Raw genomic sequence first — 224,215 nt, forward strand, 5'->3', positions numbered from 1 at the left:
CGGGGTGCTGGGCGTCGATGTCGTCGACCAGCGCGCCGAGCGTGCTGCCGCTGCCCTCGACGGTCTTGTTGCCGCCGGTGTGGGTGCGCAGGATGGTCGGGATGCGGACCTCGATGGCCATTGCGGGGGGACTCCTCGTGACGGGGTGACGTGCGGGACCGCGCGCGGGCACGCGGGAGGTGCGACTGCTGATCGGAACGCCACGTGCCGACGGGCTGTTCCGTCGACCGCTGTGACGTCCGGCCCTCCTGCAGGGGCCCGCCGCGAGCTCGCGAGCGGTGGAGGGCAGGAGGGTGCTTCGTCAGTCGTAGACGACGGTGGTCGGCGAGTGGCCGAACAGGTAGGACTCGACGACGTCGACGTCCTCCTCGGTCACCTGGCCGTCGACGATCCGGAAGCTCCGGAACTCGACCTCGTCACCGGCCAGGCCGGTCTGCGCGCCGTGCTCGCGGGTCGACACCAGCACGTAGTGGGCGTCGGGCTCGGAGGCGTAGCTGATGTCGGTGCGCGAGGGACGGGCCTCGGTCGCGGTGTGCGAGTGGTAGACGACCACCGGCACCTCGTCGCGGGCGTCCATGTCCCGGTACAGCTTCAGCAGGTCGGCGCTGTCGAACTCGTAGAACGTGGGCGACCGTGCCGCGTTGAGCATCGGGATGAAGCGCTCGGGGCGGTCGCTGCCCTCGGGACCGGCGACGACGCCACAGGCCTCGTCCGGGTGGTCTTCCCGGGCGTGGGCCACGATGGCGTCGTAGGTCGCGCGGTCGATGCGCAGCACGGGCCCAGTCTAGGCGCCGCCGCGGACACTGCTCCACGCTGGGGCCGTAGCACGCTCCCGAGGGGTGACCCGACGGGGAACGGGCTGTGTCGATCGGGTGTCGGACCGATAACGTCGTCGCCCGTGGTGATCGAGGTGCTCATGATCGTCGGGGTGGCCGTGCTGCCGCTGCCGGCGCTGGCCCTCGGGTGCCGGCGGCTGCTGCGCCGCACCGGCCGGTCCAGCACCGACGACCGCACCGACCGGTTCGAGTTCGCGCTCGTCGTCACCGGCCGGGTCATCGGCCTGCTGCTGCTGTTCGCGCTGTCCGGGATCACCCTGCTGGCCTGCATCGGCGGCCTGGTCAAGGACCTGCGGGTGCCCAGCCTGGTCTACGTGTTCTTCGTCGCCGACCTGCTGGTGGCCAGCCTGGTGGTGCTCACCGTCGGCCGGCGCGACCCGCGGCCAGCGCGTCGACGAGCGACCCCTGCACGGCGGTGAGCCAGTAGTAGACGGCCAGCTGCGACCCCTCCTCGTCGGCGGGGTCGTCCGGCGGCTCGGTGTCGGCGGTGACCCCCAGCCGGGTGCCCAGCGCCAGCCGCAGGTCGTTGGTGGTGCGCAGCCAGGCGCGGGCCTGGTCGTCGTCCAGCCGCACCTCACCGCCCTCGGGCGGCAGCGTCGCCCGCACCATCGCCAGGTCGTCGGCCTTGCCGCTGCGCAGCCCCGCCTCGGTCAGGTCGCGGTAGTCCGCCGCGATCTCCGGGTCGGCGGTGTTGCCCGGTGGCAGCAGCCGCTCGAGCACCGGGTCGCCGCCGGAGTCGTCCGGGTCGGCGGACAGCAGCTGCTCCAGCTGGTCTAGCAGCAGCCCGACGATGCCGGCCTCGGCGTCGACCAGCCGCGCGACCAGCTCGTCACCCCTGCGTCGGAAGGGCCTCATCGAACCTCCCCGCCGGCTGTCGCCCGCTCGCTCACGTGTCCTTCTGGTAGGTCGCCCAGAGCCCGTAGGCGTGCAACCGGTTCGTGTCGTGCTCCATCCGCTCCCGCGGGCCCGAGCTGACGATCGCCTTGCCCTCGTGGTGCACCTGCAGCATCAGCTCCGTGGCGGTGGGCTCGTCGTAGCCGAAGAGCTCCTGGAGCACGAAGGTCACGTAGGTCATCAGGTTGACCGGGTCGTCCCAGACGATGGTCACCCAGGGGCGGTCGAGGTCGGACTCCTCCCCCGTCGTCGTCTCGGGCGTCCACGCGGGCGCCTGCGGTCCGGCCACGGGAGCACTGTAGGACGACCATCGCGGGCGCCCCAGGGGGTGGGCACCTATCGTGCTGGTCCATGCCGCCGAGCCCGCTCAGCCCCGCGCTGCTCACCGACCGCTACGAGCTCACGATGCTGGCCGCCGCCCTGGCCGACGGCACGGCCGACCGCGACTGCGTGTTCGAGGTCTTCGCCCGCCGGCTGCCGCACGGCCGGCGCTACGGCGTGCTCGCCGGCACCGGCCGGTTCCTCGACGCGCTGGCCGACTTCCGGTTCGGCGACGCCGAGCTCGAGGCGGTGCGCGCCCAGGGCGTCGACGACCCGCGGCTGCTGGACCACCTGGCCGGGTTCCGCTTCACCGGCGACGTCGACGGCTACGCCGAGGGCGACTTCTACTTCCCGGGCTCCCCCGTGCTGACCGTGCGGGCGCCGTTCGGCCAGGCCGTGCTGCTGGAGACCCTCGCCCTGTCGATCCTCAACCACGACAGCGCGATCGCCGCCGCCGGCGCCCGGATGATCGGTGCCGCCTGCGGGCGGCCCTGCATCGAGATGGGGTCGCGGCGCACCCACGAGGAGGCCGCCGTCGCCAGCGCCCGGGCCGCGGCGCTGGTCGGCTTCGCCGCGACGTCGAACCTCGCCGCCGGCGCGCGCTACGGCATCCCCACCACCGGCACCAGCGCGCACGCCTTCACGCTGCTGCACGACGACGAGGCCGCCGCCTTCCGCGCCCAGCTGGACACCCTCGGCGTCGGCACCACGCTGCTGGTCGACACCTACGACACCGAGCAGGGCATCCGGACGGCGGTCGAGGTCGCCGGGCCCGAGCTCGGCGCGGTCCGGCTGGACTCCGGGGACCTGGCCATCCAGGCCACCCGGGCCCGGGAGCTGCTGGACTCGCTGGGCGCCACGAAGACCCGGGTCATCGTCACCAGCGACCTCGACGAGTACGCCATCGCCGCGCTCGCCGCCGCCCCGGTCGACGGCTACGGCGTGGGCACCTCGCTGGTCACCGGCTCGGGTTCCCCCACCGTGGGCATGGTCTACAAGCTGGTCGAGCGCGACGGCGTCCCGGTGGCGAAGAACTCCGAGGGCAAGCGGTCGGTCGGCGGCCGCAAGCACGCCGTCCGCCGGCACGACGCCGACGGGACGGCGACGGCGGAGGTGGTCAGCGCCTCGCCGGTGACCGCCGAGCCGCACGACCGCGAGCTGGTCGTGCCGCTGGTCCGCGGCGGCGAGCTGGTGGAGCGCCGGACCCCCGCCGAGGCGCTGACCGCGGCGCGGGAGCTGCACGAGCGGGTGCGCGGCACGCTGCCGCAGGAGGCGTGGTCGCTGTCCCGCGGCGAGCCGGTGCTGGAGACGCTCGACCGCTGAGCGGGCAGGATGGGGACATGACGCGCGCACTGGTGATCGTCGACGTCCAGAACGACTTCTGCGAGGGCGGCAGCCTCGCCGTGGCCGGCGGCACGGCCGTCGCGCGGGCGATCAGCGCGCACGTCCCGACCGCCGGGTACGCGCACGTCGTCGCCACCCGCGACCACCACGTCGACCCCGGCGGGCACTTCGCCGCCGAGCCGGACTTCCTGGAGACCTGGCCCGCGCACTGCGTCGTCGGCACCTCCGGCGTGGAGCTGCACGCCGACCTGGACCGCCGGCCGATCGAGGCGGTCTTCGACAAGGGCGAGTACGAGGCGGCCTACTCCGGCTTCGAGGGCAGCTTCGACGGCCAGGGCCTCGCCGACTGGCTGCGGGCGCACGACGTCGACGAGCTGGACGTCGTGGGGATCGCCACCGACCACTGCGTCCGGGCCACCGCGCTGGACGCCGTCGGCGCGGGCTTCGCCACCCGGGTGCTGCTGCACCTCACCGCCGGGGTCTCGCAGGCCTCCACGGACGCCGCGCTGGACCAGCTGCGCACCGCCGGCGTCGAGCTGGAGGGCGCGGTGCACCAGGCCGGCTGACCGGCCCGACCTCAGGTGGCGTCGAGGACCTCGTCGCGGGTGAAGCCCAGCACCTGCAGGACGGCGTCCAGGTAGGGCTGGTTGAGCGCGGCGTGCGCCTGCTCGCGGACGAACGGCTTGGCGTTGAAGGCGATGCCCAGGCCGGCCGCGTTCAGCATGTCCAGGTCGTTGGCGCCGTCGCCCACCGCGACGGTCTGCTCCAGCGGGATGCCGTGCTCGCCGGCGAAGCGGGCGAGCGCCCGCGCCTTGCCCGCCCGGTCGACGACCTCGCCCACCAGCCCGCCGGTGAGCTTGCCGTCGGCCACCTCGAGGGTGTTCGCGGCGGCGAAGTCCAGGCCCAGCTCCGCGGCCAGCGGGTCGGTGATCTGGCTGAACCCGCCGCTGACGATCCCGCAGCGGAAGCCGAGCCGCTGCAGCGTCCGGATCAGGGTGCGCGCCCCCGGGGTGAGCACCAGGTGCTCGCGGACCTCGTCGAGCACGCCGACCGGCAGTCCGGCGAGCACCGCCACCCGGGCGCGCAGCGACTGCTCGAAGTCCAGTTCGCCGTTCATCGCCGCGGCGGTGATCCGGGCGACCTCGGCGGCCCGGCCGGCCCGGGCGGCGAGCTCGTCGATGACCTCACCGCGGACCAGCGTCGAGTCGACGTCGAGCACGATGAGCCGCTTGCTGCGCCGGGCCAGCCCGGTCTGCTCGACGGCGACGTCGGTGCCGGTCTCCGCCGCGACGGTGGCCAGCGCCGTGCGCAGCTCGGTCGACCCGGCACCGGAGACGGTGAGCTCGAAGCTGGTGACCGGGTAGTCCGACAGCCGGCGGATCGCCTCGATGTTGCCGCCGACACCGGCGATCGCCCGGGCGGCGCCGGCCACGGCGGCCGGGGGCACGGGGCGACCGAGCACGGTCACGTGGTGCCGGGCGGTCCGCTCCCGCTCGGTCACCGCCCCGCTGGTCGGCTCGACGGTGACCTGCATGCCGAGGCGCGCCCCCACGTCGGCGGCGACCGGGGCCAGCCGGTCGGCCAGCGTCCCGGTGGGCGTCGCCTCGTGCACCACCACGCCGAGCACGAGCTGGCCGTGCACCACGACCTGCTCGACGTCGACGACCTCGACCGGTCCGGTGGCCGCGGACTCCAGCGCGGCGAACAGCGTCGCGCTGACCCCGGTCCGGTCGGGCCCGCTGACGGTGATCAGGGCGCCGCCGGACGACGGCGGCAGCCCGCCGGGGCTCGGGTCGATCGGCGCGGGGGCGGCGGCGTCGGTCACCCGGCCATGGTGCCGGACCCGCTCCGCCGGGCGGTCACAGGCCCTGCCGACCCCCGGACGCGCGGACGCCCCGCCAGCCGGTGGCTGACGGGGCGCCGTGCGAGGTGCTGCTGCTAGGTCGGGTCGGGGTCGTTCGCCCCGGCCCGGCTGCCGCCGGTGAGGCCGGCCTCGGGGGCGTACGGCTCGTGCCGCTTGCCCGCGTGCGCCTCGACCTGGAGCCGGTCCTTCAGGTGCGGGTAGTGCAGCTCGAACGCCGGGCGCTCGGACCGGATCCGCGGGATCTCGACGAAGTTGTGCCGCGGCGGCGGGGACGACGTCGCCCACTCCAGCGAGTTGCCGTGACCCCAGGGGTCGTCGCGCAGCGCCAGCCGGCCGTGCTTCCACGACTTGACCACGTTGTAGACGAAGGGGATCACCGAGGCGCCGAGGATGAACGACCCGATCGTGGAGATCGTGTGCATCGTCGTGAACTCGTCGGTGGGCAGGTAGTCGGCGTACCGGCGCGGCATGCCCTCGTTGCCCAGCCAGTGCTGGATGAGGAACGTGGCGTGGAAGCCGATGAAGGTCAGCCAGAAGTGCAGCTTGCCGATCTTCTCGTCCATCATCCGGCCGCACATCTTCGGGAACCAGAAGTAGAGGCCGGCGTAGGCGGCGAACACGACGGTGCCGAAGACCACGTAGTGGAAGTGCGCCACGACGAAGTAGCTGTCGTTGACGTGCCAGTCCAGCGGCGGGCTGGCCAGCAGGACGCCGGTCAGGCCACCGAGGAGGAAGGTGATCAGGAAGCCGATCGAGAACAGCATCGGGGTCTCGAACGTCAGCTGGCCGCGCCACATCGTGCCGATCCAGTTGAAGAACTTGATCCCGGTGGGCACCGCGATCAGGTACGTCAGGAAGGCGAAGAACGGCAGCAGCACCGCGCCGGTGGCGAACATGTGGTGCGCCCACACCGCCAGCGACAGGGCGGTGATCGCGATCAGCGCGAAGACCATGCCCTTGTAGCCGAACAGCGGCTTGCGGCTGAAGACCGGGATGACCTCGCTGATGATGCCGAAGAACGGCAGCGCGATGATGTAGACCTCGGGGTGCCCGAAGAACCAGAAGAGGTGCTGCCACAGCATCGGCCCGCCGTTCTCGGCGGTGTAGACCTGCGCCCCGAGGTGCCGGTCGGCCAGCAGCGCCATCAGCGCCGCGGTCAGGATCGGGAAGGCGAGCAGGATCAGGACGCTGGTGACGAGCGACGCCCAGGTGAAGATCGACATCCGGAACATCGTCAGCCCCGGTGCGCGCAGGCAGACGATCGTGGCGATGAAGTTGACGCCACCGAGGATGGTGCCCAGACCGCTGACGGCCAGGCCGGCGATCCAGAGGTCGCCGCCGGCGCCGGGGCTGTGCGCCCCGGTGGACAGCGGGGTGTAGGCGTACCAGCCGAAGTCGGCGGCACCGCCCGGGGTGAGGAAGCCGGAGACCGCGAGCGAGGCGCCGAAGAAGAACAGCCAGAAGGAGAAGGCGTTCAGCCGCGGGAACGCGACGTCGGGTGCGCCCAGCTGCAGCGGCATGATCAGGTTCGCGAACGCGAAGAACATGGGCGTCGCGAAGAACAGCAGCATGATCGTGCCGTGCATCGTGACCAGCTGGTTGTACTGCTCGGGCGAGAGGAACTGCAGCTCCGGGCGGGCCAGCTCACCACGCATCAGCAGCGCCATGAAGCCACCGACGAAGAACCAGATGAAGGCCACCGTGGTGTACATCAGGCCGATGGTCTTGTGGTCGGTGGTGCGCAGCAGACCGAGGAGCCGCGACCCCTTCTCGGCTTCGTGCGCCGGGCTCGGCCGGCTCACGATCGGGGCGGGTGCGATCGTCACGGTCGGAGCTTAGACCGTGACGTGGACCGCCACGCGGCGGGAGCGGGACACGGAGCGCCGCGCGTGGCGCGCCTCTCCCCGACCGGGGCCGGGCCGCCCGAGCGCACGGTCCGGCGGCTGCGGCAGGCCGCCGCAGAACCCCTGCTCACAGGCCCGTAGGGCGTCACCCGATCGGGTGCAACCGACGGAACCGATTGGTCTCGGAAGTTTGAGAACGATCAAGCTCGGGCATGTAGGGCCTTGCGCTGGACAGCCCAGCGCACGACGGCACACCGCCGTCATGCGTAGGAGGCTCACGTGGACGTTCTCTGGAACATCATCGTCCTGATCATCATCGGGGCCATCGCCGGCTTCATCGCCCGCGCGGTGATCCCCGGCAAGCAGGACATCGGGATCGGTCTCACCATCGCGCTCGGCATCGTCGGGTCCGTGGTGGGCAACCTCCTGGGCAGCCTGATCTTCGAGCCGCACAAGTTCGAGCTCGGCACCTCGGGGATCATCGGTTCGATCATCGGCGCGATCATCGTGCTCGGCATCTACGTGATGGCGACGAACAAGCGACGCATCACCCGCTGACGACGCGCTCCGTCCGCGACGGAGCCGCAGCACCGCACGAACGAGGGCCCGGCCACCACGGCCGGGCCCTCGTTCGCGTTCTCGACCCGCTACGCCCGGGCCCAGGTACCGACGTCGACCGCCACCGTCACCGGCACCGCGGCGGGCAGCGCGGCGGTCCGGGCGGCGAGCTCGCCGGGTGCCAGGTGCCGGGCGTGCGGCCCCATGCCGACCAGCGTCCGCACCGCGGCGTGGTCGAGGACGAGGCGCTCGCGGTGCGCCGTCGTCCCGGCCGGGCGCAGGTGCGGGCCGAGGCCGGCGGCCAGCCGGTCGGCCTTGGCCGGGTCGACGGTGAGCAGCCCCAGCGGGACGACGAGCTCGGCGAGGTGGTCGACGGCGGGGGTGACGACGACCAGCCGCCCGTCGGGCCGCAGCACCCGGGCGGTCTCGGCACCGTTCCGGGGCGCGAAGACGACGAGCACCCGGTCCAGGACGGCGTCGCGCACCGGCCACCGCGCCCACGAGTCGGCGACGACGGCCATCGCCCGCGGGTGCGCCCGCGCAGCACGGCGGGCGGCGTAGCGCGAGGCGTCCAGCACCAGGCCCACGGCGTCCGGCGCCCGGTCCAGCACGCCGGCCAGGTGCCCACCGGTGCCGCCGCCGGCGTCCAGCAGGGTCCGCGGCTCTCCGTCGGCGAGCACGGCGTCACCCAGCGCCGCGGTGATCCCGGCGTAGTGGCCGGCGGCCAGGAACGCCGCCCGGTCGGCCACCATCCCCGCGGAGTCGCCGTCGTGCGGGCTCCCGCCGGGCGGCAGCAGCGTCACGTGGCCCTGGCGGGCCCGGTCGAAGGCGTGCCCGGTGGCGCAGCGCAGCCCGGACTCGTCGGTGACCAGCCCCGCCCCGCAGACCGGGCAGGCGAGGACGGCGACCGCTGCCGGCGGCAGGGCGGGCAGGCTCACCGGCGCCGCGGCAGCACCGGCAGGCGGTGCAGGGTCAGGTCGTCGAGCCGCCCCTCCCCCACGGTGCCGGTGAGGTAGGTGGCGAAGGGCTGGCGGCGGCGGTCGGTGGGCGAACCGGGGTTCAGCAGCCGCAGCCCGGTGGCAGCCGTGGTGTCCCAGGGGATGTGGCTGTGGCCGAACACCAGGACGTCGACGTCCGGGAACCGCTCGGCGCAGCGCTGCTCCCGCCCCGCGGCGGCCCCGGTCTCGTGCACGACGGCGAAGCGCACCCCGCCGAGCTCGACCCGGGCAACCTCGGGCAGCCGCTCGCGCAGCACCCCGTGGTCGTTGTTGCCGTGCACCCCGACCACCCGCCGGGCCCGGCGCTCCAGCTCGTCGAGCAGCGCGACGTCGACCCAGTCGCCGGCGTGCACCACGACGTCGCAGGTCTCGATCTGGTCCCAGAGGGAATCCGGGAGGTCACGGGCCCGCTTGGGCACGTGGGTGTCAGAGATGAACACCACGGAAACGCGCACGACGACATGGTCGCAGCCCGCTACCTTGCCCTCTTGGCCGGCGACCCGGCCGACCGGAACCACAGATCGAGGACCCACGTGAGCGACACCGCCCCCACCCCCGCGGCCGGGCAGGCCACCCTGGGCGCCGAGCCCTACCCGAAGCGCTGGCTGGCCCTCGCGGTCATCGCCGTGACGGTGCTGATGGTCATCCTGGACGCGACCATCGTGAACATCGCGCTGCCCGCGGTCTCCGCGGACCTGGACATCTCCGCGGCCAGCCAGCAGTGGATCGTCACCGCCTACACGCTGACCTTCGGCGGCTTCCTGCTGCTCGGCGGGCGGATCGCCGACTTCTGGGGCCGCAAGCGCACCTACCTCGTCGGCGCCGTCGGCTTCGCGGTCGCCTCGGCCCTGGGCGGCCTCGCGCCCAACGAGGAGATCCTGTTCGCCGCCCGAGCGCTGCAGGGTGCCTTCGGTGCGCTGCTCGCGCCGGCCTCGCTGGCGCTGCTGACCGTGCTGTTCACCGACGCCAAGGAGCGGGCGAAGGCCTTCGCCGTCTACGGCGCGATCGCCGGTGGCGGGTCGGCCGTCGGCCTGCTGCTCGGCGGCGTGCTCACCGAGTACGCCGACTGGCGCTGGTGCTTCTGGGTCAACGTCCCGGTGGCGGTCGTCGCCGTCGTCGCCGCGATCCCGATCGTCCCGGAGAGCAAGGCCCCCGGCGAGACCAGCTACGACATCCCCGGCGCGGTGCTGATCACCGTGGGGCTGGCGTCGTTCGTCTACGGCTTCACCCAGGTCGCCCAGACCGCGCAGGAGAACGCCGACGCGGGCAGCACCGACAACGCGTGGACCGACCCGACCGCGCTGACCTTCATCGCCGTCGGCGTGGCGCTCGTGGCGGCCTTCGTCGTCCTCGAGCTGAAGGTGCGCAACCCGCTGCTGCCGATGCGGCTGGTGCTCGACCGCAACCGCGGCGGCGCGTACCTGACCTCCACCCTTGTCGGCGCCGGGCTCATCGGGGCCTTCTTCTTCCTGAGCCTGTACTTCCAGCAGGTGCTCGGCTACGAGCCGGTCGTGGCGGGCTTCGCCTCGCTGCCCACCACGCTGGGCGTGCTGCTGTCGGCCGGCGCCGCGAGCGTCCTGGTGCCGAAGGTCGGGCCCAAGCCGCTGATGGTGGTCGGTGCGCTGCTGGCCGCCGGCGGCCTGTTCCTGATGTCGTTCCTGGACGTCGACAGCTCGTTCTGGGCGCTGGCCTTCCCCGGCCAGCTCGTGCTCGGCCTCGGCCTGGGCTTCACCTTCGTGCCGCTGTCCAACCTGGCGCTGATCGGCGCCGGCGAGCACGACGCCGGGGCGGCCAGCGCGATGCTGAACGCCACCCAGCAGGTGGGCGCCTCGATCGGCACCGCCCTGCTGGCGACGATCTCGGTCGGCGCGATCACCTCGGCGATCACCGACAGCGTCGCGGGCGGCGCGGACCCGACCGACCCGGCCGTGGGCATCGCGGCGCAGGTGGAGGGCTACACCACCGCCTTCACCTGGGCGGCGGCGCTGCTGCTGCTGGGCGCGGTCGTCTCCGCGGTGCTGATCAAGGCCACCAAGGACGACCTCCCGACCGACGCCGCGGTCGTGCACGCCGGCTGACGAAGGACCCCGTCCTCCTCACCTCTCGCAAGCTCGGGGCGAGCCTCTGGACGGGGCCGGACTGAGGCGCTCACCGGCCTGACGGCCGGTGAGCGCCTCAGTCGTGGACCGGGGCCTCGTGGCCGCGGTGGCCGGGCGACTCGAGCTGGAAGGTGCAGTGCTCGAGGTCGAAGTGGTGGCCCAGGCAGCTGCAGAGCGCGTCGAGCACCCGGCCGCCGTGCCCGTCGGCGAGGGCCTCGTCGGTGACGACCACGTGGGCCGAGAGCACCGGCTGGCCGGAGGTGATGGTCCAGGCGTGCAGGTCGTGCACGTCCAGCACGCCCTCGACGCCGAGCACGTGAGCGCGCACCTGGGCCAGGTCGACCCCGCGGGGGGCCGCCTCGAGCAGCACGTCGAGGGCCTCGCGGAGCAGTGACCACGCCCGCGGGAGCACCAGCGCACCCACCGCGAGGGAGGCGACGACGTCGGCGCCGGTCCAGCCCGTGGTGGCGATGACGAGGGCGGCGGCGATGACCGCGACCGAGCCGAGCGCGTCGCCGACGACCTCGAGGTAGGCGCCGCGGGTGTTCAGCGACTGCCCCTGCCCGGCGTGCAGCAGGCGCAGGGAGAAGAGGTTGACCAGCAGGCCGAGGGTCGCGACGCCGAGCATCCAGCCGGCGTCGATGTCCGGCGGGTCGCCGATCCGGCGGAACGCCTCGACGACGACGTAGGCCCCGACGCCGAGCAGCAGCAGCCCGTTGGCGACGGCCGCGAGCACCTCGATGCGCTGCCAGCCGAACGTGCGCCGGCCGCGGGCGGGCCGCTGGGCCAGCGTCACCGCTCCCAGCGCCATGCCGATGCCCAGGGCGTCGGTGGCCATGTGCGCGGCGTCGGCCAGCAGGGCGAGCGACCCGGAGACCAGCGCGCCGACGACCTCGACGACGAAGACGGCGCCGGTCAGCGCCAGTACGACCGCGAGCCGGCCGCGATGGGCAGCCGACGCGGTGCCGTGCGCCGCACCGTGGTCGTGCCCCATCGACGTCCTCCTGCTGACCGGCGTGCTCCTGGTATGCAGGATGCCGCATGTCAGACGGTAACGCCAGGAGGCGACGTGCTGGAACGGCCCTGCTGCAGGGGCCTGCCGCGAGCGTGCGAGTGGCGGGGGGCAGCAGGGTCCTTCTAGACCTGGACGCCGCGGTCGCGCAGCCACGCCAGCGGGTCGACCCGCTCGCCGTCGATCCCGCCGACGTGCACCTCGAAGTGCAGGTGCGGGCCGGTGGACTGGCCACGGTTGCCCAGCAGCGCGATCGTGTCGCCGGCCTTCACCGTCTGCCCCTCGGCGACCAGGATCTCCTGCATGTGGCCGTAGACGGTGACGTCGCCGTTCTCGTGCTGGACGTACACGGCGAGACCGAAGCCGCTGGCCGCACCGGCCCGGACGACGACGCCGTCCATGGCCGCGTACTCGGGGGTGCCCATCGGGGCGGCGAAGTCGACGCCGCCGTGCAGCGTGCCCCACCGGTAGCCGAACCCGCTGGAGAGCCGGGCGCCCTGGACGGGGAGGACAGCCTTGGGCCGAGCGGCCTCCGCGGCGGCCTGGGCCTGGGCGGCGGCGGCCGCAGCGGCGGCGTCCACGGCCGCCTGGTCGGCCTGCGCCTGCAGCTGGGCGGCGGCGGCCTGGGCGTCCTCGCGCTCGGCGCGGGTGGCAGCGAACTCCTGGAGGCGGGCGGTGGCCTCGTCGTCGCTGAGCGTCGGTTGCTCGGCCTGCACGAGACCGAGCTCCTCGGCCACGCTGATCGGCTCGTCGGCCTGGGCCTCCGTCGCGGGGCCGCTGGCGGCGGTGGTGGCGGCGACGCCGGCCGCACCGATCAACGCGGCGGCCAGGTAGAGGGCCGGGCGGCGGGTGCGGGCGACCGACGGGCGGCGGTGCCGGGGCCCGGAGCCGGCGGCGAGCGCGGCGACGACGGCCTCGGCGTCCAGCGGCTGCCGGGCGGGGCGCTCGGCGTCACCCTCGCGGGCGGCGACACCGGCCAGCTGCAGGGCGTCGACGTCGAAGAGCGGCCAGGCGTCGGTGAGCACGAGGCCCTCGGGCTCGACCGGCAGCGGCCAGGCGTCGGACAGCGCGTCGTGCCGGGTGTCCGGCAGGCCGTCGGTGTGCACGACGATCGTGGCGCCGTCGGCGCGGCCGCCGCGGAGCAGGGTCAGCCCCCGCCGGGCGGACCGGGCGCCGGGCGCGGAGAACAGGGAGACGGGCGCCGACACCGGCACCTCGGGGCCCTCGGGCGACCCGGTGGCGGTGGAGCCACCAGCGGAGCGGGTGCGGTAGCGACGCACCGTTCCGTCGTCGTCGAGCCGGGCGAGATGTTGCGGGTCCATGCACCTGTCTTCCGTCGGGGGCGAGCTCTGCTGCCGGGGCCGGAGCCGGGGGCCGGAGCTCGATGACGGGGCCCATGTAAACACGCCGTGATGAGTTCGTGATGTGTTCAACCATCGATGCACACGAGGTCAAGTGAGCAGCGTCACAACACTTCCTGCCAAACGGACACCCTCCGTTACGTCATCACTGCTGGCAGGTCATGAATCGAACGCGCCGTGACGGGTAGGGGATGAGGAAGGTCACGCACGACGGATCAGCCTCCCGACCTGTCCGTGACCCCCACACGCACCCCAGACCGAGGAGCACACCCATGCGCGCAGTGACCTGGCACGGCCGGGACGACGTCCGGGTGGACACCGTCCCGGACCCCTCGATCCAGGACCCGACGGACGTGGTCGTCGAGATCACCTCCTCCGGCATCTGCGGCTCGGACCTGCACCTGATCGAGGTCATGGCGCCGTTCATGACGGTCGGCGACGTGATGGGCCACGAGCCGATGGGCGTCGTCCGCGAGGTCGGCCCCGGGGTCACCGAGCTGAAGGCCGGCGACCGGGTCGTCGTCCCGTTCAACATCTCCTGCGGCACCTGCTGGATGTGCAACCAGGGCCTGCAGAGCCAGTGCGAGACCACCCAGAACCGCGAGCAGGGCTTCGGCGCCTCGCTGTTCGGCTACACGAAGCTCTACGGCCAGGTGCCCGGCGGGCAGGCCGAGTACCTGCGGGTGCCGTTCGGCAACACGCTGCCGATCAAGGTCCCCGAGGGCCCGGCCGACGACCGCTTCGTCTACCTCTCCGACGTGCTGCCCACCGCCTGGCAGGCCGTCCAGTACGCCGGCGTCGTGCCCGGCGGCTCGGTGCTCGTGCTGGGCCTCGGCCCGATCGGCGACATGGCCACCCGGATCGCCAAGCACCTGGGTGCCTCGGCCGTCTACGCCGTGGACACCGTGCCCGAGCGGCTGGCCCGGGCCCGCGCCCACGGCATCGACGTCCTGGACTCCACCGCCCAGGCCGACGTCGTCGCCTGGGTGCGGGACAAGACCGACGGTCGCGGCCCGGACGCCGTCATCGACGCCGTCGGCATGGAGGCGCACGGCTCCCCCGGCGCCAAGCTGGCGCAGAAGGCGACCGCGCTCGTCCCGGACGCGGTGATGGAGAAGGTCATGCAGGTCGTCGGCGTTGACCGGATGGCCGCGCTGAACACCGCCATCGAGGCCGTGCGCCGCGGCGGCACCATCTCGCTGTCCGGCGTCTACGGCGGGGCGACCGACCCGATGCCGCTGATGCGGATGTTCGACAAGCAGATCGAGCTGCGGATGGGCCAGGCCAACGTGTGGCGCTGGGTGCCCGACATCCTGCCGCTGCTCACCGACGGCGACCCGCTGGGCGTCGACACCTTCGCCACCCACCACGTGCCGCTCGAGCAGGCGCCGCAGGCCTACGAGACCTTCCGGCAGAAGCAGGACGGCGCGGTGAAGGTGCTGCTCCAGCCCTGACCCACCCCGCTCCGGCCACGGGCCGCGCACCGGACCCCCCGGTGCGCGGCCCGTGCCGCGTGGTGCGACGTGACGAGCTTCACCGGCCCGGGGTGCAACAGATCGGCGCGGACTCCTCTTGGCTGGGAGAGGACGCCGACGTCCGCGTCCGCCCCCCTCTCCTCCACCTGGAGTACTGCTGTGCCCCGCGCCCTGCTCGCGCTCGCCATCGGTGCCTTCGGCATCGGCACCACCGAGTTCGTGGTGATGGGCATGCTGCCCCAGATCGCCGAGGGGCTGGACGTCTCCGTCTCCGCGGTGGGCCTGCTGATCTCCGCCTACGCGATCGGCGTGGTCATCGGCGCACCCACCCTGACCGCGCTGGGCGTGCGGTTCACCCCGCGGCAGACGCTGGTCGCGCTGATGGTGCTGTTCACCGTCGGCAACCTGCTCTCCGCGCTGGCCCCCAGCTACGGCTGGCTGGTCGCCGCCCGGGTGTTCGCCGCGCTGGCCCACGGGTCGTTCTTCGGCGTCGGCGCGGTCGCCGCGCGGCGGCTGGTGCCCAAGGAGAAGGCCACCCAGGCCATCTCGCTGATGATCACCGGCCTGACGCTGGCCAACGTCATCGGCGTCCCGCTCGGCACCTTCGTGGCCCAGCAGCTGAGCTGGCGGGTGGTCTTCGCCGCCGTCGCCGTCATCGGCCTGGTCACCATCGCCGGGCTGCTGGCCTGGATGCCGCGGGTCGCCGGCGAGCCCACCGACCTGCGCAGCGAGCTGGGTGCCTTCCGCCGCCGCGGGGTCTGGCTGGTGCTGAGCACCACGATGATCGGCTTCGCGGCCCTGTTCTCCGTCTACAGCTACGTCAGCCCGATCCTCACCGAGCTCGGCGGCATCCCGGAGGGCTGGGTCACCCCGGTGCTGGGCCTGTTCGGCGCCGGCACCACGGTCGGCACGCTGGCCGGCGGCCGGCTCGGCGACCGCTGGGGGATGTCGTTCGTCGCCGTCGGGCTGCTGGGCACCGCCGGCGCCCTGGCGGTGCTGGCCCTGGTGGCACGCACCCCCGCCGCGGCCATCGCCGTGCTGGTCTTCTTCGGCACGCTCGCCTTCGCCCTGGGCCCGGTCGTGCAGAACCGGGTCATCGAGGCGGCCCGGGTGCCCGGCGGGAGCCTGGTCTCGGCGGCCAACCAGGCGGCGTTCAACCTGGCCAACGCCCTCGGGGCGGCGCTGGGGGCGGCGGCGCTGTCCGCCGGCCTGGGCTACACCGCGCCGATCTGGGTCGGTGCCGGGCTCGCCCTGGTGGGCACCGGGATCGCGGCGGTCACCATCGCCTCCGAGCGCCGGGAGGGCGCCGTCCTCGCGGCCTCCGTCGCGGACGACGTCGACACCTGGCAGCGGGTGCTCGGACCGGTCGCCGTCCAGGAGCCGGTCGCCGTCCGCTGAGCCGTTTGACGGCACCCACCCGGCGGGGTAGTCCGGGGGCATGACGACGACGGCGGAGAAGTCCGGCCAGTACACCCTCGGCGACCGCACGGTGCACCGCATCGGCTACGGCGCCATGCAGCTGTCCGGGCCCCACATCATGGGCCCCCCGGCCGACCGGGACGGCGCGATCGCGGTGCTGCGGCGCGCGGTGGAGCTCGGTGTCGACCACATCGACACCAGCGACTACTACGGCCCGCACGTGACCAACGAGATCATCCGCGAGGCCCTGCACCCGTACCCCGAGCAGCTGACGATCGTCACCAAGATCGGCGCCCGCCGGACGCCGGAGGGCGAGTGGCCCGAGGCGCTGGCCGCCGACGAGCTGCGCCAGGCGGTGCACGACAACCTGGACCACCTCGGCGTCGAGGCCCTGGACGTGGTGAACCTCCGGATGCCCGGGTTCGCCCAGCCGGTCGAGCGCTCGCTGGCCGAGCCGATGGAGACCCTCGCGGCGCTGCAGCAGGAGGGGCTGGTCCGGCACATCGGGGTCAGCAACGTGACCCCGCAGATGCTCGCCGAGGCGCGGGGCATCGCCCCGGTGGTGTGCGTGCAGAACCACTACAACCTGGTCAACCGGGCCGACGACCCGCTGGTCGACGCCACCGCCCGCGAGGGCATCGCCTACGTGCCGTTCTTCCCGCTCGGCGGGTTCAGCCCGCTGCAGTCCGCGGCGCTGGAGTCGGTGGCCCGGGCGCTGGAGACCACGCCGATGGAGGTCGCGCTGGCCTGGCTCCTCGCGCGCTCGCCGAACCTCCTGCTCATCCCGGGCACGAAGTCGATCGAGCACCTGGAGCAGAACCTCGAGTCGGCGGCCCGGGTGCTCGGCCCGGTGGAGCTGGCCGAGCTGGACCGCATCGGCGGCGACGGCACCCTCGACCCGGACCTGTGAACGCCCAGCCGCGGTTTCGCGCGATCAAGTACGCGTGCTTGATCGCGCGAAACCGCGAGCTGGCTAGCGGACGGAGCGGATGCGGGCGACGCTGAGGGCGCCGAGCACGGTGACCGCGCCGGCAAGCCCGAACAGGACGTCGTAGCCGCCGAGCTGGGAGATGACCAGGCTCGCCATCAGCGGGGCGAGCGCCTGCGGGGCGACCGCGGCCACGTTCATCACCCCGAGGTCGCCGGCGACGGTGCGGGCGTCGGGCAGCACCTGGGTCACCAGCGCCTGGTCGACCGAGGTGTAGGCGCCGTACCCGGCACCCAGCAGCAGGCCGGCGACCAGGGCGCTCGGCCAGCTGGGCGCCACCACCAGGACGGCACAGGCCAGCGCCTGCAGCACCGCGGCCCCGGCGACGAACACCCGCCGCCGCCCGGTGCGGTCCGACAGCACACCGCCGCCCCACGTCGCGCTGACCGTGGCCACCAGGTAGACCAGCGTGAGCACCAGCAGCGAGCCCTCGGGGTCGTCCAGCCGCAGCCCGTCGGTGAGGAAGTACAGAAGGTACGTCGTCCCCAGGGCGTTGCCCAGGTTCACCAGCAACCGCCCACCGAAGGCCCAGGCGTAGTCCGGGTGCCGGGTCGGTGCCTCCCAGGTGGCCCGCAACGCCGCGGCGAACGACTGCGGCCGGCCGACCGGGGCGCTGTCCCGCGAGCGCAGCAGCCACGGCAGCGCGACCACGACCAGCAGCACGGCGAGCCCGGCGTACCCGGTGCTCGCCCCTCCGCCCAGCACGGTGACCAGCACCAGCCCGAGCAGGATGCCGAGCGCCTGCGGGCCGTAGACGGCGGCGGAGACGGTGCCGCGCTGCCCGGCCGGCACCTGGTCGGCGATGGTCGCGGTCAGCCCGGCCATCGCGGCGTACATGCCCAGCTGCGCCACCAGCCAGCCGGCCGCCACCGAGCGCCAGTCGGTGGCGGCACCGGTGAGCAGCAGCCCGACGGCGTAGACGGCGACACCGCCCGCGACCCACACCCGGCGCCGGCCGATCGCCGAGCGGGTGCGGTCGCACAGCGCGCCGAAGACCGGCAGCGCGACCAGCGCGGCCAGCCCGGCCAGCCCGTTGACCAGGCCGAAGTCGCGCACCTTGTGCGCCGGGTCGAGGTCCTCCAGCTGCAGCGGCAGCAGCAGCTGCACCGGGGCGAGCTGGGCGGCCCACAGCCCCAGCCAGATGCACGCGAAACGCCACGTCCATGCCCGACCGACCCGGCCGTCGGGCTCGTCCAGGGGCCCGCCGCGAGCGGGATCGGCCCCCTCCCGGGTACCGCCCCGAGCCTGCGATGGGTGGGGAGGACGGGGTCCTTCCCCAGGGAGGACGGGGTCCTCCATCACGCCGCACCCACCGGGGTCGGCGCTTCGACCGCCGTCACCGGGTCAGTTCGGCGTGCTGGGCGACGAACAGCTCCACGGCGGCGTCGAGCACCGCGCGGGTGGCCTCGGTGTCCCGGTCGACCAGCCAGGTGGTGGTCGCGCCGTCGATCAGGGTCACCAGCAGCCGGGCGAGCTCGGGCACCGGACGGCGCCAGGACGTGCCGGTCGCGGTGGCGACCTCCTCGAGCAGCCGGGTCGCCGCGGCGGTGTAGGCGCGGTACTGCTGGCGGGCCAGCGGCTGCAGCGCCGGGTCGCGCAGCGAGTGCATCGCCAGCTCGACCATCAGCTGCTCGGCGCCGGGCTCGCGTTCCAGGTGCTCGAGGTAGCCGGCCGCCGCCGCCCGCAGGCAGTCGGCCGGGCCGGCGCCCGGGGGGAGGTCGGCGGTGGCGGCGGACAGCTCGTGGCCGACCACCCGGTGCACCAGCTCCCGCAGCAGCTCGTCGCGGGAGGCGAAGGCGTAGTGGAAGCTGGCCAGCGACATCCCCGCCTCGGCGACGATCGCCCGGGTGGTGCCGGCGGCGAGCCCGTCCCGGGCCATCACCCGCAGCGCCGCCTCGATCAGCGCCGCGCGCCGCGCCTCGGCCGGCAGCCGGGGCACCTCAGCTCCTCCCGGTGCGGGCGGGCACGGGCCCGAGCACGCGGTCGAGGTGGGCGTTGCCGAACACCCCGGCCGGGTCCAGCCGGTCGCGCAGCGCGGTGAACTCGGCGAACCGCGGGTAGCGGCCGGCCAGCGCGGCGGCGTCCAGGCCGTGCAGCTTCCCCCAGTGCGGGCGCCCGCCGGCTGCCCCGGCGATCGCCTCGAACGCCGCGAAGTACTCCCCCGGATCGCTGCGGGCCGGCACGTGCACCGCGACGTAGGCGGTGTCCCGGCCCGACGCGGTCGACAGCGGGGCGTCGTCGGCCGCGGCCACCCGCACTTCGACCGGGAACGGCACCCGCCAGTCCGAGGCGTCGACGGCGCGCTGCAGCTCGCCCAGCACCTGCGGGGCGGCCTCCCGCGGGACGGCGTACTCCATCTCCCGGAAGCGGACCCGGCGGCGGGAGACGAACACCCGGTGCGCATCGTCGGTGAGCGTGCGGGCGGACAGCGCGCGGGCGGAGACGCGGGCGAGCGGGCGCACCAGCGGCGGCGCGACCCGGCCCGCGGCGACCACCGCTCCGAAGGCGGCGTTGGCCACGACCTCGTCGTCCCACATCGCGCGCCAGCGCGGCAGCGGGGCGACCTCGCCCATCGGCACCCGGGTGTTGCGCTTGGTGGCGCAGCGGTCGGTGTGCGGGAACCAGTAGAACTCGACGTGGTCGGTCGACGTCATGAAGGCGTCGAAGTCCGCGCGCAGCTCGGTCAGCGAGGCCGGCCCCTCCTCGGCGCGCAGCGCGAAGGCGGGGACCGCCTGCAGCGTCACGGCGCTGAGCACCCCGAGGGCGCCGAGGCCCACCCGGGCGGCGCTGAAGACGTCGGCGGCCTCGGTGGCCGAGCAGCGCAGCACCGAGCCGTCGGCGAGGACCAGCTCCAGCGCGCGCAGCTGGGTGGCCAGCCCGCCGAACTCCGCGCCGGTGCCGTGGGTGCCGGTGGACAGCGCGCCGGCGACGGTCTGCCGGTCGATGTCGCCGAGGTTGGTCAGCGCCCAGCCGCGGGCGGCGAGCTCGGCGTTGAGCCGGTGCAGCGGCATGCCGGCCTGCACGGTGACCAGCCCGTCGGCGGTGACGTCGACCAGGCCGGCGTGCCGGTCGAGCACCAGCTGCACGTGCTCGGGCCGGCCGATGGCGGAGAAGGAGTGCCCGCTGCCGATCGGGCGGACCCGCCGACCGGCGGCGACCGCCGCGCGCACGGCGGCGGCGATCGCGTCGGTGCCCTCGGGGTGGACGGCGTCGAAGCCGGTCGCCGTCTGGTTGCCCGCCCAGTTGCGCCACCTCTGCGTACCCGGCACGCGACCTCCCGACTGCGGTGTAGGGCGGCAGCCTGACGGGCGGGGCAGGTCGGGTCAAGGGAGTGGGACGCTTGACCCACTCGTGTCGCGACCGGGATGCTGCGCTCCCATGACGCTCGCGCCGCTCAGGGAGTCCGACCCGGCCGCTGCCCGGGCCCGGCTGGACGCAGCCACCGGCGAGCTGGACCCGCCGCTGGCCGTGGTGGACCTGGACGCGCTCGACGCCAACGCCGACGACCTGGTGCGCCGGGCCGCCGGCCGGCCGATCCGGGTGGCGAGCAAGTCGGTGCGCAGCCGGGCGGTGCTGCGCCGGGTGCTCGCCCGGCCGGGCTTCGCCGGGGTGCTCGGGTACACCCTGGCCGAGGCGCTGTGGCTGGCCGGCGGGGACGACCCGGTCAGCGACGACGTCGTCGTCGGCTACCCGACCGTCGACCGCGGGGCGCTGCGCCGGCTGGCCGCCGACGAGCAGGCCGCGGCCCGGGTGACGCTGGTGGTCGACTCGGTCGAGCAGCTCGACGTGCTGGACGCCGTCGCGCCGCCCGGGTCCCGCCCGACCGTGCGGGTCTGCCTGGACCTGGACGCCTCGTGGCGGCTCGGGCCCGCGCACGTCGGCGTCCGCCGGTCACCGGTGCACACCCCGGACCAGGCGCACGCCCTCGCCCGCGCGCTGGTCGCCCGGCCGGGGATCGCGCTGGTGGGCGTGATGGCCTACGAGGCGCAGATCGCCGGGGTGGGCGACTCCCCCGCCGGCCGGCCGCTGCGCGGGCTCGCCGTCCGCGGGATGCAGCAGGCCTCCGCCCGCGAGCTGGCCGCGCGGCGGGCCGCCGCGGTGGCCGCGGTGCGCGAGGTGACCGAGCTGGAGTTCGTCAACGGCGGCGGCACCGGCAGCCTGGAGCGGACCGCGGCCGAACCGGCCGTCACCGAGCTCGCGGCCGGCTCGGGGCTCTACTCCCCCACCCTCTTCGACGCCTACCGGGCCTTCCGCGGCAGGCCGGCGGCGCTGTTCGCGCTGCCGGTGACCCGCCGTCCCGGCGCCGGGATGGTGACCGTGGCCGGCGGCGGATGGATCGCCTCGGGTCCGGCCGGTGCCGACCGGGTGCCCACGCCGACCTACCCGGCCGGGCTGCAGCTGGTGCCGACCGAGGGCGCGGGCGAGGTGCAGACACCGCTGCGCGGCCCGGGGACGGCGGGGCTGCGGGTGGGCGACCGGGTGTGGTTCCGGCACGCCAAGGCCGGTGAGCTGTGCGAGCGGGTCGACGTCCTGCACGCCGTGGCCGGCGACGCCGTCGTCGACGCGCTGCCCACCTACCGCGGCGAGGGCATGACCTTCGGCTGAGCGCCTCCCTGGCGTGTTGATCATGGGCTCGTGGACGGCGACACGGCCGGACACGCCGCCGACCCGCACCAGACGCCTATGATCAACACCCGCGACAGATGTCAGCCCTCAGCGGGTGCGCTGCACGCGGCCCTCGTCGAACACCGGCTCCGGCGTCTCCCGCACCCGGCCGTCGGAGCCGAACACCAGGAACCGGTCGAAGGTGCGGGCGAACCAGCGGTCGTGGGTCACCGCGACGACGGTGCCGTCGAACGCGCCGAGCGCCTCCTCCAAAGACTCGGCCGACAGCACGTCGAGGTTGTCGGTCGGCTCGTCGAGCAGCAGCAGGGTGGCGCCGGAGAGCTCGAGCAGCAGCACCTGGAACCGGGCCTGCTGCCCGCCGGACAGCGACCGGAACAGCTGGTCGCCGGAGTCGGCCAGCCCGTACCGGCGCAGCGCCGCCATCGCCCGGCCGCGGTCGACGCCCGGGCGCCCCGGCTCGCCGTGCCACAGCAGGTCGACCAGCGTGCGCTCCAGCCACTCGGGGTGGGCGTGGGTCTGGGCGAAGAAGCCGGGGACGACGCGCGCGCCCAGCCGCCAGCCGCCGGTGTGCGCGACGTCCTGGCCGGCCAGCAGCCGCAGGAAGTGCGACTTCCCCGCGCCGTTGGAGCCCAGCACCGCCACCCGGTCGCCGTACTCGATCTCGACGTCGAAGGGCCGCATGAGCCCGGACAGCTCCAGCTGCTCGGCGACCACGACCCGCACGCCGGTGCGACCACCGCGCAGCCGCATCGTCACGTGCTGCTCCGGAGGCGGGGGCGGTGGGGCACCGGCGGCCTCGTACTTGGCCAGCCGGGTCTGCATGGCGTGGTACGTCGACGTCATCGCCGGGGAGTTCTTCGCCTGCTGCTGCAGGGTGCGCACCAGCTCGACCAGCCGCTCGTGCTCCTCGTCCCAGCGCTTGCGGAGCTCGGCCATCCGCTCGTGCCGGGCGGTGCGGGCGGCCGGGTAGCTGGTCCAGCTGCCGCCGTGCGTCCACGCCGTCCCGCCCTCGACGGTCACCACCCGGTCGGCGACGCGGGCGAGCAGCTCGCGGTCGTGGCTGACGAACAGCACGGTCTTGCGGGTCTCCAGCAGCCGCTCCTCGAGCCAGCGCTTGCCCGGGACGTCGAGGTAGTTGTCCGGCTCGTCGAGCAGCAGCACCTGGTCCGGCCCGCGCAGCAGCGTCTCCAGGGCCAGCCGCTTCTGCTCGCCGCCGGAGAGGGTGCTGAGCTCGCGGTACTTGCACCCGTCGTAGGGCACGCCCAGCGCGGCGACGGTCACGGTGTCCCAGGTGACCTCGACGTCGTAGCCGCCGACGTCGCCCCAGTGCCCGAGCGCGTTCGCGTACGCCATCTGGGTGGGCTCGTCGTCGTCCTCCATCATCGCCAGCTCGGCGGCCTCGACGGCGTCCCAGGCCTGCCGGACGGCGGGCGGGGCGAGGTCGACGAGGAACCGCTGGACGGTGGTGTCGTCGCGCACCGAGCCGATGAACTGGCGCATGACGCCGAGCCCCCCGACGAGCGCGACCGAGCCGGCGTCCGGCGTCAGGTCACCGGTGATGATCCGCAGCAGCGTGGTCTTGCCTGCACCGTTCTCCCCGACCAGCGCGGCGACCGCACCCTCACCGACCCGGAAGGAGACGTCGTCGAGCAGCACCCGCCCGTCCGGCAAGGTGAGCCGGATGCCGGAGACGTCGACGTAGCCCATGCGCCCATCATCCGGCCCGCGGCAAACGCGTTCGCACGGCCACGGCTAGCGTCCCGCGGATGGGCCTGTTCCGAGGGAAGCGACCGCCGGCGGACCGGCGGTACCGGTGGCCGGCGGGCGCGCGCCCGCCGACGGAGTTCGTCGGCGTCGCACCCGGGTCGGCCGGCTTCCCCCACGAGTTCGACACGGCCGACGGCGTCCCGGTCCGACTGCACGACATGGCGTTCCTCGGCATGGAGCACCAGGTGCGGCCGCCGACCCTGCGGCTGCGCTTCCGCTACGACGACCCGACGTGGACCCCGTCCGAGGCGGAGGGGACGCCGGTCGCAGTCCTGGAGTTCACCGGGGTGCTCATCCGGCAGTGGGAGGACGAGCACGACCTGTACGAGCTGCCGGAGGACGTGCGGGCCCAGGTGCGCAGCTTCGACTGGTACGAGCCGACCAGCACCTTCTCGCTGCTGACGACCGGCACCAGGCTGCTCTTCTCCGCCTCCCGGCTCGCCGTCCGCCTCGAGGCGCCACCTGCCGGGTGAGCGGTTGCGGTCGCCGCGGACGGCGGGTCGGCCCGTGTCGGTGACCGCCACTGCTCAGTCGGCGGAGCGTTCAGCCGCTGTAGTGGTTGCGGCCCTCGGCGGTGCTGGCCACCGCGTCGCGCACCAGCTGGTCCAGTGCCACGGTGTCGACCCGGTCCAGCGAGGTGAACCGGATGCAGCTCTTCCCGCACGAGACCTTGCCGAGCTGGGCCGCCCGGGACTCGGCGAGGTACTCCCCGTCGACCACGGCACAGACGTAGACAGAGAGGTGGCGCTTCTGGGCCGCCAGCGCGATCAGCGGCCAGGTGGTGGTCTCCTTGGCCGACCTCGGCCGGTAGGGCATCAGCCCGTACCCGAGCACGGCGCCGCTGCCCATCGGCACCAGCTGGCGGTCGATGCCCGGCGCCGCTGCCTGCACCAGGGCATCGACCCGGCGCAGCTCCTCCGCCCGGTCACCCGCGGCGGCGAACCAGTCGTCGACGTCCATGACCGGCCGGCCTCAGAGCAGGGTGCCGAGCAGGACGGCGGCTGCAGCGAGCACCATCGCCGCCACGATGATCCCGGCGACCATGCGCTGCCGCCGCCGTCCGTCCGGGCCCAGGTTGCCCATCCCCATCATGGGCGCACGGTACGTCCTCAGCCGACGGTGATCGAGTCCATCCGTCCTCGCAGGAACTGGCCCGCGGTGACCGGCACGTACCGGGTCGGGCCCGCCGCTGCGGTGGGCAGCGTCCCGACCACGGCGAGCGGGTCGGCCACCTGGGCGAACACCAGCGACAGCAGCTCCTCGGTCGGCACCTCCACCGGCGGCGGCAGCACCCGGTGCGGGGTGGAGCGCCAGCGGTCGCCGGTCCACCGCGCCAGCAGGTCGCCGGCGTTCACGGTCAGCGCGCCGGGCACGTACGGGGCGTCGACCCACTCGCCGTCCAGCGTGCGCACCTGCAGCCCACCGGAGCCGGGCTCGCGGTCCAGCACGGTGAGCGTGCCGACGTCGGTGTGCGGCCCCCTCCGCAGCTGACCGGGCAGCACCGGCCCCACCGCCGACCGGGCCGGGTACCAGGTGAGGTCGACGCTCCAGGTGCCGCCGGCGCAGCGGCCGGCGAAGTAGTCGTCGTCCAGGTCGAGCGCGAGGGCGCAGACCCGGAGCAGGTCGTCGGCGAGCCGGGCGCAGCAGTCGGAGAAGGCGGTCGCCGCGGCCGGCAGGCCGGGGGTCGACGCCGGCCAGCTGTTGGGCCCGAACCACTCCTCCTCCGAGGTGCCCAGCACGGCGGGCGGCACCTGCTCCGGACCGAAGGTGAACGACTCCCGGAGGTCCGGCGGCACGGTCGACCCGTCGGACGCCGTCGCCGCGGCGCCCGGCGGGACCCAGCCGCGCCCGCCCGGGAAGCAGGCCAGCTCGGCCTTCTCCGTCGGCGGCAGCGCGAAGAACGGCCGGACCTCCGCGCGCAACCGGTCGCGCAGCGCGGCGCCCACCGGGTGGCCGGTGACCAGCAGGAAGCCCACCTCGCAGAGGGCGCGGTCGACGTCGGTGGCCACCTGGCGGCGCCCGGCCGGGCTGCCCTCGTACCAGGGCGTCAGGTCGACCAGCGGGACGGCGGTCATCGGTTTCCTCCGGATCGGCTGCGCCCGAACCTAGGGACCGGTCGTTGCCTCCGGATGACGTCGCGGTGACAGTGCTGCAGGGTGGGGACCGTGGCCGTCTCCGAGACGATCCGGTTGGTGCCGTTCGAGCCCGAGCTGCTCCCGTCCGTGCTGCCGTGGTTCGACCACCCCGAGGTGCAGCGCCGGCTGGGCGGCCGGTCGTGGCCGCAACGCGAGCTGGTGCTCCGCAGCACCGTCTGGGCCGAGGAGTTCCGCGGCCGCCGGGTCCTGCGCTCGCACAGCTTCGTCGTCCTGGACGACGCGGGCACCCCGGTCGCGCAGATCGGCGGCGACGTCTACGACCGGTGGACGCGGTGGGACCCGGTCGGCGAGCAGGTGACCGCGGTCGACCACCGCCGCACCGCGGGGGCCGCCTACGTCGTCGACCCGCGGCGCTGGGGCCGCGGCCTCGGCACGGCGGCGCTGCGGGCGTTCGTCGCCGCGCCGGAGCTCGCGGACGTCGAGCAGTTCGTGCTGGGCATCGAGCCGGACAACGCGGCCAGCCTGGGCGCTGCACGCGCGGCCGGATTCCGGTCCCTCACCACCGAGCCGGACGCCGAGGACATGGTCTACCTGCACCGGGTGCGCTGAGACCGTCGGTCCCGGGTGCCAGGCTGGGCGCGTGGACGAGCTCTCACAGCTGCGGATGGCCGCCCAGCGGCTGGTCGGGCCGCGCGCCCCCAGCCCGGTCGAGGCGGTGCGCTGGCTGACCGCCGTGCAGGGCCAGGACCTCCCCGGCGCGCTCACCTCGGTGGCGCTGCGGACGCAGCAGGGCACCCGCGCGGCGGTGGCGGCCGCGCTGGACGCCGGGGAGGTGGTGCGCTCCTGGCCGATGCGCGGCACCCTGCACCTCGTCGCCGCCGAGGACCTGCCGTGGCTGCTCGAGCTGCTGGCCCCCAAGGTGCTCGCCGGGGCGGCCGGGCGGCGGGCGGTCGTGGGGCTCACCGACGCCGACGTCGCGCGGGCCCGCGACGTCGCCCTGGCCGCGCTGAGCGGTGGACGACGGCTGGGCCGCGCCGAGCTGCTCGCGGCGCTGGCCGAGGGCGGGGTGCGCACCGAGGGCCAGCGCGGCTACCACCTGCTCTGGTGGCTGGCCCAGACCGGGCTGACCTGCCTCGGCCCCACGGCGGACGGCGACCAGCAGTTCGTGCTGCTCGACGAGTGGGTGCCCGCACCCCGCCGGCTGGAGCGGGAGGAGGCGCTGGGCGAGCTGGCGCTGCGCTTCTTCGCCTCGCACGGCCCGGCGACGGTGAAGGACCTCGCCCGCTGGGCGGGCATCGGGGTCCGCGACGTCCGGGCCGGCCTCGCGGTGGCGGCGCCTGGACTGGAGCGGCTGGACGTCGACGGCACCGAGCACTGGCTGGACCCGGCCACCCCCGGGCGGCTGGCCGCGGCCCGCGCCGAGGCGGCGGCGGTGCACCTGCTGCCCGGCTTCGACGAGCTGGTGCTGGGCTACGCCGACCGCAGCTGCACGGTGCCGCCCGAGCACGCCCAGCGGATCGTGCCGGGCAACAACGGCATGTTCCGGTCGACCGCCGTGCACGCCGGCACCGTCGTCGGCGTCTGGCGCACCGGCCGGGGCAAGGCCCGCCCGATCGAGCTGGAGCCGTTCGGCGAGGTGCCCGCCGACGTCCTCGCCGCCGTGCACGAGCGGTACGCCGCGCTGCCGTAGCGGTTGCAGCGCGCACCGGCGGGGCACGGCAGGGCCATGGAGCACACCCGCCTCGGCACCACCGGCCTGCAGGTCTCCCGGATCTGCCTCGGGATGATGAGCTTCGGCGACCCGGCCCGCGGCGGCCATCCCTGGAGCCTGCCCGAGGAGGAGAGCCGGGCGGTCATCAAGCGGGCGCTGGACGCCGGGATCACCTTCTTCGACACCGCGAACGTCTACTCCGCCGGCTCCAGCGAGGAGATCACCGGGCGGGCGCTGGCCGACTTCGCCGACCGGGAGGACGTCGTCCTGGCCACCAAGGTGCACGGCCGGATGCGGCCGGGCCCGAACGGCGCCGGGCTCTCGCGCAAGGCCGTCCTCGCCGAGCTCGACGCCAGCCTCACCCGGCTGGGCACCGACTACATCGACCTCTACCAGATCCACCGCTGGGACCCGGCCACCCCGATCGAGGAGACCCTCGAGGCGCTGGACTCCGCCGTCCGGTCGGGCAAGGTGCGCTACCTCGGCGCCTCCAGCATGTGGGCCTGGCAGTTCAGCAAGGCGCTGCACCTGGCCGGCGAGCACGGCTGGCACCGCTTCGTCTCGATGCAGGACCACTACAACCTGCTGCACCGCGAGGAGGAGCGGGAGATGCTGCCGCTCTGCGCCGACGAGGGCATCGGCGTGATCCCGTGGAGCCCGCTGGCCCGCGGCCGGCTCACCCGCGACTGGGACGAGACGACGAACCGGTCGGAGACCGACGAGTTCGGCAGGAAGCTCTACAACGACGCCGACCGGGTGATCGTCGAGCGGGTCGCCGAGGTGGCCGAGGCCCGCGGCGTGCCGCGGGCCCAGGTGGCGCTCGCCTGGGTGCTCAGCAAGCCGGTGGTGACCGCCCCGATCGTGGGCGTCACCAAGGACCGGCACCTGGACGACGCCGTGGCCGCCGTCGACCTGCGGCTGAGCGCCGAGGAGATCGCCCGGCTGGAGGAGCCCTACACGCCGCACGAGGTGGTCGGCTTCTCCTGAGCGGGAGCCGGGGGTGACCCAGCTCGCCCGCCCACGGTGACCCGCGTCGACGACAGCGCCGCGGCCGGCGGGAGACGATGAGGGCCGTGTCCGGCTCCCCGTCCCCGCTGCGCCGGGCGGCGCCGCACGTCCTCGGCCCGCCGCTGCCGGCGCCACGCGCGCTGTGGGCGGCGCACGGCCGCCGGGCGCTGTCCGCGGGGTTCTGCGTCACCGCCCCGCTGGCGCTGTTCGTGCTGCTGGACCGCGCGGACCTCGGCGCGGCCGCGGCGCTGGGCGGCTTCACCGCGGTGTACGGCCACGCCCTGCCCTACCGGCGCCGGGCCGCCGTCTCCGCCGGCGTGGCCCTCGTGCTCGTCGCGGCGGTCGCCCTCGGCGGGCTGACCGGGCCGCACCCGTTCCTGCTCGCCGCGGTGCTCGGCCTGCTGGCCGCGGGCGCGACGGCGGCGACCGCGGTGTGGCACGTCGGCCCGCCCGGACCGCTGATGGCGGTGCTGGTCGGCGGCAGCGCGAGCGCGCTGGGGGCCTCCCCCGCCCAGCTGGGCCAGCACGTCGCCGCCGCCGCGGGGGCGGCGACGCTGGCCTGGCTCGTGGTCATGGCCCCCTGGCTCGTCGACCCGGCCGGTCCCGAGCGGCGCGCGGTGGCGGCAGCCGAGGCAGCGGTCGCCGCCGGCACCCCGCGGGACGGTCGGCCGGACCCGGTGGCCCGCGCCGTGCGGGTGGCGCACGCCGCCGTGGCCGGGGGCAGCCGGCGGCGGCCGTCGCTGCGGCCGCGGCTGGAGGAGGTCGAGACCCGGTTCATGCAGGCGCTGCCGGCCACCGACCCCGCCGTCCCGGACCCCGGGCACGGCGTCCTCCCCCGGCGGCACCCCCCGCTGTGGCTGCCGACCGCCGCGCGCCTCGGCGTGGGCGCCTGGTCCGCCGGCACGCTGGCCGCCGCGCTCGACCTGCACAGCCCTTACTGGGCCGCGACCGCCGCCGTCGCCGTGCTGCTGGGCACGGACGCTCGGCACACCCGGGCCCGGGCGCTGCACCGGGTCACCGGGACCCTGCTCGGCACCATCCTGACCGCGGCGCTCTTCTGGCTGGACCTGCCGGCCGGTCCGACCGTCGCGCTCATCGGGCTGATGCTCGTCTGCGTCGAGCTGCTGGTGGTCAACCAGTACGTGCTGGCCGTCTCGCTGATCACCCCGGTCTCGCTCTCGCTGGTGCACCTGGGCGCCGGCAGCCCGCCCGGCGCCGACCTGATCGCCATCCGGCTCGGCGAGACGCTGGTCGGCATCGCCGTCGGGCTGGCGGCCGGGCTGCTGCTGTTCCCGCGCACCGGCAGCCGCCGGCTCCCCGCCGCGATCGGGACGACGGAGCGGCTGGCCCTCGCCGCGGCCGCGGCCGCACCCGGCACGCCCGCCGACCGCGCGCTGCGCGACTCGCTCGTGGCGCAGCACGAGGTGGCGACGGCGGCCCGCGCCGAGCTGTTCGCCGCCCCGGGGGCCGACGCCGCGCTCCGGCGCTCCCGGCAGGTGGCCGACCTCGGCTGGGCGCTGCTGGGCGCCCGGGCCCGCGGCGAGGACGCGCTGGCCGCCTGGGTCGCCGCCCGGGTGCGACGCGACCTCGGCCGCGGCTGAGCTCAGGCGGGCAGGCCGACCAACGCGGCCGAGCGCTCCCACAGCTCCCGGGCACGCACGTCGTCCCGGGCCGAGGGCAGGGTGGCCGCGCGGGACCGGTCGGCGTGGTGGCCGCCGTCGCGCCAGCCGTCGTCCGCCGTGGCCAGCCAGACCAGGGTGTCCGCTCCCTGCGCGGGCGTGCGCAGGAACGCGGTCAGCGGCGTGCGGAAGGCCAGCCCGGTGACCCCGCCCGCCCGGCCGAACGACGTCGCGACCGCCCCGGGGTCGAAGCAGGTGGCCGAGACCTCCGGCGACCACCGGCGGGCCAGCTCGCGGGTGAACAGCACGTTGCACCACTTGGCGTGCGCGTAGCGGCGGGTGGCGACCTGCGGGCCGCGCGGCTCGAGCACGTGCCCGCGCCTGGCCCCGCCGGCCCAGTGCGCGAACGAGGAGGTGACGACCACCCGGCCGCGCGCGGCGCGCAGCGGCTCCTCGAGCAGCCGGGTGAGCAGGTAGGGCCCCAGGTGGTCGACCTGCAGGGTCTGCTCCGCGCCGTCGACGGTGAGCGCGCGCCGGCCGAACGAGGCGCCGGCGTTGTCGGCGAGCACGTCGATCCGCGGGAACCGGCCCCGCAGCTCCGCCGCCAGCCGCCGGACGTCGTCCAGCCAGGCGAAGTCCGCGGTCAGGCCCAGCGCGCCGTCCAGCTCGCCGGCGACGGCGGCGGTCTTCTCCGCCGACCGGCCGACGACGACCACCCGCGCGCCGCCCCGGTGCAGCCGGCGGGCCGCCGCCGCCCCGATGCCGTCACTGGCCCCGGTGACGACGACGACCGGCCCGCCGTCGGTCAGTTCTTCGGCTCGACGAGGACGATGGGGATCTTCCGGTCGGTCTTCTCCTGGTAGTTCGCGTAGTCGCGGTAGGCGGCCACGGCCCGCTCCCACCACTGCGCGTACTCGTCGCCCTCGACCTCGCGGGCGACGCCGTCCCACACCCGGTCGCCGTCCTGCACGGTCACCTCGTCGGGGTGCGCCTTGAGGTTGAAGTACCAGGTGGGGTGCTTCGGGGCGCCACCCTGCGAGGCGACCATCGCGTAGACGCCGTCGTGCTCGACCCGCATGAGCGGGTTCTTGCGGATCTTGCCGCTCTTGGCGCCGCGGGTGGTGTAGACGACGACCGGCTCGGTGCGGTTGGGCAGCGTGCCGCCCTCCCGGCCACCGGTGCGCTCGTACAGCTCCACCTGGTCGCGGACCCACTTCTCCGGACTCGGCTCGTACTCACCTTCCAGGGGCATGACCCGACCCTAGGGCCGGAGCGCGGGAGCCCGCACGGCGCCGGGGTGCGCGCACGGCCGGACGACGGCAGAGTGCTCCGAGCGGTCGGGAACGCCCCGGCGCGGAGGGGAGCGATGACCGGGAGCCCGCGGGTGGTCGTGCGCGGCGAGGCCGTCGCCGAGGTGTCGCCGGACGCCGCCGAGCTCGTCGTCACCGTCGAGGTCCGCGACCGCCGGCGGGAGAAGGCGCTGGACCAGCTCGCGGTGCGCCAGCAGGAGCTGACCGCGCTGCTCGTCCCGCACCGCGGCGTCCTGGGCACGGTCTCCACCGACGCGGTCTCGGTGCACCCGGAGTCCGACGGCACCCGGGTCACCGGCCAGGTGGCCAGCGCCGTCACCCGGGTGCAGCTGGACGACGTGGCCGCCGCCGGCGAGCTCGCCGTCGCCGTCGCCGCCCTCCCCGACACCTCGCTGTACGGGCCGCTGTGGCGGCTCTCCCGCGACCACCCGGTGCACCAGCGGGTGCGCACCGAGGCCGTCGCCGACGCGATCGCCCGGGCGAACGCCTACGCCGCCGCCCTGGGCTGCCGGCTCACCGGGCTCGTCGAGGTCCGCGACCCGGGCACGGGCAGCGGTGGCGGCGGCGGCGCGATGCGGGCGATGGCGTTCTCCGCCGCACCCGCCCTGGAGCTCGCCCCGGCGCCGCAGGAGGTGCGCGGCTCGGTCGAGGTCACCTTCACCATGTCCGAACCCGACCAGGAGGTCTTCCAGCGATGAGGTTCCGGGAGAGCGGCCGGCTGGACACCTCCGGCGTCCAGGACCGGCGCGGCGGCGGCGGAGCCCGCGGCGGGCGCGGTCTCGCCGTCGGCGGCGGCGGCCTGGGGCTGGTCGGCATCATCGTCGTCGTCCTGGTGCAGGTGCTCGGCGGCGGTGGCGGGGGTGGCGGCACGGCCGGCCTGGCCGGCACCCTCGGCGGGCTGACCGGCGGCGAGACCGCGGACAACAGCCAGCTCGAGCAGTCCTGCCAGACCGGCGCCGACGCGAACGACTCCGTCGAGTGCGCGATCGTCGCCGACATCGAGTCGATCCAGGACTACTGGGGGCTCACCCTCGGTGGCACCTACCAGCCGGCCGACACCGTCTTCTTCCCCGGCTCGGTGCAGACCGCCTGCGGCGGGGCGACCAGCGGGTCCGGGCCGTTCTACTGCCCGGGCGACCAGCTGGTCTACATCGACCTGTCGTTCTTCGACGACCTGCAGACCCGGTTCGGCGCGGAGGGCGGGGCGTTCGTCAACGCCTACGTGCTGGCGCACGAGTACGGCCACCACGTGCAGAACCTGCTGGGCACGAACCGGCAGGTCGACCCGCGCGAGAGCGGGCCGACCAGCGGCAGCGTGCGGCTGGAGCTGCAGGCCGACTGCTACGCCGGCACCTGGGCCAACCACGCCGAGACGGTGCCCGACGACTCCGGGCAGCCGCTGATCGCCGACATCACCGACGACGACATCGCCCGGGCGCTGGACACCGCCGGGCGGATCGGTGACGACTTCATCCAGGAGAACCTGGGCAGCGGCACGGTCGACCAGGACGCGTTCACCCACGGCTCGTCCGAGCAGCGGCAGCGCTGGTTCACCACCGGCTACCAGACCGGCGACCCGAACCGGTGCGACACCTTCGCCACCGACGACCTGGGCTGACCGGCCCGGGAAGAACGGCCCGCGCACCCGGGTTCCGGCGATCATGACGACCCTGGGACTCATCGGCGCCGGCCACATCGGCAGCGCCCTCGCGCAGACCGCCCTGGACGCCGGGTGGGACGTGGTGATCAGCAACTCGCGCGGCCCGGAGACGCTGGCCGACCTCGTCTCCGAGCTCGCGTCGCGCCCGAGCGCCGGTGGCGCGGTGCGCGCCGGCACGGCCGCGGAGGCGGCGGCCGCCGCGGACCTCGCCGTCGTGACCATCCCGCTGCGGGCGATCGGTCAGGTGCCGGCCGAGCCCCTGGCCGGCAAGGTGGTGATCGACACGAACAACTACTACCCGCAGCGCGACGGGCAGGTCGCCGAGCTCGACGAGGGGCGCATGACGTCGTCCGAGCTGCTGCAGCAGCACCTCTCCAGGTCGAGCGTGGTCAAGGCCTTCAACCACATCGCGGCCACGCAGATCGTCAGCGCCCGCTCCGCGCCCGGAACGGAGCACCGCCGGGCCATCGTCGTCGCCGGCGACGACGAGGCGGCCAAGCAGCGGGTCGCCGCCTTCATCGACGCGATCGGCTTCGACGTCGTCGACCTCGGCTCCCTGGCCGACAGCTGGCGGATCGAGCCGGGCACGCCCGGCTACGGCGCCGAGGACGACGCCGAGCAGCTCCGGGCGCACCTGGCCGCGGCCAGCAGGGGCTGAGTCAGCCCGCGGCCAGCGCCTGCTCCGCGGCCTCGACCTCGGCGTTCCACTCCGGCTTCTCCGCCTGCCAGCGGTCCTCGGTGCGGCCCACGCGCCAGTAGCCGGAGATGGAGGTGAACGCCGGGTCGAGCCCGCGCTCGGTGCGCAGGTGCAGCCGCAGCTCCTTCACCAGCCCGGCCTCACCGTGCACGAACACGTGCCCGGTGCCGGCCGGCAGCTCCACCGCCTTGACCGCGGTCACCAGCGCCTCGCCGGGCGCCCCACCCCGGCGGTGCACCCACACGACGGGGACGCCCTCCCGGAGCACCAGGTCCGACTGCTGCTCCTCGGGGCCCTCGACCTCGACGAAGACCAGCGCCGGCACCCCGTCCGGGAGCCGCGGCAGGGCCGCCCCGATGGCCGGGAGGGCGCTCTCGTCACCGACCAGCAGGTGCCAGTCGGCGTCGGGGCTGGGCGCGTACGCCCCGCCCGGGCCGAAGAACTGGATGCGGTCGCCCGGCGCGGCCTGCGCGGCCCACGGCCCGGCGAGCCCCGTGTCGCCGTGGTGCACGAAGTCGATCGTCAGCTCACCGGCGGCGGCGTCCCAGGCGCGCACGGTGTAGGTGCGGGTGACCGGCCAGAGCTCCGGCGGCAGCTCCGCGCGCAGCTGCTCGACGTCGAAGGGCGCCGTGTAGGTGGCGCCGCGCGGCGGGAAGAGCAGCTTGACGTAGTGGTCGGTGAACTCGCCGGCCGGGAAGCCGGCGAGCCCCTCGCCGCCGAGCACGACCCGGATCATGTGCGGGGTCAGCCGCGAGGTGCGCACGACCTCCCCGACCCGTGCCACCCGGGGACGGCGGGCGCCCCCGTTCCTCGCCGGTCCGCTCACGGGTCCTCCTCGATGTGGTGAGGCAAGGCTTGCCTTCCCGGCGGAGCCTACGCGGCCCGGCTGTGCGGTCTGCGCAACGTGAACGAGATCCACTTTTGCCCGATCATCCGGTTTACGGCGTATCGACCCCCGGGTACAAGACCATCAACGGAACGGCGTCCCACTGAGGCCACGGTGGGATCCCCCCGAGCGATGAGGTCCTGGGCATCTGCAGGTGCCCGCACCGCCGTCCCGCGACCCGGCACCACCACCCCGGCCCTCCCCGGCCGGCGATGGCGTGTGCCCTCGTGCGGACGGGGTCGAACGGGCACGGATGCCCCGCGTCAGCAGCACCAGCCATGCACCCCAACGCACGACGAGGAGGAACGATGACTCACTCCATCGACACCCCGACCCAGTCCCCGCCGAGCGGCGCATCGAACGTGTCCGGTACGCCGTCCACGAAGGACGTCGCCAAGGACGAGGCCAGCAACGTCGCCTCGACCGCGGCCCAGGCCGGCAGCCAGGTCGCCTCGACCGCCGCCGACCAGGCCAAGCAGGTCACGCAGGAGACCAAGCGCCAGGCGCAGGACCTGATCCAGCAGGGGCGCTCGCAGCTCCAGGACCAGGCCCGCAACGGCCAGCAGAAGGCCGGCGAGGGCATCTCGGGCATCGCCCAGCAGCTCCGCACCATGGTCGAGGGTGGCGGCGAGACGCCGTCCGGCCCCGCCGCCGACCTGGTCCGCCAGGCCGGGGACAAGCTCGAGGAGCTCGCCACCTGGGTCCAGGCCCGCGAGCCCGGTGACCTGGTCGACGAGGTCCGCGCCTTCGCCCGCCGCAAGCCCGGTGTCTTCCTGCTCGGTGCCGCCCTCGCGGGTGTCGTCGCCGGCCGGCTGACCACCGGTGTCGTGGCCGCGCACAAGGACAGCAGCCCCTCCACCGGCAACCAGCAGCTGACCGGTCAGGGCTCGCCCTACGCCGCGGACAGCTACTCCACCGGCACGAACTACGTCGCCGACACCCCGGCCACCGGGTACGCGACCACCGGCACCGCCGGCTACGAGACCGGTTACGTCGCCGGCACCACCGGCACCACCGGCTCGGTCCCGCCGCCGCCGTACGGCACGGTCCCGCCGGAGGGCACCTCGGTGCCGCCGGCCACGTCGGCCGGCTGGGACGACCCGGCGCGCACCCCCGGGTCGGGTCAGCTGTGAGCCACCCCAGCGGCGCCGGCGGGGCGCAGCCGTACGGCCAGCCCGGCACGGGTTACGTGCAGGGCGGCTCGACCGGCTACGCGCCTCCGCCCACGCAGGAGGAGTACGCCTACGGCAACACCGCGCAGCCGCTGGGCAACACCGCCCAGCCGATGACCGACGACGGGCACCCGGACGTCGAGGGCACCTCGGTCGGCCAGCTGATCGGTGACGTCACCCGTGACCTGTCCACGCTGATGCGCCAGGAGCTCGACCTCGCGAAGGCCGAGCTCAAGGCGGACGCGAACAAGGCCACCGAGGAGGTCAAGGCGCAGGCCGGCAAGGCCGGCAAGGGCGCCGGGATGCTCGCCGGCGCCGGGTACGGCGGCAACATGGTCGCCCTGTTCCTCAGCCTGGCGCTGATGGGGGCGCTCTGGAGCGCGATGCCGATCGGCTGGGCCGCGCTCATCGTGGCCGTCGTCTGGGGCATCGTCGCGGCGGTGCTGTTCGTCATGGGCCGCAAGACGCTCAAGACGATCGACTTCACGCGCCTCAAGCAGATCAACCCCAAGCCGGAGCAGACCGTGGAGACCCTCCAGCAGGTCCCCGGCGCTCTCAAGCCCAACTGACCCAGGACGGAGACCGACATGACCAGCAGTGACCCGGACGTGATCCGCCGCCAGATCGAGGACACCCGCGCCAACCTCAGCTACGAGGTCGACGCGCTGAACGAGAAGGTCAACCCGACCCGCGTCGTCGACCGCCGCGTCGGCAAGGCCAAGAGCACCGTCAGTGGTCTGAAGGAGCGGGTCTTCGGAGCCGCCCACGACACGGGAGCGCAGATGAGCAACACGACGTCGAACGTGGCCGGTTCCGCCCAGCACGCCGCCTCCTCCGCGGCCGGCAGCGTGCAGAGCGCCGCCTCCTCCGCGATGGGCGCCGTGCAGTCGGCCCCGGACACGATCCAGCGCCAGGCCCAGGGCAACCCGATGGCCGCCGGCCTCATCGCCTTCGGCGTGGGCTGGCTCGTCTCCTCCCTCCTGCCGACCAGCGAGAAGGAGAAGCAGCTCGCCTCGCAGGCCGAGTCGGCCGTCAAGGAGCACTCGCAGCCCCTCGTCGACCAGGCCAAGAACGTGGCCCAGGAGATCGGTGACAACCTCAAGCCGATGGCGCAGGACGCCGTCGAGTCGGTCAAGTCGACCGCGCAGGAGGGCGTCCAGACCGTGAAGTCCGAGGGCCAGTCGGCTGCTCAGGACGTCCAGGGCCAGGCCCAGCAGTCCCGCGAGACGGTCCAGGGGCACGTCAGCTCCTGACCCGCACCACCTCTCGACGGCCCCGGTGCACCCGCACCGGGGCCGTCGTGCGTCCCGGGCCGGTCACCTCAACGGGTGACCGGCCCCCGCGCGTCCCTCCAGGACCGGTGCTCAGGCGCCGTTGCCCGACCTGACGGACTCCGTCCCCACCCCGGGGGCGCACCGACGACGGGAGGGACGGCCGTGGACGCAGCCGTGCGCGTGCTGGTCGCCGACGACGAGGAGGACATCCGCCTGCTCGTCTGCCTCGCCGTGGGCAAGGCGGGGGGCACCGTGGTGGCCGCGGTCGCCGACGGGGCGCAGGCGCTGGCCGCCGCCCGCGCGGAGCGTCCGCACCTCGTCGTCCTCGACGTCTCCATGCCCGAGGCCACCGGGCTCGAGGTCTGCGCGGCACTGCGCGCCGACCCGGCCACCGCCGGCTGCCGGGTCCTGCTGCTGTCGGCCGGGGCCTCCCCCGACGACGTCGCGCGGGGGCTCGCCGCCGGCGCCGACGCGTACCTGCCCAAGCCGTTCACCATCGCCGGGCTGGTCGCCGAGGTCCGCGAGCTCACCGCGACGCTGCCGGCATGACCGCGCTCGCCGAGCCGGCGACGACCGCCACCCCCAGCCGGGAGCCCGCCGTCCCCGACATGCCCGGGCGGGCGGTCCCGGCGGTGCTCGCCGGCGTCGCGGCGGTCGGCCTCGCCGTGCTGCTCAGCGGGCCCGGCACCGTGCTGCTGGTCGTCGCCGCGACCGCCGTCGCCGTGCCGGTGGCCGAGCTCGCCCGCCGGCTGCGGGCCCAGCTGGGCGCCGCCGCCGCGCTGGAGGCCCAGCGGCAGGACCTGGTCACCCGGGGCCGGTCGACCGCCGAGGAGCTCGAGGTCGCGACCCGGATGATGCGGGCGCGCGCCCAGACGATGACCAGCGTCATCGACGCGGTCACCGAGCAGTCGATCATCGGCACCGACCAGGACGGCCTGGTCCGGGTCTGGAACCCCGGCGCCGAGCGGATGCTCGGGCTGCCGCGCGCCGACGTCGTCCGGCTGCGCACCATCACCGACTTCCACGCCCCCGAGGAGCTCTCCCCGGAGGACGGCCCGGAGCTGGACGCCACCGGCCGGTTCGCCGCCCTCGTGCGCGTCGCGCAGGAGCACGGCAGCGACGTCCGGGACTGGACCTACCTGACCGCCGACGGCCGGCGGCTCACCGTCTCGGTGGCGATCACCCCGCGCACCGACGACGACGGCGAGCGGGCCGGCTGGAACTTCGTCGGCACCGACATGACCGAGGCGCGCGCGGCCGAGCGGCTCAAGGACCAGTTCGTCAGCCTGATCTCCCACGAGCTGCGCACCCCGCTGTCGTCGATCCTCGGCTACCTCGAGCTCGTCATGGACGACGAGGAGCAGCCGCTCACCGCCGAGCAGCGCCAGTACCTGAGCACCGTCGAGCGCAACGCGCAGCGGCTGCTGCGGCTGGTCGGCGACCTGCTGTTCACCGCGCAGGTGGACGCCGGCCGGTTCACCCTGCAGCCCGAGGACGTCGACCTGGCCGCGATCGTCCGCGGGGCCGAGGAGACCGCCCGGGTGACGGCGGCGACCCGCGGCGTCGCGGTGGCCGTCGACGTGCCCGCCGAGGGTCTGGTGGTCCGCGGTGACGCGCTGCGGCTGGGCCAGGCGTGCGACAACCTGGTCTCCAACGCGGTCAAGTTCACCCCCGCCGGCGGGCAGGTGACCCTGCGGCTCCGCACGGCCTGGCGGGACGCCGACGGTGCCCTGGCCGACGCGGCCGGGCCCGGTGCCGAGCCGGTCGCGCTGCTGTCGGTGAGCGACACCGGCGTCGGCATCCCCAGCGGCGAGCAGGGCCGGCTGTTCACCAGCTTCTTCCGCGCCTCGACCGCCCGGCGCAACGCCGTCCCCGGGGTCGGGCTGGGCCTGACCATCACCAAGGCGATCACCACCGCGCACGGCGGGACGCTCGACGTGGCCAGCGTCGAGGGCCGCGGGACCACCTTCACCCTGGCCCTGCCGCTGTAGCCCGCGCACCGCACGACGGCACCCCCACCCGGCTCCCGGGTGGGGGTGCCGTCGTGTCCGGCCTGGTGACGTGCTGAACGGCCCCGTCCAGGGGCCCGCCCCGAGCGGAGCGAGCGGTGGGGGGAACGGGGCCGTTTCCTTGCGGTTTTCTTGCGGATCGCTGGCGGGTGCCCTGCGGATGGGCCTCCAGAGTCATGTCTGTCGCCGGGAGAACCCGACGGCACCGACACCCGAAGGAGAACCGGCCATGACCGCCACCACCACCCGCAGCCGCACCGCCCGCAAGGTCCTCGGCTCCCTGGGCGTCATCGGCGCCGCCGCTGCCGTCGCCGGCATGGGCACCTTCGGCACCTTCACCGACAGCACCACCCCGCTGAACGCCTCGGTCACCTCCGGCACGCTGAACGTCGACCTGAAGAACATCGGCCAGGCCGCGACCCTCCCGATGACCGCCGCCGGCTTCGTGCCCGGCGACTCCATCAGCCGCGCGGTCGACCTGGTCAACAGCGGCAACCTCGCGCTGGGCAGCATGACGCTGACCTCCACCGCCACCACCTCGAGCGTGCTGGACACCGACAAGACCAACGGCCTGCAGCTGACCGTCAAGTCCTGCCCCGTGGTCTGGACCGAGTCCGTCGTCAACGGCGTCGCGACCTACACCTGCTCCGGCACCGCCACCACGCTCGTGTCCAGCGCCGCCGTGATGAACGCCGTCCTGCCCAACGTGGCGAGCCTGGCCCCCAAGGGCACCGACCACCTCGTCGTGACCCTGTCGCTGCCGACCTCCGCCGACAACGGCTTCCAGGGCAAGACCAGCGCCCTCAGCGTCACCTTCACCGGGACCCAGCAGACCGGCACCAACCGCTGACCTGCGGCTGACCCCGCCCACCCGCTGACCACCCACCCGGAGGACACACCATGACCACCGCCCTGCTGGCCCCCACCGCACTCCCGACGGACACCACGATCGCCGTCCGTCCGGCGCAGCAGCTGCCCCGGACCCGCACCGCGGGCCTCGGCAAGCGCGCGGCAGGCCTGGTGTACCGCTGGACCGTCCGGCTCGTGGTCACCCTGGCCGTCCTGGCCTTCGGCGTCCTCGCCGTCGGACCGCACGTCCTGGACTACCGCACGATGACGATGCTCACCGGCAGCATGTCGCCGGTCATCGACCCGGGTGACGTCACCATCGTGACGCCGCTGCCGGTCGACGAGGTCGAGGTCGGCATGATCATCAGCTACCACATCCCGATCGACGACCACCACGTCGTCAGCCACCGCGTGATCAGCGTCGAGCACGGCGCCGACGGCACGGTCACGGTGGAGACCAAGGGCGACGCGAACGAGGCCATCGACCCCTGGAAGGCGGTCCTGCAGGGTGACACCGCCTACGAGGTGCGCGCCGTCGTCCCCGGGCTCGGCCACGTCATCGAGGTCCTGCGCACCCCGGTGGTGAGCCAGGCCCTGGTCTACGGCGCCCCGACCCTGCTGGCCGGCTGGCTGCTCCTGTCCATCTGGCGCCCGGCCCCGGCCGAGCGGCGCGAGGACGAGGACGCCGCCTGATGGGCGCGCTGCGCCGCGGCCTGCTGCTGGTCGCCGTCACGGCCGCCACCGTCGTGGGCCTGACCGCCGCGCCCGCCCAGGCCGGGTTCGACGACCGGGCCACCATGACGGCCTCGGTGGGCACCGCGAAGGTCGCCCCGCCGACGAGCCTCAGCACGGCCGGCACGAAGTGCGTCACCCGCACCGACGCCTGGGGCCGCACCTACACCACGCTGGAGGCCCGGCTCTCCTGGACCGGCAGCACCACCCCCAAGGTGACCAGCTACCAGGTCATCGCCTACGCCAGCGGCTGGTCCTACGAGGTCACCACGGTGAACGCCCCGACCACCGTCGTCACCGGCAGCTACGACAGCTACTACGCCACCCAGAACGTCCAGGTCGTCGTGACCGCCCGCACCAGCTACGGCTGGACCGCGGAGTCCGCCAAGTCAGGAGTCATCAAGTGCTGACCGCCCTCGTGATCGACGCCTCCCCCGCCGCCCGCCGGCAGGTCACCGGTCTCCTGGAGCTGTCCGGCTGGGGGGTCCACGAGGCCGCCGACGCCGAGGACGCCCGCTGGCTGAGCACCGCGACCCACCCCGACCTGGTGGTCACCGCCGCCACCGTGCCCGGTGCGGAGAGCGGCGCGGCCCTGCTGCGCGAGCTCCGCCGGGCCGGCAGCACCGCCCGCTTCCTCGTCGTCACCGTCGAGCCCACCGCCACCGAGCGCGCCGCGGCCCTCGCCGCCGGCGCCCTCGCCTGCCTGGCCGCTCCGGTCGACGCCCACCTGCTGCTCGACCTGGTCCGCAGACGCACCACCCCGGTCACCGAGCCGGCCGCCGCCCGCGACATGGTGGACGTCGAGGACCTGCACGACGCCGACCTGGACGCCGACCTGGTGGAGCGGCTGCAGGGGATGTACGACGCCGCGCTCCCCACCCGGTTCTCCGCGATCGACCGGGGCGTCCGGGCGGGTGACCCGCGGGCCGTGGCCTCCGCGGCGCACACCCTCGCCGGCACCTCCGGGCAGCTCGGTCACCCCGAGGTCGCCTCCGTCTGCCAGGCCATCGCCTCCGACGCCCGGCGCGGGATCATGGCGCACGCGCTGGTCTCCCGGCTGGCCGGGCTGGCCGGGGTCGACCGCCGGGCCGCCGACCGCCGCGACGCCGTCCGCACCACCCCGGACCGCCGGGTCGCCCGCGCCGACCGCCGCGCGTCGATGGCCTCGGCCGCCGACGTGCTGAGCGGCCGGATGGACCTCGGCGGCCTGCTGCACGCCGCCGACGCGGCCGCCGGCCGGCTGGCCGCGCGCCGCCGGGACATCGCCGCCTGACCACGACAACGCGGCCCGGTCCCACGGGGGGACCGGGCCGCGTCGTCGGATGCAGCTGTACTACCTGAAGGAACGCCTGCTGCCCGACTGCTCAGGCGACCAGGCGGTACCCCACCCCCCGGACCGTCTTGATCTCGGGGTGGCTCAGCCCCGCGGCCGTGAGCTTGCGCCGCAGGTTGGACATGTGGGCCTCGACCAGCCGGAGGTTGCCCTCCCAGTCGGTCTGCCAGACCTCGCGCAGCAGGGTCTCCCGCTGCAGCACCCGGCCGGGCCGGGAGACCAGCGCCGCGAGCAGGTCGAACTCGGTGCGGGTCAGGTCGACGGCGGCGCCGTCCACCCGCACCTCGCGGCTGTCCGGGTCGACCTCCAGCTCGGCGAGCCGGCGGACGGTGTCCTCGACCGGCTGCCGCGGCTCGGGCGCGGCCGCGGTGCGCGGCCGGCGGAGCATCGTCTGCACCCGCGCCACCAGCTCGCGCGGCGAGAACGGCTTGGCCATGTAGCCGTCCGCTCCCACGGCGAGGCCGATCAGCAGGTCGACCTCCTCCGCGCGGGCGGTCAGCATGAGCACGTAGCAGTCGGTCTCCGCGCGGAGCTGGCGGCACACCTCGGTGCCGTCGGCGTCCGGCAGTCCGAGGTCCAGGACGACGACGTCCGGCGGCTCGCGCCGGACCTCCGTCAGGCACTCGGCTCCGGTGGTCGCCTCGCGGACGTCCATCCCGGCACGGCGCAGCACGGTGACGACGAGTTCACGGATCTCGTCGGTGTCCTCGACCACGAGCACGGACTGACCCGGCACGACCCCTCCCCCACGTCTGGCACCAGCAGGACGCCGATCTGGCGTCCTGCTGGTGATCGTCACGTGGGGCGCGGACCTCCACCCCGCCGGTGCCCGGCCCACCCCATCGGGTGACCGCGCCGATCACACGAAGGCGGACATCCCGGTGATCGAGCGGCCGACGATCAGGGTGTTCATCTCGCGGGTGCCCTCGTAGGAGTACAGCGCCTCGGCGTCGTTGAAGAACCGGACGACGTCGTAGTCCAGGACGATGCCGTTGCCGCCGAACAGCTCGCGGGCCCAGGCGACGGTCTCCCGGCCGCGGCTGGTCACGTAGCTCTTGGCCAGCGCGGCCTGGTCGTCGCGCAGCTCGTCGGTCTCCTGCAGCTGGGCGACCCGCACGGTCATCCCGAGGCTGGCGGTGACGTTGCCGAGCATCCGGGCGAGCAGGTCCTGGATCAGCTGGAAGCCGCCGATCGGCTTGCCGAACTGCTGGCGCTCCTTGGCGTAGGCGACCGCCACCTCGTAGGCGCCGACCTGGCAGCCGACGCCGCTCCACGCCACCCCGCCGCGGGTCACCTTGAGGACCTTGTTGACGTCCTTGAAGGTGTTGCCGCCCTCGAGCTTGTTCGCCGCGGGGATGCGGCAGTCGGTGAAGGCCAGGTCGGCGTTCTGCACGGTGCGCAGCGCGAACTTGTCCTCGATCTTGGTCGCCTGGAAGCCGGGGGTGCCCTTCTCCACGACGAACGTCTTGACCTGGTCGTCGTCCACGTCGCGGGCGAAGACCACCACGACGTCGGCGAAGGTGCCGTTGCCGATCCAGCGCTTGGCGCCGTTGAGCACCCAGGAGTCGCCGTCCCGCCGGGCGGTGGTGCGCATACCGCGGGCGACGTCGGAGCCGCCCTCGGGCTCGGTCAGCCCGAACGCGCCGATCGTCTCCAGCCGCATCATCGAGGGGATCCAGCGCTGCCGCTGCTCCTCCGAGCCGAGGATCATGATCGAGCCCATCGCCAGGCCGTTGTGCACGCCCAGGAAGGTCGCCATCGACGGGTCGACGCGGGAGAGCTCCATCGCCTGGAAGCCGGTGAAGAGCCGGGACGCGCGCGGGCGGCCCTCCCAGTCGTAGGAGCGCCCGACGATGTCGGCCTCGGCGAACTTCGGCACCAGGTCGTGCGGGAACTCGGCGGCGGCCCAGGCGGCGTTGACCCGCGGCTTGATCTCGCTGGCCAGGAACTCGCGCAGGGCCAGGAGCTCCTTCTGCTCGTCCTCGGGCAGCAGCGACTGGAACCCGAAGAAGTCGGCGGGCAGGAGCAGGTCGGTCATGGCAGCGGTGCCTTCTCTCTCGTCGTCCTCGACGTCCTGACCCGATGCTGCGCCCGATCCGCCGCCCCAGCCACCGAGGGTGTCCCAGCTCACCCCAGCGGCTTCGTCCAGGTCAGCTCGTAGCGCCAGAACGCCAGCCGCCGCACCCGGACGCCGGGCAGCACGGTGGCCGCGGTCGCCCGCACCTGGCGGGTGGTGAGCTCCGGGTCGCGCACCGGCATGGCCCGCACGTCGGCCGGGTGGGCGAGCAGCGGCCGGCCGGTGAGCGCCCGCCCGGCGGCGAACGCCCCGCCCAGCACCCGGTGCCCCAGCACGGCGGCCAGCTCGACCGGGAGCTCGGCCGGCAGGTCGGTGCGCGGCAGGGCGACGGCGACGAGCACCCCACCGGGTCGCAGCCAGCCCGCCATCCGCTCCAGCGCCGGGGCCAGCGGCAGGTGGTGCAGCGCGCTCATGCTGAGCACGGCGTCGTACCCGCCGTCCGGGAGGTCGACGGTGAGCGCGTCGGCCTGCCGGACGGCGACGTTCGCCGGGACCCGCGCCCGGGCGAGCGCCACCATCGCCGGGTCGCGGTCCACGGCGTCCACCCGCTCCGCGCGCCGGGCGAGCTCCCCCGCGAGCGCGCCGGCACCGCACCCGACGTCGAGCACCCGCTGCGCGCCCGGCGGCACCCGGCGGAGCAGCAGCCGGTGGTACCAGGCGTTGTGGTCCCAGTCCGTCGCGCTCATGCCCGGAGCTCGACGGCGATCGACGGCCGGGGCGGGGTGTCGCCGGTGTGGACGGCGGTCACCGCCAGCCCGTGCGGCGCCGCCAGCCCGGCCACCCGGTCGGCCTTCGCCCGCGCCTGCCCCGGCTGCAGCGGCTGGTCGACCAGCAGGACCCGGCCGCCGGGGGCCAGCACCCGCCGCACCACCGCGAACTCCGCGGCCGGCGGGCGCCAGAACGCCCCGACGTGCACGGCGACCACCAGGTCGAACGCGCCGTCGGGGAGGTCGGCGGCGAGCAGCTCGGTCGTCCGCACACCGACCGTGCCCGCGGCCACGGCGGCCGCGTTGCGGTCGGCCGCCGCCCGGGTCATCGTCGCCGAGCGGTCCAGCCCGAGCACGGAGCCGCCGGCCAGCCGCCCGGCCAGCAGCGACAGCATTACGCCGTGGCCGCAGCCCACCTCGAGCACGCGGTCGCCGGGCCGCGGCGCCGCCACCTCGGCCGCCCAGGCCAGCCGGGCCGAGGCGGTTGCCACGGCTAGTTCAGCGGCCGGGTACCGGCGGGGAGCGTGCCACCGGAGACCATCCCGGTGACCGCGTCCTGCAGCGCGGTCAGCGCCACCCGCTGGGTGAACGGGCCGGTGGACACCCGGGCGACCCCGAGCTGCTCGAGCTCGCGGGCCGGCAGCGAGACACCGGGCACGCTGATCACGCTGAGCCGGCGCGGGCCGAGGGCGTCGACCAGCGCGGCGACCTCCTCGCGGGCCACGACGCCCGGGACGAAGACGACCGGCGCCCCGACCTCCAGGTACGCCCTGCCCCGGGTGACCGCCTCGGTGAGCACCGCTGCGCGGTCGGCGTCCTCGCCCGCCCGCACGAAGGCGTCGGTGCGGGCGTTGAGCACGAAGTCGATCCCGGCGTCCCGGCCGGCCCGGAGCACCGCCTCCACCGCGGCCACCGCGTCGTCCAGCGGCGCCAGCTGGTCCTCGAGGTTGCCGCCGACGACGCCGACCGCGATCGCCCGGCGGGCGGTCTCCCCGGCGTCGCCGTAGCCGGCCTCGAAGTCCATCGAGACCGGCAGGTCGACCGCGGAGACGATCCGCTCGACCATCCCCAGGTGCAGGTCGAGCGGGATGTTCTCGCCGTCCTCGTAGCCGAACGTCGCCGCGATCGAGTGGCTGGCGGTGGCCAGGGCCCGCACGCCCGGCGTCCCGGCGACCACGGTGGCGGAGACGACGTCCCACACGTTGGTCAGGGTCAGGATCTCGTCGGCGGTGTGCAGCTCGAGCAGGGTGCGGGCGCGGTCAGCGAGGTCAGCCATGGCGGTCAACCTATCGACGTGTCGACACGTCGACTCAGCCCTCGCGGTCCGGCTCCCGGCGCCCGGTCACCGGCACGAGCACCGCGGCTGCGCCGATGCCCGCGGCCACCAGCCAGAAGGGGTTGTCGACGACGTCCAGGGCGAGCAGCAGCAGCCCGACCAGCAGGCCCACGGCGGCCCCGGCGAAGGCCCAGGCGGTGAGCCGGGAGAGGAAGGTCCAGCCGTCCATGGCACCCCACCCTGCCGGGAGGGCACGCGACGGGCAAGCGGAGGGCGTCTCTAGCCTGGTCCACGGCCTCCCCACCGGCGGGGCGGGCAGGGTAGCGGCCCGCGCCCAACCCGACCGGCCGCCGTCCCCAGCGGACGCCGCTGTCCCCACCCGCCCGCCAGGGCCGCCCGCACCCGCCCGTGCACGGCAGCCTGACCCGGTGACCCCGAGGAGCTCGACGACCGTGGACGACGTCCTCCGCCTGCTGCTGGCCGGTGCCCGGCTGGCCGCCCAGCCCGGCGTGACCGGCCAGGAGCTCGACCGGGTCGTCGACCGGCTGCTGGTGCGCGACCCTGCCGTCGACTCCGGCGGCCACGCCCAGGAGGTGCTCCGCGAGCTGCTGCCGACGCTGTGGGAGGGCGGCTGGCAGCCGGCCGACCTGGCCCACGCCGTGCGCCGGAAGGTCAGCACCCGGGCGGCGCGGCTGGTGGCGGCGGTCATCGCCGGTGAGGCGGCGGCCGAGGGCGTCGCCGAGCGCGCACCGCGGGCGTGGACCGCGCAGCTGGCCGAGCTCGACAGCCGGGCGGACACCGTCGCCGGCTGGTGGCAGGCCGAGCGGGTCCCGCCGGCCGCAGGGTGGCGCGACGTGCTGCGGGTCGTCGGGCTGCTGCGCACCCTCCCCCGGCTCGAGCAGCTCGTACCGCCACCGTCGGGCTGGTCAGCCGCGCTGCTCGCCGACAGCAGCTGGGACGACGTCGTCGACGCGCGGGCGCTCAGCCGGATCCGCGGGCTGCTCGCCAAGGCGGAGTCGACCGACTTCGAGGCCGAGGCGGAGGCGCTCACCGCCAAGGCGCAGGAGCTGATGGCCCGGCACGCCATCGACACGGCGATGCTCGGTCACCGCGGTGCGGCACCGGCCACCACCGGGCAGGTCCAGGCGCGGCGGCTGCACCTCGACGACCCGCACGCCGAGGCGAAGGCCGCCGTCGTCCAGGCGGTCGGGACGGCGAACGGGGTGCGGGTGGTGCTGCTGCCGGCGTTCGGCATCGCGACGCTGGTCGGCATGCCCGGCGACCTGGACGCGGTCGAGCTGCTGGTCACCTCGCTGCTGCTGCAGTCCGGGCGGGCGCTCGCCGACGCGGTGCAGCAGGCCGGGTCCCGCGGCCGGACGGCGGCCTACCGGCGCGGCTTCTTCTACTCCTACGCGCAGCGGATCGAGGAGCGGCTGACCGAGGCGCGCGACCAGGCCCGGGTGGAGGCGACGGCCACCTACGGCAGCGCGCTGGCACCGGTGCTCGCCGACCAGCAGGCGGCCGTCGACCGGGCGGTGGAGGAGCTGTTCCCCTCGGTGCGCCGCCGCAGCGGCCGCACCGTCGACGCGGCCGGCTGGCACGCGGGCCGGCAGGCGGCGGACGCCGCCGACCTCGGCGGCACCCGCCTCACCGGCGGCTGACGACGGAAGCCCGTCCGTGATGGCCCCGTCCGGAGGCTCGCCCCGAGCTCGCGAGGGGTGAGAGGGACGGGGTCCTTTCAGATCAGGACGTCGAAGGAGGAACCGAGGTCGCGGATCAGCATCGCCTGGTGGGTCAGGTCGGCGGCCGTGGTGAGCCACCCGGCCACGTACACCAACGCCTCGGCCGAGGTGTCGTCCAGCGACGCCGTCGCCGCCGAGGTCCCTGCCTGAGCCACCGCACTGCACGCCAAGGTCAACATGACCGGCTCCTCTCGTCTGCAGGAGAGGTCGGCAGGACGAGCACGGAACTGGACGCCCTGCAGGCCGGCCGGGCCGTTCCTCCCCCCTTCGAGGGGGGTCAGCGCAGCCCGTCGAGCAGCATCCGCAGCAGCTGCTCGTAGTTCGCGCCGGGGTCGGCGACCTGGACCATCCCGGCCAGCTCCAGGGACACCGCCCCGTGCACCGAGCTCCAGATGACCTGCGCGGTCTCCAGCCGGTCGCCGGGGCGCAGCACCGCCCGGTCCATCGCGTAGCCCACCTGGTCGACCAGCACCTGGAAGGCGGCGGCGGCCCGGTCCACGAGCTCCTCGGTCGGGGCGGCGGAGGCGAAGCCGGCGCCGAACATCGCGCCGTAGTGCTGCGGGTGGTCCAGGGCGAACTGCCGGTACCCGTGCCCGCAGGCCAGCAGCCGGTCGACGGGGTCGGGGACCTCGGACGCCATCGCGGCCGCACGCAGCCCCTCGAAGCCCCGGGTCAGCACCGCGGCGACCAGCCCGTCCTTGCTGCCGAACCGGTTGTAGACGCCCATCGGCGCCACCCCCGCCTCGGTGGCGACCGCCCGGACGGTGAGCCCGCCCAGCCCGTCGCGCACCAGCACCCGCTCGGCGGCGTCGACCAGCGCCTGCTCGAGCTCGCGGCTCGGCGTCCGGCCGGTCGGCGTACTGACATCTGTCACGACCGCATCCTCCCCCGTTGACGTCTGTAGAACGTCGTTCTACGTTTCTAGAACAACGTTCTACACCCGGAGGTCGTCATGACAGCTCCCCCCGCTCCCACCGCCACCCGTCGGTGGTGGGTGCTGCTCGTGCTCTGCCTGTCCGTCCTGCTCGTCAGCGTCGACAACACCATCGTCAACGTGGCGCTGCCGACCATCGGCCGCGAGCTGTCGGCCAGCACCAGCGACCTGCAGTGGGTCGTCGACGGCTACACGCTCGCCTTCGCCGCGCTGCTGCTCCTCGGCGGTGCGCTCGGTGACCGGTTCGGCCGCCGCCGGGTGCTCGAGCTCGGCCTGGTCGCCTTCGCCGCCACCTCGCTGCTCGCCGCGCTGGCCGACACCACCGGCGAACTGGTCGCCGGGCGGGCGGCGATGGGCGTGAGCGCCGCCGCGATCTACCCGGCCACCCTGGCCCTGCTGGTCACCACGTTCACCGACCGGCGTGAGCGCGCCACCGCCATCGGCATCTGGTCGGCGGTCACCGGCCTGTCCGTCGCGATCGGCCCGGTCACCGGCGGCCTGCTGCTCGAGCACTTCTCGTGGGGCTCGGTCTTCCTGGTCAACCTGCCGCTGGCCGCCGTCGCGGTCGTCGCCGGCCGGCTGCTGCTCACCGAGTCCGCCGACCCCCGCCGGCGCCGCTTCGACCTGGTCGGTGCCGCCGCGTCGATCGCCGGCATCGGGCTGCTGGTCTGGACGACGATCGAGGCGCCCGGCCGCGGCTGGGGCTCCACCGCGACCGTGGGCGGCTACCTCGCCGCTGCGGTGGCGCTCGCCTTCTTCGTGGTCTGGGAGCTCCGCCGCGCCGACCCGATGCTCGACGTCCGGCTGTTCGGCGACCGGCGGGTGTCGGTCGGCAGCGGCGCCATCGCGCTGGCGTTCTTCAGCCTCTTCGGGTTCATCTTCCTGATCACCCAGTACTTCCAGACCGTCCGCGGCTACGACACCCTCACCGCAGGGCTGGCCACCCTCCCGTTCGCGCTGGTCATCGGCGCGGTCAGCCCGCTGGCGATCCTGGCCATGCGGGCGGTGGGCACCAAGCTGGTGGTCGCCGCCGGGCTGCTGACCATGGCCGCCGGTTTCGCGCTGGCCGCCGGCACGTCGCTGGAGTCGGCCTACTGGGGCCGGATCGTGCTGGCCATGGTGCTGATGGCCGCCGGCCTCGGCCTGGTCACCGGCCCGGCGACGGAGGCGGTCATGGGAGCGCTGCGCAGCGAGGAGGCGGGCGCCGGCTCGGCGGTCAACGACACCGTCCGCGAGGTCGGCGGCACGCTGGGGGTCGCGGTCGTCGGCTCGGTGATGAGCACCGTCTACGGGCCCGCGGTGGTCGACGCCCTCACCGCCGCCGGCGCACCGGCACCGGCCGCCGGCAGCGCGGCCGACTCGGTGTTCGCCGGGCTGGCCGTCGCCGCGCAGCTGCCCGACGGGGCGACGGCAGCCGTCCAGCAGTCGTTCCTGGACGGGGTCACGGCCGGCTCCTGGGTGGCCGCGGCCGCCAGCGCTGCCGGCGCGCTCGTCGTCCTCGCCCTCCTGCCGGCCCAGCACCGGGCCCCCGAGCCGGCAGCGGAACCCGTCGCCGCCGGGTGACGGCTGGAACGGCCCCCTTCCAGGGGCCCACCCCTGAGCCTGCGAAGGGTGGGGAGGAAGGGGGTCCTTCGTCAGGCCCGCGGGTCCCAGGGCTCCCGACCGGGCGGCAGGTTCGACCGGTCGGGGGCGATGACCGTCGCCTCGTGCGAGTCCGGCAGCGCCACGGTGGGCACGTCGGGGGCCAGCAGCAGGTCGCCGGTGCCGCGCAGCATCGTCTCGCCGCGGAAGAACGACGGCGCGACCCGGCTGTAGACCACCATCAGCAGCAGGCCGAGCAGCAGCGCGCCGACGCCGATGACGAACACCCCGCCGACGCCGTTGATCACCGTCTCGCCGTACTCGGGGTCGGCGTACTCAAAACACGCCAGCACGAAGACGACGAGCATGAACAGCCCGCCCAGCAGCGGCAGCAGGAAGCGCATCAGGACGTCGCGCGGGCCGCGCAGCGACCGGCGGAACTCCCAGGCGCAGGCGAACCCGGTCAGCCCGTAGTAGAAGGCGATCAGCATGCCGGTCGCGGTGATCGAGTCGACCAGCACGTTCTCGCTCACCAGCGTCAGCCCGACGTAGAAGGCGATCGAGACCAGGCCCATCCAGATGGTCGAGACCGTCGGCGTCAGGTAGCGGGGGTGGATCCGCGCGAACGACCGGGGCAGCGCGCCGTAGGCGGCCATCGACAGGGTGCCGCGGGCGGTGGGCAGGATCGTCGTCTGGGTGCAGGCCGCCGACGAGGTGAGCACCGAGATGATCAGCAGCGCCTCGAAGACGTGGCCGAACACGTCGTCGCCGAACACCGTGGCGCCCAGGGCGTTGAACACGTCCTCGGCGTTGGCCTCGTTGCCCAGCCCGATCCCCTCGCTGCCCACGCCGGCGAAGGCCACGGTGGCGACCGAGACGACGGTGTAGATGCCCACCAGCAGGAGGGTCGAGATGATCGCCGCCCGCCCCGGTGAGCGGGTGGGGTTGGCGGTCTCCTCGTTGACCGCGACCGCCGAGTCCCAGCCCCAGTAGATGAAGATGGCCAGCAGCACCGCCTCGGTGAGCGAGGGCCAGCTCAGCCCCGAGGGCCACAGCCACGACAGCGACGGCGTGAGCGAGCCCTCCGGCGCCGTCCCGCTGTAGACCTTCACCAGCGCGTAGGCGGCGAAGGCGACCAGGACGACGACCTCCACCGTGAGCAGCACGTTCTGCACCCGGGCGGTCGGCTCGATGCCCCGGAAGCAGATCCAGGTCATCAGCGCGATCCAGCCGACCCCGGCGACCGTCGTCCACAGCGTGCTCTCGGCCAGCGAGTCCAGCCCGACCAGCCGGTAGCCGTAGGCGCCGGCGATCTGGGCCAGGTTGGCCATCACGATGACGTCGGCGGCGATGATCCCCCAGCCGCCCATCCACCCGGTGCGCGGACCGAAGGCCCGGGCCGCCCAGGTGAACGTCGTCCCGCAGTCGGGCTCCCGCTTGTTCAGCTCCGAGTACGCGACCGCGATCAGCCACATCGGCACGAAGGCCAGCAGCATGATCGCCGGCGCCTTGACGCCCACGGCGATGACGACGAAGCCGAGGGTGGCCGCCAGCGCGTAGGCCGGGGCGGTCGAGGAGACGGCGAGGACGATCGAGGAGACCAGTCCCAGCGCCCCGCTCTTGAGGCCCTTGTCGACGGCGACGCCCTCGACGCGTGCGGCCGCGAGCGGCGGCGGGGACGGACGGGTCATGCCGGAGCCGTGCGCGGAGTCATGCCGTTTTTATCGCACACGACGGGCGCCGCCGCGGGACGGGGTCACAGGTGCGGCTGCCCGGTGGAGGCGCTCGTCCCGCCGTCGACCGGCACCACCGCCCCGGTGACGTACCGGGCGGCGTCGCTGGCCAGGAACAGCACGACCGGCGCGACGTCCGCCGGCTCGCCTGGCCGGCCCAGCGGGATGCGGTTGACGAACGGGGCGAGCGAGGCCTCGTCCCGGCCCATCCCCTCGGTCAGCTCGGTGAGGGTGAACGCCGGGGCGACCGCGTTGACCCGGACGCCGTCGGCGCCCCAGTCCAGGGCCAGCGACCGGACGAAGTTGCTGATCGCGGCCTTGGTGGCGTTGTAGGCGGCCTGGCCCCAGTCGCCGCGCTCACCGGAGACCGAGGAGACGGCGACCAGGGTGCCGCCCGCGCTCGCCAGGTGCGGCTGGGCGGCCTTGGCCAGGTGGAAGAAGGCGTCGACGTTCGTGGCCCGCAGCCGCTCCCAGGCGTCGTCGGCCAGCTCGGTGAGCGGACCGGACTCGTAGCCGGCCGCGTTGCTCACCACCACGTCGAGCCGGCCGAAGCGCTCGACGACGTCGGCGACCAGCCGGGCCACCTGCGCGCCGTCGGAGACGTCGGCCGGCAGCGCCGCGGTGCGCTCGGCGGGGTGACCGGCCAGCGCCTGCTCCAGCCGGTCGGGACGGCGGCCGGTGACCGCGACGGTCGCGCCCGCCCCGAGGAAGGCGCGGGTGATCGCCAGCCCGATGCCGCTCCCTCCCCCGGTGACGAGCACGACGGAGCCGGTGAAGTCGAAGTCTGCGGAGGCCACGGGAACTGTCATCCCCCGCGGGGAACATCTCGACACCCGAGATGGTTGCTTGCGCGGAACAAGCAATCAGGCGTCCCCACGCCGGCGCGACGGTGCGCCTCCACCCGCACACCCGCCAGGAGCCCACCTGTGTCCCACCCCGCCCCGCCCAGCACCGGCCTGACCGGTCCCGAGACCGCCGAGGCCAAGGCCACCGCCGCCCTCGAGCAGGAGCGCGACCACGGCCGCCGCTGGTGGACGCTGGCCACGCTGGGCCTTGCCCAGCTGATGGTCGTCCTCGACGCCACGATCGTGAACATCGCGCTGCCCAGCGCCCAGGCCGACCTCGGCTTCGGCGACGCCGACCGGCAGTGGGTCGTCACCGCCTACGCGCTGGCCTTCGGTGGCCTGCTGCTGCTCGGCGGCCGGCTGGCCGACCTCTTCGGCCGCCGCCGCATGCTGCTCATCGGCCTGGCCGGCTTCGCGGTCGCCTCCGCGCTCGGCGGCGCTGCCACCGGCTTCGGCACGCTGGTCGCCGCGCGGGCGCTGCAGGGCGTCTTCGGTGCGCTGCTCGCCCCCGCGGCCCTGTCGCTGCTCACCATCACGTTCAGCGACCCCAAGGAGCGTGGCAAGGCCTTCGGCATCTTCGGGGCCATCGCCGGTGCCGGCGCGGCCATCGGGCTGCTGCTCGGCGGCGTGCTCACCGAGTACCTCAGCTGGCGCTGGTGCCTCTACGTCAACGTGCCGATCGCCGTCGTCGCCGGGCTGGGCGCGGTCCGGTTCGTGCGCAAGGTCGCCCCGGCCAGCGGCGTGCACCTGGACATCCCCGGCGTGATCACCGCCGTCCTCGGTCTCGGTGGGCTGGTCTACGCCTTCGCCCGCGCCGAGAGCGACGGCTGGGCCGACCCGGTCACCGTCGCGCTGATCGTGGTGTCGACGCTGCTGCTGGTCAGCTTCGTCGTCCTCCAGCAGCGGGTCGCCCACCCGCTGCTGCCGCTGCGCGTGGTGCTCGACCGGCGCCGCGGGGGCGCCTACCTGGCGATCACCCTCGCCGCGATCGGCATGTTCGCCGTCTTCCTGTTCCTCACCTACTACCTGCAGCAGACCAAGGGGTTCAGCCCGCTGAAGAGCGGCGTCGCCTTCCTGCCGTTCGTGGCCGGCATCCTGACCAGCTCCACGGTGGTCGTCCCCCGGCTGCTGCCGAAGATCGGCCCGCGGTTCCTGATCGTCACCGGTCAGCTGCTCGGCATGGCCGGGCTGCTCTACCTGTGGCGGCTGGAGGCCACCAGCGGGTACCTGGTCCACGTGCTCCCGGCGCTGTTCGTGATGGGCTCCGGGATGGGCCTGATCTTCGCCTCGTGCTTCAACACCGCGACCTCGGGCACCCGGCCCGCGGACGCGGGGGTCGCCTCGGCGCTGGTGAACACCGGCCAGCAGGTCGGCGGCGCCCTGGGCACCGCCCTGCTGAACACGTTCGCCGCCTCAGCGACCGCGTCGTACCTGAGCGGGCGCCAGCCGTCCGCGTCCGTGCTGGCCGACGCCGCGGTGGCCGGTGAGACCCGGGCGTTCCTCATCGCCGCCGGGGTGTTCCTGCTCGGCGCGGTCGTCAGCCTGGTCGTGATCCCGAGCGGGCCGAACCCGGTGCCCCAGCGCGGCGCGCCGGTGCCCGCCGGTCACTGAGGCCGCACCCCACCGCACCGGAGGCCCGCCACCCGCTGGGGTGGCGGGCCTCCGTCGCGTCCCGGGCAGGTGCACCCCCACCCGCGCCACGCCGACGTGATCCGGATCGATGAGCTTGCCCTCGACCGGTTGTCCGTGACATAACTCGGGACTGCGGGTTCAGCCAACGAGCCGTGCAGCACCCCCGGCACCGCCGGGCAGCGACGTGAGTGGGTGACAGCGTGGAGCCGACGTCCGTCGGCGACGTGCACGGTCACGACGCGGAGGCAGCCCGGCTGCGGGCCGAGCTCGCGATCAGCGCCGCCGGCATCGGGACGTTCGACCTCGACGTCCGCACCGGCCGGCTGACCTGGGACGCCCGGTTGATCGAGATGTTCGGGTACGACGCCGACACCTTCGAGCAGACCATCGAGGCGTTCAACGCCCGGTTGCACCCCGACGACCTGCCGCGGGTCACCGACGCGCTGCAGACCGCGATCGCCACCCAGGGCGAGCTGGAGACCGACTACCGGATCCTGCTGCCCGACGGCGACACCCGCTGGGTCAGCGCCCGGGGCAAGGCGTTCGGTGGTCCCGACGGCCAGGCGGCGCGGGTGATCGGCGTCGCCTACGACGTCACCGCGGAACGGACCAGCGAGGCCCGGGTCGCGCGGGTGCTCGAGGCGATGCCGGCCGGCTTCTACTCCCTCGACCGGGCGTGGCGCTTCGCGCACGTCAACGCCGAGGCCGAGAAGCTGCTGGGGCAGAGCCGCGACGATCTGCTGGGCCAGGTGATCTGGGACGCCTTCCCCGCAGCCGTGAACAGCGTCTTCGAGGAGAGCTACCGCCGAGCGGTCACCACCGGGGAGCCGGTGGCCTTCGACGCGCACTACCCCGCGCCGCTCGACGGCTGGTACGAGCTGCGCGCCTGGCCCACCCCCGACGGCTTGTCGGTCTACTTCATCGAGGTCACCGAGCGCCGGCAGGCCGAGGCCCAGGCCGAGCGGGCCACCCGCCGGCTGAGGCTGCTGGCCCAGGTGAGCGCCGAGCTGGCCGGCACCCTCGACGTGCAGGCAGCGACCGCCCGGCTGCCGCGGCTGGTGGTGCCGGCGCTGGCCGACTACTGCATCCTCACCGTCATCGACGACGACGGTCACCCCCGGGACGTCGGGAGCTGGCACGTCGACCCGGCCAGCCGGTCCCTGCTGGAGCGCTACATGGCCGTCCGGCTGGACGCGATGCCGCTGACCGCCCCGGTGGGCCGCGCCCTGCACTCCAACGAGGCGGTGACCTTCGCCGGCAACGACGTCCTCGACCTGCTCCCCCCGGGCGACGCCCGTGACCTGCTCGGCGTGCTCGCCCCGCAGAGCGAGGTGGCGCTGCCGCTGCGCGCCCGCGGACGGACGCTGGGCCTGCTGACGCTGTTCTACGCCGACGGCCACGTCCCCACCGCCGAGGACGTCACGGTGGCCCAGGACGTCGCCGACCGGGCCGGCCTGGCCTGGGACAACGCCCGGCTGTTCACCCAGCAGCAGCAGATGGCCGAGACCCTGCAGCGCAGCCTGCTCACCGACCCGCCGGAGCCCGACCACGCCGAGATCGTGGTGCGCTACCTGCCGGCCGCCGAGGCCGCGCGGGTGGGCGGCGACTGGTACGACGCCTTCCTGCAGCCCAACGGCTCGACGATGCTGGTCATCGGCGACGTGGTCGGCCACGACACCGCCGCGGCGGCGGCGATGGGCCAGGTGCGCAGCCTGCTGCGCGGCATCGCCGCCTACAGCGACGCCGGCCCGGCCGAGGTGCTGCGCGGCCTGGACCAGGCGATGGCGGTGCTGCAGATCGACACGCTGGCCACCGCCGCCGTGGCCCGCTTCGAGCAGACGGACGACGAACGGGAGCGCGGCGTCACCCGGATCGTCTGGGCGAACGCCGGGCACCTCCCGCCGCTCGCGCTGCACCCGGACGGCTCGGTCGCCGTGCTGGCCGACTGGAAGGCCGACCTGCTGCTCGGCGTCGACGCGTTCGCGCAGCGCGCCGAGTCGGTGGTCACCCTGGACCGCGGGTCGACCGTGCTGCTGTACACCGACGGCCTGATCGAGCGCCGGGACGCAGACCTGGACACCGGGCTGGACCGGCTGCGCACGCACCTCGCCGAGCTGGCCCACCTCCCGCTGCAGCAGCTGTGCGACGAGCTGATCACCCGGCTGGTCGACGGCAAGCCCGAGGACGACGTCGCGCTGGTCGCCGTCCGGCTGCACCCCCAGGACCGCCCCCGGCCGGCCGAGGCGGGCCCCAACCGGGTGCCCGACCTCGTCCCGCCGGACCCCACCGTTCCGTGACGGGCCGATGACCATCGGTGAGAACCGGTACTGGACCGTCGTGCAACCACAGGTGCGTGACCTACCGTGGGGCTGACCGCACCGGCGGACGTCGGCGACGACGACCGAGAGGACGACCCCGTGCCCGCGACCTGGGCCGAGCAGCACCCCGCACCAGCGCGGGCGTACCGGCACGACCTGCTCCTGCACGACTCCTCCGAGGAGCTGGCCACCCGCGCCGCGTCGTTCGTGCGCGCGGGTCTGGAGGCCGGTGACGGCGCGGTCGTCGCGGCCGGCCCGCGGGTCGGCCCGCTGGTGCTCGAGGCCCTCGCCGACGACGAGCGGGTGCTGGTGCTCGACCCCGCCGAGATCTACCGGATGCGCACGCCGGCCGCGATCACCGCGCTGCGGCAGCTGGCCCAGGAGCGGACGCCGGACGGTGGCCGCCTGCGCGTCGTCGGCGAGACCGTGTTCGGCCCCACCGCCCGGGAGTGGCTCGAGTGGGAGCGCTACGAGGCGGTCGTGAACGAGGCGCTGCGGCCGCAGCCGCTGTGGGGCCTGTGCGTCTACGACAGCAGCCGGCTGCCCGACGAGGTGATCGAGACCGGGCTGGCCACGCACACGCACCTGGTCACGGCGGCGGGCCGGCAGGTCAACCCGGGCTACCGGGACCCGGCGGAGGTGCTGCGCTCGCTGCCGGTGCCCGAGGAGCCGTTGGAGCGGACCGAGCCGCTGCTGCGGGTCGACGACGTCTCCGACTTCATCGGCCTGCGGCACGCCGTCGGCGAGCGGCTGGCCGCGCTCGGCGGGTCACCGGACCTGGTCGAGGACCTGCACCTGGCGGTGGACGAGATGAGCTCCAACGCGGTGCGGCACGGCGGCCCGCCGGTGCAGCTGCGGCTGTGGGCGTCCGCCGAGCGGGTGGTCTGCCGGATCAGCGACCGCGGCCCCGGGATGGACGACCCGTTCGCCGGCTACGGGCCGGCCCACGGCGACGACCTCTCCCGCGGCGGCATGGGGCTGTGGCTGGCCCGGCAGCTGTGCGACCACGTCGACGTGATCGACGACGGCCGGGGGCTCACCGTGCGGCTGGCGACCTCGCTGCGCTGAGCGACCCGGGCGACGGCGGGCGCCCGCCGGTGGGCCGTGACAGGGTCGGGGGCAACCGACCGCCCCGAGAGGATCCCCGTGGACCTGCCCGCCGGCCTGCTCGACCTGCTGCGCCAGCCCAGCCCCTGCTTCGTGGCCACCGTCATGCCCGACGGGTCGCCGCAGATGACCCAGACCTGGGTGGACACCGACGGCACGAACGTCCTGATCAACACCGTCGCCGGGTTCCAGAAGGTGCGGAACATGGAGCGCGACGCCCGGGTGGCGCTCAACGTCGCCGACCCGCAGGACGTCTCGCGCTACTACGCGGTGCGCGGCCGGGTCGTGTCGATCACCGCCGACGGCGCGACCGAGCACATCGACCGGCTGTCGCAGAAGTACACCGGCGGCCCCTACCCCTGGTACGGCGGCCGCCAGCAGCAGCGGCTGCTGGTGACGATCGCGCCGGAGAAGGTCAGCTCCCCGCAGGGCTGACTCAGCCCAGGACGCCGATGATCCCCAGCACGGCGGGGCCGACGACGACGATCAGGATCGCCGGCAGGATGCACACGACGAGCGGGAAGACGACCTTCACCGGCACCTTCATCGCCTGCTCCTCGGCGCGCTGGCGGCGCTTGACCCGGGCCTCGTCGGCCTGGACCCGCAGCACGTCGGCGATCGGCACGCCGTAGGTGTCGGCCTGGTTGACCGCGCCGACGAAGCGCCTGAGCTCGGGCACCTCGGTGCGGGTCGCGAGCGCCTCGTAGGCCGCGCGGCGGGGACGGCCGACGGCGACGTCGTGCACGGTGCGCACCAGCTCCTCGGCCAGCGCGCCCTTGCCGGTGGTGGCGGCGCGGGCGAGCGCCGTCTCGAAGCCGAGCCCGGCCTCCACCGCGATGGTCATCTGGTCGAGCACGTCGGGCAGCTCGCGGGCGATCGCCTGCTGCCGCTCTTGGCCGCGGCCCCACAGCGCCGCCTCGGGGAGGTGGTAGGCGCCGAGCGCTGCCGCCAGCACGGCGACGACCGCCAGCGGGCCCGGGGACCCTGCCACCAGCAGACCGCCGACCAGCAGGACGGCGACGGCGAGGACCAGCTTCGCCCAGAGCAGCCGGGTCATGGTGAAGCCCTCGGGTCGCCCGGCGACGTCGATCATGTGCCGGATCCGGCGCGCGGCGGTCTCCGGGGTGAGCGTGCGCAGGACGGCGCCGGCACCGGTGCGCCGCGCCTCCAGCGTGCCCACCTCGTAGACCTGGGTGACCAGGCCCCGGCCGAGGTTCTGCCGGGCGACGGCGTTGCTCCGCCCGGCGCGGGAGACGGCCACGGGCAGGCCGACGGCCACCGGCAGCACCAGGGCCGCGACGGCGGCCCACACGATCAGCGGCATCAGAACCTCACCGTCACGACGCGGCGCACCCACACGGCGCCCACGACCATCAGCACGCCGGCGGTGGCCAGCATCAGCACGCCCGTGCTGCTGCCGGTCAGCCGGCCCATGTACTCCGGCGAGGTGAGCTGGAGGCCGGCGCCCAGGACGAAGGGCATCGCCAGCAGCACGACGCCGGACACCCGCCCCTCGGCGGAGAGCGCCCGCGCCTGGCGGCGCAGCTGGCTGCGGTCCCGGATGGTGATGCCGACCCGGTCGAGCACCTCGGCCAGGTTGCCGCCCACCTCGCGGTGGATCGACACGGCCTGGGCGACCCAGGAGAAGTCCTCGCTGCCCATCCGCTCGGCGACCTCGTCCAGGGCCACGACCAGGTCGCGGCCCACGCGCACCTCGTTCAGCACCCGGCTGAACTCCTCGGCCGTCGGGGCGTCCGCCTCGTGGGAGACCGCCTCCAGGGCGCGCAGCACGCTGTGCCCGGCGCGCATGCTGCTGCTCATCAGCCGCAGGGTGTCGTCGAGCTGGTCACCGAAGGCCGCGCGGCGCCGCGTGGTGCGGACCCGCAGGGTGAGCACGACGGCGAGCGGTGCCAGCGGGGTGAGCACGACGGCGCCCAGCGGCCCGCCGACGACACCACCGAGCAGGTTGCCGAGCACGGCACCGCCGACGACGGCGCCCAGCACCTGGGCCGGGCTGCGGTGCACGCCGGCCCGCTCGAGCACGCCGAGCAGCGCCTGCCGGCGGCCCAGGCGGCGGAGCACCTGGTCACCGAGGCGACCGGCGTCGACCGCCACGCCGGACAGGCCCCGCGGTGCGGGGCGCGCGGCGGGGTCCAGCCGGGAGATGTCGACGTGCGGCGCCCGGGGCACCAGCACGACGGCGGCGGCGAGGGCGACGGCGAGGGCGCAGGCCCCGACGCCGGCCCAGACGAGGGCGGTCATCAGGACCGGCCACCCACGGGCACCAGGTGCGGCACGCCGCCCAGTGCCCGGGTCGGGACGGGGACGCCCTGCTCGACCATGCGCTCGAGGAACCGCGGGCGGACGCCGGTGGGCACGGCCCGGCCGAGCAGCCGGCCCTCGCGGTCGGTGCCGGCGGCGTGGTCGAAGAGGAACGCGTCCTGCAGGGTGACGGTGTCGCCCTCCATACCGAGGACCTCGGTGACGTGGGTGATCCGGCGGGTGCCGTCGCGCATGCGGGAGACCTGCACGATGACGTCGACGGCGGAGGCCACCTGCTCGCGCACGGCGCGCAGCGGCAGGTCCATCCCGGCCATCAGCACCAGGGTCTCCAGCCGGGCGACCGCGTCGCGCGGCGAGTTGGCGTGCACGGTGGACAGCGAGCCGTCGTGGCCGGTGTTCATCGCCTGCAGCATGTCCAGGCTCTCCCCGCCGCGGACCTCGCCGACGATGATCCGGTCGGGCCGCATCCGGAGGGAGTTGCGCACCAGGTCGCGGATGCTGATGTCGCCCTTGCCCTCGATGTTGGCCGGGCGGGACTCCAGCCGGACGACGTGCTCCTGCTGCAGCTGCAGCTCGACGGCGTCCTCGATGGTGATGATCCGCTCGCCCTCGGGGATGAAGGACGACAGCACGTTGAGCAGCGTGGTCTTCCCGGTGCCGGTACCGCCGGAGACGATCACGTTGAGCCGGGCCTGCACGCAGGCGCGCAGCAGCTCGGCCAGGTCGGCGGTGAGGGTGCCGTAGCTGATCAGGTCGCCGATCTGCAGCGGCTGGCGGGAGAACTTCCGGATGGTCAGCGAGGAGCCGCTGAAGGCCAGCGGCGGGATGATCGCGTTGACCCGGGAGCCGTCGGGCAGCCGCGCGTCGACCAGCGGCGAGGACTCGTCGATGCGGCGGCCGACGCGGGAGACGATCCGCTCGATCACCCGGCGCAGGTGCTGCTCGGAGGCGAACGCCGCGGAGGTGCGGGCGATCCGGCCGTTCCGCTCCACGTAGACGGTGTCCGGGCCGTTGACCATGACCTCGGTGACGGCCGGGTCGTCGAGCAGCGGCTGCAGCGGCCCGTAGCCGAGCACCTCGTCGGTGAGCTCGTGGATGAGCCGGCGCTTGTCCTCCTCGGACAGCGGCGTCTGCTCGAACGCGATGACCCGCTGGAGGTCGGCGCGCACCAGGGCGTGCAGCTGCTCCTCGGGGATGTCGGCGTCGGAGAGCTTGCTGCCCAGCCGCTCGAAGAGGGCGCGGCTGGCGCGGTCCTTGAGCTGGGTGAGGGTGTCCAGCGCGCGGGCCGCGGGGTCGACCGGCGCGGTGGCAGCGGTGCCCTCCGGGGCCACCCGGGCCAGCCGAGACGCCAGCCCACCGGCGTGCGCGGCGGTGGGCACCGGTGCCGGCGCGGGGCGGTCGGCCACCGGCACGAGCGGCGCCGGGGCCGGTTCCGTCCGCTGCCCGTGGGCGACGGCGAGACGCTCGCTCAGGCTCACCGGGCACCGGCCTTGCGGCGGCCCCGGCCGCGGGGAGCGGCGGCGTGCGGCGCGAGGCGCTGGACGAGCGCCTGCAGGCCGCGGGTGACCGGGTCCTTGCCGCCCTTCTCCAGCAGCGGCACCCCGGTGTTCGTCGACAGCGGCACGGCGTCGTGGCGCGGGAGGACGACGTCCAGGGGCGCGCCGAGGGTCTTCTCGACGTCCTCCAGCGCCAGCCCGCCGCCGGAGCCGGCGCCGTTCAGGACGAGGTGCCGGCCGCGGGGCAGCAGGCCCAGCTCGCCGAGCACGTCCATCTCCTTGCGCAGCCCGCGGACGCCGGGGACGTCCATGCTGCCCAGCAGCACCAGGTCGGTGGCCCGCTCCAGCGCCGTCAGGGTGTGGTCGGACAGGCCGGGGGCGGTGTCGACGACGACGTAGCGGAACTCGCGGCTGAGCATGTCGACCAGGCGGGCGACGTCGGCCGGGGTGACGGCGTCGCCGGCGGCCGGCGAGTCGCTGCCCGGGACGACCTGCAGGCCGGTCGGGTGGCGGGTGAGGAAGGTCTTGAGCACCAGCGGGTCGTTGCTGGCCGCGCCCTGCACGGCCTCCGGCAGCGCGTACTGCGGCACCAGGGCGAGCGCGCTGGCGACGTCACCGAACTGCACGTCCAGGTCGACCAGCACGGTCGAGCCGGGCTCGGCGGCGGCGAGGCCGACGGCCAGGTTGGTGGCGACGGTGGTCTTGCCCACCCCGCCCTTCGGCGAGGCGACGACGACCACCCGGCGGGTGGGCGCGCTGCCGGGCACCGGCGCCAGCACGGCCCGGCGGGCCTCGGCGCGGGCGGTGGCCCGGGTCAGCACGGCGGCGACGTCGGCCGGGGTGGCGTGCGGCGACAGCAGGTCGCGGACGCCGGCCCGCATGGCCTCCATCCACAGGTCGGGGTCGGCGAAGGCGACGACGACGACGCTGGTGCTCGGCGCGACGACGTCGACGTTACCGGCGACGGCGAAGGACTCGTCGAGGTCGACCTCCGCGCCGAGCACGACCAGCAGCGGGGCGTCCGGTGCGGCCAGGGCGCCGAGGAGGCCGCCGTCCGCGAGCGCCTCGACGCCCAGGGCGACGACGTCGCCGCCGCTCGCCTCGGCGAAGCGCTCGACGAGGTCGCCGTCGGCGCCGATGGTCAGGACCGTGCTCACTGGTCGTCTCCCGTGGTCGTGGTGGTGCTGGTGAGAGAGGTGCTGGTGAGAGAGGTGTCGGCAGAAGTGGCGCGTTCCTGGAGCGCCAGCCACACCGCGTCCTCCGCCATGCCGGCGATGACCTGCACGGCGTCGGCGTCGGTGAGGGCGAGGGTGACCGTCACGGTCGGCACGGCGCCGGTCAGGTCGGTGCCGCCGCCGGTGACCCGGGTGACCAGCGCCCGGTCGACCGCGAGGCTGGCGACCGTGGCCGCGGTGATGTCGAGGCCGCCGTCGCTCACGTAGACGCCCACCCGGTCGCCGGCGGCGAGCACGCCGTCGACGGCCCGCTGGGACTCCAGGGTCAGGCTGACCTCCTGCATCCCCTCGGGCACCGACACCTCGCCGGCGGCCTGCACGGTCGGGTCCGCGAAGCGGCCGGCGACCACCTGCTCGCCGGGCAGCAGCTCGGTGGTGGTGCTCAGCCCGCTGACGGTGGTCAGCTCGTCGAGCGCGCCCGAGGCGACCAGCCGCTGCGGCACCTGCGCGGTGGAGACGCGGTCCGCGAGCTCCTCGACCGGGGTGCCGGCCGGCACCGCCTCGTCGACGACGAGCACCGGGACGAGCACCGCACCGGCCTCCGCCCGGGCGTCGGCGCCGCGGACGTAGCCGATCAGGACGAAGGCGCCGAAGGCAGCCAGGGCGAGAGCCGTGAGGACGGCGAGGACGCGTCGCATGGTGGTCATCCCTGCAGGTAGACGGAGCGGGCACCCAGGTCGGGCGCCGTGGTGGTGGGTCGGGTGGGGGCGTCGGACTGCTGCGCGGCGAAGGTGAAGTGGCCGATCAGCGCCGGGTCGCTGGAGTAGACGTCGTAGCCGTCGATGTGGAACGTCGCGTAGCTGTAGACGTGGATCGCGCCGCTGCTGCTCATCGAGTCCCAGACGGGGAAGAAGATGTCGCTGCCGATCAGGCTGCCCAGGTACTGGTCGGTGCAGGTGGGCGGCAGGCCGGTGCTGTTCATGCCCGGGTAGGCGGGGATCGTCGAGCCGAGCGTCGACGTCGTGCGGCAGACGCTCGAGCTGTCCGGGTTGGTGACGGCGTAGCCACCGGTGATCGTGCCGCCGTTCGGGCCGGTGCAGGTCTGCCCCATGGTCATCCCGTTGATCCGGTACGAGGTGGTCGCCGTCGACGCCGGGTGCCGGGTGACCTGCGCTTTGTACTCGCACCAGGAGAGGGCCAGCGGGAAGTTGGCCCGGGCGCGGGTGGTCGTCGCCCAGCGGGCGGTCGCGGTCGCGGTCACCCGGCTGGAGCTGATGCCCAGCACCGGGGCGAACCAGTGCGCCTGGTCGGCGCTGACGGTCACCGTCACGCCGTTGCTGGAGGTGGTCACCTGCGGGGTGCGCACGGTGGCGTCCTGGGCGGCGGCCGAGGTGGTGTTGGCCGCCAGCACGGCTGCGGCGGTGGCGGTCGGGTTGCCGCACCTGTCGCGGGCGCAGTCGAGCGCGACGGCCAGGGCCGCGGCGTCGGCGGCGTTCCGCAGCTGCGCGCGGTCGGAGTAGAGCGAGGCGACGTCGACCGCGAGGGCGGCGAGCCCGAGGAGCGGGACCATCAGCAGCGCGACCATGACGGCGGCCGCACCGCGCTCGCCGCGGAGCCGGCCGACGGGGCGGCACCGGCGGGTCAGCCGCCGCATCGCATGGCCGCCCGTCCGGTGAGGTTCACGTTGGCCCGGCCGACGAGGCCGGAGGTGAAGTTCTGCTGGAACTGGATGGTGACGGTGACCATCTGGGTCGAGCTGGCACCGGTGCAGGTGGCCGGCGTGACCTGGATGGCGCCGGCGGTCAGGTTGAGCGCGCCGTCGGCGTTCTGGGCCGCGGCGCGCGCCTGTCCGACGTCGTTGGTCAGCGCCATCGTGCGGGCGGCCTCGCGGGCCGCGGACGACAGCGTGGCCTGGGCGCTCATCGCCTGGCTGTACTCGACGATGCCGAACAGCAGGAGCAGCAGCACCGGCGTGACCAGGGCGAACTCGACCGCCGCGGCGCCGCGCTCGCCGAGCAGGCGGCGGGCGAGGCGGTGGCGTCGCCGCACGGGGGTGCCGGACACGGGTGCTCTCCTGTCGTCGATGAGGGGTGGGGGGCCCGGGAGCGGGCGGCGTGGCCAGGCCACGCCGCCCGTCCAGCGGGCTCACGGGCTGCGATCAGGGGATGATGGCGTTGAAGCGGGCCGCGAGCCGGTTGCCGAAGGCGACGACGACGCCGACCAGGACGGCGGCGATGAGGCCGACGACGATCGCGTACTCGACCGCGGAGGCGCCCTTCTCCTCGTCCTTGAGCGCCCGCACGCGGTCAGCGACGTGGTCGACCGCGACGTAGGACAGCGTGTGCAGGGTCTGGAACAGCGTGACCAAGGTGATCTCCTGTGGGATCGACCGTCGGCTGGCCGGGTCGGGTGACCCGGGTCGCGGTCTTCTCCCCTGAGTTCGGCGGCGCACAACCCGAACCACAGCGCGTGGCGACCCACCCCCCTCCGAGGGGTGAGGCCGCCGTCCTGCGCCCGATCAGGTGACGCGGGGTGCCCCTCCGCGGCGCCGGAGGGTCAGGAGACCGCCCAGCTCCCGCCCAGGAGGGCGGCGGCCAGCGCGCCGGCGATCAGCGCCGGTCCGAACGGCAGCTCGGTCTTCCGTCCTGCGCGGCGCAGCGCGATCAGCGCCAGCCCGAGCACCGCCTGCACCAGGAAGCCGAGGAACAACCCCGCGACGAGGGTGGGCCAGCCCAGCCAGCCGAGGTGCAGCCCGAGCAGGCCGGCGAGCTTGACGTCGCCCATCCCCATCCCGCTCGGGGCGATGAGCGCCAGCACGAGCAGCACGGCGAACGCCGCTCCCCCGGCCAGCACGGCCCGGCCCAGCGCCGTCCACCGGTCGTCCACGGCGGCGGCGACCGCCAGCAGCACCAGCCCGACGAGCAGGCCGGGGAGCAGCACCCGGTTGGGCAGCAGCATGGTGCGCAGGTCGACGACGGCGAGCAGCAGGCCCACCGCCACGAACCACACCCAGGCGGGCAGCTCGGCCGACCAGCCGAACCGGAGCACCACCGCGGTGGTCAGCACCGCGCCGGCGACCTCGGCCCACGGGCTCCCCAGCGCTCGGCCGGCGAGCACCCCGCGGCCGCTCGGCGCCGCACCGCGCGGGGCGACCAGGGCGAGCGAGTCGACGACCCGGCCCAGCAGTGCGCCGAGGACGACGGCCGCGACGACCAGCGCGGCGCTCATCGGGACCCGGGTCGGTTCGGCACGCCCGCGAGGGTGGCACGCGCCGACCGCGGCACCGCGCAACCCCGTCGGGCAGGGCGTTGCGCCGTCCGCCGGGTGCCCGCCCTGGCACGCGGACGGCGGGTGGACGACGCTGCACCTCATGACCGACACCGACGTCGTCCCCGAGGACATCACCGAGGACACCGTCACCGACGCCGTCGTCGAGAGCTTCTCCGGTGCCGCCGACGACCGGCTGCGCACCCTGCTGTCCGCCGTGGTCCGCCACCTGCACGCCGCCGTCCGCGAGGTGGAGCCGACGATCGCCGAGTGGGAGGCGGCGGTCGACTTCCTCACCCGCACCGGGCAGGCCTGCGACGCGACCCGGCAGGAGTTCGTGCTGCTCTCCGACGTGCTGGGCATCTCCGCGCTGGTCGAGAACATCAACCACCGCAAGGTCGCCGGCGCGACCGAGGCCACGGTGCTGGGGCCGTTCCACATGACCGAGTCCCCGGTGCGGGCCAACGGCGACACCATCGACCTGGTCGGCGGGCGCGAGCCGTGCGTCGTCACCGGCCGGGTGCTCACCACCGCGGGCGAGCCGCTGCCGGGCGCCTCGGTGGACGTCTGGCAGGCCGACGCGGACGGCTTCTACGACGTCCAGCGCCCCGACGTGCAACCGCCCGGCAACGGGCGCGGGCTGTTCACCACCGACGCCGAGGGGCGGTTCTGGTTCACCACCGTCGTCCCGAGCTATTACCCGATCCCGACTGACGGGCCGGTCGGTCAGCTGCTCGGCGCCACCGGCCGGCACCCCAACCGGCCCGCGCACGTGCACCTGATCGTCGACGCCGAGGGCTTCGTGCCGGTGACGACGCACGTGTTCGTGGCCGGCAGCGCGTACCTGGACTCCGACGCCGTGTTCGCGGTGAAGCGCAGCCTGGTGCGCGACTTCGCCCAGGTCGACGACCCCGACGAGGCCGCCCGGTTCGGCGTGGCCAACCCGTTCCGGCACGCGCAGATCGACGTGGTGGTGGAGCGGGCCGGCTGACGCCAGACGTCAGTCGGCGCAGGCGGGCAGGGCGTCGACCGCCGCGACCAGCGGCGCGGAGTCGGTCGCGCCGAGGACGACGGTGACCTGCAGGACGGCGGTCTCGCGCAGCACGGCCGCGCCGCCCAGCGCCTCGGCCAGCCACTGCGCGCCGGCCGACTCGCCCTCCGGGTGCTCGATCCCCGAGACGCCGGCCTCGGCCGTGGTGACCGTGCCGACGGTCAACCCGGCGGCGGTGAGCCGGGCGACCACCTCGTCGGCCAGCGCCGGGTCACCGGTGCCGTTGACCACGTCCACCGTCGCCGGTGCGGCGTCAGCCGGGCAGGCGTCGGGCGCCGGCTCCGGGCTGGGGGTGGGCGTCGGCGTGGGCGTCGGGGTCGGCGTGGGGGTCGGCTCGGGGCTGGGCGTCGGCTCGGGGCTGGGCGTCGGCGTGGGGGTCGGCGTGGGGGTCGGCTCGGGGCTGGGCGTCGGCTCGGGGCTGGGCGTCGGCGTCGGCGTCGGCTCGGGGGTCGGCGTCGGCTCGGGGGCCGGCGTCGGCGTCGGCTCGGGGGCCGGCGTCGGCGTCGGCTCGGGGGCCGGGGCTGGCGGGGCGGGGGCGGGCGGGGCGGGGGCGGGCGGTGCGGGGGCGGGCGGTGCGGGGGCGGGCGCCGGGGCGGGGGCGGGCACGACGACCGGCGCGGGCGGCACCGGGGCCGGCGGGGCCGGGAGGGCCGGCGGGCGGACCGGGTCGGCCGGCGGGAGGTCCGGCTCCTCCTCGGCGTCCACGGTGGGGACCTCGACCGGCGTCGTCCCGGCGTAGGTGGCGGCCAGGCCGAGCACGGAGTCCACGTACTCGTCGGAGTGGTTGTAGGCGAAGACGGCGCGCGCCTGCCCGGCGGGAGTCGTGAGGTCGCCGCCGGAGGCGCAGAGGTAGTCGGCCGCCGCGGCGGCCGCGTCGAAGATGTTGAACGGGTCGTCGACGCCGTCGCCGTTGCCGTCGGCGCCGTAGATCGCCCAGGTCGAGGGGATGAACTGCATCGGGCCGACGGCGCGGTCGTGCACCGTGTCGCGGTCGAACCGGCCGCCGTCGGTGTCCAGGATGCGCGCGGTGCCGGCGCCGGTCAGCGGGATGCCGACGACCGGCGGGGTGGACGTGCCGTCGGTGTGCAGGACGGCGCCGCCGAACCGGCCGTGGTTGGACTCGACCCGGCCGATGGCGGCGATCAGCGTCCAGTCGATGACGCAGTCGGCGTCCAGCGCGGCGAAGGTGTAGGCCTCCAGCGCGGTGGTGGGGATGCCGCTGGCGGCGAGCGGCGACGCGGCACCAGTCGGGTCGCCCACCTCGGGCAGGTCCAGGTCGGACAGGCCGAGGTCGGCGAGGTCCAGCCCGAGGTCGAGCCCGAGGTCGAGGTCCGACGACCCGCCGTCCAGCAGCTCGTCGTCCGGCAGCCCGCCGTCCAGGGCGGGGACCATCTGCCGCGACCGCCCCTCGGTGGTGCCCCGCTCGGTGACCCGGGAGCCGGCCTGCTCCTCGGTGGCCGTGGAGCGCGAGGGCGCCGCCAGCGAGGAGACGCCGATCGGGGCGGCGCTGGCCGCGGGGAGCACGGCCAGCACGGCGACCAGCGACCCGGCGGTCAGCCCCACCCCGAGGCCGCGCGCGAGGCGGTGCTCGTCCCGCCGGCTCACGGGACCAGCACCCGCGAGCTGCAGTGCCAGGTGTGCGGCATCGACGCTCCCCCTCGGCTCTCCCCTGCTGCCGGTCCGGGGCCGGCGCACGACGGCGCCCGACCCGGACGATGTCGACCGTAAGCCGAGTGGAGCCCGACACGCCATGTCCGGGAGCTGAACTCCTCACGACGCCTCCCGCGCCGGTGACGCGCCTACCGTGGCGACATGCCCACCGACCAGCGCGACCCCGCCGCCGGCGCCCCGGTGGGCCGGCGGGTCTTCCTGGGGCTGCTCGGCCTGGGCGCGCTGGGGACCGTCACCGGCACCGCTCTCCAGGACGGGCTGAGCGCCGCGCTGGCGCCGATCCAGACCCGCGACCCGACCGGGCTGGTCTCCCTGCTGCCGCTGGGCAACACCTTCCGGTACTACTCGGTGACCGGCGGCGTCGACGAGCAGGACGCGGGCGAGTACCGGCTCGCCGTCTCCGGCCTGGTGCAGCGGACCGGCCGGCACACGCTGGCCGACCTCGCCGCGATGCCGCAGACCGAGCTGGTGCGCGACTTCCAGTGCGTCACCGGCTGGCGGGTGCCCGACGTCCGGTGGTCCGGGGTGCGGCTCGCCGACCTGATCGACCTGGCCGGCCCGGACCCCGCCGCGACCGCCGTCCGGTTCAGCTCCTTCGACGGCACGTACACCGAGAGCCTGACCCTGGAGCAGGCCCGGCGGCCCGACGTGCTGGTGGCGCTGCGGATGCTCGACGGGCCGGTGACCCACGACCACGGCGGGCCGGTGCGGCTCTACGTCGCGCCGATGTACGGCTACAAGAGCCTGAAGTGGCTGTCCGGCATCGAGCTCACCCGCGACGTCGAGCCCGGCTACTGGGAGGACCGGGGCTACTCGGTCGACGCCTGGGTCGGCTCGTCCAACGGCCGGGCCGATGACCCGACCAGCTGACGCCCCGCCCGTCGAGCCGGAGCTGGCCCGGTTCGGCCGGCCGGCCCGGTGGGTGCACGGGCTGGTCGGTGTGCTGATGCTGGTCTGCATCGCGACCGCGGCAGTGCTCTACAACAGCTCGCTGCAGCTGCTGGTCGGGCACCGGCGGGCGGTCGAGCTGGTGCACGTCTGGGCCGGGTACGCGCTGCCGGTGCCGCTGCTGGCCGGGCTGCTCTCGGCCGGCTACCGCGCCGAGCTGCGCCGGCTGAACCGGTTCACCGGCCACGACTGGCGTTGGCTGCGCTCCCGCACCCGCCGCGACGGGCGGATCCCGGTCGGCAAGTACAACGCCGGGCAGAAGCTCAACGCCTCGCTCAGCGGCGGGGCCATCGCCGTCCTGCTGCTGACCGGCGCCGTCATGCAGGCCACCGACCTGGCCCCGCTGGCCTGGCGCACCGGGGCGACGCTGATGCACGACTGGTTCTCCCTGGCCGTGGGCCTGCTCGTGCTCGGCCACCTGGCGTTCGCGCTCCGCGACCCGGTGGCGCTGCGCAGCCTGCGCACCGGCACGGTGCCCCGGCGGTGGGCCCGCTCCGAGCACCCGGCGTGGGCCGACGAGGTCGAGGACCGCTGAGCTCAGCGGTCCCGCTGGTAGCCGAAGAACCCGCGCTTGCGGATCAGGCCGCTCACCGCCGGCGGCACCATCGCCTCCCACGACTCGTCGTCGGTGGGGATCCGGCGCAGCACGTCGCGGCTGAGGATCGGCAGGTGGGCGGGGTCGTAGTCGGCCAGCCCGACGAAGCTGCCGCGCCGGGCGAGGTAGTCGTAGAGCGGCTGCAGCTCCTCGGCGACCCGGACGGTGTCGACCGTGACCACCTCGCCGTCGCGCAGCATCGGGTGCACGAACAGCCGCAGGTCGTTCTTCAGCAGCCGGCCGAAGCTCTCCAGGATGCCGCCGGGCAGGTGCGCGTGGGTGGCCTCGTCGAACATCTCGATCAGGCTCGGGACGCCCATGACCATGCCGATCCGCCGGTCGGTCCGCCAGCTCAGGTACGCGGCCAGCCGGTGGTAGGCCAGGAAGTCCGAGATCAGCACGGTCATCCCGCACGCGGCCAGCAGGTCGGCGCGGGCCAGGAAGTCCCGCCGGTCCACGACGTCGCCGCCGGCCCGCAGGTTCGCCATGGTCAACTCGGTGAGGACCAGGACGTCGGCCTCGTCGACCGCCGGGTCCTGCACGAACTGCTCCTGCGCCTTCTCCAGCATGGCGATGTTGACCACCGTGGGCGGGCGGAAGCTGCCGCGCTCGACCAGGATGGCGCGCTTGCGCAGCACCTCGCTGGGCTGCAGGACCTGCCGGTCGGGGCCGAACATCGCCGCGCCGCTGAGCCCGAGCTGTACCAGCTTGAGCGCGATCAGCCGGTTGTCGACCGCGCGGAACTCGATGCCGCGCAGCTCGATCATGTCGATCTCGATGCGCCCGGTGGTCAGCCGGTCGAGCAGGTTCTCGACCAGCCGCTCCGGCTCGTGGTGCAGGAAGAAGGCGGCGTGCAGCAGGTTGACGCCGACCACGCCCAGCGCCTCCTGCTGGAGGGCCGCCTCGTCGTCGAGCATCCGCACGTGGACGACGACCTGGCTGGGCTCGTCGCGGGGGTGGGACTGGAACTTCACGCCCATCCAGCCGTGGCACTCGTTCCCGCCGCGGTAGCTGCGCGCCACGACGGTGTCGGCGAAGGCGAAGAACGCCGTCTCGTCACCGCGCTGGTCGCTGAGCCGGTCCAGGTTCAGCTGGTACTCGTGGTCGAGCATCGCCTGCAGCCGGCCCTTGGACACGTACCGGTCGGACTTGCCGTAGACCGCGTCGCTCACCGACATGTCGTAGGCCGACATCGACTTGGCCACGGTGCCCGCGGCCCCGCCCGCCCGGAAGAACCAGCGCGCGACCTCCTGGCCGGCGCCGATCTCGGCGATCGTGCCGTACCAGCGGGGGTCGAGGTTGATCTGCAGCGCCTTCTGCAGGGTGTCCGCACCGGCGTCCATGTCGGGCTCCTGTCCTGGTGCCGCTCGGATGTGGCGGCAGGGTAGCGACCCCGGGTGGCCGCCGCGTGTCGGTCGGACGACGTCCCGTAACACTCCTCCGCTAGCGTCCCGGCCTCCGGCGGTGGAGGGAGGCGGTCGACGTGTCGAGGCAACGGCCGCCCGCGCCGTGGGTGCAGGCCCTGGCCAGCGCCCGGGACACCCCGTCGCAGGCGCTGGCGCTGGAGGAGCTGCGGTCGGCGATCCTCTCCGGCCGGGTGCGGCCCGGTGCGCCCATCCCGGTGGACGACGTCGCGGCGCGGTTCTCGCTCAGCCACATCCCGGTGCGGGAGGCGCTGAAGACGCTGGTGGCCGAGGGGCTGGTCGAGCACCAGCCGCGCGGGGCCTACGTCGTCGCCCGGCTGACCCGCGAGGAGCTGGCCGAGCTCTACGTCGTCCGGGCCAGCCTGGAGACCGCCGCCCTGCCCGCGGCGGTGTCCCGGGCGACGGCGGAGGACGTGCAGGTGGCGGCGTCCGCGCTGCGCGAGCTCGAGCGGGCGACCGCGACCGGCGGGCTGGCCGACCACCACCGGTCCAGCCGCCGGTTCCACCTGGCCCTGATCGCGCCGTGCCAGATGCACCGCCTGCTGCAGATGTTCGAGCGGGCCTGGAACGTCACCGAGCCCGGCCGGCCGATGTCGCACGCCTCTGCTGCTGCCACGGCCGCGCTCGCCGACGACCACGTGGCGATGCTCGACGCCTTCGCCGCCGCGGACGCCGACGCGCTGATCACCCTGACCGGCGTCCACTACGCCCGGCTGCAGGAGATCGTCGCGGCCCTGCCCGAGGACCGCTGAGCTCCGGGCCGCTGCGGATATACCCGCGGGGACACGCACGGGCAACACCCGCTCCCTAGCGTTCGCGCCGTCGATCCCGGACGGCCGCTCCCCCGGCACCTCCCGGCCACCGACGCGCTCGTCACCCGCCGCTGCCGCACCAGCCGACGACCCGCAGGAGCCTCCATGACGACCACCTCGCCCGAGCCGACGACGCTCGCGACCGACGTCCCCGCCGGCCACTCCGGGACGGCGCCGTCCGCGGCCGCGCCCGGCGGGGCCCTGATCGGCGCGGACTACGACCCCCGGCTCACCAACGAGGACCTCGCGCCGCTGCGCCAGCAGCGCTGGGGGTCCTACAACATCTTCGCGTTCTGGATGTCCGACGTGCACAGCGTCGGCGGGTACGTCACCGCGGGCAGCCTCTTCGCCCTCGGGATCGCCGCCTGGCAGGTGCTCATCGCGCTGGTGGTCGGGATCGTCATCGTCCAGGTGTTCGTGAACCTGGTGGCCAAGCCCAGCCAGAAGACCGGCGTGCCCTACCCGGTGATCAACCGGGCGGTGTTCGGCGTCAAGGGCGCCAACATCCCGGCGATCATCCGCGGCCTCATCGCGGTCGCCTGGTACGGCGTGCAGACCTTCCTGGCCGCCAGCAGCCTGAACATCATCTGGCTGAAGTTCATCCCGGGCTCGGAGTCGCTCCTCGACACGTCGTTCCTGGGCCTGGAGGCGCTGGGCTGGATCTCCTTCGCCGTGCTGTGGGTGGCCCAGGCGGCGCTCTTCTGGCGGGGCATGGAGACCATCCGGAGGTTCATCGACTTCGCCGGCCCGGCCGTCTACGTGGTGATGATCATCCTGGCCGTCTACCTGGTCTCCGAGGCGGGCTGGTCGAACATCGACCTCAGCCTGCACACCGGCCCGACGCTGACCGGCTGGGCGACGGTCACCACGATGCTCGGCGCGATCGCGCTGGTGGTCTCCTACTTCTCCGGGCCGATGCTGAACTTCGGCGACTTCGCCCGCTACGGGAAGAGCTTCGCCGCGGTGAAGCGGGGCAACCTGCTGGGGCTGCCGCTGAACTTCCTGTTCTTCTCGATCCTCACCGTCGTCTGCGCCTCGGCGACCGTGCCGGTGTTCGGCGAGCTGATCACCGACCCGATCGCCACGGTGGAGGCCATCGACTCGACGTTCGCGATCCTGCTCGGTGGGCTGACCTTCGTCATCGCGACGGTCGGCATCAACATCGTCGCCAACTTCATCGCCCCGGCGTTCGACTTCTCCAACGTCTCGCCGCAGAAGATCAGCTGGCGGGCCGGCGGGATGATCGCCGCCGTCGGCTCGGTCCTGCTCACCCCGTGGAACTGGTACGACAGCGCCGAGGGCATCCGGTTCACCCTCGGCATCCTGGGCAGCCTGATCGGCCCGCTGTTCGGCATCCTGATCGCCGGCTACTACCTGGCGAGCCGGCAGCGGATCGCCGTCGACGACATGTACTCGATGGCGCCGACGGGTCGGTACTGGTTCCGCGGCGGGTACAACCCGAACGCCGTCCTGGCGGTGGTCGGGGCCGGCGTGCCGACGATCCTGCTGACGCTGTTCGCCTCGGTCGGCGACTACGGCTGGTTCATCGGCTGCGCGCTGGGCTTCGTGCTCTTCGCCGGGCTGGAGCGGGTGCGGCCGATGATCGTGCTGCTGGACCCGGCCGAGGCCGGCGTCTCCGACGGAACCGTCGCCTAGGTCGCCCGGTGCTCATTCAGGTCGTCAACCCGAACACCACCGCGTCGATGACCGACCTGATCGGGAGCAGTGCCCGGGCCGCCGCCGGCCCGGGCACCGCGGTGGTCGCCGTGCACCCCGACATGGGGCCGGCGTCGATCGAGAGCCACTACGACGAGGCGCTGGCGGTGCCCGGGTTGCTCCGCCAGGTCGCCGCCGGGGAGGCCGCCGGCGCCGACGGGCACGTGATCGCCTGCTTCGGCGACCCGGGGCTGGACGCCGCCCGCGAGGTGGCCGTCGGCCCGGTGGTCGGGATAGCCGAGGCCGGCATGCGCACCGCGACCTACCTCGGCCGGACGTTCGGCGTCGTCACCACGCTGCGGCGCACCACCGGCCGGGCCTGGGAGCTGGCCGACCGGTACGGCGTGCGGGAGCAGTGCGCGACGGTGCGCGCGGTGGAGATCCCGGTGCTCGCGCTGGAGACCGACCCGGAGGCGCGCTCGCGGATCGCCGCCGAGTGCGCGGACGTCGTGGCCACCACGGGCTGCGACGCGATCGTGCTCGGCTGCGCCGGGATGGCCGACCTCGCCGCGGAGCTCACCGCCCGGGTGGGGGTGCCGGTGGTCGACGGCGTGGCCGCGGCGGTGGCGACCGTGGAGGGGCTGGTCCGGCTGGGGCTGGCGACCGGCAAGCGCGGGGAGTTCGCTCCCCCGCCGCCGAAGCCCTACACCGGGGCACTGGCCCGGTTCGGCAGTGCGCCGCATGCCGCCGAAGGAGCACCTCGACCATTCGATCGTTCCGTCGATGAACTGCCCAGAATGGTCGGTCGTCGCTCTGGGTGAACTGCATGTGACCTGACCCCTGGCATGAAGGCGCTGCTCGGAGAAGAGGTGTCGGCACGAAGTCGCTCGATCGGGTGACATGCGGATGAGTTCGCCATGACGCTGGGTAAGGGGCGCCGGCGGCACCCGGCCGCATTCTCCGAGAAAGGGACGACGATGAGCCAGAGCACGGGCTACAACGATCAGACCAGCACCGTCACGCGCACCCGGGGCACGAACGGCCTGGCGATCGCCGGGCTGGTGTGCGGCCTGGTGGGGCTGCTCTTCCTGCCGGTGATCCTGGGCCCGCTGGCCGTGATCTTCGGGGCGGTCGCGCTGAACAAGGCCAAGCAGGGCGCCGGGCTGCGCGGCATGGCGATCTCCGCGATCGTGCTGGGCATCGTGGACATCGCCATCTTCGTGGCCCTGCTCGCGCTGGCTGCGGACAGCGGCGCCTTCTCGACCAACTTCTGACCGGCACCTGGGGAGCCGGGGCACCCCCCGGTTCCCCGGGCCGGCGGGGCCGACCGGTCAGCGGACGGCGAGCGCCGCCTCCCACTGCACGGGGGTGTCCGGGAAGCCGTTGTGCGGGTCGCCGGCCAGCCAGGCCTGGTCCCGCCCGGCGTGCTTGGCGCAGTAGGTCGCCCGGTCGGCGTCCGCGAGCACCTGCTCCACGGTCTGCCCGGGCCGGACGACCGCGAGCCCGGCGGAGAAGGTGATGCCCAGGTCGGCCTCGGCGACCGACCTCCGCAGCCGCCGGACGAGCTCCTCGCCGCAGCGGTCCTCCTCGGCGCAGCGGAGCAGCACGAGCATCTCCTCGCCGCCGGAGCGGGCCGCCCGGTCGCGGGTGCGCAGCTGCTGCAGGAGCAGCCGGCCGAAGCCGGCGAGCACGTGGTCGCCGACCGCGTGCCCCTGCTCGTCGTTGACCTGCTTGAAGTGGTCCAGGTCGATGACGATGAGCACGTCGCCCGGTGCTGCCTCGGTGAGGAAGCGGGCCTGCCCGCGGCGGTTGGCCAGACCGGTGAGCGGGTCGACGAGGTTGTCGGCCTGGAGCTGCGCGACCAGGGCGTCGTGCCGGCGCTGCAGCCGGCCGAGCAGCTCGGCGAGGGTGAGCCAGGCGAGCGCGACGAACGCAGTGCGGACGTAGAGCTGCGAGGTCATCGCCGTCGCCGTCGCCATGTAGGCCGTCACCGCGGGGAGGAGCAGCGCCCAGCCACCACGCGGCGGCAGGAAGAGCCCGGCGTAGGCGAAGCAGAGCACGAAGAACCCGGCGAGGACCCCGCCGAGACCGGGCGCGGCGTCCGTCGCGATGACCAGCCCCGCCAGGGACAGCAGGGGGAACGCGAGCAGCGCCCAGGGCGACCAGCGGCCCCACGGCAGCACGAAGCTGAGCCACACCGCGACCAGGTGGAACGCGGCGACCCCGGCGAGCTGGGCACCGTGCACCGGGGTCGGGTACAGCACCACGAGGGCGAGCGCGGTGGCCAGCAGCGAACCGAGGCCGAGCAGCCGACCGTAGCCGACGGCCTCTCCGCCGCGCCACCACCAGCCGGGCAGCACGAGCGCCGGAACGCGGCCGGTCGACGGGTGACGAGTCCTCACCCCCGCTGGATCGGCGCGCACCCGCCCTCCGCTGGAGGGCTGCGCGCCACGTTCCTCCCGACGGGTGAGACCTACGGGATGACGCCGTCCTTGGCCAGCGTGGGGACGTCGACCGGCACGGTGTCCGGGTAGAGCAGGCCGCTGCCGGTGTTGAGGACGACGACCTCCTCGGTGCCGTCCAGCCAGCCGCTCTCCCGCAGCTGCCCGACCGCGGCGAAGCACGCCGCGCCCTCGGGGCAGACCCAGGCGCCCTCGTCGCGGGCCAGCTGGTGCTGGGCCGCGAGCAGCTCCTCGTCGGTGACGGCGATCGCGGTGCCCCCGGTCGACCGGACGGCGTCGAGCACCAGGAAGTCGCCGAGCGCCTTGGGCACGGTGATGCCGAAGGCGACGGTGTGCGGCGCGGCCGGGGCGGTGCTCTCGGCCAGGCCGGCGTCGAAGGCGTCGACGATGGGCGCGCAGCCGGCGGCCTGGACGGCGACGAGCCGCGGCAGGTCGCCGGTGATCCAGCCCAGCTCCCGCAGCTCGAGCAACGCCTTGTGGATCGCGATGATCCCGACCCCGCCGCCGGTCGGGTAGAGGATGACGTCGGGGCAGCGCCAGCCGAGCTGCTCGGCGATCTCGTAGCCCATCGTCTTCTTGCCCTCGATCCGGTACGGCTCCCGCAGCGTCGAGGTGTCCTGGTAGCCGGTGCGCGCGGCGACGGCCTGCCTGACCAGCGCGCCGGCGTCACCGATCAGCCCGTCGACCAGGTACAGCTCGGCGCCGGTGACGACGCATTCCCGGCGGGTGATCTCCGGGGCGTCGACCGGCATGGCGATGAGCGCGTCCAGGCCGGCCCGCGCGGCGTACGCGGCCCAGGCGGCGCCGGCGTTGCCGTTGGTGGGCATGGCGATCCCGCGCACCCCCAGCTCGGCTGCGCGGGAGACCCCGACCGCGGCACCGCGGGCCTTGAAGGCACCGGTGGGCACGAGGCCCTCGTCCTTCATCGCCAGCCGCGGGACGCCGAGGCGCGCGCCGTGCCGGGGCAGGTCGACCAGCGGCGTCATCCCCTCGCCCAGGCTGACCACGTTGCGCTCGCTCCGGACCGGCAGCAGCTCGTGGTACCGCCACAGCGTCGGCGGCCGGTGGCCGATCTGCTCGCGGGTGACGGTGTCGGCGACCTGCGCCAGGTCGTAGCGGGCGAGCAGCGGGGCGCCGATCGGCGAGGTGCCCTGGACGACGTCGGCGTCGTGCCGGGACCCGTCGCGGGAGCACTCCAGGTGGGACAGCGAGGAGAACGTCACCGGTGCATTCAACCGTCGCGCCGCGTGCCGCCGGTCAGGCGTCGGAGGACCACACGTCGGCCAGCGTGACGGTGACCAGCTGCCGTTCCTCGATGAGCTGCACGAACTGCGGGAGGACCTCGGTGACGGCGGGCCGGTTCGCGTGGCCGACGACGACGGCCTGCGCGAGGAACCACTCCTGCGCGTACCCGAGCAGCTCCTGCGGGCCGATCTGCCGGTGGTCGCCGAGCGTCCCGTTCCACAGCGCGATGGTCGGGTGGCCCAGGTCGGCGGCGATCCGGTCGACCTGGTCGGTGTGCGACCCGAACGGCGGGCGGAGGAACGGTGCCGAGGTGACGCCGTAGGTCGTCTTGAGGAACTCGTCGGCCCGGGTGATCTCCTCGGCCACCTCCCCGTCGCTGAGGGTGGCGAGGTCGGGGTGGGACCAGGTGTGGTTGCCGAAGGCGACCTGGCCGGACTCGACGAGCGGTCGCAGCGCCGGGGCGACGTCGGTCCAGGAGCTGTAGACGCCGTTGGGGAAGAAGGTGAGCCGGACGCCGGTCGTGGCGGCCAGGTCGACGAAGGCGGCGACCACCTCGGTGCTGGTGCCGTCGTCGATGGTGAGCGCGAGGGTCTGCGCCGGCCCGGGCAGGCTGGTCACCGGGCCGACGGGCGGGGCGACCGGGACGACGCCGTCCGGTCGGGTGTTGGGCGTGAGCAGCCGGGCGCGGTCGGCGGCGGGGGCGCCGGAGAGCGGGGCCGGGCCGGACGGGCTGGCGGTGCTCCGGCCGACGGCAGCACCGATCATCCCGGCGGCGATCACCGTGAGGAACGACCTGCGGTCCATGCCGGGAACGTAGGGAGCCCGCTCGGCGCGTCCGCGAGGCCGGCGAGGTGACGCGCCGGGCCCCCTCGGGAGGTCGGCCGGTCACAACGCGGCGTGCCGACCACGCCCACGAGCGTGAGGGCTGTCGTGGAGTGGCCGCTGCCGGCTCAGACGAGCAGCGGTGCGCCGAGTAGTGGCTGGGCGAGCAGGATCTCGGTGCCGTCGGGTCGCCAGGTGCGCCACCGCCCGCCGGGGTCTCGTTCGATGCGGAAGCCGTGGTGGACCTTCGTGTGGTGGCGTTCGCAGAGCAGTGCTGAGTTGGTCAGCGATGTCTCTCCACCGTGCAGCCAGTGGACGAGGTGGTGGACGTCGCCCCAGTGGGTCGGTGCGGTGCAGCCGGTGAAGACGCAGTGCCCGTCGCGCTGCTCCACCGCCCGCCGGATGTGCGCCGGCACCACGCGGTGGGTGCGGCCGACGTCGAGTGGGAGCCCGTCGGGGCCCATCACGATCCGGGAGACGGTGCCGTCACAGGCCAGCCAGCGGGCGCGGGCGGCGGAGATCCGTGCCCCGAACCCGGTCGCGGCCGCACCGGGTCCGGTGGTGGAGGTGTCGGCGAGGTCGTCGGCGTCGATGGTCACCACGACGTGCGGCTTCACCGTGCGCAGCGTGGGCAGGGTGCCGGCGGCGAGCTGGTTGTCGCAGAGCTGCACGAGCGCGTCGGCGTTCTGCTGGCCGCGGGTCCGGTCGTCGCCCTTCGGGCGGGAGGCTTGCACGATCGACTCGATCGCGGCCTGCACCTTCTCGCCACCCACGGCATCAAGGTCGAAGCGTCCGGTGACGCTGCCGTCGGTGTGCCGCGCGATCGTCAGCCGCCGACCCTCGGTGGGGTCGGGCTCCACACCATCGGGATCGAGAGCAGCCTCGAACGCCTGCACCGCGGTCTTCAGCACGTCGTGCGGCGACTCGACCGCGACCGCCGTCCAGGCCTCATCGAACGGCGCCAGGTCGATGCCCTGCTCTTCGGCCCGCGCGACCTCGCCCGGGCCGACCGTGCGCGCGACGACGTCCACCTGCTCGGCCGTGACCTCGCCGTCGGCAAAGCCGGCGGCCATCGCCGGGAAGTGCTCCAACGCCCGCCCCGACCGCACCACCCGCGACGCCTCCGCCGGCGCAAACCGGACGTGCTCGATCAGCCACGACCGCATCGACTTCAGCCCGTCGCGCTCCGCGGCCTGGCGGACCTCAGCATGGCGCACGGTGCGGGTCAGCTCAGCCGCCACTCGGTTCCCCACGGCCACCAGCAGAGCCACCCGCTCCAGCACCTCACCGTCAGAGAGGCCGTGCAGCTCGTCGCCCGCCAGCGCATCCAGGACCGACCGCAACTCGCTCACGACACCTCCCGATCGACTCGAACACCTGTACGAAGTCTAGCCGAACGGGAGCGCCCCGACCACCCGTATCCGCAGGTCAGGCGCCTGTCCACAGATCACGACCGGCCCTTGACAGGGCCGGCCGCGAGCCGGATGAGTCAGCGGTTGGTGCGGCCCAGGTCGACCGGGAGCTGGATGCCGGTCACGTGCCGCGCCTCGTTAGACGCCAGCCACGCCACGGCGGCGGCGATGTCGTCGGCCTGGCTGACCGGGTCCGGCAGCTGGCCCATGTAGAGCGTGCTCAGCGTCGGGCTGGCGTCCTGGATCATCGGGAACAGCTCAGGCACCGTGAGGCCGGTCTGCACGCCGTGCGGGTGCACCGTGTTGACCCGGATCCGGTACTCGGCGAGCTCGTTCGCCAGCGTCTTGGCCAGCCCGGTGACGCCGTGCTTGGCCGCGACGTAGCCGGCGAGGTACGGCAGCCCGCGCAGGCCGGCGACCGAGCTGGTGAAGATGATCGCCCCACCGGTGCCCTGCTCGATCATGATCGGGATCGCCGCCTTGGCGGTGTGGAACGGCCCGGTCAGGTTGGTGTCGATCTGCTCCTTCCAGTGGGCCGCGTCGATCTCCCAGGTCCTCGCGGCGGTCGTCGTCCCGGCGTTGGCGATGACGACGTCCAGCCGGCCGAGCTCGGCGACCCCGGCGTCCAGCGCGGCCTTGAGGCCGTCGTAGTCGCGGATGTCGGCCTGGGTGGCGACGATGCGGCGGTCCAGCGCCTCGACCAGGCGCACCGTCTCGGCCAGGTCCTCCGGGGTCGAGCCCTCGTACTGGGTCTCCGGTACCTGGGCGGCGATGTCGACGGCGATGACGTCGGCACCCTCGGCCGCGAGCCGAACCGCCTCGGCGCGCCCCTGACCGCGGGCGGCGCCGGTGATGAAGGCGACCTTGCCCTCGAACCGGCGGGCGATCGGGTCGTGCGGGACAGGGGCTTCGGGAACCGGGTTCGTCATCGCGCGTCTCCTCCAGGTCTGCGTCGTCGCAGGGCCGGGCGGCCCGACGCGGACTCTGCCACGCTCGTGGCACTCTGTGCCACGAGCGGGTCAACCGAAGCGGTCGACCCGGAAGGTCGCGAGCAGCGAGCTGGGTTCCCCGGTGAGCACCTCCTCGGCGAGCAGCTCGCCGACGACCAGGCCGAGCGTCGCGCCGCTGTGGGTGAACGCGACGTGCAGCCCGTCGACGCCGGGGACGGCGCCGACCACGGGCTGCCCGTCGCCCGGGATCGGCTTGCGGCCCGCGCCCCAGGACGCCGCCGTCAGCAGCGGACGCCCGGCCAGCACGTGCGAGGCCTCGCGCAGCAGACCGGCGACCGTCGCGTCGCGGACCTCGAACGTGCCGTCGTCCCGGGCGACGACCTCCTCCTCCGACCAGGCCGCGTCCAGCACGAGCCCCCCGCCCGGAGCCGGCCGCAGGGCGACGCGAGGCGTGTTGAGCACGGCGTGCAGCGGCGTGTCGACCGGCGCGGTGCGCACCAGCAGGGCGAGGGACGTCGCATCGGGCACCGGAACGCCGAGCTCGGCGAGCGCCGCTGGGACGGCGGCTCCGGTGGCCAGCACGACGGCGTCGCCCGCGTGCACCGCACCGTCGCCGCCGCGCACGCCCACCACCCGCCCGCCCCGGACGACGGGTTCGCACCGGCCGGCGCCGGTCCGGACCTCTCCCCCGGCGGTGGTCAGGTCACCCACCAGCTGGCCGACCAGCGACGGCAGGTCCACCCACCCCTCGTCCGGGTTCAGCACCGCGCCTTCTGCGGCGACGGCGGCCGGGTCGACGCCGGGCACCCGCCCGGCGACGTCCTCCGGCGACAGCCACTCGGCCGGGTAGCCGACCTGCTGCTGGCGGGTGAAGGCGTCGCGCGCGCCGTCGCCCCAGTGCAGCCCGCCGTCGAAGCGCACGTGCGCGCCGCCGTCCGGGAGGGCGCGGTAGCGCTCGAGACCGAGCAACCGGAGCCGGCGGTATTCCTCGCGGTACGGGCCGGCGGAGTTGAGCCAGGACAGCGACCGCCCCGACGCCCCGCTGGCCAACGTGCTCTCGGTCAGCAGCGTGACCTCGGCGCCACCGGCCGCCAGCCGTGCCGCGGTGGACGCACCGAGCACCCCACCGCCGACGACCGCCACTCGCTGTGCCACGCGCCCTCCCGTCCGCCCGGCGAGGAGACCCGGGCCGGGCTCCATCCTGACGCCGGCGGGCGGGTCGCGGCTCAGCCGGTGAGCGAGATGAGCAGCCAGGCAGCTCCGCCGACCGCTGCGATCGCCACGGCCAGGGCGTACGCGACCACCCACTGGAAGCCGCGCACGCGCCTGCCATCGGCCGGCACCAGCTCGCGCAGCTCCAGCACCGGCGCCGGGCTGCGCCGGTACCAGCCGCGGACGACGACGTCCGCGTCCACCAGGTCGGGGACCCGGAGCAGGCCGAACAGGCTGCGGGCGAAGGGCCACGGCTGCTGGTAGAGCACCGGCACGAAGCCGGACTCGTCCTGCACGACCAGGTCGGGGCTCAGCACGTAGCCGGGGGTGCCGCGACCGACCACCCGCCCGCGGAGCTCCACCGGCAGCCCGGTGACGGGGCTGGCATCGAGCCGGGTCAGCAGCTCGGTGACCCGGGACGTGGGCCGGCTGGAGCCGAGCGGACGGCCGAAGGCGGTGCGCACGAGCAGTGCCACGCCGCCGACGGTGCCGGCCTGCGCGAGCAGCAGCCAGTCGTCCGACCCCCACGCGACCGCGCCGACCAGGAGCGCGATCAGCGGCAGGTACCGCACCGGCAGCTCCAGCCAGAAGCGCCGTCGCGCCCTGGCCAGCTCCGGGCCGACGCAGGACCGCGCCACCTCGTGCGCGCTCCACCGTTGCGGGGCGCCGGGCAGCCCGCTGTCCTCCAGGGCGGCGATGCGCCGCACGATCAGCGGGTGGGTGCTGAACAGCTGGGTCCAGCGGGCCCACGGGTTGCAGGTGTCCCAGCGGAGCGCGCCGATCACCTCGCGTGGCTCGAGACCGCGTTCCCGGGCGGCCAGGACGGTGGCCCCCTGTCCCTGGTCGGCGATGCCGAGCAGACCGGCCGCCCGCATGCGCTGGTGCCGCCGGTCCTCCTTCGCCAGCGCCTTCCGCCGCTCCTTCTGCTTGTTCTGCGCCGCCTCGTGCGCGGCGGCCGCTCGCTCCGCGTCCACCTGGCCCATCCCGTAGCCGATGGTGACCAGCGCGGAGCAGAGCGCGTCACCGTCACCGGTGACCGAGCAGCTGTAGTGGTCGGCGCCGAGCTCGCGGGCCCGGCTGAGGGCCAGCACGACCAGCTGCGAGAGCAGGTAGCCGATGTAGCTGATCACCGCCGGGATGGCGGTGTTGGCGTTCCGGTCGTTCCGCAGCGCGAGGAAGACGTAGTAGAGGAGGACGGGCACGGTGCTGGCGATCGCCATGGCGAGGACGTCGTTGTGCTTGACGTGGCCGACCTCGTGGCTGACGACGGCGTCCAGCTCGCGCTCGTCCAGGCGCTCGAGGAGCCCGCGGGTCACGTAGATGCGGGCGTTGCCGCGGGTGTGGCCGAACGTGAACGCGTTCGGCGTCCCGTCCTCGACGATGCCGAGGCGCACCGGCCCGACGCCGGCCCCGGCGCAGCGCCGGGCGACGATGGCGCCGACCGGGTGACCGGTCTGGTACTCCCCGTCGGCCCAGGGGACCCGGGTGGCCGGGATGAGCCACTGGATCAGGGCGGGCGCGACCGCGTACTGGACGGCGACGAGCACCACCGCCAGCACGATCGGCACCCACAGCGGGGCACCGAGGACGACCAGCACCCCACCGCCCGCGGCGAGCAGCGCGGCGAGCAGGGTCAGGGAGAGCGCGGAGCGGCGGAGCACGTAGCCGGTCATGGGGGCTTCCCGATCGTCGACGACAGAGTGCGGTGCCGGTCCCCCCACGCCCCGCAGCAAGATCACGAAGCGCGCCGGACGAGATCGTCCCCATCCACCGCACCGTCCGCAACCCGACGAGGTGCCGGACCGCAGGTCAGGCGTCGGTGGAGGCAGCGACCTCGCGCTGCGGCAGCACCGCCGCGAGCCGGGCCTCGAGCGTCGCGGTCACCGCGGTCCAGGCGTCGGTGCCGAGCACCAGCCGGAGCGGCGCGGGGTGCTGGTCGACGCTGGCGATCATGGCCGCGGCCATCCGCGCCGGGTCACCGACGACCCCGGGCGGGCCGCCGTCGCGAAAGGCCCGCACGGCCGCGGCAGGCGAGCCGTCGTAGGCGGCGAGCGGGTCGGCGAAGCGGAGCCCGCCGTGCCCGAAGTCGGTGCGGGCGCCGCCCGGTTCGACGATCGTCACGCCCACGCCGAACGGCGCGACCTCGGCGGCGACGGCCTCGCAGAAGCCCTCGATGCCCCACTTCGCCGCGTTGTAGAGCGAGGAGCCCGGCCAGGCGACCTGCCCGGCCGAGGAGGACAGCTGCAGAACCCGCCCGCCACCGGCGGCGCGCAGGTGCGGTAACGCGGCCCGGATGAGCTGGATCGAGCCCAGCAGGTTCGTGTCGAGCTGGTGCCGCACCTGCTCGTCGGTGAGCTCCTCGGCGGCGCCGAACAACCCGTAGCCGGCGTTGCTGACGACGACGTCGAGCCGGCCGGCCCAGGCGTGCGCGGCATCGACCACCTCGCGGATGCGGTCGGTGTCGGTGAGGTCGAGGAGGTGGACGGAGAAGGCGTCGCCGTGGGCCTCGACCAGGTCGGCGACGGCCTCGGGGCGCCGCACGGTGCCGGCGACGCGGTCGCCGCGGGCCAGCAGCTGCTCGGCGAGCTGCCGGCCGAAGCCGCTGCTCACCCCGGTGACGAGCCAGGTTCGTGTCATGCCCCGAGCGTCCGGGGAGCGCCGCGGAGGAGCCAGAGCCCCGCCGAGAGGGGTGCCGGCAGGGCCACCCGGCACCGGCGCCCGCCGTCCTATGGTCCAGGGGTGGCGCAGAACCTGGTCGGTGAGTACCTGCGGGCCCGCCGGGAGCAGGTGCGCCCGGCGGACGTCGGGATCACGGTGACCAGCTCCCGCCGGGTCGCCGGCCTGCGCCGCGACGAGCTGGCGATGCTCGCCGGCATCAGCACCGAGTACTACACGCGGCTGGAGCAGGGGCGCGACCGGCACCCGTCCGCCCAGGTCCTCGACGCGGTCGCCCGGGCTCTCGGGCTGGACACCGCATCTGCCGCGCACCTGCACGACCTCGCGGACCCCGCGCCGCGGCGCCGGCGTGCGCCCCGCCGCAGCGAGCGGGTCCGGCCGAGCGTCGCGCAGCTGCTGGCCGCCTGGGACCGGACGCCCGCCTTCGTGCAGGGGCGCCACCTCGACGTGCTGGCCGCCAACCCGCTGGCCGTGGCCCTGTCCCCGCTCTTCCGCCCGGGCACGAACCTGCTCCGCGCCGTCCTGCTCGACCCCAGCGCCTCCGGCCTCGAGCACGACCGGGAGGCGACCGCCGCCGAGCTGGTCGCCGTCCTGCGCCGCGCCGCGGGTCCGGACGTCGACGACCCGCGGCTGGCCGAGCTGGTCGGCGAGCTGTCGGTGCGCAGCGACCTGTTCCGGCGGCTGTGGGCGCGGCACGACGTGCGCCGGCACCCCGGCGGGGGCGTCTACCGGGTGCAGCACCCGCAGGTCGGTGACCTGGAGCTGCGCTACGACAAGTTCTCCGTCGCGGACGCCGGGGACCAGGTGCTCGTCGTCTACCAGGCAGAGCCCGGCTCCCGGTCGGCCGAGGCCCTGGCCCTGCTCTCCTCCCTGTCGGACGCGACCGCGCCGGCGGTCAGGACGGCGTGACCTCCACCGCCCCGAGGGTGCGGATCAGGTCGAACCGGGACGCGTCCTCGGTGCCCGGCTCGGCCGTGTAGGCGACGATCCGCAGGTCGGTGCCGATGGCGGTGAGGACGTCGCAGTCCAGCGTCACCTCACCGACGAGCGGGTGCACGAAGGTCTTGGACTGGAACCGGTGCTCGACCACGGTGCCCTCGGCCCACAGCTGGGCGAAGCGCGGGTACGCCTGCAGCTCGGCGATCACGGCCCGCACCGCCGGGTCGTCGGGGTAGCGGATCATCGCCGTCCGCAGGTCAGACACCAGGGCGCGCTCGTGCCGCTCGTGGTCGCCCTCCTCCCACACGACCTCGGGGGCCCGGCCGGTGAACTGCGCGACGACCAGGTTGAGGCCGGGGCGCATCGGGCCGAGCAGCGCGACCCACGCCGCGTTGGCGGTCAGCAGCGTCCAGTGCGCCGTCCAGACGCCGACGGCGACGTCCGGCAGGCGGGCGAGCAGCCGCTGCACGCTGGCCGGGATGTGCGTCGGGACGGCGCTCGGCAGCGGCGCGGGCAGGCCGGCGGCGAGGTGCAGCTGGTCGCGCTCGAGGTCGGACAGCTGCAGGACGCGGGCCAGCGAGGCGACGACCTGGGCCGACGGCCGGTCGGCCCGCCCCTGCTCGAGCCGGACGAGGTAGTCGACCGAGACGCCGGCCAGCAGGGCGACCTCCTCCCGGCGGAGCCCGCTGGTGCGGCGGTTGCCCGTGGGGAACCCCACCGCCGCCGGCTGCAGCCGTTCGCGCCACGCACGCAGCAGCGCCGCGAAGTCCCCTCGGTCAGCCATGCGCCCATCGTCGTCCATCGGCGGCGGACTGGGTGGTACTGCCGGTCATACGGTCGAACGGGCCCACCGGCCCGGGCCGGGACGGCCGCACAGTCGGTGCCATGACGACGACAGTGATCACGGGTGGCAACAAGAGCCTCGGCTACGAGACGGCCCGGCGGCTGAAGGAGCACGGGCACCGGGTGGTCATCGGCGCCCGCGACGCCGAGCGCGGGCGGCAGGCCGCCGAGGAGCTGGGCGTGGAGTGGGTGCAGATCGACGTGACCTCCGACGAGTCGGTGGCCAAGGCCGCCGCCGACGTGCGGGCGCGGTTCGGCGGGCTGGACGTGCTGGTCAACAACGCCGGCATCTCCGGGCCGTTCGCCGCGGTCGACGAGTTCGACGGGCCGTCGGTGCTGGCCGTGCTGGACACCAACACCGTGGGCATCGTCCGGACGACGCACGCCTTCCTGCCGCTGCTGCGCGAGTCGGCGGCGCCGGTGGTGGTGAACGTGACCAGCGGGCTGGGCTCGTTCACCGTGCGCGGTGACGAGTCGCGGATCGAGCACTCGCTGCCGACGCTGGGCTACTCGGCCAGCAAGGCGGCGGTCAACATGATCACCTCCGTCTACGCCCAGTTCCTGCCCGAGCTCCGGGTCAACACGGTCGACCCGGGCTACACGGCGACCGACTTCAACGGCCACTCCGGCCCGCAGACCGTCACCGAGGGCACCGACGCGATCGTCGCGATGGCGACCATCGGCGCCGACGGCCCGACCGGCACCTTCACCGACCGGCACGGCGCCGTCGGCTGGTGAGCCCCCGTGGTGCGGCGGCCAGGGCCGCCGCACCACGACACTGTGCCACTTGGCTCAGTGTCTGCAACACTGTGCCTCATGGCACAGCATGAGGACGAGCTGGACGGGGTCTTCGTCGCGCTCGCCGACCCGACCCGTCGGCAGGTGGTCCGCCGGCTGGGCCGGGGACCGGCCAGCGTCGGCGAGCTCGCGCGTCCGTTCGCGATGACCCTGCCGTCGTTCATGAAGCACGTGCGCGCCCTGGAGGCGAGCGGCCTCATCCGGACGGCGAAGTCCGGGCGGGTGCGCACCTGCGTCCTCAACCGCGACCGCCTCGGGCTGCTGGACGACTGGCTGGCCGAGGAGCGGCGCGGCTGGGAGGCCCGCACCGACCGCCTGGAGCACGTCGTGACCCACCCGGAGGAGACCCCGTGACGACCCCTGCGTTCGACCCCGCGCACGACCTGGCGCTGCAGCGCGTCATCCGCGCCCCACGCGAGGACGTCTGGCGCGCTTGGACCACCCCGGCGCTCCTGGAGCGCTGGTGGGTGCCCGCGCCGACGCAGAGCCGGGTCGACGTGCTCGACGTGCGCCCCGGGGGCGGCTTCGTCACCTGCATGAGCGAGGACGGCCGCAGCTTCGTCCCGCACACCGACTCCGTCTTCCTGCTCGTCGAGGAGGGGCGCCGCCTGGTGTTCACCAACGCGGTCACCAGCGCGTGGCGGCCGGCGTCCCCCGAGCCGGTGGCGATGACCGCCGAGATCGTGCTCGGCGAGCACCCGGAGGGCACCGACTACCGGGCGGTCGTCCGGCACGGCGACCCCGCCTCCCGCGACCGGCACGAGGAGCTCGGCTTCCTCGACGGCTGGGGTTCGGTGACCGCGGCGCTGGCCGCCCTCGTCGAGCAGGGCGCGGCGTCGTGAAGGTCGCCGTCCTGCAGTTCGTCGCCCTGGACGGCGTCAACCAGGGGCCCGGCTCCGCGGACGAGGACACCACCGACGGGTTCGACCGCGGCGGGTGGCTCGTGCCCCACCTGGACGACGACTTCGTGCGGCAGACCTCGGACTGGCTGGACCTGGCCGACGGGCTGCTGCTCGGGCGGCGCACCTACGAGGCGTTCGCCCGCGACTGGCCGCAGATCGCCGATCCCGACCCGTTCACCGCCCGGATGAACGCGCTGCCGAAGTACGTCGTCAGCAGCACCCTCACCGCCGGCACCTGGGAACCGACCACGGTGCTGACCGGCGACCCGCTCGCCGCGGTCCGCGCGCTGAGGGAGCAGCCGGGCCGGGAGCTGCAGGTGCACGGCAGCGCCCGCCTGGCCGCGTCGCTGCTGGCGGCGGGTGTGGTCGACGTCGTCCGGCTCGCGGTCGCCCCTGCCGTCGTCGGCCGTGGACGGCGGTTGTTCGACGGCCCGGACGTCGGCCTGCGGCTCGTCTCGCACCGGGCGACGCCGAACGGCGTCCTGGTGCTCGAGTACGAGCCGACCGGTGCCGCACCCCGCGCCGAGTACGCGGGGGTCTCGGCCTTCGGCTGACGGACCGAGCCACCCCGACCCCCTCGATCCGGTCAGGTCCGTTCCCCTTCACCCGACGGCCGCCCTACTGTGCAGCGTCCACTGCTGACGCACAGACGGGGAACAGCATGAGCCAGCCGCCCTTCCAGCAACCGCCGCAGCAGTGGTGGCCGCCCACCGGCCCGCCCACCCCCGGGCCGCCGCCGCGGACCGCACAGCCGGTCCACCGGCGGGCGTGGTTCCTCGCGCTGGCCGGCGTCGTGGTGCTGCTGGTCGGCATCGGGATCGGCGCGGCGGGCGGCAGCACGCCGACCAGGCCGGTGGCCGACGACACCTCGGTCGCCGGGCCGGCGCGGGCGACGACGACGGTCACCGCCCCGGCTCCGGCACCCGCGACGGTGACCGTGACGGCGACGCCGCCCGCCGCCGCGACGGCCAAGGCACCCCAGCCCGCCCCTGCACCGGCGCCCGCACCCGCGCCCGCCCCGGCTCCAGCCCCGGCACCCGCGCCCGCGCCCGGGCAGACCGCCGGGCAGCGGAACGCGCTTGGGTCGGCCAACGACTACCTCGACTACTCGGCGTTCTCCCGGTCGGGGCTCATCGAGCAGCTGGAGTACGAGGGCTACTCGACCGCCGACGCCACGTGGGCCGTGGACAACACCGGTGCCGACTGGAACGAGCAGGCGGCCAAGAGCGCCCAGGCCTACCTCGACTTCACGTCGTTCTCCCGGGCCGGGCTGGTCGAGCAGCTCGAGTACGAGGGCTTCACCCGCGAGCAGGCCGAGTACGGGGTCAGCCAGACCGGCCTCTGAGCCCTCGACGGGACGTCGGCTGACGGGCCCGGACCGGGCCCCCCGTCAGGGGGCCCGGACCAGGCCCTCCTGGTAGGCGATGACGACGAGCTGGGCGCGATCGCGGGCGCCCAGCTTCGCCATCGCCCGGTGCACGTGGGTGCGCACCGTCAGCGGGCTCACCACCAGCCGCGCGGCAATCTCCTGGTTGGACAGGCCCAGCGCGGCCAGCCCGGTGATCTCGCGCTCGCGGTCGGTCAGCGTGGGCAGGAGCCCTCGGGGCAGGTCGCCGACGCCGTCCGGGCTGGCGAGAAACCGGTCGACCAGCACCCGGGTGGCGACCGGTGAGAGCAGCGCCTCGCCGGCGACGACGGTGCGGATGCCGTCGAGCAGCCCGGCGGTCGAGACGTCCTTGCCGAGGAAACCGCTGGCGCCGGCCTTGAGCGCGGCGGCCACGTGCTCGTCGGACTCGAAGGTGGTCAGGACCAGCACCCGGGTGCCGGTCAGGTCGGGGTCGGCGCAGATCTGCCGGGTCGCCGCCACGCCGTCGAGCACCGGCATCCGGATGTCCATCACCACCAGGTCCGGGTGGTGGCGCCGGGTCAGGTCGACCGCCTGCGCGCCGTCTGCGGCCTCGCCGACGACCGTCAGGTCGTCCTGCGCGTCGATGAGCATGCGGAACGTCGAGCGCAGCAGCGCCTGGTCGTCGGCGAGAAGCACCCGGATCATCGGGGTCCCTCCCAGGGCGCCAGCGGGACGGCGAGGGTCACCGCGTACCGATCGGAGCCGACCGGGCCCGCGACCACCGAGCCGCCCAGCGCGAGCGCGCGCTCGCGCATCCCGATCAGCCCGTAGCCCGACCCGGTCGGGCCCGGCCGGACGCCGGTGTTCACCACCTCGACGGAGAAGGTGTCGTCGGTCCGGGTCAGGGTGACCGTGACCGACGGCTCGACCGCGTGCTTGGTGACGTTCGTGAGGGCCTCCTGGACGAACCGGAACGCGGTGAGGTCGACCAGTGCGGGCAGGCCGGCCAGTGACCCGTGCCGGAGCACCGTGACCTCGATCCCGGCCGCGCGGCAGGGCTCGACCAGGTCGTCGAGCCGGTCGAGACCCGGTGCCGGGACGGGGTCCGCCGAGGTCTCGTCGTCGGCACTGCGCAGCACCGCCACGGTGGCCTTGAGCTCCCGCAGCGCCGCCGACGTGGAGGTGCTCAGCCCGGCCACCAGCTCCCGGGCCTGCGCCGGGCGCTCGTCCAGCAGGTGGCCCGCCGTGCCGGCCTGCGCATGGGCGACCGCGAGGTGGTGCGCGACGACGTCGTGCAGCTCGCGGGCGATGCGCAGGCGTTCCTCGCCCACCCGGTGCCGGACCTCGTCGTCCCGGGTGCGCTCGGCGTCCTCGGCGCGGGCCCGCACCACCTCGAGGTAGGACCGGTGGGCCTGCGTCGTCCGGCCGGCGAACACCGCGGGCAGCAGCCACAGCGCGACGCCGACGGTGCGCAGCACCAGCGAGCCGCCGGTGGGGGTGTCCGTCAGGCCGCCCAGGATGACCGCGGCCACCGCGACGCCGGTCCACCACGCGACCGCCCGCACCGACCCGACGACGGTGAGCCAGTACAGGCAGCCGATCAGCGGGGCGAGCAGCAACGGCGTGGGCAGGTAGCCGAGCGCGCACGCGGCGGTCTCGCAGCAGATCGCCACGGCCGTCGCGGCGCGCGGCCACCGGGCCGCGACGAGCAGTGCTCCGCTGGCGACCAGGCTGAGCAGCACGCCGGGGACGAGCACGGCCGGACCGACGATCCCCTGGGTGCCGATGCTGGCACCGAGGGCGGCGAAGAGGAACGCGACGAGCGCGGCCGCCGCGTCCCGCACCCCGACCCGGCCGGTGCTCATCAGCGGCTGGTCAGCGCCAGGTCGGGCCGCGCCTCGGCCGGTCCCAGGTTTGCGCCATCGACGTCGACCTGCGGCAGCCGCCGGTCGAGCCAGCGCGGCAGCTCCCACGCCCGCTCCCCGAGGAGCTGCAGGACGGCGGGCACCAGCGTCAGCCGGACGACGAACGCGTCGAAGAAGACTGCGGCGGCGAGCCCGAGGCCGACCATCTTGATGAGCGGCTCGGAGGCGGCCGCGAACCCGCCGAAGACCGCGATCATGATCACCGCGGCGGCGACCACGACCTTCGAGCTCTGCGCGAAGCCGGTGCTGATGGCCTGGCGGGCCGGGACGCCGTGCACGTGCGCCTCGCGCATCCGGGACACCAGGAACACCTCGTAGTCCATCGCCAGCCCGAACACGATCCCCACCAGCAGGATCGGCATCAGGCTCATCACCGGGCCAGTCTGCTCGACGCCGAGCAGATCACCGGCCCATCCCCACTGGAAGACCGCGACGATCACCCCGATCGAGGCCGACAGCGAGAGCAGGAAGCCGGCCGCTGCCGTGACGGGCACCCAGATCGAACGGAACACCACCAGCAGGAGCAGCACCGCGAGGCCGACGACGAGCGCGACGTAGGGCACGAGGGCCGACTGGGTCTTCTGCGCCATGTCGATGTCGAGCGCCGTCGTCCCGGTGATCTCGTAGCTCACGCCCTGGTCGCGCTCCACGCCCGGGCGGGCGTCGCGCAGCGACTCCACCACCTGCTCGGTGCGCTCGTCGGTCGGCCCGGTGGTCGGGACGGCGGTGAGGACGGCGGTGTCGCCCTGCTCGTTGAAGGTCGGGGGCGACACGGAGGCCACGCCCTCGGTCGCCGCGAGGTCGTCCGCGACGGCAGTCACCGCGGTCTGCGGGTCGCTCGCACCGCGGGCGTCGACCACCACCGTCAGCGGGCCGTTGGAACCTGGGCCGAACGCCTCGGCCCGCAGGTCGTAGGCCCGGCGTTCGGTGGCGGTGGTCGGCAGCGAGGCGTCGCCGGGGGTGCCGAGCTGCAGCGACAGCGCCGGGACGGCGACGGCGGCGAGCACCGCCACCCCGGCCACCGTGACCAGCAGCGGGCGGCGCAGCACCAGCCGCATCCACGCCCGGGCGACCGGGACGCGGGGCGTGGTGCGCCCGTTCCGCCGCTGCGCCCGCGACCGGACCCGGTTCGGGGCCATGCCCAGCAGCGCCGGGACCAGGGTCAGCGCCACCAGGACGGCGACGACGACGGCGCCAGCGGCGGCCAGGCCCATCTTCATCAGCGACGGGATCCCGACCACGGACAGCCCGGCGAGCGCGATCACGACCGTCGTCCCGGCGAAGACGACCGCCGAGCCGGCGGTGCCGACGGCGCGGCCGGCCGCCGTCTCGGCGTCGTCCTCCTTCTGCCGTTCCTCCTGGTAGCGCGAGACGACGAACATCGCGTAGTCGATGCCGACCGCGAGCCCCAGCATCAGCGCGAGCATCCCGCTGGTGATCGCCATGCCCAGCGGGCCGGCCACGGCCCAGACGCCGAGGAACGAGACGGCCACCCCGATGACAGCCGTCAGCAGCGGCAGGCCGGCGGCCACGAGCGACCCGAAGGTCATCAGCAGGACGACGGCCGCGATCGCGACGCCGAGGAGCTCGGTGGCGCTCATGGCGGTGGGGCTCTTGAGCGCCGAGCCGCGCATCTCCGCGGTCAGCCCGGCGGCCCGTGCCTGGTCGACGGCCTCCTCCAGCACGGCGCGCGACTCGTCGGTGACCTCCGCCGAGGGCACGTCGTAGGTCACCGACGCGACGCCGGTGGAGCCGTCGGCGCTGATGCTGGTGCCCGCCGCGGGAGGCGTCACCCGGGCCACCTGCGGGCTGGCGGCGACGGTGGCCAGCGCTGTGTCGACGGCCGCGCGGTTCGCCGGGCTGTCCAGCTGGCCGCCCGCCGGGGCGACGAAGACGAGGGTCGCCGTCGCCGAGTCCGAAGGAGTGTCCGGGAAACGCTCCGCGAGGAGGTCGAAGGCGTCCTGCGACTCGATGCCCGGGATGGTCGCCCGGGTGTTGACCGGGCCCTCGGAGGTGACGGCGGCCGTCACCGCCCCGGCGAGGACGAGCAGCCAGAGGACGACGACCGACCACCTCCGGCGGAAGGAGAAGCGGCCGAGACGATCGAGCAGACCTGCCATGTCGGAGCTCCCCAGTTCGCGTTGCTGTCACTGAAGAGGCTTCCGGCCGGGCAGGGCCCCGTCGTCGTGCAGACGCAGGCTCCGCATACGGGGATCGCAGTACCCGACCCGCCGCAGGGGGCCGGCGCGGCTGGACCTGTCTGCGGTATGCGCGAGCTCGCACGCAGGCTGTCGAGCCAGAAGGTGTCCGCCGGTGACGAGGACGAGTAGCTGTGCTCGTGGCTGCTAACGACACGCGCCATACGAATCCGACGTGGGGAAGCGGCTGCGGCAGCAGAACTAGGGGCAGATCACATGTCCTGCCGGTGTCGTCCTACTCGCGCTTCTTCTTGAAGGCCGCGAGTCGCGACATCAGACTGTCAAGCTGGTAAACCGCTTTCAGCAGCTCCTTGGCGACGTCGAGCGCCAAGCGCACCTCGGTCTGCCCGACCTCCTCGTAATCGCGCGCATCCACGTGTGCTGCGTCGTTGCCGAGCAGCCTCAGGTCATCCAGGGCCAGAAGCAGCGCCTCCGGGAGGACGGCCTTCTGGCCGAGCGCCTGCAACCGCTTGACCAACGTCGGCCCGGCCGCACCCTGGTCGTCACACACCAGCTCCAGCGTCCGCCGGGTCATCAGCGCGCTGGCGCGATAGCACTCGTTGGCCTCACACCGGATCGCCTCTTGGAACGCGTCCAGGACGTGCGGCGGGAGGCCCGTGGCATCCCAATCCACGGTCTCCGGCGGGTACGAGTGCAGAACCACGGCGGTGCCGTCCCCCTGGCGGAGGGCCACTACGAAGACGATCCCCTCGCAGTCCCGCCGGGGACACGTCCGAACGCCATAGTTGACCCACCCGGTGGGGAAGCTCGTGTACACGTCCTTGCCCTTGCCGGTGAAGACGCCCTGGTGGCGGCAGTGTGGGCAGCGCAGCGCGACCTGGACGGTGCCGCCCTCCTGCAGCGAGGACGGCAGGAGGTAATTGCTGGCTGGCTTCGTCATGCTCGGAAGTGTCACCCAACGAGCAGTGAACGACATACACGCTGGTCAGCGGGTCGGAAGCGTGCGAGAAGCTAGCTAAGATGGAGGTGACCGCGGGCATCCAGGGTTGAGCGCCGTGGCAGAGACACCGGCCGGCGGACGGCGCAGGAGAACACCGGCGTAGCACCCAGGGCGTCGGACTCAACGAGCGCGGACGCAGGGCGTCGACCGGCCGGGCGCGCACCGGACGCCCTACCCCAGGACAGACCCTGGGGAGGATGGTGCTTGTGCAGCGCGGGTGGGGGCCACCAAGTATTTCGCACGCTTGGTGGAGGCCCATCGTGGCCACCGTCCTCCCACTCACCCGCGAGGAACGAGTTCGGAAGGCTGGACTGGCGTCCCAGCGGCCGGAGATCCTCGCGGCCAGGCTGGTCCGTGACTGGCCCATGCTGCCCTCCGAGCACAGCGCCGCGCTCTGGCCGATCCTGCGGAACGGCCAGGGAACGACGAAGCCCGCCCCCAGGCGGGAATGGGATCCGTCGGTGTCGGGTCTGGCGAGGACTACACCACCGAGGCTAAGGGCCAGGAAGGCGTGCTGGCGGCCTTGGCCGCCAAGGGATCGGACGTCCGAGAGCACGACGGCCCGAGCGGCGAGCGGTACGTGGCGTTTGGCAGCGGCGCTCCGCGTAAGGGCCCTCGGGCGACACACGAAAGGCCCGACAGCCATCGCTGTCGGCCCTTGCGTGTGGTTGAGGTGGAGTTGAGGGGACTCGAACCCCTGACCCCCACACTGCCAGGGGAACTTGATCATGTTCACCGACGTCCGCTGGAGTCCAAAAACGCCTGCTCAGCAGGAAGTTTACTGTTTCGCCGGACGACGACGAACGAGGGCGAACCAAGACCGATTTGAGCCAAGTGCAACCAAAACTGCAACCACTGCCGCCGGTCGTTAGCACGGCTCATGAGTCCGGAGCGATGGTCGATGGAAGGCCGACGCGGTGCGGAAACCACCGGGCGCGGCACTGGCCGGGCCCGCGTGACGGCGTGCTGCTGGCGGCCGGTGAAGTGATGTCCGGGGTGGCTCAACACCCCGCCTGCTGTTCGGGGAAGGAGCCGGGACCGGGCGGCGGCGCCGTCGGACGAAGGGTGCTGTTCCTGGACCAAAAGCCGGCTTTCGAGCTGAGCCGGTGATGCGGGAGGTGCCTGTTCCCATGCAGCGCCTCGACGGCGCCAGCGACACCCTGTCGATCCCCGACCTGCGCCAGCACCTCACGGCTGGGTTGGACGGTCTGGACGAGCTGGTCATCAGCAGCTTCGCCGCCCTACTCCCCCGCGGACGCGTCGTCGGCTCTCATCGGAAGGCCTTGGCGGCTGCGGCTTCGGCTTCGCTCTGGGTGAAGCCTTCGGAGGTGAGCTGCCGTGCGAGCCCGGACTGGGAGAAGGAACTGTAGGACGGGTACTCGCTCGCCTTCTTCGCCGCCTGCTCATCCCAATCTGCGCCCACGTTGGCGACGGCGAACTCCGACTCGTCCTGGGTGAAGCCTTCGGAGACGAGTTGCCGTGCGAGCCCAGACCGGGAGAAGGAACTGAAGGACAAATACTCGCTCGCCTTCTTCGCCTAGATCCGGTCAAGGCGGAACCAGCGCGGGGCTTCGCGCCAGCGGCACCAGCCGACGAGGTACCAGTGGTCGTCGGCGCGGGCGAGCAGGTGGGGCTCCACGTGGCGCTTGGTAGGTCGACCGGCGGCGTCCTCGGACTCCAGAGCGAGCACCCTGCGGGTGGCCAGCGCCTCCCCTACAGCACCGGTCGCGGCGGTGGTCCCGAGTGCGGTGTCTTCATCACGGAGCCAGACCCGAGCGCCGAGTTCCTCGGCCCACCGGCGGTCGGCGGCGTGCATGACGTCGAGCACCTTCTCCAGCGCTACCCGGCCTTCAGCGGCGTAGGAGGCACCCCGCTGGGCGGCGAGGGCGGTGGCGAACGCGATGGCCTGCGCGGGCGTGATGTTGACCGGCGGCAGGGGGGCCCGCGCGTCCAGGACGTAACCACCTCCTGGACCTACCTGCGCCCCAGCCGCTCCAGTGACCACCGCGCAAGGGATCATCACCGGCATCGTCACCGAAGAGGTAGCCGATCGAGGCCAGCGATTACCGGAGCAGGGCGGCGAGAACTACCAGCGCTGTACCGACGACAGCACAGAGCAGTGACACTTCGACCAGCAGGTGCTTGCGCCAGGCGATCTTGCTCATATTGACCAGCTGGCGCGTCAGGACCGGCAGCAGCGGCCTCTCCGCCAGCGCCACCTCCAGGTCGGCCGGCGACCAGAACTGCAGATGCCCGAAGAATATGTAGTTCTGCGGCCACTCCCCCGCGACGTCCCGGCGGCGCACCCGCGGCTTGACCACCAGCGCCACAGCGACGACCCCCAGGATGATGGCGGACACCCCGATCCAGAAGATGACCCGGGCACCGCCGTCCAGCCCGTAGAGCCGCCGGCCCGAGCCGCTGAGAGCGACGATCGTCACCAGCAACGCCGATTCGATCGTCAAGACGAACGACGCCTTGGTGTCCACCTTGCCGGTCCAGTCGGCCAGGGCACCGTGGATGCGCCAGGCACTGTCGACCGGGTCCTGCTCCGTCACTGGCTTCCCGCCTTCAGCTGTAGCCCCAACGCCAGCTCGAGCCCCTGACGTTGATCTTACGGCCACCCACCGTGATGGTTTCCCGGTGCGGCCACATCTCGGTGTAAGGGCCGTTGGAGCCCAGCGCTTCCAGGTAAGAGACGTCCCAGTTCATCGGGGTGTATGCCTCCTCGGTCGCATGCAGAGCGTGCCCATCCCGGATGTCGCTCAGCTTGGCCGCCACGTTGGGGGCTCGGCCGATGGAGACGATGTCAGCGTTGTTCCGGATGCCCGCCCGGATGATGAGTGCCTTGCCGGTGTCGATCCCGACGCCGTGCTTGAGCTGCCACCCAGCCGCCTTTACACTCGGCAGCTTGTCTGGCACCCAGGCGCTCATCACGTTGACGTAGTGGTTCAAGGCCAGAGCAGCCCGTCCCGCTCGCGTCTCCTTGTTGTCACCGACAAAGATGCCCATCACCCGGTCCCCGTCGAAGCTTCGTATGTGCCCATCGCCCCTACGGATGATCTTCACCGCGATGTTCACATAGGCCCGCATGACCCGGGCAGCGTCGAGCGGGTCGACCTTCTGCGCCAGCCCACTGCTGTCTGCCAGGTCCGCGTAGAGATAGGTCGCGTCCAGCTCCATGGCCTGACTGCTGGTGATCGTCTCGTCAGTCGGGACGGCGCGTCCGGTCCGGACCGTGTACTTCTGGCCAAGCTGCCCGACGATCGTGATTAGCAGCTCGTCATCCATGCCCATGGGCCACTCCCCGCGTCCGTCAGTTCCCGGCGACCCGGGCCACTCGGGAGAGTAGGTGCTGGGTACGACAGAAGCGGGTGCAGCGGCCGACCACCGACTCCCCTTCTCGCCATCGGATTTCGGATCAGGACTGCGAGCGGTCTGGAAGAAGCAACACCGGACGATCAACCCGCCGACCTGATCGAACATGGAGGGCTAGTTGACGACACTCAATCAGGGGCGCCAGTACCACGATGAGCCATAGACGCTGATCGACTTGCCGCCCACATTTTCTATCCCAATATAGGTAAACCGCTCCCGCCCGTCTGCATGGACCTTCGTATCATCGCGAAGGTGGTTGAAGACTCCATCCGAGATGAAAGTGGGACCTTGGGAGCGTAGGTCGCTTAGCTTCGCCGCAGCGTTGGGCGCCGACCCAACCGAGATGAGGTCACTATTGTCACGGGCACCGCCACGGACGATGAGCGCTTCGCCGGTATCGATACCTATTCCGTGATGCAACGTCCACCCAGCCTTCTCGGTCGACGGGAGGGTTGACTTGATGCTGGCCCGGAGGTGTTGAGACACGTAGTAGTTGATCCCCAAGGCCGCACGAACAGCATTCGTATTTTTCGCGTCTCCAATGAAGATTCCCATAACGCGGTCACCATCGAACGAACGGATCTCGCCCCCTCTGGAGCGTATGACCTTTACGGCCATGTGGACGTAAGAACGCATGACACGCGCCGCCACTACATCGGCGACACTCTGGGCCAAACCGCTCGAGTCGGCCATATCCGCATAAAGATAGGTTGCAGTAACGCGCACGGCCCCATTCTTCATGACAACGTCATCCGTCTGCGGAACGACTTGGCCAGCCCGCTCATTCCATGGCACCGACAGTATGTCGTTGGTCGAGGTCAGGATTTCGTCATGCAAAGCCATTGCCTGTCTCCCCTTTGTGTTTACTAAGACTCTACCCCGCTGAGCGAGCTCAATCTTTGAAATCTTAATGTGAGGAATGTGGATAGACCATTCGCGCGGAGGGGGTCACGTAGGGGACTACCCTTCCCCTTCGGTTGACTCGATGACCTGTCCCACGGCTCCGTGAAACTACCCCGGGCAGTGAGCGCGGCCTTTATCTCAAGACTGTCTTCAGTGGGCAGCGCGCAGCGCCTACCCTGACGCACCGCCGACAGCGGAGTACAGCCGTAGACCAGCGCGCCGTCATCGCAGCGCCGGCGTCACCCGAGCGCCACAGACGGCATCTGTTGAGCCGCTGCCGCCCCTCTCACAAACAAGATCATGACCGACACACCTCTTGCATCCAGGACTCCCGTTGCGTCGTGACGCATCGGGGTGACGTCGGCCGGGACGTTGATCCGGAGTGTGATCGGTATGAACAGACGTCGGAGTGCATCGGGTCGCCCAGCGGCGAGGCGGCAGCCACGGCGGCCGAGCACGCCGCCGTCCGGCGACGCGAGTGCGAATGCGGCGGAGACGGTCGAGCGTGTTGGGCAGCCTCGGCGACGCGCCGCCTCCGTGTGCGGGTGGTGTGGTGGGCCGATTGCCGTCAAGGCGACTGGGCGCCTGCCGAAGTGGTGCTTAGCGTCGTGCCGACAACGAGCGTGGGTGCAGTCCCGGGCGGCCTCGTCGGGGCTCTCGGTGGTTCAGGTCGTCGAGCGACGAGTCGAGACGCCCGTGCCGCTCCCACCGACCCGCCACGATTGGCCCCGCTTGCTCGGCGAGCTCGCCGTCCAGCTCGACACCGGCCGCATCTACAACCGCGACCTCGACGAGCTCTTCGTCGCCCTCGCGGCCGCTGACGTCGCTCTGACCCGCCGGATGTGCATCCGCAGCCGTACGACTCCCCACCCGCGCTGACCACGAGGCGCGGGGTGACGTCCAGGCGGGCCCAGGGGTGACGTCGACGACCTGGACGTCACCCCGGACGGAGGCACCGGACGTCACGGTTCAGCACCGCCCCGGGCGGCCCACCCCTGTTCGATTCTTCCGGTCCAGCCGTCACCAATCGCCCGAGGAAGGCGCCTTCTCCGTATGAGATGCGACCCCACCCCGCCGGTCGCCGTAACCGCCCACCGGGAGGACAGCGTGCGACTCGATCATCGACCAGCAGCGGACGCGAGCAGCGACCGGCTGCTGCTCACCACCGGAGAAGCGGCTGACGTTCTCGGGGTCGGGCGCACGACGGTGTACGCCCTGATCAAGGAGGGCCAGCTGAGGCCGGTGCACATCGGCCCTAGCTGCCGGATCTCCTGTGCCGAAATCGAGCGCTACGTCAGCCTGCTGGACGCTCCCCCACCGGCCGACCCGGGACGCCCACGGCGGCGCCGGCCCACCCCTGTGGACGAGCCGGCGCTGTCCCCACCGAGCGGTGGCCGCCCGTATGTGGGTTGCTGAACACTGCCCGGCACCGACGACGACGACGGGGACAAGACTTGGCAGGGCGCGCAGCGAACGGTGAGTCGACGATCTACCAGGACGCCAAGGGGCGCTGGCACGGCTACGTCTCCGTCGGCTTCAGTCTCATCGGCGAGCCCGACCGCCGCCACGTCACCGGCAAGACCAGGGCCGTGGTCGTGGCGAAGGTCCGCGACCTGGAGCGCAAGCGCGACGCCTGCACCATCAACGCCGTCTCCACCCCGACCGTCGCCGACTGGCTGGAGCACTGGCTCACCACCATCGCCCCGCGCCGAGTGCGACAGCGGACGCTGGAGAGCTATGAGTCCGCCCTCCGCAAGCACCTGGTCCCCGGACTCGGACGGCATCGCCTCGACCGGCTGCGCCCCGAGCACCTCGACAAGCTCTACACCGCGCTCCTCGACGCCGGCTACTCCCCCGCCACCGTGCTGCGCCAGCACCGCATCCTGTCCCGCACGCTCACTGTCGCCGTGCAGCGGGGTCACATCGCCCGCAACGTCGTCACCCTCGTCGGACCCGCCGGCGCAGAAGCAAAGCGACGTCGCCACCGCCCTGGAAGTCGGCGAGGCACGCGCCGTCCTCGCCGCGGCCGCCCGAACGCGGAATCCGGCCCGCTGGACCGTCGCGCTTGCGCTCGGCCTGCGCCAGTCCGAGGCGCTGGCCCTGCAGTGGAAGGACATCGACCTGCTGACCGGCACCCTGACGGTGCGGCGCAGCATCCACCGGGTCCGCGGCGGCGGGCTGATCTACGAGGAGCCCAAGACCCGCCGCAGCCAGCGCACGCTTACCCTGCCGATGCCTCTCGTCGGTGAGCTGCACCAGCACAAGGCCGCGCAGCTCGCCGAGCAGATGCTGGCCGGCTCCGAGTGGCAAGACGAGGACCTGGTCTTCGCCCAGCCGAACGGCCGGCCGATCGACAAGAAGACCGACCACGACGACTGGACCCGGCTGCTCCACAAAGCCGGCGTCCGCCACGTGCGCCTGCACGACGGCCGGCACACCGCTGCCACCTTGCCGCTGAGCGAGAACGTGCACCCGCGGGTGGTCATGGAGCTGCTCGGCCACAGCTAGATGCGCACGACCATGGACATCTACAGCCACGTCATGCCTGCCCTGGCCCTCTAGGCCGCCGACCGGATGAGCGCCCTGCTGCTGCCTGGTGGAGCAACTCCGACTGCGGCCAATTACGACGAGAGCCGCCCTCCGGTGGGAGAACGGCCTGTCTAAGGGTGGAGCTGAGGGGACTCGAACCCCTGACCCCCACACTGCCAGTGTGGTGCGCTACCAGCTGCGCCACAGCCCCTTGCCGACCCGGTCTGGTGTGTCCGAGCCGTCGACAACCTTACAGCGCCGCGAACGGCACCCGGCGAGGGGGTCCCCGCCGGGTGCCGCGTGTCGCGCCGCCGCTCAGCCCACCTGGCCGAACTCCCTGTCCAGCGCCAGGTTGAGCTCCAGCACGTTCACCCACGGCGCCCCGATGAAGCCAAGGTCCCGACCGTGCGTCGCCTCCGCCACCAGCGCCTCAACGTCGCCGACCGGCACCCCGCGCTCCGCCGCCACCCGGGCGACCTGCAGCTCGGCGTAGGCAACCGAGATCCCCGGGTCGAGCCCGGACGCCGACGCCGTCACTGCGTCGGCCGGCACCTCGGAGGCATCAACGCCCTCGAGCGCAGCCACCGCAGCCCGACGGGAGGCCACGAGCTCCAGCAGCTCGGCCGAGTTGGGCCCCAAGTTCGACCCGCCCGACGCCGTCCCGTCGTAGTCCGACGCCGACGGCCGCGACTGGAAGTACTGCGGCAGCGGGTCACCGTCCGAAGCCACGAACGCCTGGCCGATCAGCGAGGAGCCCACCACCTCGCCGTCCCGGACCAGCAGCGACCCCTCGGCCCGACCCGGCACCAGCTGCGCGAACAGCGTGATCACCAGCGGGTACACCACCCCCAGCACGATGGTGGCCACGAGCAGGAACCGGACGGCGGCCACCAGCTGGCGGCCCGAACGCAGAGCGGACATCACGCGATCCCGGGGATGAGGGAGACGAGCAGGTCGATGAGCTTGATCCCGACGAAGGGCAGCAGCACGCCACCGAGGCCGTAGACAGCCAGGTTGCGGCGCAACATCGCCGACGCCGAACCGGGCCGGTACCGCACGCCGCGCAGCGCCAGCGGCACCAGCGCCACGATGATCAGCGCGTTGAACACGACGGCCGAGAGGATCGCCGACTCCGGCGACGCCAGCCGCATCACGTTCAGCTTGTCGAGCCCGGGGAACGCAGAAGCGAACATCGCCGGCAGGATCGCGAAGTACTTCGCCAGGTCGTTGGCGATGGAGAACGTGGTCAGCGACCCGCGGGTGATCAGCAGCTGCTTGCCTATCTCCACGATCTCGATCAGCTTCGTCGGGTCGGAGTCGAGGTCGACCATGTTGCCGGCCTCCTTCGCCGCCGACGTCCCGGTGTTCATCGCCACCCCGACGTCGGCCTGCGCCAGCGCCGGGGCGTCGTTCGTCCCGTCGCCGGTCATCGCGACCAGCCGGCCGCCGTCCTGCTCACGGACGATCAGCGCCAGCTTGTCCTCCGGCGTCGCCTCGGCCAGGACGTCGTCGATGCCGGCCTCCGCGGCGATCGCCCGCGCCGTCCGCTCGTTGTCGCCGGTGATCATCACCGTGCGGATCCCCATCCGGCGCAGCTCGGCGAACCGCTCGGCCATCCCCTCCTTGACCACGTCCTTGAGGTGGATGACGCCCAGCACCCGGGCGCCGGCCGCGTCGGCGCAGGCGAGCAGCAGCGGCGTCCCGCCCGAGGCGGAGATGCCGTCCACCACCTCGGCGACGTCCCGCGGCACCGCACCGTCCAGCGAGCGCACCCACGCTTGGACCGACCCCGCGGCGCCCTTGCGCAGCTGCCGACCGTCGGGCAGGTCGACCCCGCTCATCCGGGTCTGCGCGGTGAACGGCACGAACACGGCGTCGACCGTGGCCCGCTCCCCCAGCCCGTACGCGCTGCGAGCCAGCGCCACGACGCTGCGTCCCTCGGGCGTCTCGTCGGCCAGCGACGCCAGCTGTGCCGCATCGGCGACCTCGCTGTCGGAGCAGCCCCCCACACCGACGAACGCTGCCGCCTGCCGGTTGCCGAGGGTGATCGTGCCGGTCTTGTCCAGCAGCAGCGTGTTCACGTCGCCGGCCGCCTCGACCGCGCGGCCGCTCATCGCCAGCACGTTCCGCTGCACCAGCCGGTCCATCCCGGCGATGCCGATCGCCGACAGCAGCGCGCCGATCGTCGTCGGGATCAGGCAGACCACGAGCGCGATCAGCACCGTGGTCGACTGCTCGGCGCCGGAGTAGACCGCCAGCGGCTGCAGCGTCACCACCGCGAGCAGGAAGACGATCGTCAGCGAGCTGAGCAGGATGTTCAGCGCGATCTCGTTCGGCGTCCGCTGCCGCGAGGCACCTTCGACCAGGGCGATCATCCGGTCGACGAACGTCTCCCCCGGCCTGCTGGTGATCTCCACGACGATCCGGTCGCTGAGCACCGTCGTCCCGCCGGTCACCGCCGAGCGGTCGCCGCCGGACTCCCGGATCACCGGCGCCGACTCCCCGGTGATGGCCGACTCGTCGACGCTGGCGATGCCCTCGACGACGTCGCCGTCGCCCGGCACGACCTGCCCGGCCTCGACGACGACGCGCATCCCGGGCTGCAGCGAGGCGGCGGAGACCTCCGAGCCGTCCTCCAGGACGGCGACCGTCGTCGTCCTGGCCTGGCGGAGGGTGGCCGCCTGCGCCTTGCCGCGGCCTTCGGCGACGGCCTCGGCGACGTTGGCGAACAGCACGGTGAGCCACAGCCACGCGGTGATCAGCCAGCCGAACACTGACGGGTCGAGCACGGCCAGCACGGTGGAGAACACCGAGCCGACCCAGACCACGAAGACGACGGGCTGGCGGACCAGGCCGCGGGGGTCGAGCTTGCGCACCGCGCCGACCAGGGCGGGGCCCCAGTCGATGGTGGCACGCCGGTCGGGGCGGGGTGCATCCGGCGGGGCGGGACGACGATCGAGCGCCGCGGTCATGACAGTCCTTCTGCGAGGGGTCCGAGCGAGAGCACGGGGAAGTAGGTGAGCCCGACGACCACCAGGACGACGGCGGTCAGCAGCCCGACGAACAGCGGGCGGTGGGTGGGCAGCGTGCCGGCGGTGACCGGGGTGCGGCCCTGGGCGGCGAGCCGGCCGGCCAGCGCGAGCACCAGCACGATCGGCAGGAACCGGCCGAGCGCCATCGCGAGCCCCAGCGCCACGTTGTAGAACGGCGTGTTCGCGCTCAGCCCGGCGAACGCCGAGCCGTTGTTGTTGCCGGCGGAGGTGAAGGCGTAGAGCACCTCGCTCAGCCCGTGCGGGCCGTCGTTGAGCATCGAGCTGCGCCCGGCGTCGACGCTCATCGCGACCGCCGTGCCCACGAGCACGATCGCCGGGGTGGCCAGCACGTACAGCGAGGCCAGCGTCATCTCCGGGCGGCCCAGCTTCTTGCCCAGGTACTCCGGGGTGCGCCCGACCATCAGGCCGGCGACGAAGACCGCGATGACGGCCAGCACGAGCACCCCGTAGAGCCCCGAGCCGACGCCGCCGGGCGCGACCTCGCCCAGCATCATGTTCGCCATCACCACCAGCCCGCCGGTGGGCGTGAAGCTGTCGTGCTGGGCGTTGATCGCGCCGGTCGAGGTGAGCGTGGTCGCCGTCCCGAACAGCGCCGACAGCGGGCCGCCGAACCGGACCTCCTGGCCCTCGGTCGCCGCACCGGCGAGCTGCAGCGCCGCTCCCCCGGCCCGGGCCTGCGCCCAGCTGGTCAGCGCCAGCGAGGCGGTGGCCAGCGTGGCCATCACGCCGAGGACCGCGTACCCCTGCCTCGTGTCGCCGACCAGCCGGCCGAACGTGCGCGGCAGCGAGAACGGGATGACCAGCAGCAGGAACACCTGGAACAGCGAGGTCCAGGCGCTCGGGCCCTCGAAGGGGTGCGCGGAGTTGGCGTTGAAGAAGCCGCCGCCGTTGGTGCCGAGCTCCTTGATCGCCTCCTGCGAGGCCACCGGCCCGCCGGGCAGGAACTGCGTCGCGCCGGACAGCGTGGTCGCCTCGGCGCCCGCGCTCAGGTTCTGCACCACCCCGCCGAGCACCAGGACGACGGCGGCGACGGTGGCCAGCGGCAGCAGCACCCGGGTCACCGCCCGGGTGACGTCGACCCAGGCGTTGCCCAGCCGGTCGGTGCGGGTGCGGGCGAACCCGCGCACCACCGCGACCGCCACCGCCAGGCCGACCGCCGCGGAGAGGAAGTTCTGCACCGCCAGCCCGGCCATCTGCACGAGGTGGCCCATCGTCGACTCACCCGCGTAGCCCTGCCAGTTCGTGTTGGTCACGAAGCTGACCGCGGTGTTCCAGGCGCTGCCCTCCTCGACCGCGGCCATGCCGTTGCCCAGCGGCAGCCACTGCTGCACCCGCTGGAGCAGGTAGAGGAACAGCACCGACACCAGCGAGAACGCCAGCACGCTGCGCAGGTAGGTGGGCCAGCGCTGCTCGGTGCCGGGATCCACTCCCACGGCCCGGTAGACCAGCCTCTCCACCCGCCAGTGCCGCTCGGCGCTGAACACCCGGGCCATCCAGTCGCCCAGCGGGCGGTGCACGGCGGCGAGCGCTCCCACCAGCAGCGCCACCTGCAGCCAGCCGGCCACGGCGCTGCTCATCAGAACCGCTCCGGGAACAGCAGCGACGCCAGCAGGTAGAGCACCAGGCCGCCGGCCACCAGCAGCCCGACCCAGGACTCGGCGTTCACAGCCGCTCCACCCCGCGCACCACGAGGGCCAGCAGTCCGAAGACCGCCAGCGTGAGGAGCAGGTAGACCACGTCGGTCACGTCTCGAGCACCTTCGTCCGATCCCGGCGGACGACCTGTCGTCGTCCACGTCCGAGCGGCGACGCTAGGAGCGCGTCGAGGTGCTGAGCCGGGTCTTGACGAGTTCCTGACGCCCGCTGCGGCTCCCTTGACGCGCTCCTGACGGCGGGATCTCCGGGTCGGCTCAGGGCGTTCCCCGATGGTCGGCGCGGCCGTGCGCCGACAGGGTCGTGTCAGCGGGATGTCAGAGGGACCGATCAGTCTGGGCCGCGGCGCGGGTCAGGAGGAACGTGGGGACGACGAGGAGGCAGTGGTGGTGAGCTCGGTCCTGGACGCCGTCGGCAGCTGGCCGGCCGGGCTGGTGCTCGCCGTGGCCGCCGTCGTGCTGGCCCTGGAGAGCGGCGTCGTGTTCGGCGTGTTGCTGCCCGGCTCGACGCTGCTGGTCGCCCTCGGGGTGTGGTCCGCGGCGTCTGAGACCCCCGCCGTCCTCCCGATCGCCGTGGCCGCGACGGCCAGCGTGCTGGGCGCCCTCGCCGGGTGGGCCCGCGGGCACGGCCGGCGCGCGGCCACCGGCAGCCACGGCCGGCTGCGCGCCCGGGTCGACCCGGCGGTGCGGCGGGCCCGCAGCTGGCTGGCCACCCAGGGCCCGGTCGGCTCAGCAGCCGTGCTCGCCGTCGCGCACTGGGCCGCGGTCACCCGCACGCTGGTGCCCCGGGTCGCCGGCGGCGCCGGGGTGCCGTTCGCGCTGGCCGCCCCGGTGATCGCGGTCAGCGGCACCGCGTGGGCCACCACCGTCGTGCTGCTCGCCCGGGCGCTGGGCGAGCAGGTGGCCGACGACGCGAGCTGGGCACCGGCCGTCGTCCTCGGGGTGGTCGGGGTGGCGCTCGTCGTCCGCCAGTGGCGCGCCCACCACTCCGACACCGCGCACGCCGGCTGAGCGCCGGTCAGCCCCGGGGATGACCGCACGTCAACCGTCGGGGGCAGCCGCGGCGACGCGATGACCACCCCCTGCGGCGACGCGGGAGGAGATCCCGGGACGAGAGCGTCGTCACGTCCCGATCACCCGCATCCGGAGGTCGCCGTGCCCACCCCCGTCGCGACCCACCGGACCCGGTGATGGTGGGTCTCCTGCTCGAGCGGGTCGGCGCCTGGCCGGCCGTGCTGGTGCTCACCGTGACCGCCGTCGTCCTGACGCTGGAGAGCGGCGTGGTGCTCGGCGTGGTCCTGCCCGGGTCGACGACCCTCGTCGCGCTCGGGCTGTGGTCGTCGGCCACCGGCACCGACCCAGTGCTGCCCATCGCGGCCGCCGCCGCCGGCAGCGTCACCGGTGCACTGCTGGGACTGCGGCAAGGGCACACCCGTCGAACGGCCCACGGCCCCGGTCACCCGTGGGTGCGTTCGCGCGTCGACCCGGTGGTCCAGCGGGTCCACGGCTGGCTGTCCAGGCAGGGCGCGGCCGGCACCGTCACGCTGCTCGCCGCTGCGCACTGGGTCGCGGTCGTCCGCACGCTGACCCCGCGGGTCGCCGGTGGAGCGGGCATCCCGCTGCGGCTGGCCGGGCCGGTGATCGCGGTCAGCGGCACCGCGTGGGCCGCCACCGTCGTGCTGCTCGCCCGCGCAGTGGGGCAGCGGGTCGCCGACGACGCGAGCTGGGCACCGGCCGTCGTCCTCGGCGGGGTGGCCGTCGTGCTGCTGGTGCGCGCAGCGCGACGGCACCACCGGCCGGGGCGGGACGTCAGGACGTGGGTGGTGGGGTCATCTGGGCGACCCGGATCGAGTTGCCGAACGGGTCGCGGAAGCCGAAGTCGATGCCGTAGGGCTGCACGACCGGCTCCTCGGGCAGGTCGATGCCCTTCTCCTTGAGGGCCGCGTGGGTCTTGTGCGCGTCGTCGGTGGTGAAGAAGAGGTTCCCTCCCCCGGCGCCCTTGGTGACCAGGTCGCGCACCGTGTCGGCGATCTCCGCGCTCACCGAGGGCGGCGCCGGCCGCTCGAGCAGCACCGCGTGCCCGGGGTCGGTGGGCAGCGCGACGGTGAGGAAGCGCATCGGCCCGAACTGCTGGTCGGTCTGGACCGCGAAGCCGAGCTTGCCGACGTAGAAGTCGAGTGCCTCGTCCTGGTCCAGCACGTAGAGGGAGGTGATCGAGATGGTGTTCAACATGCCCGGAACGCTAGGGCCGGGCCGGTGCCCCGGGCTTCTCCGGAACTGCGGTGTTCGAGCCGGGACGCAGCCAGCGCATGCCGAAGCAGCTGGGCACCGGCGCGAGCGGGCCGCGCCGCCGGTGGACGCTCGGCGGCTCCCCCACGATCTCGGCGAACACCCGGCTGAACGTGCCCAGGCTGTTGAAGCCGACCGCCATGCAGATGTCGGTGACCGTCTGGTCGGTGCTGCGCAGCAGGAACATCGCCCGCTCCACCCGGCGGCGCTGCAGGTACCGCTTGGGCGTCTCGCCGAACGTCGCCTTGAAGGTGCGGATGAAGTGCGCCTCGGAGACGTGCGCGATCCGGGCCAGCGCGGGGACGTCGAGCGGCTCGGCGTAGGAGCGGTCCATCGCGTCCCGGGCCCGCAGCATCCGCCGGTTGGAGTCCTCGCTCGCCCGGCTCACGGCGCGATCATGGCAGCCGGCGGAAACCCGTCAAGGACGCCGGGGCGCGCGTCAGGACGGTGTCAAGACGCTGGTCCGCCGGCTCGGCGCGGCGTCCGATGGAGGCGTGACCGACTCGTTGATCATCGCGCTCTGGGGTCTGCTGGCCATCGGCGTCAACACCGCGGTGGGCCGGTGGTGCCGTCGTCCCCGCGAGCAGCGGTCAGCACCGCCCGGAGACCTCCAGCGGTGACCTCGTGCTCTGCTCCCCCACCGGGAGCAGAGCACAAGCGTCCGGGAACACCTCGTCGGAGTGGTCTTGACGCGATCCTGACGCGGCACGGCGGCCGACCGGCCCCGGGCGGGACGATCATGGAGGTCATGGCCCGCGGCACGTTGCGCATCTACCTGGGCGCCGCACCCGGCGTCGGGAAGACCTTCGCCGTCCTCGGCGAGGCGCACCGCAGGCAGGAGCGCGGCCAGGACGTCGTCGTCGGGGTCGTCGAGACCCACGGCCGCCCCCGCACGCTCGAGCAGCTCGACGGCCTCGAGGTGCTGCCCCGCGCGGAGGTCGCCCACCGCGGCGTCACGCTCACCGAGCTGGACGTCGACAGGGTGCTGGCCCGCCGGCCCGAGGTCGTCGTCATCGACGAGCTGGCGCACAGCAACGCCCCCGGTTCCCGCAACGCCAAGCGGTGGCAGGACGTGGAGCAGCTGCTGGCCGCCGGGATCAGCGTGCTCACCACGGTGAACGTGCAGCACCTGGCGAGCCTCACCGACGTCGTCGAGCAGATCACCGGCGTCGCCCAGCAGGAGACGGTGCCCGACGAGGTGGTGCGCCGCGCCGACCAGGTCGAGCTGGTGGACATGTCGCCCGAGGCGCTCCGGCGGCGGATGGCGCACGGCAACGTCTACCCCGCCGAGCGCGTCGACGCCGCGATGGGCAACTACTTCCGGGTCGGCAACCTGACCGCGCTGCGCGAGCTCGCCCTGCTCTGGCTCGCCGACCGGGTCGACGAGGGGCTGCGCCGCTACCGCTCCGACCACGACATCGACCACGTGTGGGAGACCCGGGAGCGGGTCGTCGTCGCGCTCACCGGCGGACCGGAGGGCGAGACGCTCATCCGCCGCGCCGCCCGGGTGGCCCGGCGCAACGGCGAGGGCGTGCTGCTGGCGGTGCACGTGCTCCGCTCCGACGGCCTGGCCGGGGTCTCCCCCGACGCCCTGCGGGCGCAGCGGGCGCTGGTCGAGGGCCTCGGCGGCAGCTACCACCAGGTCGTCGGCGACGACGTCGCGACCGCGCTGCTGAGCTTCGCCCGCGGTGCCGACGCCACCCAGCTGGTCATCGGCACCAGCCGGCGCACCCGGTGGGCCCGGGCGGTGCGCGGAGGCGTCGGCGGCGAGGTCGTCGCACGGTCCGGCGAGATCGACGTCCACATCGTCACCCACGCCGCCGCGGGCACCCGCGGCTGGCGGCTGCCCGTGCTCACCACCGCCGTCACCTGGCGCCGCCGGTGGGCCGCCCTCGCGCTCGCCCTGCTCGGCGTCCCGCTGGTCACCCTGCTCTGCCTGGCCGCCGACCCGGTGATCTCGCTGGCCAGCGTGCTGCTGGTCTTCCTGCTGCTGGTGGTGGCGGTGGCCCTGGTGGGCGGGCTGGGTCCGGCGATCGTGGCGGCGGTGGTCGGGGGTCTGGCGGAGAACTGGTTCTTCACCGCGCCCACCGGACGGCTCACCATCAACCGCGTCGACGACGTCGTGGCCCTGCTGGGCTACCTGGTGGTGGGCGTCGCCGTCGCCACCGTGGTGGACCGCTCGGCCCGCCGGGCCACGGCCGCCGCCCGGTCGGCCGCCGAGACCGAGATGCTCGCCTCGCTGTCCCGCGCCGTCCTCGCCGGTGAACGCGCGCTGCCGAGCATGCTGGAGCAGATCCGGGAGGCGTTCGGCCTCGACGAGGTGACGATGGTCGAGCGCACCGCCGACGGCGAGCAGACGGTGAGCACCTGCGGGCACGGCGGCGGCGGGCACAGCGAGGACGTGCCGATCACCGAGACCATCGCGCTGCGGCTGTGCGGCCGGACGCTGGACGCCGGCGACCGCCGCGTGCTGGTGGCGTTCGCCGAGCAGGCCGCCGTCGCCCTCACCCAGGGCCGGCTCACCGCGCAGGCCGCCGAGGCCGACCGGCTGGCGGCCGGCAACAGCATGCGCACCGCCCTGCTGGCCGCGGTCAGCCACGACCTGCGCACCCCGCTCGCCGGGATCAAGGCCGCCTCCTCGGCGCTGCGCTCCCCCGAGCTGGCGCTCACCGACGAGGACCGCGACGAGCTGGTCGCCACCGTGGACGAGTCCGCCGACCGGCTCACCGGGCTGGTCGACAACCTGCTGGACATGAGCCGGCTGCAGTCCGGTGCGGTCGCCCCGGCGCTGAGCCCCACCGACCTGATCGGCGTGCTGCACACCGCCCTGACCTGGCTGGAGGCACCGCAGCGGGCGCGGGTGGTGCTCGACGCCCCCGACGACGTGCCCGCGGTGCTCGCCGACGCCGGGCTGCTGGAGCGGGTGGTGGCCAACCTCGCTGCGAACGCCACCCAGCACGCCCCGACCGGCCCGGTGGTGCTGCGGGCCGGTGCTGCGGCCGGGCAGGTCGAGCTGCGGGTCGTCGACCGCGGCCCCGGGGTGCCGACGGCCGACCGCGAGCGGGTCTTCGCCCCGTTCCAGCGGCTCGGCGACGCCCCGGCCGGTCAGGGCGTCGGGCTCGGCCTGGCGGTGGCCCGCGGGCTCACCGAGGCGATGGGCGGCACGCTCACCGCGGAGGACACCCCCGGCGGCGGGCTGACCATGGTCGTCGCGCTGGCCGAGGCGCCGCGGCCCGCCCCGGTGGCCCAGGCGTGAGCCGGGTACTCGTCGTCGACGACGACGTCCAGCTGCTGCGGGCCCTGCGGATCAGCCTGCGCGCCGCCGGGCACGAGGTGGTCACCGCACCGGACGGGACGACGGCGCTGCGCGAGGCGGCGGCCGCGCACCCGGACGTGATCGTGCTGGACCTGGGCCTGCCCGACCTCGACGGCACCGAGGTGCTGGCCGGGCTGCGGCCCTGGTTCACCGGCCCGGTGCTGGTGCTCTCCGCGCGCGCCGACAGCCAGGACAAGGTGGCCGCGCTGGACGCCGGCGCCGACGACTACGTGACCAAGCCCTTCGACATGGCCGAGCTGCTCGCCCGGCTGCGGGCGGCGGTGCGTCGCGGCGGCACCGCCCCCGGCGAGTCCGTCGTCGTCACCGACTCCTTCACCGTCGACCTCGCCGCCAAGCAGGTGACCGTGGACGGCGTCCCGGTGCGGCTGACCCCCACCGAGTGGGCGCTGCTGTCGGAGCTGGTGCGGGCGCCCGGCCGGCTGGTCGGCCAGCGGCAGCTGCTGCAGTCGGTGTGGGGGCCGGCCTACGAGCGGGAGACCAACTACCTGCGGGTGTACCTGGCTCAGCTGCGCCGCAAGCTCGAGCCGGACCCTGCGCACCCGCGGCACCTGCACACCGAACCGGGCATGGGCTACCGCTTCACCCCGTGACTTCTCTGTTGCCCACCAGCTCTGCGTCGTAGTACTTTTGCTACATGCCGCCGCGCAAACGCTCCGACGAGGTCGAGCTGTACAACCGGCTCGCCCTGCTGCGAGCCGAGCGCGGCCTGTCCCGGCAGGAGCTGGCCGATGCGGTCGGCGTCCACTACCAGACCATCGGCTACCTCGAGCGCGGCGAGTACAGCCCCAGCGCGACCCTGGCCCTCCGGCTCGCCGCCGTCTTCGGGCTGCCGATGGAGGCGGTCTTCTCCCTCACCCCGTTCCGCGCACTGTCCGAGCAGGTCTACGGCACCCGACCCGACCCCCAGGAGACGCGATGACCACGAGCACCCGCACCGAGCGCCGCGCCGCACGCCTCGACGACCCGCGGTTCGAGCACCTGCGCACGCTGCGCGCCCGACGCCTGCTGGTCGGCGCCCTGTGCGCCCTGCTGGTCGTGGAGACGGCCCTGTTCGCGGTGCTGGACCGCGCACCCGTCGCCTCGGTGATCGGGCTGGGGGTGCTCGTGCTGGCCTTCGTCGTCTGCCTGGGCACCCTCAAGGCGAGCACCCGCGGGCTGGAGGAGCTGCCGGAGGAGGCGCTGGACGAGCGCCAGTGGCAGCTCCGCGGCGAGGTGTACGCCCTCAGCTACCGGATCGGGCTGGGGCTGCTGACCGCCGGGCTCGCGGTGGTGGCCGTCTGGCTGGCCGCGGGCTGGCCGGCACCGGGCGAGGGCGTCCGGACCGCGGCGGTCGTGGTGCCCTTCCACGTCGCCCTGGTGCTGCCGACGCTGGTGGCCGCCTGGTCCCGCCGGGCCTGACGCACCCGACCCGTCCGCCGGCCGCGCGCACTTTCCCGCGCGAAACCGCGCGTGCTTTCCCGCGCGAAACCGCGCGTGCTTTCCCGCGCGAAACCGCGCGTACTTTCCCGCGCGAAACCGCGACGGGGATCCGGCTACAGCTCGACGCCGCGCTCGCGGAGCCAGGCCACCGGGTCGACGCGCTTGCCGTCCATGCCGCCGCGGTGCACCTCGAAGTGCAGGTGCGGGCCGGTCGACTGGCCCCGGCTGCCGAGCAGCGCGATCCGGTCGCCGGCGCTGACGACGTCGCCCGGCGAGACCAGGATCTTCTCCATGTGCCCGTAGACGGTGACGTCGCCGCTGACGCCCAGGATGTAGACGGCCTGGCCGTAGCCGCTGGCCGCGCCGGCGCGGAGCACCACGCCGTCCTCGGCCGCGTACTCGGGCGTCAGCATCGGCGCCGCCAGGTCGATGCCCCAGTGCATGGTGCCCCAGCGCATGCAGAAGCAGGTGGTCATCCGGGCGTTGTCCACGGGCGCCACCGCCTTGGGCCGGGCGGCCTCGGCAGCAGCCTCGGCGGCGGCCTGCTCCTGGGCGGCCTGCTCGGCCCGCTCGGCGCGGTTGGCCGCCACCTCCTCGAGGCGGGCCCGGGCCTCGACCTCGGTGATCGCCTCCTGCGGGCTCAGCGGCTCCATCTCCAGCATGCCCTCGGCGTCCGAGCCGAGGAGCTCGGAGACCGCGATGTCGTCGGCGGCGTCGGCCGCGGGCAGCGCCTGGGTGCCGATCAGCCCGGCGGCGAGACCGCCGGCGACCAGGGCGGCCAGCAGGGCGGCCGGACGGCGGCGGCCGGCGGCGGTGCGGCGGCGGGTGCGCCCCGGGATGACGGCGGGGAGCCCGGCGGAGGCGGCGGGGATGCTGGGCGAGGACGGGGGCTCGACGTCGGTCCGGCGGCTGCGGACGGTCGTGCCGGCGTGCCTCGAACCCACAGTGCCTGCCCCTCGATCGTGTCCGGCATCCCCCGTGCACCGGATCGGTCTCGCGGGGTAGCAAAACATCAAATGACAGACTTGTAATTCGGCACTCGGCGTGTTGGGCAGGACACGCCGTGCAGGCGCTCTCGATCGGTCCGGAACGGGCCGAACCGGGAGGCGCAGGTGTCGACACGGCGACCTGTCGACGTCGTCGGTGTCGACACGTCGACCGGTCAGCCCCGGGAGTCCGCCGCCTCCTGCCGGACCACGTCCCGGAACCGGCGGGCCGCACCGACCCCGCCGACGACCAACCCGAGCCCGACTGCCACCAGCACCGCCACCGCGGCCCGGGCCAGCAGCTGCGGCCCGGCCGCCAGCGCGTGCGCCGTCCAGAGCACGTCGACGTCCGGCAGCCCCTGCACCAGCAGCAGCCAGCCCACGACCACCGCCACCAGCCCGGTGAGCACGCCCCGGTCGTGCAGCGCCGCCCGCACGCCCACCGCGGCGACCAGCAGCACCAGCAGCGCCGGCAGCAGGGCCGACACCACGGCGCCCAGGTGGGAGGAGACGCTGGCGGCCGGCGCCGGCGTGGTCACCGCGTGCACGAGCGCGGCGGCAGCACCGGCGGCCACCGCCACGGCCAGCGGCCGCGGCCCGCGGGCCCACCAGCCGGCGAGCACCGTCGCGGCCAGCAGCAGGACGTACACCGGCCAGACCAGCCAGGCCGGCGGCGGCGGGCTCCAGGTCAGCTCGCCCGCCACGACGACGTCGGTGCCGCCGTAGGTCATCGGCACCGTCCACTCGCTCACCGTGTGCGCCCGGGACGGGTCCGCGGCGACCACCGGCGGCAGCAGGCCCTCGGTCATCCAGTGCGTGCGGTGGTCGTGCCACGCGTACATCGGCTGGGTCGACACCTGCTCCCACCGCGGCGCGGCGTCGACGTCGACGTCGTCGGGCACCGGCGTGCGGCCGTACCGGTCGAGGTTGAGCCAGGTGGCCGGGCTCAGCTCGTTGCGCCAGACGCCGTCCGGGCCGATCCGCAGGTACGGCTCACCTGAGTACCCAGGCACCTCGAGCTCGGTGCCGGTGCGGTTGACCACCTCGAGCTGGTCGCCGAACTCCAGCACCCGCACGGTCACCCCGGGCAGGTCCGGGGAGACCGAGCGCAGCGCCCCGTCGAAGTCGCTGCCGGCCGCCCCACCCCCCACGTGGGCGCGGGCCGGCCCCGCGACGGCCAGGACGGCGAGCAGCCCGAGCAGGACCACCAGCACCCGGCCGGCGGCCACGATCACCGGGCCGGCCTCACTCGGCGGCGACGAGGGCCAGGTCGTGGGCGATGTCGCCGGCGGTGTTCTCCGCGTCGAAGGCGACGTCGGCCTCACCGTCGGTGCCGTAGAGCAGCAGCAGCGCGGAGTGGCTCTCGCCGTTGTCCTGGGCCAGCGGCACGCCGGCCGCCAGCTGCGCCTGCTCGATCTGCGCCTGGTCGCCGGTGAGCCCGACGAACTTCGTGGTCAGGCTGCCGTCGAACCGGCCGAGGAACTCCGCCAGCACCTCGGGGGTGTCCCGGGCCGGGTCGGTGGTCACGAAGACGACGTTCGTCTCCGCCGCCACCTCGGGGTCGACGTCGCCCAGCGCGAGCATCACGTCGGCCATCGTGGTGGGGCAGATGTCCGGGCAGTGGGTGTACCCGAAGAACAGCAGCGTCGGCCCGGCACCGGTGCGGGCGGCGAAGTCGAAGGGCGCGCCCGCCGTGTCGGTGAGGGTGAACTCCGGCTTCTGGTACGGCTCGGTCAGGTGCAGGCCCTCGTACGGGCCGTCGTCGGTGGTCTGGACGTCGGCGACCGCCGCGGAGTGGTCGTGCTCCTCACCGGCTGCGTCGGCGTCGCCACCGCAACCGGCCAGCAGCACAGCGGCGGCCAGGGCGAGGGAGGCCAGCCCGCCGGCACGGGAACGAGAGCTCACGAGGACACGGTACGTCGGCGCGCGGTCAGACCGAGGCCGAGACCGGCGAGCCCGGCGAGCAGGCCGAGGACGGCGAGCACCAGCGCGACGGTCGCGGTCGTGCTGCTGCCGTCGTCACCCTCGGCGGGAGCGGCGGCGGTGTCGGGGGTCGTCGGGGCGGCGTCCTCGTCGGCGGAGGCGAGCGTCAGCACGGGGGCCGGGCGCTCCGGCTCCGGCTGCCCGTCGACGGTCGGCTCGATCCAGGCGGCCTCGGTGCCGTCGCTGTAGCTCTGCACCGCGGCGAAGGTCAGCGCCTCGGCGTCCGGGAACGGCCCACCGGACAGCGCGAACTCCTGGAACTCACCCGGCGCGATGCCCCCGCCCGCGTCGGCCCGGAACTCGACGACCGAGACGGCGGAGTCGATCGTCTCGCCGTGGGCCTCGACGGGCGGGTCGAGCGGCGTGGTGGTCAGCTCGACGGTCCAGCCGGGCACCGGCTGGGCCCGCAGCGAGGTGAGCGGGGTGTCGGTGGGCACCTGGATGCGCAGCGCGACCGTGCTGGCGGTGTCGCTCTCGTTCGGCACCCGGAAGGTGAGCTTGCCGTACCCGCCCGGCGATGCGTCGGCCGACGAGACCGTCACGTGCGCCGAGGCGACGCCGGTGCCGGCGACGAGCACCCCGGCGAGGGTGAGCAGCACGACGGCGAGACGGGAGGCAGGGCGGGCGGGGTTCAACGGTTCTCCTCGATCGGGGGGACGTGCGGGGGTTCAGCGCACCGGGAAGACGGTGCTGGCGGTGACGGCCGTGAACTCGTCCAGCCGGACGGTGACGGTCAGGGTCCAGCTCCCGGCCGACGGGAGGACCGGGTCGCCGACGTAGTGGCCCGGTCCGGCGGCCGCCAGCTCGACGTCGAGCGGGCCGATCTCCTGGGCGAGCTCGGCCAGGCCGACGCTGATCTCCCGGGGCTGGACCAGCCGGCCGTCGGCGTCGAAGAGGTAGACGTGCAGCGTGGTCGGGCCGGGGCTCGCCGGGTCGACGGTGACCTGGACGGTGCCGGCGTCCGCCGTCGCGGAGGCCGAGCGGAGCGGGAGGGTGACGTCGACCGGGGTGGGCATCGACGCCTTGGCGGGAGGCTGGCTGACCAGCACCGCCGACACCACCAGGACGACGACGGCGCCGACCAGCTCGACCAGCACCGAGCGGCGGAGCACCCCGAGGGACGCGGGCGGCTCGTCGTCCACGGCCTGCGCGGAGAACGCCTGGGCGACGACCCGGCGGCGCGACCCGCCCGGCCGGCGGCCGCCCCCGACGCGCTGCTGCACCCAGTCCCGGCTCACCAGCGCGGCGACCAGCACGACCAGCACCACGGCCAGCTTGGCCACCAGCAGCCAGCCGTAGCCGGTTGACACCAGCGCGGAGAAGGAGCCGACCTCGCGCACCGACTGCAGCACGCCGGTGACCACCAGCGCGCCGATGTAGCCCCCGGCCAGCCGGGACCAGCGCGGCAGGGCGGCGTCCAGCTCGGCGCGCGGCGTCGTCGCCCGGAGCACCCCGGCGAACAGCACCACCAGCCCACCGAGCCAGCCGGCCATCGCGGCCACGTGGACGCTGCTCGACGCCACCGCCAGGCCCACCAGCGATCCGGCCACCGGGTGCCCGACGGCGGCGACCGCGACGACCAGCCCGGCCGCCAGCACCGGGGCCACGGCGAGCAGACCGGTGCCCGGCGCCCGCCCGTGGCGCCACCCCCGGGCCAGCACGACGGCCAGCAGGAGGGCGAGCGCGATGCGCACGAGCAGGGTGCGGCCGTAGCCGGAGTCGACCGTGGCGCCCAGCAGCTGCGGGTCGACCAGCGACCCCAGCCCGGCCCCGGCCGCGTAGGGGCCCTGGCCGAGCAGCAGCAGCACTCCCCCGCCGGCGACCGCGGCCAGCCCGCCCAGGGCCGCGCGGCGCAGCCGGGGTGCCGCCCAGCCGCCGGGCCAGCAGGTGGCCAGGGCGAGCGGGACGCCGACGCCCAGCACCAGCCCCGCGTACCCGGCCCAGCGGGCCAGCGGGAGCAGCGTGGCGATCCCCGGGTCGGTGCTGTCGGTGCCGTCGACCGAGCCGGCGGGCAGCAGCTCGCCGTCGCCGACGACGAAGGAGAAGGCCCCGGAGACGGGGTGCGAGTCGGCGGAGCCGACCCGGTAGGTGACGACGTAGCCGGCGTCGGGGAGGTCCGGGCGCAGCGGGACGGTGACCACGCCGTCGGTCACCTCGGCCGCGCCGGTGTCCACCCGCTCGCCGTCGCCGTCGAGCACCCGGGCGTAGCCGGCGCCCAGCGACACCGCCTCGTTGAACTCGATGGTGACCTCGGTGGGCGCTGCCTCCAGCCGGGCGCCGTCGCCGGGGGTGGTGGTGACCACCGCGGCGTGCGCGGCCGCCGGGCGGGCGGTGACGACGTCGAGCAGCAGCCCGGCCCCGAGCAGCGCGAACAGCAGGAGGACGGCAGCCGGGAACCGCTTCACGCAGATGCCCGCTGCCGGTCGTCGTGCTGCACGAGGAGACAGTCGTCGGCGGGGCCGGTCCAGTTCCCGCGTCGTCCGACGACAGGGTGAACGGAGGGTGAACGGCGGGAGACCTATGCTCCCCGAGGTCGCCTGCCCGCGCGGGAGGACGGCCACCGACGTCCTCACCACCTCCGGAGCACCGCGTGGCCTTCCGCCTGACACCCAAGGACTCGAGCTTCTACGACATGTTCACCGCCTCGGCGGAGCACCTGGTCGAGGCCACCGACGTCCTGAGCGAGTTCGTGCACGAGCACACCCGCCGCGAGGAGCTGGGCAACCGGCTGCGCGACCTGGAGCACACCTGCGACCAGGCGACCCACGCGATCTTCCGGCAGGTGAACTCCAGCTTCGTCACGCCGTTCGACCGCGAGGACATCTACAACCTGGCCAGCGACCTCGACGACGTCATGGACTGCATCGAGGCCGCCGCCGACCTGGTGGTGCTGACCAAGCTCGGCACGCTGCCGGCGGAGATGGGCCAGCAGGTCGCGCTGCTGCAGCGCTGCGCCCAGGTCACCGCCGAGTCGATGCCGCGGCTGCGCTCCATGAAGGACCTCGCCGACTACTGGATCGAGGTCAACCGGCTGGAGAACGAGGCGGACAAGCTCTACCGCCGGCTGCTGTCCCGGCTGTACTCGGGCGAGTTCGACGCCCTGGAGATCCTCAAGCTCAAGGAGGTCGCCGACCAGCTCGAGGAGGCCGCCGACGCCTTCGAGCACGTGGCGAACGTCGTCGAGACGATCGCGGTCAAGGAGTCCTGACCCGCCCATGGACGGGTACGTCCTCGCCCTCATCGTCATCGTCGTCGTCGCGCTGGCGTTCGACTACACCAACGGCTTCCACGACGCCGCCAACGCGATCGCCGTGGCCGTCTCCACCAAGGCGCTGACCCCGCGCGCCGCCCTGGCGCTGGCCGCGGTGGCCAACCTCATCGGTGCGCTGATCTCCACCAAGGTCGCCAAGACCGTGGGCGCGGGGATCATCGACGCGCCGACCGGCAGCGAGGGCCTGCAGATCGTCTTCGCCGCGCTGATCGGCGCCATCGTGTGGAACCTGATCACCTGGTACTTCGGGCTGCCCTCGTCGTCCTCGCACGCGCTGATCGGCGGGCTGGTCGGCGCCGCGCTGGCCGCGGCGCACTCGGTGCAGTGGATGGGGATCCTGGACAAGGTCGTCATCCCGATGGTGCTGGCCCCGCTGATCGGCTTCGGGCTGGGCTACCTGTTCATGCTCGCCGTGCTCTGGACCTTCCGGCGGGCCAACGCGCACAAGGCCAACCGCGGCTTCCGGTACGCCCAGATCGCCAGCTCGGCGGCGATGGCGCTCGGCCACGGCATGCAGGACGCGCAGAAGACGATGGGCATCATCACCCTGGCGTTGGTGACGGCCGGGGAGATCGACACCTTCGAGGTGCCGCTCTGGGTGGTGCTGGCCGCCGCGCTGGCCATCAGCGCCGGCACCTACGCCGGCGGCTTCCGGATCATGCGCACGCTGGGCCGCCGGATCATCCAGCTCACCCCGGCCGGCGGGTTCGCTGCGCAGACCGTCGCCTCCAGCGTCATGGTCACCACCGCGACCGTGTTCGCCGTACCGGTCTCCACGACCCACATCACGACGACGTCGATCATGGGCGTCGGCGCCACCCGGCGGCTGTCGGCCGTGCGCTGGGGCGTGGCCGGCAACATCGTCGTCGCCTGGGTGGTGACGCTGCCGGCCGCCGGCCTGGTGGCCGCCCTCACGTTCTTCGTGACCCACGCGATCGTGGGCTAGGAAGGTCCCATGACCTCGTCCCCACCCGCCGCGGAGGGGACCTCACCCGAACCGGTCGGCCCGGTCGCCGCCGACCCCGTCCGGCTGGGCACCGCCCCGGGCCGGTGGGTGCTGCTGGCCACCGTGCTCGCCTCCGGGATGGCGATGCTCGACGCCAGCGCGGTCAACGTCGCGCTGCCGGCCATCGGCCGCGACCTGGGCTCGGGGCTGGCCGGCCTGCAGTGGACGCTCAGCGGCTACACGCTGGCGCTGGCCTCGCTGATCCTGCTGGGCGGCGCGCTGGGCGACCGGTACGGACGGCGCCGCGTCTTCGTGGTCGGCGTCGTCTGGTTCGCCGTCACCTCGCTGGGCTGCGGGCTGGCCCAGACCACCGGGCAGCTGGTGGCGATGCGGGTGCTGCAGGGCATCGGCGGCGCACTGCTCACCCCGGGCAGCCTGGCGATCATCCAGTCGGCCTTCCCGCACGCCGACCGGCCCCGGGCGATCGGCGCCTGGTCGGCGTTCGGCGGGGTCGCCGGGCTGGTCGGGCCGTTCCTCGGCGGCTTCCTGGTCGACACGGTGAGCTGGCGCTGGGTGTTCCTGGTCAACGCACCGCTCGCCGTCGTCGTGGTGCTGGTCGCGGTGCGGCACGTGCCGGAGAGCCGCGACCCCGGGCGCACCGGCCGGTTCGACGCCCTCGGCGCGGTGTGGGGCGCCCTCGCCCTGGCCGGGGTCACCTACGCGCTGATCGCGGCCGGCGACGGGCCGGGGCGGCCGCAGGTCTGGGTCTCCGCGGCCGTCGGCGTGCTGGCCGGGGTGGCCTTCGTCGTCCGGGAGCGGCGGGCGCGGGAGCCGATGCTGCCCACCGGGGTCTTCGCCGACCGGGAGTTCACCGGGGCCAACCTGAGCACGTTCGCCATCTACGGGGCGCTGGGCGGCTGGTCGTTCTTCCTGGTCGTCGAGCTGCAGACGGTGCTGGGCTACAGCGCCACCGCGGCCGGGGCGGCGACGATCCCCTCGATCGTGGTGCTGAGCCTGCTGTCGGCCCGGGCGGGGGCGCTCGCCCAGCGGACCGGGGCCCGGCTGCCGATGACCGTCGGCCCGCTCATCGCCGCCGTCGGCGTGCTGCTGCTGGCCCGGATCGGGCCGGGCAGCTCCTACTGGCTCGACGTGCTGCCCGGGTCGCTGGTCAGCGGCGTGGGGCTGGCGCTGCTCGTGGCGCCGCTGACCGCCACGGTGCTCGACGCCGCCCCCGACCACCTGGCCGGCGTGGCCAGCGGGGTGAACAACGCGGTGGCCCGGGCGGCGCAGCTGCTGGCGGTGGCCGCGCTGCCGGTGGCGGTCGGCCTCGGCGGCGACGACTACGCCGACCCGGCGAGCTTCGACGCCGGCGCCGGCACGGCCATGCTGGTCTGTGCGGGGCTGCTCGTCGCGGGCAGCCTGGTCGCCTGGCTGACCATCCGGCCCGACACGCTGAAGACGTGACCCAGGCCACCTGCCCTCGTTTCCCGCAATCTGCATCGGGATGGTAGGAATGTGCCCGTGCCGACGACGACCGCCCTCCCGGGCGACCTCCTGGTGAGCCGTCTGCACGTCGACCTGCTCCGGGTCAGCACCGCCGCCTGTCTGCGCGGCTGACCTCCCGCGCCCACGGCGCCCCCTCGTTCACCGCGGTCCGCAGCGCCCTGCCGGCGCGCCCGCCCCCTCGAAGCCCCGGAGCACATCCTCGTGAAGACCATCGTCCTGCTCGCGCTCGTCGGCCTGGGCGCGCAACTGGTGGACGGCAGCCTGGGCATGGCCTACGGCGTCACCTCCACCACGCTGCTGCTGGCCATCGGCACCAACCCGGCGGCCGCCTCGGCCACGGTCCACCTCGCCGAGATCGGCACGACCCTCGCCTCGGGTGTGGCGCACTGGCGGTTCGGCAACGTCGACTGGAAGGTCGTCGCGAAGATCGGCCTCCCGGGTGCGATCGGCGCCTTCGCCGGCGCGACCGTGCTGTCCCACCTCTCCACCGAGGTCGCGGCGCCGGTCATGGCGCTGATCCTGCTGGCCCTCGGCCTGTACCTGCTGATCCGCTTCACCCTGCGCGGCATCGACCGGCGCAACCTCGGCAAGCCGGTCCGCAAGCGGTTCCTCGCGCCGCTCGGCCTGGTCGCCGGCTTCGTCGACGCCACCGGCGGCGGCGGGTGGGGCCCGGTCGGCACGCCGGCACTGCTGGCCAGCGGCCGGATGGAGCCGCGCAAGGTGATCGGCTCGATCGACACCTCGGAGTTCCTCGTCGCCCTCGCCGCCAGCCTCGGCTTCCTGTTCGCCCTCGGGAACCAGGGCATCGACTTCGCCTGGGTGGCCGCCCTGCTCATCGGCGGTCTGATCGCCGCTCCCATCGCGGCCTGGCTGGTCCGGCACGTGCCGCCGCGGCTGCTCGGCTCGCTGGTCGGCGGCATGATCGTGCTGACCAACACCCGCACCCTGCTGCGCAGCGACTGGATCGACGCCCCGGACGCCACCCGGTACGCCTGCTACGCGCTCATCTACGTGGTGTGGGCCGCCGCGGTCGCCTGGTCGTTCCGCGAGTACCGCAAGGACGGCGCCCGGGAGACGGCCGACGCCCTCGCGGCCGAGGCGGCGCGGCTCGCCGAGACCGACGCGCCCGGGGACGCCACCCGTGCCGACGGTGCGACGGTCACGGCCGGCCGCCCCAGCGCCCCGACCGACTGAGCCCCACCGGCCGGCCTTGCCGGTCCAGCAAAGAAGTTTGTCGCTGACTGCTCCATGGCTGCAGTCTCGGTGCACGGCGGTCGCCTCCCGCGACCGGCCGGACGAGCCGAGGAGCAGCCATGGAGCAGCAGTACGACGTCGTGGTCATCGGCGGGGGCGCCGCCGGTCTGAGCGGAGCGCTGGCGCTGTCCCGCGCCCGCCGGTCGGTGCTGGTGGTCGACAGCGGGTCACCGCGGAACGCGCCCGCCGGCCACGTGCACAACTACCTCGCCCGCGAGGGCACCCCACCCGGTGAGCTGCTGGCGATCGGCCGGGCGGAGGTCGCCGGGTACGGCGCGGAGGTCGAACCCGGCGAGGCGGTCGCGGCACGGGCGGTCGACGACGGGTTCGCCGTCGACCTGGCCGACGGCCGCGCGGTGCGGGCCCGGCGGCTGCTGGTGACCACCGGGCTGGTCGACGAGCTGCCGAACGTGCCGGGGGTGCGCGAGCTCTGGGGCAGCAGCGTGCTGCACTGCCCGTACTGCCACGGCTGGGAGGTGCGCGACCAGGCGATCGGGATCCTGTCCACCAGCCCGTTCGGCGTCCACCAGGCGCAGATGTGGCGGCAGTGGAGCGCCGACGTGACCCTGTTCCTGCACACCGGCCCGGAGCCCTCCGACGAGGAGTGGGAGCTGCTGGCCGCCCTCGACGTCAGCGTCGTCGTGGGCGAGGTGGCGGCCCTCGAGTCGACGGGCGACCGGCTGACCGGCGTCCGGCTCACCTCCGGGCAGGTGGTCCCCCGCAGCGCCGTGGTCGTCGCACCGCGGTTCACCGCCCGGTCGGGCCTGCTGGAGTCGCTCGGGCTGGCCGCCGAGGAGCTCGAGATGGGCGGTCACGTGTTCGGCAGCGCCGTCCCGGCCGACCCCACCGGCCTCACCGCCGTCCCCGGGGTCTGGGTGGCCGGCAACGTCACCGACCTGCGCGCCCAGGTGATCAGCTCCGCCGCCGCCGGGCTGAACGCCGGTGCCATGATCAACGCCGACCTGATCCAGGAGGACACCCGGCGGGCCGTGGCGGCCCGGCAGGGGTCGTCCCCGACCGACCACCGCGAGCTGGTGCTGGGCACCCCGCGGTCCGGGAACTGAGGAGGAGACCGTGCACGACCACGAGCAGCAGCCGGCGTCGACCGGCCACGACCACGCCTCCTGGGAGGACCGCTACGCCTCCGCGGCGGCCCTGTGGAGCGGCCGGGTCAACGCGCCGCTGGCCGAGCACGCCGGCGACCTGACCCCCGGCCGCGCGCTGGACGTCGGCTGCGGGGAGGGCGCCGACACGCTGTGGCTCGCCGCCCGCGGGTGGCAGGCGACCGGCCTGGACTGGGCGCAGACCGCGCTCGACCGCGCCGCCGTCCACGCGGCCGACGCCGGGCTGACCGACCGGGTGAGCTGGCTGCAGGCGGACATCGCCGTCTGGCAGCCGCCGCCCGCCGCGTTCGACCTGGTCACGGCGCACTTCCTGCACCCGGAGGCCGCGCTGCGCCGGGAGCTGGTGCCCCGGCTGGCCTCCGCGGTCGCGCCGGGCGGCACGTTCCTGTGGGTGGGCCACGCCCACGACGCCGAGCGGGCCGCGATGTGGGGCGAGGACCGTTTCGCCTCCGCCGCCGACGTGGCCGCTCAGCTGGACCCGCAGGAGTGGGACGTCGAGGTCGCCGGTCTGCGCCCGCGCCCGGCCGACGCGCACGGCCACCACGCCGACGAGGTGGTGCGGGCCCGCCGCCGCTGACCTCAGCGCCCGGCGAGCAGCTCCGCCTCGAGCGCAGCGGGCAGGCCGGGCAGCTCCCGGCCCGGCCGCGGGGTCGGGCGGCCGCTCTGCTGGAGCCAGGCCCAGGTGTCGGCCACCGAGTCGCGCACCGGGCGGGAGGGCAGGCCGAGCTCCCGGGCGCGGCCGGTGTCGACGTCCCAGGCGGTGCGGGCCGTCGCGGCCTGCAGCCACAGCGGCAGGTGCACCCACTCCTCGACGCCGGCCGCGAGCAGGTCGGCGTCGGGGACGGGCACCCACTCGGCGTCCCCGCCGGTCACCTCCCGGCAGGTCGCCAGCAGCCCGCCCAGCGTGGTCATCCCGGCGGGTCCGGTGGTGTTCACCGGCCCGGACAGCCCCCGCTCGGCGGCCTCCACCAGCCATCCGGCCAGGTCGCGGGCGTCGACCAGCGCGATCGGCTGGTCCCAGCTCTCGGCCGGGACGACGACCCGGCCGCCCGCGGCGATGCGCTCCAGCCACCAGCCGAGCCGGTGCACGGGGTCGTACGGCCCGACGATCAGACCGGCCCGCGCGGTGACGAACCCGTCGCCCACCGCCGCACCGAGCACCCGCTCGGCGTGCGCCTTGTCCTGCCCGTAGCCGTCCTCGTCGGTGTCCCAGGTCGGGCCGTCCTCGCCGCGCACCGGGCCGGGCGGCCAGTCGCGGTAGGCGTTCAGGCTGCTGACGAAGGCGTGGCCCGCGACGTCGCCCAGCACGGCGGCGGCGTTGTCGGCGGCGGCCCGGGTCTGGCAGGAGGTGTCGACGACGAGCTCGGGAGCCCAGCCGTCGAGCGCCGCGGGGAGCGCCGCCGGGTCGTCGCGGTCACCGTGCAGCGCCCGGGCACCCGCCGGCGGTGCGCCGGAGACCCCGCGGGTGAAGGTCGCCACCTCGTGCCCGCGCTCGAGGGCCGCCGTCGCGACGTGCCGGCCGAGGAAGTGGGTGCCGCCGAGGACGAGGAGTCGCATGGCCCGACCTCAGCCCAGCCCGCACCCGCCGTCCAGCCGGTTCACTCCCGGCGTAGCGCCGTCCCGTTGGCTTTCGGCGCCGAAAGCCAACGGTCCCGGTTGGCTTTCCGCGCGGAAAGCCAACCGGCTTTCGGCGCCGAGAGCTGGGGGTCCTTCGACTAGCCGGCGCGGACGCCGGTGATCGGGACGACCTCGGGCCGCGGACGCGAGCCGGCGGCGGCGAGCACCCGCTGCGGGCTGCTGCTGTCCTCGCGCAGGCCGGCCATCCGCAGCGCGCGCACCCCGGTCAGCGCGTCGGCCTCCGGCGGGACCACCAGCAGGTCAATGCGCCGGTCGCCCTCCACCACCAGGGAGACCAGCTGCGGGTCCATGCTGCGGAAGGCGCCGGTGCGCACCGTGCGCCCGGCGACGGTCACCTTGCGCTGGACCTGGTGCTCCCAGGCCTCGACCGGGTAGGTGAAGCGCTCGACCCGCACGCCCAGGGTGTCCAGCGCGGCGATCAGCTCCGGGAGCTCGGCGCCCAGGTCCCGGCTGCGCGGCCACCACGCGCCGTCGAAGGTGACGTCGGCCGACGGCACCCCGGTGCGCAGCCGCACCCGTACGTCGATGCCGTTCCGGAAACCCGCTGCCCGCTGCACCGTCATCGGTCGCCCGACCACCTCTCGTGCTCACTCCCCCAGGCGTGCGCGGCCTTCCCCTGCCGCGCGCACCTCTCCCGACCGGAACGTACGAGCCGTCGAGCGACACCCCGGCGCGCCACGAGGGAGCCGTCGGCAGGTGTCCGGCCACCACGGCCGGTCATCACGCAGTGTGATCGGAGGGCAACTCTCGCCACAGGGGCACCTGGCGTTGTGTCAGCAGCCGCCCGCACCCCGGTGCCGACACGCCGCCCGGGGACGACGAACGCCGCCGTCCCCGCAGGGACGACGGCGTTCGACGCGATGGAACGGCCCCGCTGCAGGGGCCCGCCGCGAGCTCGCGAGCGGTGGGGGGCAGCGGGGTCCTTGATCAGGGCTTGGGCTTCCGGTTCTTGGAGCGGCCGCGCACGGTCTGGTCCAGCTCGACCTTGCGCACCCGCACGAAGCCGGGGGTGACCTCGACGCACTCGTCCTCGGCGCAGAACTCCAGCGCCTGCTCCAGGTTGAGCAGCCGCGGCGGGATGAGCCGCTCCAGCTCCTCGGAGGTGGACTTGCGCATGTTGGTGAGCTTCTTCTCCTTGGTGATGTTCACGTCCATGTCGTCCGGACGGGAGTTCTCACCGACGATCATGCCCTCGTAGACCTCGGTGCCGGGCTCGACCATCATCTGGCCGCGCTCCTGCAGGGAGAACATCGAGTAGGTCGTCGCCACACCGGAGCGGTCGGCGACCAGCGAGCCGGTCGGGCGGGCGCGCATGTCGCCCAGCCACGGCTCGTAGCCCTCGAGGTTGTGGTTCAGCACGCCGGTGCCGCGGGTCTCGGTGAGGAACTCGGTGCGGAACCCGATCAGGCCGCGCGACGGGACGATGTACTCCATCCGCGCCCAACCGGTGTCGTGGTGCACCAGGTTCTCGATCCGCCCGCGGCGGACGGCCAGCGCCTGGGTCAGCGTGCCGACGTACTCACCCGGGGTGTCGATGGTGACCCGCTCGACCGGCTCGTGCAGCTTGCCGTCGATCTCCTTGGTGACCACGGTCGGGCGGCCGACGGTCAGCTCGAACTCCTCGCGGCGCAGCTGCTCCACCAGGATGGCCAGCGCGAGCTCGCCGCGGCCCTGCATCTCCCAGGTGTCGGGGCGCTCGGTGGGCAGCATGCGCACCGAGACGTTGCCGACGAGCTCCTGGTCGAGCCGGTTCTTGATCAGGCGGGCGGTGAGCTTCTTGCCCGACTTGCCCGACAGCGGGCTGGTGTTGATGCCGATGGTGATCGAGATCGACGGCTCGTCGACGGTGATCGCCGGCAGCGGGCGCGGGTCGTTCGGGTCGGCGAGGGTGTCGCCGATCATGATCTCCTCGATGCCGGCGATGGCGATCAGGTCGCCGGGGCCGGCGCTGTCGGCCGGGGTGCGGGTGAGGCCCTCGGTGACCAGCAGCTCGGTGATCTTCGTCCGGGTGATCGTGCCGTCGGCCTTGCACCAGGCGACCTGCTGGCCGCGCTTCATCTCACCGGAGTGGATGCGCAGCAGCGCGAGGCGGCCGAGGAACGGCGAGGCGTCGAGGTTGGTGACCTGCGCGCGCAGCGGCTCCTCGGCGTCGTACTCCGGGGCCGGCACGGTGTCCAGCAGCGTCTTGACCAGCGGGCCGAGGTCCGGGCTGTCCGGGACGGTGCCGTTCTCCGGCTTGTTCAGCGACGCCTGGCCGGTGCGGCCGTTGCAGTAGACGATCGGGAACTCGAGGGTCTCGGCGGGCAGGCCGGCGTCCTCGAGCAGCTCGAGGAAGAGCTCGTAGGTCTCGTCGACGACCTCCTCGATGCGGGCGTCGTGCCGGTCGGTCTTGTTCACCGCGAGGATGACGGGCATCCCCTTGGCCAGCGCCTTGCGCAGCACGAAGCGGGTCTGCGGCAGCGGGCCCTCGGAGGCGTCGACGAGCAGGACGACGCCGTCGACCATGGACAGCGCGCGCTCGACCTCGCCACCGAAGTCGGCGTGGCCCGGGGTGTCGACGATGTTGACGATGACGGGGTTGCCGTCGTCGTCGTGCAGGTGGATCGCGGTGTTCTTGGCGAGGATGGTGATCCCGCGCTCGCGCTCGAGGTCCATGGAGTCCATGACCCGGTCCTGCGTGGAGTCGTTGTCGGTGCCCTCGCCCTTGGCCCGGCCCAGTGCACCGGCCTGTCGGAGCAGGGCGTCGACCAGGGTGGTCTTGCCGTGGTCGACGTGGGCGATGATCGCCACGTTGCGCAGGTCGTTGCGGGTGGGCATGCGGAGAGGCACCTCAGGAGATCGCGTGGGGGTCTGCGCGCAGCGGCGCGCGACACTGGGTCAACGACCATCCGGGCCGAGACCTTCCCGGCCAGAGTACGGGACGTGCGCGGTCTCTCAGGCCGGTTGTGACCGGTCCCCCACTCGGACGGACGACCCGGGACGGTCCGCGACCACCCAGGACAGCACGGCCGCTGCGGCGGTGACCACGCCCACGGCCAGCCAGGACGGCCAGCCGACGCCGAGGGCCAGCACGTGGGCGAGCACGAAGGCGACCACGTAGACGGCGCCGAGCACCGCGGCCACGGCCGCACCGCGACGGCGGTACCAGAGCCAGCCGGCGGCCAGCCCGCCCGCGGCGAACACCACGCCGCCCAGCGCCCGGACGCCGGTGCCCTGCGCGACGCCGAAGCCGGCGGCCAGGCCGACGGCGACCGCCACGGCCGACGGGAAGCGGGTCTGCACGCGGGCCAGGGTCGAGGCGGACATGCCCACCAGTGTCCCAGCGCGCGGGCCGGGAGGGCGGGTCAGCCCTGGGCCGCGGCCACCGCGGCGGCGATCCCGTCGGGGGTGAGCTGGTCGCCGTCCAGCTGGTCGCCGTCGACGAACACGGTGGGCGTACCGGTGACGCCGTCCTCGCTGGCCCGGTCAGTGGCGGCGGCGACCCAGTCGGCGTACCGGCGGTCCTCGATGCCCTGCGCGACGTCGGCGCCGGTCGCTCCGGCCTGGGTGGCGTACTCGACGAGCTGGTCGTCGCTCAGCCCCGCGCTGCCCTCCTCGGGCTGGTTGGCGAACAGCAGCTCGTGGAAGGCGCGGAAGGCGTCGGTGCCGGACTCGGCGACGACCGCCGCGGCGTTCAGCGCGCGGGTGGAGTACTCGGTGCTCGAGGCCCGGTCGAGGAACGCCATGCCGTGGTAGCGCACCTGCACGGTGCCGTCGTCGACGAGCTCGGCGATGGTGCTGCCGGCGGTCGACTCCAGCTGGGCGCAGACCGGGCACTGGAAGTCCTCGTAGACGTCCATCGTCACCGGGGCGTCGGCCGAGCCGACGGCGAAGGCGTAGCCGCCGTCGGTGGTGTTCGGCGGTGCGGCCGCGTCGGCCGAGGTGGAGGTGCGCTGGGTCTGCACGACGATGACGACGATCAGCGCCACCACCAGGACGGCGGCCGCCAGCACCCCGCCGGTCACCGCCCGTCGCCGGCGGGCAGCCGCCGCGTGGGCCGCGGCCTCGGCGGCGCGCTTGGCGGCGATCCGCTGCCGGGCGGCCTCCCGCTTGGTCTCACCGGACATGTGCGAGCTCCTCCTCCGAGTGGCCGCCGAGGGCGAGCCGGGACGCGGGCCGGCGGGCCAGCGCGAGTGCGACGAGCAGCAGCCCGACGTCGCGGGCCACCTCGCCCGGGTAGGCGGTGCGGCCGGCGGCGACCTCGCCACCACCGCCGAAGCAGCCGCAGTCGATCTGCAGGCCGCGGGCCCAGGCCGAGCCGACGCCGACCAGGAAGACCACCATCAGCGCCGCGGCGGCGAGCGCCGCCGTGCGCACGAAGACCCCGGCGAGCAGGGCCAGCCCCACCGCGATCTCAAGGACCGGCAGGCCGAAGGCGACCGGCCCGACCAGCCCCTCGGGGAGCAGCCGGTAGGCGCGCACCGCCCGCACCGCGGCGGCCGGGTCGGGCACCTTCAGCGCGCCGGCGACGACGAGGACGCCGCCGAGCAGCAGCCGGGCAGCGGTGGCCACCCAGGGCCAGGTCGGTCTCACGACCGGACAGTCGCTCGCCGGGCTGGTGTGGTTCCCGGAGCGACCTGTGGGTCACCTGGCAGTCGCCCGGACATGCCGAGGGCCCCGGCGCGCGATGCGCCGGGGCCCCGGTGAGGAACTGGAGCGGCCCCTCAGCAGGGTCCCGCCGCGAGCCTGCGAGCGGTGGGGGGCTGAGGGGTCCTTTCTCAGGCGGCGCGGAGCACGGCCTCGATCTCGAGCTCGACGGAGATCTTGTCGCCGACGACGACGCCGCCGCCGTCCATCGGCATGTCGATGTCGACGCCGAACTCCTTGCGGGAGATCTCGGTCTTGCCGGAGAAGCCGGCGCGCGTGCCGCCGTAGGCGTCCGGGCCGAAGCCGTTGAGCTCCAGGGCCAGGGTGACGGGCTTGGTGATGCCCTTGATCGTCAGGTTGCCCTCGACGACCCAGTCCTCGCCGTGGTTGCGCACGACGGTCGAGCGGAACTCCATGACGGTGTGGTTGCCGACGTCGAAGAAGTCAGCGGACTTGATGTGCGCGTCCCGCTGCTCCTGCCGGGTGTCGATCGAGTCCATGTCGATGGTGGCGTGCACCGTGGACTGCGCCGGGTCGGCGGCGGTGACGATCTCGCCGGAGAACTCGCGGAAGTAGCCGCGGACCTTGCTGACCATCATGTGACGGACGCTGAAGCCCACCGTCGAGTGGGAGGCGTCGATGTCCCACGTGCCGACGACGTAACCGGGGATCTGGGTGGTGCTGGTCATGGTGACCCTCCATCTGGTTGAGCGTTTGACTGCTTTCGCTGGGCCGTAGCGTAGTTGAAGACTTGAGTATTCCGCTAGTACCCTCGGGACATGAGCACTGAGGTGTGTCCCGGCCCCCTGGGTGGCGCTGCCCCGCGGGAGTCGGCGACGGCGCACGGTACGACCCGGTGGCTCGACGCCGAGGAACAGCGCGCCTGGCGGGCCTACATGTACAGCTGGATGCTGCTGGAGGACCGGCTGGACCGCGAGCTGACCCGGGAGACGGGCATCAGCCACGCGTACTACGAGATCCTCGTGCAGCTCTCGGAGACCGAGGGCCGGCAGCTGCGGATGAGCGAGCTCGCCGACCGCTGCCTGTCCTCGCGCAGCCGGCTGTCCCACGCCGTCTCCCGGCTGGAGGAGCGCGGCTGGGTGCGCCGGCAGGTCTGCGCCGAGGACGGCCGCGGCCAGCTCGCCGTCCTCACCGACGAGGGCTTCGCCGCGCTGGAGCAGGCCGCCCCCGTGCACGTGGAGAGCGTGCGCAGCCACCTGTTCGACCAGCTGGACGCGGCTCAGCTCACCGCGATGCGCGACATCGGCGAGACGCTGCTGCGGCACCTGAACGAGGCGTAGGGCGCACCGCCCCGGCTGCCGGGAGCCCGGCAGCCGGGGCGGTGCGGTCAGGCCGCCGGGGTCAGCGAGACACCGGACAGGAACAGCTCCCGGCTGAGCACGCCGGTGTCCGGGTTGTCGGTGAACAGCCCGTCGACGCCGGCGGCCCAGAACAGCAGCTGCTCCTCCAGCGCCGAGCCGTACGCCGCCGGGTCGGTGCCCTCGTCGAGGTCGGCGGGCAGGAAGGCGTTCTCGTTGCGGAACGTGTAGGGGTGCACCAGCAGGTCGACGGCGTGCGCGTCCGCGACGAACGAGGTCGGCTCCCCCAGCGTGCCGTCCGCCCGGAGCGGGATCACCTGGGCCTTCTCCGGACCGACACCGTCGGCGTAGCCGGCCACCTCGGCCAGGCCCGCGGCCGTGGAGAGGTCGGCGTAGGTGCGCGGGTCACCCGCGGCGACCAGGTCGGCGGGGGCGCCGGCCGCCGAGAGCAGCTGCACCAGCGGCACCCGCACGCCGGCCGCGTCGAGCTCCCGCAGGTTCGTCGTCTCGAACGACTGCAGGAAGACCGGCGAGCTGCGGCGGTCCAGCCGCGCCTCGCGCAGGTCGGCCAGCAGCGGCTCCTCGAGCGACAGGTCGATGCCGTCGAAGTACGTGGGGTGCTTGGTCTCGATGTAGGCGCCCACGTCCCGGCGCAGCTCGCGGCTGAGGTCGGTGCGCAGCTGCAGGAACTCGTCCAGGGTGGGGACGCCGAAGATGCCGTCGTAGAGGGTGTTCTCCTCGCGCACCTCCGGCAGCCGCTCGACGGCGCGCAGCGTCTGCAGCTCGGCGAGGGTGAAGTCCTCGGTGAACCAGCCGGTGAGCGCGACGCCGTCGACGGTCTTGGTGGTCTGCCGGTCGGCGAACTCCGGGTGCTCGGCCACGTCGGTGGTCCCGGAGATCTCGTTCTCGTGCCGGCACACCAGGACCCGGTCGGCGGTGCTCACCACGTCGCACTCGATGTGGTCCGCCCCCATCCGCGCGGCCAGCTCGTAGGCGGCCAGCGTGTGCTCGGGCCGGTAGCCGGAGGCACCGCGGTGGCCGATGACCAGCAGGTCGCCGGCGGCGGCGTGCCCGCCACCGCCGTGACCGGCACCCGGGTGGCCGCCACCTCCGTGCCACCGGTCGGACGCGGCCGCCGGTGCCGCGGCCGAGGACGGCACCACGACCGACAGCAGGACGGCGAGCAGGGCGGTCAGCGCAGCGGCGCACCACCGGGACGCACGGCTCATCGGAGCTCCCCCGGGCTCGGTCGGCGACCCTCGCCTGCGGCCCGCACCCAGCACAGTGCGCCCCCAGCCCGGGCACAGGCAATGGCCGGTGAACAGGCCGTGAACCCGGGTGGCCTACTCCCCGCGCCAGACGGGGGCACGCTTCTCGGCGAACGCCCGGGCGCCCTCCTGCGCGTCGGCCGAGGCGAACACCCGCTCGGCCACCTCCCGCTGGGCGGCCAGCGCCTCGCGGTCGGTCCACCTCACCGACCCGGCGACCAGCTGCTTGCTGACGCGCACCGCGAGGGGCCCGTTGACCGCGATCCGGGCAGCCAGCTCGCGGGCCCCGGCCAGCGCGCCGCCGGGCTCGGTGAGCACGTTGACCAGCCCGAACCGGTGCGCCTCCTCGGCGGGCAGCGGGTCACCGGTCAGCGCCATCTCCATCGCCCGCTGGTAGGGCAGCGCCTTGGCCAGCCGCAGCACCCCGCCCCCCGCGGCGAACAGGCCGCGCTTGACCTCGGGGATGCCGAACCGGGCGTCCCGGGCGGCGACGACGAGGTCCGCGCTCAGCGCCAGCTCGCAGCCGCCGGCCAGCGCCCAGCCCTCGACGGCGGCGATCAGCGGCTTGGCCGGCGGCGCCTCGGTCAGCCCGGCGAACCCGCGCCCCTCGATCCGCGGCCGCTCCCCGCGGGCGAAGGCCTTGAGGTCCATCCCCGCGCAGAACGTGCCGCCGGCGCCGGTGAGCACCAGGACGGCGACGTCGTCCCGGGCGTCGAACTCGTCGAGGGCGGCGGCCAGCGCCTGCGTCGTCGCCAGGTCGACGGCGTTCTTCGCCTCCGGCCGGTTCAGGGTCAGCACCCCGACCCCGTCGGTCACCTCGGTCAGCACCGGTCCGGTCATCGCGCGTCTCCTCCTCGGCGTGCAGCGTGGCCGGCGGCGGTGCCGGTCACGGTCCCTCGACCCGCAGCACGGACCCGTCCAGCGCCAGCCAGACCCGCCGCGGCGTGACGCCGTAGCCGGCGTCCACGACGACCAGCGGGTCGCCGTAGACCGGGAACGGCCGCTCCACCAGCGCCGCCAGGTACTCCACGTCCTCGGGTTCGTCGCCCAGCGACCGGTTGGCCGTCCGGAGCGCCGCGAGCAGCGTCGCCGTCGGGACGGCGGCCAGGTCGAAGGCGGCCTCCGGCGGGGGCTGGCGCACCAGGTCGGTGACGTAGGGCGTCTCGGAGGAGCCCCCGGCGTACTGCTCGTGCCGTGCGTACAGCCCGGTGTCGGCGTCCAGCAGGTCGACGCTGAGCCGGTCGTCGTCGAAGGCCAGCTGGGTCACCTGGCTGGTGCCCGCATCGGCGACCATCGCGGCCAGCGACCGCTCGAGCCGGTCGCCGTCGAGGAAGCCGGGCTCGTCGACCAGCGTGTCCTCGACGTCCTCGTCCGACGACCAGGAGAGCGGCTCGCCGGTCCGGTCGGCGACCACCACCCCGGCGGGCACGGCGAGGCCGACGACGAACGCGGCCACCGCGCCGCGCCACCGCCGCCGCCGCCGTGGCGCACCCGGCGCCTCGGGGAGCGGCACGGTGCTCGTGGGTGCCAGCGACATCAGACCTCCGCCCGCTGGTCGACGAAGAGCAGCCGGCCGTCCGCGGTGCCCCACCAGGTGGCGGACACCCACTCGTCGTCGGCGGCGACGCGCACGGTGACGTCGGGGCGCAGGCCGCGCGGCCGGTCGATCACCGCGGTCAGGTCGGCGCCGTCCACGCGCGGCCGGGCGTCCTGCCGGCGGGCGTCGTCGAGCAGCCGGGACAGCACGTCGGGGGCGAGGTCGCCGGCGCGGAAGGCGTCGTCGGCGATCGCTGCGCCGGTGCCGAGGTCGACCTCGGCCGGCAGCGCGTCGACCCGACCCTGCCAGCCTCCGGGCACGGCGGTGACGACGAGGAAGCTGAGCGGGCCGCCCGGGAGCGCGCTGCCGAGCACGCCGACCTCCTGCTCGCCGACCGTGACCGAGTACAGGGTGGTGAGCCCGTGCTCGGCGGCCGCCCAGGCCAGCGCGTCGCCGAGCGCGCGGCCGGCGAACATGCCCCCGGGGCCGGGGCCGGGGCCGGGGCCGGGGCCGGCCGAGGGCGGGCGGGCGCCGGTCACCGGCGGCGCGACCGCGGTGGGCCGCGACGGGCCGCTGCGCACCGCCCACACCGCCCACAGCACGACGCTGGTCGCCAGGCAGACGCCCACGACCGTGCCGGAGAACCCGGGCACGACGTCCAGGCCCGCGGCGGCGGCGAAGCCGACGGCGAGCCCCAGCAGCAACCCCTGAACGACCCGCACCGCTCCCCCGTCCTCCCGGTCAGCGGCAGCAGGCTAGCCGGACCTCAGCCCTGCCAGACCTCGCGGACACGGTCGGCCACCGCCGCGGCCTGGGCGCGGCCGGCCCGCGCGGCGGGCTCACGGGCGGCCGGGTCGAGCACGTTCTTGCCGATCGCGGCCAGGCTGGCCTGGTCCGGCGAGACGACGGCGACCCGGCTGACCAGCCCGGTGACCTGCGCGTCGACGCTGGTCATCGGCCCGGCACCGCGGGGCAGCGGGGCCACGACGACGATCCGGTCGTACTCGGCGGCCAGGTCGGCGTTCGCCGGGGAGCGCATCCCGCCGTCCACGTACCGGTGGCCGTCGATGGTGACCGGCGGGTAGACGCCCGGGACGGCGCAGCTCGCGCCGACCGCGGCCACCAGCTCGACGCCGGACTCCCGGGTGAAGGTGACGAACTCCCCGCTCTCCGCGTCGACCGCGGTGACCACCAGCGGCCGGTCGGACCACTCGGGGCTGGGCAGCCGGGAGGCGATCGCTGCGCGGCGCTCCGCCTCGGTCGGGGTCCTCCCGGTGTCGGCGGCGGTGCGGGCCAGCTCGCCGACCCGGCGGCGGAACGCCACGTCGTCGCGGCGGGCCAGCAGCATCGCCAGGCCGTAGCGGGCCAGCGTGCGTCGGCCGAGCCGGGCGGCGCGCTCGGTGCCGACGTGCGGCTCGAGCTGGCCTTCGTACAGCTGCTCGAGGTCGACCCCGCTGCGCAGCTGCGCCCCGACCACCGACCCGGCCGAGGTGCCGACGACGAGGTCGGCGGTGCCCAGGTCGACCCCGGCCTCGGCGAGCCCGGCGAGCACACCGACCTCCCAGGCGATGCCGGTGATGCCGCCGCCACCGAGGACCAGGGCCGTGCGCTGCTCGCTCATCCGGTCATCCTGACGCACCGCCCCGGCGTGACAGCCGAGGGTGACGTGCGCCACTCTGGGCAGTCCGACAACGACGCCGGAGGCAGCCCAGATGACCCAGGTCCGGAGCACCGCCGCCCCCTCCATCTGGCCGCCCGGGCTGCCGCGGTCGCTGGCCTACCCGCCGGTGCCGGTCGGCTCGGTGCTGCGGGCCGCGGTGCGCCGCTGGGGCGACCGGACGGCGTTCGTCCACCACGACGTCGAGCTCTCGTTCACCGAGCTGGGGCGCCGCGCGCACGCCGTCGCCGCCGGGCTGGCCGAGCGCGGCATCGGCCGGGGCGACGTCGTCGCCGTCCACCTGCCCAACTGCCTGCAGTACCCGGCCGTCTACTACGGCGTGCTGCTGGCCGGCGCCGTCTTCTCCCCCACCAACCCGCTGCTGCCCCCGGCCGGGCTGGCGGCCCAGCTCGCCGACGCCGGCGCGCGGGCGCTGGTCACCTGGGAGCCGGTGCTGCCCGTGGTCCGCGCCGCACTCCAGGGCACCGGCGTCCGGACCGTGGTCGTCACCGGGCCGCAGCAGATCGCCGAGCCGGCCGCCGCCGTGGAGCTGGACGGGCTGCCCGGCGCGGTCTCGCTGGCCGACCTGCTCGCCGCCGACCCGGCCGACGCGCACCGCGACGCCGGCCTGGACCCGACCACCGACCTGGCGCACCTGGCCTACACCGGCGGCACCACCGGGGTGAGCAAGGGCGTCGAGCTGCCGCACCGCGCCGTGGTCACCAACGTGCTGCAGTCGGCGTGCTTCAGCACCGGCTCGGTGCCGGCGCTGGACGACGCCGGCGACGTGACGCTCGACCAGGTCAGCGACCCCGCCGAGCACCCCACCCGGCTGGGCACCGCCACGGTCATCAACCTGACGCCGTGGTTCCACGCGATGGGCGTGATCGGCTACCTCAACGGCCAGGTGATGGGCGGGTCGACCGTCGTCGTCCACGACCGCTTCGACCCGCAGCTGTACGTCGCCGACGCGGTCCGGTACCGGGTCACCGGCATCGGGGGCGCCCCGCCGGTGTTCGTCGCGCTGCTCCAGGTGCCGGGCATCGCCGACGCCGACCTGTCCAGCGTCCGCGGGGTCTCCAGCGGTGCCGCCCCGCTGCCGGTGCCGCTGATCGAGCGGCTGCACGACCTGCTGCCCGACGCGGTGGTCTGCGAGGGCTACGGGCTCACCGAGGTGACCATGCAGGCCACCGGCAACCCGCCGCACACCAGCGGCGTGCGCAAGCCCGGCACCGTCGGCGTCCCGCTGCCGGACACCGCGATCAGCATCCGCCCGCTGGGTGGCGGCGACCCGCTGCCGGCCGGCGAGCGCGGCGAGGTGTGCATCCGCGGGCCGCAGGTCATGCGCGGGTACGCCGGTCGCGCGGACGCGACGGCGGAGGCGATCGACCCCGACGGCTGGTTCCACACCGGCGACGTCGGGGTGCTGGACGCCGACGGCTACCTGTCCATCGTCGACCGGACCAAGGACATGCTGCTCTACAAGGGCTACAACGTCTTCCCGCGCGAGCTGGAGGAGCTGCTGTTCGCCATGCCGGGCATCGCCGCCGCCGCGGTGGTCGGCCGCCCCGACCCGGAGGCCGGGGAGCTGCCGGTGGCCTACGTGGTGCGGCGCGGGGACGACGCCGGCGCGGCGCTGACCGCCGAGGGCGTGCTGACCGCGGTCAACGAGCTGGTGACGCCGTACAAGCGGCTGCGCGACGTGGTCTTCGTCGACGCGCTGCCCGTGTCGCCGGCCGGCAAGGTGCTCAAGCGCGAGCTCAGCGCCCGCGAGCGAGCCGGCGCGGCCACCACCAGTTGACGTCGCCGAACGCCGCGACCAGCGCCGGGGTGAGCACCCCGCGCACCACGGTGGCGTCGAGCAGGATGCCCAGCGCCAGCGTGGTGGCGAAGATCTTCACGTCGACCACCGGCACCGTCGACAGCGCCACGAACGCCAGGAACAGGATCAGCGCCGCCGAGGTGACCAGTCGGCCGGTGTGGGCGACGCCGTGCACGGTCGCCTCGTCGGTGCTCATCCCGGCGTCCCGGCCCTCCCGGATGCGGGACAGGATGAACACCTCGTAGTCCATCGACAGCCCGAACAGGAACGAGAACGCGGCCACCGGCACCCAGAAGGTGAGCGTGCCGGTGGCGGTGGCGCCGAACAGCAGGTCGGTCAGGTGCCCCTCCTGCCAGATCCACACGGTGATCCCGTAGGCCGCCGCGATCGACACGACGTTGAGCAGCAGCGCCTTCACCGGCAGCCAGATCGACCGCAGCGCCGGGGCCAGCAGGGCGAAGGTGACCAGGCAGACCAGCGGCAGCACCCACCAGGCGTTGCCGTAGATCGCCCGCACCGAGTCGGCGTCGCCGGCCGCGGTGCCGCCCACCCGGGCGCCGTCCAGCTCGTCCGCGGCGTCGCGCACGGCGGTCAGCGCGGCGCGGCCGGCGGTGGACGACGGGTCGTCGGCGAGGACGACGCCGACCAGCCCCGCGCCGTCGCCGGCCCACCCCGGCCCCTCCGGCGCGAGCACGCCGGCCACCCCGTCGACCCCGGCCAGCCGCTCGACGGCGGCGTCCCGGTCGGCGGTGAGCACCTCGACCGGCCGGGCGAGCCCGGCGGGCAGGCCGTCGGCGGTCAGCCGCTGGAAGGCGGTGGCGGCCGGGCTCGAGCCGGTCGCGGTCGCGGTGACCTCCGGGCTGCCCAGCCGGATGCCCAGCACCGGGAGCGCCAGCACCAGCAGGGCAGCGGTGGCCAGCAGCGCGGCGACCCAGCGGTGCCGGACCACCGTCGTCCCGATCCGGTGCCAGCTGCGGCTCTCCGCGGCCGGCGGACGGCGGCGCGGCCACTCCAGCCGGCGGCCGGCCGAGGCGAGCAGCACCGGCAGCAGGGTGAGCGCGACGAGCACGCTGACCAGCGGGATCAGCAGCCCGCCGAAGCCGACGGTGCGCAGGAACGGGAGCGGGAGCACCACCAGCGACAGCAGCGAGATCGCCACCGTGACGCCGCTGAAGACGACCGCCCGCCCGGCGGTGGTCATCGCGGTGCGGACGGCGGTGAGGTCGTCGGCGCCGGCGGCCCGTTCCTCGCGCCAGCGCATCACCACCAGCAGCGAGTAGTCGATGGCCACGCCCAGCCCGATCAGGCCCACGAGGTACTGCACGATGAAGCTGACGTCGGTGAGCGCGGTCAGGCCCAGCACCAGCAGGAACGTCGTGGTGATCGCGACCGCGGCGACCAGCAGCGGCACCAGGGCCAGCAGCGAGCCGAACACCAGGGCCAGCACGACGATCGCCCCGCCGGCGCCCAGCGCGATCTCCACGATGATCGGCCGCTCGTCGCCGCCGCCCTCGGCCAGCACCGGGGTGCCGGTGACCACCGGGGCGACGCCGGCGACGGTGACCCCGGTCAGCGCGCCCTCGAGCTGCGGGAGCGCCGCGGCGTAGGGCGCCGCGCCCTCGACGGCCGGCGGCCACACCAGCGCGACGGCCGTGCGGTCGTCGCCCGCGCCGAGGGTCTCCGCGCCCGGCGAACCGTCGAACGGGGTGGCCACCCGCCAGCCGGGCTGCCGGGCCCGGTCGAAGACGGCGGCCAGCTCCCGCTGGCTGCCCGCCACGGTGCTGCCCTCGGGGAGGGCGACGGTGACCAGCAGCGGGTCGTTGCCCCCGCCGTTGCCCACCTCCCCGACGATCGCCTCGTTCGCCTCGTACGCGGGCTGCCCGGGGGTGGAGAAGTCGAAGCCGAGCCGGTCGATCGTGGTCGGGGCCAGCACCCCGCCGGTGACGGCGAGCAGCAGCCAGGCCAGCACCACGGTGCGGCGGTGCGCGAGCACCCAGTCGGTCAGCCGGCCCATCGTCTCCCTCTCCCGGATGAGCATCAGGAGACTGATGCTCTGCGGACAACCTACGGTGTCCCTTCGTGGAGCAGCCAGCGGACGGAGGCGACCCGCAACGGCCGCTGCCCTCCTGGCTCGCCGACGACCCCGCGGCGATCCCCGCGTACGCGCTGGCCCGGGCCGGCAACGCGATGACCGCCCGGTTCACCCGGGAGCTGGCCACCGTCGGGCTGCGGCCGCACACCTTCACCGTGCTGGTGCACCTGGCCCGCGAACCCGCGCTGACCTCGGCCGAGCTGGCCCGGCGGCTGGCGGTGACGCCGCAGAGCATGAGCGCGCTGCTGCACGGGCTGGCAGAGGCCGGCTGGGTCGAGCGGCCCACCGGGGCGCTGCGCGGCCAGCGCATCGACGTCCGGCTCACCGACGCCGGGCGGGAGGCCCTGGCCGCCGCCGGCCCGGTGCTCGCCGAGCTCGGCCGCCCCGAGGCGATGGGGCTGACGGCCGAGGAGGCGACCACCCTGCACGCGCTGCTCCAGCGCGTGCTCTCCACCCTGTCCGACCCGAGGAGATCACCGTGACCGAGGTCGCCGAGGCCTTCTACCTGCCGCTGGGCGAGGGACGCTTCGCCCCGACCAGGGCCACCGAGAGCCCGTGGGACAGCTCCGCCCAGCACGGCGGCCCGCCCTCGGCGCTGCTGGCGCACCTGGCCGGCGCCACCGCCGAGCCCGGTCAGCGGGCGGCCCGGGTGTCGGTGGACTTCCTCGGCGCGATCCCCCGCCGGGAGCTGAGCGTGGAGGTGTCCGCCGTCCGGCCCGGGCGGCGGATCTCGCTCACCGAGGCCCGGATGACCGTCGACGGGCGCGCGGTCGCCGTCGCGCGGGTGTGGCACCTGGCCACCGGCCCCACCCCGCCGGTGCGCACCCCGGTCGTCGTCCCCCCGGCGCTGCCCGCCGCGGGCGAGAGCCCCACCCTGCTGCTGCCGCAGATGGGCGACTGGGGCTACGGGCGGGCGCTGGACTGGCGGTACACCGCCGGCTCCCCCGACCGGCCCGGCCCGGCCGCGGTCTGGACCCGGGTGCGGGTGCCGCTGGTCGCCGGCGAGGAGATCACCCCGCTGGCCCGAGTGCTGGTCGCCGCCGACGCGGCCAACGGGATCTCCGCCGAGCTCGACCTGACCCGGTGGCTGTCCATCCCGCCGGGCATGGCCACCACCGTGCTGCGCGAGCCGGTCGGCGAGTGGGTGCACCTGGACTGCCGCACCCAGCTGGCCGAGGACGGGCTGGGCCTGTGCTCCGGCTCCTCTCCGACCCGTCCGGGGCGGTCGCCGAGGTGTCCCAGCCGCTGCTGGTCCGCGAGCGGTGAGCGCGGCAGGACCCGTCCCGGCGCCCCCGGCGGCTATCGTCCGCCCGGTGACCGAGGAGCGGCCGGCGTGCTGAGCGACGACCACAGCGGCGTCCACCTGGCGCACAGCGAGGAGTCACCGGCCCGGCAGGTGGGGCGCCGGGTGCTCATCGCCTCGATCGTGCTGATCGCGACGGTCATGATCGTGTACTTCGACCGCGAGGGGTACCGCGACAACAACGGCGGCGAGATCAGCGTCCTGGACGCGACCTACTACGCCACCGTCACCCTCTCCACCACCGGCTACGGCGACATCACCCCGGTCGAGCCGGGCGCCCGGCTGGTCAACATCCTCGTGATCACGCCCCTGCGGATCGCGTTCCTGCTCATCCTCATCGGCACCACCCTCGAGGCGCTCACCGCGCGCTCGCGGGAGGAGTTCCGGGTCCGACGCTGGAGGTCTCGCGTGCGCCAGCACGTCGTCGTGTGCGGTTACGGGACCAAGGGCCGCAGCGCGATCCGCGCCCTGCTGAGCACCGGCACCGCCCCCGATCACATCGTGGTCGTCGACCCCGACCCGCGGGCCATCGAGGAGGCGACCTCGGCCGGCCTCACCGGCGTGCTCGGGGACGCCGGGCGCACCGAGGTGCTGCGCCGGACGTCGGTGGAGAAGGCGCGGGCGGTGATCGTGGCGGCCAACCGGGACGACGCCGCGGTGCTCATCGTGCTCACCGTCCGGCAGCTCAACCCGAGCGTGCCGATCACCGCCAGCGTGCGCGAGGAGGAGAACGCCAGCCTGCTGCGGCAGTCCGGTGCCGACTCGGTCATCACCACCTCGGCGACGTCGGGCCGGCTGCTGGGGCTCTCCCCGGACCAGCCCGGCGTGGTGCACGTGGTCGAGGACCTGCTGACCTCCGGGCGCGGCCTGGACCTGCAGCAGCGCACCGTCTCGCAGTCCGAGGTGGGCCTGGGCCCGCGCCAGCTGCGCGACGTCGTCCTCTCGGTGCAGCGCGGTGGCCGCGAGCTCCGCTTCGACGACCCGCTGATCGGCACCCTGCAGAGCGGCGACGTGCTCGTCGTCGTCAAGGCGCACCGGGCGAACGACGCCAGCCTGAACTGACCCGCCCGCGCGCTCAGCCGCCGACCAGCACCCAGGTGCTGGTCGGCACGTCGCGGCCGCGCAGCACCAGCCGCTCCCCCGGCGCCCAGTGCTGCTGCTCGGCGTCGGCGGCGGCCTGCACCGCCGCGCCGCTGGCGACCACCCGGCCGGGGAGCGCCTTGGCCAGCTCGGTCAGCCGCGCCGCCTCGATCACCGCGTCGCCGATCACCGTGTACTCCAGCCGGCTGGCCGCCCCGACCTGACCGGCCACCACCGGGCCGAAGGCGACCCCGATGCCGACGTCGACCTCGCCGGCGGCGGTGACCGCGGTGCGGATCCGTCGGGCGGCGCGCAGCGCGGCACCGGCCGGGTCGTCGTGCCGGGTCGGGGCGCCGAAGACGCACAGCGCCGCGTCGCCCTCGAACTTGTTCACCAGCCCGCCCTCGGCCGACGTCGCCTCCACGACGACCTCGAAGAAGCGGTTGAGCAGCCCGACCATCTCCTCCGGCCCGAGCCGCCGGGCCAGCGCGGTGGAACCGGAGACGTCGACGAACAGGGCCGCGACCGTGCGCTCCTCCCCGCCCAGGGAGATGCCGCGGTCCAGCGCCTGCTGGGCGACCGTCGTCCCGACGTGCCGGCCGAACAGGTCGCGCAGCCGCTCCCGCTCCCCCAGCCCGGCGGCCATCGCGTTCACGCCGGTCTGCAGCAGGCCGATCTCACCCGCGTCGTCGACGACCACCCGCACGGAGGTGTCGCCGGACCCGATCTCCTGCACCGCCCGGCGCAGCTCGCGCAGCGGCGCACCCACCGCCCGGGCGGTGAGCAGGGTGGCCAGCGCACCGACGACCAGCGAGACGGCGACGAGCGCGACGACGACGGTCTCCCCCGGCCCGCCCGGGATGCTCGGGTCGAGGAACATCAGCACCAGCCCGGTCAGCGGCACCCCGCTGGTCAGGCCCCAGGTGAGCAGCAGCCGCACCCGGACGCCGAGCAGCAGCGAGCCCACCGGCGGGTGGGCGGCCAGCGCGCGGGTGGTGACCGGCCGGGCGACGCGGGCGACGAGCAGGTAGGTGACGCCGGCGGTGACCACGCCGCCGAGCGTGGTGACCAGGCCGGTGCGCAGCCCCACCCGGGCGTCGGGGTGGACCGCGGCGCCGACGGCGGTGACCACCACGGCCCCGACCAGCCAGGTCAGCGCGGCCACCCCGGCGGTGTCGACCGGCAGCCGGAGGGCGTAGGCGGCCTCCGCCCGGTCGGGCTGCCGGCCCGCCGCGAGCCAGGCGTTGGTCACCCGCTGGCGGCGCAGCCCGACCACGACGCTGATCGGCAGGGCGAGCACCAGGTAGCCGACGGCCACCAGCAGCAGCGTCGTGCGGCCGCTGTCCGACGCCGGGTCGGAACCGCCGGACAGGCCCAGCAGCAGCATCGTGACGGTGACGACGCCGACCAGGTTGGCCGAGACGACCAGCCCGACGATCAGCGGGACGGTGCTCCGGGCCGGCCGGGGGGCCAGCGCGGACGCGGGGGTGCTGGCCACGTCCTGGGTGAACGAGCGGACCGCCCCGGGGACACTGGCCACCCGGTCAGCCTGCCCGGCCGATGCCCCCCCCGTGGACGGCGGACCACCCGCGCGGGGCAGGTCCGCGCCCCGGGTTGCCGGTGCCCCACCGCCCACCGAGACTCGCCCGGTGAGCCAGCGAGCCGAGCAGCAGACCGTCCCCGACGGCACCACGCTCCGCCGGGCGGTCAGCGGCAAGCTGCTGTTCGTCTTCGTGCTCGGCGACGTGCTGGGGGCCGGCATCTACGCGCTGGTCGGCGAGATCGCCGGCGAGGTGGGCGGCGCGATCTGGGTGCCGATGCTGGTGGCCCTGCTGCTGTCGCTGCTGACCGCCGCCTCCTACGCCGAGCTGGTCACCAAGTACCCGCGGGCCGGCGGGTCGGCCGTCTTCGCCGAGCGGGCCTTCCGCCGTCCGCTGGTGTCCTTCCTGGTCGGCTTCTGCATGCTCGCCGCGGGCGTCACCAGCGCCGCGGGGCTCGCCCTCGCCTTCGCCGGCGACTACCTCTCGGTCTTCCTCGACGTGCCCGCCGTCCCGGCCGCCCTGGTGTTCCTGCTGGTGGTGGCGCTGGTCAACGCCCGCGGCATCAAGGAGTCGGTGCGGGCCAACGTGGTGATGACGGTGGTCGAGGTCTCCGGGCTGCTGCTGGTGGTGGTGCTCGGCGCGATCGTGCTCGGCCGCGGTGACGGCGACCCGGGCCGGGTGGTGGAGTTCCCCGAGGGCGTCTCCGCCGGCTCGGCGGTGCTGGCCGCGGCGATCCTGGCCTACTACTCCTTCGTCGGCTTCGAGACCTCGGCCAACGTCGCCGAGGAGGTCCAGGACGTGCGCCGGGTGTACCCGCGGGCGCTGTTCGGGGCGCTGCTCACGGCCGGCGTCGTCTACGTGGCCGTCGGGCTGACCGCCTCGATCGTGCTGCCGGCCGACGAGCTGTCGGGGTCCTCCGGCCCGCTGCTCGCCGTCGTCCAGGCCACCGGCATCGGCGTCCCGGACCGGCTGTTCAGCGCCGTCGCGCTGATCGCCGTCGCCAACGGCGCGCTGCTCACCATGATCATGGCCAGCCGGATGGTGTTCGGGCTGGCCGAGCAGCGGCTGCTGCCGCCGGCGCTCGGTGCGGTGCTGCCCGGCCGGCGCACCCCGTGGGTGGCGATCGTGGTGACCACCGCGGTGGCCATGGCGCTCACCCTCGTCGGCGACCTGGGTGACCTGGCCAACATCGTGGTGCTGCTCCTGCTGCTGGTCTTCCTCAGCACCAACGTCTCGGTGCTGGTGCTCCGGCGCGACCGGGTCGAGGCCGACCACTTCACCGCGCCGGTCGTCGTCCCGGTGCTGGCGATCGGCTCGTGCCTGCTGCTGCTGTGGCAGCAGGAGGCGGCCACCTGGCTGCGCTCCGGGCTGATGCTGCTGGTCGGCGTCGCGCTGTACCTGCTGGCCCAGGCGCCTTGGTGGCGCGGCGACCGGACCCGGCCCGGCGAGGTCCCCGCGGCGGGGTGAGACTGGCGGGGGCGAGGCGTCAACGCGCCGCCGGTGACGTTTGGGTGAACTGCTGCCGGTTGCGGACCGCCGCGGGCGAGGATGCCTGCAGACGGCGAGAGGAGCGGACCCGCAGATGACCGTGTCCCAACCGAGCGCGGTGGAGATCGGGCTGATGTCCGGCCGCGCCGGCTACGTGCTGCGCGCCAACGACCGGGGCGCGTTCACCGTCGCCTCACCGACGCTCTACCCGCACATGTGGAGCTGGGACGCCGGCTTCGTGGCCCTGGGCATCGCCACCGTGTCGGTGCCCCGGGCGCTCAACGAGCTGCGCAGCCTGCTGTCCGGGCAGTGGGCGACCGGGATGATCCCGCACATCCTGTTCCACCAGCCCAGCGACTACTTCCCCGGACCGGAGCGCTGGCGCACCCAGGTCGCCGCCGCGCGTCCGGCCGGCGTGCAGACCTCCGGCATCTGCCAGCCGCCGATCCACGTCATCGCGCTGTCCCGGATCCTGCACGACGCCCGGCGCCGCGGCGGCGCGGACCAGGAGCTGGCCGAGGAGTTCGTCCGGGAGACCTTCGACCAGTGGCTGGCCTGGCACCAGTACCTGGCCACCGCGCGCGACCCGTACAACTACGGCCTGGTGGAGATCCACCACGGCTGGGAGTCCGGGATGGACGACTCCCCGCGCTGGGACGAGCCGTACTCCAACGTGCACCCGCAGCCGGACATGCCGCCGTTCGTCCGGGCCGACCTCGCCCACGTCGCCGACCCCTCGCAGCGCCCGAGCGACGCGGAGTACGCGAAGTACCTGTGGCTGCTGGAGCAGAAGGTCCGGGCCCGCTACGACGACGCGGTCTATCGCTCGACCGGAGACTTCGTGATGGGCGACGTGCTGGTGTCCGCGCTGCTGGCCGCGGCCAGCGACCTGCTCGCCGACATGGGCGAGGAGCTGGGCATCGGCGGCGGCGCGGCGGGCGGCGTCGAGCAGTCGCGGGCGATCGCCCGCCGCTTCCGCACCGGCGTGCTGCGGTCGGTGAACCCGGAGACCGGGCTGGCCCGCGACCTGGACCTGCGCACCGGCCGGTGGCTGGACGTCGAGAGCGCCGCGGGGTTCGCCCCGCTGCTCTGCGGCGGCGACGACGCGCTCACCCGCCGGCAGCGCGACCTGCTGCTCGGCCCGCGCTGGTGCGGGCACTCGCGGCTGCGCTGGCCGGTGGTGCCCTCGGTGTCGCCCGCGTCGCCGGCCTTCCGGGAGCAGACCTACTGGCGCGGCCCGCAGTGGCCGGTGCTCAACTGGCTGATGGCCTGGGCGCTGAACCGCTCCGGCGAGCCCGAGGCGGCCAACCAGCTGCGGCTGGCCGGGCTCTCGCAGCTCATCGACTGCGACTTCGCCGAGTACTACCAGCCGATGACCGGCGAGACCCTGGGCAGCCGCGACCAGTCCTGGACGGCGGCGATCGCGCTGGACTTCCTGGCCGCGCGCCGGCCGGCGCAGCGCCGCCCGGTGCGCTGGCTGACCAGCGAGCTGCCCCGGATCACCCCGGCCCAGGCGCACCGGGCCGCCGCGCACCCGACCCCGGTGCACCCCGGGCAGGTGGCCGGGCAGCGGCCGCCGCACGGCCGGGGCCCCTCGACCCGGCCGGACCTCCGCGCCCAGTGACGACGTCCCGTTGGTGGCGGTCTCCCGCGTCGGGAGACCGCCACCAGCGGGAGGTGGTCACGGGCGGGGCTGCGGGCTCCGGGTCAGCGCCGGGTCGGTCTGCGCCACCGGGGCGAGCACCTCGTCGATCCGCGCCCGGACGTCGTCGTCCAGCCGGACGCCGGAGGCCTTGACGTTGTCGGTGACCTGCTCGGGCCGGCTGGCGCCGATGATCGCCGCGGCGACGTTCTCCTCCTGCAGCACCCAGGCGACCGCGAGCGCCGCCATGGACAGCCCCAGGTCGTCGGCGATGGGCTTGAGCTGCTGCACCCGCTCCAGCACGTCGTCCCGCATCCAGCGCGAGATGAACTGGGCGCCGCCGGCCTTCTCGTCGGTGGCCCGCGAGCCCTCCGGCGGCGGCTGGCCGGGCAGGTACTTGCCGGTCAGGATCCCCTGGGCGATCGGTGAGAAGACGACCTGGCTGATGCCGAGCTCCCGGGAGGTCGGGATGACCTCGGCCTCGGGCACCCGGTACAGCGCGGAGTACTGCGGCTGGTTGGAGACCAGCGGCACCTTCAGCTCGTCGGCCAGCGCCTTGGCCGCGCGCAGCTCCTCGGCGCGCCACTCGGAGACGCCGATGTAGAGCGCCTTGCCGCTGCGGACGACGTCGGCGAAGGCCTGCATCGTCTCCTCGAGCGGGGTCTCGTGGTCGTAGCGGTGCGCCTGGTAGAGGTCGAGGTGGTCGGTGCCCAGCCGGCGCAGCGAGCCCTCGATCGACTCCACGATGTGCTTCCGCGAGAGCCCCCGGTCGTTCGGCCCGCTCCCGGTCGGGAAGTAGACCTTGCTGAAGATCTCGATGCTGCTGCGCGACTCCCCGGCCAGCGCCTTGCCCAGCACCTGCTCGGCGCGCCCGCCGGCGTAGGCGTCGGCGGTGTCGAAGGTGGTGATGCCGGCGTCGAGCGCGGCGCGCACGCACGCGGTCGCGGCGTCGGCCTCGACCTGGCCGCCGTGGGTGATCCAGTTCCCGTAGGTGATCTCGCTGATCTTCAGGCCGCTGCGGCCGAGGTGTCGGAACTCCATGGCCTGTTCCTACCGCCTGGCGGTCGGGCGCACCCGAGCGGGCGGGGTACAGCCTGCGCCACCGGCAGTGGGCCCTCAGCGGGATCGATCGGGCCGGGCGCCCGGCAGAGGCTGGAGCAGTCCGCACGACCCCCTGCCAGCGAGGAGCCACCCGTGACCGAGAACCTCCCCCGCCGCACCTGGGCCGCCCTGCTCGTCTCCGCCGCCGCCGTCGCCGGGCTGTCGACCACCACCCTGCTCGCCACCGACGCCGCCGCCGACAGCCCGCGCCACCACCGCGCCGACGTCGCCCAGCAGCAGCTCGACGCGCTGGTCGAGGAGTCCGGCTTCCCCGCCGCGCTGGCCACCGTCCGGGACGAGCGCGGCCGCGAGCGCGACCTCACCGCCGGTGTCAGCGACCTGGCGACCGGCTCCCCGGTGCCCGTCGACGGCCAGGTGCGGATCGGCAGCAACACCAAGCCGTTCACCGCCGCCGTCGTGCTCCAGCTGGTCGACGAGGGGCTGGTCGACCTGGACGCGACGATCGAGACCTACCTGCCCGGCCTGGTCCGCGGCCCGGGCGGCGACGGCACCGCGATCACCGTGCGCCAGCTGCTGCAGCACACCAGCGGCCTGCCCGACTACGACCACGTCCTGGTCACCGACTACCTCGCCGTCCAGCACCGCTACATCGAGCCGCACCAGCTGCTGGACGTCGGCCTCGCCCAGCCCGCCCTGTTCGCCCCCGGTACCAGCTGGGAGTACAGCAACACCAACTACGTGCTCGCCGGGCTGCTCGTGCAGGAGGTCACCGGCCGGCCGATCGGCGAGGTGATCACCGACCGGGTCATCGAGCCGCTGGGCCTGGACGACACCTACTGGCCGCTCGAGGGCGAGCAGGAGATGCGCGGCGAGCACCCGCAGGGCTGGTTCGCGCCCGCGCCGGACGTCGCCTACACCGACGTGACCACCCAGGACCCGTCCTTCGGCTGGGCGGCCGGCCAGCTGGTCTCCACCCCCAGCGACCTGCTGGACTTCTTCACCGCGCTGGTCGACGGCGAGCTGCTGAGCCCGGAGATGCTGGCCGAGATGCAGGCCACCGTGCCGGCTCCGGGCGCGACCGTCCGCGGCGCCGAGGCCTACGGCCTGGGGCTGCAGACCTTCACCCTCAGCTGCGGCGGCACGGCGTGGACCCACGGCGGTGACATCCCCGGCTCCGAGACCCGCGGCGCGGTGACCCCGGACGGCGAGGGCGTGATGCTCGCAGTGACCGCGCTGCCCACCAGCGACGAGCAGGCGCTGGCCGTCGAGCAGGCCGTCGACGCCGTCCTCTGCGCGTAGCTCGATGAGGAAGGCCCCCCGCGAGCCGCGGGGGGCCTTCCTCATGCCCGGCGGCGGACGTCGTCCAGGTAGCGCAGGACGGCGGTGACCCGGCGGTCGGCACGGTCGTCGGGGGGCAGGTCGAGCTTGGCGAAGATGCTGCGGATGTGCTTGTGCACCGCCCCGTCGGTGACCACCAGCCGCTCGCCGATCGCGGTGTTGCCCAGCCCCTCGGCCATCAGCCCGAGCACCTCGCGCTCCCGCGGGCTGAGCCGGTCCAGCCGGCTGTCCGGGCGGGTGCGGGCGAACAGCTGGGCGACCACCTCCGGGTCGATCGCCGTCCCGCCGTCGGCCACCCGGTGCAGGGCGCCGAGGAACTCCTCCACCCGGCCGACCCGCTCCTTGAGCAGGTAGCCCAGCCGGGCCGCGCCGCCGGCCAGCAGCTCGGTGGCGAAGGACTGCTCCACGTAGGCAGACAGCACCAGGACGGCGAGCTCCGGGCGGCGCCGGCGCGCCTCGACCGCGGCGACGATCCCCTCGTCGGTGTGCGTCGGCGGCATCCGGACGTCGACGATGGCGACGTCCGGCTGGTGCTCGTCGAGCGCGGCGAGCAGCTCGTCGGCGGTGCCGGCGGTGGCGACGACGTCCAGCTGCTCGGCGCGCAGCAGCAGCGCGAGGCCCTCCCGCAGCAACGGGTCGTCCTCGGCGATCACGATCCGCACGGCAGCTCCGCGGTCAGGGTGGTGGGCCCGCCGGGCGGGCTGGTCAGGGTGAGCGTGCCGTCGTGCGCCTCGACCCGGCGGCGGATGCCGACCAGCCCGGAACCGGCGCCCTCGACCGCGCCGCCGGCGCCGTCGTCGGTGACGCTGACGCACAGCTGGCCGTCGCGGGTGTGCACGGCGACGGCCACCCGGGTCGCCCCGCTGTGCCGGGAGGCGTTGGTGAGCGCCTCGGCGACGAGGAAGTACGCGGTCGCCTCGACCGACGCCGCGCACCGCACCGGCACGTCGACGTCGACCTGGCAGGGCACCGCGGAAGTGGCGGCCAGCCCGCTGAGCGCGCCGGCCAGCCCGCGGTCGGCGAGCACCGGCGGCAGGATCCCGCGGGCCACCGACCGCAGCTCGGCCAGCGCCTGCTCGGCGGCCGACTGCGCCCGCTCCAGGATCTCCTCGGCCGCCGCCGGGTCGCGGGGCACGGCGCGGCGGGCGGCGCCGAGCAGCACGGTGACCGCGACCAGCCGGTTCTGCGTGCCGTCGTGCAGCGACCGCTCGATCCGGCGCAGCTCGGTGGCGTGCGCGTCGAGGGCGGCGGCCCGGGTGGCGGTGAGCTGGGCGACCCGCAGCGAGAGGTCGGTGTCCGCGGCGGCGTCCAGCAGCCGGCGGCCGCGCCAGGCCAGCAGCGTGGCGATCGGCCGGGTCAGCAGCAGGCTCAGCGTCGTCCAGGCCAGCCCGAGCAGCACCACCAGGAGCACGCCGGACCAGTCGGTGACCTCCCAGAAGGTCAGCGAATCGGTGGCCTCCCCGGCCGGCACGGCGTACCACCACAGCGGGAAGCTCAGGTCGCGGACGGCGTAGATCGGCAGCAGGACGGCGACCATGCTGAGCAGCAGGCCGCCGGTCGCGTGCCCGGCCAGCCAGCGCAGCCCGCGCCGGGTGACCGGGTCGGCGGCGGCCTCGCGCAGCCGCACCGGCAGCGGGCCGGGCGGCACGACCTCCGCACCCCACCGGCCCAGCCGCCAGCGCTCCCGGTCGGCGACGGCGTGCACCCCGCGCAGCGCGGCCGGCACCGCGAGCAGCCCGACGCCGAGCAGGCTGGTGACCGCGACGACGAGCCCGAACAGCAGCACGCCGAGCGCCATCAGCGCCGTGCCCAGCGCGCCGGGGAGCTGCTCGAGGGCGACCAGCGCGGCGACGACCCTCGACCGGCCGGTCCGCTGCGCTGCCCTCCTCCGCTCCACGGCTGCTGACGCTAGGGCGCGCACGCGGTCAGGGACAGCGAAACGGCCCAGGAGTACAGCCTGCTGTACCCGGAGTGGGCAGGTCAGGGGCTCGAACGGCGGCCCGGGCGACGACAGGCTGGAGCCATCCCGATTGAGCCACCCCCGAGGAGCCCCCGTGCCCGACACCTCCACCCCCTCCCGCACCCTGCCCACCCTCAGCTGGGTGGTGCTGGTCGTCTGCGTGCTGGGCAACACCGTCGCCTCGCTGGCCGGAGCCCCGCTGGTCGTGCACCTCGCGCTGGGCGCGGGCGCCGCGGTCTGCGTCGCCGCGCTCACCGCCCTGTACCTGCGGACCCGGCGATGAGCGTCGCTGCGGGGGCGCTCCCGCAGACCACCGACCGCGCGCCGGCGATCGTGCTGACCGACGTCACCAAGGTGCACCCCGGCGGCGTCCGGGCCCTGGACGGCGTCTCGCTGACCGTGCCCGCCGGTGAGTTCCTCGCCGTCATGGGTCCCTCGGGGTCGGGCAAGAGCACGCTGATGCACTGCGCCGCGGGGCTCGACACCCCCACCAGCGGCAGCATCCTGGTCGACGGCCGGGAGATCGCCGGGCTGGACGAGACCCGCCGCACCGAGCTGCGCCGCGAGCGCATCGGCTTCGTCTTCCAGGCCTACAACCTGGTGCCCTCGCTGACCGTCGCCGACAACATCACGCTGCCGCTGCGACTGGCCGGCCAGGCGGTGGACACCGAGTGGCTGCACCAGCTGGTCGAGCGGGTCGGGCTGGCCGGGCGGCTGGACCACCGGCCCGCCGAGCTCTCCGGCGGTCAGCAGCAGCGGGCCGCGATCGCCCGCGCGCTCATCGCCCGCCCCGCGGTGGTCTTCGCCGACGAGCCGACCGGGGCGCTCGACCTGCGCAGCGCCCGCGCCGTCCTCGAGCTGCTCCGCGAGTCGGTCGACGAGCTCGGCCAGACCGTGGTGATGGTGACCCACGACCCGGGGGCCGCCGCGCACGCGCACCGCGCCGTGGTGATGGCCGACGGCTCGGTGGTCGACACCGTCGAGCAGCCCACCGCCGCCGAGCTCGCCCGCCGCCTCGTCACCCTCGGGCAGGGCTGAGCCGTGGAGCACCTCGCGCTGCAGATGGCCCGCACCCGGCTGGTCGCGCTGCTGGCCGTGGCGTTCGCCGTGCTGGGCGGCGCCGCCCTGGTGACCGCCACCGGCGTGCTGGGCGAGTCCGGCCTGCGCTCGCACGTCGACGCCGGCCGGTTCGCCGGGGCCGACGTCGTCGTCTCCGCCGACCAGACGCTGCCCGTCGCCGAGGACCTGGACACCGCGCTGCCCGAGCGGGCCCGCATCCCCGCCGACCTGGTCGACGAGCTGGCCGACCTGCCCGGCGTCACCGCCGCGGTCGGCGACCTCAGCTTCCCCGCGGCGCTGGTCGGCGCGGACGGGCAGGTCGTGCCCACCGTCGACCCGGCCGCCGCCGGGCACGGCTGGTCGTCGGTCGAGCTGACCGGTGACGCCGCCCTGGACGGCTCGGCCCCCACCGGCACCGGCGAGGTCGCGCTCGGCAGCGACGTGGCCCCCGCCGCGTCCGTCGGCGACACCGTCGACCTGGTGGTCGCCGGGCAGTCCGCGCGCTACCGGGTCTCCGGCCTGGTCGAGGCCACCGGCCTCTTCTTCGCCGACGCCACCGCCGCGGACCTGGCCGAGCAGGCCGGGGCCGCCACACCCGGCGACGTCGACCTGATCGGGCTGCGCACCGAGCCGGGCACGACCGACGTCGTCGCCGATGCGGCCCGCGACCTGGTGGCCGGCAGCAGCCTGACCGTGGCCACCGGGGGCGACCGGGGGGACGTCGCCGAGCCCGGTGCCGCGGCCGCCCGCCCGCTGCTGCTGCTCCTGGCCGGCTCGCTGTCGGGCATCCTGCTGCTCGTCGTCGGGTTCGCCGTCGCCGGCGCGCTGGCCGTCTCGATCGCCGGGCAGCGCCGCGAGCTGGCCCTGCTGCGCGCCATTGGGGCGACCCCGCGGCAGATCCGCCGGCTCGCCGCCGGCCAGGCGCTGGCGATCGCCGCGGTCGCCGTCGTCCCGGGGGTGGCGCTGGGGTTCCTGCTCGCCGGGCAGATGCGCCGGCTGCTGGTCGACATCGGCATGCTGCCCGCCGGGCTGCCGCTCACCGTGAGCCCGCTGCCCGGGGTGGCCGCGGTGCTGCTGCTCGGCCTGGTCGTCTGGGTGGCGGCCCGCTCCGCCGCGTGGCGCACCTCGCGGCTGCCGGCCACCGAGGCGGTCAACGAGTCGCGCACCGAGCCGCGGGCGCCGTCCCGGGTGCGCACCCTGGTCGGCGGGCTGCTGGTCGTCGCGGCGACCGTCCTGTCGGTCACGCCGCTGTTCGTGCGCAGCCAGCTCGGCGCCGCCGTCGTCCCGCTGGGCGGGCTGATCGGCGCCATCGGCTTCGCGCTCGCCGCACCGGCGCTGCTCCGCGGCCTCGGCGACGTCGTCGCGCGGCGACTGCCCGCGGGGCTCTCGGCACCGAGCTGGCTGGCCGTGGCGAACCTGCGCGGCTACACGCTGCGGGTCGCCGGCGTGGTCGCGAGCCTGGCGATGGTCGTCGTCTTCGCGCTCACCTACACGCTCAGCACCACCACCGTGCTCAGCGCCGGGACCCGCGACGTCCGGGACGGCACGCTGGCGCAGTACACCGTCGGCGCCGACGCGCTGGGCGGCGTCCCCGCCGGGCTGGCGGGCGACGTGGCGGCCGTCCCCGGCGTCACCGCGGCGGTGCCCACGGCGAGCACGACGGTGCTGTGGGAGTACTCCGAGCTCGGCGACCCGACGGTGGAGTCCGGCACGGCGCTGGTGCTCGACCCGGCCGCACCCGAGGTGCTCGACCTCGGCGTCCGCGACGGCGACCTGGCCGGCCTGACCGGGGCGACCGTGGCCGTCGGCGACGACGTGGCCGAGGCCCGCGACGCCGGGCTCGGCGCCACGGTGGAGCTGGTGCTCGGCGACGGGGCGCCGGTGCAGGCGGAGGTGGTGGCCGTCTACGACCGGGTGCTCGGCTTCGGGCCGGTGGTGCTCTCGGCCGACCTGGCCGCCGGGCACCGGGACACCGGGCTCGCCGAGCAGCTCCTGGTGCGCACCGACGGCAGCGCCGCGGCCCGGGACGGGCTGGCCGCGCTGGTCGCCGACCGGCCGGGGGTCACCCTCACCGACGCCGCGCCCCGGGAGAGCTCGCTGGCCGACGCACCGGCCGAGGTCTGGCTGAACCTGGCCACGATCAGCGTGCTGATGGGCTACCTGGTGCTCAGCATCGCCAACAAGCTGGTCGCGGTCACCGCCCAGCGCCGGGCGGAGATCGCCGTCCTGCGGCTGACCGGCACCACGCCCCGGCAGGTGCGGTCGATGATGCGGCGCGAGGCGACGGTCATCGCGGCGGTGGCCCTGGCCGCGGGGCTGGCGCTCTCCGCCGTCGGCGTCCTGTCGCTCGGTGTGGGGTTCCTCGGCCGGCCGTGGCCCGCCGGGCCGTGGTGGCTGACCCCGGCGGCGGCGCTGGCGGTCGCGGCCATCGCCTTCCTCACCACCGAGCTGCCCACCCGGCGGGCGCTGCGCACGGAGCCCGCGTCGGCGCTGTCGCACGCGGGGTGAAGGATCGTGGTCCAGCGCTCTCCAGGAGGACTCGATGGCACGCCCGCTCCCCCCGCTCCCCACCACGGTCGTCGGCAGCCTGCCCCAGCCCGACTGGCTGATCGACCGCGACCGGCTCGGCCACCAGTTCCCCCCGCGGGTGCGGGCCAAGGAGCTGTGGCGGGTGCCGGTGGAGTTCCTGCAGGAGGCCCAGGACGACGCCACGCTGGCGACCATCCGGGCGCAGGAGGTGGCCGGGCTGGACATCATCGGCGACGGCGAGATCCGCCGGGAGTCCTACTCCAACCACTTCGCCACGGCGCTCGAGGGGCTGGACCTCGACCACCCGGGCAGCGTGCGCAACCGGTCGGGCATCGACATCCCGGCGCCGCGGGTCGTCGGTGACATCCGGCGGCCCGCGGCGGTGCAGGTCGACGACGTCCGGTTCCTCCGCGCGGCCACCGACCGGGCGGTGAAGATCACCGTGCCGGGGCCGTTCACCATGGCGCAGCAGGCGCAGGACGACCACTACGGCGACGACCGCGCGCTGGCGCTGGCCTACGCCGAGGTGGTGCGGGCGGAGATCGCCGACCTGTTCGCCGCCGGGGCCGACATCGTGCAGCTCGACGAGCCGTGGCTGCAGGCCCGCCCCGAGGTGGCCCGCCGCTACGGCGTCGAGGTGCTGAGCGCGGCGCTCGAGGGCGCCCCCGGCCCGGTGCACGTGCACGTCTGCTTCGGCTACGCGGCGATGGTGGCCGACCGGCCCGAGGGCTACTCGGTGCTGCCCCAGCTCGCCGACGTGCCGGCCGCGGCGATCTCGATCGAGACGGCGCAGTCGCACCTGGACCCGGCCACGCTCGCGCCGCTGCGCGGCAAGGGCGTCGCGCTCGGCGTGCTCGACCTGTCGACGCCGGAGGTGGAGACCCCGGAGGTGATCGCCGACCGGGTGCGCCGGGCGCTGGACCACGTCGACGTCGACACCCTCGTGCTGTCCAGCGACTGCGGGCTGAAGTACCTGCCGCGCGAGTCGGCGGCGGGCAAGATGCGCGCGCTCGCCGAGGCGGCGGCCGTGCTGCGCACCGAGCTGTGATCCCCGCGCCGCCGGGAATGGCCCCGGCGGCGCGGCGATTGCCGCAGGCATGACGACGATCGGACTCATCGGCAGCGGGAACATCGGCAGCACCGTCGCTCGGCTGGCGGTCGCCGCCGGCCACGACGTGGTGCTCAGCAACAGCCGCGGCCCCGAGACGCTCGGCGACCTGGTGGCCGAGCTGGGGCCGCGCGCCCGGGCGGCGACGGCGGCCGAGGCGGCGGAGGCCGGCGACCTCGTGGTGGTCACCGTGCCGCTCAAGAACTACAAGGAGGTGCCGGTCGAGCCGCTGCGCGGCAAGGTCGTCATCGACACGAACAACTACTACCCCGACCGCGACGGGCACTTCCCCGAGCTCGACGACGAGTCGACGACGACCAGCGAGCTGCTGCAGGCGCACCTGCCCGAGTCGCACGTGGTGAAGGCGTTCAACTCCATCTTCGTCGACCAGCTCGGCACCCTGGACCGGCCCAGCGGCGACCCGGAGCGGTCCGTGCTCCCGATCGCCGGCGACGACGCAGCGGCCAAGCAGACGGTGGCGGAGTTCCTCGACCAGATCGGCTACGACGCCCACGACGTGGGTCCGCTGTCGGAGGGCTGGCGCTTCCAGCGCGACACCGCCGCCTACGTGATGCTCTACGCCGTGCCCGGCCCGGACGCTCCCAAGGGGCCCGGGCAGCAGGTCACCCGCGAGACGCTGACCGAGAAGCTGACCGCCGCGAAGCGCTACCGCGACATGTGAGGAACGCACGGAGGGCCCGGTCTCCAGACCGGGCCCTCCGTGGTGCCAGCGGCGGGATGGCGCCCGTACGGTCGCGGCGTGGCTGATGACGATTTCACCCCATGGACCCCCGCAGGCGCGGCGCGGCTCCGAGCAGCTGCGGCCGAGCTGGGGGCGGCCATCACCGCGCACGCGAGCGCAGTGACAGCGGTGACGACGAACGCCGGTATCTCCGACGTCTTCGCGGCGACCGACCGCCTGCTCCCGGCGGTGCTGGCCTACGCCGACGCGCAGTTCGAGTACACCGGGAACGGCTTCCCCTTCGGCGTCCTGCACCAGTTCGCTGAGCAGGACGACGCGGACGGCCCTGAGGACGAGCCGGAGCCCGCGCCCGGCATCTCCGTGCTCGAGCGGCACGACTACCAGGTCACCGACGAGGACGCCGTGCTGGCCGCCGGGCGTCGCGCCTACCGGGACGCATGGCCGGAGGACGACGAGGCCGCGGCAGCCGCGGACGTCACGCACCTCGGCCGCGCGCTGTACCAGATCGCGCACGTCGACGGCTGGAGTGCCCTGGACGAGGTGGAGGGCCTCAGCGTGACCGGCGGGGCCGTCGTCGTGGTGGCGCGCGACGAGGTCCTCGGCCCGGATCCGGACGAGTGGCCGGAGCAGCTCTTCGACGATGGCGGCCAGCGCCTCTACGAGCAGAGGGACGTCTTCTCCGGCTAGGTCGTCGACGCGCCCGCCGCCCGCGCGCGGCCCGGGGGCGGAACGCACGGAGGGCCCGGTCTCCAGACCGGGCCCTCCGTGGTGGAACTAGGGGGGTGGAGGCGGCGGGAATCGAACCCGCGTCCTGCGACGCATCACCAGGGCTTCTCCGAGCGCAGTCCGCTCTGTCTCTGCTCGACCCCACCGATCCCGCGAACAAGTCGGTGTGACGGGCCCAGTCACTGTTTGGTGTCCCGCACGTACCCGCGACCGGTACGTGCAGTGAGTCATCTAGCTGATGCCAGGATCCGGGTCGATGACGAACCCGGGCTGACAGACTCGCCTAGCTGCTGTTAGGCAGCGAGAGCGAAGTCGCGCTGACTGGAGTCGGCGCTTGTGTTTTTTGCAACGCGTGGTTAACGAGCTCATCGTTGCCTTCCTCGGCTCGCTTCCCCTGGTCACCCGACCGCAGTCGAGACCAATCGCCCCCCTGTTGAGTTGTGCAGTGAGCCTAACGGCACGCCGCCGCCGGGTGTTCCCCGGCGTCCCGGCGCGTCACGACCGGCGCTCCCACCAGCGCACCTCGGCGATCGTGCCGTCCGCCCGCGGCGAGGTCTCGACGCCCAGGTCGGTGAAGCCGGCCCGGGCGGCGACCCGCGCGCTGGCCTCGTTGTCCGGCAGCATGCCCAGCCGCACGCACGGGTGCCCGGCGTCGAGCAGCCAGCCGGTCATCAGCCGCACCGCCGCGACCGCCATCCCCCGCCCGCGGCCGGCCGGCAGCAGCGCGTAGCCGACCGCGGGCTCTGGCGAGCGCTCCACGGTCAGCGCCGCCATGCCGAGCACCTCGCCGTCGGGTGAGCAGACCGCGTACCGCTGGCCGGTCCAGGTCCGCGCTCGCTCGGCGACCTCCGCCATCCGGAGCCGGGCGGCATCCTCGGTGAGGTGCGGCGGGTGGGTGGTCCACCGGATCACCTCGGGGTCGCGGGACAGCGCCTGCTCCAGCGTCCAGTCCTCCGCCGTCATCGCCCGCAGCACGACGCCATCGTCCGCGAGGGTCCCCGGCGGGGCGGCCAGCAGCGACCGGGGCACGCTCAGATCCAGTCGCGGCGCTTGAACACGACGTACAGCACCACGCTGACGAGGCCCATCAGCACGACGGCCATCGGGTAGCCCAGCCGCCAGTCCAGCTCCGGCATGTGGGTGAAGTTCATCCCGTAGACCGTGCCGACCAGGGTGGGCGCGAACAGGATGGCCGCCCAGGCGGAGATCTTCTTGACCTCCTCGCCCTGGGCCAGCGACGTCTCGGTGAGCTCGCGGATCTCCTCGTTCTGCCGCTGGGCGACCAGCGTGGCGTTCACGGTGAGGATGTCGCGCAGCTGCAGCCGGAAGCCCTCCACCCGCTCCACGACCTGGGTCACGTGGTCGGCGACGTCGCGCAGGTAGCTGCGCAGCTCCTCGTCGACGCCGTACTTCTCGAACCCGGCGGAGATGGCGGCGAGGATCCCGGTGAGCGGCTGGGCGGCCCGCTGGAAGTCCACGACCTCCTGGGACAGCTCGTAGATGCGCCGCGAGGCACCGGGGTCGCCGCTGAAGACCTCGACCTCGATCTCGTCGATGTCGTTCTCCAGGCCGGCGACCACCGGGGCGTACCCGTCGACGACGGCGTCCAGGATCGCGTAGAGCACCGCCTCGCTCCCCCGGGCCAACAGGTCCGGCGAGCTCTCCAGCCGGCGGCGCACCCGGGACAGGTCCGGCGACTCGCTGTGCCGGACGGTGATCGCGAAGTCCTTGCCGAGGAACAGGTGCAGCTCCCCGAACTCCACCTCCTCCTTGGCGTCGAGGTACCGGGCGGCCTTGAGGACGACGAACAGCGTGTCGCCGTACCGCTCGAACTTCGGCCGCTGGTGGGCCTGGATCGCGTCCTCGACGGCCAGGTCGGGCAGCCCGTACTGCTCGGCGAGCTCGCCCAGCTCCGCCGGGTCGGGCCGGTAGAGCCCCAGCCAGACCATCCGGTCATCGAAGCCGTCGGTCAGCCACTCGTGGCTCTCCGCCGGGGTGGCGGGGGTGGCGATCCGCCGGCCGCCGGCGTAGACGGCGTTGTCGACCACGCGCGACGGCCGCTCGGCGGCGGTCACGACCGGGGCGGGCCGGTCCGGCAGGCGCGCCGGGACGACGGCGCGCGGCCGGCGGGTGAGGGTGGACAGGGCGGCGCGCGGTGCGCTGCGCGCGAGGCGACGACGGTCGGACACGACGGACTCCCGGGAGGGCGCTGGGGCAGGGACGCCGGAGCGGTCCCCGCACGCCGCGCCGCCGGGTCAGGCGTCGACCGGGAGCGTCAGCAGGAGGGGACCTCGGGACTGTGACTGGGGGGCTCGGTGCGCATCTGCCCGGTCACCTCCCGACGTCCTGGGTGCCCCGGCTGGTCCGCGGGCCGTCGTCCATCGTGACACGCCCGGCCGGACCCGGGCACCCCCGCCGCCCGACCGGGTGGTGAACACCCGGTGCCGGTCAGCCGCCCGGCGTGCCCAGCACGAGGTCGATCATCACCGGCAGCAGGACCACGATGAGCAGCGCGCCCAGCACGTCGAAGGAGAAGCCGCTGCGGATCATCTTGGTGATCGGGACGACGCCCGAGCCGTAGACGATGGCGTTCTGCGGGGTCGAGACCGGCAGCATGAACCCGAAGGACGCCGCGAAGGTGGCCGCGAGCGCGGGGACGAACGGGTTGACCCCGGCCGCCATCGCCACCGGGATGATGATCGGCACGACCACGGCGGCCGAGGCCGTGTTGCTCGTCGTCTCGGAGATCAGGATCGCCAGCAGCACCGCGAAGACGGTGATGGCGAGGGTGCTGGTCAGGCCGAGCAGGTCGGCGGACCCCTCACCGATGGTCAGCGCCAGGCCGGTGTCGTCGAGCAGCGAGCCGAAGACGATGCCCGTGCCGAACAGCACCACGGTGCCCCAGTCGATCTTGGCGGCGTCGCTCCAGACCAGGGTGTACTCCCGGGCCTTCCAGTTCGTCGGGAGCACGAAGAGCAGGGAGGCACCGAGGACGGCGACGATCCCCTCGTTGAGCCGGCCGCTGACGGTCTCGTACAGGCTGGACTCGGTGCCCGCGGTCAGCGCGATGATGCCGGGGAAGATCCACAGGAAGACCGTGATCCCGAAGGCGATCAGGGTGTTCCGCTCGGCGGTGGAGAAGCGGCCGAGCTCGGCCCGCTCGGTGCGGACGTACTCGCTGACCCCCTCGATCCGCCGGATCTCCGGGCGGTTGAGCAGCAGCAGCACGAAGGCCAGCGCGCAGAACATCAGCAGGCAGATGGGCAGCGCCATGAGCATCCAGTCCAGGAAGCTGATCCGCTCCCCGGTCGCCTCCTCGATCAGCCCGCGGCCGATCAGGTTCGGCGGCGTGCCGACCGGCGTGAGCAGCCCGCCCACGCTCGCGCCGTAGGCGAGCATCAGCATCAAGGCCACGCCCACCCGGAGCCGGAGCGGGTCGAAGTCCTGCTCGACCAGGCCCTTGCTCTGCAGCAGCTTGGCGATCACCGAGAGGATGCCGATCGCGGTCGGCAGCAGCATCGCCACGGTCGCGGTGTTGGACACGAAGGCCGACAGCATCGCGGTGATCGCACCGAAGGCGATGACCACCCGGTAGGTCGACGTGCCGACCCACCGCAGCGACAGCACGAACATGGCGAACCGCCGGGCCAGACCGTGCTTCAGCATCGCCTGGGCCAGGATGAAGGCGCCGATGAACGTGAACACGGTCGTCGAGCCGAACGGCGCCACGGCCTCGTCGGCCGGGACGACGCCGAGCACGACGATCGCCCCGATCCCGATCAGGCCGCCGATCGGGATCGGCACCGGCTCGGTGATCCACAGGACGATGACGCCGAGCAGGATCGCGGCGAGCAGGTGCTGCTGCCGCGGCAGGTCCAGCGGCACCAGCGCCACCACCAAGGTCACGGCCGGGGCGAGGAACAGCCCGATGGTGCGGCGGCCCTTCTCGAACCGCTCCTCCGCCGGGCTGAGGGTCTGCTCGCCGAGGCTGCGGTAGGTCGCCGATCCGAGGAAGGCCGCGTCGACGTCCGTCCGGGCCGGCTGCTGGGGACCGCGCTCGGTGGTGGTCATCGCCCCTCCACGGCTGGGATGTGACTCAGACCATAGGGACGGACGCCGTCGTCGTCGAGCGTCCGGCCCAGCTCAGTGCCCGGCTCAGCGGCTGGCTCAGCGGGTCGCGAGGACCCCGGGCGGGAAGGCGCCGGCGGCGAGCAGCCTCCCGGCGAGCGCGCCGGCGAGCTCGGCGACCCGCTCGGTGCGCTCGGCACCCAGCTGCGCGAACGGTGCCGCGGACAGCTCGTCGGTCTCCTGCTCCACGGCCGCCCGCAGCGCCACGCCGTCCGCGGTCAGCGCTCCGTCGGCCACCAGGCCCCGGTCGGCGAGCGCGGCCGTGGCCGCCGCCCACTCGTGGTCGGACCAGCCGCGGGACAGCTGGGCGGACTCCCGGGTGAAGCCGCGGCCGGTCAGCGTGTGGCTGACCAGCGCCTCGAGGCCGGACAGCCGGTACCGCACCAGGACGGCGACGTGCCCGTCGCCGCGGTGCTCGCGCAGCAGCCCGGTGCCGTGCCACACCTGCAGCACCGGGTCGGCGGGCCAGGGCAGCTCGGCGTGGGCGGCGTAGAGCGGGCGGCCCTCCGGGGTGAGCGCCGTGCAGGCCTCCCGGAGCAGCTCGGCGAGCTCGGCGACCTCGGCCTCCGGGGTGTCGCCCAGCAGCCGGGTGAGCGAGGCGCGGGCGGCGTCGTGCCGGGCGGCCAGCACCTGCTCGGGGGTGGCCAGGGTCCAGGCCCGGGGCAGGTGCCGGGCCACCACCGCCGGGGCGAAGTTGTAGAAGGTCGCCGCCACCACACCGGGGCCGACCGCCCCCATGGCCGCAGCCCGACCGGCGAAGTAGCCCATCCGGCCCGGTCGTAGGCCCGCCGCGGTGAGCCGCTCCTCGGTCTCCGGGGCGAAGTAGACGTGCGAGTGCAGGGGCTCCAGCCGCCTGTGGGTGCGGGCCACGAGACGCGGGTCCAGACTGGGCTGATCGACGCTGACCATGGGGCTGACCGTAGCCGCCAGGTGAACGTCGAGAAACTTGACGCAGTAAGAACTTGTACTCAGTTCAGGTTTCCGGCTACGGTGAGGGCGTGATGGGGAAGACGGTCAAGGCGGCGAGCAGTCCGCGCTGTCCCGTCGACGCCGTCATGGGGCTCCGGGAGCGCAAGAAGCTCGAGGCCTGGCGCACCATCCGCGCCACCGCACTCCGCCTGATCAGCGAGCGCGGCTACGACGCGGTCAGTGTCGAGGACATCGCCAAGGAGGCCGGTGTCTCGCGCACGACGTTCTTCAGCTACTTCCCCAGCAAGGAAGCAGTGGCCTTCGAGCTCGACCCGCAGGAACTCCAGCAGTGGCGCCAGCTCCTGGCCGCCGACGCCGACGACCGGCCGCTGTGGGACGCACTGACCGACCTGTTCGTCGACATCACCAAGCTGATGCCGGAGTGGTTGCCGGTGCAGAAGCGGCTGCTGCAGGACTGCCCCTGGCTCACCCAGTCCGCCCGGGGCACCTGTGACAGCTTCGCCCCCGACCTGAAGGCCTGGATCGTCCGCCGCCTCCCCGACGGCGACGACCTGAGGGCGACGCTCCTGCTCAACACCGCCATGGCCGCGTTCATCACCGCGGTCGAGGCGTGGGACCCCGACGACTCCTTCGACGCGCTCGTGGACACCGTGCGCGACTGCCTGCGCTGGGCCGGCGCAGGACTCGCACAGCCCGTGAGCTGACCCGCACCACCCTCTCCGGCCGGCGCTGACGCCGGCCCACCGCTCAGGACGACGACCGCGCACCGCCGCCGGCCGTCCCTGGACTCCTGCCCTCACCCCATGCACTGCGCGATGCGCAGGAAGGACGGCTCTGCCATGGCTGCAGACAGCCTCACCACCCCACCAGGGACGTCGGGCTCCGGCACGACCTCCCACGACGTCGCGGGCACCCAGCCCGACCCGCGCCGCTGGGCGGCCCTGGCGGTCATCGCCATCGCCCAGCTGATGGTCGTGCTCGACGCCTCCATCGTGAACATCGCCCTCCCCGACGCCGGCGCCGACCTGGGCATCACCGCCGCGAACATCCAGTGGGTCGTGACCGCCTACACGCTGGCCTTCGGTGGTCTGCTGCTGCTCGGTGGCCGGATCGCGGACTTCATCGGCCGCAAGCGCGCCTTCCTGATCGGCCTGGCCGGGTTCGCCGGCGCCTCCGCCCTCGGTGGCATCGCGGCCAACCAGGAGCTGCTGTTCGCCGCCCGCGGCCTGCAGGGTGCCTTCGCCGCACTGCTGGCCCCCGCGGCGCTGTCGCTGCTCGCGGTCACCTTCACCGACCCCAAGGAGCGCGCCCGCGCGTTCGGTGTCTTCGGTGCCATCTCCGGCGGCGGCGCGGCCATCGGCCTGATCCTCGGCGGCGTCCTCACCGAGTACGCCTCCTGGCGCTGGACGCTGGGCGTCAACGTCCCGATCGCCGCGGTCACCGCGGTCTTCGCCGTCGTGCTGGTGACCGAGAGCCGGGCGACCGGTGACCGGCGCTACGACGTCCCGGGCGTGCTGCTGTCCACCCTGGGCCTGGTCAGCCTGGTCTACGGCTTCAGCAAGGCCGCCGAGGAGGGTGTCGGCTGGACCGACCCGCTGACGCTCACCCTGCTGGCCGCCTCGGTCGTGCTGCTCGTGTCGTTCGTGCTCTACGAGCGCCGCGCCAGCCACCCGCTGCTGCCGCTGCGCGTGGTCCTCGACCGCAACCGGGGTGGCTCGTACCTGATCTTCCTGCTGGTCGGCGCCGGGATCTTCGCGATCTTCCTGTTCCTGACCTTCTACTTCCAGCAGACGCTGGGCTACAGCCCGCTGGAGTCCGGGTTCGCGTTCCTGCCCTTCAGCGGCGGGATCATCGTGGGCGCCGGGATCGTCTCCCAGCTGCTCCCCCGGGTCGGGCCGCGGCCGCTGATCCTGGCCGGTCTCGCCCTGGGCGTGCTCGGGATGCTGTGGCTGACCCAGATCGAGTCGACCAGCTCCTACGTCACCGAGGTGCTGCCGGCCGAGCTGGCGATCAGCTTCGGCATGGCGGCGGTCTTCGTCCCGGCGTCCAGCACCGCGCTGGTCGGCGTCGAGGAGCACGACGCCGGCATTGCCTCCGCGGTGTTGAACACCTCGCAGCAGGTCGGTGGCTCGCTGGGCCTGGCCCTGCTGAGCACGTTCTACGCCTCGGCGGTCTCCGGTCACCTGGCCGACAACCCCGGCGAGAACCCGGGTGAGGCGTTCGTCCACGGGTACCACGTGGCCTTCATCTGGGCCGGCGTGTTCCTCGCCGTCGCCCTGGTGATCGCGGCGGTGCTGATCTCGGCGAAGAAGGACGACCTGCCGACCGAGGGCGCGCTCGCGGTCTGAGCCCGCCCTCCGCACCACGAAGATGGCCATCTCCGGCCCCCTGATGGGGGCCGGAGATGGCCATCTTCGGGTGTGGGGTGGGTCGCGCCGGGTCAGCGCAGCGGGTCCAGGTGCCGGGACCACGACACCTCGGTGCGCGAGGTGCTGAAGCCCAGGCTCTCGTACAGCCCGAGCGCGCCGCTGACGTTGCCGCTGTCGACCTGCAGCCCGGCCGTCTGGCAGTCGTTCTCCGCGGCCACCAGCAGCGCCTGCACGATCACCGCCTTGGCCAGCCCCCGGCCGCGCGCCTCCGGCACCACCCCGATCTGGCCGAAGTAGGTCTCCCGCTCCCCGGTCACCGCGGCGCTGGCCTCGGAGACGTAGGACAGCGCGTACGCGACGACGGCACCGTCGGACAGCGCGAGCACCGAGAGGTCCGGGCGGAACTGCGACTGCCCGGTGAACATGACCTGCCACGAGGTGGTGTCGCGCTCGCTGGAGCCGTAGTGCTCGGTGAACGCGGCGTTGTGCGCGCGGCGCACCTCGTCGTCCCGGTCCCAGCTGAACGGCACCAGCTGCACGCCCTCGACCTCCCGCGGCTCGGGCAGGTCGGTCAGCGGCCGGGCCATGTGGAAGAACCAGCGGGCCTCGACCAGCCCGGCCCGGCGCAGCATCGCCGTGACGTCGGGCATCGAGGTGTAGGCGGTGACGGTCAGCCGCGCGGGCGCCTCGGGGTGCCGCTCGGCGTGCACCTGCGTGCCCCGCTCCAGCTGCCAGGCCAGCAGCGCGCGGCCGATACCGCGGCCACGCCAGCCCGGGTGCACGCGACCCTCCAGGTGCACGCCGTAGGCGTCCCGGAAGGTGGGCGGGGCGATCGCGGTGGCGTAGCCGACGAGCTCGCCGTCTGCGGTGGCGACGACCTGGCTGTCGCGCTCGAGGTCGACCAGCTCGTTGACCCACCAGCCGGTGAGGTCCTCGACCGACTCGTGGACGCCGGTGTCGTCGACGGCCTCGGCCGCGCTGAGCAGCTCGGCCAGGGCCGGGACGTCGTCCGGGCGCATCGGGCGGGCGGAGAGACCGTCGGGGAGCGTGATCACGTTGCCCGAGCCTACGGAGTCACCCCGAACAGCCGCGCCCCGTTGCCCCAGAGCACGTCCCGCAGCCACTCCTCCCCCAGCCCCAGCCGGTGCAGCGCGGCCAGCTGGTGGGCGTACGGGTACGGGATGGCCGGGAAGTCGCTGCCCAGCACGACCTTGTCGCGCAGCGCCGCCAGCCGCGGCAGCAGCGCCCGGTCGAAGGGCATCAACCGCTCGGTGAAGTCGGTGGCGAACATCGTGGTGTCCAGGTGCACCCGCTCGTACCGCTCGGCCAGCTCCAGGAAGGCGGCGTACTCGGGCATGCCCAGGTGGGCGATCACCAGCTGCAGCCGGGGGAACACCTCCAGCAGGCCGGCCATCGGGGCGGGGCCGGTGTGCTCGCCGCGCAGCGGTCCCGACCCGCAGTGGATGACCACCGGCGTGCCGGTCTCCTCCAGGCGGGCCCAGACCGGCAGCAGCAGCTCGTCCCGCGGGTCGAAGCCGCCGACCTGAACGTGCACCTTGAACACCCGGGCGCCGGCGTCCAGCGCCTCGGCGACGTAGGCCGGCGCCTCGGGCTCCGGGTAGAACGTCGCCGACTGCAGCACCTGCGGGTGCTCCCGGGCGAACGCCGCGGCCTCGTCGTTGAGCCAGGCGGCCATGCCCGGCTTGTGCGGGTACGGCAGCGTCGGGAACGCCCGGACGCCGAGGCCGGCCAGGACGGCGAGCCGCTCGTCGACCGGCAGGGCGTACGTCACCGGCCACGGCGCCCCGTAGTGCGTCTCGGCCTCGGCGAAGTACCGCCACACCTTGGCCTGCACCCGCTCGGGCAGGAAGTGCACGTGCACGTCGACCAGCCCGGGCAGCCCCAGCTCCCGCCAGTACCGCGGGACGTCGGCGTCGTCGACCGGCGGGGCTGCGACCACGGGCCGACCCTAGCGGCGCCGCCGGTCTGCCAGGGTGGTCCGGTGACGGACCCGACGCCTGCCCAGGTGCGCTGGCAGCAGCTGACCCGACCCCAGCAGGACGCCGTGGTGCGACTCGCCCTTCTGGCGGTCTCCGCTGGCCCTGACCTGGTGGTCACCCTGGCCCGCCGGCTGCTCGGCCGCCGCGGGGTGCAGCTGGGTCCGGCTATCGCCGCCATCGGTGTCGCGGCGGTCGCACCACCGGTCGGCCGGTGGGCGTTCGACCACCAGAGCCGGGTGGGCGGAGCCGCGCTGCTGGGGGTCGGTGCGGCCGTCGTCGCGGCTCCGGTCTTGGGGGCGATCGCGCCGGTCACCGTGGTCGGCCGGGCGAGTCCGCTGTGGGCCCTGGCCGTCTCGGCTGCCGCCCGCGGCGGGCTGGCCGGGGCGTTGGCCGCCTCCGTCGTCCGGGCGGGACGGCGCGACGTCAGTCGATCGTGACGACGACCTTGCCCCGCACGTGCCCCTCGGCCACCAGCCGCTGGGCGTCGGCGGTCCGCTCCAGCGGGAACGCCTTGGCGATCGCCACCCGCAGCTGCCCGGCGTCGGCCATCCGGCCCAGCTCCTCCAGGTCGTGCTGGTCGGGGCGGACGAACACGTACCGCCCGCCCAGGTCGCGCACCACCGGGTCGACGACGCTGGCGATCCGCGCCGGGTCGCGCACCTGGTCGGGGGCGTCGCCGAGCGCGGGGCCGCCGATCAGGTCGAGCACCGCGTCGACCTTGTCCGACAGCTGCTCGCTGATCGGGCCGGCGCTGTAGTCGAGCACCTCGGCCGCCCCGGCGTCCCGCAGGAAACCGTGGTTGCGCGGGCTCGCCGTGCCGATGACGTGGGCGCCGAGCGCGGCGGCGATCTGGACGGCGAAGAAGCCGACCCCACCCGCGGCCCGGTGCACCAGCACCCGGTCGCCCTCGCCGACGTCGAGCGCCTCGGTGAGCGCCTGGTAGGCGGTCAGCCCGGCCAGCGGCAGCGCGGCGGCCTCGGTGAAGCCCAGCGACTCGGGCTTGTGCGCGATGCAGCGCTGCGGTGCCGGCACGAGCTCGGCCGCCGTCCCCCACTGCACCTCGTCGCGGCGCAGGTAGCCGAACACCTCGTCACCGGGGGCGAAGTCGACCACCGCGGGGCCGACCTGCTCGACGACGCCGGCGAGGTCCCAGCCCGGCACGATCGGGAAGTGGTGCGGGAAGGCCCCGGCCAGGTGACCCTCGCGGATGCCCATGTCGACCGGGTTGACCCCGGCGGCGCGCACCCGCACCAGCACGGCGTCGGGTCCGACGGGCGGCTCGGGCAGGTCGTCGCGCAGCTGCAGGACCGACTCGTCACCGAACCGGTCGTAGGCGATGCCCCTCACCGGCGGCCCTTCACGTAGCGGCCGAAGGCGCGTTCCATCTCCCGGCGCGAGTCGCGCTCGGCGAGGTCCTGCCGCTTGTCGTAGGTCTTCTTGCCCTTGGCGAGGGCGAGCGTGGCCTTGACCTTGCCGTCCTTGAAGTACAGGTCCAGCGGGACGAGCGTGAGCCCGCCCTCCTTGGTCTTCCCGATCAGCTTCTCGATCTCGGCGCGGTGCATGAGGATCTTCCGCTTGCGCCGGGGGGTGTGGTTGTTCCACGTGCCCTCGGTGTACTCCGGGATGTGCACGTGCTGCAGCCAGACCTCGCCGTCGTCCACGGTGGCGAACCCGTCGACGAGCGAGGCACGCCCGGCCCGCAGGCTCTTCACCTCGGTGCCGGTGAGCACCAGGCCCACCTCGTAGGTGTCGAGGATCGAGTAGTCGTGCCGCGCCTTCTTGTTCTGGGCGATGAACTTGCGCCCCTGTTCCCGCGGCATGCCCCCAGGTTACCGGGCGCCCGCCAGCGACGGCCTCCCAGAAACGATCATGGAGCTGCGGCAGCGGCACACGGACCTCCGTCGGCGTGCCGTCGCCGCAGCTCCATGATCGTCGCAGGAGGGCGCGGGCTCGAGCGGTGAGCTACAGGCGGACGTACAGCCGCAGCGTCACGTAGGCCGCGACGGCGGCCAGCCCCACCCCGGCCGCGGCGATGACCGGGCTGATCGCCGCGATCGCCGACCAGTCGACCGGCGGGATGATGCCGGACTTGATCGGCCCGGCCAGGGTCTTGTCGACGAACAGCACCTTGGTGAGCACCAGCCCGCCGATGGCCAGCAGCGCACCGATCAGGCCGGCGAGCGCCGCCTCGAGGATGAACGGCAGCTGGGTGTACCAGCGCGAGGCGCCGACCAGCCGCATGATGTTGGTCTCGTTGCGCCGGTTGAAGGCCGCGAGCTGGATCGTGTTGGAGATCAGCAGCAACGCGGCCAGGGCTTGCACGATGGCCACCGCGATCGTCCCGTTGCGAGCTCCGTTCAGCAGGCTGAACAGGCGGTCCAGGAAGTCGCCCTCGTCGCGGACCTCGTCCACGCCGTTCTGCCCGTTCGGGAACTGCTCGGCGATCACCTCGTACCGCTGGGCGTTCACCAGCTCGACCCGGAAGCTCTCCGGGAGCGCGTCCTCGGGGGTGTTGGCGATCAGCGCGGGCTGTTCCTGGAACTGCTGGGTGAAGCGGGCGTAGGCGTCGGCCTTGGACTCGTAGATGTAGTCCTTGACCTCCGACGAGGCGTCCAGCTGCGCGGCGATGGCGTCGCGCTGCTGGTCGGTGACGTCGTCGGCGAGGTAGATCGAGACCTGGATCTTGTCGTAGTAGATCTCCCGCATGTCGCCGATCATGTTGGCGATCAGCAGACCGGTGCCCATGAGGCCCAGCGAGATCCCGGTGGTCAGGATCATCGCGACCGTCATGGTCAGGTTCCGACGCAGCCCGGCGGCCACCTCGGAGAGGACGAAGTTGACGCGCATCAGTTCCCTGTCGTGTGGTTCAGCGGGCGGCCCATCTCAGCGGCCGAGCCCGTAGACACCACGGCTCTGGTCGCGGCTGAGGATGCCGTCGTTCAGCTCGATCACGCGCCGCCGCATCGAGTCGACGATGTGGTAGTCGTGCGTGGCCATGACCACGGTCGTGCCGGTGCGGTTGATCCGCTCCAGCAGCAGCATGATGTCCTGGCTCGTCTCCGGGTCCAGGTTGCCGGTCGGCTCGTCGGCGAGCAGCACCAGCGGGCGGTTGACGAACGCGCGGGCGATCGCCACGCGCTGCTGCTCGCCACCGGAGAGCTCGCCGGGCAGGCGGTTCTCCTTGCCGTCGAGGCCGACCATCTCCAGCACCTCGGGGACGACGCGCTTGATGGTCCGCTGCGGCTTGTTGATCACCTCGAGGGCGAACGCGACGTTCTCGGCCACCGTCTTGTTGCGCAGCAGCCGGAAGTCCTGGAAGACGCAGCCCATGGTGCGGCGGAGCTTGGGCACCTGCCACTTGCTCATGGTGTTCAGGTTCTTGTCGTTGACCTTGATGACGCCCTTGGTCGGGCTGTCCTCCTTGAGGAGCAGCCGGAGGAACGTCGACTTGCCCGACCCGGAGGAGCCGATGAGGAAGACGAACTCCCCCTTGTCGATCTGCATCGAGACGTCATCCAGGGCCGGCCGAGGGCTGGTCGGATAGATCTTGGTGACGTGTTGCAATTCGATCACGAGGGACGACGGTACCTGCCCCGGGCCTCATCATGGTCCGTCTGCCCGGCGCGCCCCAGAAGTCTGTGCGCGCAGCGTGACGATCCCCGGCGGACCCAGTGGACCCCGGTCACCGAGCGTGGGCGGCCCCCGCCGCTGTGGCGGGTGTCTCCCCTAGTTGGACTCGACGTGCTCCTGCTGCCGGCGCCAACGGATGCCCGCCTCGATGAAGCCGTCGATGTCGCCGTCCAGCACGCTGGAGGGGTTGCCCGACTCCAGCTCGGTGCGCAGGTCCTTGACCATCTGGTACGGGTGCAGCACGTAGGAGCGCATCTGGTTGCCCCAGCTGCTCCCCTCCCCCTTGAGCGCGTCCATCTCGGCGCGCTGCTCGGCCTGCCGGACGACGAGGAGCCGGGCCTGCAGCACCCGCAGCGCGGCGGCGCGGTTCTGGATCTGCGACTTCTCGTTCTGGCAGGAGACGACGATGCCGGTGGGGATGTGGGTCATCCGGACGGCGGAGTCGGTGGTGTTGACGCTCTGCCCGCCGGGTCCCGAGGAGCGGAAGACGTCGACCCGGATCTCGTTCTCCGGGATGTCGACGTGGTCGGTCTGCTCGACGACCGGCAGCACCTCGACGCCGGCGAACGACGTCTGCCGGCGGCCCTGGTTGTCGAACGGCGAGATCCGCACCAGCCGGTGGGTGCCCTGCTCGACCGAGAGGGTGCCGTAGGCGTAGGGCTGCTTGACCGCGAAGGTGGCCGACTTGATCCCGGCCTCCTCGGCGTAGGAGACGTCGTAGACCTCGGTCGGGTACTTGTGCCGCTCGGCCCAGCGCAGGTACATCCGCATCAGCATCTCGGCGAAGTCGGCGGCGTCCACGCCCCCGGCCTCGGAGCGGATGGTCACCAGCGCCTCGCGGGAGTCGTACTCGCCGGAGAGCAAGGTGCGCACCTCGAGCTCGTCGAGGACCGTGCGGATGCTGGCCAGCTCGCGCTCGGTCTCGGCGGTGGTGGCCTCGTCGCCCTCCTCGGCGGCCATCTCGTGCAGCAGCCCGACGTCGTCGAGCCGGCTGCGCAGCTCCTCGACGCGGCGCAGGTCGCCCTGCAGGTAGGAGAGCCGGGAGGTGAGCGCCTGGGCGGCCTCGACGTCGTTCCAGAGGTCCGGCGCGGCGGCCTTCTGCTCGAGTTCGGCGACCTCGCGACGCAGGTCGTCGACCCGCATCACGGCCTCGATGGACTTCAAGGTCGTGTCGAGTTCGTCCAGGACGACGGAGAAGTCAGCAGCCACGGCTGTCCAGGGTAGTGCGCTCCACCCACGGGTACCTCCGGCGGCATGAGCACGTCACCGCCGGACGACCGACGCAGGCCCGACGACCTGACCGAGTACGAGCGCGACGACTTCCCGCGCGGCATCCCGGCGTCCCAGCCCACGGCGCCGGAGGGGGGCGCCGGCGCCGCCCGCAGCGCGCTGACCCTGCGGCTGGTGCTGGCCGCCTTCGGGCTGGTGCTGTGCACCGTGCTCGCCGTCGTGGCCTACGACGACGACGTCCCGCGGGTCTTCCCGGTCGTGCTGGCCGTGCTGGCGGTGGTCGCCCTGGTCGACCTGGTGGTCGTGGCCCGGCGCAAGCTCCGCGGCGAGCCGGGCTGACCGCTCACTCGTAGAGCACGTACTCCGGCTGCGGCAGCAGGGCGAGCACCTCGGCGGGCTCCATCAGCGGGCCCGAGCGGGTGTCCTCCTCGTAGAAGAGCTTGAAGCCGGCGTGCACGAACGGCGGGGTCCCGGCCATCACCCGCTGGTAGGTGCCCACCTTGTCCGCGGCCGCCCCGATGCCGTCGACGCTCTTGACCACGGCGATGCCCGGCCGGTCGACCATGACCTCCTGGCCGGTCACGATCTGCGCGTGCAGCTGGTGGTAGAGCATCACCTTCTGCGGCAGCCGGTGGGTGGTGACCAGCCCGTCGAGGTAGGCCGAGACGCTGTTCAGCTCGGCGCCGGTGGTCGACCCGAACACGTCGCCGGGCACCTCGCCGGGGTCGACCGCCCACTCCGGGTCCAGCGCCACCCCGACGTCGGGCTCGGTCAGCCACCGCTCGTACTGCTGAACGGCGGGCAGGAAGTCGCCGGTGCCGGGCTGGATGCCCAGCAGCAGGATGCCGCCGGCGGCCCGGGCGGCGTCCAGGTACTGCTGGACGACGGCGTCGTCGGCGGCGGTCGCGTACAGGCCGGTCGGCGTCGGGAACGGGTGCGCCGTGGTGGCGATCAGCTCGATGACCGGCAGCACCGTCCGGTCGGCGCCGTAGGGCGCGGCCTGCTGGCGCAGCCGCTCGGTGGCGGCGGCCAGGTCACCGGTCATCGGCCCGAGGGCGGGTGAGCCGGGCCCGCCGGAGAACCCGACCAGCCGGTGCTCGGGGAAGACCCGGGTGCCGCCGCCGGGCAGCTCCTGCTGGGTCGGGGTCGGCGGAGCCGTCGTCGAGGGCGCCGCGGAGCTGGACCGGGTCGACGACGTCGGGCTCGCGCTCGCGTCGGCCTCGGACGCGGCCGAGCCCCCGCCGCAACCGGTCAGCAGCAGGAGGGCCGCCAGGGCCGCGGGCAGGGCGGCCGTCAGCCGGGAGCTCGGGGAACGCACGTCGAGCAACCCTCGTCGCCCGGGCCGCCCGGGGCAAACCGGGCGGTCAGGCGCTCCGCAGCCGCGCGGACCCCACCGAGTGGCGCACCCCGCCGTGCTCGGCCAGCCACTGCGGCAGCTGGGCCGCCGGCATCGGCCGGGCGATGAAGTAGCCCTGGGCCAGGGTGCAGCCCAGCTCGCGCACGAGCGCGAGCTGGTCGGCGGTCTCCACGCCCTCCACCAGGCTGCGCATCCCGCACGCCTTGGCCAGGCCCACGACCGCGGCGATGGCAGCGGCGGACTCGCTGCGGCGGGTCTCGGTGCCGGCGATGAGGCTGCGGTCGAGCTTGAGCACCCCCGCCGGGATGGAGACCAGCTGGCTGAGCGAGGAGAAGCCGCTGCCGAAGTCGTCGATGGCCACCTCGACGCCGGCGATCCGCAGCTGGGCGAACTGCGCGGCGGCCCGCAGCGGGTCCTCCGCGACGCTGGTCTCGGTCAGCTCCAGCACGAGCCGCTCCGGGGCGAGGTCGGCCGCCTCCAGCGCGTCGTGCACGTCGGCGACCAGCGACCCGGTGCCGAAGTGGGCGGCGCTGATGTTGACCCCGGTGACCAGCGGCATCCCGGCCCGCTCCCACTCGGCGGTCTGCCGGGCGGCCTCGCCGAGCACCCACCGGGTGAGCGGCACGACCATGCCGTTCTGCTCGGCGAGCGGGATGAAGTCGCACGGCGCGAGGAGCCCGCGCTGGGGGTGCTGCCAGCGCACCAGCGCCTCGACGCCGGTGACGTCACCGGTGGGGAGGTGCAGCACCGGCTGGTAGTGCAGCACCAGCTGGCCGTCGTCGATGGCCTCCTGCAGCTCGGCGGCGACCAGCACCTTCTGCTCGACGGCCGACCGCAGGTCGGGGCTGAAGACCCGGACGCGGTTCCGGCCGGCGCCCTTGGCGGCGTACATCGCCAGGTCGGCGTCGCGCACCAGGTCGGTCGAGCGGACGGCGGAGTCCCGGGCGGCGGTGGCCACGCCGATGCTCACGGTCAGCCGGGTGCTGCGCTCGCCGAGCTGGAACGGCTCGTCGAAGGTGCTCTGGAAGCGCTCGGCAAGGGCGAGGGCGCCGTCGACGTCGCAGTCCCGGCAGAGCACGACGAACTCGTCGCCGCCCAGCCGGCCGACGGTGTCCTCGCTGCGGGTGCGCGCCGACAGCCGGTGCGCCAGCTCGCGCAGCAGGTGGTCGCCGACCTCGTGGCCGAGGGTGTCGTTGACGTCCTTGAAGCCGTCGACGTCCAGGAACAGCACGGCCACCGCGCCCCGGTCGGGGCGCCGCAGCTCGGTGGTGATCAGGTCGTGCAGGTGTGCCCTGTTGGGGAGGTCGGTGAGGTGGTCGTGCCGGGCCTGCCAGGCCGACGCCTGCTCGGCCTCGACCCGGGAGGTGACGTCGGTGTGGGTGACGACGACCCGGCCGGACTGGTCGGCGCGGGAGGCCTGCAGGTGGAACCAGCGCAGGCCGACGACGGTGGACAGCGCGTAGTCCGCGGACACCGACCGGCGGTGGCCGGCGGCGAGCTCGCGCAGCGCGGCGATCCGCCCGTGGTTCACCGGGTCCTCGGACAGGCTGAGCATCACCGCGAAGTAGTTGCCGCCCACGCCGACCCGGAGCCGGTCGTCGTCCAGCAGGTCACCGGAGGCGGTCCAGGCGGAGTTGACCAGCAGCATCGTGCCGTCGGCGTCGATCAGCACGGTCGGCGAGGGGAGCGCGTCGAGCACGCCCGCGACGAGGTCGGCGTGCGAGGCACCGGCGCCGTCCCGGTGGCTGACGTCGAGGGGCAGCTGCGGCGTGGGCGTCGAGCTCGGCACGCGGGCCCTCCCGTCTGTTCTCGTCGGGACGCCGGCTGTTCGACGTCCCTGCCCGGTGACCATCGGCACCGGCGGCCGGAGCTACACACCCGCTGCGGCGGTTCGCCCGGAAAGAGTGAGGAGTCGCGACCACCGGCGCGCGGGTGTTGACCGGGAGCGACCGCGGGTAGGGGCCGGTCATGGGCGAATCGACGACGATCGAGCTCGGTGGCGAGCAGTACCTGGTGCAGCGCGAGGGTGGTGCGCTGCGGCTGGGCCGGCAGGTCGGTGGCGACACCGTCTGGCTGGACGACATCGAGGTGAGCCGGCTGCCCGGCCCCGCGCAGGAGGCGCTGGAGCGCGGCGAGCACTCCGACACCACGCTGCAGACCGCCCTGCTGGGGGTCGTGCGCGCCGAGGTCGACCGCGGCGCCTAGACCTTGCGGATCCCTTGCGGGTAGCTGGAGCCGGGCGTGCGGGAGCCGCCCGAGGCTCGGGTCATGGACATCGACGACGCCTTCGCCCTGCTCGCCCAGCTGGAGCTGCACGAGGTCGAGGAGCTGGACGGCGAGTACTTCGAGGCCGAGCTGCGGGACCTGCTCGAGCTGGCCTGACCCGCTGCGGGGACGCCGCCGGAGGAGCACCCTGGTGCTCCTGGGGACCGACGACGTTCCTCGACCGGGAGGCATGGGCGATGAGCGAGCTCTACCGCTGCGACGAGTGCGCCGAGGTGTCCGACGCCGGGTCCGCCGTCGGCTGGGTGGAGGTGCGCGAGCTGGGCGGCCGCCCGCTGCTGCCGCCCGCCCCGCACCACCTGTGCCGGCTGTGCTGGGCGCGCACCACCGCCGCGGTGCACGCCGGCCGGGTCGAGGTGCTGGAGTTCCCGCAGCTCAGCGAGCACGCCCAGAACCGCGACACCGTGCAGTGAGCCGCCCCGCCTGACCTCCCCCGGGTCACCAGCTGGTCGGCTTCTCCGGGGTGTAGATCCAGACCTGGAAGAAGTCGTCCAGCTGCTGCCCGCTGACCTGCTCGGCGAGGGCGACCAGGTCGGCGGTGGTGACGTTGCCGTTGCGGTTCGTCGTCGCCCAGGCCTCGAGGAGGGCGAAGAAGTCGGCGTCACCGATCTCCACCCGCAGCGCCTGCAGGGCCGCTGCGCCGCGGTCGTAGGTGGCGTCGGCGAAGAGCGTCTCCGCGCCCGGGTCGCCGGGCGGGGTGGCCCAGAACTCGTCGTCCGCCGGGATCGCGTGGACGGCGTCGAACTGCTCCTGCACCGTGCCCTGGCCGCGGGACTCCGACCACAGCCACTGCGAGTAGGTGGCGAAGCCCTCGTTCAGCCAGATGTCGCGCCACTGCTCGGGCGTGACGCTGTTGCCGACCCACTGGTGGGCCAGCTCGTGCGCCACCGTGCTCTCCGACGCGACCTGCGAGTAGACCGGCCGGGTCTGGGTCTCCAGCGCGTAGCCGACGCTGTCGTCGTCGACGATCGCGCCGAAGGAGGTGAACGGGTACGGGCCGTAGACGCCCTCGAAGAACGCGATCATCTCCGGCTGCAGCGCCAGGCTGGCCTGGGTGGTGGCCAGCCGATCGGGGGTCAGCCCGGTCTCGACGAAGTTCAGGATCGGCAGCCCCCGCGGGCCGGTCTGGGTGCTGGCCACGTAGTCGCCGATCGACGCCGTGGTCAGGTAGCTGGCCATCGGGTCCTTCGCGCGCCAGACGAAGGTGGTCCAGCCGTACCGGGTGAACGGCGTGCCGAGCAGCTCGCCGTTGGCGATCGCGGTCTTGCCCTCCGGCACCACGATCGCGAAGTCGTAGGTGGCCTTGTCGGTCGGGACGTCGTTGACCGGGTACCAGGTGGAGGCGCCCTCGGGCTCGTTGGCGACCAGCGCCCCGTCGGGGAAGCTGACGAACCCGTAGGGCGCGCCCTCGATGTCGGTCGGCTGCCCGGGCACCCCGGTGTAGACGACGGTGACCCGGTACTTCTTGCCCGGCGCGAGCGCCTTCGCGGGCCGGACGACGAGCTCGCCGCCGCGGCCGGTCACCGGGTCGACGCCCTGCTGGGAGAACCTCGCCGGCGTGGTGCCGACCAGCACGTACTTCGCGGTGAGCCCGCGCAGGTCCAGGTTGAGGGTGGTCAGGGTGGTCGTCGCGGTCAGCGAGATCACCGCGGTGCCGTCGAGCCGCCCGGTGGCCGGGTCGTACTTCAGGCCCAGGTCGTAGTGCTGCACGTCGTAGCCGCCGTTGCCGGCCAGCGGGAAGTACGGGTCGCCGCCGCCCGCGGCGCCGGGTGCGGCGGACGCCGTGGTGGTGGCCAGCAGCGGGATGGTCAACGCCAGCGCGACCGCGGTCGCGACCCGGGGCAGTCTCATGCGCCGACGCTAGGAGCCGGCTGTTCCCGGCGCATCACGATCTCGTGCCGCTCAGTCGAACGGCGTCCCGCCGCCTGCGATCCAGGTCAGCAGGATCATCGAGACGAAGACGGCGATCGTGCTGGCCACGCCCAGGGCCGGGATCAGCCAGGCGTGCCGGCCGAACATGCCCAGCGGCTCGCTCTCCGAGGTCTGCCGGTTGCCCGAGCGGTGGCTGGCGTCGTCGACCGGTGGGTCGGCCGCCTTCCGCGGGGCCGGGACGACCGCGGTGGTGCGTGCGCGGTCGGTGTCGTGGGTCGGAGTGCTCATCGCGTGCCTCCTGCGGAGGCGGCCGGGACCAGGGCCCGTGCTCGGCTCCGGGGCGGACGCTACTCGCGATCGGCCCCGCCGCGGGCCGTTCAGTCGCGGCTCTGCAACCACCTCAGGACGGCGAGCACCCGTCGGTTGTCGACGGCGTCCATCGGCAGCCCGAGCTTGCTGAAGATGTTGTTGATGTGCTTCCCGACCGCCTTCTCGGTGACCACCAGCGCGGCGGCGATGCCGGCGTTGGACCGCCCCTCCGCCATCAGCTGCAGCACCTCCTTCTCCCGCGGGGTGAGCACGTCGGTGGCGGCCCGCCGGGAGGTGGAGGCGAGCACGGCGGAGACGACCTGCGGGTCGAGCACGGTGCCGCCGGCGGCCACCTGCCGGACGGCGTCGAGGAACGAGCGGACGTCGGCGACCCGGTCCTTGAGCAGGTAGCCGACCGCGCCCTCCCCGGACTGCATGAGCTCGCGGGCGTACAGCTGCTCGACGTACTGGCTGAGCACGAGCACCGGGAACGCCGGGCGCTGCCGCCGCAGCTCGACGGCGGCGACCAGCCCCTCGGTGGTGTGCGTCGGGGGCAGCCGGACGTCGAGCACGACGATGTCCGGCTGGTGCTGCTCGACGGTCTCCCCGAACCGCACCGCGTCGTCCAGCGCGGCGACGACCGTGCAGCCGTGGGCCTCGAGGATCCGGGTCAGGCCGTCCCGGAGGAGGGCGGAGTCCTCGACGACGACAACGCGCACGGCACCTCCATCCGCAGGGTCGTCGGCCCACCGGCCGGGCTGACGAGCTGCAGGGTGCCGTCGAAGGCACCGAGCCGGCGGGTGATGCCGGCCAGCCCGGTGCCGCGGCCGGGGTCGGCGCCGCCCTGCCCGTCGTCCCCGACGAGCGCGGTGAGCACGCCGTCGCGGTGGGCCAGCTGCACCCAGGCGCGGGTGGCGCCGCTGTGCTTGACCACGTTGGCCAGCGCCTCGGCGACGGCGAAGTAGACCGCGCTCTCCACCGGCGCGGGTGCCCGGCCGGGCAGCGCGGTGGCGACGGTGACCGGCACGGCGACGTCCAGGGCGAGCGCCTGCACCGCGCCGTCCAGCCCGCGGTCGGCGAGCACCGGCGGGTGCATCCCGCGGACGACGGTGCGCAGGTCCTCGAGCACCGACGTGGTCGCCCGGCGGGCCTCGGTGACCAGCTCCTCGGCGGCGGCCGGGTCCTCGCGCATCAGCACCTCGGCCAGCCCGAGGTTCATGCCGAGCGAGGCGATCCGGGCCTGGACACCGTCGTGCAGGTCGCGCTCGATCCGGCGCAGCTCGGCGGCCGCGGAGTCGACCGTCTCGGCCCGCGAGGCGGCCACCCGGCTGACCTCCTGCTCCAGCGCCGCGACCGGTGACCAGCCCAGGACAGCCGCACCCGCGGTGAACCGGGCGCGCAGCAGGATCGGGGTGAGCAGCCACCACAGCCCGGCGGCGAGCCCGGCCACCGGCAGCAGCCACCACCAGATGGGGTCGCCCAGGGTCAGCGGTGCGGTCAGGTAGAAGAACGGCGCCCCGGCCAGCACGACGACGATCCCGGACATCACCAGCCCACCGGTGCCGTCGAAGGCCAGGTAGGAGAAGTCGCGCCAGCGGGTGTTGTCCCGCGCCCACCGGCCCAGCCGCCGCACCGGGTCGGCCTCCCGCGCCCGGTCGTAGCTGGCGGTGAGGTCGGCCTGCAGCAGCCGGCCGGTGAGCCGCCGGTGCAGCCCGGTCAGCCGCGCGGCCAGCGGCACCAGCCCGAGCAGCGCCACTCCCCCGGCCACCACCGGCAGCAGCGCGAGCGCCACGGTGAGCACGACGAAGCAGACCAGCGAGACGACGGCGGCCAGCCCCGAGGCCAGCGCGGTGGCGGTCAGCGCGAGCCGCCGGCGGAACCCGGCACGGTCCACCGGCAGCACGCCGGGGAAGGGCACCGCGCTCACGGTCAGACCCTCCCACCGCCGGGGCGGCTGCGGGAGGGCCTGGGCCTGCGGGTTCACCCCAGCTGCGGACGCAGCGCCGGGCCCGCGGTGGCGCGGCGGGTGCCGAGCGCCGCCGTCCCCACCGTGACCACCAGCGCCACCGCCGCGACCCCGAGGAACCAGCCCGGGCCGGAGCCGGACAGCCAGCCGTCCGTCTTGGCGACGCTGAACGGCACCACCGTGCCGAGCGAGGCGAGCCCGCCGAACACCAGCGCCGCGACCAGGAGCACCAGCGCCTCGATGGACACGGTCGCGGTGAGCTCGGACCGGGTCGCGCCGGCCAGCCGCTGCTGGGCGAACTCGCGGCGCCGGTCGGCGATCGCGGCGACCGTGCCGTTGACCACCATGATCGCGGCGAAGACGGTGATCATGCCGACGACCAGGTAGTTGAGCAGCTCGATGGCGTCGGCCTCGACGTCGTCCGGGCGGGTGGCGGTCAGGTTCTCGATCTGCATCAGGTAGAGCGTCCCGGTGCCCGCCCCGACCAGGACGAGCACCGGCGACAGCACCCCGCCGAGGTCGTGCGACCGCCGCCGGGCGTGCGCCAGCGCCAGGTGCACCGGGGCGCCGGAGGAGAGGCGGCGGGCCACCGGCGCGACCACGGCGGCGGTCACCCGCAGCAGCACCGGGGCGAACACCGCGAGCCCGACCGACCAGAACACCGACGCGGGGCCGGCCATGCTCATCACCTCGTAGGGCTGGTCCGGGTCGGCGACGACCAGCGCCAGCACCGAGTAGTTCGCGCCGGCGGCGAGCAGCACCAGCCCGCCGGCGATCCGCCACCGGCCCATCCGACCGCGCCTGCCCCGGCTGGCGGTGAGCCCGTCCTGGGCGGAGCCGCGGGTGGCGGCCCGGGCGGCGAGCAGCCCGGCGAGCACGGCGGACAGCAGCATCGCGCCCAGCGCCGAGCCCAGCGACAGCGCGCCGATCCGGTGGCCGACGTCCGGGGCGACCATCCCGGCCTCGCGGACCAGCGCCAGCACGCCGCGGCCGAGCAGCCAGCCGGGCACGACGCCGGCGGCGGTGGCCAGCACGGCCAGCGCGACCGCCTCGCCGAGCACCAGCCGGCGCACCTGCGCGCGGGTGCTGCCCAGCGTGCGGAGCAGCGCGAACTCCTCGGCCCGCCGGCGCACGCCCAGGCCGAGCATCGAGGCGACGGAGAAGACGACGATCACCACGGCCCAGCCGCCGACGACGCCGGCCATGGTCACCAGCGTCTCCCGGTCGATGGCGGAGACGTCGTCGGCCAGGCCGGTCTCCAGCAGGGTGAGGAAGGCCAGCAGCACCGCGGTGCCGAGCAGCACCGAGAGCGCGGTGGCGAGGAAGGCGGCCGGCCGGGTGCGCAGCGACCGCCAGGCCAGCGCGGTCACCGGGACACCGCCGTCAGCTCGCCGAGGTGGGCCAGCTGCCCGGCGACGGCGTCGGCGGTCGGTGCGGCCATGGTGCCGACGAGCCGGCCGTCGGCGAGGAAGACGACGGAGTCGGCACGGGCGGCGGCGACCGGGTCGTGGGTGACCATCACGATGGTCTGGCCGCGCCGGTCGGCCGCCTGCCGGAGCAGGTCGAGCACCGCGCGGGCGGCCACGGAGTCCAGGGCGCCGGTGGGCTCGTCGGCGAAGAGGACGGCGGGGCGGGCGACCATCGCCCGGGCGACGGCGACCCGCTGCTGCTGCCCGCCGGACAGCTCGGCGGGCAGGTGGTGCGCGCGGCCGTCGATCGACACCTCAGCCAGCGCCTCGACGACGGCGCGGCGGTCGACGCGACGCCCGGCGAGCCGCAGCGGCAGCTCGACGTTCTGGTACGCGGTCAGGTACGGCAGCAGGTTGAACGCCTGGAAGACGAAGCCCAGGTGCGCGCGGCGGAAGCGGGTGAGCTGGTCGTCGCTCAGGCCGGCGAGCGAGCGGCCCTGCACGGTCACCGAGCCCTCGGTCGGGCGGTCGAGGCCGGCGGCGCAGTTGAGCAGCGTCGACTTCCCCGAGCCCGACGGGCCCATCACCGCGGTGAAGCTGCCGGGCGGCAGCCGGAGGGTGACGCCGTCGAGCGCGCGCACCTCCGTGCCGGTGGAGCCGTAGACCCGGGTCACCCCCTCGAGCTCCAGGGCGCTGCCGGGGTGTGCGGAGTCGGTCATGGCGGGTCCTCCCCTGTCGGCCGGCGCGGCTCGCCGTCCCGGTCGACGCTAGGGAGGTGCCGGGCGCCCGGACAGGGCGCTGAGCTGCGTCTTCAGGGTGGGGAAAAGCCCACCACCGGGGTCAGCCGAGGTCGGTGACCGGGCTGCCGTCCAGGTCGACGCCGGACCGGTCGACCAGGGTGCGCACGGCGCCGGCCGTCGGGGCCGCCTCGATGGCGGCGGCGAGGTCGCGGTAGGTGGCGAGGGCGGCCTCGACGTCGGCGACCGGGGTGCCGGCCAGCTCGGCGCGCTGCTCGGCCCGCTGCAGCAGCTCGAGCTGGGCGGCGACCGGGACGAGAGTGGCCTGCCGGGCTTCGGCGAGCTGCTGCGCGGCGTCGTTGCGCTGGGCCTGCGCCGACGGCGCGGCGCTGCCGCCCGAGCAGCCGGCCAGGCCGAGCGAGAGAGCGAGGGCGGTGCCGGCCAGGGTGACGCGGACGAGGGTGGTGCGCATGAGGGCCTCCGTGGGGTGACGACGTACGTCCTTCGCCGTCACTGTCCGGAACGGACTGCTCACAACCTGATTGCGCGCCATCCTCACCCCGCCGAGGGAGGCAGCTGCCCCCGTCGACGCGGTCAGCGACCTCCCACCGCGGCCGCGGCGTCGACGATCCCCTCGCCGTACAGGCCGTTGACGTCGGTCGTGCCCTCGCAGACGGCGTTGAAGACGGCGGGGTCGCGTTCCTCGTCGGTGTAGTCCTCGACCCCACCGGCCGGGCAGGGGTGGTCCTCCGCCGTCCGGGCGAGCACCTGCGCCACGATCGCGGGGGCGAGGGCACGTCCGCCGTGCCGGGTGGGCCGGCCGAACTCGTCGATGACCAGCGCTGCGACACCGGCCACGTGCGGTGCGGCCATCGACGTCCCCTGCAGGTAGCTGTAGAAGCCGCAGACCCCTGCCGCGTCGCAGTACCGCACCGACATGTCGTCGACCGGCTGCCCGTCCGGCGTGGCCAGGCCCTGCTCGATCGCCGCCCGCAGCGGGTAGGAGGACAGGACCAGGTTGCCCGCCGTCATGTAGGCCGGCGTACCGACGAGGTCGCGGTACCAGCCGCCGGGGGCGGCGATCTCGACGTCGCCCAGGCCGTAGTTGGAGTAGTCGGCCTTGGTGGTCGACGGCCCGACCGCGGACACCGAGATCACGTTCGGCCCCTCGCTGGGCAGGTTCATGCAGGTGTTCGCGACCACCCGCGGCTGAGCGGCGTCCGGCGGGTAGTCCGGGCTGGTCTCGTCGGTGCGGGTGGGTGCGGCGAGGTTGGTGCTCTCGTTGCCGGCCGAGCCGACGAGCGTGACCCCGCGCGCGCTCGCGTAGCCGAGCGCTCCGGTCAGGAGCTCGCGCACGAGCCGCTGCTCGGCGAGCTCGTCGTCGGTGACGGTGCCCTCCAGGTACTCGTCCCGAGAGGTGCAGTTGTAGAGCCAGGGGTCGGTGTAGAAGCTCATGTTCACGACGTCGAGCCGGATCTCGGCCGAGTACACCAGCGCGGCGACCGTCTCGTAGAGGAAGAAGTAGCCGGAGTCCTGGCCGGCCCGCACGTTGACCAGCGTGGCGTCCGGGGCCACCCCGCCGATGCCGAAGCCGTTGTCGTCGGCGGCGACGATCCCGGCGACGTGGGTGCCGTGCCCCTCGTCGTCCACGTCCGCCGGGTCCACGCAGCTCGGCGCCACCTCGCAGGGGCCGTCGATGTCGGGGATGTCGGTGGTGAAGTTCCGCGAGCGGGCGGCGTCGACGTTCCGCGCCAGGTCCGGGTGGCCGGCGTCGATCCCGGTGTCCATGATCCCGACGTCGACGCCCTTGCCGGTGGCCCGGCGGTGCGCTGCGTCCGGCGTGGCCCCGATCATCTCCATGTTCCACTGCAGCTCGGCCAGGGGCTCGCTGGCCGGGCCGTGCCCCCAGGGGTGGCCCCCGTGGCCCCGTCCGCCGCCGCCCGCGCGGTCGGCCGCCGAGGGGCGCTCGTCGGCGTAGCGGTGCGGCATGCCGGGGTCGCTCGTGCCGACCGCGTGGTTGCGTGCGGCACCGGCGACCCCGTCGCGTGCCCGGACGTCGGCCAGGAAGGAGGCGCTGTCCGAGGTCACCAGCGCGACGCCGACCTGCTCGGTCACGTCCTGGACCGTGCCGCCGGCGGCCTGCACGGAGGCTGCTGCCGCTTCCGGGCTGCCGGTGAAGGCGACGACGTACTCGGCGGTCGGTACGCGTTCGTCCGCGGTCGCGGCGGGCGCCGAGGCGACCACCGCCGTCGCCGCGACGGCGAGGACCCCGATGGTCCTCCGGGAGCTGCTGCGTCCGGCACGGTGAGACCACATGGCGCTTCCCCTCCCCCGGGGCGCGCCCGGTGGGGTGCGAGCGGCCTGGTCACGGCCGCGGTCCTACGAGTGAAGCCCTCTCGAGGTCACCTGTGAAGGTCTCCCGGGCGTGCCTTCTGCTGTCCCTGCGTGTCGCGGGTGGGCGCAGGTCGGACGGCGGTCTCCCGTCCGGCCCTGAGGACGGCCCGGGCGACGAGCCCGGCGACGAGTGCCCAGAACGCGGCGCTCACCCCCGCGACCGCGATGCCGGACGCCGCGGTGGCGAAGGTGACGACGGCCGGGATGCGCTCGTCGTCCCGGGCGAGCGCTGCCTGCAGCGAGGCGGCGAGCGTGCCGAGCAGGGCGAGCCCAGCGACGGCCGCCACGACGCCGGCCGGGGCCAGCAGCACGAGCGACCCGACCGCCGAGGAGGCGATGCCGAGCAGCACGAGGACGCTCCCGGCGGTCACGCTGGCGATCCACCGCCGCGAGCGGTCCTCGCCGGCCTCCGGGCCCGCCGCCAGCGCCGCGCTGATCGCGGCCAGGTTGATCGCGTGCCCGCCGGCCGGCGCGCCGAGCACGGTGCCGACGCCGGTGACCAGCATCGACCGCCGCCAGGGCACCTCGTAGCCGAGGCCCTTCATCACGGCGACGCCGGGCACGTTCTGCGCGGCCATGGTCACCAGGTACAGCGGCAGCGCGATGCCGACCACCGCCGCGACGGTGAACACCGGGGCGGTCAGCTCGACCCGCGGCACGAGGTCGGCTCGGTCGATCGTGGCGCCCGACGTCACGACGTGGACGCCGATGACGACGGCGGCGGCGAGGAAGGCCAGCGGTGCTGCCCAGCGCGGCATCAGGCGGAGGGCCAGCAGCCAGACGGCCACGACCGGTGCCACCGCCAGCGGGTTCTCGGCCAGCCCGGTGACCGGCCCGAGGCAGAGCTGGAAGAGCACCCCGGCGAGCATCGCCTGGGCGACGGACGCCGGGATCCGGGTGATGAGCGCGCCGAGCTGGGGCACCAGCCCGGTGAGCACGACCAGCGCGCCGGTGACGAGGAAGGCGCCGACCGCGGCGGGCCACCCGCCCTCGACCGCCCCCGTCGAGGCCAGCAGCGCGGCACCGGGCGTCGACCAGGCCGCGGTGATCGGCATCCGGGTCCACACGGCGAGCAGGACGCAGGCCAGGCCCATCGTGACGCTGACGGCGAGCAGCCCGCTCGCGGCCTGGTCGGGGCTCGCCCCGACACCGGCCAGCCCGCTGAGCACCACGACGAACGCGCTGGTGAAGCCGACGAGCGCGGAGACCACGCCGGCCGACACCGGGCGGGAGACGCCGTCCGGGGACGGGGCACGGACAGCGGCCACGCGCGGGCTCCTCCGGTCGGTCGGAGCCCAGGCGCGCGGCAGTCGTCGGCCGACGGGTATCGGTCCACGGGGCCGCTCCCCGGTGGTGACCCACCTGCAGCGCCAGTCACGGCCCGTCCCGAGGCTAGGGCCGCGACCGGGCCGGCGTCGAGGTCAGGAGGCTGTCGCCCCGGACGGTTCCCTGCCGCTCACCGGCTGCGCGACCTGCGGTCGGGCATCGACGTAGTGGCCGGTCGTCACGAACCCGCCGTCCACCCGCTCCAGCACCTGGGCGACCAGCAGCACCTGGCCGCTCGGACCCGCGCCGTCCACCTCCCCGGCGGGCGCCTGCTCCCACCGGCTCTCCAGCAGGACCCGGTCGCCGTCGGCCAGCACGCGCGTCGCCGTCCCGTGGAAGGGCGGCAGCTGCTCCCGCCACGGAGCCGGGATGCTCAGCAGGGCCGCCCAGCGTGCGGGGTCGTGCTGGTCCGTCGGGACGGCGGAAGGGACGGATGTCGGGGACGCCGACCGGGCGGCGTCCCAGTTGCTGGTGACCTCCCGGTCCTGCCGGGTCCGGGCCGGCCAGAGCGTGTAGCCGCTCGCCACCGCGCAGGCGACGACGACTGCCCCCGAGACGCCCCAGAACCACCCGTCGTCCAGGCGCTGCCACTCCCACGCCGCGGTCGAGACGCGCGACGGCACCACGTACTGCAGCAGCACGGTGACCCCGCTGAGGACGACGAGCAGGGCGAGCCAGGCGGCGACGAAGCGGGCACGGGAGCGGATCCGGGGTGCGGCGGGGCCGCCCGCTCGGTGCTCGAGGTACTGGCGCGAGGCCTGCCGGTCCCAGGACTGCCAGAGCGACCGGGCCCCCGACCAGAGCAGGAACAGCGCGAGCGCGATGGCTGCCAGCCCCACCAGCTTCGCCCGGCTGCTGGTGTCGGTCGGGGACGCCGACACCCCGAACAGCGACTTGGTCCAGCTGGCCGGCAGCCGGTTGACCAGCCAGGTCCCGACGGTCATCGCCCGCGACCGGTCGGCGGCGGTCGACCCGTCGGACCACGCGGCCACGGTGAGCAGCCACGCCCCGCACGCCAGCACGGTCGCCCGTGCGGTGCTCAGCCAGCGGGTCCGCCCGCGCCGTGCCACCCAGGCGTCCTGCGCCTCGGCCTGCGCGCCGACCGGCTCGGGGTGACCGGCCGCCCGCAGCAGGTCGCGGGCGACGCTGTCGAGGAAGACGTCCTGGTTGGCCGCGTAGGTGTTGTGGTCGCTGAGCACCGACCGCTGGTTGTGGACCCGCACGCCCTCGTAGCTGCGCGGTTCGGAGCGTCCCTCCTCGTTGACCAGGTCCGCGGGCATCAGGCCGTTGGGCACCGGGTCGGTGGAGGCGACGTAGTCGCGCCAGCGGCGAGGGGCTGCCAGGCCCAACCCGGTCGTGGCCGCCGCTGCGGCCGCCCGGCTCACCAGCCAGAAGGCGCACCCGCACAGCGCGAGGCAGAGCACCGCGGCGGCGCCGACCCATCCCGGTGGCAGGTCGGTCACGGCCAGCCAGACGGCGGCCACACCGCTCGCGAGCGCCCCGGCGCTGGCCACGACCGCGATCGTGCGGCGCCCACCACCCGCCTCCAGCTTGCGCACCGCGTGCACCCGCCAGACTGCCTGGCCGTAGGTGACCAGCAGCGGGACCCGGGCGGGGTCGGGCGCGTCGACGGCCCGGTTGAGCAGGCAGTGGGTCAGGTAGGAGCCCGCCGAGTGGGCGACGACCGCCACCCGCTCGCAGCGGGCGAGCAGGTAGTCCAGGTCGCGCTGGAGCCGCTGGTCGACCGCGCGGCGGTCCAGCGACTCCGAGGCAAGCATGTACACGTCGCCGAGGGAGGCCGACAGCACCCGGATCACCGCCTGGGCGGGTGTCCGGAGGACCGCGATCGGGATCCGGGACAGCGGTACGGCCAGCAGCAGCACCAGGGCGAGCAGGGCGGCCACGAGCGGCCCGAGCAGCAACGCGCCGAGCAGGGCCGCGACGGTGAGGACCGCGTCGCGGCCGCGGCGCAGCCGGTCGGCGGCCCCGGTGCCCGGCCCGCGGGGAGCGGTGGTGAAGTGCTCGAACTTGGTCAGGAAGTAGCCGATCACGGTCCAGGGCAGCACCAGCACGATCCAGGTGACGACGTCGCGGTAGCCCGGGGGCCGGAACGTGCCGCCCCAGTGGCACTCGGCGATGCACCACGTCCGGGCTGCGTCGTTCCTGCCCTCGGGCCAGACGTCGAAGTCGACGTGGGCCGGCCGCTCGTCGTCCCCGTCGAGCACGACCGCGGTCGGGTTGCCGACCTGCACTCCCGCCGCGCGGGCGGGCCGGCGCCCGAGGACGTCGAGCAGCGGCCCGCCGACGCCGCGCAGGGTGTCGCCGGGCTCAGCGCTGCCCATCCCGTGGACCAGGAGGACACCCAGGCCGACGGGCGGCGTGCGCGGGCTCTCGTCCATCCAGCACCTCCGGCGGCGCGGCGTCCCTGGTGACCCGGGAGGGAGCGTGGCACCGCGGATGCCCGCCGTACAGCCCTTCCGGTGCGGCGGTCAGCCGTCGACGTAGCGGTCGCGCTCGACGACGAACTGCCCGGTCGCGGTGTTGGCGTCGATGAAGTCCGGCAGCAGCGAGACCCGCACGGTCACCGTCACGCACACGGTGAACTCCTCCCCCGGCGCCAGGCTCGGGGAGTAGCTCCCCGCCGCATCGCAGCCGGCACCGGCCGGCGCGTACGCCAGCACCACGTCGGTCGCCTCCACCGACTGGTCCTCCACCGCGATCGCCACCGCCGCCTCGGCCCGTGCCTGCCCGCTCACCGGGTCCGGCGCGGTGCCCATCGCCCGCCCGGCCTCCCGCGCGGCCTCGGTCGCGGCGAACACCCCGCGCTGCACCGCCGAGAAGCCGGCCACCACGTAGACCAGCGGCAGGAACACCACCAGCGCGATGAACACGAACTCGACGATCGCCGAGCCGCGCTCGCCCGCCAGCCGGGCCCGCAGCCACCTCACGGCCCCTCCTCCACCGCGCGACCGGTCGCCTCCAACGGCAGCAGCGCTCCGAGCGCGGCGAACAGGCTGGGCACCGCGCCGGTGCACCGGACGACGACCAGCGTCAGCCCGCTGCCGTCGGTCTCCTGCTCCGAGGTGCAGTCCAGGCCCGCCGCCGTCCCCGCCGACGTGGCCCGCCCGACCACCTCCAGCGTCCGCGCGGCGCCGGCCTCCGCGGGCACGTCGGCGTTGGCCGCGTACCGGGCCCCCTCCTGGGCGCTGGCCACGACCACGTTGCGCACGTGCACGTAGACCGCCACCTGCAGCACCGCCAGCAGCAGCGCGACCACCAGCACCCCGACCAGCACGAAGTCGACGACCGCACTGCCCCGCTCGCGGTCGCCCGCGGAGGTCAGCCGCTCAGGGCGCACTCGTGACGGAGTCCAGGGCGTTCGACACCGCCTCCACGATCGCCTCGCGGAACGGCACCAGGATGGCCAGCACCAGGGCCGCCGTCATCACGGTGATCATCACCCAGCCGGGCACGTCACCCTGCTCGGGGTCGCCCTCCCGCAGCCGGGCGGCGAGCGCGGCGAGCGCTGCCAGCAGGAACGCGTACGCGCGCATCTGTCGTCCTCCTCGGTCGGTCACCGGCGTCACTGCGCCAGCGAGACGATGCTGATCAGCCCCGGGAACAGGGCGAACAAGACGGTGACCGGCAGCACCAGGAACACGACCGGCACCATCATGGCGATCTCCTTGCGGCCGCCTGCCTCCAGCAACCGGCGCTTGCCGGCCTCCCGGACGTCGGCGGCCTGGGCCCGCAGCACCTCGGCCAGCGGCGTCCCGCGCTCGATCGCGACGACCAGGCCGTCGACGAACCGGGCCAGCGCGTCCAGCGACGTCCGGTCGGCCAGCTGCTGCAGCGCCTCGACCAAGGGCACCCCGGCCCGGGCGCGGGCCAGCGTGGCGCCGAGTTCGCGGGCCAGCTCACCGCCGGACAGCCGGGTGACCCGGGCGATCGCCGCGGTCGGGCTCTCGCCGGCGGTCACCGCCAGCGCCAGCAGCTCGGCGATCACCGGGAACTCGGCCAGCAGCAGCTCCTCGCGGCGCTGCACCTGCTGGGTGAGCCACCAGTCCCGGCCGAGCACACCGCCGACCAGCCCGGCCACGCACAGCAGGACGACCGACAGCAGGTTCACCGACCCGGCCATCGCCGCCCCGGCCGTCGCGAGCACCGCTGCGCCCAGCAGCCCGAGCCCGCCCCACACGACCTGCTCGACCCGGAAGTCCTCGACGGTGGTGTCGGTACCCAGCGCGTCCAGCCGCCGCCGGACGGCGACCCGGCCGCCCAGGAGCCGGTCGACGTACCGCGCGCCGTCGGACAGCAGCGGACCGAAGACCCGCCGGGCGGCGCTGAGCAGGCCGGGCTGGGTCGCGGTGCCGAGCAGCCGGGACGGTGCCGGGCTGTCGTGCACGTAGGGCGCGAGCCGGTCGACCAGCCGCACCTGCCGGACCGGCGGCGAGAACGAGACGACGAGCAGCACGCCGACCGCCGCGCCCAGCCCGAGCAGCATCCCGACCACACCGGCGCTCACTGGAGCACCCGGACGTCCTGGGGCAGCCGCCCGATCCGCAGCATCAGCCGGTAGGCGACGACGCAGACGGCGCCCCCACCGACGAGCAGCGCCGTCCCGACCGGGCTGTCGTAGGCGGTGAGCGTCTGCTGCTGGGTGGCGAGCAGGAGCAGCACGACCCACGGGGCGCCGACGGCCAGCCGGGCGGCCTGGACCACCCAGCCCTGCCGGGTCTCCAGCTCGGCCCGGGCGCGGGCGTCCTCACGGAGGAAGGCGGCCAGCGTCCGGAGCACCCGGCCGAGGTCGCTCCCGCCGACCTCGCGGGCCACCCGCAGCGTCTCCACGATGCGGTCGCCCACCGGGTCGGCGAGGTCGTCCTTGAGCCGGTCGAGCGAGTCGCTGAACCGACCGCTGCTGCGGTGGTCGGCGGCGAAGCGGGCGAAGGCCGGGCGCAGCACCTCGGGCCCGCGGACGGCCAGGGCGGAGAGCCCCTCGGGCAGCGACAGCCCGGCGCGGATGGCGGAGGCGAGGTTGTCGACCACCTCCGGCCACACCTCGCGCAGGTCGGCCCGGCGCTTGGCCGCCAGCCGGCGCACCAGCAGGTACGGGACCGCGGCGCCGAACACCCCGAAGACCAGGCTGATGGTCACCGTCTGCGTGGTCAGCAGCACCAGCACCGTGGCGGCGAGCCCGAGGGCGACCTGCAGGGCGAGCAGCTGGGCGGAGTTGATCCCGGTGAGCCCGGCCGCGGCGAGCAGTTGCTGGCGGCGCCCCGGCCGAGCGCCGGCCGCCCGGCGTGCCGGGGCCCGCGAGCCGCTGCGCCAGATGAGCAGCAGCCCGATGCCCAGCCCCAGACCGAGCACCCCGCCGGAGAAGGTCACGACCGGTCGCCCAGGAGCGCCGCGAGGTCGAACCCGTGGGCGGCGTACCGGTCGGCGTGCGGCGGGTAGCCGTCGGCGCGCACCAGCCGGCCGTCCCGGGTGGTGAAGACGTCGGCGGTCTCCACGACGCTGCCCTCGGTGCGCCCCGGCAGGGCGACCACCTCGCGCAGCCGGCGCTGGCCGCTCGGGTCGGTGCCGACGTGCACCACCAGGTCGACGCTGGCCGCGACGGTGGGGACGACGAACGCGTGCCCGATGTTCTCCCCGGCCAGCAGCGGCAGGGTGCACATCTTCACCACGGCCTCCCGGGCGCTGTTGGCGTGCAGGGTGCACATGCCGGGCAGGCCGGAGTTCAGCGCGATCAGCAGGTCGAGGCACTCCTCCTGGCGCACCTCGCCCACGACCAGCCGGGAAGGACGCATCCGCAGCGCCTCCTTGACCAGCCGGCGCAGCGGGATCTCCCCGGCGCCCTCGAGGTTGGGCTGGCGGGTCTGCATCGCCACGACGTCGGGCAGCGGCACCCGCAGCTCGAAGACCTCCTCGCAGGTGACCACGCGCTCGCGGGCCGGGATGGCCGAGCACAGGCAGTTGAGCAGCGTCGTCTTGCCGGCCTGCGTGCCCCCGGAGACCAGGATGTTGAGCCCCGCCGCGACCGAGGCCTCCAGGAAGCGGGCCACCTGTGAGGTGAGGGTGCCCAGCGCGACCAGCTCGTCCAGGCTGTGCGCCGAGAGCACGAACTTGCGGATGTTGACCGCCATGTGGCGCCGGGTGACGTCCGGGATGACGACGTGCAACCGCGACCCGTCGGGCAGCATCGCGTCGACGAAGGGCGTGGACATGTCGATGCGGCGACCCGACGAACGCAGCATCCGCTCGACCAGGTCGGCCAGCTGCCCGGCGCCCAGGATCGTCGTGGTCAGCTCGCTGCGACCCCGGCGGGCGACGAAGACCCGGCCCGGCTCGTTGACCCAGATCTCCTCGACCTCCGGGTCGTCCAGCCAGCGCTGCAACGGCCCGTACCCGGCGACCCGGTCCAGCACGTCGCGGACGACGCCGTCCGGGTCACCGATCGGCGGCAGCGCCGAGGACAGCGACCGCTCGGAGTAGTCGGCCACCACGTCGCGCACGAGCACCCGCACCGGCGTCGGGTCGGTGAACGGGTCGAGCCCGCGGCGGCGGATCAGCTCGCGGACCTCGCCGTCGACGAGGTCCACAGCAGTGTTCCCAGCCGGCACGACACCCCCGTTGAGCAGCCACTTGGTCGTCTGAGTCCAGTGACTGTAAGGGGACGGACCCGTTCCGCGCCGAGGCCCTGTGGACGAACTGTGACCGTCGACGGGGCAGGTTCACCCGATCAGGTGACGGCGCCGCCGATCACGGGCGCTCACCCCAACGCTCGGTGAGGTCGTCGACCGTCTGCTGGTCCTGCAGGTCGTAGTCCTGGCTGGTCCCCGACCCCGACACCGGGACGACGGTCACCTTCATCGTCAGCAGCGGGTCCACCTCGCACAGCCACGCTGCCTCCTCGACCTCGGGGAAGGTCGTCTCGACCTGCGCCGCCTCCGCCACCTCGACGTTGACCCGCAGGTGCGCCTGCTCGGTCAGGTCGTCCTGGTAGCCGACGAAGGCGGTGGTGACGCCCGGCATACCCGCCAGCTCGTCCTGCAGATCGGCGGCGGCCTGCTCGCTCGCCTCGAGGGTGTCGCTGTCCCCAGCGGCACCGAACGACGCACACCCGGTGAGGGCCAGCGTCGCCGCCGCGATGAGGGCTGCACCGCCGGCCGTCCACGCACGCCCAGCCGGCACGACACCCCCGTCGATCAGCCCGTCGGTCTCCCGGTCCGGTGACTGTAGGAGCGCGGTCAGGCGAGCGCCTCACCGGTGGTCTCGTCGATGACCTCGCCCTCGTAGTCCAGCGACCAGTTGACGATCCACCACGGCTGCGCGTTGCCCGCCGGAGCCGGCCAGAGGTCGTAGCTGAGGTGCCGGGTCATCGTCGCGGTCAGCGGTGTGCCGCCGCTGATCATCCGCATCGTCGCCGTGTGGGCGAACGCGATCCGCAGTCCGTCGGTGCCCTCGATGTCGATCGTGGTCACGGTCGGGTCGGTGAGCGACTGCGCGGTCACGAACTCGCCGTCCGGGCGGTACTCCAGCACGCCCTGGTCCTCCGCGCTCACGGTCAGGTCAAAGAGGACCTGCGCCAGTACGTCGAAGCACGCCTGCGCGTCGTCGTCGTCGCACGCCTCGGCTCGGTCGCGGATGTAGCCCGCCTGCGCCTCGTAGTACCGGCCGGCCAGCACGGCGTCGAGATCGGAGACCTCGTTGTCGCCGTCGTGCAGGGTCCACTCGGGATCGAGGGCCAGCACGGTCGCCAGCTCGACCACCTCCCGGTACGCCGACTCGACGCCGTCCTGACCGAAGAGGCGGACGGAGCTCTCGTCGGTCGGCGTCGGCGCGACCGATGCGGCGGCGACCGTCGGGGGCACCGGCGCCGGCTGGGTGGTCTCGTCGGCCACCTCCGCTGCGGTGGGGGCGCCGGCAGCGGCGGAGGCCTGTGGCTCGCTTCCCCCGCAGGCGGCCACGCCGAGGGTCACCCCGACGGTGGTGGCAGCTGCCAGGACGCGGCGCGGAAGGGAACGAGAGGCCGGCCGACGGCCCGCGGCGGAGATGATCACCTCGAGGAGATCGTCACCGTGCCGAGTTCCTGCACCGCTCGGGAGGGTGAATTCCGGCCCGAACCGGCCCGCATCCCAGCGGCAGTCGACCGAGGCCACGATCCCCGCCGGATCGGCCCGCTCGGTGTCATGGTGGTCCATGACCTGGGCCACCCGTGCCGCGGCAGCCGGGATCTCCGCGCTCGCCGGCGTCGCCGTCCGCGACCTGCTGCAGCGCGAGCACACCCTGCTGCGCAACTTCCCGGTCGTCGGCCGGGCCCGCTACCTGCTGGAGTCCGTCGGCCCCGAGCTGCGGCAGTACCTGGTGGCCGGCAACAACGAGGAGCGGCCGTTCACCCGCGACCAGCGGCGCTGGGTGTACGCCTCGGCGAAGAAGCAGAACAACTACTTCGGCTTCGGCACCGACAACGACCTCGAGTTCACCGCCGGCTACCCGGTCATCAACCACCGCACCTTCGGCCGCGCCGTCCCGACCACCACCGCGCAGGCCGGCCACGAGACACCGCTGCCCAGCGCCAAGGTGCTCGGCGCCGCCCGCGGCCGCACCTCCGCCTTCCGCCCGCCGTCGGTGGTCAACATCTCGGCGATGAGCTTCGGCTCGCTGTCCGGCAACGCGATCGAGGCCCTGAACCGCGGCGCCGCGCTGGCTGGCTGCCTGCAGAACACCGGCGAGGGCGGTCTGTCCGCGCACCACCGGCACGGCGGTGAACTGGTCTTCCAGCTCGGGACGGCGTACTTCGGCTGCCGCGACGAGCACGGCCGCTTCGACCTCGCCCGGCTGAAAGACCTGGTCGCCTCCGCACCCGTGCGCGCCCTGGAGGTCAAGCTCAGCCAGGGCGCGAAGCCCGGCCTGGGCGGGGTGCTGCCGGCGGCCAAGGTCTCCGCCGAGATCGCCGCCGCCCGCGGGGTGCCCGAGGGCGTCGACTGCATCAGCCCGTCCCGGCACGCGGAGTTCTCCGACCCCGACAGCCTGCTGGACTGGGTCGAGCTGCTGGCCACCGAGACCGGGCTGCCGGTGGGGATCAAGTCCGCCGTCGGCGACATGGGGTTCTGGCACGAGCTCACCGAGCTGATGGCCACCACCGGCCGGGGCGTCGACTTCGTGACCATCGACGGCGGCGAGGGCGGCACCGGCGCGGCGCCGCTGATCTTCACCGACTCGGTCTCGCTGCCCTTCCAGCTCGGCTTCGCCCGGGTCTACTCCACCTTCGCCCGGGCCGGGCTGCACGAGCAGGTCACCTTCATCGGCGGCGGCAAGCTGGGCCTGCCCGACAACGCGATCGTCGCCTTCGCCCTCGGCTGCGACCTGGTCAACGTCGCCCGCGAGGCGATGCTGGCCATCGGCTGCATCCAGGCGCAGAAGTGCCACGCCGACACCTGCCCCACCGGCGTCGCCACCCAGAACCCGTGGCTCGCCCACGGCCTGGACCCGGCGCTGAAGTCGGTGCGGGCGGCCACCTACGTGCAGACGCTGCGCCGCGACCTGCGCAAGGTCGCCGAGGCCTGCGGGGTGGAGCACCCCGGGCTGATCGACAGCGGGGCGGTGGAGATCCTCACCGGCCGCACCGCGTCGCGCCCGCTGCACGAGGTCTACGGCTACGAGCCGGGCTGGGGGCTGCCGTCGGCCGCCGACCGCGAGCGGGTCGTGCAGCTGATGAGCGAGGCACCGCAGGGCGGCAGCGCACCGCCGTCCCCCACCGCGGTCGACGGCTGACCACGGCAGGGGACGGCGGGGCGGTCAGCCGACGAGGGCGTCGTCCCGGGCGCGGTCCTCCACCGGCATCTCCACGGTCAGGTGCGGCAGCGCCCGGTCCAGCCGGCGCGGCAGCCACCAGTTCGCCGTCCCGAGCAGCTCCATCGTTGCGGGCACCAGCACCAGCCGGACGAGCGTCGCGTCGATCAGCACCGCGACCGCCAGGCCGAACCCGAACAGCTGCAGCTCGCGGGCCGAGCCGAACACGAAGCTGCCGAAGACGCAGATCATGATCGCCGCGGCGGCGGTGATCACCCGCGCCGTCCGGGCCAGGCCGAGGGTCACCGCACCGGCGTTGTCGCCCGTCCGGTCGTACTCCTCGCGGATCCGGGAGAGCAGGAAGACCTCGTAGTCCATCGACAGCCCGAACACGATGGCGATCAGCATCATCGGCACCCAGGCCTCCACCGGCGCCTCGCCCTCGATGCCCAGCAGGTCCGCGCCCCAGCCCCACTGGAACACGGCGACGACCGCACCGAACGCCGCGCCCAGCGACAGCAGGTTCACCACCACCGCCTTGAGCGCCACCAGCAGGCCGCGGAACACCAGCACCAGCAGCACGAACGACAGCCCCAGCACGACGGCGAGGAACACCGGCAGCCGGTCGCCGGTGTAGTCGGCGAAGTCGACCGCCGCGGCCTGGGCGCCGCCGATCACCACCTCGGCGTCGCCGGCCGTCGCCGGGACGACGTCGTCGCGGAGCCGGTGCACCAGGTCGGTGGTCGCCTCGTCGCGGGGTGCCGACGAGGGCAGCAGCTGCAGCAGCGCCGTCCCGCCGTCCTCGGAGACCACCGGTGGGCTGACCGAGGCGACGCCGCGGTCCTCGCCGACCGCGTCGGCCAGGTCGGTCGCCACCAGCTCCGCGTCGGGTGCGGAGACGGCGACCACCATCGGGGCGTTCACGCCTGCGCCGAACCCCTCGCCGAGCAGGTCGTAGGCGCGGCGGGCGGTGTTGTCGGTGCTCAGCGTGCCGGCGTCGCTGAAGCCCAGCCGCAGGTCGGCGACCGGGAGCGCGAGGAGCACGAGCGCGGCCAGCGAGCCCAGCACCCAGACGACCGGACGCCGCTGCACCGCCCGCGCCCAGCGGGCCGCCGCCGTTCCCTCGGTGCCGCCCCGGCGGCCGCGGACCTTGGCCAGCCGCGGGCCGGCGAAGCCGAGCAGCGCCGGCAGCAGGGTGACCGCGGCCAGCATGGTCACCAGCACCGCGGCGGCGATGCCGATCGCGACGCCGGTGATCAGCGTGAGCCCCATGAACACCAGGCCGAGCGAGGCGATGACGACGGTGACGCCCGCGAAGAGCACCGACCGGCCGGCGGTGCGCTGGGCCAGCACCACCGCGTCGACCACCGGCAGCCCGTCGTGCAGCGCCTCGCGGTACCGGGTCACCAGCAGCAGCGAGTAGTCGATGCCCACGCCGATCGCGATCATCCCGGCGGCGGCGCCGGCGAAGCTGGGCACGTCGATGACGTGGGCGGCCAGCTCGATGGCGGCGACCCCGCAGAGCGCGCCGAGGACGCCGACCACCAGCGGCAGCGCCATCGCGAGCAGCGAGCCGAACGCGACGAACAGGATGAGCGCGGCGGCGATCACGCCGATCACCTCGGCGGGCGGCCCACCGGCGGCGTCCTCGTCGAGCACCAGCCCGCCGATCTCGACGTCCAGCCCGGGCACGTCGACGTCCGCGCGCAGGGCGTCCATCGTGTCGCTGACCTCGGCCAGCTCCTCCACCGTGCGCTGGGGCAGGTCGACCTGCAGGTAGGCGATCGTGCCGTCGGGCGACACCTGCCGCGCCCCGGCCGGGTCGAACGGGCTCACCACCTCCGCGCCGGGCACCTGGTCGGTGATGTCGGCGGCCAGGTCGTCGGCGGCGGCCCGGACCGCCGGGTCGTCGACGCCGTCGGGGCGGTGCAGCACCACCTGGGCCTGGTAGCCGGAGCGAGCCTCGAAGCCGGCGTCGGCGAGCAGGTCGGCAGCCCGGGTGCTCTCCGACCCGGGCAGGGTGAAGTCGTCGCTGGTCGGGCCGGCGAACGCGCCGGCGAGCACCGACAGCGCGACGACGGAGACCAGCCACAGTGCGACGACGAGGCGCCGCGAGCGGACGCAGGAGCGGGCGAGGGACTCGAGCACGACGATCTCCTGACGACGGCCGGACGGACGCGGCGAACGCTAGGAACGCCGCGGCCGGACGTCGTCCGCCCGGGAACTCGACCGCGCTGCGCTCGTGGACGTACGGCGGGGCGCGGGATACGTCGCAGCGCGGACGCACAGGGCCCGGGAACTCCCCTAGCCTCCCGGCATGACCTGGCGCCCGGGGCGTGTCGACGTCGCGCTGGTGCTCGCCTCGGTGCTGCCGGCCTGGGCCGCGCTGGCCGGCCACCTGGAACCCGAGGCGCGCCCCAACGACCTGCTCGCCTTCGCCCTCGTCGCCGTCGTCAGTCTGCCGATGCTGTTCGCGCGGCGGGCGCCGGTGCCGGTGCTGCTGCTGTGCATCGCCCTCATCTACGGCTACTACTGGACCGGCTACTCCGCGGTGGGCCTGGTGCTCCCGCTGGCACCGGCGTTCTTCACCGTCGCCCAGGCCGGGCGGGTCCGGCTGGCCGCGTGGATCGGCGGCACCGGGCTGGTCCTGTCGACGGTGTTCCGGCTGATGAGCGACCACCAGAACGAGAAGGCCGGGCTGGTGCTGGGCTACGACGGCGCCATCTCCCTGGCACTGCTGGCCGCCGTGCTCGCCCTCGGCGACGCGGTCCGCTCCCGCCGCGGCTGGCAGGCCGAGCTCGACCAGCGGCTGCAGCTCGCCGCGCAGGAGCGGGAGGCCGAGGCCCAGCGCCGGGTGGCCGACGAGCGGGTGCGGATCGCCCGCGACGTGCACGACCTGCTGGGCCACGCCGTCGCGATCGTGACCCTGCACGCCGCGGTGGCCGCCGAGTCGCTGGACGACGACCCCGAGGTCACCCGCCGCTCGCTGGAGACCATCCGCACGGTGAGCCGGGAGGTGCTGCACGACCTCGGCGGCACCGTGGGGCTGCTGCGCGGTGACGCCGCCACGAGCGTCGAGCCGGCCGCCGGGCTGGCCGACGTCGCCGAGCTGGTCGCAGGAGCGGCGTCCACCGGGCTCGACGTCCGGCTGGCGGTGCGCGGCGAGGAACGTCCGCTGCCCAGCGCGGTGGGGGCGACCGTGCACCGGCTGGTGCAGGAGTCGCTGACCAACGTGCTGCGGCACGCGCGGGCCCGGTCGGCGACGGTGACCCTCGAGCACGGGCCGGCCGACCTCACCGTCACGGTCACCGACGACGGCTGCGGCGACCACGGCACCGGCGGCCCGGGCCACGGGCTGCAGGGCATGCAGGAGCGGGTGGCACTGCTGGGCGGCCGGATGTCGGCGGGCAACCGGGACGGCGGCGGCTTCGCGGTCACCGCGGTGCTGCCGGTGACCCCCGAGCGGGTCGGTGCTCCGGCGTGATCCGGGTGCTCGTGGTCGACGACCAGCCGCTGGTGCGCGCCGGCATCCGCGCGGTGCTGGAGCGGGCCGAGGACGTCGAGGTGGTGGGCGAGGCCGGCGACGGGCGGGCGGCGCTGGACCGGCTGCGGGTCTGCCGGGACGTCGACGTGGTGCTGATGGACCTGCGGATGCCGGTGCTCGACGGCATCGAGGCCACCCGGCGGATCGTCGCCGACGCGGCCCTGGAGGCGGTCACCGTCGTCGCGCTGACCACCTTCGACGACGAGGAGCTGGTGCTCGGCGCGCTGCGGGCCGGCGCCAGCGGCTTCCTGCTCAAGGACGCCGAGCCCGACGAGCTGCGCCGCGGGGTGCGGGCGGCCGCGGCCGGCGAGGCGATGCTCTCCCCCGCCGTCACCCGGGGCGTGGTGCGGGCGGCCGTGACGGCCCTCGCGCCGCAGCCGGCCGCCCCGGAGGCGCTGCAGCAGCTGACCGCCCGGGAGCTCGAGGTGCTGGCCGCGGTCGGCGAGGGGATGTCGAACGAGGAGATCGCCCGGGCGCTGGTGATGAGCCCGGCGACCGCCCGCACCCACGTCGGGCGGGTGCTCAGCAAGCTCGGCGCCCGCGACCGCGCCCAGCTCGCCGCGCTCGCCTGGCGCACCGGCCTGCTCCCCCGCCCGTGACGCCGGAGATGGCCATCTCCGGGGGGGGTCTCAGGCCCCGGAGATGGCCATCTCCGGGGTGGGGGTGCGTATCAGGTGGGGACGGCGGGGGCTCTCGTCTGCAGGGAGCAGCCGGCTCCCCCGTCCACTGGAGGCAGGCAGCCATGACCCGCTCGCAGCGCTTCATCTTCCGCAACATGCAGGGCCGCACCCGGCACAACATCAACTGGGACGCCATCACCCAGGAGTCCAGCGTCGACATGACCGCGGCGATGTGGCAGTTCTCCGGCGGCATCTTCGGCACCGACGGCCGCCCGGTGCTCGGCGAGCCCGGCCGCGAGCCCAACGTCTACATCACCAACATCGGCCCGCACGGCAAGCCCGGGCGTGAGGCCGGCGGCGTGGAGTTCCTCGCGCACACCGAGACCGACCACCCGGTCGACGTGATGGTCACCGTCACCGTCTCCGACCCGGTCGAGGCCACCACCGTCCTGGGCTGAGCCGGACGCACCACGGGCCGCCTCCCCGGTGGGGAGACGGCCCGTCGAGTGCCGTGCCGGTCAGGCGCGGGTGGCGCCGCCGCGCTCGATGTCCTCGCGGCTGATCTGCTGCGTGACGTCGGCGTTCTGCGCACCGGCGACGTGCCGGCCGCCGTCGTGCTGGGAGAGCCCCGGGGCCAGCTTCTCCGCCTTGGCCTTCAGCTCCGCCGCCGCGGAACGCTCGCCCTGGGCGTGCGCGGCGCGCTCCTGCGCCTCGCGCTCGGCCTGGGCCGCGCGCTCCTCCACCTCGGCGCGCTCCCGGCGGGCCCGCGCGGCCTGCTCGTCGGCGAGCGCCTGCTCCTTGTCCGCCCGCGCAGCCCGCAGCTGCGCCTCCTGCAGGTGCTCACGCGCCTGCTCGCGCTTGCGCGCCTTGCCCGCCTTGCCGCGCTTGGCGACGGCCAGCGCGATGAGCGCGAGCACGACCAGCACGGCGACGACGATGACCACGATCAGCCAGGTGTCCACGGTCGATCCTCCTCAGTCGGTTGCTCGTGGGTGCCCAGAGATGATCTTCCGGAAACGTGGAGTTCCGGTCCACCTGAGCGTCAACCTGGGGTTGACGATCGTCTGATCGTCAACCTAGCGTTGACGGCATGACGCAGATGCCGCCCACCGTCCGCCTCGACGACCTCATCTCCGCGATCCAGGAGGTGCACGACGAGCCGCTCGAGCAGCTGACCGACGCCGTGCTGGCCGCCGAGGCCCTCGGCGAGGTCGCCGACCACCTCATCGGCCACTTCGTCGACCAGGCCCGCCGCTCCGGCGCCTCCTGGACCGACATCGGCCGCAGCATGGGCGTGACCAAGCAGGCCGCGCAGAAGCGGTTCGTGCCCAAGGACCCGCCCCTCGACGCCGAGCAGGGCTTCACCCGCTTCACCCCGCGGGCCCGTCAGGTGGTCGTCGCGGCCCAGGAGACTGCCCGGGCCGCCGGCAACGACGCGATCACCCCCGCCCACCTGGTGCTCGCCCTCGCCGGGTCGGACGGTCTGGCCGCGCGGGCAATCGTCACCCAGGGCATCACGATGGACACCCTCCGGCAGGCGGCCACCGCTGCCCTGCCGGAGTCGGCCGCCGACGTCCCCGCGCTCATCCCCTTCGACGGCGGGGCCAGGAAGGCGCTGGAGCTCACCTTCCGCGAGGCGCTCCGACTCGGGCACGCCCACGTCGGCACCGAGCACGTGCTGCTCGCCCTGCTGGACGTGGAGAACGGCGCCGGCGTGCTGAGCGGCCTGGGAATGACCAAGGCCCGGGCCGAGGAGTCCGTCGCCGCGGCCCTCGCCGAGCTCGGCTGAGCCCGATCAGCCGACGCACAGCGTCGGCAGGAGGTCGGCACACCCGCCGTCCGTAGAACGGCGGCATGCCCGACACGACAACCCCGAAGCGGCTGAGCCGCCGCACCTTCCTGCTCGGCGGTGGCGCCGGGTTCGCCCTGCTCGCCGGCGGCGGCGCGACCTGGGCACTGGACCGCTTCGTCGTCGACCACGTCGCCATCGACGACGTCGCCGCCTACGAGGCCGCCCAGGGCGTCGACGCCGTCGACACCTCCACGGCGGACGGCACGTTCACCGGCACCTCGTACTCCTCGGAGTACTGCACGATCGACATCTCCACCGTCGTCACCGGCAGCGGCGACAGCACCGTCACCTACTTCGTCGCCGACGTCGTGCTCACCGACGCGACGGTGCTGCGCTCGGCGTTCGCCGACAACGAGTTCGGCACCAACATCGTGGAGGACACCTCGGTCATCGCGGCGGCCCACGACGCCGTCTTCGCGGTCAACGGCGACTACTACGGCTTCCGCGAGACCGGCATCGTCGTCCGCAACGGCGTCGCCTACCGCGACGCCGGCGCCCGTGACGGGCTGGCCTTCTACCGCGACGGCTCGGTCCAGGTCTACGACGAGACGGCGACCAGCGCCGACGAGCTGGTCGCCGCCGGTGTCTGGAACACGCTGTCCTTCGGGCCGGCGATCGTCCAGGCCGGCGCGGTGGTCGACGGCATCGAGGACGTCGAGGTCGACACCAACGTCGGCAACCACTCGATCCAGGGCGACCAGCCGCGCACCGGCATCGGCGTCATCGACGCCAACCACCTGGTGTTCGTGGTCGTCGACGGCCGCAGCGAGGGCTACAGCGAAGGGGTCTCGCTGCCCGAGCTGGCCGCGATCTTCACCGGCCTGGGCTGCGTCACCGCCTACAACCTGGACGGCGGCGGCTCCTCGACGATGGTGTTCCACGGGTCGCTGGTGAACGACCCGCTGGGCAGGGGCCAGGAGCGCGGCACCTCCGACGTCCTCTACATCGGCGGCTGACCGGTGATCGTCCTGGTCCCCGCCTACCAGCCCGACGCCCGGCTGCTCGCGCTGGTCGACGGGCTGCGCACCGCCGCCCCCGAGGCGCACCTGCTGGTCGTCGACGACGGCAGCGGCCCCGGCTACGCACCGGTGTTCGATGCGGCCCGGCAGCGCGGCTGCACGGTGCTCGGCCACCCGGTCAACCAGGGCAAGGGCGCCGCGCTCAAGACCGGGTTCCGGTTCGTCGCCGAGCACGCGCCGGGTCAGGAGGTGGTCTGCGCCGACTCCGACGGGCAGCACAGCCCGGACGACGTCCTCCGGGTCGCGGCCCGCGTGCGCGACGGCGCCGACCTGGTGCTCGGCGTCCGCGGGTTCACCGGCGCCGTGCCGCTGCGCAGCCGGTTCGGCAACGCGCTCACCCGCGCGCTGCTCCGGCTGGCCACCGGCCGCGACGTCCGCGACACCCAGACCGGCCTGCGCGGGTACGCCGCCGAGCTGCTGCCCTGGCTGCTCACCGTGCCCGGCGAGCGCTTCGAGTACGAGGTGACCACCCTGCTGCAGGCGGTGCGCCGCGGGCTGCCGGTCGACCAGGTCGACATCGCCACCATCTACCTCGAGGGCAACGCGTCCTCGCACTTCCGGCCGGTGCTCGACTCCGCGCGGATCTACGCCCCGCTGCTGGCCTTCCTGGCCTCCTCGTTCGCCGCCTTCCTGCTCGACGCCGGGGCCCTGGTGGTGCTGCACGCGCTCGTCGGCGGGCTGCTGCTGCCGCTGCTCGGCGCCCGGCTGCTCAGCAGTTGCGTGAACTTCGCGGTCAACCGCTCGCTGGTGTTCGCCGCCCCGGGCGCCCGGTCGGTGCGGGCCGCCGCCGTCCGGTACGCGTCGCTGGCCGTCGTCCTGCTCGCCGGCAACTACCTGCTGCTGGCCGTGCTCACCCGGCTCGGCCTGGGCCTGCTGCCGGCCAAGGTGCTCACCGAGGTGCTGCTGGTCGCCGCCAGCTACCTGGGGCAGCGGCGGTCGGTGTACGTGCGCCGGGTGCGCGCCCGCCAGCCGACACGACGCGAACCCGCCCCCGTCGGCTGAGGCGTGTCAGCGCGGCAGGACGGCGTCGATCAGGTGCGGCCCGGGCTCGGCCACCGCGGTGCGGAACTGGGTCGCCAGCTCCTCCGCCGTGGTCGCCCGGGTCGCCGGCACGCCCATGCCGGTGGCCAGCGCGACGAAGTCCAGCGACGGCGCACCCAGGTCCAGCAGCCTCCCGGCACGCTCTCCCCCGCTGCTGGCGCCGACGTTCTCCAGCTCGCCGGCGAGGATCGCGTAGGCGCTGTTGTCGCAGATGACCGTGGTGACGTCGAGCCCCTCGCGGGCCTGGGTCCACAGCGCCTGGATCGTGTACATCGCGCTGCCGTCGGCCTGCAGCGACACGACCGGCCGGCTCGGGTCGGCGACCGCCGCGCCGGTCGCCGCCGGCAGCCCCTGGCCGATCGCGCCGCCGGTGAGGGTGAGCCAGTCGTGCGGCGGCGCCCCGACGGTGGCGCCCGGCAGGAAGTACCCGCTGGTCAGCGCCTCGTCCACCACGACCGCGTGCTCGGGCAGCAGCGCGCCGACCACCTCGGCGAGAGCCCGGATGTCCAGCGCGCCGGTCGGCAGCTGCGGCCGGCGCAGCTCGGCCACCTCGGGGGTGGCGTCGCGGGCGGTCAGGTCGGCGAGCGCGTGCAGGGCCGCCACGGCGTCCTCGCCCGGCTCGGCCAGCACGTGCACGGTGCAGCCCTCGGGCACCAGCCGGCCGTCCATGCCGGGGTAGCCGAAGAAGGCCACCGGCTCCTTCGCGCCGACCAGCACCAGGTGCTGCACGCCGTCCAGCTGCTTGCGCGCGCCGTCGGGCGGGTAGGGCAGCTTGAGCACGTCGGGCAGGCCCGCCCCGCGCTGCATCCGGGCCGGGAAGGTCTCCGCCAGCAGCCGCGTGCCGGTGCCGGCGGCGATCCTCCCCGCGGCGAGCAGCCCTGCCTCCAGGACGGCGTCCCCGCCGAGGAACAGCACCGTCGCGGGTCCGAGCAGCGGCGCGAGCCCCTCGATCGCGTCGTCCGGCACGCGTGGGGCCGGCCGTCGGCCGGGCACGGTGGCCACCGCGGCGCCGTCGCTCCACGAGACGTCGGCCGGCAGCACCAGCGTCGCGACCTGACCGCGGGCGGCGGCGGCCACCGCGTCGGCGACGTCGGGCCCGACCTCGCCGGTGGACAGCGACCGGCGCACCCAGCCCGACACCGCCCCGGCCAGCGCGTCGATGTCGGACTCGAGCGGGGCGTCCAGCCGCTTGTGGGTCAGCGCGTGGTCGCCGACGACGTTCACCAGCGGCGTGCGGGCGCGGCGGGCGTTGTGCAGGTTGGCGATGCCGTTGCCCAGCCCCGGCCCCAGGTGCAGCAGCGTGGCCGCCGGGCGCCCGGCCATCCGCGCGTACCCGTCGGCGGCACCGGTGGCGACCCCCTCGAACAGGGTGAGCACCGCCCGCATCTCCGGGACGTCGTCCAGCGCGGCGACGAAGTGCATCTCCGAGGTGCCCGGGTTGGCGAAGCACACGTCGACCCCGCCGCCGACGAGGGTGCGGACCACTGCCTGCGCGCCGTTCACTCCGACCTCCGATCACGGGCCGCTCACCGTCGAGCCCCCCGCCCGGCAGCCTCGCACGGGGTCTCGCGGGCGGCGATCCGGCTGCGGCAGGATCGCGGCGTGGCCCTCCCCGAGACCGTGCGCGGCGCGCTCCGGGCGCTCGGCGACCCCGAGCGGGCCGCCGGCATGCAGGCCTACCTGAAGACGACGGAGCCCTGCCTCGGGGTGCGGCTGCCCGAGGTGCGCCGGCTCGTGCGCGAGGCCGCGACCGCCGACCCACCCGCGACGGCCGCCGACGTCGGGCGGGTCGCGGGCGAGCTGTGGCGGGCGGCGGCCTACCGGGAGGAGCGCTACGCCGCCACCGCGCTGACCGGGCTACGTGTCGCCCGCGGCGCCCTCGAGCTGCTCCCGCTGCACGAGGAGATGATCACCACCGGGGCGTGGTGGGACCTGGTCGACGGGGTGCAGCCCCGGGTCCGCGACCTGCTGCTGGCCCACCCCGCCGAGCTGGGGCCGGTGCTGCGCGGCTGGGCGCGGTCGCCCGACCGGTGGCTGCGGCGCAGCGCCGTCATCGCCCAGCTGGGCGCCAGGGACCGCACCGACCGGGCGCTGCTGACCGAGGTGGTCGAGGTCAACGCCGCGGACGGCGAGTTCTTCGTCCGCAAGGCGATCGGCTGGGCGCTGCGCGACCTGGCCAAGACCGACCCGGACTGGGTGCGCGGCTTCCTCGCCGGGCACGAGCTGAGCCCGCTCTCCCGGCGGGAAGCCGCCAAGCACCTCCGGAAGGACCCCCTTCCCCCCACCCCTCGCAGGCTCGGGGTGGGACCCTGAAGGGGGCCGCTCAGAAGAGCAGCACGAGGCGGCCGCGGACGCCGCCGGCCTCCAGGAGGCGGTGCGCCTCGGCCGCGTCGGCGGCCGGGAACGTCCGGGCCACCCGCAGGGTCAGCACGCCCTTTTCCACCTGCTCGCGCAGCCGGTCCAGCGCCCCGGCCTCCTCGGAGTACTCCCGCACCAGCACCGGGTGCACCTGCAGGCCGCGCTGCCCGTCGCCGCGGTAGCCGCGCACGGTGGTCACCGCGCCACCGTCCCTGACCGCCGGCAGCACGGCGGCGTCCTGCACCGACCCGTCGGCCAGCCCGTCGACGCCGTCGGGGAACTGCTCGCGGATCCGCGCAGCGACGTCGTCCCCGCGCCGCACGACCACGTCGGCCCCGAGCCCGCGGACCAGCTCCTCGTCGGCCTCGCTGGCGTCAGCGACGACGGTCAGCCCCTCGGCCTTGGCCAGCTGGACGACGTAGCCACCGAAGGCGCCGGCCGCGCCGGTCACCGCGAGCACCTGGCCGGGCTGCAGCGCCATCCGGTCCAGCGCGAGCCGCGCGGTGAGCCCGTTCATCGGCAGCGTCGAGGCGGCCGCGTCGCTCGCCCCGGCCGGCACCCGGGCGATCGAGCGGGCCGGCAGCACCAGGTCCTCGCGGTACCCGCCGTGCGCACCGGTCGGGACGACGACGCCCATCACCCGCTCGCCGACCTCGATGCCGATCTCCACGTCCGGACCGACCTCGGCCAGCTCGCCGGCGACGTCCATGCCGGGCACGTAGGGGAACTCCTTGACCGGGTCGCGCTGGGCGTAGGTGCCGTTGCGTGAGTAGGTGTCGGTCGGGTTCACCGTCGCCGCCGTCACCCGCAGCCGCACCTGGCCCGGGCCCAGCGGCTCGGCCGGGACGTCGACCAGGTGCAGGGCCTCGGGCCCACCGAACTCCGTCACTCCGACTGCTCTCATGCGCCCGGCCTACCCCTGCCCGCCCGCCGCGCACACCCGCCGTCCAGCTGGCGGAAGGGCGCGCGCCGGGCGGGTCGGCCGGGGTCGACGGGAGGCATGCCCAGCGCAGTCGAGCTCTGCCCACCGGGGTGGGCAGAGCTCGACGTCCCGCGGGAGGGCCTGTCAGCCCGCCGGCGGGGACGGCGACCAGGCGGTGAACAGCCGCCCGAGGGTGCGGTCCGGCGAGCGGTAGACCAGCGGCCGGCCCTTGCGCACGGTGACGGTGACGACGTCCTCGTGGCCCTGCCGCTGCACTGCCACCGACCGGACCTGACCGAGCGGCACCCGGGTGACGCCCGGGGTGCCCGCCAGGTGCGCGGCGGCGGAGTCGAACACCGGCGGGCGCTGCTCCGCGCGGCGCCGGGCCGCGCGCACCGCGGCCACGGTTCCCGCGCCGAGGCTCGCCGCCAGCAGCACCCAGGTCAGCCAGGGCAGCCCGGTCGCCCACACCGCGGCGGCGGCCGAGGCGGCGAACAGCCCGACGACCACGACCATCCAGCCGATCAGCGCCCGCACCCGCCGGCGGGTGTCCTCGGCGGTGGGGACGGCGACGGGCGCGACGCACCAGCCGTCGTCGTAGACAGACAACAGCCGCCACTGCTCCGCTGCATCCCGGGCCGAGACCCATCCCCGACGGCTCACCGCTTGCTGGCGTACTCCTTGAGCAGCCCCCGGCTGATGATCGTCTTCTGGATCTCGCTGGTGCCCTCACCGATCAGCAGGAACGGGGCCTCGCGCATCAGCCGCTCGATCTCGTACTCCTTGGAGTACCCGTAGCCGCCGTGGATCCGGAACGACTCCTGGGTGACCTCGGCGGCGAACTCGCTGGCCAGCAGCTTGGCCATCCCGGCCTCGACGTCGTTGCGCTGGCCGGAGTCCTTCAGCCGCGCGGCGCGCACCATCATCGCGTGCGCCGCCTCGACCTTGGTGGCCATCTCGGCGAGCTTGAAGGCGATCGCCTGGTGCTGCGCGATCGGCTTGCCGAAGGTCTCCCGCTGCTGGGCGTAGTCGATGGCCAGCTCGAAGGCGCGGATCGCGATGCCGCAGCCGCGCGCGGCGACGTTGACCCGGCCGACCTCCACGCCGTCCATCATCTGGGCGAAGCCGCGGCCGGGGGTGCCGCCGAGCACGTCGTCGGCGGAGACCGCGAAGCCGTCGAACACCAGCTCGGTGGTGTCGACGCCCTTGTAGCCCATCTTGTCGATCTTCCCGGGGACCGTGAGGCCCGGCAGCACCTCGCCGAAACCGGTCGGCTTCTCCACCAGGAAGGTCGTCAGGTTCTGGTGCGGCTTCTCCGCGCCCTCGTCGGTGCGCACCAGCACCGCCACCAGGGTCGAGCTGCCGCCGTTGGTCAGCCACATCTTCTGGCCGTCGATCGTGTACCCGCCGTCGGCGGTGCGGGTCGCCTTGGTGCGGATGCCGGCGACGTCCGAGCCGAGCCCGGGCTCGGACATCGAGAAGGCGCCGCGCATCTCGCCGGTGGCCATCCGCGGCAGCAGCCGCTCCTGCTGCTCGGGCGTGCCGTGCTGCTGGAGCATGTAGGCGACGATGAAGTGGGTGTTGATGACGCCGGAGACGCTCATCCAGCCGCGGGCGATCTCCTCGACCACCAGCGCGTAGGTGAGCAGCGACTCCCCCAGCCCGCCGAACTCCTCCGGGATCATCAGCCCGAAGATGCCCATCTCCTTGAGGCCCTCGACGATCTCCGTCGGGTACGTGTCGCCGTGCTCGAGCTCCTGGGCGTTGGGGATGATCTCCTTGTCCACGAAGCTGCGGACCGTCGAGAGGATCTCGCGCTGCACGTCGGTCAGGTCCGCGGTCTGGGCCAGGCGGGTCATCGCTCACTCCTCGGGACGCCGGTGTCTCGGTTACCGGCGAGTATGGACGACACCCCCCGCCACCAGCCCGTGGCGCTCGTCACCCGCCCGCGACCGGCCGAACGACCAGGAGGACGACGTGGACCCGCGTGACGACGGCCTGTACCGGGGCGACCCGCCACCCACGGTGGACGGCGGGTCGACGGGTTCCAGCGCCCTCCCGCCGTCCGGGCCACCTGCCTACGGAGCCCCCGCGTACGGCCCCCCGCCGGGCTACGCCCCGCCACCCGGGTACGCCCCCGGCTACGGCCCGCCGCCCGGGTACGCGCCCGGCTACGGCCCGCCGCCCGGCTACGGACCGGGGTACGGCTGGCGCCCGCCGACCAACCAGCTGGCGGTCGTCGCGCTCGTGCTGTCGTTCCTCGGCGCCCTGGCCCCGGTCGGCCTGGCGCTCGGCATCGTGGCCCGCGGCCAGATCCGCCGGACCGGCGAGGGCGGCGACGGGCTCGCGCTGGCCGCGATCATCATCAGCAGCGTGGTCACCGCGGCGCTGGTGCTCGGCCTGCTGTTCTGGATCTGGGTCTTCGCCTCGGTCGAGGCGAGCGTCTACTAGCCCTCCGGCGGGGTGAAGCTCGAGGTGCGCGACAGGCCGGCGGCCCGGCCCTTGCCAGCGATGACCAGGGCCATCTTGCGGCTGGCCTCGTCGATCATCTCGTCGCCGAGCATCGCCGAGCCCTTCTTCCCGCCCGCCTCCGAGGTGGCCCAGTCGTAGGCGTCCAGGATCAGCTCGGCGTGGTCGTAGTCCTCCTGCGACGGCGCGTAGATCTCGTTCGCGGCGTCGATCTGACCGGGGTGCAGCACCCACTTGCCGTCGAAGCCGAGCATCGCCGACCGCTTGGCGACCTCGGCGAACGCCGGGACGTCGCGCACCTGCAGGAAGGGGCCGTCGATGGCCTGCACGCCGCGGGCCCGGGCGGCCATCAGGATCTGCATGAGGATGTGGTGGAACGGGTCGCCCGGGTAGTCGGGGTGCAGGGCGCCGACCACCAGCGATTTCATGTTGATGCTGGCCATGAAGTCGGCGGGGCCGAAGATGATCGTCTCGATCCGCGGGCTGGCGAAGGCGATGTCGTTGACGTTGATCAGGCCCTGCGCGGTCTCGATCTGCGCCTCGATGCCGATCCGGCCGACCTCCAGGCCGTTGGCCTTCTCCAGCTGGGTGAGCAGCATGTCCAGCGCCTTGACCTGTGCGGCGTCGGCGACCTTGGGCAGCATGATGCAGTCGAGCTCGGCCCCGGCACCGCCGACGACCTCGATCACGTCGGTGAAGGTCCACTCCGTCGTCCAGTCGTTGACCCGGACCGTGCGGATCTTCCCGCCCCAGCCGCCCTCGTTCAGCGCGGCCACGATGTTCTTCCGGGCGCCGGGCTTGGCCAGCGGCGCGCACGCGTCCTCGAGGTCGAGGAACACCTGGTCGGCGGGCAGCCCCTTGGCCTTCTCCAGGAACCGGGGGTTGCTGCCCGGGACGGCGAGGTTGGAACGACGGGATCGGAGCTCGGCCACGGTGCCTCCGCTGCTGGTCGGGTCGACGTTTGTTACCGGAGAGTAGCGACGCGGTGATCACGCCGCCCTGCGATGGTCTTCACAGCGGATCGGCCTCCGGCGCCGGCCGCCCGCCGCGCACCACCAGGGCCACCCCGATGACGACGGCGACCATCCCGGGGACGGCGAGCAGCGGCGGTACCTGGTCCAGCAGCACCAGCGCCACCAGCAGCGCGCCGGGCACCTCGAGCAGGATCGCCAGCCCGACCACCGTCGGCCCGACGGAGGAGAGCACCAGGTTGAGCAGCGTGTGGCCGAGCAGCTGGGCGCAGAAGGTGATCGCCGCGATCAGCCACCAGTCGCGGGCGCTGAACCCGGCCAGCGGGACGTCGGCGACCACGGCGGCGACCGCGAGCACCACCGCGCAGGTCGAGTAGCAGACGATCGCGTAGGCCGAGGTGGTCAGCCGCTCGCGGGCCCGGGCGCCGGCGAGCATGTAGCCACCGGCGCAGATGGCCCCGAGCAGCGCCAGCCCGTCGCCGGCCAGCGCCTCCCAGGAGACGGTGACGTCGACGCCGGCGATCAGCGCCGCACCGAGCACGGCCAGCCCGAGCCCCCACCACACCTGGGCCGGCAGGTGGACGCCGGCGGCCCGGGCAGCCAGCGCCGTCCAGATCGGGGTGGTGGTCACCAGCGCGGTCGAGGCGGCGACCGTCGTCATGGACAAGCTGGGCAGCCAGGCGGCGAAGTGGGCGGCGAGGAACAGCCCGGCGACCAGCGAGCTGACCAGCTGCCGCGGCCGCAGCCCGTGCAGGGTGGCCCGCTCGCGCAGCAGCAGCACCGGCAGCAGCAGGGCCGCCCCGGCGGCGTTGCGCCAGAAGGCGATGGCCAGGAAGGACGCCGCGACCATCGCGGTCAGCGGGCCGGAGAAGGACACCCCGAGGACGGCGACGGCCATCAGCCCGACGTCGCGGCTCCCCGGCCGGTGGACCGCCCAGGCCGGCGCCGCCGAGGTCTCGGTGCTCATCTCCCGGGCGCTCGGACGGTGCCGCTGGCGATCGGGTGCACCGCCCCGGCCACGCTGACCTCGGTCAGCGTGCCGCCGGTGACGGTCACCCGGCCGTCGAGCACGGAGGGCCGGCCGACCGCCGCACCCTGGGAGAGCTGGTAGCCGGTGACGCCGTCGCCGGCCAGCCCGGTGGCGGCCAGCCAGATGCCGGTGCCCAGCGCCGCCGAGCCGGTGGCCGGGTCCTCGTGCCAGCCCAGGCCGGCGGCGAAGACCCGGACGGTGCCGCGCGCCGTGGCCGGGTCCCAGGCGAGCACCGAGACACCGCCCTGCACGCCGGGCAGCAGGGCGTCGAGCGCGGCGACGTCCGGGGCCGCGCGGTCCAGGGCAGCGGGGTGCACCTCGAGCTGGGCGAAGTCGATGCCGCAGCCGACCAGGTGCGCGGGGCGGCCGGTCAGGTCGGCGTCGGTGAGGCCGACGGCAGCGGCCAGCGCGGCGAGGTCCGGACCGGGGCGCAGCGACACCGGCCCGCCGGTGAGCCGGGCGCCCTCGGCGTCCACCTCGACCGCGACCACGCCGGCGCCGCACTCCTGGCGCAGCACCCCGGCGGGCAGCCGCCCCAGCCGGACGAGGGTGTGCGCCGTGCCGACGCTGGGGTGCCCGGCGAAGGGCAGCTCGTTCTGCGGGGTGAAGATCCGGACCCGGTAGTCGGCGTCGTCCGAGGTGGGTGCGCTGACGAAGGTGGACTCGGAGAAGGCGAACTCGGTGGCCAGCGCCTGGCACTGCTCGGTGGTCAGGTCGCCGGCGTCCAGCACCACCGCCAGCTGGTTGCCGCTGAACGGGCGTGGCGCGAACACGTCCACGACCTCGTAGGCGAGCACGTCGGGTCCCGGAGCCGTCACGACGGCGACGGTAGCCTCAGCGCCCGTGACCACCGTGACGAGGGCGTACGTGAGTCGGGTGGCCGGCTTGACCGTCTTCGACCCCAACGGCGACCGGGTGGGGAAGGTGCGCGACGTGCTCGTCGCGCTGCGCGTGGACACCGCCCCGCCGCGCACCCTCGGGCTGATCGTCGAGGTGGTGGCCCGGCGCCGGATCTTCGTGCCGATGGGCCGGGTGACCGGGCTGGACGCCAACTCGGTGATGCTGTCGTCGGGCACGCTGAACCTCAAGCGCTTCGAGCAGCGGGCCGGCGAGACCCTGGTGCTCGGCGAGCTGCTGGACCGGTCGGTGACGATCAACGACTCCGCGCGCCCGGCGTCCGTGGTCGACGCCGCGATCGAGCAGACCCGCACCGGCGAGTGGGTGCTCTCCCGGCTCGCCGTCCAGGAGCCGGGCCGGCTCGGCCGCCGCGGGCAGCTGCGGCAGCTGGCCTGGGACGAGGTCAGCGGGCTGTCCCTGCCGCAGACCGGGCAGAGCGCCGAGACGCTGATCGCCACCTACCGCGAGCTGAACGCCGCCGACGCGGCGCACGCGCTGCAGGAGCTGCCGATCAAGCGCCGGCACGAGGTCGCCGAGGCGATGGACGACGAGCGGCTGGCCGACGTGCTCGGCGAGCTGCCCGAGGCCGAGCAGATCGTCATCCTCGGCACCCTGCAGGAACGGCGGGCCGCCGACGTCCTGGAGGAGATGGACCCCGACGACGCCGCGGACCTGCTGGCCGAGCTGTCCAACGTCGACCGGGACCGGCTGCTGGAGCTGATGGAGCCCGACGAGGCCGAGCCGGTGCGCCAGCTGCTCAAGTACTCCGAGGACACCGCCGGCGGGATCATGACCAGCGAGCCGGTGATCCTCTCCCACGACGCGACGATCGCCGAGGCGCTGGCCCGGGTGCGGGCGCCCGAGCTCACGCCCGCGCTGGCCAGCCAGGTCTACGTGTGCCGGCCGCCGTCGGCCACGCCCACCGGGCGCTACCTCGGGCTGGCGCACATCCAGCGGCTGCTGCGCGAGCCACCCTCGACGCTGGTCAGCGGGGTGCTCGACGACCTGGACCCGCTGCGGCCGGAGGCGCCGCTGGCCGAGGTGACCCGCTACTTCGCCACCTACAACCTGGTGGCCGCCCCGGTCGTCGACGCCCAGGGCCGGCTGGTCGGCGCGGTGAGCGTCGACGACGTGCTGGACCACCTGCTGCCCGAGGACTGGCGCGAGCGGGCCCGCCGTGGCTGACGACCGCCGTCCCGAGCAGCGGCTGGACCAGCCGCGGGGCACCCGCAACCTGAGCCAGTTCCTGCGGCTGGACCCCGACGCCGTCGGCCGGTTCGCCGAGGGGATCGCCCGGTTCCTCGGCACCGGCCGCTTCCTCGCCGTGCAGACGATCATCGTGATCGTCTGGATCGTGCTGAACGTGGCCGCGGTGCGGCTGCGCTGGGACCCGTACCCGTTCATCCTGCTCAACCTGGCCTTCTCCACCCAGGCCGCCTACGCCGCACCGCTGATCCTGCTGGCGCAGAACCGGCAGGCCGACCGCGACCGGGTGCAGTCGGAGGAGGACCGCAGCCGGGCGGCCGCGACCCGTGCCGACACCGAGTACCTGGCCCGCGAGCTGGCGTCGCTGCGAGTGGCGGTCGGCGAGCTGGCCACCCGCGACTTCATCCGCGGCGAGCTGAGCCGGCTGGTGCCCGACGACGGCACCGAGGACGGCGGCGAGCGCAAGAAGAAGAAGAAGCAGCGCCGCGACACCGCCGCGGACCCGGTGCCCGAGGCTCCCGCGGCGGCCTCGACGCCCTAGCGCGGACAGCGCCGCCGCGACCGGTCAGCCGGCCGGGACCGTCGACTCCCGGGCGTCGTACTCGGCCCTCGCCGTGGCGATCTCGTCGCGGTGCCGCTCGGCCCAGTTGGTCAGGGTCACCAGCGTCTCGTAGAGCTCGGCGGCCATCGGGGTCGCCGTGTACTCGACCTTCGGGGGCACGGTCGGGTACACGGTGCGCTCCAGCAGGCCGTCGCGCTCGAGGTTGCGCAGCGTCAGGGTGAGCATCCGGCGGCTGATCCCGTCGAGCCGACGCTCCAGCTCCGTGAAGCGAACAGGACCCTGCGACGCCTCGACCACGATCCCGATGCTCCACTTGCCGCCGATCCGGTCGAGCACCTGCCGGACGGTGCAGGCCCGCGCCTGGGCGCCGTCACCGATGCACATCTCCCGGACCGGCTCGTCGCTGACCTGGCCGGACACACCGGTGGCTCCCTGGGACACGGATGTGCCTCCTTCCGCAGACCGTCAGGGTCACACACGATCACCTCCGTTACAACAAGTGCCCTCAGGAGGTCGTCGTGGTCCCGTCCCGCACCGCCGAGCGCGGTCAGCAAGGGGCGTTGCTGGTGCTCAGCACCGGCGCGCTGATGATGATCGTCGACGAGACGATCGTGAACGTCGCACTGCCGTCGATCCAGCAGGACCTGGGGATCGCGGCGCACGACCTGTCCTGGGTGGTCAACGCCTACCTGATCGCCTTCGGCGGGCTGCTGCTGCTCGCCGGCCGGCTGGGCGACGCGTTCGGCCGCGCGCGGGTCTTCCGGGCCGGGCTGGCGCTGTTCACCCTGGCCTCGCTGGCCTGCGCCCTGGCCGACGACGCCGGCACCCTGGTCGCCGCCCGGTTCGTCCAGGGTGCCGGCGGGGCCCTGACCTCGGCCTCCGTGCTGAGCCTGATCGTCGGCCTGTTCCCCGACCCGGCCCAGCGCGCGCGTGCGCTCGGCGTCTACGGCTTCGTCACCGCGGCGGGCGCCTCCCTCGGGCTGCTGCTGGGCGGCGTGCTCACCCAGGCGCTGAGCTGGCACTGGGTGTTCCTGGTCAACGTGCCGCTCGGGGTCTCCGTCGGCGTCGCCGCTGCCCGGTTGGTGCCGCGCGACCGCCCGTCCGCGCACGCCGGCCGGCCCGACGTCCTCGGTGCGGTGCTCGTCACCGGCGGGCTGATGCTGCTGGTGGGCACCATCGTGGTCAGCGGGGACACCGGCTGGACGACGCGCTCCCTGCTGACCGGTGCCGCCGGACTGCTCGCGCTCAGCGGGTTCGTGCTCCGGCAGCAGCACGCGACCGCTCCGCTGCTGCCCCTGGCGCTGCTGCGGTCACGGGTGCTGTCCGGCGGCGGTGCGGTGATCGCGCTGTTCGTCGCGGGGATGTTCACCCAGTTCTTCCTCGGCGCCCTCTACCTCCAGCAGGTGCTCGGCTTCCGCCCCGGGCAGGTGGGCCTGGGGTTCCTGCCGGTCGCGGTGTCGATCGGCGTCCTCTCCCTGGTCGCCTCCCCCGTGCTGATCCGCCGGGTGGGCCCGCGGGCCGTGCTGCTGCCGAGCCTGGCCGCCGTCGTCCTGGGGCTGGGCCTGCTGGCGAGGGTCCCGGTCGACGGGGCGTACGCGCGCGACGTGCTGCCGGCGCTGCTGCTGCTCGGCGCCGCCACCGGGCTGGCCTTTCCGGCCCTGATGGGCCTGACCATGTCCGGCTCCGCACCGGAGGACGCCGGCCTCGCCTCGGGCGTGGTCACCACCGCCCAGCAGGCCGGCGGAGCCCTCGGGCTGGCGGTGACCTCCGCCGTGGCGGCGGCGACCACCAGCGCCGCGCTGCGCGAGGGCTCACCAGCGCTGACCGCCCTCACCGAGGGCTACCGGACCGCCTTCGGGGTCGCGGCGCTGGCGGTCACCCTGGCGCTGCTGCTCGCGCTGGTGGTGTTCCGGCCGCGGCTCACCCCAGCAGGACCGACAGCACCCCGAGCAGCCGCGCAGCCACCCAGCTGAGCGGGACCGTGAGCAGCACCGCCACCAGCCGGGTGCGCCCGTCCCGCGGCAGGACGACGACCAGCACGCCCGCGACGACGACGTCGAGCACCGCCTGCACCGGGTGGTCCGCGGCGTCCCCGAGCACCCCGCCGCCCAGCGTGATGCCGGCGGCGGCGGCCAGCAGCGCCGCGGGCAGCGGTCCGGTCCGCCGGGTCGCCCAGTGGGCGGCGGCGGCCGTGGCCGGCACGGCGGTCGCGGAGAGGACCAGCCAGGCGACCAGCAGCCGGACCTCCCAACCGGCGTCCAGCACCTCGGCCGCCCAGCCGTAGTAGGCGACGGTCATCGCCGCGAAGAAGGCGGCGGCCCGGGCAGCTGCGGCGGCGAGCGACGGCGCCGACCACCCGATGAGCGCGACCGCGAGCACCCAGGCGGCCGGGTAGTGGCCGGCGTCGGCCGCCCACCGGGGACCGGAGCCGTCCGCTGCCTTGGCGGCGACCCCGGCGAGCAGCCCGGCCGCGCCGGCCAGGGCGAGCGCCGCACCCGCCGGGGTGCGGCGCTCCGTGGTGGTCACGCGCCCGATGCTGCCGTCACCGGCCACCGGCGGTGGACCGCCGCGCCGGGGTGACACGCTGCACACTGAGCAAGCTTGCACACTGTGCAGTCATAGGGTCATGCTGCTCGGGTGACCGAACGAGGGCTGCGCGAGCGGAAGAAGGCCGACACCCGGGCCGCGCTGGCCGCCGCGACCCTGCGCCTCGCCGTCGACCGCGGCTGGGACCACGTCACCGTCGAGGCGATCGCCACCGCGGCCGACGTCTCCTACCGCACCTTCTTCAACCACTTCTCCAGCAAGGAGGAGGCGCTGCTGCGGCCGGGCGGCCCGGACCAGCCGCGGCTGTCCACCCGGCTGCGCGCCGTCCCCGCCGACCTGCCCCCGCTGGCCGCCGTCCGGACGGCGGTGCGCGAGGAGCTCGTCGTGCTCGAGGACGACCCGGTCGGGCTGCGCGAGCGGATGACCGTGCTGATGGGCACGCCCTCGCTGCTCCCCCGGCTGGTCGAGACCAACGCGGCCGACGAGCGCGAGTTCGCCCTCGCCGTCGCCGAGCGCACCGGCCTGGACGCCGACACCGACCTGCTGCCCGCCCTGCTGGCCGCCGTCGTCTCCGCCGCCCTGCGGGTCAGCCTGCTGCGCTGGCAGGCCCAGGGCGGCACCACCCCGCTGACCGCGCTGGCCGACGAGGCGCTCGACGCCGTCGCCGCCGGCCTGCCTGCCGCCCGCTGACGCACCCCCACCCGCACCCGACAGGAGCACCATGACCAGCACCACCGACGTCGCCGAGGCGAGCGCCCCGGCCGCCGCAATGAGCCGGCGGGAGGTCCTCCAGGCGCTGTCCGGCCTGATGATGGGGATCTTCGTGTCGATCCTCGCGGCGACCGTCGTCTCCAACGCCCTGCCCACGATCATCTCCGACCTGGGCGGCAGCCAGTCGGTCTACACCTGGGTGGTCACCGCCGAGCTGCTGGCGATGACCGTCACCGTGCCGCTGTGGGGCAAGCTCGCGGACCTGGTGAACCAGAAGCTGCTCGTCCAGCTCTCCCTGGCCCTGTTCGTCGCCGGCTCGCTGCTGGCCGGGCTGTCTCAGGACACCACCACGCTGATCGTCTCCCGGGTGATCCAGGGCATCGGCGCCGGCGGCCTGACGGCGCTGGTCCAGGTCGTGATGGCCGCGATGATCCCGCCGCGCGAGCTGGGCCGGTACGCCGGCATCTTCGGCGCCGTCTTCGCCGTGGCCACCGTCGCCGGGCCGCTCATCGGCGGCGTCATCGTCGACACCTCGTGGCTGGGCTGGCGCTGGTGCTTCTTCATCGGCGTCCCGTTCGCGCTGGCCGCGATCGTGCTGCTGCAGAAGACCCTGAAGCTGCGCACCGTGCGGCGCCCCGGCGTCCGCATCGACTGGCTGGGCGCCCTGCTGATCACCGCCGGCGTCAGCCTGCTGCTGATCTGGGTCACCCTCGCCGGCGACCGCTACGACTGGGTCTCCGCCGAGACCGCGCTGATGGTCGGCGGCTCGCTCGCGCTGCTCGCGCTGGCCGTGCTCGTCGAGTCCCGGGCGAGCGAGCCGGTGATCCCGCTGAGCATCTTCGGCAACCGCACGGTCACCCTCACCGTCATCGCCAGCGCGCTGGTCGGTGTGGCCCTGTTCGGCGGGACGGTCTTCCTCTCCCAGTACTTCCAGATCTCCCGCGGCTACTCCCCCACCGCGGCGGGCCTGCTGTCGCTGCCGATGATCGGCGGGCTGCTGGTCTCCTCCACGGTGGCCGGCGCGCTGATCACCAAGACCGGCCTGTGGAAGCGGTACCTGGTCGCCGGTGCAGCGCTGATGACCGTGGGCTTCGGCCTGCTGGCCACGATCGGCGCCGGGACCTCGATGTGGCTGATCGGCGGCTACATGGCGGTGCTGGGCGTGGGCGTCGGCATGCTCATGCAGAACCTGGTGCTGGCCGCGCAGAACGACGTCCCGGCCCGCGAGCTCGGCTCGGCCACCTCGGTGCTGTCGTTCTTCCGCAGCCTGGGCGGCACCATCGGCGTCAGCGCCCTCGGTGCGGTCCTCGCCGCCTCGGTCGCCCGGGACCTGTCGGTGCTCGGCGGGTCGTCGTCCGGCAGCGGCGCGGTGCCCGAGCTCTCCGGCCTGCCGCCGGAGGTGCAGACGCTGGTCCAGGACGCCTACGGCAACGCCACGGCCGAGCTCTTCCTGATCGCCACCCCGCTGGCCGCCCTCGCGCTCATCGTGGTGCTGTTCGTCAAGGAGAAGCCGCTGAAGACCACCAGCGGTGCCGAGCGGCTCGAGGCCGAGGCCCAGCTCCCGGCGCACTGACACCCACCCGCTGCCCTGCTCCCCCACCGGGGGCAGGGCAGCGGCGTCAGCCGGTGACGACGTGCACCAGCGCGCCGGCGGCACCGGCCAGCACCAGGACGACGATGAACGGCGCCCGCAGCGCCAGCGCGAGCGCGGCGACCGCCAGCCCGACCAGCCGGCCGTCCACCACCAGCGCCCCGTCGGAGGTCGCGGCCTGGACGGCGACCAGCGCCGCGAGCAGCGCGGCCGGGACGAACTCGACCACCCGGGTCACCGTCGGGTGCTGCACCCAGGCCGCCGGCACCGACAGCCCGGCCAGCTTCAGCAGGTAGCAGCCCAGCGCCCCGGCCAGCACCACGGTCCACAGCGTCCCGGTGCTCATGCGCGCGCCTCCCGGGTCCGCGGCCGGCCGGCGAGCCCGACCGCGACGACGGCGAGCACCACCTGCACCCCGGCCGGCACGAACGGGGTGAGTGCCAGCGCGATGACCGCACCGCCCAGCGCGACCCGGCGCTGGACGGCGGCCTCGGCGGCACCGCGGGTGAGCCGGGGCCACAGCAGCGCCAGGAACGCGGCCGGGACGACGGAGTCCAGCGCGGCCTGCGCCGTCTCCCCCAGCGCCCCGGCACCGAGCGCGCCGACCAGCGTGGTGGCGTTCCAGCCCAGGTAGATCGTCGCACCGGTGACCCAGAACGCGAGCCGGCCCAGCTGCGGGTCCGGGGCGGCCACCGCCATCGCCGTCGTCTCGTCGATGACGAGGTGCGCCGCGCCCGCCCGGCGCAGCCCGCCGCGCAGCGCCAGCACCGGCGCGAGCCGGACGCCGTAGACGGTGTTCCGGGTGCCGAGCAGCAGCGCGCTGCCGACCGCGGCCAACGCTCCCCCGCCGGCGCCGACCACCCCGACCAGCGCGAACTGCGAGGCGCCGGTGAACATCAGCGCGGACATCGCCAGCGCCTGCCAGGCGTCGAGCCCGGCGCCCACCGCGGCCGCACCGAACGCGACCCCGTAGAGCCCGACGGCGACCCCGAGGCCGATCGCGTCGCGCAGCGTGGCTGTCCGGTCGGAGGTCGTCACCGCCCGACCCTAGGCACAGCCGCCACGGCCGGGACACCGGCGTTCCTGCCAGTGCGCGTCGGAGAGCTGCCGGGGTCACAGCTGTGCGGGCGGAGCGGACCCGACCCGCGCCGTACAGTGGAGCCGACCTGCCCACACGGGTCGCCGCTGGCCGGTGACCTGGCCTCTCCGGCAGGTCCCCCGTCGAAGGAGACACCCACAGCATGTCCGACACGCTGACCGGCTCGCCTGCGCTGGACGCGGTGAACGCAGCCCTGGCCACCGTCCAGGACCCGGAGATCAACCGTCCGCTGCCCGAGCTGGGCATGGTCAAGGACGTGCAGATCGGCATCGGGGGCGATCCGGGCGCCGTGCGCATCGAGGTCTACCTGACCGTCGCCGGCTGCCCGATGCGCGAGACGATCACCAACCGCGTCACCCAGGCCGTCGGCGCCGTCCCCGGCGTGACCTCCGTGCAGGTCGGCCTGGACGTGATGAGCGACGAGCAGCGCACCGAGCTGCGCAAGACGGTGCGCGGCACCGACGCCGCCGAGCCGGTCATCCCGTTCGCCCAGCCGGGCTCGCTGACCCGGGTGTACGCCGTCGCCTCGGGCAAGGGCGGCGTGGGCAAGTCCAGCGTCACGGTCAACCTGGCCGCCGCGATGGCCCGCAAGGGCCTGTCGGTCGGCGTCGTGGACGCCGACATCTACGGCCACTCGGTGCCGCGGATGCTGGGCGTCGACGACAAGCCCACCCAGGTCGACAACATGATCATGCCGCCGCAGTCCTACGGCGTGAAGGTCATCTCGATCGGCATGTTCACCCCGGGCAACACCCCGGTGGTCTGGCGTGGCCCGATGCTGCACCGCGCGCTGCAGCAGTTCCTCGCCGACGTGTGGTGGGGCGACCTGGACGTCCTGCTGCTCGACCTGCCCCCGGGCACCGGCGACGTGGCCATCTCCATCGCCCAGCTGGTGCCGAACGCCGAGATCCTGGTCGTCACGACCCCGCAGCTGGCCGCCGCCGAGGTGGCCGAGCGCGCCGGGGCGATCGCGACCCAGACCCACCAGCAGGTGGTCGGCGTCATCGAGAACATGTCCTGGCTGGAGCTGCCCGACGGCAGCCGGATGGAGGTCTTCGGCTCCGGCGGTGGCGAGGCCGTCTCCGACGCGCTGACCAAGACCCTCGGTGCCCGGGTGCCGCTGCTCGGCCAGATCCCGCTGGACACCCGGCTGCGCGAGGCGGGCGACGCCGGTGCGCCGATCGTGCTCGCCCAGCCCGACGCCCCGGCCGCCCAGGCGCTGGAGAAGATCGCCGACGGGCTCACCGTCCGCTCCCGCGGCCTCGCCGGCATGTCGCTGGGGCTGACCCCGGTCCGCCGCTAGGAACCTGCTGGAACGGCCCCGGTGCAGGGGCCCGCGCCGAGCGTCAGCGAGACGTGGGGGGCACCGGGGTCCTTCAGGTCGCGTCGGCGTCGAACGGCGGGGGCGTCGCGGAGTCGCGGGCCCGGGTCATCTGCGAGGGCCGGACCCGGCCGGCTGCCGCGGCGGCCGTCGCCCCCGTGGTGCCGGTGGCGCTCCCCCGGCGGACCGGGACGTCGTCGTCGTCGGCGAGCAGCTGTTGCCGGATGAACGTCTTGGGGTGGTACTGCCGCAGGTCGATGTCGCGCAGGTGGTCGAAGTCGTCGCCCAGCGAGTCGTGCAGCTGGCCACGCACCCCGGTGATCGCCTCGCGCGCCTTCTTCAGCCCGGTCGCGGCGTCCTTGGCCAGCGAGGGCAGCCGCTCGGGGCCGAAGATGAACAGCGCCGCCAGGGCGAGGACGACGATCTCGCCCCAGCCGATCGAGTTGAACACCGTTCCTCCTCACGAGCCGCCGCGCCGGCCCCGCGCACCGCGGTCGTGTCCAGCGTAGGTGGGCAGCCTGACCAGCAGCTGAGCGGCAGCCCAACAGCCGGTGTCCGGCCCCCTCGCAGGGGCCCGCCGCGAGCCTGCGAGTGGTGGGGGGCGAGGGGGTCCTTCGTCAGGCGGAGTCGAGCGTGGCCTGCACCTCGCGGGAGCCGCCGCCTCGGACGACCTCCAGCGTGATCGTGTCGCCGGGGTCGTGGGCGTCGACCGCGACCACCAGCTCCTCGGAGCTGGCCACCGGCTCGCCGTTGACGGCGATGACGACGTCCTGCTCCTGCACGCCCGCGGCGGCCGCGGGGCTGCCCGGCTCGACGTTGACCACCAGCGCGCCGTCGCGGGTGCCGTCGGTGACCGTGCGCGCGTTCACGCCCAGCGAGGCGTGCACCGCGGTGCCGGTGCCGATGAGCTGCTCGGCGATGTCGCGCACCGTGTCGATCGGGATGGCGAAGCCCAGGCCGATCGAGCCCCCGGTGGTGCCGTTGCCGCCGACCGAGGCGATGGCGGTGTTGATGCCGATCACCGCGCCGGTGCCGTCGACGAGCGCGCCGCCGGAGTTGCCCGGGTTGATCGGGGCGTCGGTCTGCACCGCGCTGATCACGGCGTTGGTGTCGCTGCCCTCACCGGACAGCCGCACCGGCCGGTCGAGGGCGCTGACGATGCCGCTGGTGACCGTGCCGGCCAGCCCGAGGGGCGAGCCGATGGCCACCACCGGGTCGCCGACGACGAGGTCGTCGGACTCGCCGAGGGTCGCGGCCGCCAGGCCGGGCTTCTCCACCTTGAGGACGGCGAGGTCGCTGGCCGGGTCGCGGCCGACGATCCGCGCCTCGGAGCCGCTGCCGTCGCTGAACACCGCGCGGATGGTGGCGTCCTCGGCGTCGGCGGCGCCGGAGACGACGTGGTTGTTGGTGACGATGTAGCCGTTCTCCGCGTCGACCACGACGCCGGAACCGGTGGCGCCGGCGTTGGTCAGCTGCACCTCGATGGAGACCACCGCGGGGGTGACCCGCCCGGCGATGTCGGCGACCGAGCCGGGCTCGCGGCTCACGCCCGGCGACACCGACGACAGCTCGGTGCCCGGCGAGAGCAGCGGCTCCTCGGCGGCGTTGCGGCCCAGGAACCACGCGGTGGTGCCGCCGATGACGCCGACCAGGAGCAGGCAGAGCAGGGCCAGCACGCTCAGCCGGACCGAGACGTCGCGGAGCCGGAGCTTCTTGCGCCCCTTGGCGTCGACGACGACCGGGCCGGTCTGGGTCGGCTCCTCCTCCGGGTACTCGGCGGGGGCGCCGAGACCGGCGGGCGAGTACGGGTCGCGCCACGGGTCGGCCGCCGCGTCGGGCTTCCAGAACGGCGCGGTCGCGGTGCGCCGCGCACTGCGCCGGCCGCCGGGCGGCTCGCCCAGGCCGGTGGCGCCGTCGCGCGGGGCGAAGGCCCGCAGCACGGCCTCCGGCGGGGGCGGCGGGGTGGGCCGCGGCGCCGGGGTGGGCCGGTCGGCGCCGAACGACCCGGCGACCTCGGCCGGCCGGCCGAACGCGGCCTGCTGGGCGGGGGGCGGCGGCGGAGCCGGGGTGGTGCTCGGCTGGAGCCGGACGTCGGTGGGCGCGAAGGCACCCGTCGTCCCGGCCGGCCGGCCGTAGGCACCCGACTCGTCGCCGGCGCCGTCGGGGCGACGGCTGCCGTCGGCAGGGGCGGGACCGGCCTGCTCGGGCTCGGTGCCGGTCGGCTCGGTCAGGGCGTCCCGCCGGAGGGGAGGGAGCTGGTGACGCCCACCGTCACGGTGCGGACGACCGGCGGCACGATGTCGGTGCGCTCGCCCGCGTCGGTGCTGCGCACGGCGCCGGCGATCGGGCCCGGCAGCTCGTCACCGGACCCGTCGGCGGCGGGCAGCGCGACCGCGAGCACGGCGACGCCCAGGCCGATCCCGGCGAGGGCACCGGTCATGCCCCGGCGCAGCCAGCGCGCGCCCCCGGCGTCACCGCTGCGCGCCGGAGGCTCGGGCGGCGCGAGCGGGATGGCCCAGGAGCCCCCGGCACCGCTCATGGTAAGGCCGTCGGCACCGGCGCTCAGCGTGCCCAGCCCTCCGCTGCTGGGCACGTCGGCGGTGAACGGGATGGCCTTCAGCCGGGAGAGCAGGTCGCACGGGACGGCGACGTCGTCGTCGCGCTGCAGGGCGGCCTTGGCCTCCCGCTGCGCGGACACCGCCATCCGGCACTGCACGCAGCCGGCGAGGTGGCGGGCGGCCCGGTTGGCCGCGCCACCGGACAGCTCGCCGTCGACCAGCGCGGCGATCGCCTCCTGGGCGAGGTGGCCCT

General features: G+C 74.4%; 229 protein-coding genes, 1 tRNA gene, 1 other RNA gene, 2 pseudogenes and 1 riboswitch (2 of these 234 cut by a window edge). Of the genes and pseudogenes, 97 read left to right on the plus strand and 136 right to left on the minus strand.

The window, feature by feature from the left end; all coding sequences use genetic code 11:
• Both FHX36_RS09305 and FHX36_RS09310 read right to left on the minus strand, forming a co-directional pair.
• A protein-coding gene (locus FHX36_RS09305; protein WP_110551002.1) for a MoaD/ThiS family protein crosses the window boundary here: on the minus strand, positions 1 to 121 show its 5' portion. It extends 158 nt beyond the left edge of the window; only the first 121 of its 279 coding nucleotides appear in the window; it begins with the start codon at positions 119 to 121; its stop codon lies off the left edge, out of view.
• 180 nt (positions 122 to 301) lie between these two features.
• Positions 302 to 775 carry a M67 family metallopeptidase gene (locus FHX36_RS09310; protein ID WP_110551003.1) on the minus strand — a complete coding sequence of 158 codons (474 nt, stop codon included), beginning with the start codon at positions 773 to 775 and terminating at the stop codon, positions 302 to 304.
• Positions 776 to 898: 123 nt separating this feature from the next.
• On the opposite strand from FHX36_RS09310, the gene FHX36_RS09315 reads away from it, so the two are divergent.
• Positions 899 to 1,255: a hypothetical protein gene (locus FHX36_RS09315; RefSeq protein WP_110551004.1), complete on the plus strand. Its 357-nt coding sequence runs from the start codon at positions 899 to 901 to the stop codon at positions 1,253 to 1,255.
• On the opposite strand, the gene FHX36_RS09320 is transcribed toward FHX36_RS09315, so the two are convergent.
• Positions 1,194 to 1,691, minus strand: coding sequence for a DUF2017 family protein (locus FHX36_RS09320; RefSeq protein WP_110551005.1), 498 nt, complete (start codon positions 1,689 to 1,691; stop codon positions 1,194 to 1,196). The two genes, FHX36_RS09315 and FHX36_RS09320, sit on opposite strands and share 62 nt — an antisense overlap.
• A gap of 31 nt (positions 1,692 to 1,722) precedes the next feature.
• Positions 1,723 to 2,019, minus strand: a complete 297-nt coding sequence (clpS, locus tag FHX36_RS23455) for an ATP-dependent Clp protease adapter ClpS (protein ID WP_110551006.1) — start codon at positions 2,017 to 2,019, stop codon at positions 1,723 to 1,725.
• A gap of 62 nt (positions 2,020 to 2,081) precedes the next feature.
• Here clpS and FHX36_RS09330 point away from each other — a divergent pair, with 62 nt between their 5' ends.
• Both FHX36_RS09330 and FHX36_RS09335 read left to right on the plus strand, forming a co-directional pair.
• Positions 2,082 to 3,374 (plus strand): nicotinate phosphoribosyltransferase, encoded by a 1,293-nt coding sequence (locus FHX36_RS09330; RefSeq protein WP_110551007.1) that lies wholly within the window; start codon positions 2,082 to 2,084, stop codon positions 3,372 to 3,374.
• 17 nt (positions 3,375 to 3,391) lie between these two features.
• Positions 3,392 to 3,961: an isochorismatase family protein gene (locus FHX36_RS09335; protein WP_110551008.1), complete on the plus strand. Its 570-nt coding sequence runs from the start codon at positions 3,392 to 3,394 to the stop codon at positions 3,959 to 3,961.
• Between the two features lie 11 nt (positions 3,962 to 3,972).
• Here FHX36_RS09335 and serB read toward each other — a convergent pair whose 3' ends face one another.
• Together serB and ctaD are read right to left on the minus strand one after the other, a co-directional pair.
• Positions 3,973 to 5,220: a phosphoserine phosphatase SerB gene (gene serB, locus FHX36_RS09340; RefSeq protein WP_110551009.1), complete on the minus strand. Its 1,248-nt coding sequence runs from the start codon at positions 5,218 to 5,220 to the stop codon at positions 3,973 to 3,975.
• A gap of 113 nt (positions 5,221 to 5,333) precedes the next feature.
• Positions 5,334 to 7,085, minus strand: coding sequence for an aa3-type cytochrome oxidase subunit I (gene ctaD / locus FHX36_RS09345; RefSeq protein WP_110551010.1), 1,752 nt, complete (start codon positions 7,083 to 7,085; stop codon positions 5,334 to 5,336).
• Between the two features lie 297 nt (positions 7,086 to 7,382).
• Here ctaD and FHX36_RS09350 point away from each other — a divergent pair, with 297 nt between their 5' ends.
• Positions 7,383 to 7,661 carry a GlsB/YeaQ/YmgE family stress response membrane protein gene (locus FHX36_RS09350; RefSeq protein ID WP_110551011.1) on the plus strand — a complete coding sequence of 93 codons (279 nt, stop codon included), beginning with the start codon at positions 7,383 to 7,385 and terminating at the stop codon, positions 7,659 to 7,661.
• Positions 7,662 to 7,750: 89 nt separating this feature from the next.
• Here the strand turns inward: FHX36_RS09350 and FHX36_RS09355 are convergent, their stop codons facing one another.
• Both FHX36_RS09355 and FHX36_RS09360 read right to left on the minus strand, forming a co-directional pair.
• The gene (locus FHX36_RS09355) at positions 7,751 to 8,584 is read right to left on the minus strand and encodes a putative RNA methyltransferase (RefSeq protein ID WP_425487828.1); all 834 of its coding nucleotides are present in this window, start codon (positions 8,582 to 8,584) and stop codon (positions 7,751 to 7,753) included.
• Between the two features lie 11 nt (positions 8,585 to 8,595).
• Entirely contained in the window at positions 8,596 to 9,114 is a 519-nt protein-coding gene (locus FHX36_RS09360; protein ID WP_110551013.1) for a metallophosphoesterase family protein, read from the minus strand.
• A 78-nt stretch (positions 9,115 to 9,192) separates the two neighbouring features.
• Between FHX36_RS09360 and FHX36_RS09365 the strand changes: the two genes are divergently transcribed.
• Positions 9,193 to 10,737 (plus strand): MFS transporter, encoded by a 1,545-nt coding sequence (locus FHX36_RS09365; RefSeq protein ID WP_110551014.1) that lies wholly within the window; start codon positions 9,193 to 9,195, stop codon positions 10,735 to 10,737.
• 97 nt (positions 10,738 to 10,834) lie between these two features.
• On the opposite strand, the gene FHX36_RS09370 is transcribed toward FHX36_RS09365, so the two are convergent.
• Positions 10,835 to 11,752, minus strand: coding sequence for a cation diffusion facilitator family transporter (locus tag FHX36_RS09370; RefSeq protein ID WP_110551015.1), 918 nt, complete (start codon positions 11,750 to 11,752; stop codon positions 10,835 to 10,837).
• A 143-nt stretch (positions 11,753 to 11,895) separates the two neighbouring features.
• The gene (locus FHX36_RS09375; protein ID WP_183513691.1) at positions 11,896 to 13,092 is read right to left on the minus strand and encodes a M23 family metallopeptidase; all 1,197 of its coding nucleotides are present in this window, start codon (positions 13,090 to 13,092) and stop codon (positions 11,896 to 11,898) included.
• Between the two features lie 311 nt (positions 13,093 to 13,403).
• On the opposite strand from FHX36_RS09375, the gene FHX36_RS09380 reads away from it, so the two are divergent.
• The 3 genes from FHX36_RS09380 to FHX36_RS09390 all read left to right on the plus strand — a co-directional run bounded on the left by FHX36_RS09380 (position 13,404) and on the right by FHX36_RS09390 (position 16,935).
• Entirely contained in the window at positions 13,404 to 14,585 is a 1,182-nt protein-coding gene (locus FHX36_RS09380) for a zinc-dependent alcohol dehydrogenase (protein ID WP_110552042.1), read from the plus strand.
• Between the two features lie 180 nt (positions 14,586 to 14,765).
• Positions 14,766 to 16,004 carry an MFS transporter gene (locus FHX36_RS09385; RefSeq protein WP_110552041.1) on the plus strand — a complete coding sequence of 413 codons (1,239 nt, stop codon included), beginning with the start codon at positions 14,766 to 14,768 and terminating at the stop codon, positions 16,002 to 16,004.
• 40 nt (positions 16,005 to 16,044) lie between these two features.
• A complete protein-coding gene (locus tag FHX36_RS09390; RefSeq protein ID WP_110552040.1) occupies positions 16,045 to 16,935 on the plus strand; it encodes an oxidoreductase in 891 nt (296 codons plus the stop codon).
• Positions 16,936 to 16,998: 63 nt separating this feature from the next.
• On the opposite strand, the gene FHX36_RS09395 is transcribed toward FHX36_RS09390, so the two are convergent.
• The 3 genes from FHX36_RS09395 to FHX36_RS09405 form a co-directional block, all read right to left on the minus strand.
• Positions 16,999 to 18,120 carry an MFS transporter gene (locus FHX36_RS09395; protein WP_258372697.1) on the minus strand — a complete coding sequence of 374 codons (1,122 nt, stop codon included), beginning with the start codon at positions 18,118 to 18,120 and terminating at the stop codon, positions 16,999 to 17,001.
• Positions 18,121 to 18,349: 229 nt separating this feature from the next.
• Entirely contained in the window at positions 18,350 to 18,952 is a 603-nt protein-coding gene (locus FHX36_RS09400) for a TetR/AcrR family transcriptional regulator (protein ID WP_110552038.1), read from the minus strand.
• A 1-nt stretch (position 18,953) separates the two neighbouring features.
• On the minus strand, positions 18,954 to 20,282 hold the full coding sequence (locus FHX36_RS09405; protein WP_110552037.1) for a D-arabinono-1,4-lactone oxidase: 1,329 nt from the start codon (positions 20,280 to 20,282) through the stop codon (positions 18,954 to 18,956).
• Positions 20,283 to 20,391: 109 nt separating this feature from the next.
• Between FHX36_RS09405 and FHX36_RS09410 the strand changes: the two genes are divergently transcribed.
• Positions 20,392 to 21,618, plus strand: coding sequence for an amino acid deaminase/aldolase (locus FHX36_RS09410; protein ID WP_110552036.1), 1,227 nt, complete (start codon positions 20,392 to 20,394; stop codon positions 21,616 to 21,618).
• A 108-nt stretch (positions 21,619 to 21,726) separates the two neighbouring features.
• Here FHX36_RS09410 and FHX36_RS09415 read toward each other — a convergent pair whose 3' ends face one another.
• Positions 21,727 to 23,346 carry an ABC-F family ATP-binding cassette domain-containing protein gene (locus tag FHX36_RS09415; RefSeq protein ID WP_110552035.1) on the minus strand — a complete coding sequence of 540 codons (1,620 nt, stop codon included), beginning with the start codon at positions 23,344 to 23,346 and terminating at the stop codon, positions 21,727 to 21,729.
• Positions 23,347 to 23,405: 59 nt separating this feature from the next.
• Between FHX36_RS09415 and FHX36_RS09420 the strand changes: the two genes are divergently transcribed.
• The gene (locus tag FHX36_RS09420) at positions 23,406 to 23,879 is read left to right on the plus strand and encodes a hypothetical protein (RefSeq protein ID WP_110552034.1); all 474 of its coding nucleotides are present in this window, start codon (positions 23,406 to 23,408) and stop codon (positions 23,877 to 23,879) included.
• A 70-nt stretch (positions 23,880 to 23,949) separates the two neighbouring features.
• On the opposite strand, the gene FHX36_RS09425 is transcribed toward FHX36_RS09420, so the two are convergent.
• A complete protein-coding gene (locus FHX36_RS09425) occupies positions 23,950 to 24,366 on the minus strand; it encodes a DUF1801 domain-containing protein (protein WP_110552033.1) in 417 nt (138 codons plus the stop codon).
• 149 nt (positions 24,367 to 24,515) lie between these two features.
• A complete protein-coding gene (locus FHX36_RS09430; RefSeq protein WP_110552032.1) occupies positions 24,516 to 25,481 on the minus strand; it encodes an isopenicillin N synthase family dioxygenase in 966 nt (321 codons plus the stop codon).
• A 90-nt stretch (positions 25,482 to 25,571) separates the two neighbouring features.
• On the opposite strand from FHX36_RS09430, the gene FHX36_RS09435 reads away from it, so the two are divergent.
• The 4 genes from FHX36_RS09435 to FHX36_RS23875 all read left to right on the plus strand — a co-directional run bounded on the left by FHX36_RS09435 (position 25,572) and on the right by FHX36_RS23875 (position 29,822).
• Positions 25,572 to 26,111, plus strand: coding sequence for a GNAT family N-acetyltransferase (locus FHX36_RS09435; RefSeq protein ID WP_181428750.1), 540 nt, complete (start codon positions 25,572 to 25,574; stop codon positions 26,109 to 26,111).
• Between the two features lie 31 nt (positions 26,112 to 26,142).
• Complete coding sequence (locus tag FHX36_RS09440; protein ID WP_110552030.1) at positions 26,143 to 27,192, plus strand: winged helix DNA-binding domain-containing protein; 1,050 nt, start codon at positions 26,143 to 26,145, stop codon at positions 27,190 to 27,192.
• Between the two features lie 36 nt (positions 27,193 to 27,228).
• Positions 27,229 to 28,200 (plus strand): aldo/keto reductase, encoded by a 972-nt coding sequence (locus FHX36_RS09445; RefSeq protein ID WP_110552029.1) that lies wholly within the window; start codon positions 27,229 to 27,231, stop codon positions 28,198 to 28,200.
• 86 nt (positions 28,201 to 28,286) lie between these two features.
• Complete coding sequence (locus FHX36_RS23875) at positions 28,287 to 29,822, plus strand: FUSC family protein (RefSeq protein WP_183513692.1); 1,536 nt, start codon at positions 28,287 to 28,289, stop codon at positions 29,820 to 29,822.
• 2 nt (positions 29,823 to 29,824) lie between these two features.
• On the opposite strand, the gene FHX36_RS09455 is transcribed toward FHX36_RS23875, so the two are convergent.
• A complete protein-coding gene (locus FHX36_RS09455; RefSeq protein ID WP_309147328.1) occupies positions 29,825 to 30,745 on the minus strand; it encodes an SDR family NAD(P)-dependent oxidoreductase in 921 nt (306 codons plus the stop codon).
• Positions 30,646 to 31,092, minus strand: coding sequence for a nitroreductase family deazaflavin-dependent oxidoreductase (locus tag FHX36_RS09460; RefSeq protein WP_110554215.1), 447 nt, complete (start codon positions 31,090 to 31,092; stop codon positions 30,646 to 30,648). Before FHX36_RS09460 ends, FHX36_RS09455 begins: the two co-directional genes overlap by 100 nt.
• Before the next feature lie 114 nt (positions 31,093 to 31,206).
• On the opposite strand from FHX36_RS09460, the gene FHX36_RS09465 reads away from it, so the two are divergent.
• The 3 genes from FHX36_RS09465 to FHX36_RS09475 are packed head-to-tail and all read left to right on the plus strand — an operon-like array spanning position 31,207 to position 33,468.
• Entirely contained in the window at positions 31,207 to 31,848 is a 642-nt protein-coding gene (locus FHX36_RS09465; RefSeq protein WP_110554216.1) for an SIMPL domain-containing protein, read from the plus strand.
• Positions 31,845 to 32,768, plus strand: a complete 924-nt coding sequence (gene ypfJ, locus FHX36_RS09470; RefSeq protein ID WP_110554217.1) for a KPN_02809 family neutral zinc metallopeptidase — start codon at positions 31,845 to 31,847, stop codon at positions 32,766 to 32,768. Before FHX36_RS09465 ends, ypfJ begins: the two co-directional genes overlap by 4 nt.
• Before the next feature lie 43 nt (positions 32,769 to 32,811).
• The gene (locus FHX36_RS09475) at positions 32,812 to 33,468 is read left to right on the plus strand and encodes an NADPH-dependent F420 reductase (RefSeq protein ID WP_183513693.1); all 657 of its coding nucleotides are present in this window, start codon (positions 32,812 to 32,814) and stop codon (positions 33,466 to 33,468) included.
• Between the two features lies 1 nt (position 33,469).
• Here the strand turns inward: FHX36_RS09475 and FHX36_RS23880 are convergent, their stop codons facing one another.
• The gene (locus FHX36_RS23880; protein WP_258373027.1) at positions 33,470 to 34,333 is read right to left on the minus strand and encodes a siderophore-interacting protein; all 864 of its coding nucleotides are present in this window, start codon (positions 34,331 to 34,333) and stop codon (positions 33,470 to 33,472) included.
• Between the two features lie 368 nt (positions 34,334 to 34,701).
• Between FHX36_RS23880 and FHX36_RS09485 the strand changes: the two genes are divergently transcribed.
• The 9 genes from FHX36_RS09485 to FHX36_RS23470 all read left to right on the plus strand — a co-directional run bounded on the left by FHX36_RS09485 (position 34,702) and on the right by FHX36_RS23470 (position 41,702).
• Positions 34,702 to 35,526: a hypothetical protein gene (locus FHX36_RS09485; protein WP_110553986.1), complete on the plus strand. Its 825-nt coding sequence runs from the start codon at positions 34,702 to 34,704 to the stop codon at positions 35,524 to 35,526.
• Positions 35,523 to 36,134, plus strand: coding sequence for a phage holin family protein (locus FHX36_RS09490; protein WP_258373026.1), 612 nt, complete (start codon positions 35,523 to 35,525; stop codon positions 36,132 to 36,134). The genes FHX36_RS09485 and FHX36_RS09490 overlap by 4 nt, the downstream gene beginning before the upstream one ends.
• A gap of 18 nt (positions 36,135 to 36,152) precedes the next feature.
• Entirely contained in the window at positions 36,153 to 36,818 is a 666-nt protein-coding gene (locus FHX36_RS09495) for a DUF3618 domain-containing protein (RefSeq protein WP_110553985.1), read from the plus strand.
• 183 nt (positions 36,819 to 37,001) lie between these two features.
• A complete protein-coding gene (locus FHX36_RS09500; protein ID WP_220036074.1) occupies positions 37,002 to 37,388 on the plus strand; it encodes a response regulator transcription factor in 387 nt (128 codons plus the stop codon).
• A complete protein-coding gene (locus FHX36_RS09505) occupies positions 37,385 to 38,830 on the plus strand; it encodes a sensor histidine kinase (RefSeq protein ID WP_183513695.1) in 1,446 nt (481 codons plus the stop codon). Before FHX36_RS09500 ends, FHX36_RS09505 begins: the two co-directional genes overlap by 4 nt.
• Before the next feature lie 247 nt (positions 38,831 to 39,077).
• Positions 39,078 to 39,698, plus strand: coding sequence for a TasA family protein (locus tag FHX36_RS09510; protein ID WP_110554156.1), 621 nt, complete (start codon positions 39,078 to 39,080; stop codon positions 39,696 to 39,698).
• Between the two features lie 50 nt (positions 39,699 to 39,748).
• Positions 39,749 to 40,390, plus strand: a complete 642-nt coding sequence (locus FHX36_RS09515; RefSeq protein ID WP_110554157.1) for a signal peptidase I — start codon at positions 39,749 to 39,751, stop codon at positions 40,388 to 40,390.
• Positions 40,390 to 40,839, plus strand: a complete 450-nt coding sequence (locus FHX36_RS09520; RefSeq protein WP_110554158.1) for a hypothetical protein — start codon at positions 40,390 to 40,392, stop codon at positions 40,837 to 40,839. The genes FHX36_RS09515 and FHX36_RS09520 overlap by 1 nt, the downstream gene beginning before the upstream one ends.
• A complete protein-coding gene (locus FHX36_RS23470; RefSeq protein WP_183513696.1) occupies positions 40,833 to 41,702 on the plus strand; it encodes a response regulator in 870 nt (289 codons plus the stop codon). The genes FHX36_RS09520 and FHX36_RS23470 overlap by 7 nt, the downstream gene beginning before the upstream one ends.
• Before the next feature lie 91 nt (positions 41,703 to 41,793).
• On the opposite strand, the gene FHX36_RS23885 is transcribed toward FHX36_RS23470, so the two are convergent.
• The 6 genes from FHX36_RS23885 to FHX36_RS09555 form a co-directional block, all read right to left on the minus strand.
• The gene (locus FHX36_RS23885) at positions 41,794 to 42,498 is read right to left on the minus strand and encodes a response regulator transcription factor (RefSeq protein WP_110554116.1); all 705 of its coding nucleotides are present in this window, start codon (positions 42,496 to 42,498) and stop codon (positions 41,794 to 41,796) included.
• Positions 42,499 to 42,621: 123 nt separating this feature from the next.
• Positions 42,622 to 43,800, minus strand: coding sequence for an acyl-CoA dehydrogenase family protein (locus FHX36_RS09535; protein WP_110554117.1), 1,179 nt, complete (start codon positions 43,798 to 43,800; stop codon positions 42,622 to 42,624).
• Between the two features lie 89 nt (positions 43,801 to 43,889).
• On the minus strand, positions 43,890 to 44,525 hold the full coding sequence (locus FHX36_RS09540; RefSeq protein ID WP_110554118.1) for a class I SAM-dependent methyltransferase: 636 nt from the start codon (positions 44,523 to 44,525) through the stop codon (positions 43,890 to 43,892).
• On the minus strand, positions 44,522 to 45,037 hold the full coding sequence (locus FHX36_RS09545) for a methyltransferase domain-containing protein (protein ID WP_183513697.1): 516 nt from the start codon (positions 45,035 to 45,037) through the stop codon (positions 44,522 to 44,524). Before FHX36_RS09545 ends, FHX36_RS09540 begins: the two co-directional genes overlap by 4 nt.
• 2 nt (positions 45,038 to 45,039) lie before the next feature.
• Positions 45,040 to 45,822, minus strand: a complete 783-nt coding sequence (locus tag FHX36_RS09550) for an isocitrate lyase/PEP mutase family protein (RefSeq protein ID WP_110553918.1) — start codon at positions 45,820 to 45,822, stop codon at positions 45,040 to 45,042.
• A 34-nt stretch (positions 45,823 to 45,856) separates the two neighbouring features.
• On the minus strand, positions 45,857 to 46,051 hold the full coding sequence (locus tag FHX36_RS09555) for a hypothetical protein (protein ID WP_110553919.1): 195 nt from the start codon (positions 46,049 to 46,051) through the stop codon (positions 45,857 to 45,859).
• A gap of 199 nt (positions 46,052 to 46,250) precedes the next feature.
• Between FHX36_RS09555 and FHX36_RS09560 the strand changes: the two genes are divergently transcribed.
• A complete protein-coding gene (locus tag FHX36_RS09560) occupies positions 46,251 to 47,483 on the plus strand; it encodes a DUF2786 domain-containing protein (RefSeq protein WP_146251700.1) in 1,233 nt (410 codons plus the stop codon).
• Between the two features lie 77 nt (positions 47,484 to 47,560).
• On the opposite strand, the gene FHX36_RS09565 is transcribed toward FHX36_RS09560, so the two are convergent.
• On the minus strand, positions 47,561 to 47,719 hold the full coding sequence (locus tag FHX36_RS09565) for a hypothetical protein (RefSeq protein WP_258373020.1): 159 nt from the start codon (positions 47,717 to 47,719) through the stop codon (positions 47,561 to 47,563).
• A 122-nt stretch (positions 47,720 to 47,841) separates the two neighbouring features.
• The gene (locus FHX36_RS09570) at positions 47,842 to 48,438 is read right to left on the minus strand and encodes a TetR/AcrR family transcriptional regulator (protein ID WP_110553922.1); all 597 of its coding nucleotides are present in this window, start codon (positions 48,436 to 48,438) and stop codon (positions 47,842 to 47,844) included.
• A gap of 78 nt (positions 48,439 to 48,516) precedes the next feature.
• On the opposite strand from FHX36_RS09570, the gene FHX36_RS09575 reads away from it, so the two are divergent.
• Positions 48,517 to 50,061: an MFS transporter gene (locus FHX36_RS09575; RefSeq protein ID WP_183513699.1), complete on the plus strand. Its 1,545-nt coding sequence runs from the start codon at positions 48,517 to 48,519 to the stop codon at positions 50,059 to 50,061.
• A 71-nt stretch (positions 50,062 to 50,132) separates the two neighbouring features.
• On the opposite strand, the gene FHX36_RS09580 is transcribed toward FHX36_RS09575, so the two are convergent.
• Together FHX36_RS09580 and budC are read right to left on the minus strand one after the other, a co-directional pair.
• On the minus strand, positions 50,133 to 51,770 hold the full coding sequence (locus tag FHX36_RS09580; protein WP_110551795.1) for an APC family permease: 1,638 nt from the start codon (positions 51,768 to 51,770) through the stop codon (positions 50,133 to 50,135).
• A 65-nt stretch (positions 51,771 to 51,835) separates the two neighbouring features.
• A complete protein-coding gene (budC, locus tag FHX36_RS09585) occupies positions 51,836 to 52,609 on the minus strand; it encodes a meso-2,3-butanediol dehydrogenase (protein WP_220035894.1) in 774 nt (257 codons plus the stop codon).
• Positions 52,610 to 52,738: 129 nt separating this feature from the next.
• On the opposite strand from budC, the gene FHX36_RS09590 reads away from it, so the two are divergent.
• The 4 genes from FHX36_RS09590 to FHX36_RS09605 all read left to right on the plus strand — a co-directional run bounded on the left by FHX36_RS09590 (position 52,739) and on the right by FHX36_RS09605 (position 58,149).
• Positions 52,739 to 54,268 carry an MFS transporter gene (locus FHX36_RS09590; RefSeq protein ID WP_110551793.1) on the plus strand — a complete coding sequence of 510 codons (1,530 nt, stop codon included), beginning with the start codon at positions 52,739 to 52,741 and terminating at the stop codon, positions 54,266 to 54,268.
• A 221-nt stretch (positions 54,269 to 54,489) separates the two neighbouring features.
• On the plus strand, positions 54,490 to 56,586 hold the full coding sequence (locus tag FHX36_RS09595; protein ID WP_110551798.1) for a SpoIIE family protein phosphatase: 2,097 nt from the start codon (positions 54,490 to 54,492) through the stop codon (positions 56,584 to 56,586).
• A 120-nt stretch (positions 56,587 to 56,706) separates the two neighbouring features.
• Entirely contained in the window at positions 56,707 to 57,675 is a 969-nt protein-coding gene (locus FHX36_RS09600) for a sensor histidine kinase (protein WP_110551797.1), read from the plus strand.
• A 78-nt stretch (positions 57,676 to 57,753) separates the two neighbouring features.
• The gene (locus tag FHX36_RS09605) at positions 57,754 to 58,149 is read left to right on the plus strand and encodes a PPOX class F420-dependent oxidoreductase (RefSeq protein WP_110551792.1); all 396 of its coding nucleotides are present in this window, start codon (positions 57,754 to 57,756) and stop codon (positions 58,147 to 58,149) included.
• Between the two features lies 1 nt (position 58,150).
• On the opposite strand, the gene FHX36_RS09610 is transcribed toward FHX36_RS09605, so the two are convergent.
• From FHX36_RS09610 to FHX36_RS09650, 9 genes are all read right to left on the minus strand, one after another.
• Positions 58,151 to 59,038 (minus strand): type II secretion system F family protein, encoded by an 888-nt coding sequence (locus tag FHX36_RS09610; RefSeq protein WP_110551791.1) that lies wholly within the window; start codon positions 59,036 to 59,038, stop codon positions 58,151 to 58,153.
• Entirely contained in the window at positions 59,038 to 59,976 is a 939-nt protein-coding gene (locus FHX36_RS09615) for a type II secretion system F family protein (RefSeq protein ID WP_110551790.1), read from the minus strand. Before FHX36_RS09615 ends, FHX36_RS09610 begins: the two co-directional genes overlap by 1 nt.
• On the minus strand, positions 59,976 to 61,475 hold the full coding sequence (locus FHX36_RS09620; protein ID WP_258372661.1) for a TadA family conjugal transfer-associated ATPase: 1,500 nt from the start codon (positions 61,473 to 61,475) through the stop codon (positions 59,976 to 59,978). Before FHX36_RS09620 ends, FHX36_RS09615 begins: the two co-directional genes overlap by 1 nt.
• The gene (locus FHX36_RS09625) at positions 61,472 to 62,650 is read right to left on the minus strand and encodes a CpaE/TadZ family protein (RefSeq protein ID WP_110551789.1); all 1,179 of its coding nucleotides are present in this window, start codon (positions 62,648 to 62,650) and stop codon (positions 61,472 to 61,474) included. The genes FHX36_RS09620 and FHX36_RS09625 overlap by 4 nt, the downstream gene beginning before the upstream one ends.
• Positions 62,647 to 63,366, minus strand: coding sequence for a Flp pilus assembly protein CpaB (cpaB, locus tag FHX36_RS09630; protein ID WP_110551788.1), 720 nt, complete (start codon positions 63,364 to 63,366; stop codon positions 62,647 to 62,649). The genes FHX36_RS09625 and cpaB overlap by 4 nt, the downstream gene beginning before the upstream one ends.
• A 5-nt stretch (positions 63,367 to 63,371) precedes the next feature.
• Positions 63,372 to 64,322 carry a TadE/TadG family type IV pilus assembly protein gene (locus FHX36_RS23485; protein ID WP_110551787.1) on the minus strand — a complete coding sequence of 317 codons (951 nt, stop codon included), beginning with the start codon at positions 64,320 to 64,322 and terminating at the stop codon, positions 63,372 to 63,374.
• Positions 64,310 to 64,732: a TadE/TadG family type IV pilus assembly protein gene (locus FHX36_RS09640; protein ID WP_181428728.1), complete on the minus strand. Its 423-nt coding sequence runs from the start codon at positions 64,730 to 64,732 to the stop codon at positions 64,310 to 64,312. Before FHX36_RS09640 ends, FHX36_RS23485 begins: the two co-directional genes overlap by 13 nt.
• Before the next feature lie 94 nt (positions 64,733 to 64,826).
• Positions 64,827 to 65,036 (minus strand): Flp family type IVb pilin, encoded by a 210-nt coding sequence (locus FHX36_RS09645; RefSeq protein ID WP_110551785.1) that lies wholly within the window; start codon positions 65,034 to 65,036, stop codon positions 64,827 to 64,829.
• Positions 65,037 to 65,224: 188 nt separating this feature from the next.
• Positions 65,225 to 65,896, minus strand: coding sequence for a prepilin peptidase (locus FHX36_RS09650; protein ID WP_110551784.1), 672 nt, complete (start codon positions 65,894 to 65,896; stop codon positions 65,225 to 65,227).
• A gap of 142 nt (positions 65,897 to 66,038) precedes the next feature.
• Between FHX36_RS09650 and FHX36_RS09655 the strand changes: the two genes are divergently transcribed.
• Positions 66,039 to 66,926: a dioxygenase family protein gene (locus FHX36_RS09655; RefSeq protein WP_110551783.1), complete on the plus strand. Its 888-nt coding sequence runs from the start codon at positions 66,039 to 66,041 to the stop codon at positions 66,924 to 66,926.
• A 9-nt stretch (positions 66,927 to 66,935) separates the two neighbouring features.
• Here the strand turns inward: FHX36_RS09655 and FHX36_RS23890 are convergent, their stop codons facing one another.
• Positions 66,936 to 68,591 (minus strand): LytR C-terminal domain-containing protein, encoded by a 1,656-nt coding sequence (locus FHX36_RS23890; RefSeq protein WP_183513700.1) that lies wholly within the window; start codon positions 68,589 to 68,591, stop codon positions 66,936 to 66,938.
• A gap of 207 nt (positions 68,592 to 68,798) precedes the next feature.
• Here FHX36_RS23890 and FHX36_RS09665 point away from each other — a divergent pair, with 207 nt between their 5' ends.
• Together FHX36_RS09665 and FHX36_RS09670 are read left to right on the plus strand one after the other, a co-directional pair.
• On the plus strand, positions 68,799 to 69,527 hold the full coding sequence (locus FHX36_RS09665; RefSeq protein WP_110551733.1) for a molybdopterin-dependent oxidoreductase: 729 nt from the start codon (positions 68,799 to 68,801) through the stop codon (positions 69,525 to 69,527).
• Positions 69,511 to 70,140 (plus strand): cytochrome b/b6 domain-containing protein, encoded by a 630-nt coding sequence (locus FHX36_RS09670; protein ID WP_110551734.1) that lies wholly within the window; start codon positions 69,511 to 69,513, stop codon positions 70,138 to 70,140. Before FHX36_RS09665 ends, FHX36_RS09670 begins: the two co-directional genes overlap by 17 nt.
• 2 nt (positions 70,141 to 70,142) lie before the next feature.
• Here FHX36_RS09670 and FHX36_RS09675 read toward each other — a convergent pair whose 3' ends face one another.
• Complete coding sequence (locus FHX36_RS09675) at positions 70,143 to 71,543, minus strand: TonB-dependent receptor (protein WP_110551735.1); 1,401 nt, start codon at positions 71,541 to 71,543, stop codon at positions 70,143 to 70,145.
• A 140-nt stretch (positions 71,544 to 71,683) separates the two neighbouring features.
• Here FHX36_RS09675 and FHX36_RS09680 point away from each other — a divergent pair, with 140 nt between their 5' ends.
• From FHX36_RS09680 to FHX36_RS09695, 4 genes are all read left to right on the plus strand, one after another.
• Positions 71,684 to 72,376, plus strand: a complete 693-nt coding sequence (locus FHX36_RS09680; RefSeq protein ID WP_110551736.1) for a GntR family transcriptional regulator — start codon at positions 71,684 to 71,686, stop codon at positions 72,374 to 72,376.
• A gap of 165 nt (positions 72,377 to 72,541) precedes the next feature.
• On the plus strand, positions 72,542 to 74,092 hold the full coding sequence (locus FHX36_RS09685; protein WP_110551737.1) for an NCS1 family nucleobase:cation symporter-1: 1,551 nt from the start codon (positions 72,542 to 72,544) through the stop codon (positions 74,090 to 74,092).
• A gap of 8 nt (positions 74,093 to 74,100) precedes the next feature.
• Entirely contained in the window at positions 74,101 to 74,913 is an 813-nt protein-coding gene (locus tag FHX36_RS09690) for an aspartate/glutamate racemase family protein (protein WP_110551738.1), read from the plus strand.
• Positions 74,914 to 75,069: 156 nt separating this feature from the next.
• On the plus strand, positions 75,070 to 75,366 hold the full coding sequence (locus FHX36_RS09695; RefSeq protein ID WP_110551739.1) for a DUF4190 domain-containing protein: 297 nt from the start codon (positions 75,070 to 75,072) through the stop codon (positions 75,364 to 75,366).
• A 57-nt stretch (positions 75,367 to 75,423) separates the two neighbouring features.
• Here FHX36_RS09695 and FHX36_RS23895 read toward each other — a convergent pair whose 3' ends face one another.
• From FHX36_RS23895 to FHX36_RS09735, 8 genes are all read right to left on the minus strand, one after another.
• Positions 75,424 to 76,494, minus strand: a complete 1,071-nt coding sequence (locus FHX36_RS23895) for a GGDEF domain-containing protein (RefSeq protein WP_146251557.1) — start codon at positions 76,492 to 76,494, stop codon at positions 75,424 to 75,426.
• A gap of 71 nt (positions 76,495 to 76,565) precedes the next feature.
• A complete protein-coding gene (locus FHX36_RS09705; RefSeq protein ID WP_110551741.1) occupies positions 76,566 to 77,777 on the minus strand; it encodes a threonine synthase in 1,212 nt (403 codons plus the stop codon).
• A gap of 34 nt (positions 77,778 to 77,811) precedes the next feature.
• The gene (locus FHX36_RS09710; protein ID WP_110551742.1) at positions 77,812 to 78,603 is read right to left on the minus strand and encodes a polysaccharide deacetylase family protein; all 792 of its coding nucleotides are present in this window, start codon (positions 78,601 to 78,603) and stop codon (positions 77,812 to 77,814) included.
• Positions 78,604 to 78,749: 146 nt separating this feature from the next.
• Positions 78,750 to 79,973 carry an HNH endonuclease gene (locus FHX36_RS09715; protein WP_110551743.1) on the minus strand — a complete coding sequence of 408 codons (1,224 nt, stop codon included), beginning with the start codon at positions 79,971 to 79,973 and terminating at the stop codon, positions 78,750 to 78,752.
• 137 nt (positions 79,974 to 80,110) lie between these two features.
• Positions 80,111 to 80,962, minus strand: a complete 852-nt coding sequence (locus FHX36_RS09720) for a mycofactocin-coupled SDR family oxidoreductase (RefSeq protein ID WP_110551744.1) — start codon at positions 80,960 to 80,962, stop codon at positions 80,111 to 80,113.
• 90 nt (positions 80,963 to 81,052) lie between these two features.
• Positions 81,053 to 82,138, minus strand: a complete 1,086-nt coding sequence (locus FHX36_RS09725; RefSeq protein ID WP_258372657.1) for an NAD(P)/FAD-dependent oxidoreductase — start codon at positions 82,136 to 82,138, stop codon at positions 81,053 to 81,055.
• 71 nt (positions 82,139 to 82,209) lie between these two features.
• On the minus strand, positions 82,210 to 83,868 hold the full coding sequence (locus FHX36_RS09730) for a M48 family metalloprotease (protein WP_110551746.1): 1,659 nt from the start codon (positions 83,866 to 83,868) through the stop codon (positions 82,210 to 82,212).
• A 136-nt stretch (positions 83,869 to 84,004) separates the two neighbouring features.
• Positions 84,005 to 84,832 carry an SDR family oxidoreductase gene (locus FHX36_RS09735; protein WP_110551747.1) on the minus strand — a complete coding sequence of 276 codons (828 nt, stop codon included), beginning with the start codon at positions 84,830 to 84,832 and terminating at the stop codon, positions 84,005 to 84,007.
• A 102-nt stretch (positions 84,833 to 84,934) separates the two neighbouring features.
• On the opposite strand from FHX36_RS09735, the gene FHX36_RS09740 reads away from it, so the two are divergent.
• Entirely contained in the window at positions 84,935 to 85,780 is an 846-nt protein-coding gene (locus tag FHX36_RS09740; protein WP_183513701.1) for an MmyB family transcriptional regulator, read from the plus strand.
• On the opposite strand, the gene FHX36_RS09745 is transcribed toward FHX36_RS09740, so the two are convergent.
• Entirely contained in the window at positions 85,767 to 86,594 is an 828-nt protein-coding gene (locus FHX36_RS09745; RefSeq protein WP_110551350.1) for a helix-turn-helix transcriptional regulator, read from the minus strand. The two genes, FHX36_RS09740 and FHX36_RS09745, sit on opposite strands and share 14 nt — an antisense overlap.
• Positions 86,595 to 86,695: 101 nt before the next feature.
• Between FHX36_RS09745 and FHX36_RS09750 the strand changes: the two genes are divergently transcribed.
• The 5 genes from FHX36_RS09750 to FHX36_RS09770 all read left to right on the plus strand — a co-directional run bounded on the left by FHX36_RS09750 (position 86,696) and on the right by FHX36_RS09770 (position 89,698).
• Positions 86,696 to 87,391, plus strand: coding sequence for an SDR family NAD(P)-dependent oxidoreductase (locus FHX36_RS09750; RefSeq protein ID WP_110551351.1), 696 nt, complete (start codon positions 86,696 to 86,698; stop codon positions 87,389 to 87,391).
• 78 nt (positions 87,392 to 87,469) lie between these two features.
• Positions 87,470 to 87,805 (plus strand): ArsR/SmtB family transcription factor, encoded by a 336-nt coding sequence (locus FHX36_RS09755; RefSeq protein WP_110551352.1) that lies wholly within the window; start codon positions 87,470 to 87,472, stop codon positions 87,803 to 87,805.
• On the plus strand, positions 87,802 to 88,293 hold the full coding sequence (locus tag FHX36_RS09760) for an SRPBCC domain-containing protein (protein WP_110551353.1): 492 nt from the start codon (positions 87,802 to 87,804) through the stop codon (positions 88,291 to 88,293). The genes FHX36_RS09755 and FHX36_RS09760 overlap by 4 nt, the downstream gene beginning before the upstream one ends.
• Positions 88,290 to 88,907, plus strand: coding sequence for a dihydrofolate reductase family protein (locus FHX36_RS09765; protein ID WP_110551354.1), 618 nt, complete (start codon positions 88,290 to 88,292; stop codon positions 88,905 to 88,907). The genes FHX36_RS09760 and FHX36_RS09765 overlap by 4 nt, the downstream gene beginning before the upstream one ends.
• A 107-nt stretch (positions 88,908 to 89,014) precedes the next feature.
• Entirely contained in the window at positions 89,015 to 89,698 is a 684-nt protein-coding gene (locus tag FHX36_RS09770) for an Ltp family lipoprotein (RefSeq protein ID WP_110551355.1), read from the plus strand.
• Between the two features lie 45 nt (positions 89,699 to 89,743).
• On the opposite strand, the gene FHX36_RS09775 is transcribed toward FHX36_RS09770, so the two are convergent.
• The 4 genes from FHX36_RS09775 to FHX36_RS09790 form a co-directional block, all read right to left on the minus strand.
• Positions 89,744 to 90,406: a response regulator gene (locus FHX36_RS09775; RefSeq protein WP_110551356.1), complete on the minus strand. Its 663-nt coding sequence runs from the start codon at positions 90,404 to 90,406 to the stop codon at positions 89,744 to 89,746.
• Entirely contained in the window at positions 90,403 to 91,566 is a 1,164-nt protein-coding gene (locus FHX36_RS09780; protein ID WP_110551357.1) for a sensor histidine kinase, read from the minus strand. Before FHX36_RS09780 ends, FHX36_RS09775 begins: the two co-directional genes overlap by 4 nt.
• A complete protein-coding gene (locus FHX36_RS09785) occupies positions 91,566 to 93,746 on the minus strand; it encodes an MMPL family transporter (RefSeq protein WP_110551358.1) in 2,181 nt (726 codons plus the stop codon). Before FHX36_RS09785 ends, FHX36_RS09780 begins: the two co-directional genes overlap by 1 nt.
• Positions 93,747 to 94,059: 313 nt before the next feature.
• Positions 94,060 to 94,725, minus strand: a complete 666-nt coding sequence (locus FHX36_RS09790; RefSeq protein ID WP_110551359.1) for a DUF4145 domain-containing protein — start codon at positions 94,723 to 94,725, stop codon at positions 94,060 to 94,062.
• Positions 94,726 to 95,915: 1,190 nt separating this feature from the next.
• On the opposite strand from FHX36_RS09790, the gene FHX36_RS09795 reads away from it, so the two are divergent.
• On the plus strand, positions 95,916 to 96,155 hold the full coding sequence (locus tag FHX36_RS09795) for a hypothetical protein (RefSeq protein ID WP_181428685.1): 240 nt from the start codon (positions 95,916 to 95,918) through the stop codon (positions 96,153 to 96,155).
• Here the strand turns inward: FHX36_RS09795 and FHX36_RS24140 are convergent.
• The 5 genes and pseudogenes from FHX36_RS24140 to FHX36_RS09820 all read right to left on the minus strand — a co-directional run.
• Positions 96,056 to 96,307: pseudogene (locus FHX36_RS24140) on the minus strand (Ltp family lipoprotein); the annotation flags it as partial. The gene FHX36_RS09795 and the pseudogene FHX36_RS24140 overlap by 100 nt on opposite strands.
• A gap of 15 nt (positions 96,308 to 96,322) precedes the next feature.
• The gene (locus FHX36_RS09805) at positions 96,323 to 96,814 is read right to left on the minus strand and encodes a helix-turn-helix transcriptional regulator (RefSeq protein WP_110551369.1); all 492 of its coding nucleotides are present in this window, start codon (positions 96,812 to 96,814) and stop codon (positions 96,323 to 96,325) included.
• Between the two features lie 34 nt (positions 96,815 to 96,848).
• The gene (locus FHX36_RS09810) at positions 96,849 to 97,343 is read right to left on the minus strand and encodes a Pycsar system effector family protein (protein WP_110551361.1); all 495 of its coding nucleotides are present in this window, start codon (positions 97,341 to 97,343) and stop codon (positions 96,849 to 96,851) included.
• Between the two features lie 13 nt (positions 97,344 to 97,356).
• Positions 97,357 to 98,082, minus strand: a complete 726-nt coding sequence (locus FHX36_RS09815; RefSeq protein ID WP_181428683.1) for an adenylate/guanylate cyclase domain-containing protein — start codon at positions 98,080 to 98,082, stop codon at positions 97,357 to 97,359.
• A gap of 213 nt (positions 98,083 to 98,295) precedes the next feature.
• A complete protein-coding gene (locus FHX36_RS09820) occupies positions 98,296 to 99,006 on the minus strand; it encodes an adenylate/guanylate cyclase domain-containing protein (protein ID WP_220035851.1) in 711 nt (236 codons plus the stop codon).
• A 687-nt stretch (positions 99,007 to 99,693) separates the two neighbouring features.
• On the opposite strand from FHX36_RS09820, the gene FHX36_RS09825 reads away from it, so the two are divergent.
• The 4 genes and pseudogenes from FHX36_RS09825 (at position 99,694) to FHX36_RS09835 (ending at position 101,574) form a co-directional block, all read left to right on the plus strand.
• Entirely contained in the window at positions 99,694 to 99,945 is a 252-nt protein-coding gene (locus FHX36_RS09825; RefSeq protein WP_110551363.1) for a hypothetical protein, read from the plus strand.
• A 174-nt stretch (positions 99,946 to 100,119) separates the two neighbouring features.
• Positions 100,120 to 100,482: a helix-turn-helix domain-containing protein gene (locus FHX36_RS24145; protein WP_110551364.1), complete on the plus strand. Its 363-nt coding sequence runs from the start codon at positions 100,120 to 100,122 to the stop codon at positions 100,480 to 100,482.
• A gap of 179 nt (positions 100,483 to 100,661) precedes the next feature.
• Positions 100,662 to 100,841 (plus strand): annotated as a pseudogene (locus FHX36_RS24150) (tyrosine-type recombinase/integrase); the annotation flags it as partial.
• The gene (locus FHX36_RS09835; RefSeq protein WP_110551365.1) at positions 100,804 to 101,574 is read left to right on the plus strand and encodes a site-specific integrase; all 771 of its coding nucleotides are present in this window, start codon (positions 100,804 to 100,806) and stop codon (positions 101,572 to 101,574) included. The pseudogene FHX36_RS24150 and the gene FHX36_RS09835, both read left to right, overlap by 38 nt.
• Before the next feature lie 159 nt (positions 101,575 to 101,733).
• Here FHX36_RS09835 and FHX36_RS09840 read toward each other — a convergent pair.
• From FHX36_RS09840 to kdpF, 5 genes are all read right to left on the minus strand, one after another.
• Positions 101,734 to 101,806 (minus strand) — tRNA-Ala (locus tag FHX36_RS09840).
• Between the two features lie 104 nt (positions 101,807 to 101,910).
• Entirely contained in the window at positions 101,911 to 102,516 is a 606-nt protein-coding gene (gene kdpC, locus FHX36_RS09845) for a potassium-transporting ATPase subunit KdpC (protein ID WP_110551366.1), read from the minus strand.
• On the minus strand, positions 102,516 to 104,567 hold the full coding sequence (gene kdpB / locus FHX36_RS09850; RefSeq protein ID WP_110551367.1) for a potassium-transporting ATPase subunit KdpB: 2,052 nt from the start codon (positions 104,565 to 104,567) through the stop codon (positions 102,516 to 102,518). The genes kdpC and kdpB overlap by 1 nt, the downstream gene beginning before the upstream one ends.
• Positions 104,564 to 106,225 carry a potassium-transporting ATPase subunit KdpA gene (gene kdpA / locus FHX36_RS09855; RefSeq protein WP_181428684.1) on the minus strand — a complete coding sequence of 554 codons (1,662 nt, stop codon included), beginning with the start codon at positions 106,223 to 106,225 and terminating at the stop codon, positions 104,564 to 104,566. The genes kdpB and kdpA overlap by 4 nt, the downstream gene beginning before the upstream one ends.
• Positions 106,225 to 106,314 (minus strand): K(+)-transporting ATPase subunit F, encoded by a 90-nt coding sequence (gene kdpF, locus FHX36_RS22850; protein WP_110551368.1) that lies wholly within the window; start codon positions 106,312 to 106,314, stop codon positions 106,225 to 106,227. Before kdpF ends, kdpA begins: the two co-directional genes overlap by 1 nt.
• A gap of 375 nt (positions 106,315 to 106,689) precedes the next feature.
• Between kdpF and FHX36_RS09865 the strand changes: the two genes are divergently transcribed.
• A complete protein-coding gene (locus FHX36_RS09865) occupies positions 106,690 to 107,310 on the plus strand; it encodes a DedA family protein (RefSeq protein WP_183513703.1) in 621 nt (206 codons plus the stop codon).
• A 445-nt stretch (positions 107,311 to 107,755) separates the two neighbouring features.
• On the opposite strand, the gene FHX36_RS09870 is transcribed toward FHX36_RS09865, so the two are convergent.
• From FHX36_RS09870 to FHX36_RS09880, 3 genes are all read right to left on the minus strand, one after another.
• On the minus strand, positions 107,756 to 107,971 hold the full coding sequence (locus FHX36_RS09870) for a hypothetical protein (protein WP_110553280.1): 216 nt from the start codon (positions 107,969 to 107,971) through the stop codon (positions 107,756 to 107,758).
• Between the two features lie 137 nt (positions 107,972 to 108,108).
• A complete protein-coding gene (locus FHX36_RS09875) occupies positions 108,109 to 108,531 on the minus strand; it encodes a VOC family protein (RefSeq protein WP_110553279.1) in 423 nt (140 codons plus the stop codon).
• A gap of 10 nt (positions 108,532 to 108,541) precedes the next feature.
• Complete coding sequence (locus FHX36_RS09880; protein ID WP_110553278.1) at positions 108,542 to 108,976, minus strand: helix-turn-helix domain-containing protein; 435 nt, start codon at positions 108,974 to 108,976, stop codon at positions 108,542 to 108,544.
• Between the two features lie 106 nt (positions 108,977 to 109,082).
• Between FHX36_RS09880 and FHX36_RS23495 the strand changes: the two genes are divergently transcribed.
• The 5 genes from FHX36_RS23495 to FHX36_RS09900 all read left to right on the plus strand — a co-directional run bounded on the left by FHX36_RS23495 (position 109,083) and on the right by FHX36_RS09900 (position 113,323).
• Positions 109,083 to 109,208 (plus strand): hypothetical protein, encoded by a 126-nt coding sequence (locus FHX36_RS23495; protein WP_258372911.1) that lies wholly within the window; start codon positions 109,083 to 109,085, stop codon positions 109,206 to 109,208.
• A gap of 128 nt (positions 109,209 to 109,336) precedes the next feature.
• Positions 109,337 to 111,844 (plus strand): sensor histidine kinase, encoded by a 2,508-nt coding sequence (locus FHX36_RS09885; protein ID WP_181428860.1) that lies wholly within the window; start codon positions 109,337 to 109,339, stop codon positions 111,842 to 111,844.
• On the plus strand, positions 111,841 to 112,515 hold the full coding sequence (locus FHX36_RS23900; RefSeq protein WP_110553276.1) for a response regulator: 675 nt from the start codon (positions 111,841 to 111,843) through the stop codon (positions 112,513 to 112,515). The genes FHX36_RS09885 and FHX36_RS23900 overlap by 4 nt, the downstream gene beginning before the upstream one ends.
• A gap of 44 nt (positions 112,516 to 112,559) precedes the next feature.
• The gene (locus FHX36_RS09895; RefSeq protein ID WP_110553275.1) at positions 112,560 to 112,844 is read left to right on the plus strand and encodes a helix-turn-helix transcriptional regulator; all 285 of its coding nucleotides are present in this window, start codon (positions 112,560 to 112,562) and stop codon (positions 112,842 to 112,844) included.
• Complete coding sequence (locus FHX36_RS09900; protein WP_110553274.1) at positions 112,841 to 113,323, plus strand: hypothetical protein; 483 nt, start codon at positions 112,841 to 112,843, stop codon at positions 113,321 to 113,323. The genes FHX36_RS09895 and FHX36_RS09900 overlap by 4 nt, the downstream gene beginning before the upstream one ends.
• Positions 113,324 to 113,457: 134 nt before the next feature.
• Here FHX36_RS09900 and FHX36_RS23905 read toward each other — a convergent pair whose 3' ends face one another.
• From FHX36_RS23905 to FHX36_RS09925, 5 genes are all read right to left on the minus strand, one after another.
• Positions 113,458 to 114,288: a M23 family metallopeptidase gene (locus FHX36_RS23905; RefSeq protein ID WP_110553273.1), complete on the minus strand. Its 831-nt coding sequence runs from the start codon at positions 114,286 to 114,288 to the stop codon at positions 113,458 to 113,460.
• A 218-nt stretch (positions 114,289 to 114,506) separates the two neighbouring features.
• Positions 114,507 to 115,565, minus strand: a complete 1,059-nt coding sequence (locus FHX36_RS09910) for a hypothetical protein (protein ID WP_183513704.1) — start codon at positions 115,563 to 115,565, stop codon at positions 114,507 to 114,509.
• 10 nt (positions 115,566 to 115,575) lie between these two features.
• Positions 115,576 to 116,235 (minus strand): SCO family protein, encoded by a 660-nt coding sequence (locus FHX36_RS09915; RefSeq protein ID WP_110554277.1) that lies wholly within the window; start codon positions 116,233 to 116,235, stop codon positions 115,576 to 115,578.
• Positions 116,232 to 116,948 carry a YcnI family copper-binding membrane protein gene (locus tag FHX36_RS09920; protein WP_110554276.1) on the minus strand — a complete coding sequence of 239 codons (717 nt, stop codon included), beginning with the start codon at positions 116,946 to 116,948 and terminating at the stop codon, positions 116,232 to 116,234. Before FHX36_RS09920 ends, FHX36_RS09915 begins: the two co-directional genes overlap by 4 nt.
• Positions 116,949 to 116,981: 33 nt before the next feature.
• On the minus strand, positions 116,982 to 118,718 hold the full coding sequence (locus FHX36_RS09925) for a FixH family protein (RefSeq protein ID WP_183513705.1): 1,737 nt from the start codon (positions 118,716 to 118,718) through the stop codon (positions 116,982 to 116,984).
• A gap of 185 nt (positions 118,719 to 118,903) precedes the next feature.
• Here FHX36_RS09925 and FHX36_RS09930 point away from each other — a divergent pair, with 185 nt between their 5' ends.
• From FHX36_RS09930 to FHX36_RS09955, 7 genes are all read left to right on the plus strand, one after another.
• Entirely contained in the window at positions 118,904 to 119,521 is a 618-nt protein-coding gene (locus FHX36_RS09930; protein WP_110553458.1) for a DUF47 domain-containing protein, read from the plus strand.
• 7 nt (positions 119,522 to 119,528) lie between these two features.
• Positions 119,529 to 120,530 (plus strand): inorganic phosphate transporter, encoded by a 1,002-nt coding sequence (locus FHX36_RS09935; RefSeq protein WP_110553459.1) that lies wholly within the window; start codon positions 119,529 to 119,531, stop codon positions 120,528 to 120,530.
• Between the two features lie 9 nt (positions 120,531 to 120,539).
• A complete protein-coding gene (locus tag FHX36_RS09940) occupies positions 120,540 to 121,994 on the plus strand; it encodes an MFS transporter (protein WP_110553460.1) in 1,455 nt (484 codons plus the stop codon).
• Between the two features lie 57 nt (positions 121,995 to 122,051).
• Entirely contained in the window at positions 122,052 to 122,147 is a 96-nt protein-coding gene (locus tag FHX36_RS24155; RefSeq protein WP_369007799.1) for a putative leader peptide, read from the plus strand.
• Between the two features lie 90 nt (positions 122,148 to 122,237).
• Positions 122,238 to 123,230: a sulfite exporter TauE/SafE family protein gene (locus tag FHX36_RS09945; protein ID WP_110553461.1), complete on the plus strand. Its 993-nt coding sequence runs from the start codon at positions 122,238 to 122,240 to the stop codon at positions 123,228 to 123,230.
• Between the two features lie 119 nt (positions 123,231 to 123,349).
• The gene (locus tag FHX36_RS09950; protein WP_110553462.1) at positions 123,350 to 124,354 is read left to right on the plus strand and encodes an NAD(P)/FAD-dependent oxidoreductase; all 1,005 of its coding nucleotides are present in this window, start codon (positions 123,350 to 123,352) and stop codon (positions 124,352 to 124,354) included.
• A 10-nt stretch (positions 124,355 to 124,364) separates the two neighbouring features.
• The gene (locus FHX36_RS09955) at positions 124,365 to 124,991 is read left to right on the plus strand and encodes a methyltransferase domain-containing protein (protein WP_183513706.1); all 627 of its coding nucleotides are present in this window, start codon (positions 124,365 to 124,367) and stop codon (positions 124,989 to 124,991) included.
• Positions 124,992 to 124,993: 2 nt separating this feature from the next.
• On the opposite strand, the gene FHX36_RS09960 is transcribed toward FHX36_RS09955, so the two are convergent.
• From FHX36_RS09960 to FHX36_RS09990, 7 genes are all read right to left on the minus strand, one after another.
• Positions 124,994 to 125,971, minus strand: a complete 978-nt coding sequence (locus tag FHX36_RS09960) for an NAD-dependent epimerase/dehydratase family protein (RefSeq protein ID WP_110553952.1) — start codon at positions 125,969 to 125,971, stop codon at positions 124,994 to 124,996.
• Positions 125,972 to 126,129: 158 nt separating this feature from the next.
• Positions 126,130 to 126,615: a DUF5994 family protein gene (locus FHX36_RS09965; RefSeq protein ID WP_110553951.1), complete on the minus strand. Its 486-nt coding sequence runs from the start codon at positions 126,613 to 126,615 to the stop codon at positions 126,130 to 126,132.
• A 364-nt stretch (positions 126,616 to 126,979) separates the two neighbouring features.
• The gene (gene typA, locus FHX36_RS09970; protein ID WP_110553950.1) at positions 126,980 to 128,869 is read right to left on the minus strand and encodes a translational GTPase TypA; all 1,890 of its coding nucleotides are present in this window, start codon (positions 128,867 to 128,869) and stop codon (positions 126,980 to 126,982) included.
• A gap of 117 nt (positions 128,870 to 128,986) precedes the next feature.
• A complete protein-coding gene (locus tag FHX36_RS09975; protein ID WP_183513707.1) occupies positions 128,987 to 129,358 on the minus strand; it encodes a hypothetical protein in 372 nt (123 codons plus the stop codon).
• A gap of 38 nt (positions 129,359 to 129,396) precedes the next feature.
• Positions 129,397 to 130,158 (minus strand): DsbA family protein, encoded by a 762-nt coding sequence (locus FHX36_RS09980; protein WP_110552707.1) that lies wholly within the window; start codon positions 130,156 to 130,158, stop codon positions 129,397 to 129,399.
• Positions 130,148 to 130,624, minus strand: coding sequence for a MauE/DoxX family redox-associated membrane protein (locus tag FHX36_RS09985; RefSeq protein ID WP_110552708.1), 477 nt, complete (start codon positions 130,622 to 130,624; stop codon positions 130,148 to 130,150). Before FHX36_RS09985 ends, FHX36_RS09980 begins: the two co-directional genes overlap by 11 nt.
• 185 nt (positions 130,625 to 130,809) lie before the next feature.
• Positions 130,810 to 131,367 (minus strand): YceI family protein, encoded by a 558-nt coding sequence (locus FHX36_RS09990; protein WP_110552709.1) that lies wholly within the window; start codon positions 131,365 to 131,367, stop codon positions 130,810 to 130,812.
• A gap of 90 nt (positions 131,368 to 131,457) precedes the next feature.
• Here FHX36_RS09990 and FHX36_RS09995 point away from each other — a divergent pair, with 90 nt between their 5' ends.
• Positions 131,458 to 131,979: a MarR family winged helix-turn-helix transcriptional regulator gene (locus FHX36_RS09995; RefSeq protein WP_246405452.1), complete on the plus strand. Its 522-nt coding sequence runs from the start codon at positions 131,458 to 131,460 to the stop codon at positions 131,977 to 131,979.
• A 47-nt stretch (positions 131,980 to 132,026) separates the two neighbouring features.
• On the opposite strand, the gene FHX36_RS10000 is transcribed toward FHX36_RS09995, so the two are convergent.
• The 5 genes from FHX36_RS10000 to FHX36_RS10020 all read right to left on the minus strand — a co-directional run bounded on the left by FHX36_RS10000 (position 132,027) and on the right by FHX36_RS10020 (position 136,423).
• A complete protein-coding gene (locus tag FHX36_RS10000) occupies positions 132,027 to 133,226 on the minus strand; it encodes a glycerophosphodiester phosphodiesterase (protein ID WP_110552711.1) in 1,200 nt (399 codons plus the stop codon).
• 114 nt (positions 133,227 to 133,340) lie between these two features.
• On the minus strand, positions 133,341 to 134,105 hold the full coding sequence (locus tag FHX36_RS10005) for a crotonase/enoyl-CoA hydratase family protein (protein WP_110552712.1): 765 nt from the start codon (positions 134,103 to 134,105) through the stop codon (positions 133,341 to 133,343).
• Positions 134,106 to 134,151: 46 nt separating this feature from the next.
• Positions 134,152 to 134,802 carry a hypothetical protein gene (locus FHX36_RS10010; protein WP_110552713.1) on the minus strand — a complete coding sequence of 217 codons (651 nt, stop codon included), beginning with the start codon at positions 134,800 to 134,802 and terminating at the stop codon, positions 134,152 to 134,154.
• On the minus strand, positions 134,802 to 135,524 hold the full coding sequence (locus FHX36_RS10015) for a hypothetical protein (RefSeq protein WP_146251626.1): 723 nt from the start codon (positions 135,522 to 135,524) through the stop codon (positions 134,802 to 134,804). The genes FHX36_RS10010 and FHX36_RS10015 overlap by 1 nt, the downstream gene beginning before the upstream one ends.
• 44 nt (positions 135,525 to 135,568) lie before the next feature.
• The gene (locus FHX36_RS10020) at positions 135,569 to 136,423 is read right to left on the minus strand and encodes a patatin-like phospholipase family protein (protein WP_110552715.1); all 855 of its coding nucleotides are present in this window, start codon (positions 136,421 to 136,423) and stop codon (positions 135,569 to 135,571) included.
• A gap of 91 nt (positions 136,424 to 136,514) precedes the next feature.
• Here FHX36_RS10020 and FHX36_RS10025 point away from each other — a divergent pair, with 91 nt between their 5' ends.
• Positions 136,515 to 138,260: a class I adenylate-forming enzyme family protein gene (locus FHX36_RS10025; RefSeq protein ID WP_110552716.1), complete on the plus strand. Its 1,746-nt coding sequence runs from the start codon at positions 136,515 to 136,517 to the stop codon at positions 138,258 to 138,260.
• On the opposite strand, the gene FHX36_RS10030 is transcribed toward FHX36_RS10025, so the two are convergent.
• Positions 138,220 to 140,319 carry an MMPL family transporter gene (locus FHX36_RS10030; protein WP_246405454.1) on the minus strand — a complete coding sequence of 700 codons (2,100 nt, stop codon included), beginning with the start codon at positions 140,317 to 140,319 and terminating at the stop codon, positions 138,220 to 138,222. The two genes, FHX36_RS10025 and FHX36_RS10030, sit on opposite strands and share 41 nt — an antisense overlap.
• Positions 140,320 to 140,360: 41 nt before the next feature.
• Between FHX36_RS10030 and FHX36_RS10035 the strand changes: the two genes are divergently transcribed.
• Together FHX36_RS10035 and FHX36_RS22860 are read left to right on the plus strand one after the other, a co-directional pair.
• Entirely contained in the window at positions 140,361 to 140,855 is a 495-nt protein-coding gene (locus tag FHX36_RS10035; protein ID WP_181428797.1) for a MarR family winged helix-turn-helix transcriptional regulator, read from the plus strand.
• Positions 140,852 to 142,738, plus strand: coding sequence for an NAD-binding protein (locus FHX36_RS22860; protein ID WP_181428796.1), 1,887 nt, complete (start codon positions 140,852 to 140,854; stop codon positions 142,736 to 142,738). Before FHX36_RS10035 ends, FHX36_RS22860 begins: the two co-directional genes overlap by 4 nt.
• Positions 142,739 to 142,751: 13 nt before the next feature.
• On the opposite strand, the gene FHX36_RS23910 is transcribed toward FHX36_RS22860, so the two are convergent.
• Positions 142,752 to 144,296 (minus strand): adenylate/guanylate cyclase domain-containing protein, encoded by a 1,545-nt coding sequence (locus FHX36_RS23910; RefSeq protein ID WP_220035971.1) that lies wholly within the window; start codon positions 144,294 to 144,296, stop codon positions 142,752 to 142,754.
• A 109-nt stretch (positions 144,297 to 144,405) separates the two neighbouring features.
• Here FHX36_RS23910 and FHX36_RS10050 point away from each other — a divergent pair, with 109 nt between their 5' ends.
• Complete coding sequence (locus tag FHX36_RS10050) at positions 144,406 to 145,764, plus strand: APC family permease (RefSeq protein WP_110552623.1); 1,359 nt, start codon at positions 144,406 to 144,408, stop codon at positions 145,762 to 145,764.
• A gap of 115 nt (positions 145,765 to 145,879) precedes the next feature.
• The gene (ggh, locus tag FHX36_RS10055; protein ID WP_110552622.1) at positions 145,880 to 147,409 is read left to right on the plus strand and encodes a glucosylglycerate hydrolase; all 1,530 of its coding nucleotides are present in this window, start codon (positions 145,880 to 145,882) and stop codon (positions 147,407 to 147,409) included.
• Between the two features lie 57 nt (positions 147,410 to 147,466).
• Here ggh and FHX36_RS10060 read toward each other — a convergent pair whose 3' ends face one another.
• Positions 147,467 to 148,468 (minus strand): aldo/keto reductase family protein, encoded by a 1,002-nt coding sequence (locus FHX36_RS10060; RefSeq protein ID WP_110552621.1) that lies wholly within the window; start codon positions 148,466 to 148,468, stop codon positions 147,467 to 147,469.
• Between the two features lie 153 nt (positions 148,469 to 148,621).
• Between FHX36_RS10060 and FHX36_RS10065 the strand changes: the two genes are divergently transcribed.
• The gene (locus tag FHX36_RS10065; RefSeq protein WP_110552620.1) at positions 148,622 to 149,788 is read left to right on the plus strand and encodes a serine hydrolase domain-containing protein; all 1,167 of its coding nucleotides are present in this window, start codon (positions 148,622 to 148,624) and stop codon (positions 149,786 to 149,788) included.
• Positions 149,789 to 149,829: 41 nt separating this feature from the next.
• On the opposite strand, the gene FHX36_RS10070 is transcribed toward FHX36_RS10065, so the two are convergent.
• A complete protein-coding gene (locus FHX36_RS10070; protein WP_110552619.1) occupies positions 149,830 to 150,489 on the minus strand; it encodes a response regulator transcription factor in 660 nt (219 codons plus the stop codon).
• Positions 150,477 to 151,724, minus strand: coding sequence for a sensor domain-containing protein (locus tag FHX36_RS10075; RefSeq protein WP_221202843.1), 1,248 nt, complete (start codon positions 151,722 to 151,724; stop codon positions 150,477 to 150,479). Before FHX36_RS10075 ends, FHX36_RS10070 begins: the two co-directional genes overlap by 13 nt.
• A 157-nt stretch (positions 151,725 to 151,881) precedes the next feature.
• Here FHX36_RS10075 and FHX36_RS10080 point away from each other — a divergent pair, with 157 nt between their 5' ends.
• From FHX36_RS10080 to FHX36_RS10105, 6 genes are all read left to right on the plus strand, one after another.
• Positions 151,882 to 152,070, plus strand: coding sequence for a hypothetical protein (locus FHX36_RS10080; protein WP_110552974.1), 189 nt, complete (start codon positions 151,882 to 151,884; stop codon positions 152,068 to 152,070).
• Positions 152,067 to 152,825 (plus strand): ABC transporter ATP-binding protein, encoded by a 759-nt coding sequence (locus tag FHX36_RS10085; protein WP_110552973.1) that lies wholly within the window; start codon positions 152,067 to 152,069, stop codon positions 152,823 to 152,825. The genes FHX36_RS10080 and FHX36_RS10085 overlap by 4 nt, the downstream gene beginning before the upstream one ends.
• Positions 152,826 to 152,828: 3 nt before the next feature.
• Positions 152,829 to 155,354, plus strand: a complete 2,526-nt coding sequence (locus FHX36_RS10090; protein WP_110552972.1) for an FtsX-like permease family protein — start codon at positions 152,829 to 152,831, stop codon at positions 155,352 to 155,354.
• A 34-nt stretch (positions 155,355 to 155,388) separates the two neighbouring features.
• Positions 155,389 to 156,423 (plus strand): uroporphyrinogen decarboxylase family protein, encoded by a 1,035-nt coding sequence (locus FHX36_RS10095; protein WP_110552971.1) that lies wholly within the window; start codon positions 155,389 to 155,391, stop codon positions 156,421 to 156,423.
• 49 nt (positions 156,424 to 156,472) lie between these two features.
• Positions 156,473 to 157,165, plus strand: a complete 693-nt coding sequence (locus tag FHX36_RS10100) for an NADPH-dependent F420 reductase (RefSeq protein WP_110552970.1) — start codon at positions 156,473 to 156,475, stop codon at positions 157,163 to 157,165.
• Positions 157,166 to 157,354: 189 nt separating this feature from the next.
• Positions 157,355 to 157,873 (plus strand): hypothetical protein, encoded by a 519-nt coding sequence (locus tag FHX36_RS10105; RefSeq protein WP_110552969.1) that lies wholly within the window; start codon positions 157,355 to 157,357, stop codon positions 157,871 to 157,873.
• A gap of 93 nt (positions 157,874 to 157,966) precedes the next feature.
• On the opposite strand, the gene ssrA is transcribed toward FHX36_RS10105, so the two are convergent.
• The 5 genes from ssrA to FHX36_RS10130 form a co-directional block, all read right to left on the minus strand.
• Positions 157,967 to 158,342, minus strand: a transfer-messenger RNA (tmRNA) gene (ssrA, locus tag FHX36_RS10110).
• A gap of 65 nt (positions 158,343 to 158,407) precedes the next feature.
• On the minus strand, positions 158,408 to 158,941 hold the full coding sequence (locus tag FHX36_RS10115; protein ID WP_110552968.1) for a GNAT family N-acetyltransferase: 534 nt from the start codon (positions 158,939 to 158,941) through the stop codon (positions 158,408 to 158,410).
• Positions 158,942 to 158,943: 2 nt separating this feature from the next.
• Complete coding sequence (locus FHX36_RS10120; RefSeq protein WP_183513708.1) at positions 158,944 to 160,101, minus strand: CorA family divalent cation transporter; 1,158 nt, start codon at positions 160,099 to 160,101, stop codon at positions 158,944 to 158,946.
• Between the two features lie 259 nt (positions 160,102 to 160,360).
• Positions 160,361 to 161,983, minus strand: coding sequence for an SLC13 family permease (locus tag FHX36_RS10125; protein WP_110550918.1), 1,623 nt, complete (start codon positions 161,981 to 161,983; stop codon positions 160,361 to 160,363).
• A gap of 96 nt (positions 161,984 to 162,079) precedes the next feature.
• Positions 162,080 to 162,910: an SCO6745 family protein gene (locus FHX36_RS10130; RefSeq protein ID WP_258372595.1), complete on the minus strand. Its 831-nt coding sequence runs from the start codon at positions 162,908 to 162,910 to the stop codon at positions 162,080 to 162,082.
• Between the two features lie 131 nt (positions 162,911 to 163,041).
• On the opposite strand from FHX36_RS10130, the gene FHX36_RS10135 reads away from it, so the two are divergent.
• A complete protein-coding gene (locus FHX36_RS10135) occupies positions 163,042 to 163,674 on the plus strand; it encodes a TetR family transcriptional regulator (protein WP_110550920.1) in 633 nt (210 codons plus the stop codon).
• A 135-nt stretch (positions 163,675 to 163,809) separates the two neighbouring features.
• On the plus strand, positions 163,810 to 165,318 hold the full coding sequence (locus tag FHX36_RS10140) for an MFS transporter (protein WP_110550921.1): 1,509 nt from the start codon (positions 163,810 to 163,812) through the stop codon (positions 165,316 to 165,318).
• Between the two features lie 92 nt (positions 165,319 to 165,410).
• Here FHX36_RS10140 and FHX36_RS10145 read toward each other — a convergent pair whose 3' ends face one another.
• On the minus strand, positions 165,411 to 166,394 hold the full coding sequence (locus tag FHX36_RS10145; RefSeq protein ID WP_258372596.1) for a GNAT family N-acetyltransferase: 984 nt from the start codon (positions 166,392 to 166,394) through the stop codon (positions 165,411 to 165,413).
• A gap of 11 nt (positions 166,395 to 166,405) precedes the next feature.
• Complete coding sequence (locus FHX36_RS10150) at positions 166,406 to 167,299, minus strand: amidohydrolase family protein (protein WP_110550922.1); 894 nt, start codon at positions 167,297 to 167,299, stop codon at positions 166,406 to 166,408.
• Between the two features lie 42 nt (positions 167,300 to 167,341).
• On the opposite strand from FHX36_RS10150, the gene FHX36_RS10155 reads away from it, so the two are divergent.
• On the plus strand, positions 167,342 to 167,776 hold the full coding sequence (locus FHX36_RS10155; protein WP_146251522.1) for a hypothetical protein: 435 nt from the start codon (positions 167,342 to 167,344) through the stop codon (positions 167,774 to 167,776).
• Here FHX36_RS10155 and FHX36_RS10160 read toward each other — a convergent pair.
• The 5 genes from FHX36_RS10160 to prfB form a co-directional block, all read right to left on the minus strand.
• Complete coding sequence (locus FHX36_RS10160; RefSeq protein WP_110550924.1) at positions 167,763 to 168,686, minus strand: NADP-dependent oxidoreductase; 924 nt, start codon at positions 168,684 to 168,686, stop codon at positions 167,763 to 167,765. The two genes, FHX36_RS10155 and FHX36_RS10160, sit on opposite strands and share 14 nt — an antisense overlap.
• Complete coding sequence (gene smpB, locus FHX36_RS10165) at positions 168,683 to 169,159, minus strand: SsrA-binding protein SmpB (protein WP_110550925.1); 477 nt, start codon at positions 169,157 to 169,159, stop codon at positions 168,683 to 168,685. Before smpB ends, FHX36_RS10160 begins: the two co-directional genes overlap by 4 nt.
• 142 nt (positions 169,160 to 169,301) lie before the next feature.
• Entirely contained in the window at positions 169,302 to 170,186 is an 885-nt protein-coding gene (gene ftsX, locus FHX36_RS10170) for a permease-like cell division protein FtsX (RefSeq protein WP_110550926.1), read from the minus strand.
• A 36-nt stretch (positions 170,187 to 170,222) separates the two neighbouring features.
• Positions 170,223 to 170,912 (minus strand): cell division ATP-binding protein FtsE, encoded by a 690-nt coding sequence (ftsE, locus tag FHX36_RS10175; protein ID WP_110550927.1) that lies wholly within the window; start codon positions 170,910 to 170,912, stop codon positions 170,223 to 170,225.
• Between the two features lie 153 nt (positions 170,913 to 171,065).
• Entirely contained in the window at positions 171,066 to 172,178 is a 1,113-nt protein-coding gene (gene prfB, locus FHX36_RS10180) for a peptide chain release factor 2 (RefSeq protein ID WP_110550928.1), read from the minus strand.
• 45 nt (positions 172,179 to 172,223) lie between these two features.
• On the opposite strand from prfB, the gene FHX36_RS10185 reads away from it, so the two are divergent.
• Positions 172,224 to 172,538, plus strand: coding sequence for a DUF6343 family protein (locus FHX36_RS10185; protein WP_110550929.1), 315 nt, complete (start codon positions 172,224 to 172,226; stop codon positions 172,536 to 172,538).
• 4 nt (positions 172,539 to 172,542) lie between these two features.
• Here FHX36_RS10185 and FHX36_RS10190 read toward each other — a convergent pair whose 3' ends face one another.
• Together FHX36_RS10190 and FHX36_RS10195 are read right to left on the minus strand one after the other, a co-directional pair.
• On the minus strand, positions 172,543 to 173,517 hold the full coding sequence (locus tag FHX36_RS10190) for a hypothetical protein (protein ID WP_258372597.1): 975 nt from the start codon (positions 173,515 to 173,517) through the stop codon (positions 172,543 to 172,545).
• A 46-nt stretch (positions 173,518 to 173,563) separates the two neighbouring features.
• A complete protein-coding gene (locus tag FHX36_RS10195) occupies positions 173,564 to 175,345 on the minus strand; it encodes a putative bifunctional diguanylate cyclase/phosphodiesterase (RefSeq protein WP_258372599.1) in 1,782 nt (593 codons plus the stop codon).
• 179 nt (positions 175,346 to 175,524) lie between these two features.
• Here FHX36_RS10195 and FHX36_RS10200 point away from each other — a divergent pair, with 179 nt between their 5' ends.
• Both FHX36_RS10200 and FHX36_RS10205 read left to right on the plus strand, forming a co-directional pair.
• Entirely contained in the window at positions 175,525 to 175,761 is a 237-nt protein-coding gene (locus FHX36_RS10200; RefSeq protein WP_110550931.1) for a hypothetical protein, read from the plus strand.
• Between the two features lie 257 nt (positions 175,762 to 176,018).
• Positions 176,019 to 176,252, plus strand: a complete 234-nt coding sequence (locus FHX36_RS10205; RefSeq protein WP_110550932.1) for a hypothetical protein — start codon at positions 176,019 to 176,021, stop codon at positions 176,250 to 176,252.
• Between the two features lie 25 nt (positions 176,253 to 176,277).
• Here FHX36_RS10205 and FHX36_RS10210 read toward each other — a convergent pair whose 3' ends face one another.
• The 18 genes from FHX36_RS10210 to FHX36_RS10295 all read right to left on the minus strand — a co-directional run bounded on the left by FHX36_RS10210 (position 176,278) and on the right by FHX36_RS10295 (position 193,753).
• Positions 176,278 to 177,690, minus strand: coding sequence for a M1 family metallopeptidase (locus tag FHX36_RS10210; protein ID WP_110550933.1), 1,413 nt, complete (start codon positions 177,688 to 177,690; stop codon positions 176,278 to 176,280).
• 51 nt (positions 177,691 to 177,741) lie between these two features.
• Positions 177,742 to 177,999, minus strand: a complete 258-nt coding sequence (locus FHX36_RS10215; protein ID WP_110550934.1) for a hypothetical protein — start codon at positions 177,997 to 177,999, stop codon at positions 177,742 to 177,744.
• 89 nt (positions 178,000 to 178,088) lie between these two features.
• Positions 178,089 to 178,739: a response regulator gene (locus FHX36_RS10220; protein WP_110550935.1), complete on the minus strand. Its 651-nt coding sequence runs from the start codon at positions 178,737 to 178,739 to the stop codon at positions 178,089 to 178,091.
• On the minus strand, positions 178,691 to 179,947 hold the full coding sequence (locus FHX36_RS10225) for a sensor histidine kinase (protein WP_220035815.1): 1,257 nt from the start codon (positions 179,945 to 179,947) through the stop codon (positions 178,691 to 178,693). The genes FHX36_RS10220 and FHX36_RS10225 overlap by 49 nt, the downstream gene beginning before the upstream one ends.
• 53 nt (positions 179,948 to 180,000) lie before the next feature.
• On the minus strand, positions 180,001 to 181,356 hold the full coding sequence (locus tag FHX36_RS10230) for an FtsX-like permease family protein (protein WP_110550936.1): 1,356 nt from the start codon (positions 181,354 to 181,356) through the stop codon (positions 180,001 to 180,003).
• Entirely contained in the window at positions 181,353 to 182,114 is a 762-nt protein-coding gene (locus FHX36_RS10235; RefSeq protein ID WP_110550937.1) for an ABC transporter ATP-binding protein, read from the minus strand. Before FHX36_RS10235 ends, FHX36_RS10230 begins: the two co-directional genes overlap by 4 nt.
• Positions 182,115 to 182,235: 121 nt before the next feature.
• Entirely contained in the window at positions 182,236 to 182,604 is a 369-nt protein-coding gene (locus FHX36_RS10240; protein ID WP_110550938.1) for a hypothetical protein, read from the minus strand.
• 122 nt (positions 182,605 to 182,726) lie between these two features.
• Positions 182,727 to 184,448 (minus strand): S8 family peptidase, encoded by a 1,722-nt coding sequence (locus FHX36_RS10245; RefSeq protein ID WP_110550939.1) that lies wholly within the window; start codon positions 184,446 to 184,448, stop codon positions 182,727 to 182,729.
• A gap of 86 nt (positions 184,449 to 184,534) precedes the next feature.
• Positions 184,535 to 185,794 (minus strand): benzoate/H(+) symporter BenE family transporter, encoded by a 1,260-nt coding sequence (locus FHX36_RS10250; RefSeq protein WP_181428646.1) that lies wholly within the window; start codon positions 185,792 to 185,794, stop codon positions 184,535 to 184,537.
• A gap of 18 nt (positions 185,795 to 185,812) precedes the next feature.
• Positions 185,813 to 185,914, minus strand: a riboswitch (ZMP/ZTP riboswitch).
• Positions 185,915 to 185,947: 33 nt separating this feature from the next.
• Positions 185,948 to 188,251 (minus strand): hypothetical protein, encoded by a 2,304-nt coding sequence (locus FHX36_RS10255; protein WP_110550941.1) that lies wholly within the window; start codon positions 188,249 to 188,251, stop codon positions 185,948 to 185,950.
• A 90-nt stretch (positions 188,252 to 188,341) separates the two neighbouring features.
• The gene (locus tag FHX36_RS10260) at positions 188,342 to 188,800 is read right to left on the minus strand and encodes a TadE/TadG family type IV pilus assembly protein (protein ID WP_110550942.1); all 459 of its coding nucleotides are present in this window, start codon (positions 188,798 to 188,800) and stop codon (positions 188,342 to 188,344) included.
• Complete coding sequence (locus FHX36_RS10265; protein WP_181428647.1) at positions 188,797 to 189,210, minus strand: TadE/TadG family type IV pilus assembly protein; 414 nt, start codon at positions 189,208 to 189,210, stop codon at positions 188,797 to 188,799. Before FHX36_RS10265 ends, FHX36_RS10260 begins: the two co-directional genes overlap by 4 nt.
• Positions 189,200 to 189,406 carry a hypothetical protein gene (locus tag FHX36_RS10270; RefSeq protein WP_110550943.1) on the minus strand — a complete coding sequence of 69 codons (207 nt, stop codon included), beginning with the start codon at positions 189,404 to 189,406 and terminating at the stop codon, positions 189,200 to 189,202. The genes FHX36_RS10265 and FHX36_RS10270 overlap by 11 nt, the downstream gene beginning before the upstream one ends.
• Before the next feature lie 29 nt (positions 189,407 to 189,435).
• On the minus strand, positions 189,436 to 190,377 hold the full coding sequence (locus FHX36_RS10275) for a type II secretion system F family protein (RefSeq protein WP_258372600.1): 942 nt from the start codon (positions 190,375 to 190,377) through the stop codon (positions 189,436 to 189,438).
• Positions 190,374 to 191,237 (minus strand): type II secretion system F family protein, encoded by an 864-nt coding sequence (locus FHX36_RS10280; RefSeq protein WP_110550944.1) that lies wholly within the window; start codon positions 191,235 to 191,237, stop codon positions 190,374 to 190,376. Before FHX36_RS10280 ends, FHX36_RS10275 begins: the two co-directional genes overlap by 4 nt.
• Positions 191,234 to 192,451: a TadA family conjugal transfer-associated ATPase gene (locus FHX36_RS10285; protein ID WP_258372602.1), complete on the minus strand. Its 1,218-nt coding sequence runs from the start codon at positions 192,449 to 192,451 to the stop codon at positions 191,234 to 191,236. Before FHX36_RS10285 ends, FHX36_RS10280 begins: the two co-directional genes overlap by 4 nt.
• A gap of 160 nt (positions 192,452 to 192,611) precedes the next feature.
• Positions 192,612 to 193,043, minus strand: a complete 432-nt coding sequence (locus FHX36_RS10290) for a hypothetical protein (RefSeq protein ID WP_146251523.1) — start codon at positions 193,041 to 193,043, stop codon at positions 192,612 to 192,614.
• A gap of 56 nt (positions 193,044 to 193,099) precedes the next feature.
• On the minus strand, positions 193,100 to 193,753 hold the full coding sequence (locus FHX36_RS10295) for a hypothetical protein (RefSeq protein WP_110550946.1): 654 nt from the start codon (positions 193,751 to 193,753) through the stop codon (positions 193,100 to 193,102).
• 298 nt (positions 193,754 to 194,051) lie between these two features.
• Between FHX36_RS10295 and FHX36_RS10300 the strand changes: the two genes are divergently transcribed.
• Positions 194,052 to 195,626, plus strand: coding sequence for an FMN-binding glutamate synthase family protein (locus FHX36_RS10300; RefSeq protein WP_110550947.1), 1,575 nt, complete (start codon positions 194,052 to 194,054; stop codon positions 195,624 to 195,626).
• 24 nt (positions 195,627 to 195,650) lie between these two features.
• On the opposite strand, the gene FHX36_RS10305 is transcribed toward FHX36_RS10300, so the two are convergent.
• Complete coding sequence (locus FHX36_RS10305; RefSeq protein WP_183513709.1) at positions 195,651 to 197,792, minus strand: MMPL family transporter; 2,142 nt, start codon at positions 197,790 to 197,792, stop codon at positions 195,651 to 195,653.
• Positions 197,793 to 197,961: 169 nt separating this feature from the next.
• On the opposite strand from FHX36_RS10305, the gene FHX36_RS22870 reads away from it, so the two are divergent.
• From FHX36_RS22870 to FHX36_RS10320, 3 genes are all read left to right on the plus strand, one after another.
• Positions 197,962 to 199,128 carry a sensor histidine kinase gene (locus tag FHX36_RS22870; protein ID WP_110553378.1) on the plus strand — a complete coding sequence of 389 codons (1,167 nt, stop codon included), beginning with the start codon at positions 197,962 to 197,964 and terminating at the stop codon, positions 199,126 to 199,128.
• On the plus strand, positions 199,125 to 199,787 hold the full coding sequence (locus tag FHX36_RS10315; RefSeq protein ID WP_110553379.1) for a response regulator: 663 nt from the start codon (positions 199,125 to 199,127) through the stop codon (positions 199,785 to 199,787). Before FHX36_RS22870 ends, FHX36_RS10315 begins: the two co-directional genes overlap by 4 nt.
• A gap of 143 nt (positions 199,788 to 199,930) precedes the next feature.
• The gene (locus tag FHX36_RS10320) at positions 199,931 to 200,266 is read left to right on the plus strand and encodes a hypothetical protein (protein ID WP_110553380.1); all 336 of its coding nucleotides are present in this window, start codon (positions 199,931 to 199,933) and stop codon (positions 200,264 to 200,266) included.
• Positions 200,267 to 200,326: 60 nt separating this feature from the next.
• On the opposite strand, the gene FHX36_RS10325 is transcribed toward FHX36_RS10320, so the two are convergent.
• A complete protein-coding gene (locus FHX36_RS10325) occupies positions 200,327 to 200,770 on the minus strand; it encodes a hypothetical protein (protein ID WP_110553381.1) in 444 nt (147 codons plus the stop codon).
• Between the two features lie 128 nt (positions 200,771 to 200,898).
• Between FHX36_RS10325 and FHX36_RS10330 the strand changes: the two genes are divergently transcribed.
• From FHX36_RS10330 to FHX36_RS10340, 3 genes are all read left to right on the plus strand, one after another.
• A complete protein-coding gene (locus FHX36_RS10330; RefSeq protein ID WP_220036034.1) occupies positions 200,899 to 201,597 on the plus strand; it encodes a Clp protease N-terminal domain-containing protein in 699 nt (232 codons plus the stop codon).
• A gap of 65 nt (positions 201,598 to 201,662) precedes the next feature.
• Positions 201,663 to 202,616: a phosphodiester glycosidase family protein gene (locus FHX36_RS10335; RefSeq protein ID WP_110553382.1), complete on the plus strand. Its 954-nt coding sequence runs from the start codon at positions 201,663 to 201,665 to the stop codon at positions 202,614 to 202,616.
• 3 nt (positions 202,617 to 202,619) lie between these two features.
• A complete protein-coding gene (locus FHX36_RS10340) occupies positions 202,620 to 203,681 on the plus strand; it encodes a glycosyltransferase (protein ID WP_110553383.1) in 1,062 nt (353 codons plus the stop codon).
• Positions 203,682 to 203,687: 6 nt separating this feature from the next.
• Here the strand turns inward: FHX36_RS10340 and FHX36_RS10345 are convergent, their stop codons facing one another.
• A complete protein-coding gene (locus FHX36_RS10345; RefSeq protein ID WP_183513710.1) occupies positions 203,688 to 205,223 on the minus strand; it encodes an acetolactate synthase large subunit in 1,536 nt (511 codons plus the stop codon).
• A gap of 99 nt (positions 205,224 to 205,322) precedes the next feature.
• Between FHX36_RS10345 and FHX36_RS10350 the strand changes: the two genes are divergently transcribed.
• Positions 205,323 to 206,033 (plus strand): DNA alkylation repair protein, encoded by a 711-nt coding sequence (locus FHX36_RS10350; protein WP_343056590.1) that lies wholly within the window; start codon positions 205,323 to 205,325, stop codon positions 206,031 to 206,033.
• Between the two features lie 10 nt (positions 206,034 to 206,043).
• On the opposite strand, the gene FHX36_RS10355 is transcribed toward FHX36_RS10350, so the two are convergent.
• The 3 genes from FHX36_RS10355 to FHX36_RS10365 all read right to left on the minus strand — a co-directional run bounded on the left by FHX36_RS10355 (position 206,044) and on the right by FHX36_RS10365 (position 208,859).
• The gene (locus tag FHX36_RS10355) at positions 206,044 to 206,982 is read right to left on the minus strand and encodes a quinone oxidoreductase family protein (protein ID WP_110554387.1); all 939 of its coding nucleotides are present in this window, start codon (positions 206,980 to 206,982) and stop codon (positions 206,044 to 206,046) included.
• A 162-nt stretch (positions 206,983 to 207,144) separates the two neighbouring features.
• Positions 207,145 to 207,663 (minus strand): hypothetical protein, encoded by a 519-nt coding sequence (locus FHX36_RS10360; RefSeq protein WP_183513711.1) that lies wholly within the window; start codon positions 207,661 to 207,663, stop codon positions 207,145 to 207,147.
• On the minus strand, positions 207,660 to 208,859 hold the full coding sequence (locus FHX36_RS10365; RefSeq protein ID WP_110552980.1) for an acyl-CoA dehydrogenase family protein: 1,200 nt from the start codon (positions 208,857 to 208,859) through the stop codon (positions 207,660 to 207,662). Before FHX36_RS10365 ends, FHX36_RS10360 begins: the two co-directional genes overlap by 4 nt.
• Positions 208,860 to 208,977: 118 nt before the next feature.
• On the opposite strand from FHX36_RS10365, the gene FHX36_RS10370 reads away from it, so the two are divergent.
• Positions 208,978 to 209,451 carry a DUF4190 domain-containing protein gene (locus tag FHX36_RS10370; protein ID WP_258372852.1) on the plus strand — a complete coding sequence of 158 codons (474 nt, stop codon included), beginning with the start codon at positions 208,978 to 208,980 and terminating at the stop codon, positions 209,449 to 209,451.
• Here the strand turns inward: FHX36_RS10370 and FHX36_RS10375 are convergent.
• The 3 genes from FHX36_RS10375 to FHX36_RS10385 form a co-directional block, all read right to left on the minus strand.
• Entirely contained in the window at positions 209,448 to 210,401 is a 954-nt protein-coding gene (locus tag FHX36_RS10375) for an HpcH/HpaI aldolase/citrate lyase family protein (protein WP_110552978.1), read from the minus strand. The two genes, FHX36_RS10370 and FHX36_RS10375, sit on opposite strands and share 4 nt — an antisense overlap.
• Positions 210,402 to 210,480: 79 nt before the next feature.
• On the minus strand, positions 210,481 to 211,407 hold the full coding sequence (locus FHX36_RS10380) for a DMT family transporter (RefSeq protein ID WP_246405455.1): 927 nt from the start codon (positions 211,405 to 211,407) through the stop codon (positions 210,481 to 210,483).
• Positions 211,404 to 212,288, minus strand: a complete 885-nt coding sequence (locus FHX36_RS10385; RefSeq protein WP_110552977.1) for a PhzF family phenazine biosynthesis protein — start codon at positions 212,286 to 212,288, stop codon at positions 211,404 to 211,406. The genes FHX36_RS10380 and FHX36_RS10385 overlap by 4 nt, the downstream gene beginning before the upstream one ends.
• A 25-nt stretch (positions 212,289 to 212,313) precedes the next feature.
• Here FHX36_RS10385 and FHX36_RS23915 point away from each other — a divergent pair, with 25 nt between their 5' ends.
• Both FHX36_RS23915 and FHX36_RS10395 read left to right on the plus strand, forming a co-directional pair.
• Complete coding sequence (locus FHX36_RS23915; RefSeq protein WP_110552976.1) at positions 212,314 to 213,552, plus strand: magnesium transporter MgtE N-terminal domain-containing protein; 1,239 nt, start codon at positions 212,314 to 212,316, stop codon at positions 213,550 to 213,552.
• Positions 213,545 to 214,114, plus strand: coding sequence for a DUF1003 domain-containing protein (locus tag FHX36_RS10395; RefSeq protein ID WP_110552975.1), 570 nt, complete (start codon positions 213,545 to 213,547; stop codon positions 214,112 to 214,114). The genes FHX36_RS23915 and FHX36_RS10395 overlap by 8 nt, the downstream gene beginning before the upstream one ends.
• A gap of 24 nt (positions 214,115 to 214,138) precedes the next feature.
• On the opposite strand, the gene FHX36_RS10400 is transcribed toward FHX36_RS10395, so the two are convergent.
• Positions 214,139 to 214,576, minus strand: coding sequence for a winged helix-turn-helix transcriptional regulator (locus tag FHX36_RS10400; protein WP_309147314.1), 438 nt, complete (start codon positions 214,574 to 214,576; stop codon positions 214,139 to 214,141).
• Positions 214,577 to 214,653: 77 nt separating this feature from the next.
• Here FHX36_RS10400 and FHX36_RS10405 point away from each other — a divergent pair, with 77 nt between their 5' ends.
• A complete protein-coding gene (locus tag FHX36_RS10405) occupies positions 214,654 to 216,108 on the plus strand; it encodes an MFS transporter (protein WP_220035999.1) in 1,455 nt (484 codons plus the stop codon).
• On the opposite strand, the gene FHX36_RS10410 is transcribed toward FHX36_RS10405, so the two are convergent.
• The gene (locus tag FHX36_RS10410; protein ID WP_183513713.1) at positions 216,056 to 216,661 is read right to left on the minus strand and encodes a DUF6518 family protein; all 606 of its coding nucleotides are present in this window, start codon (positions 216,659 to 216,661) and stop codon (positions 216,056 to 216,058) included. The two genes, FHX36_RS10405 and FHX36_RS10410, sit on opposite strands and share 53 nt — an antisense overlap.
• Positions 216,662 to 216,772: 111 nt before the next feature.
• Between FHX36_RS10410 and FHX36_RS10415 the strand changes: the two genes are divergently transcribed.
• Entirely contained in the window at positions 216,773 to 217,372 is a 600-nt protein-coding gene (locus FHX36_RS10415; RefSeq protein WP_110553479.1) for an acyl-CoA-like ligand-binding transcription factor, read from the plus strand.
• A gap of 31 nt (positions 217,373 to 217,403) precedes the next feature.
• On the plus strand, positions 217,404 to 218,966 hold the full coding sequence (locus FHX36_RS10420) for an MDR family MFS transporter (RefSeq protein ID WP_110553480.1): 1,563 nt from the start codon (positions 217,404 to 217,406) through the stop codon (positions 218,964 to 218,966).
• Between the two features lie 46 nt (positions 218,967 to 219,012).
• Here the strand turns inward: FHX36_RS10420 and FHX36_RS10425 are convergent, their stop codons facing one another.
• Together FHX36_RS10425 and FHX36_RS10430 are read right to left on the minus strand one after the other, a co-directional pair.
• Positions 219,013 to 219,330: an AzlD domain-containing protein gene (locus FHX36_RS10425; protein WP_110553481.1), complete on the minus strand. Its 318-nt coding sequence runs from the start codon at positions 219,328 to 219,330 to the stop codon at positions 219,013 to 219,015.
• Positions 219,327 to 220,022, minus strand: a complete 696-nt coding sequence (locus FHX36_RS10430) for an AzlC family ABC transporter permease (protein WP_110553482.1) — start codon at positions 220,020 to 220,022, stop codon at positions 219,327 to 219,329. The genes FHX36_RS10425 and FHX36_RS10430 overlap by 4 nt, the downstream gene beginning before the upstream one ends.
• A gap of 203 nt (positions 220,023 to 220,225) precedes the next feature.
• Between FHX36_RS10430 and FHX36_RS10435 the strand changes: the two genes are divergently transcribed.
• Positions 220,226 to 221,386 (plus strand): Mrp/NBP35 family ATP-binding protein, encoded by a 1,161-nt coding sequence (locus FHX36_RS10435; protein ID WP_110553484.1) that lies wholly within the window; start codon positions 220,226 to 220,228, stop codon positions 221,384 to 221,386.
• A gap of 73 nt (positions 221,387 to 221,459) precedes the next feature.
• Here FHX36_RS10435 and FHX36_RS10440 read toward each other — a convergent pair whose 3' ends face one another.
• From FHX36_RS10440 to FHX36_RS10450, 3 genes are all read right to left on the minus strand, one after another.
• Entirely contained in the window at positions 221,460 to 221,855 is a 396-nt protein-coding gene (locus FHX36_RS10440; protein WP_110553486.1) for a twin-arginine translocase TatA/TatE family subunit, read from the minus strand.
• Positions 221,856 to 222,021: 166 nt separating this feature from the next.
• Entirely contained in the window at positions 222,022 to 223,344 is a 1,323-nt protein-coding gene (locus tag FHX36_RS10445; protein ID WP_343056591.1) for a S1C family serine protease, read from the minus strand.
• A 287-nt stretch (positions 223,345 to 223,631) separates the two neighbouring features.
• A protein-coding gene (locus FHX36_RS10450) for an anti-sigma factor family protein (protein WP_110551674.1) crosses the window boundary here: on the minus strand, positions 223,632 to 224,215 show its 3' portion. It continues 13 nt past the right edge of the window; 584 of the gene's 597 nt are visible here — the last part of the coding sequence; its start codon lies beyond the right edge, outside the window; it ends in the stop codon at positions 223,632 to 223,634.

Source organism: Modestobacter versicolor (genome assembly GCF_014195485.1).
GTDB classification, from domain to species: domain Bacteria; phylum Actinomycetota; class Actinomycetes; order Mycobacteriales; family Geodermatophilaceae; genus Modestobacter; species Modestobacter versicolor.

Bases quoted from the DNA above. Each gene is read 5' to 3' on its own strand.
- FHX36_RS10140 (WP_110550921.1), top strand. From the start codon at position 163,810: ATGGCTGCAGACAGCCTCACCACCCCACCAGGGACGTCGGGCTCCGGC.
- FHX36_RS10330 (WP_220036034.1), top strand. From the start codon at position 200,899: ATGACGCAGATGCCGCCCACCGTCCGCCTCGACGACCTCATCTCCGCG.
- FHX36_RS09675 (WP_110551735.1), bottom strand. From the start codon at position 71,543: ATGGACGCCGGTGCGGACACCCTGCAGAAGGCGCTGCAGATCAACCTC.
- FHX36_RS09505 (WP_183513695.1), top strand. From the start codon at position 37,385: ATGACCGCGCTCGCCGAGCCGGCGACGACCGCCACCCCCAGCCGGGAG.
- FHX36_RS10245 (WP_110550939.1), bottom strand. From the start codon at position 184,448: ATGTGGTCTCACCGTGCCGGACGCAGCAGCTCCCGGAGGACCATCGGG.
- typA (WP_110553950.1), bottom strand. From the start codon at position 128,869: ATGCCCACCCGCAACGACCTGCGCAACGTGGCGATCATCGCCCACGTC.
- FHX36_RS10000 (WP_110552711.1), bottom strand. From the start codon at position 133,226: ATGAGCCGTGCGTCCCGGTGGTGCGCCGCTGCGCTGACCGCCCTGCTC.
- FHX36_RS09695 (WP_110551739.1), top strand. From the start codon at position 75,070: ATGAGCCAGAGCACGGGCTACAACGATCAGACCAGCACCGTCACGCGC.
- FHX36_RS09900 (WP_110553274.1), top strand. From the start codon at position 112,841: ATGACCACGAGCACCCGCACCGAGCGCCGCGCCGCACGCCTCGACGAC.
- FHX36_RS10060 (WP_110552621.1), bottom strand. From the start codon at position 148,468: ATGGAGTTCCGACACCTCGGCCGCAGCGGCCTGAAGATCAGCGAGATC.
- FHX36_RS09750 (WP_110551351.1), top strand. From the start codon at position 86,696: ATGACGACGACAGTGATCACGGGTGGCAACAAGAGCCTCGGCTACGAG.
- FHX36_RS09540 (WP_110554118.1), bottom strand. From the start codon at position 44,525: ATGAGCGCGACGGACTGGGACCACAACGCCTGGTACCACCGGCTGCTG.
- FHX36_RS09965 (WP_110553951.1), bottom strand. From the start codon at position 126,615: ATGACGGTGCAGCGGGCAGCGGGTTTCCGGAACGGCATCGACGTACGG.
- FHX36_RS09495 (WP_110553985.1), top strand. From the start codon at position 36,153: ATGACCAGCAGTGACCCGGACGTGATCCGCCGCCAGATCGAGGACACC.
- FHX36_RS10010 (WP_110552713.1), bottom strand. From the start codon at position 134,802: ATGTCGCTGGCACCCACGAGCACCGTGCCGCTCCCCGAGGCGCCGGGT.
- FHX36_RS09465 (WP_110554216.1), top strand. From the start codon at position 31,207: ATGACCGGGAGCCCGCGGGTGGTCGTGCGCGGCGAGGCCGTCGCCGAG.
- FHX36_RS09685 (WP_110551737.1), top strand. From the start codon at position 72,542: ATGACGACCACCTCGCCCGAGCCGACGACGCTCGCGACCGACGTCCCC.
- FHX36_RS10185 (WP_110550929.1), top strand. From the start codon at position 172,224: ATGAGCACGTCACCGCCGGACGACCGACGCAGGCCCGACGACCTGACC.
- FHX36_RS10335 (WP_110553382.1), top strand. From the start codon at position 201,663: ATGCCCGACACGACAACCCCGAAGCGGCTGAGCCGCCGCACCTTCCTG.
- FHX36_RS09520 (WP_110554158.1), top strand. From the start codon at position 40,390: ATGGGCGCGCTGCGCCGCGGCCTGCTGCTGGTCGCCGTCACGGCCGCC.
- cpaB (WP_110551788.1), bottom strand. From the start codon at position 63,366: ATGCGACGCGTCCTCGCCGTCCTCACGGCTCTCGCCCTGGCTGCCTTC.
- FHX36_RS09775 (WP_110551356.1), bottom strand. From the start codon at position 90,406: ATGATCCGGGTGCTTCTCGCCGACGACCAGGCGCTGCTGCGCTCGACG.
- FHX36_RS09425 (WP_110552033.1), bottom strand. From the start codon at position 24,366: ATGGACGTCGACGACTGGTTCGCCGCCGCGGGTGACCGGGCGGAGGAG.
- FHX36_RS09650 (WP_110551784.1), bottom strand. From the start codon at position 65,896: ATGAGCGCCGCGCTGGTCGTCGCGGCCGTCGTCCTCGGCGCACTGCTG.
- FHX36_RS09380 (WP_110552042.1), top strand. From the start codon at position 13,404: ATGCGCGCAGTGACCTGGCACGGCCGGGACGACGTCCGGGTGGACACC.
- FHX36_RS10380 (WP_246405455.1), bottom strand. From the start codon at position 211,407: ATGAGCACCGAGACCTCGGCGGCGCCGGCCTGGGCGGTCCACCGGCCG.
- FHX36_RS09895 (WP_110553275.1), top strand. From the start codon at position 112,560: ATGCCGCCGCGCAAACGCTCCGACGAGGTCGAGCTGTACAACCGGCTC.
- FHX36_RS10025 (WP_110552716.1), top strand. From the start codon at position 136,515: ATGACCCAGGTCCGGAGCACCGCCGCCCCCTCCATCTGGCCGCCCGGG.
- FHX36_RS10005 (WP_110552712.1), bottom strand. From the start codon at position 134,105: ATGACCGGACCGGTGCTGACCGAGGTGACCGACGGGGTCGGGGTGCTG.
- FHX36_RS09710 (WP_110551742.1), bottom strand. From the start codon at position 78,603: ATGGACCGCAGGTCGTTCCTCACGGTGATCGCCGCCGGGATGATCGGT.
- FHX36_RS09535 (WP_110554117.1), bottom strand. From the start codon at position 43,800: ATGACCGACCTGCTCCTGCCCGCCGACTTCTTCGGGTTCCAGTCGCTG.
- FHX36_RS09390 (WP_110552040.1), top strand. From the start codon at position 16,045: ATGACGACGACGGCGGAGAAGTCCGGCCAGTACACCCTCGGCGACCGC.
- FHX36_RS09320 (WP_110551005.1), bottom strand. From the start codon at position 1,691: ATGAGGCCCTTCCGACGCAGGGGTGACGAGCTGGTCGCGCGGCTGGTC.
- FHX36_RS10435 (WP_110553484.1), top strand. From the start codon at position 220,226: ATGTCCGACACGCTGACCGGCTCGCCTGCGCTGGACGCGGTGAACGCA.
- FHX36_RS10320 (WP_110553380.1), top strand. From the start codon at position 199,931: ATGACCCGCTCGCAGCGCTTCATCTTCCGCAACATGCAGGGCCGCACC.
- FHX36_RS09370 (WP_110551015.1), bottom strand. From the start codon at position 11,752: ATGGGGCACGACCACGGTGCGGCGCACGGCACCGCGTCGGCTGCCCAT.
- FHX36_RS09790 (WP_110551359.1), bottom strand. From the start codon at position 94,725: ATGACGAAGCCAGCCAGCAATTACCTCCTGCCGTCCTCGCTGCAGGAG.
- FHX36_RS23485 (WP_110551787.1), bottom strand. From the start codon at position 64,322: ATGCGGCGGCTGACCCGCCGGTGCCGCCCCGTCGGCCGGCTCCGCGGC.
- FHX36_RS09430 (WP_110552032.1), bottom strand. From the start codon at position 25,481: ATGACCGCCGTCCCGCTGGTCGACCTGACGCCCTGGTACGAGGGCAGC.
- FHX36_RS09940 (WP_110553460.1), top strand. From the start codon at position 120,540: ATGACCTCGTCCCCACCCGCCGCGGAGGGGACCTCACCCGAACCGGTC.
- FHX36_RS09515 (WP_110554157.1), top strand. From the start codon at position 39,749: ATGACCACCGCCCTGCTGGCCCCCACCGCACTCCCGACGGACACCACG.
- FHX36_RS09375 (WP_183513691.1), bottom strand. From the start codon at position 13,092: ATGGACCCGCAACATCTCGCCCGGCTCGACGACGACGGAACGGTGCGT.
- FHX36_RS10270 (WP_110550943.1), bottom strand. From the start codon at position 189,406: ATGCGCGCGTACGCGTTCCTGCTGGCAGCGCTCGCCGCGCTCGCCGCC.
- FHX36_RS09615 (WP_110551790.1), bottom strand. From the start codon at position 59,976: ATGACCGCCCTCGTCTGGGCCGGCGTCGGGGCCTGCGCCCTCGCCGTC.
- FHX36_RS09665 (WP_110551733.1), top strand. From the start codon at position 68,799: ATGCCCACCGACCAGCGCGACCCCGCCGCCGGCGCCCCGGTGGGCCGG.
- FHX36_RS10235 (WP_110550937.1), bottom strand. From the start codon at position 182,114: ATGACCGACTCCGCACACCCCGGCAGCGCCCTGGAGCTCGAGGGGGTG.
- FHX36_RS10020 (WP_110552715.1), bottom strand. From the start codon at position 136,423: ATGAGCGAGCAGCGCACGGCCCTGGTCCTCGGTGGCGGCGGCATCACC.
- FHX36_RS10365 (WP_110552980.1), bottom strand. From the start codon at position 208,859: ATGACCCGCCTGGCCCAGACCGCGGACCTGACCGACGTGCAGCGCGAG.
- FHX36_RS10095 (WP_110552971.1), top strand. From the start codon at position 155,389: ATGGCACGCCCGCTCCCCCCGCTCCCCACCACGGTCGTCGGCAGCCTG.
- FHX36_RS09550 (WP_110553918.1), bottom strand. From the start codon at position 45,822: ATGGCTGACCTCGCTGACCGCGCCCGCACCCTGCTCGAGCTGCACACC.
- FHX36_RS09815 (WP_181428683.1), bottom strand. From the start codon at position 98,082: ATGGGCATGGATGACGAGCTGCTAATCACGATCGTCGGGCAGCTTGGC.
- FHX36_RS09795 (WP_181428685.1), top strand. From the start codon at position 95,916: ATGCAGCGCCTCGACGGCGCCAGCGACACCCTGTCGATCCCCGACCTG.
- FHX36_RS22870 (WP_110553378.1), top strand. From the start codon at position 197,962: ATGACCTGGCGCCCGGGGCGTGTCGACGTCGCGCTGGTGCTCGCCTCG.
- FHX36_RS10205 (WP_110550932.1), top strand. From the start codon at position 176,019: ATGAGCGAGCTCTACCGCTGCGACGAGTGCGCCGAGGTGTCCGACGCC.
- FHX36_RS09960 (WP_110553952.1), bottom strand. From the start codon at position 125,971: ATGCGACTCCTCGTCCTCGGCGGCACCCACTTCCTCGGCCGGCACGTC.
- FHX36_RS10030 (WP_246405454.1), bottom strand. From the start codon at position 140,319: ATGCTCATCCGGGAGAGGGAGACGATGGGCCGGCTGACCGACTGGGTG.
- FHX36_RS24145 (WP_110551364.1), top strand. From the start codon at position 100,120: ATGAGATGCGACCCCACCCCGCCGGTCGCCGTAACCGCCCACCGGGAG.
- kdpB (WP_110551367.1), bottom strand. From the start codon at position 104,567: ATGACCGCGGCGCTCGATCGTCGTCCCGCCCCGCCGGATGCACCCCGC.
- FHX36_RS10355 (WP_110554387.1), bottom strand. From the start codon at position 206,982: ATGAGAGCAGTCGGAGTGACGGAGTTCGGTGGGCCCGAGGCCCTGCAC.
- FHX36_RS09975 (WP_183513707.1), bottom strand. From the start codon at position 129,358: ATGTCCGCCTCGACCCTGGCCCGCGTGCAGACCCGCTTCCCGTCGGCC.
- FHX36_RS10255 (WP_110550941.1), bottom strand. From the start codon at position 188,251: ATGGACGAGAGCCCGCGCACGCCGCCCGTCGGCCTGGGTGTCCTCCTG.
- ggh (WP_110552622.1), top strand. From the start codon at position 145,880: ATGACCGTGTCCCAACCGAGCGCGGTGGAGATCGGGCTGATGTCCGGC.
- FHX36_RS09885 (WP_181428860.1), top strand. From the start codon at position 109,337: ATGGCCCGCGGCACGTTGCGCATCTACCTGGGCGCCGCACCCGGCGTC.
- FHX36_RS09575 (WP_183513699.1), top strand. From the start codon at position 48,517: ATGACAGCTCCCCCCGCTCCCACCGCCACCCGTCGGTGGTGGGTGCTG.
- FHX36_RS09670 (WP_110551734.1), top strand. From the start codon at position 69,511: ATGACCCGACCAGCTGACGCCCCGCCCGTCGAGCCGGAGCTGGCCCGG.
- FHX36_RS09835 (WP_110551365.1), top strand. From the start codon at position 100,804: ATGAGTCCGCCCTCCGCAAGCACCTGGTCCCCGGACTCGGACGGCATC.
- FHX36_RS09785 (WP_110551358.1), bottom strand. From the start codon at position 93,746: ATGGCAGGTCTGCTCGATCGTCTCGGCCGCTTCTCCTTCCGCCGGAGG.
- FHX36_RS09655 (WP_110551783.1), top strand. From the start codon at position 66,039: ATGACCGACACCGACGTCGTCCCCGAGGACATCACCGAGGACACCGTC.
- FHX36_RS09330 (WP_110551007.1), top strand. From the start codon at position 2,082: ATGCCGCCGAGCCCGCTCAGCCCCGCGCTGCTCACCGACCGCTACGAG.
- FHX36_RS10215 (WP_110550934.1), bottom strand. From the start codon at position 177,999: ATGAGCACTCCGACCCACGACACCGACCGCGCACGCACCACCGCGGTC.
- FHX36_RS09995 (WP_246405452.1), top strand. From the start codon at position 131,458: ATGAGCACTGAGGTGTGTCCCGGCCCCCTGGGTGGCGCTGCCCCGCGG.
- FHX36_RS09445 (WP_110552029.1), top strand. From the start codon at position 27,229: ATGGAGCACACCCGCCTCGGCACCACCGGCCTGCAGGTCTCCCGGATC.
- FHX36_RS09580 (WP_110551795.1), bottom strand. From the start codon at position 51,770: ATGACCCGTCCGTCCCCGCCGCCGCTCGCGGCCGCACGCGTCGAGGGC.
- FHX36_RS10240 (WP_110550938.1), bottom strand. From the start codon at position 182,604: ATGCGCACCACCCTCGTCCGCGTCACCCTGGCCGGCACCGCCCTCGCT.
- FHX36_RS09935 (WP_110553459.1), top strand. From the start codon at position 119,529: ATGGACGGGTACGTCCTCGCCCTCATCGTCATCGTCGTCGTCGCGCTG.
- FHX36_RS09610 (WP_110551791.1), bottom strand. From the start codon at position 59,038: ATGCCGCTGATCGTGTGGGCCGCCGTCGCGGCCCTGGTGCTGCCGGTG.
- kdpC (WP_110551366.1), bottom strand. From the start codon at position 102,516: ATGTCCGCTCTGCGTTCGGGCCGCCAGCTGGTGGCCGCCGTCCGGTTC.
- FHX36_RS09950 (WP_110553462.1), top strand. From the start codon at position 123,350: ATGGAGCAGCAGTACGACGTCGTGGTCATCGGCGGGGGCGCCGCCGGT.
- FHX36_RS09485 (WP_110553986.1), top strand. From the start codon at position 34,702: ATGACTCACTCCATCGACACCCCGACCCAGTCCCCGCCGAGCGGCGCA.
- FHX36_RS10125 (WP_110550918.1), bottom strand. From the start codon at position 161,983: ATGACCACCACCGAGCGCGGTCCCCAGCAGCCGGCCCGGACGGACGTC.
- FHX36_RS10135 (WP_110550920.1), top strand. From the start codon at position 163,042: ATGGGGAAGACGGTCAAGGCGGCGAGCAGTCCGCGCTGTCCCGTCGAC.
- kdpA (WP_181428684.1), bottom strand. From the start codon at position 106,225: ATGAGCAGCGCCGTGGCCGGCTGGCTGCAGGTGGCGCTGCTGGTGGGA.
- ftsX (WP_110550926.1), bottom strand. From the start codon at position 170,186: ATGCGCGTCAACTTCGTCCTCTCCGAGGTGGCCGCCGGGCTGCGTCGG.
- FHX36_RS09875 (WP_110553279.1), bottom strand. From the start codon at position 108,531: ATGTTGAACACCATCTCGATCACCTCCCTCTACGTGCTGGACCAGGAC.
- FHX36_RS09730 (WP_110551746.1), bottom strand. From the start codon at position 83,868: ATGACCGGCTACGTGCTCCGCCGCTCCGCGCTCTCCCTGACCCTGCTC.
- FHX36_RS10200 (WP_110550931.1), top strand. From the start codon at position 175,525: ATGGGCGAATCGACGACGATCGAGCTCGGTGGCGAGCAGTACCTGGTG.
- FHX36_RS09415 (WP_110552035.1), bottom strand. From the start codon at position 23,346: ATGGGCTACGTCGACGTCTCCGGCATCCGGCTCACCTTGCCGGACGGG.
- FHX36_RS09720 (WP_110551744.1), bottom strand. From the start codon at position 80,962: ATGACGAACCCGGTTCCCGAAGCCCCTGTCCCGCACGACCCGATCGCC.
- FHX36_RS09335 (WP_110551008.1), top strand. From the start codon at position 3,392: ATGACGCGCGCACTGGTGATCGTCGACGTCCAGAACGACTTCTGCGAG.
- FHX36_RS10425 (WP_110553481.1), bottom strand. From the start codon at position 219,330: ATGAGCACCGGGACGCTGTGGACCGTGGTGCTGGCCGGGGCGCTGGGC.
- FHX36_RS09820 (WP_220035851.1), bottom strand. From the start codon at position 99,006: ATGGCTTTGCATGACGAAATCCTGACCTCGACCAACGACATACTGTCG.
- FHX36_RS09770 (WP_110551355.1), top strand. From the start codon at position 89,015: ATGAGCCAGCCGCCCTTCCAGCAACCGCCGCAGCAGTGGTGGCCGCCC.
- FHX36_RS09420 (WP_110552034.1), top strand. From the start codon at position 23,406: ATGGGCCTGTTCCGAGGGAAGCGACCGCCGGCGGACCGGCGGTACCGG.
- FHX36_RS10420 (WP_110553480.1), top strand. From the start codon at position 217,404: ATGACCAGCACCACCGACGTCGCCGAGGCGAGCGCCCCGGCCGCCGCA.
- FHX36_RS09510 (WP_110554156.1), top strand. From the start codon at position 39,078: ATGACCGCCACCACCACCCGCAGCCGCACCGCCCGCAAGGTCCTCGGC.
- FHX36_RS09805 (WP_110551369.1), bottom strand. From the start codon at position 96,814: ATGCCGGTGATGATCCCTTGCGCGGTGGTCACTGGAGCGGCTGGGGCG.
- FHX36_RS10210 (WP_110550933.1), bottom strand. From the start codon at position 177,690: ATGAGACTGCCCCGGGTCGCGACCGCGGTCGCGCTGGCGTTGACCATC.
- FHX36_RS09745 (WP_110551350.1), bottom strand. From the start codon at position 86,594: ATGGCTGACCGAGGGGACTTCGCGGCGCTGCTGCGTGCGTGGCGCGAA.
- FHX36_RS09410 (WP_110552036.1), top strand. From the start codon at position 20,392: ATGACGCTCGCGCCGCTCAGGGAGTCCGACCCGGCCGCTGCCCGGGCC.
- ypfJ (WP_110554217.1), top strand. From the start codon at position 31,845: ATGAGGTTCCGGGAGAGCGGCCGGCTGGACACCTCCGGCGTCCAGGAC.
- FHX36_RS09755 (WP_110551352.1), top strand. From the start codon at position 87,470: ATGGCACAGCATGAGGACGAGCTGGACGGGGTCTTCGTCGCGCTCGCC.
- FHX36_RS09980 (WP_110552707.1), bottom strand. From the start codon at position 130,158: ATGTCCGGTGAGACCAAGCGGGAGGCCGCCCGGCAGCGGATCGCCGCC.
- FHX36_RS09475 (WP_183513693.1), top strand. From the start codon at position 32,812: ATGACGACCCTGGGACTCATCGGCGCCGGCCACATCGGCAGCGCCCTC.
- smpB (WP_110550925.1), bottom strand. From the start codon at position 169,159: ATGCCGCGGGAACAGGGGCGCAAGTTCATCGCCCAGAACAAGAAGGCG.
- FHX36_RS09555 (WP_110553919.1), bottom strand. From the start codon at position 46,051: ATGGACGGCTGGACCTTCCTCTCCCGGCTCACCGCCTGGGCCTTCGCC.
- FHX36_RS09990 (WP_110552709.1), bottom strand. From the start codon at position 131,367: ATGACCAGCACCACCCAGATCCCCGGTTACGTCGTCGGCACGTGGGAC.
- FHX36_RS10100 (WP_110552970.1), top strand. From the start codon at position 156,473: ATGACGACGATCGGACTCATCGGCAGCGGGAACATCGGCAGCACCGTC.
- FHX36_RS09735 (WP_110551747.1), bottom strand. From the start codon at position 84,832: ATGACACGAACCTGGCTCGTCACCGGGGTGAGCAGCGGCTTCGGCCGG.
- FHX36_RS09460 (WP_110554215.1), bottom strand. From the start codon at position 31,092: ATGCCCCTGGAAGGTGAGTACGAGCCGAGTCCGGAGAAGTGGGTCCGC.
- FHX36_RS10300 (WP_110550947.1), top strand. From the start codon at position 194,052: ATGACCTGGGCCACCCGTGCCGCGGCAGCCGGGATCTCCGCGCTCGCC.
- FHX36_RS10085 (WP_110552973.1), top strand. From the start codon at position 152,067: ATGAGCGTCGCTGCGGGGGCGCTCCCGCAGACCACCGACCGCGCGCCG.
- FHX36_RS09780 (WP_110551357.1), bottom strand. From the start codon at position 91,566: ATGAGCACCGGCCGGGTCGGGGTGCGGGACGCGGCGGCCGCGCTCGTC.